Annotated in this window: 216 protein-coding genes, 3 tRNA genes and 6 pseudogenes (2 of these 225 cut by a window edge); 145 read left to right on the top strand and 80 right to left on the bottom strand. The window is 56.0% G+C overall.

The features are described 5' to 3' along the window. The 3 genes in view from rsmB to def are tightly spaced (at most 3 nt apart) and all read right to left on the bottom strand, a layout consistent with a single transcriptional unit that may run on beyond the window. Positions 1-404: the 5' end (the start) of a 16S rRNA (cytosine(967)-C(5))-methyltransferase RsmB gene (gene rsmB, locus OYT1_RS12760; RefSeq protein ID WP_062626461.1), read on the bottom strand. Its footprint begins 868 nt before the window's first position; only the first 404 of its 1,272 coding nucleotides appear in the window; it begins with the start codon at positions 402-404; its stop codon lies off the left edge, out of view. Position 405: 1 nt separating this feature from the next. Next, positions 406-1,329, bottom strand: a complete 924-nt coding sequence (gene fmt / locus OYT1_RS12755; RefSeq protein ID WP_062626462.1) for a methionyl-tRNA formyltransferase — start codon at positions 1,327-1,329, stop codon at positions 406-408. 3 nt (positions 1,330-1,332) lie between these two features. Next, positions 1,333-1,836 carry a peptide deformylase gene (gene def, locus OYT1_RS12750; protein ID WP_062626463.1) on the bottom strand — a complete coding sequence of 168 codons (504 nt, stop codon included), beginning with the start codon at positions 1,834-1,836 and terminating at the stop codon, positions 1,333-1,335. 87 nt (positions 1,837-1,923) lie between these two features. On the opposite strand from def, the gene OYT1_RS12745 reads away from it, so the two are divergent. The 6 genes from OYT1_RS12745 (at position 1,924) to groL (ending at position 9,171) form a co-directional block, all read left to right on the top strand. After that, complete coding sequence (locus OYT1_RS12745; protein ID WP_062626464.1) at positions 1,924-2,979, top strand: LysM peptidoglycan-binding domain-containing protein; 1,056 nt, start codon at positions 1,924-1,926, stop codon at positions 2,977-2,979. Positions 2,980-2,981: 2 nt separating this feature from the next. Beyond that, positions 2,982-4,049: a DNA-processing protein DprA gene (gene dprA / locus OYT1_RS12740; RefSeq protein WP_062626465.1), complete on the top strand. Its 1,068-nt coding sequence runs from the start codon at positions 2,982-2,984 to the stop codon at positions 4,047-4,049. A gap of 37 nt (positions 4,050-4,086) precedes the next feature. After that, positions 4,087-4,527 (top strand): DUF494 family protein, encoded by a 441-nt coding sequence (locus OYT1_RS12735; RefSeq protein ID WP_232013191.1) that lies wholly within the window; start codon positions 4,087-4,089, stop codon positions 4,525-4,527. A gap of 23 nt (positions 4,528-4,550) precedes the next feature. After that, on the top strand, positions 4,551-7,025 hold the full coding sequence (topA, locus tag OYT1_RS12730) for a type I DNA topoisomerase (protein ID WP_084611967.1): 2,475 nt from the start codon (positions 4,551-4,553) through the stop codon (positions 7,023-7,025). A 145-nt stretch (positions 7,026-7,170) separates the two neighbouring features. Beyond that, positions 7,171-7,461 carry a co-chaperone GroES gene (locus tag OYT1_RS12725; RefSeq protein ID WP_062626467.1) on the top strand — a complete coding sequence of 97 codons (291 nt, stop codon included), beginning with the start codon at positions 7,171-7,173 and terminating at the stop codon, positions 7,459-7,461. Positions 7,462-7,524: 63 nt separating this feature from the next. Continuing rightward, positions 7,525-9,171, top strand: a complete 1,647-nt coding sequence (gene groL, locus OYT1_RS12720; protein ID WP_062626468.1) for a chaperonin GroEL — start codon at positions 7,525-7,527, stop codon at positions 9,169-9,171. A gap of 281 nt (positions 9,172-9,452) precedes the next feature. Here groL and OYT1_RS12715 read toward each other — a convergent pair whose 3' ends face one another. Continuing rightward, the gene (locus OYT1_RS12715) at positions 9,453-9,965 is read right to left on the bottom strand and encodes a hypothetical protein (RefSeq protein ID WP_062626469.1); all 513 of its coding nucleotides are present in this window, start codon (positions 9,963-9,965) and stop codon (positions 9,453-9,455) included. Between the two features lie 267 nt (positions 9,966-10,232). Here OYT1_RS12715 and OYT1_RS12710 point away from each other — a divergent pair, with 267 nt between their 5' ends. Together OYT1_RS12710 and dbpA are read left to right on the top strand one after the other, a co-directional pair. Next, on the top strand, positions 10,233-11,150 hold the full coding sequence (locus OYT1_RS12710) for an SPFH domain-containing protein (RefSeq protein ID WP_062626470.1): 918 nt from the start codon (positions 10,233-10,235) through the stop codon (positions 11,148-11,150). A 209-nt stretch (positions 11,151-11,359) separates the two neighbouring features. Next, positions 11,360-12,772, top strand: a complete 1,413-nt coding sequence (dbpA, locus tag OYT1_RS12705) for an ATP-dependent RNA helicase DbpA (protein WP_062626471.1) — start codon at positions 11,360-11,362, stop codon at positions 12,770-12,772. Positions 12,773-12,811: 39 nt separating this feature from the next. Here dbpA and OYT1_RS12700 read toward each other — a convergent pair whose 3' ends face one another. Then, on the bottom strand, positions 12,812-14,146 hold the full coding sequence (locus OYT1_RS12700) for a DEAD/DEAH box helicase (RefSeq protein WP_062626472.1): 1,335 nt from the start codon (positions 14,144-14,146) through the stop codon (positions 12,812-12,814). Between the two features lie 354 nt (positions 14,147-14,500). On the opposite strand from OYT1_RS12700, the gene OYT1_RS12695 reads away from it, so the two are divergent. Beyond that, complete coding sequence (locus OYT1_RS12695; protein WP_062626473.1) at positions 14,501-14,695, top strand: hypothetical protein; 195 nt, start codon at positions 14,501-14,503, stop codon at positions 14,693-14,695. Positions 14,696-14,751: 56 nt separating this feature from the next. On the opposite strand, the gene phoR is transcribed toward OYT1_RS12695, so the two are convergent. From phoR to OYT1_RS12680, 3 genes are all read right to left on the bottom strand, one after another. Continuing rightward, on the bottom strand, positions 14,752-16,047 hold the full coding sequence (gene phoR / locus OYT1_RS12690; protein WP_062626474.1) for a phosphate regulon sensor histidine kinase PhoR: 1,296 nt from the start codon (positions 16,045-16,047) through the stop codon (positions 14,752-14,754). Positions 16,048-16,101: 54 nt separating this feature from the next. After that, on the bottom strand, positions 16,102-16,788 hold the full coding sequence (gene phoB, locus OYT1_RS12685; RefSeq protein ID WP_062626475.1) for a phosphate regulon transcriptional regulator PhoB: 687 nt from the start codon (positions 16,786-16,788) through the stop codon (positions 16,102-16,104). A gap of 66 nt (positions 16,789-16,854) precedes the next feature. Then, entirely contained in the window at positions 16,855-18,372 is a 1,518-nt protein-coding gene (locus OYT1_RS12680) for a sodium:solute symporter family protein (RefSeq protein WP_062626476.1), read from the bottom strand. 129 nt (positions 18,373-18,501) lie between these two features. Here OYT1_RS12680 and pstS point away from each other — a divergent pair, with 129 nt between their 5' ends. Continuing rightward, positions 18,502-19,530 carry a phosphate ABC transporter substrate-binding protein PstS gene (gene pstS, locus OYT1_RS12675; protein WP_062626477.1) on the top strand — a complete coding sequence of 343 codons (1,029 nt, stop codon included), beginning with the start codon at positions 18,502-18,504 and terminating at the stop codon, positions 19,528-19,530. A gap of 70 nt (positions 19,531-19,600) precedes the next feature. On the opposite strand, the gene OYT1_RS12670 is transcribed toward pstS, so the two are convergent. Then, the gene (locus OYT1_RS12670; RefSeq protein ID WP_062626478.1) at positions 19,601-20,200 is read right to left on the bottom strand and encodes a peroxiredoxin; all 600 of its coding nucleotides are present in this window, start codon (positions 20,198-20,200) and stop codon (positions 19,601-19,603) included. Between the two features lie 95 nt (positions 20,201-20,295). Beyond that, a complete protein-coding gene (locus OYT1_RS12665) occupies positions 20,296-21,162 on the bottom strand; it encodes an SDR family oxidoreductase (protein ID WP_062626785.1) in 867 nt (288 codons plus the stop codon). Positions 21,163-21,213: 51 nt separating this feature from the next. Here OYT1_RS12665 and OYT1_RS12660 point away from each other — a divergent pair, with 51 nt between their 5' ends. The 10 genes from OYT1_RS12660 (at position 21,214) to OYT1_RS12615 (ending at position 30,612) form a co-directional block, all read left to right on the top strand. Beyond that, a complete protein-coding gene (locus OYT1_RS12660; RefSeq protein ID WP_062626479.1) occupies positions 21,214-22,227 on the top strand; it encodes a CDP-6-deoxy-delta-3,4-glucoseen reductase in 1,014 nt (337 codons plus the stop codon). A gap of 46 nt (positions 22,228-22,273) precedes the next feature. Further along, the gene (gene thiD, locus OYT1_RS12655) at positions 22,274-23,122 is read left to right on the top strand and encodes a bifunctional hydroxymethylpyrimidine kinase/phosphomethylpyrimidine kinase (protein ID WP_062626480.1); all 849 of its coding nucleotides are present in this window, start codon (positions 22,274-22,276) and stop codon (positions 23,120-23,122) included. Then, a complete protein-coding gene (gene thiE / locus OYT1_RS12650; protein WP_088178212.1) occupies positions 23,097-23,729 on the top strand; it encodes a thiamine phosphate synthase in 633 nt (210 codons plus the stop codon). The genes thiD and thiE overlap by 26 nt, the downstream gene beginning before the upstream one ends. A 2-nt stretch (positions 23,730-23,731) precedes the next feature. Beyond that, the gene (hemL, locus tag OYT1_RS12645; protein ID WP_062626482.1) at positions 23,732-25,012 is read left to right on the top strand and encodes a glutamate-1-semialdehyde 2,1-aminomutase; all 1,281 of its coding nucleotides are present in this window, start codon (positions 23,732-23,734) and stop codon (positions 25,010-25,012) included. Then, complete coding sequence (gene yihA / locus OYT1_RS12640; RefSeq protein WP_062626483.1) at positions 25,012-25,617, top strand: ribosome biogenesis GTP-binding protein YihA/YsxC; 606 nt, start codon at positions 25,012-25,014, stop codon at positions 25,615-25,617. The genes hemL and yihA overlap by 1 nt, the downstream gene beginning before the upstream one ends. Before the next feature lie 211 nt (positions 25,618-25,828). Beyond that, positions 25,829-26,833, top strand: a complete 1,005-nt coding sequence (gene hemB, locus OYT1_RS12635) for a porphobilinogen synthase (protein ID WP_062626484.1) — start codon at positions 25,829-25,831, stop codon at positions 26,831-26,833. Beyond that, the gene (gene dapF, locus OYT1_RS12630) at positions 26,833-27,663 is read left to right on the top strand and encodes a diaminopimelate epimerase (protein WP_062626485.1); all 831 of its coding nucleotides are present in this window, start codon (positions 26,833-26,835) and stop codon (positions 27,661-27,663) included. Before hemB ends, dapF begins: the two co-directional genes overlap by 1 nt. Positions 27,664-27,672: 9 nt before the next feature. Beyond that, complete coding sequence (locus OYT1_RS12625) at positions 27,673-28,293, top strand: DUF484 family protein (protein WP_062626486.1); 621 nt, start codon at positions 27,673-27,675, stop codon at positions 28,291-28,293. A gap of 1 nt (position 28,294) precedes the next feature. After that, positions 28,295-29,200, top strand: a complete 906-nt coding sequence (gene xerC / locus OYT1_RS12620; RefSeq protein WP_062626487.1) for a tyrosine recombinase XerC — start codon at positions 28,295-28,297, stop codon at positions 29,198-29,200. After that, positions 29,197-30,612, top strand: coding sequence for a class I SAM-dependent rRNA methyltransferase (locus OYT1_RS12615; RefSeq protein ID WP_084611969.1), 1,416 nt, complete (start codon positions 29,197-29,199; stop codon positions 30,610-30,612). The genes xerC and OYT1_RS12615 overlap by 4 nt, the downstream gene beginning before the upstream one ends. 53 nt (positions 30,613-30,665) lie before the next feature. Here OYT1_RS12615 and OYT1_RS12610 read toward each other — a convergent pair whose 3' ends face one another. The 5 genes from OYT1_RS12610 to OYT1_RS12590 are packed head-to-tail and all read right to left on the bottom strand — an operon-like array spanning position 30,666 to position 34,492. Further along, positions 30,666-31,463, bottom strand: coding sequence for a DUF2145 domain-containing protein (locus OYT1_RS12610; RefSeq protein ID WP_062626489.1), 798 nt, complete (start codon positions 31,461-31,463; stop codon positions 30,666-30,668). Between the two features lie 15 nt (positions 31,464-31,478). Further along, the gene (locus tag OYT1_RS12605) at positions 31,479-31,838 is read right to left on the bottom strand and encodes a hypothetical protein (protein WP_062626490.1); all 360 of its coding nucleotides are present in this window, start codon (positions 31,836-31,838) and stop codon (positions 31,479-31,481) included. Positions 31,839-31,882: 44 nt separating this feature from the next. After that, entirely contained in the window at positions 31,883-32,656 is a 774-nt protein-coding gene (locus OYT1_RS12600) for a DUF2145 domain-containing protein (RefSeq protein WP_232013190.1), read from the bottom strand. A gap of 52 nt (positions 32,657-32,708) precedes the next feature. Continuing rightward, positions 32,709-33,461: a LytR/AlgR family response regulator transcription factor gene (locus tag OYT1_RS12595; protein ID WP_062626492.1), complete on the bottom strand. Its 753-nt coding sequence runs from the start codon at positions 33,459-33,461 to the stop codon at positions 32,709-32,711. Next, on the bottom strand, positions 33,458-34,492 hold the full coding sequence (locus OYT1_RS12590) for a sensor histidine kinase (RefSeq protein WP_172588562.1): 1,035 nt from the start codon (positions 34,490-34,492) through the stop codon (positions 33,458-33,460). The genes OYT1_RS12595 and OYT1_RS12590 overlap by 4 nt, the downstream gene beginning before the upstream one ends. Positions 34,493-34,529: 37 nt before the next feature. Here OYT1_RS12590 and argH point away from each other — a divergent pair, with 37 nt between their 5' ends. The 6 genes from argH to xerD all read left to right on the top strand — a co-directional run bounded on the left by argH (position 34,530) and on the right by xerD (position 40,091). Beyond that, a complete protein-coding gene (argH, locus tag OYT1_RS12585; RefSeq protein WP_062626494.1) occupies positions 34,530-35,921 on the top strand; it encodes an argininosuccinate lyase in 1,392 nt (463 codons plus the stop codon). Positions 35,922-36,099: 178 nt separating this feature from the next. After that, positions 36,100-36,837: an arginyltransferase gene (locus OYT1_RS12580; RefSeq protein ID WP_062626495.1), complete on the top strand. Its 738-nt coding sequence runs from the start codon at positions 36,100-36,102 to the stop codon at positions 36,835-36,837. After that, a complete protein-coding gene (locus tag OYT1_RS12575) occupies positions 36,834-37,706 on the top strand; it encodes a hypothetical protein (protein WP_062626496.1) in 873 nt (290 codons plus the stop codon). The genes OYT1_RS12580 and OYT1_RS12575 overlap by 4 nt, the downstream gene beginning before the upstream one ends. Positions 37,707-37,722: 16 nt before the next feature. Continuing rightward, the gene (locus OYT1_RS12570; protein ID WP_062626497.1) at positions 37,723-38,754 is read left to right on the top strand and encodes a quinone-dependent dihydroorotate dehydrogenase; all 1,032 of its coding nucleotides are present in this window, start codon (positions 37,723-37,725) and stop codon (positions 38,752-38,754) included. Then, on the top strand, positions 38,732-39,211 hold the full coding sequence (locus OYT1_RS12565; RefSeq protein WP_172588561.1) for a methylated-DNA--[protein]-cysteine S-methyltransferase: 480 nt from the start codon (positions 38,732-38,734) through the stop codon (positions 39,209-39,211). The genes OYT1_RS12570 and OYT1_RS12565 overlap by 23 nt, the downstream gene beginning before the upstream one ends. Further along, positions 39,198-40,091 (top strand): site-specific tyrosine recombinase XerD, encoded by an 894-nt coding sequence (gene xerD / locus OYT1_RS12560; protein ID WP_062626498.1) that lies wholly within the window; start codon positions 39,198-39,200, stop codon positions 40,089-40,091. Before OYT1_RS12565 ends, xerD begins: the two co-directional genes overlap by 14 nt. 1 nt (position 40,092) lies before the next feature. Here xerD and OYT1_RS12555 read toward each other — a convergent pair whose 3' ends face one another. After that, on the bottom strand, positions 40,093-41,214 hold the full coding sequence (locus OYT1_RS12555; protein ID WP_062626499.1) for a phospholipase A: 1,122 nt from the start codon (positions 41,212-41,214) through the stop codon (positions 40,093-40,095). A 28-nt stretch (positions 41,215-41,242) separates the two neighbouring features. After that, positions 41,243-42,025, bottom strand: a complete 783-nt coding sequence (gene lgt / locus OYT1_RS12550; protein ID WP_062626787.1) for a prolipoprotein diacylglyceryl transferase — start codon at positions 42,023-42,025, stop codon at positions 41,243-41,245. Between the two features lie 71 nt (positions 42,026-42,096). On the opposite strand from lgt, the gene ilvD reads away from it, so the two are divergent. The 7 genes from ilvD to OYT1_RS12515 all read left to right on the top strand — a co-directional run bounded on the left by ilvD (position 42,097) and on the right by OYT1_RS12515 (position 47,872). Then, positions 42,097-43,950 (top strand): dihydroxy-acid dehydratase, encoded by a 1,854-nt coding sequence (gene ilvD, locus OYT1_RS12545; RefSeq protein ID WP_062626500.1) that lies wholly within the window; start codon positions 42,097-42,099, stop codon positions 43,948-43,950. A gap of 145 nt (positions 43,951-44,095) precedes the next feature. Continuing rightward, on the top strand, positions 44,096-45,145 hold the full coding sequence (gene pyrC, locus OYT1_RS12540) for a dihydroorotase (protein ID WP_062626501.1): 1,050 nt from the start codon (positions 44,096-44,098) through the stop codon (positions 45,143-45,145). A 15-nt stretch (positions 45,146-45,160) separates the two neighbouring features. Next, the gene (locus OYT1_RS12535; RefSeq protein WP_062626502.1) at positions 45,161-45,550 is read left to right on the top strand and encodes a hypothetical protein; all 390 of its coding nucleotides are present in this window, start codon (positions 45,161-45,163) and stop codon (positions 45,548-45,550) included. A gap of 13 nt (positions 45,551-45,563) precedes the next feature. Then, entirely contained in the window at positions 45,564-46,676 is a 1,113-nt protein-coding gene (locus OYT1_RS12530) for an NADH:flavin oxidoreductase/NADH oxidase (RefSeq protein ID WP_062626503.1), read from the top strand. Positions 46,677-46,720: 44 nt separating this feature from the next. Then, positions 46,721-46,876 carry a cysteine-rich CWC family protein gene (locus tag OYT1_RS14135; protein WP_084611994.1) on the top strand — a complete coding sequence of 52 codons (156 nt, stop codon included), beginning with the start codon at positions 46,721-46,723 and terminating at the stop codon, positions 46,874-46,876. Between the two features lies 1 nt (position 46,877). Continuing rightward, positions 46,878-47,459, top strand: a complete 582-nt coding sequence (locus tag OYT1_RS12520; RefSeq protein WP_062626505.1) for a gamma carbonic anhydrase family protein — start codon at positions 46,878-46,880, stop codon at positions 47,457-47,459. Positions 47,460-47,518: 59 nt separating this feature from the next. Next, entirely contained in the window at positions 47,519-47,872 is a 354-nt protein-coding gene (locus tag OYT1_RS12515) for a hypothetical protein (protein WP_062626506.1), read from the top strand. A 45-nt stretch (positions 47,873-47,917) separates the two neighbouring features. Here the strand turns inward: OYT1_RS12515 and OYT1_RS12510 are convergent, their stop codons facing one another. After that, the gene (locus tag OYT1_RS12510) at positions 47,918-49,966 is read right to left on the bottom strand and encodes a methyl-accepting chemotaxis protein (RefSeq protein WP_062626507.1); all 2,049 of its coding nucleotides are present in this window, start codon (positions 49,964-49,966) and stop codon (positions 47,918-47,920) included. Between the two features lie 201 nt (positions 49,967-50,167). Between OYT1_RS12510 and OYT1_RS12505 the strand changes: the two genes are divergently transcribed. Both OYT1_RS12505 and OYT1_RS12500 read left to right on the top strand, forming a co-directional pair. Further along, positions 50,168-50,488 (top strand): DUF2288 domain-containing protein, encoded by a 321-nt coding sequence (locus tag OYT1_RS12505; RefSeq protein ID WP_062626508.1) that lies wholly within the window; start codon positions 50,168-50,170, stop codon positions 50,486-50,488. A 2-nt stretch (positions 50,489-50,490) separates the two neighbouring features. Continuing rightward, entirely contained in the window at positions 50,491-50,919 is a 429-nt protein-coding gene (locus tag OYT1_RS12500) for an EamA family transporter (RefSeq protein ID WP_062626509.1), read from the top strand. Here OYT1_RS12500 and OYT1_RS12495 read toward each other — a convergent pair whose 3' ends face one another. Together OYT1_RS12495 and argA are read right to left on the bottom strand one after the other, a co-directional pair. Further along, positions 50,920-51,192, bottom strand: a complete 273-nt coding sequence (locus OYT1_RS12495) for an oxidative damage protection protein (protein ID WP_062626510.1) — start codon at positions 51,190-51,192, stop codon at positions 50,920-50,922. A 40-nt stretch (positions 51,193-51,232) separates the two neighbouring features. Then, positions 51,233-52,561 (bottom strand): amino-acid N-acetyltransferase, encoded by a 1,329-nt coding sequence (argA, locus tag OYT1_RS12490; protein ID WP_062626511.1) that lies wholly within the window; start codon positions 52,559-52,561, stop codon positions 51,233-51,235. A gap of 82 nt (positions 52,562-52,643) precedes the next feature. On the opposite strand from argA, the gene OYT1_RS12485 reads away from it, so the two are divergent. The 4 genes from OYT1_RS12485 (at position 52,644) to OYT1_RS12470 (ending at position 58,959) form a co-directional block, all read left to right on the top strand. Then, positions 52,644-53,048, top strand: coding sequence for a hypothetical protein (locus OYT1_RS12485; protein ID WP_172588559.1), 405 nt, complete (start codon positions 52,644-52,646; stop codon positions 53,046-53,048). A gap of 94 nt (positions 53,049-53,142) precedes the next feature. Next, positions 53,143-54,393 carry a TolC family protein gene (locus OYT1_RS12480; protein WP_062626513.1) on the top strand — a complete coding sequence of 417 codons (1,251 nt, stop codon included), beginning with the start codon at positions 53,143-53,145 and terminating at the stop codon, positions 54,391-54,393. Further along, positions 54,390-55,691, top strand: coding sequence for an efflux RND transporter periplasmic adaptor subunit (locus OYT1_RS12475; protein ID WP_084611971.1), 1,302 nt, complete (start codon positions 54,390-54,392; stop codon positions 55,689-55,691). The genes OYT1_RS12480 and OYT1_RS12475 overlap by 4 nt, the downstream gene beginning before the upstream one ends. Further along, entirely contained in the window at positions 55,681-58,959 is a 3,279-nt protein-coding gene (locus tag OYT1_RS12470) for an efflux RND transporter permease subunit (RefSeq protein WP_062626514.1), read from the top strand. The genes OYT1_RS12475 and OYT1_RS12470 overlap by 11 nt, the downstream gene beginning before the upstream one ends. 42 nt (positions 58,960-59,001) lie before the next feature. Here OYT1_RS12470 and OYT1_RS12465 read toward each other — a convergent pair whose 3' ends face one another. From OYT1_RS12465 to OYT1_RS12455, 3 genes are all read right to left on the bottom strand, one after another. Next, positions 59,002-59,211: a hypothetical protein gene (locus OYT1_RS12465; protein WP_062626515.1), complete on the bottom strand. Its 210-nt coding sequence runs from the start codon at positions 59,209-59,211 to the stop codon at positions 59,002-59,004. Between the two features lie 76 nt (positions 59,212-59,287). Beyond that, a complete protein-coding gene (locus OYT1_RS12460) occupies positions 59,288-59,479 on the bottom strand; it encodes a tautomerase family protein (protein WP_062626516.1) in 192 nt (63 codons plus the stop codon). Positions 59,480-59,493: 14 nt separating this feature from the next. After that, complete coding sequence (locus OYT1_RS12455; RefSeq protein WP_062626517.1) at positions 59,494-60,237, bottom strand: 16S rRNA (uracil(1498)-N(3))-methyltransferase; 744 nt, start codon at positions 60,235-60,237, stop codon at positions 59,494-59,496. A 70-nt stretch (positions 60,238-60,307) separates the two neighbouring features. Here OYT1_RS12455 and OYT1_RS12450 point away from each other — a divergent pair, with 70 nt between their 5' ends. The 10 genes from OYT1_RS12450 to OYT1_RS12405 all read left to right on the top strand — a co-directional run bounded on the left by OYT1_RS12450 (position 60,308) and on the right by OYT1_RS12405 (position 74,134). Then, positions 60,308-60,865 (top strand): thioredoxin family protein, encoded by a 558-nt coding sequence (locus OYT1_RS12450; RefSeq protein ID WP_062626518.1) that lies wholly within the window; start codon positions 60,308-60,310, stop codon positions 60,863-60,865. Continuing rightward, positions 60,862-61,677, top strand: a complete 816-nt coding sequence (locus tag OYT1_RS12445; RefSeq protein ID WP_232013189.1) for an inositol monophosphatase family protein — start codon at positions 60,862-60,864, stop codon at positions 61,675-61,677. Before OYT1_RS12450 ends, OYT1_RS12445 begins: the two co-directional genes overlap by 4 nt. Positions 61,678-61,691: 14 nt before the next feature. Further along, complete coding sequence (gene trkA, locus OYT1_RS12440) at positions 61,692-63,065, top strand: Trk system potassium transporter TrkA (protein ID WP_062626520.1); 1,374 nt, start codon at positions 61,692-61,694, stop codon at positions 63,063-63,065. Then, entirely contained in the window at positions 63,065-64,525 is a 1,461-nt protein-coding gene (locus OYT1_RS12435; protein WP_062626521.1) for a TrkH family potassium uptake protein, read from the top strand. The genes trkA and OYT1_RS12435 overlap by 1 nt, the downstream gene beginning before the upstream one ends. A 104-nt stretch (positions 64,526-64,629) precedes the next feature. Next, the gene (locus OYT1_RS12430) at positions 64,630-65,031 is read left to right on the top strand and encodes a response regulator (RefSeq protein WP_062626522.1); all 402 of its coding nucleotides are present in this window, start codon (positions 64,630-64,632) and stop codon (positions 65,029-65,031) included. Between the two features lie 15 nt (positions 65,032-65,046). Beyond that, on the top strand, positions 65,047-65,412 hold the full coding sequence (locus OYT1_RS12425) for a response regulator transcription factor (protein WP_062626523.1): 366 nt from the start codon (positions 65,047-65,049) through the stop codon (positions 65,410-65,412). A gap of 3 nt (positions 65,413-65,415) precedes the next feature. Continuing rightward, a complete protein-coding gene (locus tag OYT1_RS12420) occupies positions 65,416-65,913 on the top strand; it encodes a chemotaxis protein CheW (RefSeq protein WP_062626524.1) in 498 nt (165 codons plus the stop codon). Positions 65,914-65,937: 24 nt separating this feature from the next. Further along, positions 65,938-67,959 carry a methyl-accepting chemotaxis protein gene (locus OYT1_RS12415; RefSeq protein ID WP_062626525.1) on the top strand — a complete coding sequence of 674 codons (2,022 nt, stop codon included), beginning with the start codon at positions 65,938-65,940 and terminating at the stop codon, positions 67,957-67,959. Positions 67,960-67,975: 16 nt separating this feature from the next. Next, positions 67,976-73,096 (top strand): hybrid sensor histidine kinase/response regulator, encoded by a 5,121-nt coding sequence (locus OYT1_RS12410; protein ID WP_062626526.1) that lies wholly within the window; start codon positions 67,976-67,978, stop codon positions 73,094-73,096. Positions 73,097-73,144: 48 nt separating this feature from the next. After that, positions 73,145-74,134, top strand: a complete 990-nt coding sequence (locus tag OYT1_RS12405; protein ID WP_062626527.1) for a Nudix family hydrolase — start codon at positions 73,145-73,147, stop codon at positions 74,132-74,134. Here the strand turns inward: OYT1_RS12405 and yacG are convergent. The 7 genes from yacG to OYT1_RS12370 form a co-directional block, all read right to left on the bottom strand. Further along, a complete protein-coding gene (gene yacG / locus OYT1_RS12400) occupies positions 74,104-74,295 on the bottom strand; it encodes a DNA gyrase inhibitor YacG (RefSeq protein WP_084611972.1) in 192 nt (63 codons plus the stop codon). The two genes, OYT1_RS12405 and yacG, sit on opposite strands and share 31 nt — an antisense overlap. A gap of 1 nt (position 74,296) precedes the next feature. Further along, positions 74,297-75,052: a cell division protein ZapD gene (zapD, locus tag OYT1_RS12395; protein ID WP_062626528.1), complete on the bottom strand. Its 756-nt coding sequence runs from the start codon at positions 75,050-75,052 to the stop codon at positions 74,297-74,299. 61 nt (positions 75,053-75,113) lie between these two features. Then, positions 75,114-75,722, bottom strand: coding sequence for a dephospho-CoA kinase (gene coaE / locus OYT1_RS12390; protein WP_062626529.1), 609 nt, complete (start codon positions 75,720-75,722; stop codon positions 75,114-75,116). Beyond that, positions 75,719-76,579: a prepilin peptidase gene (locus OYT1_RS12385; RefSeq protein WP_062626530.1), complete on the bottom strand. Its 861-nt coding sequence runs from the start codon at positions 76,577-76,579 to the stop codon at positions 75,719-75,721. Before OYT1_RS12385 ends, coaE begins: the two co-directional genes overlap by 4 nt. 1 nt (position 76,580) lies before the next feature. Further along, the gene (locus tag OYT1_RS12380; protein ID WP_062626531.1) at positions 76,581-77,798 is read right to left on the bottom strand and encodes a type II secretion system F family protein; all 1,218 of its coding nucleotides are present in this window, start codon (positions 77,796-77,798) and stop codon (positions 76,581-76,583) included. 75 nt (positions 77,799-77,873) lie between these two features. After that, entirely contained in the window at positions 77,874-79,157 is a 1,284-nt protein-coding gene (locus tag OYT1_RS12375; RefSeq protein WP_062626532.1) for an HlyC/CorC family transporter, read from the bottom strand. Between the two features lie 79 nt (positions 79,158-79,236). Then, complete coding sequence (locus tag OYT1_RS12370) at positions 79,237-80,094, bottom strand: HDOD domain-containing protein (protein ID WP_062626533.1); 858 nt, start codon at positions 80,092-80,094, stop codon at positions 79,237-79,239. Positions 80,095-80,351: 257 nt separating this feature from the next. On the opposite strand from OYT1_RS12370, the gene OYT1_RS12365 reads away from it, so the two are divergent. From OYT1_RS12365 to OYT1_RS12310, 13 genes and pseudogenes are all read left to right on the top strand, one after another. Further along, on the top strand, positions 80,352-81,434 hold the full coding sequence (locus tag OYT1_RS12365) for an ABC transporter permease subunit (protein WP_062626534.1): 1,083 nt from the start codon (positions 80,352-80,354) through the stop codon (positions 81,432-81,434). Continuing rightward, positions 81,418-82,197 (top strand): ABC transporter ATP-binding protein, encoded by a 780-nt coding sequence (locus tag OYT1_RS12360; RefSeq protein WP_062626535.1) that lies wholly within the window; start codon positions 81,418-81,420, stop codon positions 82,195-82,197. Before OYT1_RS12365 ends, OYT1_RS12360 begins: the two co-directional genes overlap by 17 nt. Then, the gene (locus tag OYT1_RS12355) at positions 82,194-82,907 is read left to right on the top strand and encodes an ABC transporter ATP-binding protein (protein ID WP_062626536.1); all 714 of its coding nucleotides are present in this window, start codon (positions 82,194-82,196) and stop codon (positions 82,905-82,907) included. Before OYT1_RS12360 ends, OYT1_RS12355 begins: the two co-directional genes overlap by 4 nt. 16 nt (positions 82,908-82,923) lie before the next feature. Beyond that, a complete protein-coding gene (locus tag OYT1_RS12350; RefSeq protein WP_062626537.1) occupies positions 82,924-83,394 on the top strand; it encodes a phosphate-starvation-inducible PsiE family protein in 471 nt (156 codons plus the stop codon). Positions 83,395-83,415: 21 nt separating this feature from the next. Continuing rightward, positions 83,416-87,141, top strand: coding sequence for a methionine synthase (metH, locus tag OYT1_RS12345; protein WP_408608772.1), 3,726 nt, complete (start codon positions 83,416-83,418; stop codon positions 87,139-87,141). Beyond that, a complete protein-coding gene (locus tag OYT1_RS12340; RefSeq protein ID WP_145983722.1) occupies positions 87,114-87,677 on the top strand; it encodes a hypothetical protein in 564 nt (187 codons plus the stop codon). Before metH ends, OYT1_RS12340 begins: the two co-directional genes overlap by 28 nt. Before the next feature lie 96 nt (positions 87,678-87,773). Then, positions 87,774-88,049 (top strand): annotated as a pseudogene (locus OYT1_RS14130) (FKBP-type peptidyl-prolyl cis-trans isomerase); the annotation flags it as partial. Positions 88,050-88,085: 36 nt separating this feature from the next. Continuing rightward, the gene (locus OYT1_RS14125; RefSeq protein ID WP_408608789.1) at positions 88,086-88,460 is read left to right on the top strand and encodes an FKBP-type peptidyl-prolyl cis-trans isomerase; all 375 of its coding nucleotides are present in this window, start codon (positions 88,086-88,088) and stop codon (positions 88,458-88,460) included. 45 nt (positions 88,461-88,505) lie between these two features. Next, complete coding sequence (locus OYT1_RS12330; protein WP_084611973.1) at positions 88,506-88,955, top strand: FKBP-type peptidyl-prolyl cis-trans isomerase; 450 nt, start codon at positions 88,506-88,508, stop codon at positions 88,953-88,955. 143 nt (positions 88,956-89,098) lie between these two features. Further along, a tRNA-Phe gene (locus tag OYT1_RS12325) sits at positions 89,099-89,174 on the top strand. Positions 89,175-89,258: 84 nt separating this feature from the next. Further along, entirely contained in the window at positions 89,259-90,329 is a 1,071-nt protein-coding gene (locus tag OYT1_RS12320) for a mechanosensitive ion channel family protein (RefSeq protein WP_062626540.1), read from the top strand. A 97-nt stretch (positions 90,330-90,426) separates the two neighbouring features. Then, positions 90,427-91,998 (top strand): MFS transporter, encoded by a 1,572-nt coding sequence (locus OYT1_RS12315; protein ID WP_062626541.1) that lies wholly within the window; start codon positions 90,427-90,429, stop codon positions 91,996-91,998. Positions 91,999-92,086: 88 nt separating this feature from the next. Continuing rightward, positions 92,087-92,809 (top strand): sensor histidine kinase, encoded by a 723-nt coding sequence (locus OYT1_RS12310; protein WP_062626542.1) that lies wholly within the window; start codon positions 92,087-92,089, stop codon positions 92,807-92,809. Positions 92,810-92,871: 62 nt separating this feature from the next. Here the strand turns inward: OYT1_RS12310 and OYT1_RS12305 are convergent, their stop codons facing one another. The 5 genes from OYT1_RS12305 to rpiA form a co-directional block, all read right to left on the bottom strand. Then, the gene (locus OYT1_RS12305; RefSeq protein WP_062626790.1) at positions 92,872-93,528 is read right to left on the bottom strand and encodes a response regulator; all 657 of its coding nucleotides are present in this window, start codon (positions 93,526-93,528) and stop codon (positions 92,872-92,874) included. A 193-nt stretch (positions 93,529-93,721) separates the two neighbouring features. Continuing rightward, on the bottom strand, positions 93,722-94,330 hold the full coding sequence (locus tag OYT1_RS12300) for a LexA family protein (RefSeq protein ID WP_062626543.1): 609 nt from the start codon (positions 94,328-94,330) through the stop codon (positions 93,722-93,724). A 73-nt stretch (positions 94,331-94,403) separates the two neighbouring features. Next, entirely contained in the window at positions 94,404-95,333 is a 930-nt protein-coding gene (gene ppx / locus OYT1_RS12295; RefSeq protein WP_062626544.1) for an exopolyphosphatase, read from the bottom strand. 10 nt (positions 95,334-95,343) lie between these two features. Then, positions 95,344-96,054: a phosphate signaling complex protein PhoU gene (phoU, locus tag OYT1_RS12290; RefSeq protein ID WP_062626545.1), complete on the bottom strand. Its 711-nt coding sequence runs from the start codon at positions 96,052-96,054 to the stop codon at positions 95,344-95,346. Between the two features lie 64 nt (positions 96,055-96,118). Further along, entirely contained in the window at positions 96,119-96,778 is a 660-nt protein-coding gene (gene rpiA, locus OYT1_RS12285; protein ID WP_062626546.1) for a ribose-5-phosphate isomerase RpiA, read from the bottom strand. Between the two features lie 144 nt (positions 96,779-96,922). Between rpiA and ilvA the strand changes: the two genes are divergently transcribed. From ilvA to OYT1_RS12205, 16 genes are all read left to right on the top strand, one after another. Continuing rightward, positions 96,923-98,440: a threonine ammonia-lyase, biosynthetic gene (gene ilvA, locus OYT1_RS12280; protein WP_062626547.1), complete on the top strand. Its 1,518-nt coding sequence runs from the start codon at positions 96,923-96,925 to the stop codon at positions 98,438-98,440. An 8-nt stretch (positions 98,441-98,448) separates the two neighbouring features. Continuing rightward, positions 98,449-98,754: a TfoX/Sxy family protein gene (locus tag OYT1_RS12275; RefSeq protein ID WP_084611974.1), complete on the top strand. Its 306-nt coding sequence runs from the start codon at positions 98,449-98,451 to the stop codon at positions 98,752-98,754. Beyond that, positions 98,751-99,353: a 5-formyltetrahydrofolate cyclo-ligase gene (locus OYT1_RS12270; protein ID WP_232013187.1), complete on the top strand. Its 603-nt coding sequence runs from the start codon at positions 98,751-98,753 to the stop codon at positions 99,351-99,353. The genes OYT1_RS12275 and OYT1_RS12270 overlap by 4 nt, the downstream gene beginning before the upstream one ends. A gap of 20 nt (positions 99,354-99,373) precedes the next feature. Further along, positions 99,374-102,034 (top strand): pyruvate dehydrogenase (acetyl-transferring), homodimeric type, encoded by a 2,661-nt coding sequence (gene aceE, locus OYT1_RS12265; RefSeq protein ID WP_062626550.1) that lies wholly within the window; start codon positions 99,374-99,376, stop codon positions 102,032-102,034. A 15-nt stretch (positions 102,035-102,049) separates the two neighbouring features. Further along, a complete protein-coding gene (gene aceF, locus OYT1_RS12260; protein ID WP_062626551.1) occupies positions 102,050-103,336 on the top strand; it encodes a dihydrolipoyllysine-residue acetyltransferase in 1,287 nt (428 codons plus the stop codon). 20 nt (positions 103,337-103,356) lie between these two features. Next, positions 103,357-104,031 carry a nicotinate-nucleotide adenylyltransferase gene (nadD, locus tag OYT1_RS12255; protein ID WP_062626552.1) on the top strand — a complete coding sequence of 225 codons (675 nt, stop codon included), beginning with the start codon at positions 103,357-103,359 and terminating at the stop codon, positions 104,029-104,031. Next, positions 104,025-104,375: a ribosome silencing factor gene (rsfS, locus tag OYT1_RS12250; RefSeq protein ID WP_062626553.1), complete on the top strand. Its 351-nt coding sequence runs from the start codon at positions 104,025-104,027 to the stop codon at positions 104,373-104,375. The genes nadD and rsfS overlap by 7 nt, the downstream gene beginning before the upstream one ends. Then, positions 104,372-104,842, top strand: a complete 471-nt coding sequence (gene rlmH, locus OYT1_RS12245) for a 23S rRNA (pseudouridine(1915)-N(3))-methyltransferase RlmH (protein ID WP_062626554.1) — start codon at positions 104,372-104,374, stop codon at positions 104,840-104,842. The genes rsfS and rlmH overlap by 4 nt, the downstream gene beginning before the upstream one ends. Before the next feature lie 7 nt (positions 104,843-104,849). Next, positions 104,850-105,470 carry a Maf family protein gene (locus OYT1_RS12240; RefSeq protein WP_062626555.1) on the top strand — a complete coding sequence of 207 codons (621 nt, stop codon included), beginning with the start codon at positions 104,850-104,852 and terminating at the stop codon, positions 105,468-105,470. Continuing rightward, a complete protein-coding gene (gene rng, locus OYT1_RS12235; protein WP_062626556.1) occupies positions 105,467-106,921 on the top strand; it encodes a ribonuclease G in 1,455 nt (484 codons plus the stop codon). The genes OYT1_RS12240 and rng overlap by 4 nt, the downstream gene beginning before the upstream one ends. A gap of 13 nt (positions 106,922-106,934) precedes the next feature. Continuing rightward, positions 106,935-107,585, top strand: coding sequence for an RluA family pseudouridine synthase (locus OYT1_RS12230; protein ID WP_062626791.1), 651 nt, complete (start codon positions 106,935-106,937; stop codon positions 107,583-107,585). A 70-nt stretch (positions 107,586-107,655) separates the two neighbouring features. Further along, the gene (locus OYT1_RS12225; RefSeq protein ID WP_062626557.1) at positions 107,656-108,060 is read left to right on the top strand and encodes a hypothetical protein; all 405 of its coding nucleotides are present in this window, start codon (positions 107,656-107,658) and stop codon (positions 108,058-108,060) included. A 95-nt stretch (positions 108,061-108,155) separates the two neighbouring features. Beyond that, complete coding sequence (locus OYT1_RS12220; RefSeq protein WP_062626558.1) at positions 108,156-108,995, top strand: Tim44 domain-containing protein; 840 nt, start codon at positions 108,156-108,158, stop codon at positions 108,993-108,995. A gap of 1 nt (position 108,996) precedes the next feature. Next, the gene (locus OYT1_RS12215) at positions 108,997-109,572 is read left to right on the top strand and encodes a ubiquinone biosynthesis accessory factor UbiJ (RefSeq protein ID WP_062626559.1); all 576 of its coding nucleotides are present in this window, start codon (positions 108,997-108,999) and stop codon (positions 109,570-109,572) included. A gap of 3 nt (positions 109,573-109,575) precedes the next feature. Further along, positions 109,576-111,099 (top strand): ubiquinone biosynthesis regulatory protein kinase UbiB, encoded by a 1,524-nt coding sequence (gene ubiB, locus OYT1_RS12210; RefSeq protein WP_062626560.1) that lies wholly within the window; start codon positions 109,576-109,578, stop codon positions 111,097-111,099. A 109-nt stretch (positions 111,100-111,208) separates the two neighbouring features. Beyond that, a complete protein-coding gene (locus tag OYT1_RS12205; RefSeq protein WP_062626561.1) occupies positions 111,209-112,540 on the top strand; it encodes a TolC family outer membrane protein in 1,332 nt (443 codons plus the stop codon). Here the strand turns inward: OYT1_RS12205 and OYT1_RS12200 are convergent. Together OYT1_RS12200 and OYT1_RS12195 are read right to left on the bottom strand one after the other, a co-directional pair. After that, complete coding sequence (locus OYT1_RS12200; RefSeq protein WP_197714087.1) at positions 112,476-113,120, bottom strand: nucleotidyltransferase domain-containing protein; 645 nt, start codon at positions 113,118-113,120, stop codon at positions 112,476-112,478. The genes OYT1_RS12205 and OYT1_RS12200 overlap by 65 nt on opposite strands. Continuing rightward, positions 113,117-115,414 (bottom strand): penicillin-binding protein 1A, encoded by a 2,298-nt coding sequence (locus OYT1_RS12195; RefSeq protein ID WP_062626562.1) that lies wholly within the window; start codon positions 115,412-115,414, stop codon positions 113,117-113,119. Before OYT1_RS12195 ends, OYT1_RS12200 begins: the two co-directional genes overlap by 4 nt. Positions 115,415-115,627: 213 nt before the next feature. Between OYT1_RS12195 and OYT1_RS12190 the strand changes: the two genes are divergently transcribed. The 8 genes from OYT1_RS12190 to OYT1_RS12155 all read left to right on the top strand — a co-directional run bounded on the left by OYT1_RS12190 (position 115,628) and on the right by OYT1_RS12155 (position 123,416). Continuing rightward, positions 115,628-116,722 carry a pilus assembly protein PilM gene (locus tag OYT1_RS12190; protein WP_062626563.1) on the top strand — a complete coding sequence of 365 codons (1,095 nt, stop codon included), beginning with the start codon at positions 115,628-115,630 and terminating at the stop codon, positions 116,720-116,722. Further along, on the top strand, positions 116,719-117,303 hold the full coding sequence (locus tag OYT1_RS12185; protein WP_062626564.1) for a PilN domain-containing protein: 585 nt from the start codon (positions 116,719-116,721) through the stop codon (positions 117,301-117,303). Before OYT1_RS12190 ends, OYT1_RS12185 begins: the two co-directional genes overlap by 4 nt. After that, positions 117,300-117,929 (top strand): type IV pilus inner membrane component PilO, encoded by a 630-nt coding sequence (locus OYT1_RS12180; protein ID WP_062626565.1) that lies wholly within the window; start codon positions 117,300-117,302, stop codon positions 117,927-117,929. Before OYT1_RS12185 ends, OYT1_RS12180 begins: the two co-directional genes overlap by 4 nt. Continuing rightward, the gene (locus tag OYT1_RS12175; protein ID WP_062626566.1) at positions 117,926-118,435 is read left to right on the top strand and encodes a pilus assembly protein PilP; all 510 of its coding nucleotides are present in this window, start codon (positions 117,926-117,928) and stop codon (positions 118,433-118,435) included. Before OYT1_RS12180 ends, OYT1_RS12175 begins: the two co-directional genes overlap by 4 nt. Positions 118,436-118,449: 14 nt before the next feature. Beyond that, complete coding sequence (gene pilQ, locus OYT1_RS12170) at positions 118,450-120,561, top strand: type IV pilus secretin PilQ (RefSeq protein ID WP_062626567.1); 2,112 nt, start codon at positions 118,450-118,452, stop codon at positions 120,559-120,561. A gap of 86 nt (positions 120,562-120,647) precedes the next feature. After that, positions 120,648-121,229, top strand: a complete 582-nt coding sequence (locus OYT1_RS12165; RefSeq protein WP_062626568.1) for a shikimate kinase — start codon at positions 120,648-120,650, stop codon at positions 121,227-121,229. Next, positions 121,217-122,296 carry a 3-dehydroquinate synthase gene (gene aroB / locus OYT1_RS12160; protein ID WP_062626569.1) on the top strand — a complete coding sequence of 360 codons (1,080 nt, stop codon included), beginning with the start codon at positions 121,217-121,219 and terminating at the stop codon, positions 122,294-122,296. The genes OYT1_RS12165 and aroB overlap by 13 nt, the downstream gene beginning before the upstream one ends. Continuing rightward, entirely contained in the window at positions 122,289-123,416 is a 1,128-nt protein-coding gene (locus OYT1_RS12155) for a deoxyguanosinetriphosphate triphosphohydrolase (RefSeq protein ID WP_062626570.1), read from the top strand. The genes aroB and OYT1_RS12155 overlap by 8 nt, the downstream gene beginning before the upstream one ends. 108 nt (positions 123,417-123,524) lie before the next feature. On the opposite strand, the gene OYT1_RS12150 is transcribed toward OYT1_RS12155, so the two are convergent. The 3 genes from OYT1_RS12150 to OYT1_RS12140 are packed head-to-tail and all read right to left on the bottom strand — an operon-like array spanning position 123,525 to position 126,180. Then, positions 123,525-124,991, bottom strand: coding sequence for an ammonium transporter (locus OYT1_RS12150; protein WP_062626571.1), 1,467 nt, complete (start codon positions 124,989-124,991; stop codon positions 123,525-123,527). A gap of 10 nt (positions 124,992-125,001) precedes the next feature. Next, entirely contained in the window at positions 125,002-125,340 is a 339-nt protein-coding gene (glnK, locus tag OYT1_RS12145) for a P-II family nitrogen regulator (protein WP_062626572.1), read from the bottom strand. Positions 125,341-125,385: 45 nt separating this feature from the next. After that, positions 125,386-126,180, bottom strand: a complete 795-nt coding sequence (locus OYT1_RS12140; protein ID WP_062626573.1) for a TorF family putative porin — start codon at positions 126,178-126,180, stop codon at positions 125,386-125,388. A gap of 274 nt (positions 126,181-126,454) precedes the next feature. On the opposite strand from OYT1_RS12140, the gene OYT1_RS12135 reads away from it, so the two are divergent. The 3 genes and pseudogenes from OYT1_RS12135 to OYT1_RS12125 all read left to right on the top strand — a co-directional run bounded on the left by OYT1_RS12135 (position 126,455) and on the right by OYT1_RS12125 (position 129,347). Further along, positions 126,455-126,727 carry an accessory factor UbiK family protein gene (locus OYT1_RS12135; RefSeq protein WP_062626574.1) on the top strand — a complete coding sequence of 91 codons (273 nt, stop codon included), beginning with the start codon at positions 126,455-126,457 and terminating at the stop codon, positions 126,725-126,727. Positions 126,728-126,744: 17 nt separating this feature from the next. Next, positions 126,745-127,581, top strand: a pseudogene (locus OYT1_RS12130) (YifB family Mg chelatase-like AAA ATPase); the annotation flags it as partial. Positions 127,582-127,721: 140 nt separating this feature from the next. After that, positions 127,722-129,347: a hypothetical protein gene (locus OYT1_RS12125; protein WP_062626575.1), complete on the top strand. Its 1,626-nt coding sequence runs from the start codon at positions 127,722-127,724 to the stop codon at positions 129,345-129,347. 78 nt (positions 129,348-129,425) lie between these two features. Here the strand turns inward: OYT1_RS12125 and OYT1_RS12120 are convergent, their stop codons facing one another. After that, positions 129,426-130,334 (bottom strand): hypothetical protein, encoded by a 909-nt coding sequence (locus tag OYT1_RS12120; RefSeq protein WP_062626576.1) that lies wholly within the window; start codon positions 130,332-130,334, stop codon positions 129,426-129,428. 46 nt (positions 130,335-130,380) lie between these two features. Next, on the bottom strand, positions 130,381-130,860 hold the full coding sequence (locus tag OYT1_RS12115; RefSeq protein WP_062626577.1) for a lipoprotein: 480 nt from the start codon (positions 130,858-130,860) through the stop codon (positions 130,381-130,383). 141 nt (positions 130,861-131,001) lie between these two features. On the opposite strand from OYT1_RS12115, the gene OYT1_RS12110 reads away from it, so the two are divergent. Continuing rightward, positions 131,002-131,259 (top strand): helix-turn-helix domain-containing protein, encoded by a 258-nt coding sequence (locus OYT1_RS12110; protein WP_062626578.1) that lies wholly within the window; start codon positions 131,002-131,004, stop codon positions 131,257-131,259. 41 nt (positions 131,260-131,300) lie between these two features. Here OYT1_RS12110 and OYT1_RS12105 read toward each other — a convergent pair whose 3' ends face one another. From OYT1_RS12105 to OYT1_RS12070, 9 genes are all read right to left on the bottom strand, one after another. Next, the gene (locus OYT1_RS12105; protein ID WP_062626579.1) at positions 131,301-131,705 is read right to left on the bottom strand and encodes a dual specificity protein phosphatase family protein; all 405 of its coding nucleotides are present in this window, start codon (positions 131,703-131,705) and stop codon (positions 131,301-131,303) included. A gap of 31 nt (positions 131,706-131,736) precedes the next feature. Next, positions 131,737-132,489 (bottom strand): metallophosphoesterase, encoded by a 753-nt coding sequence (locus tag OYT1_RS12100; protein ID WP_062626580.1) that lies wholly within the window; start codon positions 132,487-132,489, stop codon positions 131,737-131,739. 9 nt (positions 132,490-132,498) lie between these two features. After that, the gene (locus OYT1_RS13605) at positions 132,499-132,705 is read right to left on the bottom strand and encodes a hypothetical protein (protein ID WP_145983720.1); all 207 of its coding nucleotides are present in this window, start codon (positions 132,703-132,705) and stop codon (positions 132,499-132,501) included. Then, positions 132,689-133,138, bottom strand: coding sequence for a hypothetical protein (locus tag OYT1_RS12095; RefSeq protein WP_062626581.1), 450 nt, complete (start codon positions 133,136-133,138; stop codon positions 132,689-132,691). Before OYT1_RS12095 ends, OYT1_RS13605 begins: the two co-directional genes overlap by 17 nt. Before the next feature lie 46 nt (positions 133,139-133,184). Continuing rightward, positions 133,185-134,141 carry an HAD domain-containing protein gene (locus OYT1_RS12090; RefSeq protein WP_232013186.1) on the bottom strand — a complete coding sequence of 319 codons (957 nt, stop codon included), beginning with the start codon at positions 134,139-134,141 and terminating at the stop codon, positions 133,185-133,187. After that, on the bottom strand, positions 134,134-134,991 hold the full coding sequence (locus OYT1_RS12085) for a nucleotidyltransferase domain-containing protein (RefSeq protein WP_062626582.1): 858 nt from the start codon (positions 134,989-134,991) through the stop codon (positions 134,134-134,136). The genes OYT1_RS12090 and OYT1_RS12085 overlap by 8 nt, the downstream gene beginning before the upstream one ends. Continuing rightward, on the bottom strand, positions 134,988-135,287 hold the full coding sequence (locus OYT1_RS14035) for a 3'-5' exonuclease family protein (RefSeq protein WP_331838570.1): 300 nt from the start codon (positions 135,285-135,287) through the stop codon (positions 134,988-134,990). Before OYT1_RS14035 ends, OYT1_RS12085 begins: the two co-directional genes overlap by 4 nt. Positions 135,288-135,481: 194 nt before the next feature. Further along, complete coding sequence (locus OYT1_RS12075) at positions 135,482-136,672, bottom strand: AAA family ATPase (RefSeq protein WP_062626584.1); 1,191 nt, start codon at positions 136,670-136,672, stop codon at positions 135,482-135,484. Further along, entirely contained in the window at positions 136,669-136,992 is a 324-nt protein-coding gene (locus OYT1_RS12070) for a hypothetical protein (protein ID WP_062626585.1), read from the bottom strand. Before OYT1_RS12070 ends, OYT1_RS12075 begins: the two co-directional genes overlap by 4 nt. Positions 136,993-137,374: 382 nt before the next feature. Here OYT1_RS12070 and OYT1_RS12065 point away from each other — a divergent pair, with 382 nt between their 5' ends. The 4 genes from OYT1_RS12065 (at position 137,375) to OYT1_RS12050 (ending at position 139,529) form a co-directional block, all read left to right on the top strand. Then, on the top strand, positions 137,375-137,770 hold the full coding sequence (locus OYT1_RS12065; protein WP_062626586.1) for a hypothetical protein: 396 nt from the start codon (positions 137,375-137,377) through the stop codon (positions 137,768-137,770). Positions 137,771-138,142: 372 nt separating this feature from the next. Next, positions 138,143-138,583, top strand: coding sequence for a bactofilin family protein (locus OYT1_RS12060; protein ID WP_062626587.1), 441 nt, complete (start codon positions 138,143-138,145; stop codon positions 138,581-138,583). A 1-nt stretch (position 138,584) separates the two neighbouring features. Next, a complete protein-coding gene (locus OYT1_RS12055) occupies positions 138,585-138,923 on the top strand; it encodes a hypothetical protein (protein WP_062626588.1) in 339 nt (112 codons plus the stop codon). Positions 138,924-139,037: 114 nt separating this feature from the next. Beyond that, entirely contained in the window at positions 139,038-139,529 is a 492-nt protein-coding gene (locus tag OYT1_RS12050; RefSeq protein ID WP_062626589.1) for a hypothetical protein, read from the top strand. A 383-nt stretch (positions 139,530-139,912) separates the two neighbouring features. Here OYT1_RS12050 and OYT1_RS12045 read toward each other — a convergent pair. Next, positions 139,913-140,689, bottom strand: a pseudogene (locus tag OYT1_RS12045) (IS110 family RNA-guided transposase); the annotation flags it as partial. 628 nt (positions 140,690-141,317) lie between these two features. Beyond that, entirely contained in the window at positions 141,318-141,968 is a 651-nt protein-coding gene (locus tag OYT1_RS12035; RefSeq protein WP_062626591.1) for a hypothetical protein, read from the bottom strand. Between the two features lie 639 nt (positions 141,969-142,607). Here OYT1_RS12035 and OYT1_RS12030 point away from each other — a divergent pair. The 17 genes from OYT1_RS12030 (at position 142,608) to gspG (ending at position 161,816) form a co-directional block, all read left to right on the top strand. Further along, positions 142,608-143,171, top strand: coding sequence for a hypothetical protein (locus OYT1_RS12030; RefSeq protein ID WP_062626593.1), 564 nt, complete (start codon positions 142,608-142,610; stop codon positions 143,169-143,171). A gap of 3 nt (positions 143,172-143,174) precedes the next feature. Further along, the gene (locus tag OYT1_RS12025) at positions 143,175-143,693 is read left to right on the top strand and encodes a hypothetical protein (protein WP_062626594.1); all 519 of its coding nucleotides are present in this window, start codon (positions 143,175-143,177) and stop codon (positions 143,691-143,693) included. Next, positions 143,690-145,978: a cohesin domain-containing protein gene (locus tag OYT1_RS12020; RefSeq protein ID WP_062626595.1), complete on the top strand. Its 2,289-nt coding sequence runs from the start codon at positions 143,690-143,692 to the stop codon at positions 145,976-145,978. The genes OYT1_RS12025 and OYT1_RS12020 overlap by 4 nt, the downstream gene beginning before the upstream one ends. A gap of 7 nt (positions 145,979-145,985) precedes the next feature. After that, on the top strand, positions 145,986-146,462 hold the full coding sequence (locus OYT1_RS12015; protein ID WP_062626596.1) for a type II secretion system protein: 477 nt from the start codon (positions 145,986-145,988) through the stop codon (positions 146,460-146,462). Then, a complete protein-coding gene (locus OYT1_RS12010; RefSeq protein WP_062626597.1) occupies positions 146,437-146,823 on the top strand; it encodes a type II secretion system protein in 387 nt (128 codons plus the stop codon). Before OYT1_RS12015 ends, OYT1_RS12010 begins: the two co-directional genes overlap by 26 nt. After that, positions 146,795-147,313: a type II secretion system protein gene (locus OYT1_RS12005; protein WP_172588557.1), complete on the top strand. Its 519-nt coding sequence runs from the start codon at positions 146,795-146,797 to the stop codon at positions 147,311-147,313. Before OYT1_RS12010 ends, OYT1_RS12005 begins: the two co-directional genes overlap by 29 nt. Positions 147,314-147,485: 172 nt before the next feature. Then, positions 147,486-147,833 carry a hypothetical protein gene (locus OYT1_RS12000; protein ID WP_062626599.1) on the top strand — a complete coding sequence of 116 codons (348 nt, stop codon included), beginning with the start codon at positions 147,486-147,488 and terminating at the stop codon, positions 147,831-147,833. 53 nt (positions 147,834-147,886) lie between these two features. Continuing rightward, positions 147,887-150,796 carry an FG-GAP-like repeat-containing protein gene (locus OYT1_RS11995; protein ID WP_062626600.1) on the top strand — a complete coding sequence of 970 codons (2,910 nt, stop codon included), beginning with the start codon at positions 147,887-147,889 and terminating at the stop codon, positions 150,794-150,796. Positions 150,797-150,867: 71 nt separating this feature from the next. Then, on the top strand, positions 150,868-154,515 hold the full coding sequence (locus OYT1_RS11990; protein WP_172588556.1) for an RHS repeat-associated core domain-containing protein: 3,648 nt from the start codon (positions 150,868-150,870) through the stop codon (positions 154,513-154,515). Further along, positions 154,512-155,045 carry a hypothetical protein gene (locus OYT1_RS11985; protein ID WP_062626602.1) on the top strand — a complete coding sequence of 178 codons (534 nt, stop codon included), beginning with the start codon at positions 154,512-154,514 and terminating at the stop codon, positions 155,043-155,045. The genes OYT1_RS11990 and OYT1_RS11985 overlap by 4 nt, the downstream gene beginning before the upstream one ends. Before the next feature lie 25 nt (positions 155,046-155,070). After that, positions 155,071-156,258 carry a type II secretion system F family protein gene (locus tag OYT1_RS11980; protein ID WP_062626603.1) on the top strand — a complete coding sequence of 396 codons (1,188 nt, stop codon included), beginning with the start codon at positions 155,071-155,073 and terminating at the stop codon, positions 156,256-156,258. 4 nt (positions 156,259-156,262) lie between these two features. After that, the gene (locus tag OYT1_RS11975) at positions 156,263-157,939 is read left to right on the top strand and encodes a GspE/PulE family protein (protein ID WP_062626604.1); all 1,677 of its coding nucleotides are present in this window, start codon (positions 156,263-156,265) and stop codon (positions 157,937-157,939) included. Further along, entirely contained in the window at positions 157,908-159,209 is a 1,302-nt protein-coding gene (locus tag OYT1_RS11970) for a hypothetical protein (RefSeq protein WP_145983716.1), read from the top strand. The genes OYT1_RS11975 and OYT1_RS11970 overlap by 32 nt, the downstream gene beginning before the upstream one ends. A gap of 75 nt (positions 159,210-159,284) precedes the next feature. Then, positions 159,285-160,130, top strand: a complete 846-nt coding sequence (locus OYT1_RS11965) for a hypothetical protein (RefSeq protein ID WP_062626606.1) — start codon at positions 159,285-159,287, stop codon at positions 160,128-160,130. Between the two features lie 5 nt (positions 160,131-160,135). Further along, positions 160,136-160,690 carry a hypothetical protein gene (locus OYT1_RS11960; RefSeq protein WP_062626607.1) on the top strand — a complete coding sequence of 185 codons (555 nt, stop codon included), beginning with the start codon at positions 160,136-160,138 and terminating at the stop codon, positions 160,688-160,690. 286 nt (positions 160,691-160,976) lie between these two features. After that, positions 160,977-161,297, top strand: coding sequence for a hypothetical protein (locus OYT1_RS11955; RefSeq protein WP_062626608.1), 321 nt, complete (start codon positions 160,977-160,979; stop codon positions 161,295-161,297). Positions 161,298-161,363: 66 nt separating this feature from the next. Next, positions 161,364-161,816 (top strand): type II secretion system major pseudopilin GspG, encoded by a 453-nt coding sequence (gspG, locus tag OYT1_RS11950; RefSeq protein ID WP_062626609.1) that lies wholly within the window; start codon positions 161,364-161,366, stop codon positions 161,814-161,816. Between the two features lie 150 nt (positions 161,817-161,966). On the opposite strand, the gene OYT1_RS11945 is transcribed toward gspG, so the two are convergent. Beyond that, entirely contained in the window at positions 161,967-163,370 is a 1,404-nt protein-coding gene (locus tag OYT1_RS11945; RefSeq protein ID WP_062626610.1) for a deoxyguanosinetriphosphate triphosphohydrolase family protein, read from the bottom strand. Positions 163,371-164,268: 898 nt separating this feature from the next. Here OYT1_RS11945 and OYT1_RS14120 point away from each other — a divergent pair. From OYT1_RS14120 to OYT1_RS13765, 4 genes and pseudogenes are all read left to right on the top strand, one after another. Continuing rightward, positions 164,269-165,003: pseudogene (locus OYT1_RS14120) on the top strand (DUF6531 domain-containing protein); the annotation flags it as partial. 30 nt (positions 165,004-165,033) lie between these two features. Next, on the top strand, positions 165,034-168,090 hold the full coding sequence (locus OYT1_RS11940) for a hypothetical protein (RefSeq protein ID WP_232013185.1): 3,057 nt from the start codon (positions 165,034-165,036) through the stop codon (positions 168,088-168,090). Next, positions 168,087-169,187, top strand: a complete 1,101-nt coding sequence (locus OYT1_RS13770; RefSeq protein WP_062626613.1) for a polymorphic toxin type 37 domain-containing protein — start codon at positions 168,087-168,089, stop codon at positions 169,185-169,187. Before OYT1_RS11940 ends, OYT1_RS13770 begins: the two co-directional genes overlap by 4 nt. A 13-nt stretch (positions 169,188-169,200) precedes the next feature. Beyond that, positions 169,201-169,503: a hypothetical protein gene (locus OYT1_RS13765; protein WP_197714086.1), complete on the top strand. Its 303-nt coding sequence runs from the start codon at positions 169,201-169,203 to the stop codon at positions 169,501-169,503. A 143-nt stretch (positions 169,504-169,646) separates the two neighbouring features. Here the strand turns inward: OYT1_RS13765 and OYT1_RS11920 are convergent, their stop codons facing one another. The 6 genes and pseudogenes from OYT1_RS11920 to OYT1_RS11900 all read right to left on the bottom strand — a co-directional run bounded on the left by OYT1_RS11920 (position 169,647) and on the right by OYT1_RS11900 (position 175,014). Next, positions 169,647-169,925: an integration host factor subunit beta gene (locus tag OYT1_RS11920; RefSeq protein WP_062626614.1), complete on the bottom strand. Its 279-nt coding sequence runs from the start codon at positions 169,923-169,925 to the stop codon at positions 169,647-169,649. A 20-nt stretch (positions 169,926-169,945) separates the two neighbouring features. Next, positions 169,946-171,037: a site-specific integrase gene (locus OYT1_RS11915; protein WP_232013184.1), complete on the bottom strand. Its 1,092-nt coding sequence runs from the start codon at positions 171,035-171,037 to the stop codon at positions 169,946-169,948. Positions 171,038-171,100: 63 nt separating this feature from the next. Continuing rightward, positions 171,101-171,574, bottom strand: a pseudogene (locus OYT1_RS14115) (TniQ family protein); the annotation flags it as partial. After that, a complete protein-coding gene (locus tag OYT1_RS11910; protein ID WP_062626616.1) occupies positions 171,552-172,448 on the bottom strand; it encodes a TniB family NTP-binding protein in 897 nt (298 codons plus the stop codon). The gene OYT1_RS11910 and the pseudogene OYT1_RS14115, both read right to left, overlap by 23 nt. Continuing rightward, positions 172,448-174,343, bottom strand: coding sequence for a Mu transposase C-terminal domain-containing protein (locus OYT1_RS11905; RefSeq protein WP_062626617.1), 1,896 nt, complete (start codon positions 174,341-174,343; stop codon positions 172,448-172,450). Before OYT1_RS11905 ends, OYT1_RS11910 begins: the two co-directional genes overlap by 1 nt. After that, positions 174,340-175,014 carry a heteromeric transposase endonuclease subunit TnsA gene (locus OYT1_RS11900; RefSeq protein ID WP_062626618.1) on the bottom strand — a complete coding sequence of 225 codons (675 nt, stop codon included), beginning with the start codon at positions 175,012-175,014 and terminating at the stop codon, positions 174,340-174,342. The genes OYT1_RS11905 and OYT1_RS11900 overlap by 4 nt, the downstream gene beginning before the upstream one ends. A gap of 58 nt (positions 175,015-175,072) precedes the next feature. Between OYT1_RS11900 and OYT1_RS11895 the strand changes: the two are divergent. After that, positions 175,073-175,735 (top strand): annotated as a pseudogene (locus tag OYT1_RS11895) (ATP-binding protein); the annotation flags it as partial. A 2-nt stretch (positions 175,736-175,737) separates the two neighbouring features. On the opposite strand, the gene coq7 reads toward OYT1_RS11895, so the two are convergent. The 3 genes from coq7 to trpC form a co-directional block, all read right to left on the bottom strand. Then, a complete protein-coding gene (gene coq7 / locus OYT1_RS11890; RefSeq protein WP_062626619.1) occupies positions 175,738-176,364 on the bottom strand; it encodes a 2-polyprenyl-3-methyl-6-methoxy-1,4-benzoquinone monooxygenase in 627 nt (208 codons plus the stop codon). Positions 176,365-176,523: 159 nt separating this feature from the next. Further along, positions 176,524-177,600 carry a porin gene (locus OYT1_RS11885; protein ID WP_062626620.1) on the bottom strand — a complete coding sequence of 359 codons (1,077 nt, stop codon included), beginning with the start codon at positions 177,598-177,600 and terminating at the stop codon, positions 176,524-176,526. A 208-nt stretch (positions 177,601-177,808) separates the two neighbouring features. After that, entirely contained in the window at positions 177,809-178,606 is a 798-nt protein-coding gene (trpC, locus tag OYT1_RS11880) for an indole-3-glycerol phosphate synthase TrpC (RefSeq protein ID WP_062626621.1), read from the bottom strand. A 107-nt stretch (positions 178,607-178,713) separates the two neighbouring features. On the opposite strand from trpC, the gene OYT1_RS11875 reads away from it, so the two are divergent. From OYT1_RS11875 to serS, 9 genes are all read left to right on the top strand, one after another. After that, on the top strand, positions 178,714-179,973 hold the full coding sequence (locus tag OYT1_RS11875; protein WP_062626622.1) for a glutamate-5-semialdehyde dehydrogenase: 1,260 nt from the start codon (positions 178,714-178,716) through the stop codon (positions 179,971-179,973). An 8-nt stretch (positions 179,974-179,981) separates the two neighbouring features. Further along, the gene (gene lpdA, locus OYT1_RS11870; RefSeq protein ID WP_062626623.1) at positions 179,982-181,769 is read left to right on the top strand and encodes a dihydrolipoyl dehydrogenase; all 1,788 of its coding nucleotides are present in this window, start codon (positions 179,982-179,984) and stop codon (positions 181,767-181,769) included. A gap of 154 nt (positions 181,770-181,923) precedes the next feature. Beyond that, a complete protein-coding gene (locus OYT1_RS11865; RefSeq protein WP_062626624.1) occupies positions 181,924-182,865 on the top strand; it encodes a nuclear transport factor 2 family protein in 942 nt (313 codons plus the stop codon). Positions 182,866-182,897: 32 nt separating this feature from the next. Then, positions 182,898-184,037, top strand: a complete 1,140-nt coding sequence (locus OYT1_RS11860; RefSeq protein ID WP_232013183.1) for a L,D-transpeptidase family protein — start codon at positions 182,898-182,900, stop codon at positions 184,035-184,037. Between the two features lie 141 nt (positions 184,038-184,178). Then, positions 184,179-184,673, top strand: coding sequence for a peptidylprolyl isomerase (locus OYT1_RS11855; protein ID WP_062626793.1), 495 nt, complete (start codon positions 184,179-184,181; stop codon positions 184,671-184,673). Positions 184,674-184,752: 79 nt separating this feature from the next. Continuing rightward, positions 184,753-185,478 carry a UDP-2,3-diacylglucosamine diphosphatase gene (locus OYT1_RS11850; RefSeq protein ID WP_062626626.1) on the top strand — a complete coding sequence of 242 codons (726 nt, stop codon included), beginning with the start codon at positions 184,753-184,755 and terminating at the stop codon, positions 185,476-185,478. Positions 185,479-185,539: 61 nt separating this feature from the next. Further along, complete coding sequence (locus OYT1_RS11845) at positions 185,540-186,856, top strand: replication-associated recombination protein A (RefSeq protein WP_062626627.1); 1,317 nt, start codon at positions 185,540-185,542, stop codon at positions 186,854-186,856. Positions 186,857-186,909: 53 nt separating this feature from the next. Continuing rightward, complete coding sequence (locus OYT1_RS11840; protein ID WP_062626628.1) at positions 186,910-188,607, top strand: carbamoyltransferase family protein; 1,698 nt, start codon at positions 186,910-186,912, stop codon at positions 188,605-188,607. 44 nt (positions 188,608-188,651) lie between these two features. Continuing rightward, a complete protein-coding gene (serS, locus tag OYT1_RS11835; protein ID WP_062626629.1) occupies positions 188,652-189,947 on the top strand; it encodes a serine--tRNA ligase in 1,296 nt (431 codons plus the stop codon). 22 nt (positions 189,948-189,969) lie between these two features. On the opposite strand, the gene mltF is transcribed toward serS, so the two are convergent. Then, positions 189,970-191,349 carry a membrane-bound lytic murein transglycosylase MltF gene (gene mltF, locus OYT1_RS11830; RefSeq protein WP_084611979.1) on the bottom strand — a complete coding sequence of 460 codons (1,380 nt, stop codon included), beginning with the start codon at positions 191,347-191,349 and terminating at the stop codon, positions 189,970-189,972. A gap of 77 nt (positions 191,350-191,426) precedes the next feature. On the opposite strand from mltF, the gene OYT1_RS11825 reads away from it, so the two are divergent. After that, positions 191,427-191,516 (top strand) — tRNA-Ser (locus tag OYT1_RS11825). A 391-nt stretch (positions 191,517-191,907) separates the two neighbouring features. On the opposite strand, the gene trpE is transcribed toward OYT1_RS11825, so the two are convergent. The 4 genes from trpE to rpe form a co-directional block, all read right to left on the bottom strand. Continuing rightward, the gene (trpE, locus tag OYT1_RS11820; protein WP_062626631.1) at positions 191,908-193,395 is read right to left on the bottom strand and encodes an anthranilate synthase component I; all 1,488 of its coding nucleotides are present in this window, start codon (positions 193,393-193,395) and stop codon (positions 191,908-191,910) included. 92 nt (positions 193,396-193,487) lie between these two features. After that, on the bottom strand, positions 193,488-194,186 hold the full coding sequence (locus OYT1_RS11815) for a phosphoglycolate phosphatase (RefSeq protein WP_062626632.1): 699 nt from the start codon (positions 194,184-194,186) through the stop codon (positions 193,488-193,490). Continuing rightward, entirely contained in the window at positions 194,149-194,631 is a 483-nt protein-coding gene (locus OYT1_RS11810) for a hypothetical protein (protein ID WP_062626633.1), read from the bottom strand. The genes OYT1_RS11815 and OYT1_RS11810 overlap by 38 nt, the downstream gene beginning before the upstream one ends. 5 nt (positions 194,632-194,636) lie before the next feature. After that, the gene (rpe, locus tag OYT1_RS11805; protein WP_062626634.1) at positions 194,637-195,323 is read right to left on the bottom strand and encodes a ribulose-phosphate 3-epimerase; all 687 of its coding nucleotides are present in this window, start codon (positions 195,321-195,323) and stop codon (positions 194,637-194,639) included. Positions 195,324-195,431: 108 nt separating this feature from the next. Here rpe and apaG point away from each other — a divergent pair, with 108 nt between their 5' ends. The 3 genes from apaG to mltA are packed head-to-tail and all read left to right on the top strand — an operon-like array spanning position 195,432 to position 197,640. Further along, a complete protein-coding gene (gene apaG / locus OYT1_RS11800) occupies positions 195,432-195,818 on the top strand; it encodes a Co2+/Mg2+ efflux protein ApaG (protein ID WP_062626635.1) in 387 nt (128 codons plus the stop codon). 5 nt (positions 195,819-195,823) lie between these two features. After that, on the top strand, positions 195,824-196,417 hold the full coding sequence (locus OYT1_RS11795) for a class I SAM-dependent methyltransferase (RefSeq protein WP_062626636.1): 594 nt from the start codon (positions 195,824-195,826) through the stop codon (positions 196,415-196,417). After that, positions 196,414-197,640: a murein transglycosylase A gene (gene mltA, locus OYT1_RS11790; RefSeq protein WP_062626637.1), complete on the top strand. Its 1,227-nt coding sequence runs from the start codon at positions 196,414-196,416 to the stop codon at positions 197,638-197,640. Before OYT1_RS11795 ends, mltA begins: the two co-directional genes overlap by 4 nt. A 128-nt stretch (positions 197,641-197,768) precedes the next feature. Here mltA and OYT1_RS11785 read toward each other — a convergent pair. Next, positions 197,769-197,845 (bottom strand) — tRNA-Val (locus tag OYT1_RS11785). A 58-nt stretch (positions 197,846-197,903) separates the two neighbouring features. Continuing rightward, a complete protein-coding gene (glgA, locus tag OYT1_RS11780) occupies positions 197,904-199,349 on the bottom strand; it encodes a glycogen synthase GlgA (protein WP_062626638.1) in 1,446 nt (481 codons plus the stop codon). Positions 199,350-199,601: 252 nt separating this feature from the next. Here glgA and tal point away from each other — a divergent pair, with 252 nt between their 5' ends. Continuing rightward, positions 199,602-200,687 (top strand): transaldolase, encoded by a 1,086-nt coding sequence (tal, locus tag OYT1_RS11775; RefSeq protein ID WP_062626639.1) that lies wholly within the window; start codon positions 199,602-199,604, stop codon positions 200,685-200,687. A 65-nt stretch (positions 200,688-200,752) separates the two neighbouring features. Here tal and glk read toward each other — a convergent pair whose 3' ends face one another. From glk to gnd, 3 genes are read right to left on the bottom strand one after another with little or no spacing between them, the layout of a single operon-like run. After that, complete coding sequence (gene glk / locus OYT1_RS11770) at positions 200,753-201,715, bottom strand: glucokinase (protein WP_062626640.1); 963 nt, start codon at positions 201,713-201,715, stop codon at positions 200,753-200,755. A 4-nt stretch (positions 201,716-201,719) separates the two neighbouring features. Beyond that, on the bottom strand, positions 201,720-203,225 hold the full coding sequence (gene zwf, locus OYT1_RS11765) for a glucose-6-phosphate dehydrogenase (RefSeq protein WP_062626641.1): 1,506 nt from the start codon (positions 203,223-203,225) through the stop codon (positions 201,720-201,722). Further along, positions 203,225-204,142, bottom strand: a complete 918-nt coding sequence (gnd, locus tag OYT1_RS11760) for a phosphogluconate dehydrogenase (NAD(+)-dependent, decarboxylating) (protein WP_062626642.1) — start codon at positions 204,140-204,142, stop codon at positions 203,225-203,227. The genes zwf and gnd overlap by 1 nt, the downstream gene beginning before the upstream one ends. Positions 204,143-204,192: 50 nt before the next feature. Here gnd and pgl point away from each other — a divergent pair, with 50 nt between their 5' ends. Together pgl and OYT1_RS11750 are read left to right on the top strand one after the other, a co-directional pair. Continuing rightward, positions 204,193-204,885 (top strand): 6-phosphogluconolactonase, encoded by a 693-nt coding sequence (gene pgl / locus OYT1_RS11755; protein WP_062626643.1) that lies wholly within the window; start codon positions 204,193-204,195, stop codon positions 204,883-204,885. A 36-nt stretch (positions 204,886-204,921) separates the two neighbouring features. Beyond that, on the top strand, positions 204,922-206,100 hold the full coding sequence (locus OYT1_RS11750; RefSeq protein ID WP_062626644.1) for an NAD(P)/FAD-dependent oxidoreductase: 1,179 nt from the start codon (positions 204,922-204,924) through the stop codon (positions 206,098-206,100). Between the two features lie 84 nt (positions 206,101-206,184). Here the strand turns inward: OYT1_RS11750 and malQ are convergent, their stop codons facing one another. From malQ to hrcA, 4 genes are all read right to left on the bottom strand, one after another. Continuing rightward, positions 206,185-207,768 carry a 4-alpha-glucanotransferase gene (gene malQ, locus OYT1_RS11745; protein WP_232013181.1) on the bottom strand — a complete coding sequence of 528 codons (1,584 nt, stop codon included), beginning with the start codon at positions 207,766-207,768 and terminating at the stop codon, positions 206,185-206,187. Further along, the gene (locus tag OYT1_RS11740; protein WP_062626645.1) at positions 207,728-209,449 is read right to left on the bottom strand and encodes a glycoside hydrolase family 57 protein; all 1,722 of its coding nucleotides are present in this window, start codon (positions 209,447-209,449) and stop codon (positions 207,728-207,730) included. Before OYT1_RS11740 ends, malQ begins: the two co-directional genes overlap by 41 nt. Before the next feature lie 61 nt (positions 209,450-209,510). Beyond that, positions 209,511-210,809, bottom strand: a complete 1,299-nt coding sequence (glgC, locus tag OYT1_RS11735) for a glucose-1-phosphate adenylyltransferase (RefSeq protein WP_062626646.1) — start codon at positions 210,807-210,809, stop codon at positions 209,511-209,513. 217 nt (positions 210,810-211,026) lie between these two features. After that, positions 211,027-212,043 carry a heat-inducible transcriptional repressor HrcA gene (gene hrcA, locus OYT1_RS11730; protein ID WP_062626647.1) on the bottom strand — a complete coding sequence of 339 codons (1,017 nt, stop codon included), beginning with the start codon at positions 212,041-212,043 and terminating at the stop codon, positions 211,027-211,029. Between the two features lie 59 nt (positions 212,044-212,102). Here hrcA and OYT1_RS11725 point away from each other — a divergent pair, with 59 nt between their 5' ends. The 7 genes from OYT1_RS11725 (at position 212,103) to OYT1_RS11695 (ending at position 220,269) form a co-directional block, all read left to right on the top strand. Then, a complete protein-coding gene (locus OYT1_RS11725; protein WP_062626648.1) occupies positions 212,103-212,975 on the top strand; it encodes an NAD kinase in 873 nt (290 codons plus the stop codon). Then, positions 212,975-214,636 carry a DNA repair protein RecN gene (gene recN / locus OYT1_RS11720; RefSeq protein WP_062626649.1) on the top strand — a complete coding sequence of 554 codons (1,662 nt, stop codon included), beginning with the start codon at positions 212,975-212,977 and terminating at the stop codon, positions 214,634-214,636. Before OYT1_RS11725 ends, recN begins: the two co-directional genes overlap by 1 nt. 102 nt (positions 214,637-214,738) lie before the next feature. Then, positions 214,739-217,258, top strand: coding sequence for a L,D-transpeptidase Cds6 family protein (locus OYT1_RS11715; RefSeq protein WP_145983715.1), 2,520 nt, complete (start codon positions 214,739-214,741; stop codon positions 217,256-217,258). A 26-nt stretch (positions 217,259-217,284) separates the two neighbouring features. Continuing rightward, positions 217,285-217,641, top strand: coding sequence for an outer membrane protein assembly factor BamE (locus OYT1_RS11710; RefSeq protein ID WP_232013180.1), 357 nt, complete (start codon positions 217,285-217,287; stop codon positions 217,639-217,641). Next, complete coding sequence (gene dapB / locus OYT1_RS11705) at positions 217,638-218,441, top strand: 4-hydroxy-tetrahydrodipicolinate reductase (protein ID WP_062626651.1); 804 nt, start codon at positions 217,638-217,640, stop codon at positions 218,439-218,441. The genes OYT1_RS11710 and dapB overlap by 4 nt, the downstream gene beginning before the upstream one ends. A gap of 52 nt (positions 218,442-218,493) precedes the next feature. Further along, complete coding sequence (gene lnt, locus OYT1_RS11700; protein WP_062626652.1) at positions 218,494-219,996, top strand: apolipoprotein N-acyltransferase; 1,503 nt, start codon at positions 218,494-218,496, stop codon at positions 219,994-219,996. A 9-nt stretch (positions 219,997-220,005) separates the two neighbouring features. Further along, positions 220,006-220,269 (top strand): GIY-YIG nuclease family protein, encoded by a 264-nt coding sequence (locus tag OYT1_RS11695; protein ID WP_062626653.1) that lies wholly within the window; start codon positions 220,006-220,008, stop codon positions 220,267-220,269. Here OYT1_RS11695 and OYT1_RS11690 read toward each other — a convergent pair. Continuing rightward, entirely contained in the window at positions 220,266-221,219 is a 954-nt protein-coding gene (locus tag OYT1_RS11690; RefSeq protein WP_062626654.1) for an HDOD domain-containing protein, read from the bottom strand. The genes OYT1_RS11695 and OYT1_RS11690 overlap by 4 nt on opposite strands. Positions 221,220-221,433: 214 nt before the next feature. Here OYT1_RS11690 and glyQ point away from each other — a divergent pair, with 214 nt between their 5' ends. Genes glyQ through OYT1_RS11665 form a run of 5 tightly spaced genes read left to right on the top strand, consistent with a single transcriptional unit; the run spans position 221,434 to position 226,481 of the window. Beyond that, complete coding sequence (gene glyQ, locus OYT1_RS11685; protein ID WP_062626655.1) at positions 221,434-222,351, top strand: glycine--tRNA ligase subunit alpha; 918 nt, start codon at positions 221,434-221,436, stop codon at positions 222,349-222,351. Positions 222,352-222,354: 3 nt separating this feature from the next. Next, positions 222,355-224,490: a glycine--tRNA ligase subunit beta gene (gene glyS / locus OYT1_RS11680; protein WP_062626656.1), complete on the top strand. Its 2,136-nt coding sequence runs from the start codon at positions 222,355-222,357 to the stop codon at positions 224,488-224,490. 1 nt (position 224,491) lies between these two features. Continuing rightward, entirely contained in the window at positions 224,492-225,022 is a 531-nt protein-coding gene (gene gmhB / locus OYT1_RS11675) for a D-glycero-beta-D-manno-heptose 1,7-bisphosphate 7-phosphatase (protein ID WP_062626657.1), read from the top strand. 3 nt (positions 225,023-225,025) lie between these two features. Next, positions 225,026-225,736: a lysophospholipid acyltransferase family protein gene (locus OYT1_RS11670; RefSeq protein ID WP_062626658.1), complete on the top strand. Its 711-nt coding sequence runs from the start codon at positions 225,026-225,028 to the stop codon at positions 225,734-225,736. A gap of 1 nt (position 225,737) precedes the next feature. Continuing rightward, positions 225,738-226,481 carry a M48 family metallopeptidase gene (locus OYT1_RS11665; protein WP_062626659.1) on the top strand — a complete coding sequence of 248 codons (744 nt, stop codon included), beginning with the start codon at positions 225,738-225,740 and terminating at the stop codon, positions 226,479-226,481. Position 226,482: 1 nt separating this feature from the next. Here the strand turns inward: OYT1_RS11665 and OYT1_RS11660 are convergent, their stop codons facing one another. Further along, positions 226,483-226,830 (bottom strand): hypothetical protein, encoded by a 348-nt coding sequence (locus OYT1_RS11660; RefSeq protein ID WP_062626660.1) that lies wholly within the window; start codon positions 226,828-226,830, stop codon positions 226,483-226,485. 18 nt (positions 226,831-226,848) lie between these two features. Then, on the bottom strand, positions 226,849-228,219 hold the full coding sequence (gene purB / locus OYT1_RS11655) for an adenylosuccinate lyase (protein WP_062626661.1): 1,371 nt from the start codon (positions 228,217-228,219) through the stop codon (positions 226,849-226,851). Positions 228,220-228,452: 233 nt separating this feature from the next. Here purB and OYT1_RS11650 point away from each other — a divergent pair, with 233 nt between their 5' ends. Next, on the top strand, positions 228,453-229,247 hold the 5' portion of the coding sequence (locus tag OYT1_RS11650) for an acyltransferase family protein (RefSeq protein WP_062626662.1). The gene runs 306 nt beyond the window's last position; 795 of the gene's 1,101 nt are visible here — the first part of the coding sequence; the start codon lies at positions 228,453-228,455; its stop codon lies off the right edge, out of view.

The following is a 229,247-nucleotide window of genomic DNA, read 5'->3' as shown; positions in this document are numbered from 1 at the left end:
CTCTTCGCCGCAGTTGCCAGCAGCGCTTCACGTTGGCGCAGGAAATTACGCAGCACCGCATTGACTAGGCCACTGGCCGCCGGATTCAGTTCGCGTGCAGCGCGCACGGCGTGATCTACCACCGCATGGGTGGCCGACTTGCCGTATTGCAACTGGAACAAGGCCACCAGCAGCAAAAAACGCAGCCGCTCGTCCTTCAAAGGCTTGTGCAACAAGGGTGCGAGCATGGCGGCGAGTTGGCCATAGAAGCGCAGAGTGCCGTAGCTTAGATCTTGCACGATGGCGCGCTGTTGCGGTGTCAGTTCAGAATGGCGACGCTGGTACTCGGTTAGTGCCTGATTGAGATTCCGACCACCCAACACTTGGGCGACGATGTGGGTGGCGCCGAGCTGGGCAAGGTTCATACTAGATTCCGAAGTGGTCGCCGACTTGCAGCGGGAAGCCTTGTAAGAATTGTGCGGCCGGTAATGGCTTGCCGCCTGGGCGCTGCAATATTTCGAGGCTCAGCGCACCGCTACCGCAGGCGACGATGATGCCGTTCTTGTCCACGCGCAACACCGAACCGGGCGTGCCACTTAGCTCATTACACACACGGGCTTGCCATAACTTGATCGACGTGCCTTTGCACGGCGAGTTGGCGACCGGCACTGGGTTGTAGCCACGCACGGCGCGAGCGAGTTGCTCGGCCGCTTGCGACCAGTCGAGTTGCGCTTCGGCTTTGATCAGCTTGGCAGCATAAGTCGCTAGACCGTTGTTTTGTACTTCGGGTTTCAGATCGGCCAACTTGACCAACGCTTCGACAATGGCCTCGGCACCTTGAGCTGCAAGCGTGTCATGCAGAGTCTGTGCGGTGTCTGTGTCCCTAATCGGGCAGTTCGTCTTCAGCAGCATGTCGCCGGTATCCAGCCCGGCATCCATTTGCATGATGGTGATGCCGGTCTCGGTATCGCCCGCGAGAATGGCGCGCTGGATCGGTGCCGCACCGCGCCAGCGTGGCAGTAGCGAGGCATGGATATTAAGGCAGCCGAAGCGCGGCGTATCCAGCACGACTTGCGGCAAGATCAGCCCGTAAGCGGCCACCACCATCACATCGGCATGAAAGTCTGCCAGCTGCTGCTGGATTTCGGGCTGCCTCAAGGTCAACGGCTGCAACACGGGCAAGCCGAGCTCCACGGCCAGCTGCTTGACAGGGCTCGGTTGCAACTGCATGCCACGTCCAGCTGGACGGTCTGGTTGGGTCAATACGGCGACGACTTCGTGACCAGCATGCAGTAGCGCTTGCAGCGCAGCGGCGGCGAAATGCGGAGTGCCCGCGAAGATGAGTTTCATTATTTACAAGGTCTCGCGCTGGCGCTTCTTCAGCTTGGCGCGGATGCGGGTCTGTTTGAGCTGCGACAGGTATTCGACGAACACTTTGCCCTTGAGGTGATCCATTTCATGTTGGATGCATACCGCCAGCAGCCCATCTGCTTCGAGGGTGAATGTCTTGCCGTGCTTGTCCTGTGCTCGCACCGTGACGCGTTCGGCACGCTGAACTTTGTCGTAGATGCCGGGGACGGATAGGCAACCCTCTTCGAGCGTGCTGTCGCCGCTGGTCGCGATCAATTCAGGGTTGATGAACACTAGCAATTCGTTGTGCGTCTCAGAGATGTCGGCCACGATGATCTGCTCATGGATGTCCACTTGAGTCGCGGCCAAGCCTACGCCGGGCGCGGCATACATGGTTTCAGCCATGTCGGCGATCAGTTTGCGGGTGGCGGCAGTGACCTCGCCCACCGGCGCAGCGACCTTGTGCAGGCGTGGGTCGGGATACTGTAGGATTTTAAGGATAGCCATAATGCTTGCTAAGTTCGGGTGACTGGCTGCAAAATCGAAGCGGCGCGAAACTTATCGCGCTGTCCCATCATCCAGCCGGGGTTTTCAATGCGCAAGATTATATCGCTGATTTGCTTTTTGTTGCCTGCCGTCACTTTTGCCGCTGATGCGCAGATACGTGACAACGCTCCTGAACAACATATCGTGACCAAAGGAGATACACTGTGGGGCATCGCAAATCGCTTCTTCAGTGACCCGTGGCAGTGGCCGCAGATTTGGGGTTTGAACAAAGACACTATCAAAGACCCGCACTGGATCTATCCTGGTGACGTGGTGCGCTTAGACCATCGCAATGGTAGTTTGCGGGTCGATGCGGATCAGACCCTCGGCAGCACGATCAAACTTTCACCCCACATCCATAGTATTCAAGGCCAGAGCCAGGCGATTTCTGCTGTTCCACGTAGCGATATCGCCCCCTTCCTTAAATATCCGCTGGTGGTCGGCGAGAACGATCTGATCAATGCACCTGTGCTGGTGGCTACCTTGGACAAGCGCGTGGTGGTTGGCGACGATGACATCGTCTATGTGCAAGGGCTGAGCGAGGCGCAGGGGACGAGTTGGCAGATCTATCGTCCCGGCAAGGCGCTGACCGATCCTGAAACTAAACAAGTGCTCGGTTATGAAGCGATCTACCTAGGCGAGGCTCAGGTCGAGAAATTCGGACACCCGAGCACCGTGCGCATCATCCACGCAGCGCAGGAGATCAAGAAGGGCGACCGCCTCGTTGCCAAGGCGGTGGCTCAGAGTGATAACTTTGTCCCGCGCGCACCCAGCACCAAGCTGGTAACTAAGATCATCTCGATCCATGGCGGTGCGGAGCTGGCCGGTCAACACTCGGTCATCACGCTTAATAAAGGTGCGCAGGACGGGTTGGAAACGGGGCATGTGTTGGCGCTGACTCGTCACGGTGAAGCATTGCACAATGACGACCAAGCGATGTGCGAAACCGGCGACGTAGCCTGCAAAAAGGGTCAAGACATCACCCTGCCAGATCAGCATTATGGTTTGGCTTTCATTTTCCGCACGTATGACCGCGTCGCCTACGCGTTGGTGATGGAGGCTCGCTTCCCAGTAGAGCTTCTGGATAACGCTCAGACGCCGTAATTATGGATCCTGCGCTTGCTCCTTGGATTGCGCTTAGCCTGATTCCTGGATTGGGCAACGAGAGCCTGCGCCATTTGTTGCAAACCTTCGGTACGCCCGAGCAAATCTATGCCACCCCCACTTCAGCTTTGCGCGAGGTCGTTCGCCCTGCGGTGGCCGAAGCTATCGGGCGCGGCATGGATGAGTCTTCGTTTGCTTCGCTGGACGACTGGCTGCAAGACTCGAACAACGCCGTATTGACCTTGGCCGATGCCGCATATCCGCGCTCCTTACTCAATATCAGCGATCCGCCCATGCTGCTCTACGTCAAAGGGCGGCAAGCGCTACTCAATGCCGCTGCGTTGGCCGTTGTCGGTAGCCGCAATGCATCGCCAGCAGGCTTGAAGAATGCCGAAGAGTTCGCCGAGGCGGCCAGTCGGGCGAGCTTGTGCATCGTCAGCGGCATGGCGCACGGTATCGACGCCGCCGCGCATCGCGGAGGTTTGCGTGGTAACGGCTCCAGCATCGCCGTGATCGGCACGGGATTGGATAAGGTCTATCCCGCTGCCAACCGCGAGTTGGCGCACCAGCTCGCCAAAGGCGGCCTCATCATTTCCGAATTTCCGCTCGGCACACCGCCGCTCGCTGCCAATTTCCCGCGCCGTAACCGCATCATCAGTGGTTTGAGTCTGGGCACTTTGGTGATAGAGGCCTCACTGCAAAGCGGCTCGCTCATCACCGCGCGGATGGCCTTGGAGCAGGGGCGCGAAGTGTTTGCCATCCCCGGATCGATTCATTCGCCCCAATCCAAGGGCTGTCATTACCTCATCAAGCAGGGAGCGAAACTGGTGGAGTCTGCGCAGGACATTTTGGAGGAGTTAGGTGCATTTGCTGCGCCGACTCAAGTTGCCGATGTGCCCGTGCCCAGTTCGCCTGCATTGGATGCAATGGGCTACGATCCCATAGATATGGACACGCTCGCTCAACGCAGTGGCTTGACGATTAAGGCGCTATCCGCCATCCTGTTGCAGTTGGAGCTTGACGGAACCGTGGCAACGCTGCCCGGTGGAAGGTTTCAGCGGATCATTTGAAAAACCGTAATTGTGGGATGCCATGTTCGATATCTTGATGTTTTTGTTTGAAAGTTATGCAAATGCTGGCAGCTACCCCGAACCCGATAAACTCTCGCTCAAGCTCTCAGCCGCAGGCTTTGAGGAAGAGGAGATCAGCCAAGCTTTGAACTGGCTGTCCGGGATGAAACGGTTGACGCCAGCCGATTATCCGCTTGCCATCAATCATGGCGGTATCCGCCATTACGCCGATTTGGAGTTGCAGCGGATCAGTCCAGAGGCGCGCAGCTTCATTGCGTTCTGGGAGCAGAACAGCATGATTTCGGCGGTCGAGCGCGAAATGATTATTGATCGGGCGGTGTCGCTGGGCATCGAGCAATTGTCGCTGGACAAGCTCAAGCTGATCGCCTTGCTGGTGTTGTGGAACCAGCACGAAGAGCTGGACCCACTTTTGGTGGAAGACCTGCTCACACCCGCAGACTCGCAAAGTCTGCATTGAACTACTCAACCTGACCTGAATACATGGCCTCCAATCTGCTTGTCGTCGAATCGCCCGCCAAAGCCAAGACGCTGAAAAAATATCTCGGCAAGGATTTCGAGGTGCTGGCCTCTTACGGCCATGTGCGCGATCTGATCCCGAAGACGGGCGCGATCGACGTGGATAACGGCTATGCCATGCAGTACGAGACCATTGCGCGCAACGCCAAGCACGTCGATGCCATCGCCAAAGCCGCCGCCGAAGCTGATGTCGTCTATCTGGCACCCGACCCGGACCGCGAAGGGGAGGCCATCGCTTGGCATCTGGCCGAGTTGCTGCGCGCCAAGCGCGGACTGAAGAACAAGCCGCTGAAGCGGGTGGTGTTCCACGAGATTACCCAGAGTGCGGTGAAAGAAGCCGTGGCCAATCCCCGCGAGATTCTGCTGCCATTGGTCAATGCTCAACAGGCGCGCCGTGCGCTGGACTATTTGGTGGGCTTCAACCTGTCGCCGCTGCTGTGGCGCAAGATACGCCCCGGCTTGTCGGCTGGTCGCGTGCAAAGCCCAGCGCTGCGGCTGATCGTCGAGCGCGAGCTGGAGATCGAGGCCTTCCGCCCGCAGGAATACTGGACGGTGCATCTGGATAGCCAGAAGAACACCTTGCCGTTCACTGCCAAGCTGTTCCAGTATCACGGCAAAAAGGTCGAACAACTCACCATCGGCAGTGAAGCCGAGTACCGCAAAATTTTCGACAGCCTGAGCGATGCCAAGCTGCCGCCTAAAGTGGTTAAGGTCGAGCGGCGCGGCAAGCAACGCTACGCGGCTGCGCCTTTCACCACTTCGACGCTGCAACAGGAAGCGGTTCGGAAGCTGGGCATGACCTCCGAACGCACCATGCGTCTGGCGCAGCAGTTGTACGAAGGTATCGACATCGGCGGGGGCACGGTCGGCCTGATCACCTATATGCGTACTGACTCGGTGGCGCTGGCGAACGAAGCCGTGGCCGAGATACGTGGCTACATCGGTGACAATTTCGCGCCAGACTATCTGCCCAAGACTTCGCCGGTGTACAAGAGCAAGACCAAGAACGCGCAAGAAGCGCACGAGGCGATTCGCCCGACCGGCATCGCTCGCACGCCGGATAGTGTGCGTGAATTCCTGACTGTGGATCAGGCGCGCCTATACGAGATGATCTGGAAGCGCACGCTGGCCAGCCAGATGACGCCCGCCCGCTTCGACACCGTGAGCGTGGACATCCGCTTGGGCGGCGACACCACGCTGTTCCGCGCCAGCGGCCAGACGCTGGTGTTCCCCGGTTTCATCGCCGTGTATCAGGAAGACACTGACGACAGCACTGAGGAGGACGGCGGCAAGCTACCGCCGCTGGAAGAAGGCGATGTGCTGCCGCAAGACAAGCTCTACGGCGAACAGCATTTCACCCAGCCACCGCCGCGCTTCTCCGAAGCCAGCTTGGTCAAGTCGCTGGAAGAGTACGGCATCGGCCGCCCTTCCACCTACGCCAGCATCATCTCCACTTTGCAAGCGCGTGAATACGTGGTTTTGGAAAAGAAGCGCTTCCAGCCCACCGACGTCGGCCGCGTGGTCAACCGCTTCCTTACCGACCACTTCACTCGCTACGTCGATTACGGCTTCACCGCCCAGATGGAAGACGAGCTGGACGAAATTTCCGAAGGCAAGCGTGATTGGATTCCGGTGCTGGACGAATTCTGGAAAGGTTTCCATCAGTTGATCGGTGAGAAAAAGGACGTAGATCGTCCGGGCACTGAGATTCTGGAAGAGGCCTGCCCCAAGTGCGGCAAACCGTTGTCCAAACGCTTGGGCAAGCGCGGCAGTTTCATTGGCTGCACCGGCTATCCCGAGTGCGATTTCACCCGCAATTTGAGCGGCGAGGTCGAGTCGGCGGAAGATGCTCGCAAGGAACTTGGAACCAACGAGGAGGGCACGCTGATTCTGTTGCTGCGCGGACCTTATGGCCCGTACGTGCAACTCGGCGAAGCCAAGGAAGGCGACAAGAAGAAACCGAAGCGAGTCTCTTGGCCGAAAGAATTGCCGCTAGAAGCTGCCGACCTCGGCATGGCGCTCAAGCTGCTGGCGCTGCCGCGCGAAGTCGGTCTGCATCCTGAATCTGGCAAGAAAGTGGTGGTCAACATTGGCCGCTTCGGCCCTTACATCGGCCACGATGGCGCGTTCAAGTCCATCCCCAAGACTGACAGCATCTTCACCATCGAGCTGGCTCGTGCCGTGGAACTGCTGGCGCAGAAGAAGGATAACGCTGCCACCATCCTGCGCGATTTGGGGGTGCATCCCGACGACCAGAAGCCGATCGAAGTCTGCGATGGCCGCTACGGCCCTTACGTCCGCCACGGCAAAGTCAACGCCACCTTGCCCAAGGATGTGACCGTGGACGAACTCACGCTGTCGCAAGCGTTGGAGCTGTTGGCAGCGAAAGCCGCCAAGGGCAAACCGGCGAAGAAGCCCGCTCGCAAAGCGAAAGCCTGATCAGGCTTTCGCGCGATTCAGTATAAATTTCCCAAACAGCCCTTGAAATAGGGCTGCCCCATCCCCATCATTGGCAGTCGCTGGGTGAGAGTGCTAAACTCCGCGCCCGCTTTCAATTCAACTCATTGTTTCAGGAGAACCAAGCATGAAAATTCGTCCTTTGAGCGACCGCGTGATCGTCAAGCGTATGGAAGAAGACGTCAAGACCGCGTCCGGTATCGTGCTGGCAAGCACAGCCGTCGAAAAGCCTGATACCGGTGAAATCGTTGCCGTCGGCAACGGCAAGATCGGCGACGACGGAAAGTTGCGCGCCATGAGCGTCAAGGTCGGCGACAAGGTGCTGTTCGGCAAGTATTCCGGCCAGACCTTCAAGCTGGATGGTCAAGAGCTGTTGACGATGCGTGAAGACGACATCATCGGCATCGTTGAAGCCTGATCCAAGCTCAATTCGCCGGTGACGGCGTTAGCTCTGATTTATTGAATTCTCAGGAGAAATAACATGGCAGCAAAAGACGTAAAGTTCCACGACGCAGCCCGTGCCAAGATGGTGGTTGGCGTTAACATTCTGGCCGATGCGGTCAAGGTGACTCTGGGCCCGAAGGGCCGTAACGTGGTGATCGACCGTTCCTACGGTTCCCCCACCATCACCAAGGACGGCGTTTCCGTCGCTAAGGAAATCGAACTGAAGGACAAGTTCGAGAACATGGGCGCGCAAATGGTGAAGGAAGTGGCTTCCAAGACTTCCGACGTGGCCGGTGATGGCACCACTACCGCCACTGTGCTGGCGCAATCCATCGTGCAAGAAGGCATGAAGTTCGTTGCCGCTGGCATGAACCCAATGGACTTGAAGCGCGGCATCGACAAGGCGGTCATCGCCACGGTTGCTGAGCTGAAGAAAATCTCCAAGCCATGTTCCACCACCAAGGAAATCGCTCAAGTCGGTTCCATTTCCGCCAACTCTGACGCTGATATCGGCGACATCATCGCTGCTGCGATGGAAAAAGTTGGTAAGGAAGGCGTCATCACCGTTGAAGACGGCAAGTCGCTGCAAAACGAACTGGAAGTCGTCGAAGGTATGCAGTTCGACCGTGGCTACCTGTCGCCCTACTTCATCAACAATCAGGACAAGCAGATCGCTGCGATGGACAATCCGTTCATCCTGCTGCACGACAAGAAGATCTCCAACATTCGCGACCTGCTGCCCGTACTGGAACAGATCGCCAAGTCTGGCCGTCCGCTGCTGATCATCGCTGAAGATGTGGAAGGTGAAGCACTGGCAACGCTGGTGGTGAATAACATCCGTGGCATCCTGAAGACCGTTGCCGTCAAGGCTCCAGGCTTTGGCGACCGCCGCAAGGCCATGTTGGAAGACATCGCCATCCTGACCGGCGGCACCGTGATCGCTGAAGAAGTCGGTATGACGCTGGAAAAGGCGACCTTGGCTGAGCTGGGTCAAGCCAAGCGCATCGAAGTGGGCAAGGACAACACCATCATCATCGACGGCGCAGGCGCTGAATCCAAGATTAAAGAGCGTATCACCAACATCAACAAGCAACTGGAAGAAACCACCAGCGACTACGACAAGGAAAAGCTGAATGAACGCAAGGCCAAACTGGCTGGCGGCGTAGCCGTCATCAAAGTGGGCGCTGCGACCGAAGTCGAAATGAAGGAAAAGCGTGACCGCGTGGATGACGCACTGCACGCTACCCGTGCTGCTGTGGAAGAAGGCATCGTCCCCGGCGGCGGCGTAGCACTGCTGCGTGCCAAGGCTGCGGTTGCTGGCTTGAAGGGCGACAACCACGACCAAGACGCAGGCATCACCATCGTCTTGCGTGCGATGGAAGCTCCGCTGCGCGCCATCGTGGCCAACGCTGGCGATGAGCCATCGGTGGTCGTGAACCAAGTGTTGAGCGGCGCAGGTAGCTACGGCTACAACGCAGCTTCCGGTGTGTACGGCGACATGCTCGAAATGGGCGTGGTCGATCCAACCAAGGTGACCCGCACTGCACTGCAAAACGCCGCGTCCATTGCTGGCTTGATGCTGACCACTGCTTGCATGGTCGCAGAACTGCCGGAAGACAAACCGGCTGGCGGCGGCATGGGTGGTGACATGGGCGGCATGGGTGGAATGGGCGGCATGATGTAATGTCGTTCCTCGACACGCTGTAAAACAAAACCCCGCTTTGGCGGGGTTTTGTTTTGGCCTAGTCAAGTCTAGTTCAGTATTTAATAATCATGAAGCTAGGGGCGATGTGCCATAGGTGAGCGACAGTTATGCTGTGATGAGAATTTCGGATGATCAAATATCAGTAGCTGCAATTGATGTTGAAAGCATTGCTATTAAATGCCGATCAACACCTAGTGAACTGCTCTACAAAATCGAGGCATGTCGATGAAAAGTCTTTATTGGTCATTGGTGGTCTAAGCTCACTTGTCGAACAGACCTAACTTGGCAGAACCATTGATGGCTATTTTCCCTGCAATTTCGCTGGTTTCCAGATTTTCGATCCAGACCGAAGACTCTGTTTCAGAAAGACTGCCTCGTATGACGTATTTGCCATTTGGTTTTGGCGAGAACTCAATATCACCAGTGACTTGGTACACATCACCAGCTAAAGCTCGAATCGGCATCGCGTATTCGGTACGGCCCACTATAGTGAATTTGTGCGACCCGATAGGGACCGAACTCTTCAGGAGGACGGTGCTTAGATTGTCGCCTTGACCGTTGCTTGCACGCCGAGTTTCCGACCGGCAATTCTGGATCAATGTTCCATCGATCTTAGATAGATAAAATATATCTGCTTTGCCAGTATCAATTCTGTGATCAGTATCTTGTATCGTTGCAGTCTCCCCTATATATCCTGCCGGTAAAGAGGGTGGTAGCGACGCGCAACCAACCATCAAAAACGCCCCGATAATGCTGCCCCATGTTCTTTTCATAGCTTCCCCAGTTAGTAATTGCCGCTTTGTACGAGGCTGAATTAGAGCATGACCTACGATTTCGTGGAATATGCCGAATTATCTATGTAGTGCTTTAGGAGATATAGGTTCTGAAATTTCGCATGCTGCACGACTAATGAGACATCGTCGTGGGAATTAGAAGCGGCTGGCTGTTATCGTATGGGCCGGTATACTACGCCACCACCGGCCGGTGATGGACAGGTCAAAGTAGGCTGATACCTATTCAACCAAATTGGAGATAAATCGATGGAACTCATTCTTGTTTTGCTCGTGGTGGTCGGAGCGCTGGGGGTATCCGGCATACGGATCGTGAAGCAGCAGACCGTTGAGATTGTCGAGACGCTTGGAAAATATACACGCGTAATTCATCCTGGACTGAACTGGATTTTCTATCCATTCCAACGCGTGGCTGGCATTGTGACCATGAGGATATGGTCGGTAAAACATATCGTCGAAGTGAAGACCCGCGATAACATGTTCGTCGCGTTGCCCGTGGATATCATGATTCAAGCTCAGGAGGCTCAGGCAGACAATTCGTTCTACAAGTTGCAAGATCCGGCCGATCAGATTGGCTCGTGGGTGTTGAACACAGTGCGCTCTGCAGCCGCCGCGATGACATTAGATGAACTATTTACCAATCGTACCGAGATTGCTCAGACGGTAAAGGGGCATGTGGGAGCTACCCTTGCCGAGTTCGGTTACCGTATCGAAAGTGTGCTGGTGGATCAGCCAACAGTTTCAGACTCGGTGCAGACATCGTTCAATCGTGTAATCGTTGCGCAACGAGAAAAAGAAGCAGCGGAACTTGAAGGGGATGCCACCAAAATCAGAATGGTCAGGCAGGCCGAGGCCGAAGCGGAGGCGCAGCAGCGGCGTGCCGAGGGGATGGCCAAATCACGAGAAACGCTGGCGAAGGGGCTGAGTGAATCGCTGGCGATGTTTCAAGGGATACCGGCGGATGAGTCGCTGGCGATGCTAATGGAGCTGAACAAGATTGATGCGATGCGCGATGTCGGTAAGCACGGTAACTTGATTCTGATGGATATGGGCTATGGTGAGTCAGGCAAGCAGGCAGCTGCTACGCAGATGACGGCGTTGCTAGCAAAGCTAAATGTGCAGGGCATGCGCGACAGAAAAACTGACAATGACACAAGTGCTGATTGATTTTAGGTGGTCAGCAGTGGTTGCCCTATTTCAATAAGTTCGATCTATTTCGGTTCGTTTAGCCTAGTCGAATCATTTCCATCCCTCTGCATAGTGCGGATTAGGTTGAGGCATACCCACGGTCTAAATGTCCCGATCGTCGAATCGCAAAAGCGTTGCGCTTGCCGAAAAAAATGAGCAATCTGGGCTTGCGGCTGAGATAATCGGGCATGACCGATATTACTTCTCCCTCCGTCCAGCCCGTCACCGGGCAATCCTTCGATCAACTTCCGCTGTCACCTGCCATTCTGGCGACGCTCAAACAGCTCGGTTACGACAGCATGACGCCGATTCAGGCGGCCAGCTTGCCGATCTCATTGGCTGGGCACGATCTAATCGCTCAGGCCAAGACTGGCAGCGGCAAGACCGCTGCGTTCGGGTTGCCGCTGTTGACGCGTCTGAACCCGCGCCGGTTCGCGGTGCAGGCGATGGTGCTGTGCCCGACGCGCGAGCTGGCCGATCAGGTGTCGCAGGAGATACGCCGTTTGGCGCGTTTCATCGACAACATCAAGATCGTCACCCTGTGCGGCGGCACGACGATGCGTCCGCAGATGGCCAGTCTGGAGCATGGCGCGCACATCGTAGTCGGCACGCCGGGGCGCATCATGGATCACATTGAGCGTGAAACGCTCGATCTTTCCGCGCTCAACACCTTGGTGCTGGACGAGGCCGACCGGATGCTGGACATGGGCTTTTACGACCAGATCGCTTGGGTTGCTAAACAATGCCCGCGCAAGCGCCAGACGCTGCTGTTTTCCGCCACCTACCCGGAAGGCATAGCTCGGCTGGCGCGCCAGTTCATGCAGCAGCCGCAGGACGTGAAGCTGACGGAGCAGCATGCCAGCCACAAGATTCGCCAGCGTTTCTTTGAAGTGGCACGCGAAGGGCGTTTGGAAGCCGTCGCCGCGCTATTGAAACACTATCGCCCAGAAAGCACGCTGGCCTTTTGCAACACCAAACAGCAATGCCGCGACTTGCTCGATCTGCTGCACGCGCAGGGTTTTCACGCGCTGACGCTGAACGGCGACCTCGAACAGCGCGAGCGCGACCAAGTGCTGATCCAGTTCGCCAACCGCAGTTGCTCGGTGCTGGTTGCTACCGACGTGGCGGCGCGTGGGCTGGACATCGCCCAGCTAGAGGCCGTCATCAACGTGGACATCACGCCCGATCCCGAAATCCACGTCCACCGTGTGGGCCGTACTGGCCGCGCGGATGCGGAAGGTTGGGCGTTCAGCCTGTGCAGCCCGACCGATTTGCATCGCATCGAGACCATCGCCAAGCTGATGGAGATTGAGCCAGAGTGGCATGAGCTGAGCGAACTGAAAGCGGACGCCGCCAAGCTGATTCCACCGATGGTGACGCTGCAAATCTTGGGTGGGCGCAAAGAGAAGATCCGCGCTGGCGACGTGCTGGGCGCGCTTACCGGCGAAGCGGGCTTCACCCGTGAACAGATCGGCAAAATCAATGTCACCGACCAATCGACCTACGTCGCAGTGGTGCGGAATATCGCTAAAGAAGCGGTGAAACGGTTATCGGCGGGGAAAGTGAAGGGTAAGACCGTCAAGGTCAGAGCGATGGAGTAGTCGCTGGATGATCGCTGCCGATCATCCAGCGTGGAGCGCTTAGCGTCCGCGTCCGCCGAAACGATGGACGGAGGGCTTGCCCGCCGTCGCTGGCTTGGCGTGAGAGTTGCCCCCGCTGCGTGCGGGACCTTGCCCGCCGGTACGCGGTGCGCCGCTCTGCGGACGACGTTGACCACCTTGTCCACGAGGCTGGTTTCCACCACGATTCTGCCCGTTCAAGATCGGCTCAGCCTTGATGCGCGGGTCTGGCTCGAAGCCGGGAATCTGCACCACGGGAATCTCGCGCTTGGTGAGGCGTTCGATGTCGTGCAGCAATTTATGCTCGTCGATGCACACCAGCGAACTTGCCTCGCCGTTGCTGCCCGCGCGGCCAGTGCGGCCGATGCGATGCACATAATCTTCCGCCACGTTAGGCAACTCGTAGTTCACCACATGCGGTAGTTCGCTGATGTCGATGCCGCGCGCGGCGATATCTGTCGCGCACAGCACTTGCAGCTTGCCGGTCTTGAATTCAGCCAGCGCACGAGTGCGTGCGGCCTGACTCTTGTTGCCGTGGATCGCCATCGCGGTGATGCCGTCCTTGTTCAGATATTCCGCCAGATTGTTTGCGCCGTGCTTGGTGCGCGTGAACACCAACACCTGAAACCAATTGTTGTCCTTGATGAGCTGGGTCAGCAGGGCACGCTTGCGCTCACGATCCACCGGATAGACGCGCTGCTCGATCAGTTCATTGGTCTGATTACGGCGCGCCACTTCGATCAGCGCAGGATTGTTCAGCAGGCCATCGGCCAGCGCCTTGATCTCGTCGGAGAAGGTGGCCGAGAACAGCAGATTCTGCCGTTTCGCCGGCAGCAGCGCGAGGATCTTCTTGATGTCGCGGATGAAGCCCATATCCAGCATGCGGTCGGCTTCGTCCAACACCAGAATCTCGACCTGCGACAAATTCACCGTTCCTTGCTGAACGTGGTCGAGCAAGCGCCCCGGTGTCGCCACCAGAATGTCCACGCGGCCTTGCAGCTGCTTGATCTGCGGATTGATATTGACGCCGCCGAACATCATCATGGATTTCAGTGGCAGATATTTGCCGTACTCGCGCACGCTTTCTTCCACCTGCGCGGCGAGTTCACGGGTCGGGGTCAGCACCAATGCACGGATCGGCGCTTTGCCGGTGGCTGGTTTGGCGGAAAGGCGCTGCAACAGCGGCAAAGTGAAACCGGCGGTCTTGCCGGTACCAGTCTGTGCGCCGGCGAGCAAGTCGCCACCTTGTAGCACGACAGGGATGGCTTGCGCCTGAATCGGAGTGGCTTCGGTATAACCGCGCTCAGTAACGGCGCGGAGAATGGCATCGGACAAGCCGAGGGTAGCGAATGACATTGAGAACTTTCAGAGAAACATCGGCCTGTCGCTCCTGTGGAGCGCCAGTCTAAGGCAGACGGGGATAAAACAACGAGCCGGAATCGGCAGCGGCAACAGGACTGAAACGATGACGCGGGCAGATTGTAACAGAGTGAACGAGTCAGGCAGACCTATCTTCGGGGGCGCTCACAGAGCATCCGTCTTGGGGGGAAATCGAATCGCCTCTTAGTGGAATGCCCCACGCGAATTCAAGGGGCGGGGCGATGCAGAATCATCTTTCTCCTCATGGCGCAGCTCTCAGACACTACGTAATATGCAACCCGTCGCAGAATCAAAGTGTTACGCGCTGCCCAACTAACCAGAGAGTAAATCATGCAAACCGTTTTCGAGAAAGCATTGTGGATATTCTTCAGCCTCGCCATCTACATCCTGATGGGCAGCATGTTGCTTGCAGCCCTATTGATTACCTTGCCGGTACTGCTGGCGGTGCTGGTATTTGATAGAAAAGCGTTCTACAGAACCTTCGGCCTTTACCCGTCAGCCTCAGAAAAGACATGCTGTCTTTGAATCCAAGCCGGACTTGATCGGTGAGCTCTGGTGTGACGCGACGAATGGTCGCACCTTTAGTCGGCGTTACGTCTATTTGGGAATACGAGTGAGAAGGTGCTGCCTTTGCCTTCTTCGCTGCTGATGTCGAGTTTGGCTTGGTGGCGGTTGGCGATGTGTTTGACGATGGCGAGGCCTAGGCCGGTGCCGCCGGTTTCGCGGCTACGGCTGCGGTCCACGCGGTAGAAGCGTTCGGTCAGTCTGGGTAGGTGTTGCGGGGCGATGCCGATGCCGCTGTCTTGTGCGCTGAATACGGCTTGGCCGTCCACGTCTTGCCAGCGCAGGATGATCTCGCCGCCCGCTGGGGTGTAGCGGATGGCGTTGCTGCACAGGTTGCCGAAGGCGCTGTGCAATTCAGCGCGGTTGCCGAGTAGCTTGTGCTGATTTTCTAGGTGTAGCGTGAGCGTGTGCTGGCCGTTGCTCAGGCGCTGGCCTTCTTGCAACACCAAATCCAATAGTGCAGGTACATCGACGGTTTCTTCGTGCAGCACGCTGCTGTCACTTTCCAGCCGAGACAGGGTGAGTAAGTCGTCCACCAGTCGGGTCATGCGCTCGGTTTGTTCGCCCATCAGTTGCAGGCCGCGCTTGGCCATGTCGCAGTCGCGATCTTCCATGTCGAGCAGGGTTTCGACGAAGCCGTTGACTACGGTGAGCGGCGTGCGTAATTCGTGCGAGACGTTGGCGACGAAGTCGCGGCGCATGGTGTCGATACGTTCCAGATGTGTCACGTCACGGCTGATGAGCAGCTTTTTGTCGCCGCCGTAGGCGATGATTTTGATCGAGAGCACGATCTCCTCTTGCCGGATGCCACGCAGCAGCAAGGGTTCAGAGAATTGCGCCATCGCCAGATACTGTACGAATTCGGGCTGGCGGGCGAGGTAGGTGATCTGCTGACCTAAGTCTTGGCGGGTGTCGAGGCCGAAGTGCTGTTCGGCTAAGGGGTTACACCATTCGATGCGGTCAGCGCCGTCTAAGATGACTACGCCTTCCGGCAACGCGGAGGTGGCTTGTTCCATGTAGTGCAGAGCTTGCGAGAGCTGGTCTTGTTTTTTGCGGAAGCGTTTGACCACTTGATTGAGTGCGGCGAACAGGTCCTCCCACACGCCAAAACCTTCAGGTATCTCGCGCTCCTTGGGGCTGGCCAGCCAAAATTCGAATGCGGCCATTTGGCGCAAATGCAGTACGTACAGGACTAACAGCAGTAACGAGAATACTAACAAGGCGGCCACGGCGCTGAATATTGCCCATAGCAGCAGTGCCAACATCAGTAATCCTGCGATGGGCATGGTCACCCGTTGCCAAAAATCCGTCACGTCATTACTCCCCAGTTATGGGCGCTGATTATACGGGCTCGGGCGCGAGCGGGGTCAACTCTCGGAGAAGCGATAGCCGCTGCCGCGCACGGTCTGCACGAGCGAGTCGCAACCGGAGGCTTCCAGCGCTTGACGCAAACGGCGGATGTGAACATCGACGGTGCGTTCTTCGACAAAGACGTGATCGCCCCACACTTGGTCGAGCAACTGGGCGCGGCTATATACGCGCTCTTGGTGGGTCATGAAAAAATGAAGCAGACGGAATTCGGTCGGGCCGAGCTCTACCAGCGTACCGTTGGCGCTCACTCGGTGCGAGACGGGCGACAGCTCTAAGCCTGCCACTTTCACGAGGTCGTCGCTCATCTGGGGTGTGCGGCGGCGCAGCACAGCGCGGATGCGCGCCATCAGCTCGCGTGGCGAAAACGGCTTGGTCATGTAATCGTCGGCACCGGATTCCAGTCCCAATATTTTGTCGCGCTCGTCGCCGCGCGCGGTCAGCATGATGATGGGCACATTGCGGGTGCGCGCATCGGCACGCAAGCGCCGAGCGATCTCGATGCCGGTGGTACCAGGCAGCATCCAGTCGAGCAAGATCAGATCAGGCAGGGCGCGGTTGATGTGCGTCATCGCTTCGATGGCATCGGTCGCCTTGAGCGCACGAAAGCCGCACTGGGTCACATTGAACGCTAGCAGTTCTAGGATCGCCGGTTCGTCTTCGACCAGCAGGATATTCGCAGTCATTACTTTCTCCATGAGGATAGTCCGGTTGCGATGGTATGAAAGTAATGTGACAGGAACATGACAGCGCTAATGTTTGTGAACTTCGCTGGGGTGATGGTGCAAAGGCTCGGCCACATGCTCGGTCAAACTGGCGGCGTGGTGGCGCAGATAGGCGTGCGACGGCTCTTCCGGCAGCGGATTGTGCGCGCGGTTGGGCAGCAGCGAACCGATCACCATGCCGCAGGCGCTGGCCAGCAGTCCGGCGAATTGAGCCGGAAGGAAGGGGTCTTCGGGGCCGAATAGGTGGATAGACAGCCATACCGCCAACCCAGCGAAGATGGCGGCCAGCGCACCTTGATGAGTGGCGCGCTTCCAGAACAGCCCAGCCAGCAGCGGGATGAAGGCCGCCACCAGCGTAATCTGGTAGGCCGATTCCACCATCTTGAAGATGCTAGCGTCGGAACTCATCGCGTACAGCGTGACCGCCACTGTGAACACCAGCGTCACACTGCGCATGGTCAGCAGCAGCTTGCGGTCGGTCATGGTTCCCATCAGCGGCTTGAGAATGTTCTCGGTAAACGTGACCGAAGGCGCAAGCAGCGTGGCCGAGGCGCAGCTCTTGATGGCCGACAGCAGCGCGCCGAAGAACATGACTTGTGCGAACAGTGGAGCGTGTTGCAGTACCAGATTCGGTAGGATCATCTGCGGATCAGTGTCGATCAGGCCTTCCACCATCTTGGGGTCGATCAGCGTGGCGGAGTAGGCGAGGAACATCGGCACGAAGGCGAACAGGAAATACAGTCCACCGCCGAGCACAGAACCCCATACGGCGATGCGTTCGGTCTTGGCTGACTGCACGCGTTGGAATACATCTTGTTGGGGGATGGAGCCGAACATCATAGTCATCCAAGCAGCGGCGAAGGCGATGATCTCTTTCGCATCCAGCGTCGGCCAGAATTCGAACTTGCCCGCTTGGCGTGCGTGCTCCACGACGACTCCGACACCGCCCACTTGTCCGCTGATCTCGTGGCCGATGAACAGCATGCCGACGACGATGATGATCATTTGCAGGAAGTCGGTGATCGCCACGGCCCACATGCCGCCGAAGAAGGTGTAGATGAGGATGGTGCCGGAGCCTATCCACATGCCTGCGACTTTGCTGATCTCGCCGCCGGATACGACGTTGAACACTAGCCCCAGCGCGGTGATCTGCGCGCCGACCCAGCCGAGGTAGGAAATGACGATGGCCAGTGTGGTCAGCACTTCCACGCTGCGCCCGTAGCGCTTTTTGTAAAAGTCGCCGATGGTGAGCAGATTCATGCGGTACAGCGGCACGGCGAAGAACAGGCCGACCAGAATCAAACACATCGCTGAGCCGAAAGGATCGGACACCACGCCGTGCAGACCGTCTTTGAGGAAGATGGCGGGAATGCCGAGCACGGTCTCTGAGCCGAACCAGGTGGCAAACACGGTCGCTGTCACCATATAGAACGGCAAGTGGCGGCCAGCGATGGCAAAATCCTTGGTGTTGTGGACGCGGGTGGCGGCGTACAGGCCGATTCCGACCGAGACGATCCAATAGGCGATGACGAACCAGAGCAGCATAGAATCAGAGGGATGGGACGATTTCGGCATTGTAAAGCAAGTGCCCTTGGCAGCGGCGTGAAATGCCTTGTGTATCCTGCTATGCCGAATTAAGATGGACGCCGTTTTTGATTCTCTTGGGAAAACATGATGAAGCGTTCGATTTTATTGGGTCTATTGGCATTCGCAGTGGGCGGTCAGGCGATGGCTGCTGACATTCATGGCGCAGGTTCTTCCTTCGCTGCTCCGCTCTACGAAGCGTGGATCTTCGGTTCCCATAATACTGAACGCATCGACTACAAGGCGGTCGGTTCTGGCGAGGGTATCAAGCAAGTGACGGCGAAGACGGTGGATTTTGGTGCATCGGATGCGCCGCTGACCGCCGCCGAACTTGAAAGTAAAGGCTTGTTGCAGTTCCCCTCTGCTGCGGCTGCGCTGGTGCCGGTGGTCAACATTCCTGGGATATATGCCGGACAGCTCAAACTTTCCGGTGAGGTGCTGGCCGGTATCTATAGCGGCGCTATCACCAAATGGAGCGATTCGCGTATTGCCGATCTCAATCCACTGTTGAAGCTCCCCTCTAAATCCATCATCGTGTTGCACCGTGAAGATGAGTCAGGCTCGACCTATGTGTTCACCAACTATCTGAGCAAAATCAGCGCGGACTGGAAGAGCAGCGTCGGTCAAGGTCTGACTGTGAAGTGGCCAACCGGCGTGGCGGTCAAGGGCGGTAAGGCTTTGGCGGAAGCGGTGAAGAGCAAGGAGGGCGCGATCGGCTACATCGAGTATTCAAGCTCTGTGAACAGCCATCTGGTTTACGCTTCGCTCAAGAATGCCGAGGGTCAGTTCGTCAAGCCGCTGCCGGAAAACATCGAAGCTGCCTTGGTCAGTGCGCAATGGAACGGTGCCACTGGATTCAGCGATGCTTCGGCGACCAATGCTCCTGGCTCGAAGAGTTGGCCGCTGACTACCGCTACTTTTGTGCTGGTTCCTAAAGTCGTTAAGAGTGCAGGCAACACGCAGCAAGTGTTGCGCATGATGGACTGGGGTTTCCGTTACGGCCATGTGACCGGCGGTGGCTTGGGCTTTGTGGCTGTGCCTAAGACGGTGGTTGAGCAAGTTCATACCAACTGGCAATCGCTGCATGATGCGCTGGGCTTGCCGGTCTATGGCAAGTAAACGCTAACGCGCCAAGCAAAAAGACCGCCTTTCGGCGGTCTTTTTTATTCCCTTGCAGGAAAACGGTGGCTTACAGTTCGCCCGCGTGTGCAGCCAGATACTTGGCCACGCCTTCGGTAGAAGCGTCCATGCCTGCCTTGCCCTTAGCCCAACCGGCTGGACAGACTTCGCCGTGTTCTTCGGTGAATTGCAGAGCATCGACCATGCGCAGCATCTCGTCGATGTTACGACCCAGCGGCAGGTTGTTCACCACTTGGTGCTGAACTACACCGGACTTGTCGATCAGGAAGGAGCCGCGGTAGGCCACGCCGCCGTCAGCTTCTACGTCATAGGCCTTGCAGATCTCGTGCTTGATGTCAGCTACCAGCGTGTAGCCAACTTGGCCGATGCCGCCCTTTTCGACCGGGGTGTTCTTCCAAGCCAGGTGCGAGAACTGCGAGTCGATGGAAACGCCCAGCACTTCGACGTTGCGCGCCTTGAACTCGTTCAGGCGATGGTTGAAGGCGATCAGCTCGGATGGGCACACGAAGGTGAAGTCCAGAGGATAGAAGAACACCACGGCGTACTTGCCCTTGGTGACTTCGGAGAAGGTGATGTCTTTGATTTCATTGTTGCCCAGCACCGCAGTGGCGGTGAAATCGGGCGCAGCTTTACCAACGAGTACGGCCATGTGAATCTCCTTGCTTAGGTCAAAAGGTTGAGGGAAATGCTTGGGTATGGAATTTAGCCACGAGTGGCGGCGCTGTCAATGAGCGCAGCGAGATTTTATTCCATATTAGCAAGTAGGGTATCGGCTACGGTGGGGTAATTTAGACGGAATTTCAGCTCGCGCTTTAAGCGGGCGTTGTCCAAGCGACGAGATTCTTGCATGAAGGAAAGCAACATGGGCGACAGGGTGCTTTGTGCTTGGGTGCGACTGATGCGTTGTGGGCGGGGTAGGTGGAAGGCGTCGGCCACGGCATCGAAGTATTCGCCCATTTTCAATTCGCTGTCGTCGCTTGCGTGGTAGATGCGGTTTGGTCGGCCATAACGCAGCGTGGCGACGATCACTCGCGCCAGATCGTCGGCGTGGATGTGGTTGGTGTAGCTGTCTTCGGACGCAACGATAGCAGGCGTGCCCGCGCGCAGACGTTCAACGGGCAGCCGGTCAGCGGCGTAGATGCCGGGTACGCGCAAGATGCTGGCGTGAACGTGATGGCGTGTCGCCCACTCGCGCACCCATTTTTCTGCCGCCACACGGCGTTCAGCGCGAGCGGTCTGCGGCTGAGTTGGGCGAGTCTCGTTCACCCAGTCGCCGTTGCAATCGCCATACACGCCGCTGGTGCTGATGTAGATGAAGCGGCTTGGCGGCGTGCCGCGTGACAGAGCGGCCATCAATGCTTGGGTGCGGCGGTCGCCTGTGCCTTGGGTGGGCGGCGGGGCGAGGTGGAGCACGATGTCGGCGAGTCCGGCGAGGCGATGCAGGCTGGTGGGCTGATCGAGGTCGGCGAGGATAGGCGTGACGCCGAGTGTGCGCCACGTTGAGCAGCGTGCCGGATCGCGTAGCAATCCGTACAAGCGGTAGCGCCCGCGCAACAACGGGACGGTGCGTTTTGCTACGTCGCCGCAGCCGATTATCAGGATTCGATTCATAGGCAGATTATGCGGTAAAATCGCCGCCTTCGCGCTTTCAGAATGCTCGCCATGAAACTCAATGTCCTGATCCAGCCCAGCGGCCACAGCTTCCCCATCGAAGCCCATGAAACTATCCTTGATGCCGCTGCCAAGCATGGCTTCAACTTGCCTTACGGTTGCCGCAACGGCGCGTGCGGCGTGTGCAAAGGCAAAGTGTTGGAAGGTACGGTGGATCACGGACAACATGTGGCAGGGGCATTGACTGCTTCTGAGATGGCCGCTGGGCAGACGCTGTTCTGCTGTGCCAAGGCGACCTCCGATCTGGTGATCGAGAGCAAGGAGATCGGCGCGGTCAGCCAGATTCCTGTACGTATGCTGCCCAGTCGGGTCGAACGCATTGAAAAGCTGGCTCCGGACGTGATGGCGCTGTGGCTGAAACTGCCTGCTAACGAGCAATTGCAATTCTTCGCCGGGCAATACATCGACATTCTGACCAAGGAAGGTAAGCCACGTAGTTTCTCTTTGGCGAATGCGCCGCATGAGGGCGAATTGCTGGAGTTGCACATCCGCAACATCGCAGGCGGGACGTTCACCCAGTTCGTCTTCAACGAGTTGCGCGTGCGCGACATCTTGCGCTTCAAGGGCCCACTCGGTACTTTTTTCCTGCGAGAAGACGGCGACAAGCCCATCATCTTTGTCGCCAGCGGCACTGGATTCGCACCAATCAAGGCGATTATTGAACACGCGCTGTACATCGGCATTCAGCGTCCGATGCACTTTTATTGGGGTGCCCGAGTTTTGGCTGACCTGTACATGCTGGGACGAGCTCAGGAGTGGGAGGCGCGCGGCATCAGGTTTACGCCGGTATTATCCGATGCGTTGCCGGAAGATGGTTGGACGGGGCGTACCGGCTTTGTTCACAAGGCGGTGATGGAGGATTATCCCGATATGTCCGGCCATCAGGTCTATGCTTGTGGCGCGCCGGTGGTGGTGGAAGCTGCGCACCGCGACTACACCACGCAGTGCCGCTTGCCGGAAGACGAGTTTTTCTCCGACGCCTTCACTTTCGCACCTAAGTCCTGAGGCTGAATTCAGTTAGAATGCGCCATACCTCCACTGGCTTGCCAACATGCCCTCGAACCTGACCGACACTCCGCCTATCGTCCTGACCTTCGCTGCGACTGATCCCACCAGCGGCGCAGGACTGCAAGCGGACATCCTGACCATTGCCAGCATGGGTTGCCATCCGCTGTCGGTAGTCACGGCGGTGACGGTTCAGGATAGTAGTGGCGTGGATGATGTCTTGGCGATGGACGACGAGTGGGTGTCCGATCAGGCGCGCGCTATTCTCGAAGACATGCCGGTGGCGGCGTTCAAGATCGGGCTGTTGGGCAGCGTCGAGAATATCGCCGTCATCGCCGAGATCATCTCCGACTATCCAGACATCCCGCTGGTGCTCGATCCGGTGCTGGCTTCCGGGCGCGGCGACGAGTTGGCGAACGAAGACATGATCGATGCGATGCGCGAGCTGTTGCTGCCGCAGACCACTATTCTTACGCCGAATAGTCTGGAAGCGCGCCGCCTTGCGCTGGAAGAAGACAACGACGATGACAATCCGAATCTGATCGAATGCGCTAAACGCATCATTCAGTTGGGTTGCGAATACGTGCTGGTGACCGGCACCCACGAGAATACACCCAAGGTCGTCAACACCCTGTATGGCGAGCGCGGACTGGTGCGCAGCGATAGTTGGGCGCGTCTGCCCGGCACTTATCACGGCTCAGGCTGTACGCTAGCTTCCGCAATCGCTGCTCTGCTGGCCAATGGTCTGAATATGGAAGAGGCAGTCAAGGAGGCGCAGGAATACACTTGGCAAGCGTTGCACTATGGTTTCCGCGCAGGCATGGGGCAATACATCCCGGATCGTTTGTTCTGGGCGCGGGATGACGAGGATGAGCCGGAAGATACTCGCCACTAAGCTTAGGGGCTTGTACGCCATCACGCCGGATTGCAACGACACGGGGGATTTGTTGCATCGGGTGCGACGGGCGCTGGCGGGTGGAGTGCACATGCTGCAATACCGCAACAAGCTGGCCAATACTACCTTGCAGCATGAGCAAGCACTGGCTTTACGCGGTCTGACGCGCGAATTCGGCGCGGTATTTATCGTCAACGACGACGCGCAACTGGCGGCTAAGGTCGATGCCGACGGCGTGCATCTAGGCGCGGACGATGGTGAGGTGGCAGCAGCTCGGGCATTGTTGGGGGCGGAAAAGCTTATCGGCGTGTCTTGCTATAATCGCGCGGAACTGGCGCGGCAGGCGGTGGTGGCGGGCGCGGATTACGTCGCCTTTGGCGCGTTCTTTTCGTCTAGCGTTAAACCGGAAGCGGTCAGGGCCGAGCTGGAATTGTTGCGGCAGGACTATGGTGTGCCGGTGGTCGCCATCGGTGGCATCACGCTGGAGAACGGCGGTGTGCTGATCGAAGCGGGCGCGGATGCCTTGGCGGTGATCTCGGCGGTGTTCGCAGCGAGCGATGTACAACAGGCAGCACAGGATTTTTCAAAACTTTTCAGCAAGGCATAGTAATGACCTCTCACAATCAGGAACTGTTCGACGAATCTCAAAAGATTATCCCCGGCGGTGTGAACTCGCCAGTGCGCGCGTTCAAGTCGGTGGGCGGCACGCCGCTGTTCTTCAAACGCGGCCACGGTGCGTATGTGTGGGATGCGGACGACAAGCGCTACATCGACTACGTGAATTCCTGGGGCCCGATGATCGTCGGCCATTGTCATCCTGAAGTGGTGAAGGCGGTGCAAGCGGCTGCGGCTGAAGGGCTGGGTTTCGGCGCACCGACCGCATCCGAACTGGAGATCGCCGAGCTGCTGTGCAAGATCCTGCCGTCGCTGGAGATGGTGCGTCTGGTCAGTTCCGGCACCGAGGCGACGATGACCGCAATCCGTCTGGCGCGCGGTTTCACGGGACGTTCGCGCATCATCAAATTTGAAGGTTGCTACCACGGCCACTCCGATGGGTTGCTGGTCAAGGCCGGTTCCGGTGCGCTGACGTTCGGCCAGCCGAGTTCTTCTGGCGTGCCCGCTGAGATCGCCGCACTGACCACCGTGCTCGATTACAACGACGCGGCCGGTCTGGAAAAGGCTTTTGCCGAATATGGCAACGAGATCGCCGCAGTCATCGTCGAGCCGGTCGCCGGCAACATGAATCTGATCTTGCCCAAGCGCGAGTTCCTTGATGCGATGCGGAGCCTGTGCACTAAACACGGCGCGGTGTTGATCCTAGACGAAGTGATGACCGGTTTCCGCGTTGGTCTGCAAGGCGCGCACGGCCACTACGGCATCCAGCCCGACCTGATCACGCTGGGTAAGGTGATGGGCGGCGGTCTGCCCGCTGCCGCATTTGGCGGTCGCCGCGACATCATGCAATGTCTAGCCCCACTGGGCGCGGTGTACCAAGCCGGTACGCTGTCCGGCAATCCGGTTGCGGTGGCGGCGGGTCTGGCTACCCTGAAGCTGGTGCAAGCGCCCGGTTTCTACGAACGGCTGACTCAAGTCGCCAAGCAAATGACGGAAGGCCTGACCGCTGCCGCGAAAAAGCACGGCATCCCGTTCAGCGCCCAGTCCATCGGCAGCATGTTCGGTCTGTATTTCAGCGAAAAATTGCCGACTTCCTACGCCGAAGTGATGGCTAGCGACAAGGCCGCGTTCAACCGCTTCTTCCATGCCATGCTGGCCGAGGGTGTGTACCTCGCACCATCGGCCTTCGAGGCTGGTTTCGTATCCGCTGCGCACAGCGATGCGGACATCGCAGCGACCATCGCTGCTGCGGATAAAGTGTTCGCCAACTGGTAATGGCTCTTTTCCGACAAGCGAAGTTTTTTACGACGGTCAACCATTTGCGTGACCTGCCGCTGCATGGCGGCAAGGAAGTTGCGTTCGTGGGTCGTTCCAACGCGGGCAAGTCCAGCGCCATCAACACTTTGGCCGATCACACCCGTTTGGCTTACACCAGCAAGACGCCGGGACGCACTCAGCACCTTAATTTTTTCGAGTTTGGTGACGGTCGTTTTCTGGTTGATCTGCCCGGCTACGGCTATGCCAAAGTGCCGCCCGATGTGCAAGCGCATTGGGAGCATCTACTCAGCCGCTATCTGCAAACCCGCGAATATCTGTGCGGCTTGGTTGTCATCATGGATGCGCGCCATCCGCTGACCGAGCGCGATCGAGGGATGCTGGATTGGTTTGCACCCACCGGCAAGCCGGTGCATGTACTACTTACCAAATCCGACAAGCTCAGTCGGCAGGAAAGCACGCTGACGTTGCGCCAAGTCAAAGCTGAACTTGCTGAGCGCTACCCTAACTGCACCGTGCAATTGTTCTCCAGCTTGAAGAAGCTGGGCGTGGACGAAGCCGATGCGGTGATCGGTAGCTGGTTCGAGGAAGAGGTTCCTGCTTGAGCTGGCTACTTGCATTAGCGTCAGGCAAAAAAATGCCCCGGCAGCCAAAGGGGGAGGCGCTGGGGCAAAAGTCTTAACAAGGGGGTTAAGACACCCGCTCAGGGAGGAGAAACGGGAGATGACTCGCATCATCTGGGCAATCAGATAGCCGAATCTCGGAATAGTTCCAAAGAAATTCAAAATTTTTGAAAATATTTTTCAGGACTCAATCATGCAAACACTCGGACAGTCTCCACACAAGCGCATGCGCCGTATGCGCCGGGATGCGTTTTCCCGCGATCTGATGCGCGAGAACCAACTCTGCCCCGCCGATTTGATCTATCCGGTGTTCGTGCTGGAAGGCGAAAATCGGGTCGAAGATGTGAAATCTATGCCCGGTGTGCAGCGTAAGTCGTTAGATTTATTACTCAAGGACGCTGCCGAATGTGTGCGTCTTGGCGTGCCAGTGATGGCGCTGTTTCCCGTGGTGGATGCCAGTCTGAAATCTGATGATGCGCGCGAAGCGTATAACCCGCGTGGCTTGGTGCCGCGCGTGGTGGCGATCCTGAAGAACCAGTTCCCCGAGCTGGGTATCATGACCGACATCGCGCTCGATCCCTATACCAGCCACGGGCAGGACGGGCTGATCGACGCGAGTGGCTATGTGATGAACGACGAGACCATCGCCGTGCTGACCAAGCAGGCGCAGACCCACGCGGCTGCGGGTGCAGACATCGTCGCACCCTCGGACATGATGGATGGCCGCATCGGCGCAGTCCGTGCCGCGCTTGATGCCAACGGTCACATCCATACTCGCATCATGGCGTATTCCGCCAAGTACGCCTCCAGCTTCTACGGCCCGTTCCGTGATGCGGTCGGCTCCAGTGGTAACTTGGGTTCCGGCAACAAATATACTTATCAGATGGACCCCGCCAATTCTGACGAGGCCCTGTGGGAAGTCGGCTTAGACTTGCAGGAAGGCGCGGACATGGTGATGGTCAAGCCGGGGATGCCCTATCTGGACATCGTTCGTCGGGTGAAGGATGAGTTCAAAGCACCGACCTTCGTCTATCAAGTCAGCGGCGAGTACGCCATGCTCAAGGCGGCCGCCCAGAACGGCTGGTTGAACGAAAAAGCCTGCGTGCTGGAATCGCTGTTGGCGTTCAAGCGCGCCGGAGCGGATGGCATCCTGACCTACTTTGCGTTGGATGCGGCGCGGTGGCTGAAGGGCGAGTGATGAGACTTGCTTTCACCAAAATGCACGGTGCAGGCAACGATTTCGTGGTGCTCGACGGGGTGCGCCAGAATATCGTGTTGTCGCCAGAGCAATTGCGCTTGTTGGCGGATCGGCACTTTGGTGTTGGCTGCGACCAGATTCTGCTGGTCGAGAAATCTCAGCGTCCCGAAGCGGATTTTCGTTATCGCATCTTCAACGCCGATGGTGGCGAGGTGGAGCAGTGCGGTAATGGCGCGCGCTGCTTTGTTCGCTATGTCCACGATAAGAAGCTTACCCATAAGCGCGAGATCGTGGTCGAAACTAAGAGCGGTCTGATCTCGCCGCGCTTGGAAGACGATGGCCGCGTCACCGTGAACATGGGCGCACCGATCTTCGAGCCTGCCCGCATTCCGTTTGTTAGCGACAGCAGCGAGGTGACTCAAGTCTTGGATGTGGCTGGAGCAGCGATCGAGATCACTGCCGTGTCCATGGGCAATCCGCATGCCGTTCAGGTGGTGGTTGATGCCAATGCTGCGCCGGTGGCGGAGCAGGGGCCGTTGATCGAGCATCATCCGCGATTTCCTCGCCGAGTGAATGCTGGATTCATGCAGGTCGTGGATCGTGCTCATATCCGCTTGCGGGTGTACGAACGAGGTGCAGGTGAAACACTGGCCTGTGGTACTGGCGCGTGTGCTGCCGTAGTGGCAGGCATTCGACGTGGGCTGCTGGATGAGCAAGTGAATGTCGCCACACACGGTGGCGTGCTTACTATCCGCTGGGCGGGCGAAGGTCAGCCGGTGCTGATGACCGGCCCGGCAGTGATGGTATTTGACGGCGAAATCAATCTATAAGGAACGAACATGCAAGCTGAAGACATCGCACAATATCTGCGTGACCACCCCGAGTTCTTTGAGGCCTATGCTGGGATGCTGGCCGAAGTGAATATCCCGCATCCACACGGAGGCCGCACTATTTCGTTGTCCGAGCGTCAGATGCTGACGCTGCGCGAAAAGAACAAGCTGCTGGAAAAGAAGCTGTACGAGTTCATCGAGATCGCCAAAGAGAACGACGCGCTGCAAAATAAGCTGCATAACTTCATTCTGGCGCTACTTGCGGGTCACAATCTGATGAGTTTGCAGGAGGCCGTCACGGGCAGCCTGCGCGATATCTTCGCGATTCCCCATGCTGCACTGCATGTGTGGAAAGGCTTGCCGCCGAGTGCCGAAGTGTTGGCTTTTACCGACGAACAAACGCAGCCCGTCTGCACCCATGAAGCGGTGCATGAGACGGCCACTTGGTTCGGTGAGGCAGGTGCGAATCTGCGTTCGTTCGCCTACATCCCATTGCACGATGGCGAAAAGTCCATTGGCTTACTGATTCTGGCCAGCGAGGATGCCAAGCGCTTCTATCCCGAAATGGGCACCGTGCTTTTGCAACGTATCGCCGATACGGTGAGTGCCGCCCTGCGTTCTTATCACTAAGATGGCGGAAGCCGCGCCGCACGACGCAGTCCTCAACGGCTATTTGGCCTGGCTGCGCAACGAGCGGCGCTATTCCGAGCACACCTCCAGCAATTACGCGCGCGACCTGCGCAACCTGTTCCGTCTGGTAGCCGCCACGCCGTTGGCTGACCTTAAGCCCCAGCACATCCGCCGCTACATCGCTCAGCTGCACGGCGAAGGCTTGAGCGGAAAGTCGCTGGCGCGAATGCTGTCGGCCTGGCGCGGATTCTTCACCTATCTGATGCGTGATCACGGCTATCGCGACAATCCTTGCGTCGGCTTGCGCGCACCTAAAACCGCCAAAAAACTGCCGGAAGCTTTGTCGCCGGATGAGGCGGTGAAACTAGTCGAGTTTTCCGCCGATACGCCACAGGGCTTGCGCGACAAAGCGATGTTCGAGTTGCTGTACTCGTCCGGCTTGCGTTTGGCGGAGTTGGTGAGCTTGGACGCTGAGACGATGCAGACCGAATTGGCGAGTGGCGAAGTGCGTGTCACCGGCAAAGGTAACAAGACGCGCATCGTGCCGATGGGCGAGCACGCCATCAACGCGCTGCGCCGCTGGCTGGAAGCGCGTCCACAGTTGGCCGACGGAGGCGAGCGCGCTTTGTTCGTCGGCGCACGCGGCAAGCGCATCAGTCCGCGCGTAGTGCAAGCGCAGCTGAAGAGATGCGGTATCCAGCAAGGCATCACCCACAGCGTCCATCCGCACCTGTTGCGTCATTCGTTCGCCACCCACGTTCTGCAATCGTCCGGCGATCTACGTGCCGTGCAGGAGATGCTCGGCCATGCCAGCATCTCGACCACGCAGGTCTATACCCACCTCGACTTCCAATACCTCAGTAAGATCTACGACGGCGCCCATCCGCGCGCCAAGAGAAAACCATGAATCAGCCGAAACGACATAAACCCTCCGCCTTCCCGCATCGACGCAAGCCGCGCAATGGCGGATCATCCCGCCGCAATGAAGCGCCGTCACGAGCATCTGCCCCCGCTCCCCGCCCGTTCACAACATCAGGGCATGTGATCGTACTCCATGCTGGACGCGAAAAATCCGTGCTGCGTCGCCACCCCTGGATATTTGCCAGTGCGATCGAGCGCATCGAAGGCGCGCTAGACAGTGGCGACACGGTAGCGGTATGTGATGCTGCCGGCAGCTTTCTGGCGTGGGCGGCCTACAACCCGAATTCACAGATGACCGCGCGCATCTGGTCATGGGACGAAGCGGAGGTCATCGATGCTACATTCATCCATAGTCGCATAGCGCGCGCGCTGGATTTGCGCCACGATCTTAGCCTGAGCAAAGACAGCAACGGCATGCGCCTGATCCACGGTGAATCGGACGGCCTGCCGGGCTTGATCGTGGATCGTTACTACAACGTGCTGGTGATGCAGCTCGGCAGTGCTGGGGCCGAACGCTGGCGCGATGCCATCACCGATGCGCTGTGGGAGCTGTGCCAGCCGGTGTGCATCTACGAACGCTCGGATTCCGACGGCCGCGAGTTGGAGGGTTTGCCACGGCGTAACGGTATCGTACGCGGCGAATTGCCGGAATCCGTCGAGGTGAAAGAACACGGCCAGCGCTTTGCCGTGGATGTGGCGGAAGGCCAGAAAACTGGCTTCTTCCTCGACCAGCGCGAGAACCGCCGACTCACCGGCGAACTGGCGCGCGACCGCGACGTGCTGAATTGTTTCTGCTACACCGGCGGTTTTTCGCTTTACGCCCTGCGCGGCGGCGCGAAGTCAGTCCTGTCCATCGACATCTCCGCCGATGCGGTGGCGGCGGCCGAGCGCAATGTAGCGTTGAATGAGTTGGATGTCGCGGCTTCGACACGGCGTTGCGAAGCATCCGGGGCGGGAGAAGCCGCCCTGCATTCTCAACCCAGCGATGAATGCCCACCGAATGTAATGAATGCAGGACGTGCCGAATGGCAATGCGCCGACGTGTTCGCCGCCCTGCGAAAACTGCGCGACCAGAACCGCAAGTTCGACCTCGTCATTCTCGATCCGCCCAAGTTCGCCCCCACGGCCGCTTTCGCGGAAAAAGCTGCGCGTGGTTACAAAGACATCAATCTACTGGGCTTCAAGTTGTTGCGGCCGGGCGGCCTGCTGTTCACCTACTCCTGCTCCGGCGGCATCAGCGAAGACCTGTTCCAGAAGATCATCGCCGGAGCGGCACTGGATGCGGGCGTGGATGCGCAAATCGTGCATCAACTGCACGCCAGCGCCGACCATCCGGTGTTACTCAGCTTCCCAGAAGGCGCGTATCTGAAGGGTTTGGTGCTACGGGTGGCAGATTAGATATCTTCTTCCATTCGTGGCGCGAACCACGAACAGAAGAGTCAGATTTTTACTTAGGGCAATACGGTGATGACTTCAGAGCCTTCATCGTATTTCTTCAGATAGCTGCCGATGGTCTCGAAAGTTGCCGTAACCGGCTTACTGTCATGTGGATGGTCAGAGGTGGAAATTTCTGCGGCAAACATCGAGCCTAGCAACAGCTTGAACGGGCTGACGTTCACTGGCTGAGCGGCGAAGTATGCTTTCTCGTTGGCCTTGATCTTATTGATGTCGTCGGTCTGATAGATTGCTGCGTTGACCACATCCAGTGTGTGTTCGGTGCAATTCTGCTTATCCGTCGTATAAGGGTTGGCAATCAGCGAGTAGTGCGGATTATGCAGTTTGGCGAAGGTTGGGGAGGCGATCACTTCCAGCAGACGCTTTTGCAGTTCCGGCGAGGGAATGATGATGCCCGCTTCGAGTACGGCTACGCCAGCAAAGAAATCCACTGGGAAGTCCTGCACCAGATCGCTCACGTCCGGCTGTTTGTCGCGCTGATACAGGTTGTAGATGGCGTAGCCGGGGATGGTGCGGCTATCCGATGTGGTGATCTGCGAGTACACAGCGAATGCGACATGGGTGAAGTGCATACCTTCCGGCAACTCAGAGGCCGGGCGACCCATGCGAGCCAGAATCGCTACGCGCGCACCTTTGGCCGCCATTGTTTTTTCGACTTTCTTGGAAAAGCCGATAATCTGCTCGGGGGTGAAGCTGATCTCGTCGCCAGCCTTACTACTACCGCTGCCGGCATGAGCTGAAATGGAAAGGAACAGTAGGGTGAAAATCAGCGCGATTCTAGCAAATGGATTCATGATCGACCTCTGAGCTTACAGTTTCTCTTCTGGTTTGTTCGACTTCTGTTTCAGCGCCTCATTCGGCGGCATGGTGGTGATCGCCTCGTCGGTGATTTCCAGTGGTGTGCCGATGGGGGCGGTCGCCGCCTTCATCGAACCGTGCGCCATTTGGCCGCTGACTGCCCCCACGGAGGCCCCTATCGACAGCGGAATGGCGGAGGCGGCGGAGGTGACTTGCCCAGAAGCAGCGATGGAATGCGCTGCGCTGCCACTGGCGTGGGAAAAGGATTTCGCCGCGTGAGCGACGGCTTTACCTGCGTGGGTGTTGGGCTCGGCAGCGAGTGCAGGTGTGGCGGCCAGCAGAGTTGCTAGTGCGAATAAGGTCTTGTTCATGTCATTCTCCTTCCATTGAAAAAATGAGGTTCGTCTTTATACGTTCAGTTTCCACTGGGTGCAACACCTGTCTGGGGTTGCAAAGTAACCGTCAGTACCTCGCTGCCCTCGTCGTATTTGTGCAGATACTTGGCAATGGTCTCGAAGGTGGCGGTGACCGGACTTCCTGGTTGGTCAACGGTGGTGATGTCAGCGCTGAACATGCTGCCAAATAACAGCTTGAGCGGGCCAACGTTCACCGGTTGTGCTTCAAAATAGGCTTTTTCACTGGCCTTGATGCGGTTGATATTGTCGGTTTGATAGATGGCTGCATTAATTACGTCGAGCACGAACTCGGTGCAATTCTGCCGCCCCTGCGTGTAGGGATTGGCGATGGCCGAGTAATGCGGATCGTGTAGTGCTTGGTATGTGGGCGAGGCGAGCGTGGCTAGTAAGCGCCTTTGCAGTTCAGCAGAGGGAAGGATGAGGCCAGCATCCAGGACAGCCACTCCGGCAAAGAAATCCACTGGGAAGTCTTGAATTAAATAGCTGCTGTCGGGTTTGTCGTTGCGCTGATACAAGTTGTACATCGCATAGGCAGGCAAGGTACGCCCATCAGCAGTTTTCACTTCGGAGTAGACCGCGAAACCAGCATGGGTGTAGTGGAAACCTTCGGGCAACTCCGATGCAGGTCGCCCCATGCGTGCCACGATAGCGATTCGCGCTCCCTTGGCCGCCAGAGTTCTTTCCACTTTCTTGGAGAAGGCGATGATTTGCTCGGGCGGAAATTGTGGCTCGCCACCGGCCATACTGCTAGCTTGTGCAGTGAGAGAAAACATGCATAACAGCAGTATCCAATAACATCTTGAAGTAGTCCACATGGCCATCGTCCTAGATCAGTTCTCGAACAACAGAATGTTGGCGGCGGCTGATGGCTAATCGTTCGGCAAGCCCAGTTAATGATACTACCCAGTGCGACTCACTCCCTGCATCGTCGCTAGCCCGTTCAAATGCAACGATGGCGGCTTTGGCGACCAAGCAGTTGCGGTGGATGCGCACGAAGCGGGCGGCAAACTCTTGTTCCAACGCGGTCAGTGATTCTTCGCTCAGATACTCTTGGGCGGAGGTGCGCACGGTCACGTATTTCTGTTCGGCGCGCAGGTAAAGCACCTCGTCCAGCGGCACGAGCACGATCTTGCCGCGTTCGTGGATGGATAGATGCTGGCGTGGCTCTCGCTGCAATTGGCGCAGCTGGGCATCGGTCAACTGGTTTGGCCGGACACGTTGCAGCGCCTCAAGCAAACGCGTGCGACGTATCGGTTTGAGCAGGTAATCGACCACGTGGAGGTCGAAGGCTTGGATGGCGTAGCTGTCGTAGGCGGTGGTGAAGATCACGGCGGGCGGCGGTGAAAGATGAGCGAGATGACGCGCGAGTTCGATGCCGTCCATCTGCGGCATACGGATATCGACTAACACCACGTCGGCAGGGGTGACCGTGAGTGATTCCAGCGCATCACGGCCATTCGCTGCCTCGCCTGCCAGCGACAACGGTAGCTCGGCGGCGCAGTCGTTCAGCAGTTCCTTGAGACGCTCGCGCGCCAGCGTTTCGTCGTCCACGATGAATACGCGTAACGTCGTACTCATGGGAGATCCTCCTGATAGGGTAGGGTGATGCGCACTCGGTATTCAGCATGATCGGCTTGCACTTGGTAGTGTGCCTCCAAGTCGTACAGTAAAGCTAGCCGCTCACGGATGTTGTTCAGCGCGAGTCGGTGGCCGGGGACGTCATCCGACTTTGGGGGGTGAGGGTTGGAGATGGCGATACTTAGATCACGATGGTTGCGCTCGATACGGATCGTTACCAAGCCACCTTGTGGCAACCGCTCGATGCCGTGATAGACGGCATTTTCTAGTAAAGGCTGTAGCAACAAGGGCGGGATCAACGCTGTCTCGGCTTCTGCCTGCACCCCCCAATCCAGTTGCAAACGATCACCTAAACGTAGTTGTTCCAGTGCCAGATAACGCCGTGCCAACTCGATCTCACGTCGCAAGGGTACGAGGTCGGCGGCATCTTCCATGGCCATGCGAAACAGATCAGAAAGATCTTCCAGCGCTTCTTCTGCACGTTTTGGCTGCGAGCGCACGATGGCGAGCACTGCATTGAGGGTGTTGAACAGGAAGTGCGGGCGGATGCGGGCTCGCAGGGCTTGCAACCGTGCTTGATGGCGCGCAGGCGATAGCGCAAATCGCCTTAGTCGGAAATAGGCCAGCAGACCCAAACTACTGAGGCCAGCGAGGGTGGCGTAGCGGATAGCGTTGAATAGCGCGCCTTCGCCGCTGGGCGTGTAAACGGGCATACCCAAGAGGTAGATGAGAGCGGTGATACTGCAACTCAGGGTGGCGACCAAGGCGGCTCCGCTGCGGTAAGCGAGCGTATCGAGCTTAGGTTGCAAGCCGTAGAGTACGAGCAGGGTGGTGAGTAGCGTAGGCTCCAGCAGCGCCGCGCTGGTCAGCCATCGCTCGCCGATCTCGCCCCAAGTATTGGCGCGAGCGAGCGCCAAGAGCAGCGCTGCCACGTTGATGATCAGCACCAGACGCAGCACGACACCGAGGTTGCGGCTGTTGGGCAGCGCATCGGGGAGGGGGTTTTGATTTATACTTTGCGCCCTTGGCATAGCGGTGGCCTCGAATTCCGCACATTCTGGACAAGACATGACTACGATGCAAGACAATAACACCTGGTCGGGACGCTTCAACGAACCCGTGGCAGAACTGGTGAAGCGCTACACCGCCTCGGTGGACTTCGACAAACGACTCGCGCTGTTCGATATCCAAGGCTCGTTGGCTCACGCGCAGATGCTGGCTGAGTGCGGCATCATCGCCCAATCCGATCTCGACCTGATCCGGCGTGGTATGGACGAGATTCGCGCCGAAGTGGAAGCTGGCCGTTTCGAGTGGCAACTCGATCTGGAAGACGTCCACCTCAATATCGAGAAGCGGCTGACCACATTGGTCGGCGATGCTGGCAAGCGTCTGCATACCGGACGTTCGCGCAACGACCAAGTCGCGACCGACGTGCGCCTGTATCTGCGCGCCGCTATCGACGACATCTTACTGCTGATCCGTGCCCTGCAAACCTCGCTGGTCACGCTGGCCGAGCAGCACGCCGCAACGGTGATGCCCGGTTTCACCCATCTGCAAGTCGCCCAGCCGGTGAGCTTTGGTCACCATCTGCTGGCGTATTTCGAGATGCTCAAACGCGATGCCGAACGCATGGTGGATTGCCGTCGCCGCGTGAATCGTCTGCCGTTGGGCGCTGCCGCGCTGGCGGGCACTAGCTATCCGATCAAACGCGAGCGCGTTGCTGAGTTACTGGGTTTCGAGTCGGTCTGTCAAAATTCGCTGGATGCGGTGTCCGACCGCGACTTCGCCATCGAATTCACGGCTGCCGCTGCGCTGGTGATGACTCATCTGTCGCGCTGCTCGGAAGAGCTGATCCTGTGGATGAGCCCGCGTTTCGGCTTCATCGACATCGCTGATCGCTTCTGCACCGGCTCCAGCATCATGCCGCAAAAGAAGAATCCCGACGTGCCGGAACTGGTGCGCGGCAAGACCGGTCGCGTGAATGGTCATCTGGTAGCGCTGCTCACATTGATGAAAGGCCAGCCGCTGGCCTACAACAAGGACAATCAGGAAGACAAAGAGCCGCTGTTCGACACGGTGGACACGCTCACCCAAACCCTGCGCATTTACGCCGATATGATAGGCGGCATCACGGTCAAGCCGGATGCGATGCGTGCAGCTGCGCTGCAAGGTTACGCCACGGCTACCGATCTGGCTGACTACTTGGTCAAGAAAGGCTTGCCGTTCCGTGATGCTCATGAAGCAGTGGCGTTGGCGGTACGTTTCGCCGAGAAGCGTGGCTGCGACTTGGCCGACCTGAAGCTAGACGAGTTGCAGCAATTCTCACCGCTGGTCGGCGATGACATCTATGCTGTGTTGACCCTAGAAGGCTCGTTGAGTGCGCGCAACCACACCGGTGGCACCGCGCCCGAGCAGGTCAGAGCGGCGATTGGCCGAGCGAAGAAATATTTGGAGGAATAAAAAACGGGCGATCTTGCGACCGCCCGGAATAGGAGGAGAGTATGAAAGCTGAGTCGGGTGACCCTGCTTTTTTACACCCGCGCAAACTGTAGCAGCAAGACTCTTTTCCTCCTATATGTCCGAGGTACTAGGCCTGGAGGCGGAAGATATAGAACTTTAGTAATAGTTGGAGGGGTGAATGACTTTACTGCGCGACATTCCATTATCCAGTCTTCAGTTCTATTTGACGGCGACGTACCCGTGTAGTTACCTTGATGCTCGACAGGCCCGCTCACAAGTGGCGACGCCCAGCTTCTTAATCACGACCCCGGTCTATTCCGAATTGGTGCGGCGCGGTTTTCGTCGTAGTGGTACGTTCACCTACCGCCCGCGCTGTGATCTCTGCCAGTCTTGTGTCCCTGCTCGGGTTCCGGTGAACGAGTTCGAGTCCAGTCGCACGCAGCGTCGGGCGTGGAAGCGGCATCAGTCTTTGCAAGCAACCGTTCATCCTTTGCAGGATAGCGAAGAGTGTTACCAGCTCTATCAGCGCTACCAGAATGCTCGTCATTCCGGGGGTGGCATGGATAATGATAGCCGCGAGCAGTACCGCAACTTTTTGCTGCAAAGTCAGGTCGATACCATGCAGGTCGAATTTCGGGAAGATGGTGTGCTGCGTATGGTCAGCGTGGTCGATCTGCTCACCGATGGTTTGTCATCGGTCTATACATTTTACGATCCCGATGTGTCTGGTAGCAGCTACGGAACTTACAACGTGCTATGGCAGATCGCGCTGTGCCGCCAGTTGCAACTGGATTATGTGTACCTCGGCTATTGGATCCACGACAGTGGGAAAATGGCTTACAAAGCCAACTTTCGCCCCTTGCAGGGACTGAAACAGGGACAATGGCGAGAGTTATCTGAACAGGAGCTGAAATGAATATTCGCTTAGGTGTCTTTGTCGCAACTCTATTTCTTCTGCCTTTGCTGGCCAGCATCTTGACCGGTGCCAACTGGGGTGAGTCCTTGATAGTCACCGCTTTGTCAGCGCAGGCGTTGTTGCTTACTGCGCTCCTATTGGCGGGCTACACTTGGCTGCTGAACCGCCTGACCGTGCTGCGACGCGGTGCTAATTTGTTGGGCGTACCAGGCCGCTATCAAGCCTATGTCGTAGGCAGTAGCGCAATGCTCGGCTGGCTGGCGCTGTCTTTCGCGCACTATACGGACAACGACTTTGCGTTGCTGCTGGATGCGGCCACGATCACTGCCACAACGCTGTTGTTTGCCGGATTGATACCCGCTGCACTGGTGACCCGAGCTTGGCTGGCGACGTTTCCCAGCTTGTTGCGCCTGCTTGCTCGCTACTCGCCCGCGCTGCCTGCACTTAAGGCCGAACCAGCGGCGCTGTGGATGTTGACCCTAGCGCTGGTCGGACTGATGGGTGGCGTGGCACGTCCGCAATTGTTGGCAGTGTTGTTGTGGAGCTCACCGCTGTTTCTACTGCTTGCCCTGCAAATGTTATGGCATGAAGACACCTTGTTTTCCGGTTTGCCTCAAGGTGATTGGCAGCGCCCAGTGTTGGCCGCGATCTCAGGATTAGTCGTGGGTGGACTGGTACTGGCCTGCTATGTATCGAGCGGCGGAACCATAACGCAGATCGCACCGTTAGCGTGGGCGGGCTTCGCCTTGTTCGGCCTGATCGCTGCGCAGCTGAACGAGCTGATCGCCAGCGGCTGGCGTGGCAAGTCACGTGGCGAAATATTCAAACGCAAAGCCTTCCCTATCCCAGTGGTGGTGAAGAAAGATTAACTACAGATAGTCGATTATGTATCCCTTGCTCCGTTCCGCGCTGTTTGCGCTCGATCCTGAAACTTCCCACCACGCTACGCTGACCGGCCTGCAAACTGCCTACAAGCTGGGCGTCTTGCCCCTGTTCGCTAAGATTCCGCCAGACGATACGCGCACGGTGATGGGGCTGAAGTTCCGCAATCCGGTGGGCTTGGCGGCCGGTCTCGACAAGAACGGCGAGTGTATCGACGGCTTGGCCGCGCTGGGCTTTGGCTCCATCGAGATCGGCACCATCACGCCGCGCCCGCAGCCGGGTAATCCGCAGCCGCGCTTGTTCCGTCTGCCGCAGGCGCAGGGCATCATCAATCGCATGGGTTTCAACAATCTGGGCGTGGATGCACTGGTCGAGAACGTGAAGAATGCCGAGTACGGCGGCATCTTAGGCATCAACATCGGCAAGAACGCCGACACGCCCATCGAACGTGCGGCGGACGACTATCTGATCGGATTGCGCAAGGTTTATGAGCACGCCAGCTATGTCGCCATCAACATCTCCTCACCCAACACCAAGAATCTGCGGCAGTTGCAGGGCGGTGACGAACTGGATGCGCTGCTGGCACAACTTAAGGCCGAGCAAGAAAAGCTGGCACAACAGCACGGAAACTATGTGCCGGTGGCGGTGAAGATCGCGCCTGACCTCGATACTGAGCAGATTCAGCAGATCGCCGCGTTGCTGATGCGGCATCGTCTCGACGGCGTGATTGCGACCAACACTACCTTGTCGCGTGTCGGCGTGGAAAATTTGGAGCACGGCAACGAGGCCGGAGGCTTGAGCGGTGCGCCCGTGCGCGAGAAATCCACCGCAGTCATCCGCCAACTGGCTGCCGAACTGCAAGGTGCGTTGCCCATCATCGGTGTGGGCGGTATCCTGAAAGGCGCAGATGCGGCCGAGAAGATGCAAGCGGGCGCCGCGTTGGTACAGGTCTATAGTGGCCTGATCTATCGCGGGCCGGAGTTGGTGGCCGAGTGCGCCAAGGCGATACGCGATGCCGGACGCGCTGCCTCCTGAGTTTCAGGCCATCATCGCCGCGCCCTTCGGCAAGCTGGGTGTCCGCTGTTCTGAGGCGGCGGTCACGGGCATCGACTTCCTGTCCTTAGATGCTCTTTTGCAGGCTCCGGCTAGCCCGTTGGCTGAGCGTTGCGTAGAGCAGCTCGTTCGCTGGTTTGTCGATCCTGACGTTCGTTTTGATTTTCCGCTGAAACCTCATGGCACCGCACATCAGAATAAAGTTTGGCGAGCTATGCTGGCCATACCGCGCGGGCAAGTGCGTACTTATGGCGACCTTGCCGCCGAGATCGGCTCCGCTCCGCGCGCCGTCGGTCAAGCCTGCGGTAGCAATCCCCTTCCCATTGTGATTCCCTGTCATCGAGTTGTGGGCAAGGCCGGTTTGGGTGGTTTTATGCACCGTGCCGACGATGGCGCGTTGAACATCAAGAGCTGGCTGCTGCAGCATGAGCAACGCTGAGTTACTCGACGAATTTTGCGATGCGCTGTGGTTGGAAGATGGCCTAGCGCGCAACAGCATTGAAAGCTACCGGCGCGATCTGAATAAGTTCGCTGCGTGGTTGGGGCAGCGCGGAAGCTTGCTCACGCAGGCCAGCCATGCCGATATTCAGAGCTATCTTGGCCATTTGCTTAACCACGACAAAGCCAAAGCGACGTCCACGTCGCGCGCTATCTCCAGCCTGAAACGCCTGTACCGCTACTCGCTGCGGCAGAACAAGATCGGGGCCGATCCTACGTTACAGATCGATTCGCCCAAGCTGCCGCGCTCCCTGCCCAAGACGCTTACCGAGGCGGATGTCGAACTTTTGCTCAACGCGCCGGATGTTCAAACTCCGCTGGGGCTGCGTGACCGCACCATGCTGGAAGTGCTCTACGCCAGCGGTTTGCGCGTCTCCGAGTTGGTCACCCTCAAGATCACGCAGATCAGCCTGAACGATGGCATCGCGCGGGTGATGGGTAAAGGGGGGAAGGAGCGCCTTGTACCCTTGGGCGAGGAGGCACAGGATTGGATACGCCGCTATTTGGACGATGGGCGGCCACTTTTACTGGGGGGGCAATTGAGTGATGCGCTGTTCGTCACTCAGCGCGGTGCAGCCATGACGCGGCAGATGTTTTGGTATCTGATCAAAAAACACGCTCAGCAGGGCGGGTTATTCAAGCCGCTGTCGCCGCATACCTTACGGCATGCTTTTGCCACCCATTTGCTGAATCACGGTGCCGACTTGCGCGTGGTGCAAATGCTGCTCGGCCATGCCGACATCTCGACCACGCAGATTTACACCCATGTGGCGCGGGAACGCCTGAAACAGTTGCACTCCCAACATCACCCGCGCGGTTAAGCTACCAATCGCGGAATGAAACGCCGATACCTATCGTGTTCTGGTGGAAGTTGTAATCCACCATGCTCTCGCCGTAGCCCTCGGTGATTTGTACATGCGCCTTGCCCATCTTGCCGATCATGAAGGGCGTCGCCCAATCTAACTGAATGAATCCACGATTGTTATGGACATTCAAGTTGTTGCGCATCAGCAGGGTAACTGATTGCTGGCTGCTGGGTTCCCAGTGAGCCACGATATCACCGCGCCCCAAAAAGCTCTGGATGTCAGGATTGTCGTCTTTGGCCGGATTTTCGGGCACGCGCCACCAACCGCGTGTCAGCAGCGAGAATTTGCCAAACACATCCCACTCCCAGCCACCTTGCAGATAGACGCGATTCCAGCTCCGCGATAAGGGCTGACCTTGGCCGTTGGACTGGTGGTTGAAGCCGAGATTGACCAGTTTCAGCCCGTTGCTGTTATTGGTACTGAGGGAGGCGATGATCTCCGGCTCATAGTTGGTTTCGCGGAACGCTGAGGACGACGGAGCATTGAGTGCTTGCCAGTTCGATTGCTGGGTGTAGCCTGCCCAAATGTGCAGGTCGTCGAATCCCAGCCAGTTGAAATCGTGCTTGCCCGCGATTTCTGATTTGAAGCTGAACTGGAACTTGGCTTCGGTCAGGTCGAGCGGCAAGCCGGTGGTGACTTGATGACCCGGTGACGGTGAAAAAGGAAGGTTGTTCACGTGACTACTGCGACGCAGCAACAAATAGCTTTGGTGATGCGGACGCAAACGGCCTGCGCGCGTGATCTCGTCGTTGTCACCCTGTCCATCGAGGTTCCATACCCGAGTGAGGTATGAGCGAGCGGCGACAGTGGGCGTGATCGCAGGCGCGGCGGGTGCTTCGATGCTAGGTAACGTTTCCGCAGGTACATTCACGACGAGCGGCGGTGTGATCTCGACTGTCGCAGGCTCTGCTTGCGGTTGGCGAGCGGCGGCATGGTCATAGCACTTCAATCGCTCTGCCGCATCTTGTTGCTTGGCGCATTGCAGGAAGCTCGCCTCACTGGCGAAAACGTCCGCAGCGATACCTAAGCCGAATGCGGCGACGGCGGCAAGCAAAGTGACGGAAGATTTGCGGTACACGATAGCTCTCCAGAACAGAGGGCGGATTTTACACCGCGCGTCGGCTCCAGCGCATCATCGCAATGCCCACCAGCACCATCGGCAGACTCAGCCATTGCCCCATGCTGATACCCAACGACATCAAGCCGAAGATGCCATCGTCGGGGTTGCGGGTGAATTCGGCGAGGAAGCGGAAGCTGCCGTAGCCGATCAGAAATAAGCCGGAAACCGCCCCGACAGGGCGCGGTTTGCTGGAGAAGATCCACAGCAAGGAGAATAGCGCGAGCCCTTCCAGTGCGAATTCGTAGAGCTGCGATGGATGGCGCGGCAGTGTATCGGCGGTCGGAAACACCATCGCCCACGGCACGTCGGTCGGACGGCCCCACAGTTCGCCGTTGATGAAATTGCCGATGCGTCCCGCGCCCAAGCCTAGCGGAACCAGTGGTGCGACGAAATCCATCAGCGGCAACCATTGCACCTTGCGACTGCGTGCGAACCAGGCCATTGCCACCAACACGCCGAGGAAGCCGCCGTGGAATGACATGCCGCCTTCCCACACCGCGAGGATCTTGGCTGGGTGGCTGAAATAGTAGCCGGGGTTGTAGAACAGCACTTCGCCCAATCTGCCGCCAAGGATCACACCGAGGACGCCAAAGAACATCAGATCGTCGAGGAATTTCTCGTCCCAGCCGGGGCGATTCAAGGTGCGCAACCGTTTGCGCCCCAGCCAAAGAAAGCAGGCGAAGCCGGTCAGATACATCAAGCCATACCAATGCACGGCCAATGGGCCGAGTTGGAGGGCAACGGGATCGATTTTCGGATAGGTCAACATGGGGCGGGAATGTACCACAGGGGCGTGGTAGTTTAGAATCGGGTCTTCAGTCAATCACCGGAATTCGCATCATGCCTCAATATCGCTCCCGCACTTCCACTCATGGTCGCAACATGGCTGGCGCACGCTCCCTGTGGCGCGCCACCGGCATGACGGACGGTGACTTCGGCAAGCCCATCATCGCCATCGCAAACTCGTTCACCCAGTTCGTGCCGGGTCACGTCCACCTTAAGGACATGGGGCAGTTGGTGGCGCGCGAGATCGAGCGTGCGGGCGGCATCGCCAAGGAATTCAACACCATCGCGGTGGACGACGGCATCGCCATGGGCCACGACGGCATGTTGTATTCGCTGCCCAGCCGCGACCTGATCGCCGATTCGGTGGAATACATGGTCAACGCCCACTGCGCCGATGCGCTGGTGTGCATCTCCAACTGCGACAAGATCACGCCGGGGATGCTGATGGCGGCGATGCGCCTGAACATCCCGGTGGTGTTCGTCTCCGGCGGGCCGATGGAAGCGGGCAAGGTCAATTGGCAAGGCAAGGTGAAGGGCTTGGACTTGGTGGACGCGATGGTGGCCGCCGCCGACAGCCATTGCAGCGACGAGGAAGTGGATGCCATCGAGCGCTCCGCCTGCCCGACCTGCGGCTCCTGCTCCGGCATGTTCACCGCCAATTCGATGAACTGTTTGACCGAGGCGTTGGGCTTGTCCCTGCCGGGCAACGGCTCGCTGGTCGCCACCCACGCTGAACGCAAACAGTTGTTCCTGCGCGCGGGCCGCCTGGCGGTCGAGTTGTGCAAGCGCTATTACGAGCAGGACGATGAGAGCATTTTGCCGCGCAGCATCGCCACGTTCGAGGCGTTCGAGAACGCGATGACGCTGGACATCGCCATGGGCGGCTCGACCAATACCGTGCTGCACTTGCTGGCCATCGCGCGCGAAGCGGGCGTGGACTTCACCATGAAGGACATGGATCGCTTGTCGCTCCACGTGCCGACGCTGTGCAAAGTCGCGCCGTCGTCCGAATACCACATGGAAGACGTGCATCGCGCAGGTGGCATCGCCTCCATCCTCGGTGCGCTGGATCGTGCTGGATTGCTGCACGGCGACGTACCGACCGTTCACAGCCCAACCCTGCGCGCGGCGCTGCAACACTGGGACATCGTGCAGACCGACAGCGACGACGTGAAGAGATTCTTCCGCGCCGCACCCGGCGGCATTCCCACCACCATCGCGTTCTCGCAATCCATGCTTTACCCCGATCTTGACGCGGATCGCGTGGCTGGCTGTATTCGGGACAAAGCCAACGCTTACTCACAGGACGGCGGCTTGGCCGTGCTGCACGGCAACATCGCGCTGGACGGCTGCATCGTCAAGACCGCTGGCGTGGATGACAGCATCCTCAAGTTTACTGGTCGCGCCCGCGTGTTCGAGAGTCAGGACGCTGCCACCGCTGGCATCCTCGCCGACCAGATCGTGGCGGGCGACGTGGTCATCATCCGCTACGAAGGCCCCAAGGGTGGGCCGGGGATGCAGGAGATGCTGTATCCGACTTCCTACCTCAAGTCGAAAGGCTTGGGCAAAGCCTGCGCGCTGCTGACGGACGGACGTTTCTCCGGTGGCACTTCGGGCCTGAGCATCGGCCACGCCTCGCCGGAAGCGGCTAGCGGAGGTGCCATTGGCTTGGTGGAAGAAGGCGACACCATCGCCATCGACATCCCGAACCGCAGCATCAACTTGGTGATCTCGGACGATGCACTGGCCGCGCGCCGCACCGCGATGGAAGCCAAAGGCAAGCAAGCCTGGAAGCCCGCCGCCGAGCGTCCGCGCAAGGTGTCGGCTGCGTTGCGCGCCTATGCCGCGATGGTGACTTCGGCAGACAAGGGCGCGGTGCGCGATGTGTCTCTGGTGGAAGGAAAGTAAGCCGTCATACCGGCGCAGGCCGGTATCCAGTTCAAGCCAACACTTCCGCAAAGCGGACAAGACCGGCAAGAGTTTGTCCGCTTTGCGGGCGTTTAAATCGGCTGGATACCGGCGTGCGACGGTATGACGGCACGAAAGGAATGAAATGACCACCACCCTGACCCTCACCCGCCCCGACGACTGGCATCTGCACTTGCGCGACGACGCGCTGATGGCTTCCGTGCTGCCGGACACCGCGCGCCAGTTCGCTCGGGCCATCGTCATGCCCAATCTGCGCCCGCCGGTGACCACTACCGAGCAGGCCGTGGCTTACCGTGAGCGCATCCTTGCCGCTTTGCCCGCCGGGATGAAGTTCGAGCCGCTGATGACGCTCTACCTCACCGACAACACCAGCGCCGACGAGATCAGGAAGGCCAAAGCCAGCGGCATCGTCCACGCCGTGAAGCTGTATCCCGCCGGAGCGACCACCAACTCGGACGCGGGCGTGACCGATCTGCGCAAGACCTACGCCGCGCTGGAAGCCATGCAGGAATGCGGCCTGCCGTTCCTGGTACATGGCGAAGTCACCAGCGCCGACATCGACATCTTCGACCGCGAAGCCGTGTTCATCGAACGCGTGATGCAGCCGTTGATGCGCGACCTGCCCGAGTTGCGCGTGGTGTTCGAGCACATCACGACGAAAGACGCCGCCGAATACGTCGCCGCCGCGCCCGCCAACGTCGCCGCCACGCTCACGCCGCAGCACCTGCTCTACAACCGCAACGCCATGCTGGTCGGCGGCATCCGTCCGCACTTCTACTGCCTGCCGATTTTGAAACGCGAGACCCACCGCGAAGCCCTGGTCAAAGCCGCCACCAGCGGCAGCCCGAAATTTTTCCTCGGCACCGACAGCGCCCCGCACGCCCAGCACACCAAGGAAAACGCCTGCGGTTGCGCCGGCTGCTACTCCGCCCACGCCGCCATCGAACTCTACGCCGAAGCCTTCGAAGCCGCCGACGCGCTGGATAAACTCGAAGCCTTCGCCAGCTTCCACGGCCCCGACTTCTACCGCCTGCCGCGCAACACCGACACGATCACGTTACGCCGCGAAGAATGGCACATGCCCCACACCGTCGAGTTCGGTGGCTCCAATCTGGTGCCGTTGAAGGCGGGGGAGAAAATGAAATGGAAGTTGATGCCTTCGTTCACAGAGTAACTTGTTGAGGCCAATATGATTCCCAACTACAAAGATATTGTTGATCTACTTAAAAAAGGAGCAACAGTCGAGGCTCAAGAAAAAATAATGGAACTTAGGGAAGGCGTTCTTGAGCTACAGGAAGAGAACGCATTTCTAAAGTCTCAAATTAGCGAGTTACGTGAACAAATCAAGATTAAGAGTCACCTTGATTTTGCAGATGGTGTGTATTGGCTTTGGGAGGAAGATGAGGCTGGCGACCCCTTAATTAAAATTGGCCCGTTCTGTCAGCGTTGCTATGACGATGAAAATAAGTTGGTAAGACTTCAATCCAAAACTATTCCTCATGTTGATGTTTACGGCGATACCCGAAGCCCTGATGTTAAGTACCACACATGTTTGAAGTGTAGGTCAAACTATGACTAAGCTTATTTGAATCATGCCCCAACTCTTTTCCCCCTTCCCCCTCGCCAACCTAACCCTGCCCAACCGCGTCGTCATCCCGCCGATGTGCCAATACTCGGCGGCGGACGGCAACGCCACCGACTGGCACGTGATCCATTACGGCAATCTGTCGCATTCGGGGGCGGGGTTGTTGATCGTGGAGGCGACGGCGGTGGAGCCGGTGGGGCGGATATCGCCGTTCGACATCGGGCTGTGGTCGGACGAGAACGAGGCGGCGTTGCGACCAGTGGTGGAGGCGGTGCGGCGGCATTCGTCCATGCCGCTGGCGATCCAGTTGGGTCATGCCGGGCGCAAGGGTTCGTGCGCCGCGCCGTGGGATGGCGGCAAGCAGGTGGCCGAAGATCAGCTCGGCTGGCAGACCGTTGCGCCGTCGGCGATTCCTTTCAAGCCGGAAGAACGTGCACCGCTGGCGCTGGATGCTGCTGGGCTGGCGCGCATCAAGGCGGCGTTTGCTTTCGCCGCGCAGCGCGCGCAGCGGCTGGGTTTCGACGCTATCGAGGTGCACGCCGCGCACGGCTATCTGCTGCACCAATTCCTCTCGCCGCTGACCAACCAGCGCACGGACGACTATGGTGGCTCGCTGGAAAATCGGCTGCGTTTTCCGCTGGAGGTGTTCGCGGCGGTGCGCGCCGCTGCGCCGCAGATGGTGGTCGGCATCCGCATTTCGGCGACTGACTGGGTGGATGGCGGCTGGGACTTGGAGCAGAGCGTGGCGCTGGCGCATGAGCTGAAGGCGCGTGGCTGCGATTTCATCCACGTTTCCAGCGGCGGGCTGGCTCCGCAGCAGCGCATCCCGGTGGGGCCGGGCTATCAGGTGCCGTTCGGCGAACGTATCCGCCGCGAGACCGGCTTGCCCACCATCACCGTGGGCATGATCGACCAGCCGGAACAGGCCGAAGCCATCATCGCTGAAGGCCGCGCCGACTTGGTGGCCATCGGCCGCCCCATGCTCTACGATCCGCGCTGGCCTTGGCACGCCGCCGCTAAACTTGGCGCGCAAGTCGAAGCGCCACCGCAATACTGGCGCGGCACGGCCCCAGCGGGATTGTTCAGCACAGTGAAGCCGGGCGAGCGTTTCAAGCGGTGAGCGCTGCCGACTGCCCGCTGTGCGGCGGCGACAACCAGTGTGCGATGGCGAACGGAAAAGAAGCGTCCGCCTGTTGGTGCCAGCGCGTGACCATTTCGGCAGCGGTGCTGGCGCGAGTGCCGGAGCCGTTGCGCGGGCAGGTGTGTATCTGCGCGAGTTGCAATTCGATGCAAGGCAAGACGAATTCTAGAGAGAGCTGACATGCCGCTATCCAACTATCTTAAAACCTCACCTTCCGTCGCCGAGCGCGTCTATCTGCATCCATCTTGCCAAGTCATCGGCGAAGTGAAGATCGGCGCGGATGCGTCCATCTGGTGCAACACGGTGTTGCGCGGCGATGTGAACCGCATCGAGATCGGGCGCGGGACGAATGTGCAGGACATGACCATCGGCCATGTTTCGCACAAGACCCCCGAAAATCCACACGGCTCGCCGCTCATCATCGGCGACTATGTGACTGTCGGCCATGCGGTCATCCTGCACGGCTGCACCATCGGCAACGAATGCCTGATCGGCATGGGCTCCATCATCATGGACAACGTGGTGATCCCTGACCATGTGATGATAGGTGCGGGCAGTCTGGTGTCGCCGGGCAAGGTGCTTGAAGGCGGGATGCTGTATATGGGCCGCCCGGCTAAGGCGGTGCGAAAACTTACGGACGAAGAGATCGCATATCTGCGCTATTCTGCTGAGCATTACATCCGAGTGAAAGACGACTATCTGAAGACGGACGAACTAGCGGCCAATCGGGGCAAGATATTTCCCGATCATGTCGTGTTTTGAGTCATGAAGAGTAGTCTTAGCTTATCAGCAAACCCGACTTACGAGGAATCGTGTCAACTATGTATAGCCATGAATTTCTGCTGAAAGATACCCACGAAATTGAGTTGGAGATGGAAAGGCATTGCATCGGATTGGGACTGGACTGCTCAGATCAGAATCAGATTCGGCTGTTCGCTCATGACGTGTTGCAGAATATCGTCCAGCTCAAAGAGGCGGCCAGTCATGGGGATCTATCGGCACGCGCCAAAGTGGAGCTGTTCGGCATGGCGGTGATGATGCACGATGCGAATACCAAGGCCTATGGTACTAACTACCTTTCCAAGATCAATGCGTTATCCAAGCGGCAATCGGCTTGGGTGGCTATCGCTAAGGCGGTGTGGAGCGAACTGGAGAGCCGAGACCTGTATAAGTAGAGCCCCGACCTCAGCTTGTTCAGCCATGCGTTGGTCGGGGTGACATCAAATCTTGAAATGTCCGATCGATTGGTCCAGCGAGTGGGCGAGTTGCTCGAGTTTAAGCACGACGGCGCTGACTTCATTGACAGCAGTGCTGGTGGCTTCAGACATCTGTGCCACGCGCTCGACGTTGACGGCGATATCACGCCCTGCTTCGCTTTGTTGTTTTATCGAGTCGGAAATATCTCCCATTCCTTGCAAAACCCGCGTTGCACCACCGTTGATGCCGATGATCGCGTCGTCGGCCTGACCTGCCAAGGTGGTGCTGTGCTGCACCATTTCGACAACTTGCCCCATCTCAGTGACGGCAAGGTGTGTGCTGTCATGGATCTCATGGGTCATATTGGCGATCTCTTGGGTCGCGTTGGCCGTTTTCTCGGCGAGCTTACGCACCTCATCGGCTACGACGGCGAAGCCTCGTCCTTGTTCTCCGGCGCGCGCGGCTTCGATCGCGGCATTCAGTGCCAGCAAGTTGGTCTGGTCGGCAATTTCCTTGATCGCTGTGACGATGCTTTGGATCTGCGTCGATTTATTACCTAGCTCTTGAATGGTCTTGGCAGCACCCATGAGCGCTTTGCTCGTTGTGCCTAAGTCATCGACTACTCCCTGTACGATCTTTCTGCCGCTGTCTGCAAGCTTAGAGGAACCCTCGGAAATATCGCGCACGCTGGCGGCATTCTCTGCGACCTGATCGATGCTGACTGACATTTCTTCGATTGCCGCAGCCATGTTGCTGGCGGATTCGACTTGTTGATTGGCACTGTCTTCCACTTGAGCAACCGCCTTAGCCAGTAGTCGGGCGCGTTCTTCGATAGCTAGGGTGATGGTACCGTTTTGATCAACCAGCGCTCCCAGCAGCACTTTGGCGGACTGCACCGAGCAGAGGATCTCACCCATCTCGTCACGACCGTCGATGTTGACTGGGGAACTCATGTTTCCGTTCACCAAAGATTCTAGGTGCTCTTTGATTTCCGCCACGGGGCGAGTGATGAAATGACGGATGATCCAGTGGGTGAACAGGAACAGTGCTAGTTGCAGGCACAGTTGCCCCACGACAAGTTTGGTGATGATGGATTGGAATTGTCCAGTCTCTTCGCTCAGATCAATTTCGATGATGGACGCACCGTTGACACTGCCTACCTCGACTTGGTGACAGGCAAGACAGTCGGTTCCATGGAAGTTGCGGCTGGCCAAATAGGGTGTGATTAAGCGAAACACAGGCTTTCCGTTTTGCTCAGCGAGTTCTTCGAACGGCACTTTGCTTGCTATCACCTGCTTTTCGAGGTCGGAGTTTATGTGCTCCTCCGGCAAGCCGGCACCGAATTGTTTGACCACTTGCTCGGTACGCACCAATCGTAATCCGATTATGTGGCCAGAACTGGAGATCTTGTTTAGCAGCATCTTCCGATTCTCGGGGTCGCTGATTTGCCCAGTCACCATCAACATGTTGGCGCCGTCGATGACCTGATTGGCGATACCGCTGGCGCGTTTACTGGCCTCCTCTACCATCTTGTCGTGCATATTCTGCCCGATGAATATGCAGCACAAGCTCAGTAGAACCAGCAACACGGGCTGGATAAACAAATGCAGCTTGGTCTGTAAAGGCAAATTGCTGAACCACCTAGATAAGGAGAATCTTTGCTGTGGCAGGGTGCTGGATTTAAGCAGGGATTCGGCCGCTAGGATCTCGGCCTGTGATGCTTTCCGGCGTAAGGATAAGTACCCAGTGATTTCGCCGTGGTCAAGTATCGGAGAAATGGTGGCTCTTACCCAATAGTGATCACCATTCTTGGCGCGATTCTTGACTACACCCCGCCACGGATGACCGCTCTGAATGGTTTTCCAGAGATGGGCAAATGCCCATGAGGGCATGTCTGGGTGTCGAACGATGTTGTGATTCTGCCCGAGTAACTCATCCAGAGTGAAACCGCTGATTTCAACGAATGCATCATTAGCATAGATGATGTTGCCCTTAGGGTCGGTTTTGGTGATAAAAATTGCCGAGTCTGGGTAATCAATCGCATGCTGTGTTACGGGCTGATTGTTCTTCATCGTTATATCTCCCTAGCCTAGAACATTCGGCAACCAGCTACTCTGGGGCAAAATATCCAAGATGTGTCTCGGGGCTATCGTCCAGACAGGGACGGAACTTTAGCAGCCAGCGAAATTAATTCGTGTCAGCGTCGCTTGGCGACCAAGATCGCTTACGGTTTGGTATCCTGTTACCGAGTCAATGAAAAAGAGAAGAGAGCGATGGAGCAGTCAATACAGAACAACCCGCAACAAGAAATCTACCGTGCCAAGGTCAATTTGGACACCTCTACCATTCCTTGGCGGGAGTTACAGCGTTTCTTCGCCAGCGGTGCGGCGATCGCAGTTTCAAAAGATCTTGATCTGGTTGAAGTGGCATTCCAGATTTCCGATGACAACAAGGCGCAGGTCGAACAATGGATGCAGGCTGGGCAGGTGGGCCAAGTGACCGACGAGCAAGCGCTGACGTGGTACGAGGCCGATGCCCATATGTGGGCGGTGGTCATTAGTCCCTATGTGCTAGTGCAGGAAATGGCGGATTAACTATGCACTTTGCCCAGTCTTGGCAACTGCTCGCGCTTGCTTCAGCGGTATTCGCAGCGATGACGGCGATCTTGGGCAAGATCGGCGTGGCGCAGATCAACAGCGACCTCGCTACGTTCATCCGTACCTTGGTGATCCTGTTGGTGACGGCGCTGTTGCTGACCGCGCGCAATGAATGGCAAAAGCCGGAAGGCGGCAATTGGCTGGGCTGGGCGTGCCTGATCGCCTCGGGTGTGACGACGGGACTGTCGTGGCTGTGCTATTTTCGCGCCCTGCAACTTGGGCCTGTTTCGCAGGTCGCACCGATAGATAAGCTCAGCGTGGCGCTGGTGATCGTGGTGGGCTGGGTGGCGCTGGGCGAAGCCGTCACGCTCAAGACCGCCTTGGGCGGTGCGCTGATCGTGGCGGGTTCGATACTACTGGCTTGGTGATTAGCCCTTCTGCGGCACAAAACCTTCCGGCATTGCTACACCGGAGCCGAAGAAGTAATTCTCCATTTGCTGTGCCAGATACTTGCGGGCATTGGCATCAGCTAGGTTCAGGCGGTTTTCGTTCACTAGCATAGTCTGGAATTTGATCCAGCCTTGCCAAGCTTCTTTGGATACATTTTCAAAGATGCGTTGTCCCAATGGGCCGGGGTACATTGGGCGCTCCAAGCCTTCAGCTTCACGTCCCAGTTTCACGCAGTTCACCATTCTTGCCATGTTGCTCTCCATTGATTCGTTGATTTCGGGTGCGCAGATTTTACCGGATATTCTTGACGAACACCTTGGAGCGGCGCTGATAGTTGTACAGCTCCTTCTTCTGCGCGGGCAGTTGCGATACCTCGGCTTCCTTGAAGCCGCGTTCGATGAACCAGTGCGCGGTGCGGGTGGTCAGTACCACCAGCCGCCGTAGTCCGAGTGCTAGCGCTTCGGAGGTGATGTGCTTGAGCAGCGCATCGCCATAGCCATGACGACGGCACGAGGGTTGCACCGCCAGACAGGCGAGTTCGCCTGCTTGCTCGTCGGTGAACGGGTACAGTGCGGCGCAGCCGATGATGCGGTGGTCATGCTCCAGCACCACGAATTTCTCGATCTCGCGTTCCAGCAATTCGCGCGAGCGGCGCACCAGAATGCCGTCCTCTTCCAGTGGTTGCAGCAGTTGCAAAATGCCGCCGACATCTTCGATGGTGGCATCGCGCAGGGTGTTGAGCGTAGTCTCCACTACCATGGTGCCGATGCCTTCGTCGGTGAACAGCTCTTGCAACAGCGCGCCGTCGGTGTGGCGGCTGATGAGGTGAGTACGCGCTACGCCGGCTTCGCAGGCGCGCACGGCGCAAGGCAGGAACAGCGCGGCATCGTCGGTGAGCGGCTGGCCGGATGACAACACCGCGCTGGCTTGGCCTACGGTGAGGTCGCGCAGCAGCACGCCAGTCGCGTCGAACACGCCATCGGTATCCATCATGAACACCAGCTTGTCGGCATCCAGCTCGACGGCGACGCGGGTGGCGACATCTTCCAAGGTGAGGTTGAACACCTCGCCGGTGGGCGAGTAGCCGATCGGCGACAGCAGCACGACTTCGCCAAACTCCATGCGGTCGCGGATGGCCGCGACATCGACCTTGCGCACACGGCCAGTGTGTTGCAAGTCCACGCCGTTGATGACACCAATGGGTTGTGCGGTGATGAAATTGCCACCGGCTACGCGGATGTCGGCGTTAGCCATAGGTGAGTTCGCCAATCCCATCGATAGCAACGCTTCGATCTCAAAACGCACCCGCCCGACGGCCTCCTTCACGCACTGCATGGTGGCGGCATCGGTCAGGCGGATGTTATGGTGATAGTGGTCGCCGATGTTGCTTTTCGACAAATGCTGCTCGATCTGGGGACGAGCGCCATGCACCAGCACTAGCCGGATGCCGAGAGCAGCTAGTAAGTTGAAATCGTGCGTCAGCTCAACGAATTTACCATCCGCTACCACCTCGCCGCCGAAGGCGACGACGAAGGTCTTGCCGCGAAAGGCGTTGATGTACGGGGCAACGGAACGGAACCAATTGACGAAACCGCTGCGTCCTGTGGAACTTGCTGGCATGATGGGGTTCTCAGTGGATAGATGATTGCTCTGAATTGTGGCATCGTTTATAGTGAATTGCACTACTTGTGGACAAGACGACGTGGGAATCACACAACGCACGATGAAATGGCTGGCTCGGCTGATGCTGGGGCTGGTGCTTTTCGGCCAAGGGGTCGTGGCGGCGAACGCCTGCGTGACGCCCGATGCCAGTGCGGTCCATGCGTTCTCTTCGGCTACGGTGGCGGACGGCATGGCGATGGATTCCTGCCATGAGCATGAAGACCAACTCCCTAACGCCAATGCCTGCCTGTCCCACTGCACGCAGTCTGACCAGATCAGCGCCGACCAGCATGTTGTGACGCTAGCGGCACCGGTCAGCGTGGCGGTGCTGGTAGTGCCACAACTGGAAACACTGGCGACCAGTTTGCCTAAAGCTCGATTTGAACCTCTCGCTTTCAATAGCGACCCTCCCATCCCCATCCGTTTCTGCACGTTCCTGAATTAGCATGCCCGCGCGGCTGAGGCTTCCGCTGTTGTGGAACACTGTCGCGCACTGATTTTCTGTCGCCGTTTGGCGTGGTTTTATTTGGAGAATCGATATGGGCAACTCAATCAAACTAATCTTTCTGTCGCTGCTGCTGACGCCATGCGCATGGGCGGATGACACTGTTCCTGGTGCGACGCTGAGCAGCCTGTTGCAATGGCTGGAGCAGGATAGTGCCGAACTGGCCGCCATGCGGCACGAAGCGGCGGGCGCGGCACAACGTGCGGAGGCCGCGGGCGCGCTGCCTGACCCCAGTCTGCGTATCGAATGGGCAGGACTGAATCGCAGCGGCGTGCCGTTCGACCCGAGCCGGACAGACGGAACCAAGTACACCGTGTTACAGCCGCTGCCCGGCTGGGGCAAGCGAGACGCACAGAAGCAAGCGGCGCAGGCCGGAGCGGTGCTGGCCGAAGCGCAACAACGCGCGGTAAGTGCCGAGTTGCGGGCGCGGGTGACGCTGGTCTTTACGCAGTATTACCAGACCTATCGTGCACTTGCGCTGAACGCGGAGCTAGGCAGTTTCACCGACAGTGCTGCCAAACTGATGCAGTCGCGCTATGAGACGGGCGCGGCGACGCAGCAAGAGCTGGTGCGGGCGCAACTGGAACAGGCCGCGCAGCAATCCGAGCGATTGCAACTACAAACCGATCTGGCGCAGGCGCAGGCGCGCATCAACGCCTTGCTGAATCGTTCCGCCAGCGCACCCTTGCAAATTCCGCAAGCCTTGTCCGTACTGCCCAGCGCTGCCAAGTTGAACGAAGCCGACTTGGAGCAACGACTACGAGCAGCCAACCCACAACTGGCCGGACAGGTAGCGCAGACCGACCTGGCCCAGCGCAACGTCGAACTGGTACAACGCAACCTAAGCCCGGATTTCATCCTCGGCATCGCCCCAGTGCAACGAGGCAACGGCATCCGCAGCGTGGATGCGATGCTGGAATTCACCCTGCCGCTGCAACGTCTTGCCCACCACGCTCACCAGAATGAAGCGGGCGAGATGCTAGCTGCCAGCCAATCACGGCAGCAGGCCGTCGAGACCCGCTTGCTGGGCGAGCTACGAGAGCATCTCTCGGCTTTGCAAGGTGCGCGGTCGCAGCAGGAGCTTACCCATCAGCGCATTTTGCCATTGGCAGAGCTGGCGTTCAAAGGTGCATTGGCAGGGAATCAAAGTGGGCAGGTCAATTTTGCCACCTTGCTGGATGCTCGTCGCCAACTGCAAAAAGCCCGGTTGGACGAGCTCAACGCAGAGGTCGCCCAGCAGATACATCTGGCGGAGATCGAACGCCTGATCGGAGAACAGCTATGAGAGCCACATCTTTACTTGCTGCTGTCGTCGCGGTCACTCTCGCTGGCAGCGCTGGATACTTCTGGGGCAAGCAGCAAGTCCCCGTCGCGGAAAAAGTCGCTGCGCCTGCCGAGCGCAAGATCCTCTACTACCGCAACCCGATGGGCTTGCCCGATACCTCGCCGGTGCCCAAGGTGGACGGCATGGGCATGGACTATGTGCCGGTGTACGCCGACGAGGCGACCACGCCCGGTACGGTGGTGCTGAGTCCTGACAAGGTGCAGAAGCTGGGCGTGGTCACCGAGGCGGTAGCGCTGCGACCACTGGCGAGCAGTCTGCGCAGCACGGCGGTGATCGAGGTGGACGAGCGCCGCCAGCAACTCATCGCCCCGCGCTTCGAGGGCTGGGTGCGCCAGTTGCACGTCAACGCCACCGGTCAGGCGGTGCGGCGCGGCCAGCCGCTGCTGGAGGTGTACAGCCCGGAACTGGAGAGCGCGCTGCGCGAATACCAGTTGGCGCAGGAATCCGGTCTGGCCGACCTCGCCGCCAGCACCCGCCAGCGCCTGCGCAACTGGGAGATCAGCGACGACGACCTCGCCCATCTCGCCCACGGCATGGCCAACCGCGTGCTGCGTTCGCCCATAGACGGCGTGGTGCTGGAGAAGCGCGCTCTCAACGGCGCACGCTTCGCGGCGGGCGAGGTGCTGTACCGCATCGCCGACCTGTCCAGCGTCTGGGTGCAGGCCGAGGTGGCCGAGCAGGATCAGGGTAGCCTGCGCGTCGGCCAGTCCGCCAAGGTGAGTCTGGATGCCTATCCCGGCGAGGTGTTCAGCGGCAGGGTCGGCTTCATCTCGCCAGTGCTGAACGCGCAGACCCGCACCGTGCAAGTGCGTGTCGAACTACCCAATCCGCACGGCAGACTGCGCCCGGCGATGTACGCCAAGGTCGAACTCGCCACCGGCCAGGCTGCGCCGGTGCTGGGAATCCCGCTCTCGGCGGTGCTGGACAGCGGTGTGCGGCAACTGGCGCTGGTGCAAGTGGCGGAAGGCCGCTTCGAGCCGCGCGCAGTGAGGCTGGGGCGGCGCGACGGGGAGTTCGTCGAGGTGCTGGATGGCTTGGCTGAGGGAGAGCAGGTGGTGACGAAGGCCAACTTCCTGCTGGATGCGGAGAGCGGGTTGAGGGCGGCGCTGGGGAATGCGACCCTCGCCCCCGCGTCCGCCAGCGAAAGTGGAGAACGGGATGTGGAACATCGCTCAACCTCGCCGACGAAACCCGCCTCATCAGGGAGCGAGCACGCGGAGCATCAACATGCTCAATAATCTCATCACTTGGTCCGCCCGCAACCCGCTGCTGATCCTGCTGGCGACGCTGGCCATCGTGCTGGCGGGCGCTTATGCCGTCATCAAAACGCCGCTCGACGCGCTGCCCGATCTTTCCGACGTGCAGGTGATCGTCTACACCGAGTTCCCCGGACAAGCGCCGCAGGTGGTGGAGGATCAGGTGACTTATCCGCTCACCACGGCGCTGCTGGCGGTGCCCAAGTCCAAGGTGGTGCGCGGGTTTTCGTTCTTCGGAGCGTCCTTCGTCTACGTCATTTTCGAGGACGGCACCGACATCTACTGGGCGCGTTCGCGGGTGCTGGAGTATCTCAATCAGGCGGCAGCGCGGCTGCCGGGCGGGGTTACGCCGACGCTGGGGCCGGATGCGACCGGGGTGGGCTGGGTCTATCAGTACGCGCTGCTGGCGAAGAACAAGACGCTGGCCGAGCTGCGCAGTTTGCAGGACTGGACGCTGCGCTACCCGTTAACCAAGGCGCAGGGCGTAGCCGAGGTCGCGTCCCTCGGCGGTTTTGTGAAGCAATATCAGGTTACGGTCGATCCGCTCATGTTGCGCGCTTACGGCATCCCGCAGGCGCGGGTGGCGCAGGTGATTCGTGACTCCAACCGCGATGTCGGCGGACGCACGCTGGAGATGACCGAGACCGAATACATGGTGCGCGGACGCGGCTATCTGCGCGGCGTGGCCGATCTGGAGATGCTGGCGCTGAAGAGCGAGAAAGGTGTGCCGGTGCTGCTGCGTGACATCGCTCGGGTGGAGCTGGTGCCGGACGAACGGCGCGGTCTGGCCGAGTTCAACGGCGAGGGCGAAGTCGCGTCCGGCATCGCACTGGCGCGCTACGGCGAGAACGCGCTCAAGGTCATCGCCAACGTCAAGCAACGGCTGGGCGAGATCGCCGCCGGGCTGCCGGACGGCGTAAGTATCCAGACGGTGTATGACCGCTCCGAGTTGATTGAGCGCGCCATCACCACGCTCAAACACACGCTGCTGGAAGAAGGGCTGATCGTGGCGCTGGTGTGTCTGGTGTTCCTGATGCACGCCCGCTCCGCGCTGGTGGCGATCTTGATGCTGCCGGTCGGCCTGCTGCTGGCCTTCATCGCCATGCGCGCGCTGGGCATCAACTCCAACATCATGAGTCTGGGCGGCATAGCCATCGCCATCGGCGCGATGGTGGACGCGGCGATAGTGATGATTGAGAACGCGCACAAGCATCTGGAGCGGTTGGAGGCAAACCCCTCCCGGCCTCCCCTTGTCAGGGGAGGAGTCAGCGCACCCTCCCCTGACAAGGGGAGGGATGGGGAGGGGTTTGCGCCCGAGGCACTCTCCAATATCTCAAATCCTCCCTCGCTCCCCTTTTCCCAAGGGGGAAATGTGTCGTCGCTTGGAGACAGGGCGCAGGCCATCCTTGCCGCCGCCCGCGAAGTCGGCCCGGCTTTGTTCTTCTCCCTGCTCATCATCACCGTCTCTTTCCTGCCGGTGTTCACGCTGGAAGCGCAGGAAGGGCGGATGTTCGCGCCGTTGGCGTTCACCAAGACCTTCGCCATGGCGGCGGCGGCTTTGCTGTCGGTGACGCTGGTGCCGGTGTTGATGCTGTTGTTCATCCGGGGGCGCATCCGCCCCGAGGCGGAGAACCCGCTCAACCGCGTGCTGATCCGCGCTTACCGTCCGATGATCGCCTGGGTGTTGCCGCATCAGCGGGCGACGCTGCTGGGCGCGCTGGCCGTGCTGCTGGTATCGGTGTATCCGGCCAGCCGATTGGGCAGCGAGTTCATGCCGACCTTGAACGAGGGCACGTTGCTGTACATGCCCGCTTCGCTGCCGGGCATGTCGGTGACGCAGGCGCGCCAGTTGTTGCAGACGCAGGACCGCATCATCAAATCCTTCCCCGAGGTGGAGTCGGTGTTAGGCAAGGCGGGACGGGCACAGACCGCTACCGACCCCGCACCGCTGGAGATGTTCGAGACCGTCATCAATCTCAAGCCGCAGGCCGACTGGCGACCCGGCATGAGCACCGACAAACTGATCGCCGAGCTGGATGCGGCCTTGCAGTTCCCCGGCGTAGCCAATGCCTGGACCATGCCGATCAAGGCGCGGCTGGACATGCTGGCCACCGGCATCCGCACGCCGGTCGGCATCAAGGTGTACGGGCGCGATCTGGCCGAGCTGGAGCGGCTGGCGCGGCAGGTGGAGGCGGCGGTGCGCAAGGTGCCCGGCACGGCCAGCGCCTACGCCGAGCGGCTGACCGGCGGCTATTACCTTGACATCGAGCCGGACCGGATGGCGCTGGCGCGTTATGGCCTGAGCGTGGGTGAGCTGATGGACGTGATCGCCAGCGCGCTGGGCGGCGAGACCGTGACCACTACGGTGGAAGGCCGCGAGCGCTACGGCGTGACTGTGCGCTACCCGCGCGAACTGCGCGATTCGCCGCAGCGCATCGCCGCCGAAGTGCTGATCGCCACCGTGCAGGGTGCGCAGATCCCGCTTGGCCAGTTGGCTCGGGTGGAGATCGTGCGCGGCGCGCCGTCCATTCGCACCGAGAACGCGCAACTGGCGGCCTACATCTACGTGGATACACGGGAGAGCGATTTGGGCGGCTATGTGAAACGGGCGCAGGCGGCGGTGGCGACAGAGGTGAAGTTCCCGCCCGGCTACTACGCGAGCTGGAGCGGGCAGTTCGAGTACATGGAACGTGCGGCGGCCAAGATGAAAATCGTCATCCCGCTGACGCTGTTCATCATCTTCGTGCTGCTCTACCTCAACTTCCGCCGCGTCTCCGACGTGCTGATCGTCATGCTGTCGGTGCCGTTCGCGCTGGTCGGTGGGGTGTGGCTGCTGTGGCTGCTGGACTACAACCTGAGCGTCGCGGTGGCGGTGGGCTTTATCGCGCTGGCCGGGGTGGCGGCGGAGACAGGGGTGGTTATGCTGATCTATCTGGAGCAGGCCTGGCAGCGCATCACGGCGCAACGGTCAGCGGAAGGCAAGGTCGCCAGCGTGGTCGACCTCTATGCGGTGGTGATGGAAGGCGCGGTGGAGCGGGTGCGCCCCAAGATGATGACCGTCACCGCCATCATGGCGGGGCTGTTGCCCATTCTGTGGAGCAGCGGCACCGGCTCGGAAGTGATGCGCCGCATCGCTGCGCCTATGGTGGGCGGCATGGTGACCTCAAGCGTGCTGACCTTGTTGGTGATCCCGGTGATCTATTTTGTGGTGCGGAGTAAACAGTGTACCGACGATCGCCAGCCAAAATAAAACAGGCTCCCATCGTGGGAGCCTGTTGCCGTCGCCGAGCGACTACGCTTGTACGTTGATGACGCTGCCTACCGTTTGCCCCAACGTGTTGACGGTGGGCTGAACTGGCTGAGCCGCTACCTGTGCTGCCTTGGCGCGCTTGTCATCCCTATCACCGTCACTCTCTACTTCACGAACGCGCGGAGTCCGAGCCTGCGCTTGGGCATCGGCGACTACGTTGTTGTAGCCGGATGTCACTGAACTGATAGCCATGATGTTTCCTCCTTCTTGAACTTCGCCTTATTGCACCTGTTTCATCGGCTAGTCTTTCGATTTCTTTAGAGAAAATTTACAGTGACTCTTCGTCCAATAACTTACCAGCGATCGCCCAGTTCTCGTCTGCGACTTCGTCGAAAGTGATATAGGTGTAAGCCGCCGGTTTGAGAGCGACGCGCTCCAATGTGTCGGTGAGTTCGGCGGCAATCTGCGCTTTTTGTTCTCGACTCAAAGTTCCCGCGATGCGGATGTTGACGTAGGGCATGGCAATTCTCGAGGTTAATTGTTGAGAGGGGCAAAGTCACCCCATAGGACTTGCAGGGCGGTGATGCTGGCGATCGCGGCTGTTTCGGTACGTAGCACACGCGGGCCGAGTAGGATGGGAGCGAAGCCGGCTTGTTGAGCCATCAGCGCTTCGTCCGGGCTGAAGCCACCTTCCGGTCCGATCAGCAGCATGATGCGTCCCTGTGGTTTGGCATGGGCAGTGAGCGAGGTCGCGCCATCTGGAAGTAGGATGAATTTGGCGCAAGTCTCGTTCTTCACTTGGGCTAGCCAATGGCTGAGTTCCTGTGGCGCATGGATCTCTGGTAATCGGTTGCGGCCGCACTGCTCACAGGCGGCGAGGATCACGCCGCGCCAATGTTCACTGCGCTTCTCGGCACGTTCGGCGGTCAGCTTGGCGATGCTGCGCTGGGTCTGGACGGGCTGGATGCGCGCTGCTCCCAGCTCGGTGGCTTTTTGCACCACCCAGTCCATCTTGTCGCTGCTGCTCATGGCCTGTGCCAGTTCGATAACTAGCGGCTGCTCGACCTCGGGCGGTAGCGGATGCAAACCTTCCAGCCACACGTGCTTGCCGTTGATTTCGCTGATGCGGGCATCCAAGGCGTTGCCCGCGCCATCGAAGATCTGCACTGCGTCGCCTGAGCGCAGACGCAACACTCGGCTGGCATGGTGGGCTGCCTCCGGTGGAAGTTCGCAGCGGTCGCCTTGCGGCAGGGGCGGAGGACAGTAGAAACGAGGCATGGCGGCGACTGGTAGGAATGGGTGGGCGTGATAATATACCGGCCACGGATTCGTTGTCAGGAGTTAAGGAATGGTCAGTTTGCAACCCCCTTTGTGCGACTTTGGCTGGAAGGCGCGCGAGTTCAACCTGCTGGGCATTGATGGTAAATATCACACGTTGGAATCGGCGCGCGGCCCGAACGGTCTGCTGGTGATGTTCATTTGTAATCACTGCCCCTATGTCAAATCCATCCGTGATCGCATCATCCGCGATACGCGCGAGTTACAGCAGTTCGGCATCAATACGATCGCCATCATGTCCAATGATCCCGCCGATTATGCCGAGGATTCGTTCGACAACATGAAACTAGTGGCCGAACAGTACAGTTACCCCTTCCCCTACGTCATCGACGAGACGCAGCAGATCGCCAAGGATTACGGTGCGGTGTGTACGCCCGATTTCTTTGGTTTCAATGCCAAACTCGAATTGCAATACCGTGGACGACTCGATGCTTCGCGCAAGGAAGCGGCGCCGGATGCCGAGCGCGATCTGTTCAATGCGATGCGGCAAGTTGCTCAGACTGGACTAGGGCCACGTGAACAATTAGCTAGTATGGGATGCTCGATCAAATGGAAAGACGAGGTATGACCCGAACCCCCACAGGCATGAGCGCCACGCTCAAAGCGGTGATCGCCGCTGTGAAGCTGGTCGCCTCGGAAGAGATCATGCCGCGTTACAAGAAAGTCGCTCATCAGCGTAAGAGTGACGGCAGTTTGTGTACCGAAGCCGACATTGCCTCTCAGGAGGCGCTAACGCGCAAGTTGCAAGCTATCCTCAATGTGCCTGTGGTGGGCGAGGAAATGGACCGTGCTGAGCAGGAAGCACATTGGGCGCAAGGATTGGAGAGCGGTCTATGGTGCATCGACCCGATCGACGGCACGTCCAACTTTGTGCGTGGCTTGCCATATTTTGCGGTTTCGGTGGCGCTGATTCGCAATGGTCGCAGCGTACTGGGTGTGGTCTATGATCCGGTGGGCGAAGAGGCGTTTGCAGCGGAGCTGGGTAAGGGCGCATTTCTAAATGGTGAGCGTTTGCAGAGCCGAGCTACTGCGCATACGTTATCGGCAGCCTTGGCCAACGTCGATCTGAAGCGGCTGGATACGCGACTGGCGAATCAGATCGCGACTCAACCGCCGTTCAGCTCTCAGCGTAACTTCGGGGCATGTACGTTGGACTGGTGTTACACCGCCGCTGGACGTTTTGATGCCTATCTGCATGGCGGGCAAAAGCTGTGGGATTACGCTGCTGGCTCACTCATATTGCAAGAGGCGGGTGGTCACGCTGCGTGTCTGGAGCATGATGAGTTTGCTCAAGGTCCGGTCTGGCAGCGTTCAGCCATTGCCGCCTTGGATGCGCAACTGTTCGACGAATGGAAAGCTTGGATACGGGCGCAACATTAGTTCAGTAGGAACCCATGAAGATACTCATACTCGGTGCCGGACAAGTCGGTTCTACAGTGGCGGAAAGTCTTGTTAGTGAATCCAACGACATCACGGTGGTGGATACGGATGCTGAGAAGCTGAAGCTGTTGCAGGACAGATTCGATCTGCGCACAGTCTGTGGCAGTGCTTCTCATCCTTCGGTATTGGAGCAGGCGGGCATCGCTGATGCAGATATGCTGCTGGCAGTGACGCAAAGTGACGAAGTCAATTTGGTCGCGTGCAAGCTGGCTGCCAGTCTGTTCAACACACCGACACGCATTGCCCGGATCCGCGCCGCCGATTACCTCAATCGAGCAGAGGTGTTCAGCGCGGATAACTTCTGTGTCGATTTCTCCATCTGCCCTGAGCAGATTCTGACCGAGTACATCTGTAAACTGATCGAATTTCCCGAAGCGCTACAAGTGCTGGAGTTTGCTAATGGCAAGGCTTCGCTGGTGGCGGTACGTGCGTTCCAAGGCGGCCCGCTGGTCGGCCAGCCACTCAGTTTGTTGCGTAAGCACATGCCGCTAGTTGAAACGCGTATCGCCGCGATTTTCCGACAAGGACATCCCATCAGCCCCGAGGGTTCAACGGTGATTGAGGATGGAGATGAGATCTTTTTCATCGCGGCTACGGCCAACATCCGCAGCGTGCTAAAAGAGATGCGTCGCATGGATAAGCCGGCCAAGCGCATCGCCATTGTCGGCGGAGGCAATATCGGCTTCCGGCTGGCCAAGGCGCTGGAGAATAATTATCAGGTGAAGTTGATCGAATTCAATCGCAAGGCCTGTGAGCGCCTCGCCAGCAGCTTGTCCAAAACGCTGGTATTGAACGGCGATGGCACCGACGAGAAATTGATGCAGCAGGAGAATCTTGGCGGGGTCGATGTGTTCTGCGCGCTGACCAACGACGATGAGAACAACATCATGTCGGCGTTGCTGGCCAAGCAGGCCGGGGCGCGCAAAGTGATTTCGCTCATCAATCGCAGTGCTTACGTTGATCTGTTGCAGGGCGGCAAGATCGACATCGCGTTGTCGCCCGCCCAAGTCACCATCGGTTCGTTGCTAGCTTATGTTCGGCAAGGCGATGTTGCCGCAGTGCATGCCTTGCGGCGCGGTGCGGCGGAGGCGCTGGAACTGGTGGCCCACGGCGACCGTAAGTCGTCGTCCGTGGTCGGTCGGCGCATCGATGAGATCGATCTGCCCAAGGGGGCGACCATCGGTGCCATCGTGCGTGGCGAGGAAGTCGTGATCGCTCATCACGATACGGCGATTCAAGCAGAAGACCATGTGATCGTCTTTGTCGTTGATAAGAAGATGGTGAAGAAGGTCGAGAAGTTGTTTCAGGTCAGCCTCGGGTTTTTCTGATGAAGCGGGCGCTTACCGTCATACATGCGCTGGGTTTGCTGCTGGTGGTATTCAGTCTCACCTACCTGCTGCCGCTAGCGACGGCCTTCATTTACGGCGATTCAGCCATGATGACGGACTTTGCGTTGGCAATCATGTGGACTGCTATGGCAGGCGCATTGATGTGGCTGGCGACTCGCCGCTTTAAGGGCGAACTGTCTATACGCCACGGGTATTTGCTGGTCGCGACCATGTGGGCGGCGATGCCCGCCTTTGCCACCATCCCTTTGTTGATGTTGTTACCCGGCCTGTCGTTCACGGATGCTTATTTCGAGACGATGTCCGGCATGACCACGACCGGCGCGACGGTGCTGGTCGGACTGGATAATCTGCCGCCCGCCATCAATCTCTGGCGGCATGAGCTGAATTGGATAGGCGGCTTAGGGATCATCGTTCTCGCAGTGGCAGTGCTGCCGTTGTTGGGGGTGGGTGGTCGGCAGTTATTCAAGGCCGAAACGCCGGGCCCAATGAAAGACTCGGCGCTTACACCCCGCATCGCGGATACGGCACGTAACCTGTGGGTGGTGTACGTGGGCATCACTCTGGCGTGTGTCGGGCTACTGAAATGGGCGGGTATGAGTTGGCTTGATGCCGTCTGTCATTCGTTTTCCGCAATGGGCTTGGGTGGTTTTTCTACACATGATGCAAGCATAGGCTGGTTCGATTCGCCGCTCATCGAGTTCATTCTTATCGTGTTCATGCTGATCGCGGTGCTGAACTTTGCCACGCATTTTCTGGCGTGGCATGGCAGGACGTTCAAAGTGTATCTGCGTGATGCGGAGGCCGTGGGTTCGCTGGTGTTGATTCTCACTAGTTGCTTGGGTATTGCTATTTTCTTGTGGTGGCAGGGAGTTTATCCAGAGTTTGGAGTTGCCTTGCGTCACGCCACCTTCAATCTGGTTTCGATTGCCACAAGCTCAGGATACGCGAGCGTAGATTACGCACAATGGCCCATGTTTGCGCCGATGTGGATGATGTTCCTCACTGCGATTGCTGCGAGTTCCGGTTCGACGGGGGGCGGCATCAAGATGATGCGTACGCTGGTGTTGGTCAAGCAGGCCGGACGAGAATTCCTCAATCTCCTGCATCCGGCAGTGGTGAATCCGATGAAAATCGGCGGTCAAGTGGTGCCTAATAGCATTGTGTTTTCTGTGCTGGGCTTTATTTTCTTGTATTTCATGACGTTGGCGACGTTAACGTTCATATTGCTGATCAGTGGGCTAGACTTTATCTCATCACTGACCGCGGTGCTTGCCTCGGTCAATAATTGCGGTCCAGGATTGGGTGTCGTCGGGCCAGCTAGCAATTATCAAGGTTTATCCGATTTCCAGACATGGGTATGTACCTTTGGCATGTTGATCGGTCGGCTGGAGATATTCACCTTGTTGATCTTGTTCACCCCTGCTTTCTGGCGGCGTTAAAACGGTTCACAAGCAGGTCGAATTGAGATATTGTCTGCGCCCTGAAGCTGACGCAATCTGGGTCTATTTATAATCAGGGATAGTTCAGTCTGGGAGAACGGCACGTGAGCGAAAAATCGCCCCTGTCTGGTGTCTGTGTAGTACTGATCGACGATAGCAACACCATCCGCCGTAGCGGGGAGATATTCCTCACCCGTGCCGGCGGTAGAGTTGTTCTAGCCGAGGATGGGTTCGACGGTCTAGCCAAGGTGGTGGACAGTAAACCTGACATCATTTTTGTGGACGTGATGATGCCCCGGCTGGATGGTTATCAGACGTGCGCGTTGATCAAAAGTCATCCGCAGTTCAAGAAGACGCCGGTCGTGATGTTGACGAGCAAAGATAGCTTGTTTGATCGTGCGCGCGGAAAATTGGTCGGCGCTGATCTGTATCTGATCAAACCATTCAGCAAAGAGACCTTGATTGACGCCGTCGTCAACTATACTCAACCTGTCACTGCAAATTAAGGAAAGACAAAAATCATGGCAATCAAAAAAGTTCTGGTCGTGGACGACTCCGCTACCGAGCGCCATTTCCTCGGCGAACTGCTGACCAAACAAGGTTTCGATGTCATTTTTGCTGAAGATGGCGACTCTGGCATTCTCAAGGCCAAATCCGAAAAGCCGGATCTCATTCTGATGGATGTGGTGATGCCTGGCAAAAACGGCTTTCAGGCGACTCGCGCCATCACCCACGATGCTGACACTCAACACATACCCGTCATCATTTGCACTACCAAGGGGCAGGAAACCGACAAGATCTGGGGGCTGCGCCAAGGTGCCAAGGATTATCTGGTCAAGCCGGTCAGCGGCGTTGACTTGATGAGCAAGATCGCTTCGCTGGGCTAAAGTATGGCTGCCAAGCGTCTTAGTCTGCGAGAATTCCAGCAGGGCGTAATTGATCGCTTGCAGGCTATCGGCCAAGCGGGCGAGCGCGCGACTACATTGGGCGTGCAGATAGGCGAATGGCATTGGCTGGTGGAAATGTCCGACATCAGCGAAGTATTGCCGGTACCTGCGTTGACCGAGGTTCCGCTGACTAAGCGCTGGTTCTGGGGCTTGGCTAACGTGCGGGGTAACCTATATAGCTTGGTAGATATGGACGACTTTCTACAGCAAAGCGAAACACCACGTGAAGGAGCGAGCCGCGCTTTACTGGTGGCTGCGCGTTATGGTTACAGCACCGCACTGGTCGTTTCACGGGTGATGGGGCTGCGTAACTCGCACCAATGGCGCCGTGTTGAGCAGGATGGGCAAGTCAGTTTTACCGACGAGCAAGGTCAGGTCTGGCGCAAGCTGGATATGAGGGGCCTGCTCGGGCGGCCGGATTTTTTACAGATCGAAAACTAGCATTCAGTCGGAGAAAGAAACATCATGGCGATCAAATTACCCAGTGCAGGTTCAGAGTTGCTCAAACGCGGTGCGGGTCAGGCGGCGGGGCTATTCGGCGATTTCGCGATACCGCTCATTGGCAATCTGCCTGCTGCCCGTCAGTTGCGTTTGCTGGGTTCTACCCTACTTTGGGTGTTGGCGTTCACGCTGTTGATGGTGTTTATGGATAACCGAGCTGCTACGCACGGTGCGCGCTACATTGAAGGTTCGGGTAAGTTGCTGATGTTGTCGCAGCGCCTGTCGAATCAGTCCGAATTGGCGCTGTCGGGTGACGTGGAAGGTTTCGATGGTCTGAGCGTGGCGCGAGATCAGTTCGCCGCGACCCTCGATTTGTTGGACAAGGGGGGCGAAGGTCTGCCTGCAACGTCCGGCGCAGCTCGTGCCCCGTTGGATGCGCTGTTAGTCACCGGCAAAAAGACCTTGGTTGATGCACAAGCCTTGCTAGATGGTCGTACCGGTCTAGTGACGGTGGGTCGTGCCGTGTCTCAGTTGGAAGCGGAATCCCCCGCGATGCGCGATGCAGTTGAACAGTTGGTGTCGCGCGCGGATGGCGGCAACAAAGACCGCGCGGTGCGCTTTACGATTTTGACGGAGCGGGTTGCTAAAGGTGCGGCGGCCTTGCAAGCGCCTAACGTGACCACAGAAATGGTGGCGCAACTGGGTATTGATACCATCGAGGCGGAAGATTTGATGGCTACCTTCCCCAGTACCCCACTCACAGAAAAGGTGCGGGATCTGTTCGCTACCTATCAGGTGTCGGTGGAAGCCTTGGTGAGCCAAGCGCAAGCACTGGAAACCTCCAAGACCTCTGGCCGGGCCTTGGTGACTGACTCGGATAAGTTGCTGGAGCAGGCTGAAGTGCTGGACTCCGCCTATCAAGGTGGTTTGTCGGGACGGCTTACTTCCTACCTTCTGGCCTTATCCGCCGTTGCGCTGGTGGTGACCCTGCTGTTGTTGGGTAAGGTCTATCTGGATGACTCGCGTCGCCGTGCGGCAGATGCTGAGGCCTCCAATAAACGAAGCCAGAATGCAGTGTTGCGACTGATGAACGAGTTGAGTGACTTGGCCGACGGTGACTTGACCATTCACGCGACAGTGTCGGAAGAGATTACGGGTGCGATTGCCGATACGGTGAACTATACCGTGGACGAGTTGCGGCAACTGGTGCAGCGAATTACGGATACTGCGGAGCAAGTGGCGCAGGCGACACAAGAAGCTGAGCCGATTACCCGCCGCCTGCTGGACGCTGCCAAGAAACAGTCGGACGAGATTCAGATGGCCGGTGAAGCGGTGGAACTGATTACCAAATCGATTCAGGAGGTGGACTCCTCGGCGGCGCAGTCTGCCGACGTGGCGCGTCGCACTCAGGAAGTGACCACACAAGGTTCCCAGGCGGTGCAGAACTCCATCGCAGGTATGGATTCAATTCGTGAGCAAATCCAGGAAACCTCTAAGCGAATCAAACGCCTTGGCGAAAGCTCGCAACAGATTGGTGAAATTGTGGACCTGATTTCGGACATTACCGAACAGACCAACGTGCTGGCGTTGAACGCGGCGATTCAGGCGGCTTCTGCCGGTGAGGCGGGGCGCGGCTTCTCTGTGGTGGCGGAAGAAGTTCAGCGACTGGCGGAACGCTCCGCTGATGCGACTAAGCAGATCGGTGTGATTGTGAAGACCATTCAGGGCGATACCCAAGAGGCCGTGGCCGCGATGGAAAAGAGTACGCAGGGTGTGGTGGAAGGTGCCAAGCTGTCCGATGAGGCCGGTAAGGTGCTGAAGGAAATTGAAACCGCAACACAGGAACTGTCCGATCTGGTGAGCTCGATCTCGGTGTCCACTCAAGTGCAGACCGACATGGTGCAGGAAGTTGCGCAAGCGATGACGGATATTCTGAAGATTACTGAGCAAACCACGGAAGGTACTGAAACGACCGCCGCCCAAGTGGGGCAGTTGGCTACCTTGGCGACCGACTTGAGAAGTTCGGTGTCTGGTTTCCGCCTGTAACAACTAGGACATCCCTTTGTCAGAAAACGCTAATTCTCTGCCGCTCCAGGCGATCAAACCCAGCCTGGATGCTGCGCTGAGCTCGGTCAGTGCGGGCGTAGAGCAGTTCTTCTCCGCTCCGGATGACGGTCACGCTCCCCTTTCCTTGGCTGTGGCCGAGTTGAGTCGCATCAATGGCGTGCTGCGGATGTTCGGTCTGGATGGTTTGGCGGTCTATAGCAGTGAATTAGAACATCTGTTGCTGGACATCGTTGCTGGCCGTGTACCGAGTCAGGAAGCGCAACGGGATGTCGTCCGTCGAGCGCTGACCGCAGTTTCGCGTTACCTCAATAGCCTGTTGAATGGCGCTGACAATGCCGCATTACGCTTGTTTCAGCGTTTCCAAGAGATGCGCCAGACTCGTGGCCTAGAGACGGCGACGGAATCGGAGCTGTTCTTCCCAAATCTGAATGTGACATTGCCGAGCGAGCTATTGTCCACGCAGCCAGCCATGGTGTTATCTGATGTGGTCAGAGTGGCGCGTAGCAAGTATCAGCACGCATTGCTTAAGTGGTTGCGTCACGATCAGCCCCTGTTGGCGCTTGAGACTATGCGCAACGCGGTTCGACAGGTGTTGGAGGGCGCTCCGCACGAGCATCGTCAGCTTTGGTGGGTCGCCGAAGGGCTGATCGACTCGCTGTTGCTAGAGGGCATTCCGCCAGAATTGAATCCTAAGCGCCTGTTGGGACGTCTCGATCTACAGATGAAGTCGCTGATCGAGGGTACGACACTAGAGGCACGTCCGCTGCTGTCAGAGATGCTCTATCTGATCGCACGTAGTCACGAAGTGACAGAAACAGTCGCTGAGTTGAAACGTGCGTTCGCGCTGGATCGCTTCCTGCCGGAAGAGCCTAGCCCTGCCACCGAGCAGAGCGAGAGTGATCACGATGCGCCTTTGCTAGAGGAGATGCGCACAGTATTCAAACTCGCCGAAGCGAATTGGGAGCGTTGCGTGTTGGGTGATGCGGCAGCTTGCGGAGATTTTGCAGGACAGACTTCGCGGCTGAGCGATCTTTCTGCCCAGTTGCGCCAAGATGCACTTCATTTCCTGTGTGAGCAGGTTTGGTCAACCACGATCAGCTCCGAGCCAGAGCAACTCCAACAGGTTGCATTGGACATGGCGATGGCGTTGTTGCTGTTGCATGGAGGCATCGAGCATTACGCGAATCTTGATCCGGGTTTCCGCGACCAGTCGCGAGCATTGATGCAGCGCATCGAGGCGAGATTACGCAATGAGCCTGCCAGTGATGCCGATCTTGCGAGTGTCGTTGAGCACCAAGCCTTGGTTGAAGAGAAGAGCGCCATTCAGCCGCTAGCCAGCGAGATGATGAGCAATCTGCAACTGGTCGAGCAGGCACTGAATAGCTTCTTTGAGGATACGTCCAAGCATGAAGAGTTGGCGCAGGTCGATCACTGGCTGGCACAAGTCCATGGTGGCTTGCACATGCTTTCTTTGCCTCGCGCCGCACGGGTGTTGGACACCCTGCGTGCAGCACTAGCATCAACCTTGGAAGCGACGGTCACCCCGACAGACGAACAGTTGCACGCGTATGCACTGGCATTGAGTGCGTTACAGAGTGTGGTGCAGAATTTGCAGGATGGTCGGCGCGATGATGACCAGTTGACCGACACGGCTTGGGCTGAATTGACTGACTTGCGTCCAAGCTTGTCGGACGTTGCTGAAGAACAAGTAGTTTCGACGACCGCAGTGAAAACTGTCACTCCCTCCGTCGTGGTTCCACAAGAGTGGGCGAAGCCAAATGCGCGCTCCGATGCTGTGGCTCAGGCCGCGGAAAGCAAGGAGTTGCTCGACATCTTCTTGGAAGAAGCGCGCGAAGTGCTGGCTACGATCACCAGCCATTTGGAAACCAGCTTTTTGCATAGCGCGAGCCGTGAGCCGTTGACCACCATCCGCCGCAGCTTCCACACCCTCAAAGGCAGTGGTCGCATGGTTGGGCTTAAAGATCTAGGCGAAGTCGCTTGGTCGGTCGAGCAGGTGATGAATCGTTGGTTGCAGGACGAAAAGCCTGCCACGCCGGGACTGCTGTCATACCTTAGTCGGGCCGAGGCCGCCTTCAAGCATTGGGTGGGTGAGTTGGAGCAGCGCGGTGACGCTGTGGTGGACGGCGCAGACCTCCTCGCAGCAGCGGCTAAGATCGAACGCGGTGAAGAGTTGGATGAAGTGGCTGTTGTCGCACCTGTCGAATTGGTCGAGGTCGAGGCCGAGCCAGTAGTTGAGTCTGTGCCTAGCGAAGTGGTGATCGGGCCAGTCACTATGTCGAACGCTCTATTCGAAATTGCGACCACCGAGGCGGTGCAACACATCCTGTCGCTGCGTAAACATTTGGCTGCATTGCAAGAGACGCTCCCGTCTGTCATCCACTTTGATTTCATGCGCGCAGCGCACACTCTGGCGGGTATCAATCGTACGCTAGGTTTTACCACCGTGGCTGAGCTGGCCTCTGCCTTAGAGCTTTGGTTGCAGCAGCGCATCGACACGCCGCTGGATATAGGAGCTGACCAGCTTAGTTTGCTCGGGCAGGCGATAGATGCTCTCGACGGCATGACGCAAACCATGTGCCGCAAGCAGGAGCCCGAAGCTCAGCCGGAGCTGGTTGCGGCATTGCAAGCCGAGCCTGTCTTACCCGCCTCTGAGACAGATATTGTCGTTGAGCCCGAAGACATGGCGGCCTCGGAGCTGGTACACGTCGAAGAGGTTCCACTGGAAGCTGAGCCCGTCTTGGAGGCGGTCGCTGAGGAGAGCGAGGCTGAAGAATTGGCTGCGGTACTTATCCCAGAGCCGCCTTTGCCAACGGTTGCCCCTGCCGAAGTTGCGCGCACGGTGCCGCAGCTGAGTGCGGATACCATCGTCCATGACATCCGCGATGACGTGGATGAACAACTGCTTCCGCTATTCTTGGAAGAGTCTAATGATCTGTATCCACAAATCGGGCGAGGTCTGCGCGCTTGGCGCGAACGTCCCGAAGAAGTGTCGTTGGCACACACCTTACGTCGCGCGCTGCACACTCTGAAAGGTGGCGCGCGGATGGCAGGTGCGATGCGTGCGGGTGAGCTGACTCATCGCATGGAGGATTCGGTCATCCATTACAGTGAGCCGGAGCTTCTGCAGGCGGCATTCTGGGATCAGTTGGACGCTCACTTCGACTATCTCGGAGTATTGCTGGAGCAATTGCGCCGAGGCGAATTTCATGGCGCGGTCGCACCGGCAGCTGATGCCGCAGGACAAGCGGCGTTGCCTCTGCAATTGGAGATCGGCGCGGAGCGCGCGATTCTTTCCAACGTGCTACGCGTGCGTTCTGATGTGGTCGATCGTTTGGTGAACGAGGCCGGCGAAATCGGCGTGACCCGCTCGCACATTGAAACCGAGATGCGAGCCTTCAAGACCGGTTTGCTGGAATTGACCGACTCAGTGACGCGTTTGCGAGGTCAGTTGCGCGAAATCGAGATTCAGGCGGAAAGCCAGATGCAGGCACGCTTGTCGTTGGCGCAAGACACGGATGAAAAGTTCGATCCGTTGGAGTTCGACCGTTTTACCCGTTTGCAGGAACTGACCCGCTTCATGAACGAATCGGTGCATGACGTGCAGACGGTGCAACAGAACTTGCTGAAAAATCTGGACGAGACGGCGGGTGCGCTGTCGGCACAGTCGCACATGTCACGCGAACTACAGCAAGGCTTGATGTCGATCCGCATGGTGCCGTTCGCCAGCATCTCCGAGCGTTTGTACCGCATCGTGCGGCAGACCGGTAAGGAGTTAGGTAAAAAGGCTAACTTGGAGTTGCGTGGAACCGAGTTGGAGCTCGATCGCTCCATGTTGGAAAAGATGACTGCGCCGTTCGAGCACTTGTTGCGCAACGCCTTGGTACATGGTTTGGAGTCGCCTGAAGTGCGAGCTGAACGTGGCAAGTCGCCGATTGGCGACGTGAAACTTTCGCTGCGTCAGGAAAACAACGAAATTGTGTTCGAGTTCAGTGATGACGGCGCAGGCCTTGATTTGGAAAAGTTGCGCGCCAAGGGTGTTGAGCTGGGCTTGCTGCAAGCGGATGAGGCGGTTACGGACGATCAGATCATTCAGCTCATTTTCACCTCGGGTCTGACCACGGCGGAAGTGGTGACCGAGGTTGCAGGTCGCGGTGTGGGTATGGACGTGGTGCGCAGTGAGATCTCGTCGCTGGGTGGTCTGATCAGCGTTAGCACCGAGGCAGGCAAAGCTACCAGCTTTGTGATTCACCTGCCGCTCACTTTGGCAGTGATGCAGACCTTGATGGTGCGCTCAGGTGATGCACTATTCGCTATTCCATCCACGATGGTTGAGCAGGTGCAACAATATCGCGTTGCCGATCTGGCCAAGGTCTATCAAGAACGCAGCGTGACATGGCAAGGCCGGACTTACCCGCTTTCTTATCTACCGCATCTGCTGGGTGACACCGAGCATGTGGCCGAAGTCCGCTCTCACAGCCCTATATTGTTGCTGCGTAGTGGTGATTTGCGCATCGCTTTGCATGTGGACGAAATGGCGGGTAATCACGAAGTCGTGGTCAAGAACATTGGTCCGCAGTTGGCGCGGATGCGTGGTATCGCCGGTGCGACCGTGTTGGGTAACGGTCAAGTGGCCTTGATCCTGAATCCGCCCCAGTTGGCACAGCGCATCGCGCCGACACGCAAGGTTGCTAAGGTAGTGGTCGATCCACAACGTGCGCAGCCACTGGTGATGGTGGTCGATGATTCGCTCACCGTGCGTAAGATCACCAGCCGTCTGTTGATCCGTGCGGGTTATCAAGTGATTACTGCAAAAGATGGTGTGGATGCGCTAGAGCAGCTTGCCGGTGTGATGCCGACAGTGATGTTGTTGGACATCGAGATGCCGCGCATGGACGGTTTCGAGCTGACCAAGCAGTTGCGCCGAGATGCTGCGACCAAGCGCTTGCCCATCATTATGATTACTTCTCGGACGGCGGAAAAACACCGCGAACACGCGATCCAGCTTGGTGTGAATGAGTACCTCGGGAAGCCTTTCCAGGAAGAAGAGCTACTGCGATTGGTAGCCGAGTACGTGTCGGCCAGCGTCGTTAGCTGATGTAACGCCTAGGGAGTCCCGCTCAGGTAGGACTCCCCGTAATTAGCCATGACTGACCAGCCTTTATCTCCCAAAATCGTTGAAGTCGCCGCTGCTGTGTTGGTTCGCAACACGGCAGCCGGTGAAGAGTTCCTGCTGGCGCAGCGTCCTGCGGACAAGATTTGGGCGGGCTTTTGGGAGTTCCCTGGCGGCAAGGTTGAGTCTGGGGAGACGGCTCGCGTGGCGTTGGTGCGTGAGCTGCGCGAAGAGCTGGGGATCGCTGTGCAAACCGCCTTTCCCTGGATAGTGCGCCAGTTCACCTATCCGCATGCGACGGTTCGCCTCAACTTTTTTCGAGTCACAGCTTGGCAAGGCGAGTTGCATCCGCATGAGGGTCAACAGTTCGTCTGGCAGCCTATCTCGGCATTCTCTGCGGTAGCGCATGTGTCGCCCTTACTTCCTGCCAATGCACCTGTGTTGCGGGCACTGTCTTTGCCACCCTTATACGCGATCAGCAATGCCAGCGAATTGGGGGAATGCGAATTTCTACGTCGGCTGGAGCAGGCTCTCGATCAAGGCTTGCGCCTATTGCAACTGCGTGAGAAGAGCATGCCGCAAGACGAACTGCGCAGCTTGGCTATTCGAACTATTGCGTTGGCTCATGCCCACGGTGCGAAAGTCATGCTTAACGGAGACATCGAGCTGGTAAGGGAGTTAGGGGCGGACGGCGTGCAACTGACCGGCACGCAACTTGCGCAACTGAATGAGCGCCCAGATGTCGAGTGGTGTGCAGCTTCCTGTCATACGGCAGAGGAGTTACGGAGAGCCGAAGTACTGGGTTGCGATTTCGCATTACTCAGCCCAGTGTTACCTACGCTCTCCCATCCTGGAGCGCCACATCTGGGTTGGGATAGTTTTGCAAGCTTGGCGGCGGGTTGCTCAATACCTATCTATGCGCTGGGAGGGTTGACGCTGAAGGATAGTGAAACATCGTGGCAACATGGCGCACATGGCATAGCGTTGCTGCGTCAGGCGTGGCCGGAGGGTTCCTCGAACTGATCTGGGACGGTGTTGTCGGGCAGACGATAGCTTTCGCTTGCCCATTGACCGAGGTCGATCAGTTTGCAGCGTTCGCTGCAAAATGGACGGAAGCGACTTTCGGCACTCCACTCTACCGATTTGCCGCAGTGCGGGCACTGAACCACAGGTGTCTTGCTCATGTTACAGGGAACAGAAGATTAAGTCGAAATCCACATCCTGATCGATCAGGACGCTCTTGGCCGAATAGTCGGCGGTGAGGAAGCGGATGTTGAGAGCATATTTGTTGGCACTGACTTCGGGGATGCACAGTAGCACTTCGTTCAGACGCATACGCAGCAATTGCGCAACCCGACCACCTTGCATCTGCTGGAAGCTGCCAGCATGCGCAGTAAAGTGGTAAGACTTGCCACTTTCGCGTAGTAAGCGCAGTACGATCTTTAAACCATCGCGGATCGGCAACATGGGCTCTAGCCAGTCACTCAATGCCTTGCGCCGGATGTTGGCAGACTGATGTTGCCAATAGTGATACGAGGGTAGATCAAATTCGCAAGCACCGCCTGGAATGCAGGCTCGTTGACGAATTCCCATCAACCACTCGTTCTCGCGGATGTGCTGGCCCATCTTGCCGCTACTCGCCAACAAAGCAGCGCTGGCGCATTCCATTTCGTTCAGCACGGCATCCAAGGCATCTTCGGAAATCTCGGGATTGTTGTGCAAGGCGCTCAATAGCTTCTTTTGTCGTTCCAGTTCCTGCAACAGGTCAGACTTGAGATCGGCGCGGCTACCCACTTCCATGATCTCGAACAGTAGCCCTAGGGCGATGTGATGGTCTTTGCCATCATCTTGCTCGATGAAGTAGTCCACCCGCGCATAGAGATCTTCTAGTCGAAGGAGGGTGCGTACGCGCTCGTTTAGGGGGAATTCGTAGTTGATCACAGGTCGTGGGGACACTGATTATTTATATTTTTCCGTAAGATATATGGGTAAGCTAATTCCGTCAATCGCTTCCTGTGGATAAGGTCAAATAGTGTTGGTGCAGCCGAGCCACTTGCGCTGCTAAATCAGTCAGTTCACCATCATTGCGGATGAGATCGTCGGCGCGTTGCTGGCGAATATTCCGACTCACCTGTTGTGCCATGATGGCACGGACAGTCGCTTCATCCAGACCGCTGCGCTGGGTGGTGCGAGTAAGCTGAGTCGCCTCGGGGCAGTCTACTGCCAGTGTGCGATCCAGCCATTCGAGGTAGCCATTGGTTTCAAACAGTAAAGGTACAACCAGCAGCACATAAGGGGCGGTGCTGGCTTCCGCTTCAGCCTTGGCTTGGGTGCGGATCATGGGGTGCAGAATCTCTTCCAGTTGTCGCTTGGATGCTGGGTCGGAGAATATCTGACTGCGCATCCAGCTTCGATTGAGCGCTCCCTCTTGGGTGAGGCTTTCTGCGCCGAAATGGGCTGCGATGGTGGGAATGGCTGCGCCGCCCACGGCAGTCAGACGATGCGAGATGACATCGGTATCAACAATACCTGCTCCGAGTTTGGAGAATAGCGCCGCGACCGTACTTTTGCCGCTACCGATGCCTCCGGTGAGGCCAACCCGCAATGTCATGGTGCGATTAGTTGCAGATAGTTTTGGGTGAGCTCTTGTCCGGCGAACAGTGCAATCAGTGCGCCGCCTGCCAGATAAGGGCCGAACGGGATGGGCACGTTGCGCCCATGTTTTGCGGCGAAGATGAGTGCGATGCCGACGATCGCACCAACCAATGACGACAATAGGATGACTAGCGGTAGCATCTGCCAGCCTAGCCAAGCACCGACAGCCGCCAGTAGCTTGAAGTCACCGTAGCCCATGCCTTCCTTGCCGGTCGCCAGCTTGAAAGCCCAGAATACACACCACAGCGCGAGGTAACCGGCAATGGCGCCGATGAGGGCATCCGGCAGTGCGGCATATGTACCACCCAGATTAAATAGCAATCCCAGCCACAACAAAGGTAGAGTCAGATCATCCGGCAATAACTGAGTATCAAGATCGATGAAGGTGAGTGCTAGTAGAGTCCAAATAAATAGCAGCGCTCCCGCCGCTGCCAGTCCATAACCAAAATGCCAAGCAGCCAAGCCGCTTAATGCGCCACTGACCAGCTCTACTAATGGGTAACGAGGCGAAATCCCTGCGCCACAGCCGCGACAGCGGCCACGCAGCAGCAGGTAGCTCAATACAGGAATATTCTCAAGTGCGGATATCTTGTGTCCGCAATGTGGGCACGCGGAGCGCGGTACGGTCAGGTTGTACGGCTCGTGAGCTTCTGGCTGCAGACCATGCAGTTCGGCACATTGATCGTGCCACTGTTGTTCCAGCATTTTGGGGAAGCGATGAATGACCACATTCAGGAAGCTACCGATCAGCAGTCCGAGCGTGGAGCAAACAGCGATGAACGCGGGCGTGGATGCCTGTAACAGTTCAAGCACGTTATACAACCTGTCCCATTTTGAAGATCGGCATATACATCGCGACGACCATGCCGCCAATCAGCGTGCCGAGAACGACCATCACTACGGGCTCCATCAGGCTGGACAAGGCTTCGACGGCATCATTCACCTCTTGGTCGTAGAAGTCCGCCACTTTGCTCAGCATGGCATCCAGTGATCCGGCCTCTTCGCCGATGGACACCATCTGTAGCACCATGCTGGGAAACACTTCGGTGTTTTGCATGGCGACGGTCAGACTGGTACCCGTGGTGACTTCGTGCTGGATCCGCTTAGTGGCGTCGTAATACACGATGTTGCCCGCTGCCCCCGCGACGGAGTCGAACGCTTCCACGAGGGGTACGCCTGCCGCGAACATGGTCGAAAGCGTGCGTGTCCAGCGGGCGATCGTGGCCTTACGGATCAGCGCCCCGAAGATCGGTGCCTTGAGCAGCAGTTTATCCATGAAGTGCTGTACCCGACGGTTACGCTTCCACGCATACATGAATCCATAGATGCCGCCGCCCACCACCGAGAAGATCAGCCACCAATAAGCTACAAAGAAGTCGGACATGGCCATCACCACCAAGGTGGGTGTCGGCAGGTCTGCGCCAAAGCTGCTAAACAGCTCTTTGAATGCTGGGATGACGAAGATCATGATGATGGCGGTGATGATGAACGCCACCGCGATGATCGCTACGGGATAAAACAATGCGGCCTTAATCTTGCTCTTGATGGCGAGGATCTTCTCTTGGTGTGTCGCTAAGCGATCCAGCACGCTATCGAGGATACCGGCAGATTCGCCAGCGCCGATCAGATTGCAATACAGATCATCAAAATACAGTGGGAATTTGCGGAAGGCGTGTTGCAAGCTATTGCCGGTTTCGACGTCGGTCTTGAGTTCGAACAGTAGGCGCGACACCATCGGATTGCTGTGCCCCTTACCCACGATGTCAAAGGATTGCAGCAAGGGCACGCCGGATTTCAGCATGGTCGCCAACTGGCGAGTGAACAGCGTGATGTCTTTCTCGGTGACTGGCTTGTTGAAGCCGCGTACCTTCTTGATGCTGCCGACCTTGATGTTTTGGCGGCGCAATTGCGCAGAAACAGTGGCCTCGCCTGCCGCACGCATCTCGCCGCGCACCAGTTTGCCGTTTTTGTCCTTACCTTCCCAACGGTAAAGCGTATCGCTGATTTTTTTGGTTTTATTGTCCGCTGCCATGTCGCAACCCCAGTAAGGGAACTCGGTGCATCATGCCGAGTATCCGCCGCAAAGTAAAGGAACGAACAAGTCGCCCTAATTAAAACTGTCTTTCGGCCTTATCGGAAAGATCTTGGCAACCTTTACCACGCGATCTTGCATCTGGATGATCTCGATGGGATGGTCGGCGATCTTGATGCTGGTGCCAGCTTCGGGAATGTCTTCCAGATGTTCTAGGATTAAGCCGTTCAGAGTCTTGGCGACGGCCAGCGGAAAATTCAGGCCGAACTTACGGTTCAGGTCGCGCAACGGTATCGAGCCTTCTACCAGCAGACTGCCATCGGGTTGATGATGCATCTTGCCGGACTGCATAGGTGCTTGGGTGGTGAAGTCGCCGACGATCTCTTCCAGAATATTTTCCAAGGTCACCAAACCCAGTAGCTCGCCATACTCGTCCACGATCAAGCCCAGACGAAGGTGCCGTTCTTGGAATTGTTGCAACTGGGTCAGCAGGCGGGTGTCGGCGGGTATGAAATAAGGTTCCTGTAAGCGTTCGCGTAACTCCTCGCGGCTGAATTCCTCGTGCTGAAGCAAGGCCAAGGCACGGCGTACGTGCAAGAGACCGACGATGTTGTCCAAGGTATCTTCGTACACGGGTAGCAGGGTGTGGTGACAGGTTACCAGTTGTTCACTCAGTTGTTCGACCGAGGCGTTTAGATCGAGCGCTTCGATCTGATTGCGCGGCACCATCACATCATTGACCGAGACGCGTTCCACATCCACTAGGTTCAACAACATCTTCTGGTGCTTGCGCGGCATGAAATGCTCCGCTTCCAGCACCTGCATCCGCAACTCTTCCACGCTGCCTTTATGTTTGCTCTGATCGGTTTGCACCTTGATGCGCAGTGCCCATAGAAACAGCCGCACCAGCGCAGTCGCAACCGAAACGACGGGATGGAACAGTTTGATGACCACCGCCAGTACATAGCTGGACGGCAAGGCGACTCGCTCAGGATGGCTGGCGGCGATCACCTTGGGCATGATCTCGCTGAACACCAGAATGACGAAAGTGATGGCCAGCGTGCCGAGCAAGATCACCCACTCTTCATGGCCGAACAGACGCTGTACGATCAAGTCGGTGAGCACAGCTGCCGCAACATTGAGTAAGGTGTTGCCGAGCAGGATGGAGCCGAGCAGTTTGTCTGTGTGGCCGAGTAGCCGTGAGGTCAAGCGCGCACTCTTGTTGCCCTTGCGTAGGAGGTGGTTCAGCCGGTAGCGGTTGAGTGCCATCATGCTGGTTTCTGAAGCGGAAAAGAAACCGGAGCAAAGGAGGATGGCGATCAGGGCAAGGAATAACGAACCCAGCGAAAAGTCGTCCAAGGGTCAAGCCGAGTAAAGGAATGGGCGCAGTATCCAGATGCTGTGCGGCAGTGTCAAGAACACGGGAGTTGCAAACTTGCTAGATGATTTCGGATAGGTCGTCTTTGAGATCGTTTAGATCGTCCTCGTGCAAACCGAGATAGCTGCATGCGTGATCGAAGAGAATGCTCGGCTCCATTTCGGTCTCGCCCAGAATTTCGGCAGCAAGGCGTTCAGCGATATGGACGATGGCGATCAAGGTACGCTCATCGTCGGTGACGATGCTCAACTCGATGTTGTAGATATCTGCATCGTGGTGATGGCGGATCGCCTTGACGATATTCTTTGGCAGTAGCCAACTATTTGCCAGCATGCCGCCTACCACCGCGTGCGTGCAGCTGTGACGCGCGGATTCTAGTTCGCTCAGAGGCAGATTCTTGCGCAGCGCTTCGTCCAATGTAGATGAGTAATCTGAAAAGCGTTTCATCATCACTGGGATGGCGGCATCATGGAACAGGGCGTAGGTGTAAGCGCTGTCGGAGGAAATGCCCCGCAACTTGCGGGCGATGCTGCCAGCGGTCGTGGCGATGTTGCTGACGCGATTCCAGAACTTCTCCAAGAACTCAGGCGACAAGCCGCCGCTCATGCTGTTACGTAGAGCTGCGGCAACTACGACACAGACAATGTTGCGAGTTCCTAGGCGAGCAATAGCCTGAATCACGCTATTGGTGGCCTCACCGCGACGGAAAAACGGTGAGTTGGCCAGCTTGAGCGTGAATGCGGACATGCCGATGTCGGCCGAGATGAGTTTGGCAACAATGGCGAGATCAGGAGCGTCCTTCTGTGCTTCGCTCATCACTTGTGTCACAAGTACTGGGCACGAGGGGATTTCGATCGAGGCTAAGGCATGATGGATCTCGTCAAAGCTCAATTCATGAAGTTTGTTGCTGTTACTCATGGTCTCTTTCCATCTGATTCACGGCTCTTTAACTCAAGGTATGTCAGTGACAGATTAACGGATTGGTAAGGCTGTGCAGGTGGCACACTCTTGCATTGTGCTACAACCCATCCTATTTTTGTCAAAATGTTCTCCGCATTTTCTGGAGCTTTCGTCCCTGTGTGGGCGGGAAATCAGTAAAATCAACACCCCAATTCACGTGTGGCTCGTAGAGTCGTTTGTTTGATGTTGACCCAGCTTCAAAATTTCTTCTTCAAATGTTTTTGAAACGACACTTGCTCGATTCTCGCTGGCTGTGGGCAGGGGCGTTCCTTGCCCTATTGTGTTTGCCATTCGTAACCGATGCACTCCTCGGGCGCGGCTGGGTGCGCATCGCTGACTTTGCGCTGCTCTACATCATGCTGGCACTGGGGCTGAACATCGTGGTCGGTTATGCCGGCCTGCTCGATCTAGGCTACATCGCTTTCTTTGCCGTTGGTGCTTACAACTACGCGTTGCTGTCTTCGCCGCAGTTCGGTCTGCACTGGCCGGTGTGGGTGATTTTGCCGCTGGGCGCGTTGTTGGCGTGTGGTTTTGGTGTCCTGTTGGGAGCGCCGACCTTGCGTTTGCGCGGCGATTATCTGGCTATCGTCACCCTGGGTTTCGGCGAGATCATCCGCATCTTCCTCAATAATCTGAACGCGCCCGTCAACATTACCAACGGCCCGCAGGGCATCAGCATGATCGACCCCATCGCGCCGAGCGGTTTCTCCTTTGGTGCGACGCATGAGCTGTTCGGTATCAGCCTGCCGTCGGTGCATCTGTATTTCTATCTGTTCCTCGCTTTCACTGGCTTGGTGATCTTCATTTCGCGCCGGTTGGAGCACTCGCGCATCGGTCGTGCCTGGATGGCGATCCGCGAGGATGAGGTTGCTGCCGAGGCGATGGGCATCAACACTCGCAACGTCAAGCTGCTGGCATTCGCCATGGGCGCTACTTTTGGTGGACTGTCCGGCGGTTTGTTTGCTGGTTTTCAAGGCTTCGTCAGCCCTGAGAGTTTCGGCTTGCTCGAATCGGTGATGATCCTGTGTATGGTGGTGCTGGGCGGCATGGGCAACATCGCAGGTGTGGTGCTGGGCGGCTTATTGTTGGCGCTGTTACCGGAAGCCTTTCGCCACGGAGCCGGTCCGCTGCAACAGGCGATCTTCGGTCAGACGTTGATCGACCCTGAAAGCTTGCGCATGCTGCTGTTCGGCGTGGCGCTGATCGCTGTGATGTTGCTACGCCCCGCTGGATTGTGGCCGTCTGGCAAGCGCCGCCGCGAATTGAACGAGGGGGAGAACCATGACCTCGGCCAATGACGTATTGCTGCAACTGTCGGGCATTGGCAAACGCTTCGGTGGGCTGGCGGCGCTGTCTGATGTGTCGCTGCATATCCGGCGCGGAGAGATCTATGGCCTGATTGGCCCCAATGGCGCGGGTAAGACCACGCTGTTCAACGTTGTCACCGGCTTGTATCAGCTCGACGATGGTGCTTTCAACTTCGACGGCAAGACTTACGTGCAGTGCAAACCCAATGTGCTGGCTGGGGCTGGCATCGCGCGCACCTTTCAGAACATCCGCTTGTTCGCCAACATGACCGCGCTGGAGAACGTCATGGTCGGTCGCCACGTACGGACTCGCTCCGGCATTTGGGGTGCGCTCAGCCGCAATGCCGCGACCCGTGCCGAGGAGCGCGCCATCGTGCAGCGCGCCCGCGAGTTGCTGCGCTACGTTGGCATCGAACGTCCGCATCAGACGTTGGCCAAGCATCTTTCCTACGGCGAGCAGCGGCGGCTGGAGATCGCCCGCGCCCTCGCGACCGAGCCAAAATTGCTGGCGCTGGACGAGCCTGCCGCTGGCATGAATGCCACCGAGACCGAAAGCCTCAAGGCGCTGTTGCAGACCATACGCGCCAGTGGTGTGACCGTGCTGCTGATCGAGCACGACGTGAAACTCATCATGGGCTTGTGCGACCGCGTGGCCGTGCTGGATTACGGCAAGAAGATCGCCGAGGGCGTGCCGGACGAAGTGCGTGCTAACCCTGCCGTGATCGCGGCTTATCTGGGTGGAGACGAAGCATGAGAGCGCTGCTGCAAGTCAACGATCTCAAGGTCAGCTACGGCGGCATCCAAGCGCTCAAAGGCATCAGTCTCGAAGTGGGTGAGGGCGAATTGGTCGCGCTCATCGGCAGCAACGGCGCGGGCAAGACTACGGCGTTGAAGACGCTGGCCGGATTGCTGCATCCAGTATCCGGCAGTATCCACTATCGCGGCAGCGATCTGGCGCGTGTTCCCGCGCATCAACGTGTATGCGACGGACTGGCGCTGGTGCCAGAAGGGCGCGGCGTGTTCGCTCGCTTGACCGTGGCTGAAAATCTGCAAATGGGTGCTTACACTCGTCGCGACACTGCCGAGATCGCCGCTGATCTTGATCGCATGTACACCATCTTTCCTCGACTGGCTGAGCGCCGCGAACAACTGGCGGGCACGCTGTCCGGTGGTGAGCAGCAGATGGTGGCGATGGCGCGCGCGCTGATGTCGCGCCCTAAGCTGCTGATGCTGGACGAGCCCAGCATGGGACTGGCACCGCTGATGGTCGCCAAGATCTTCGAGACGGTGCGCGACATCGCGGCGCAAGGCGTGTCCATCCTATTGGTCGAGCAGAATGCCAAGCTCGCCCTGCAAGTTGCTCAACGCGGTTACGTGTTGGAAAGTGGCAAGATCACCCTTGCTGATGCCGCCACCACGCTGCTCGGCAGCGACGAAGTTCGCCGAGCTTACCTCGGCGGCTAACCCTGAAAGGAACATCATGTTTGAAAAACGCTTGCTCACTGGATTGAATGGCTTCAACCGTTTTTTGCACGTACTGCTTGCTTTGGCGATGGGTGTTGCCAGCGTCATGGTGATCTTGGATTTCGGCTCGTCGGCGCTTTCGGCTTGGCATGGCGGCAATGCGGCCCAGGGATTCTTCCACGCGCTAGGTTCGCTGTTCGTGCTGTGGACGCTATCAACGCTGATCTCGGCGGAGATCACTTATGTCCAGACTGGGCGCGTCTATGTGCGGGTGTTCGTCGAGGTGGCGATGATCTCGGTGATTCGCGAGATGATCATTCAGCCAGTGCAAGTCATCACCAACACCGCTCAGACCGGGCAAGTATTCAACCCGCTGCATTATGGTTTGCTACTCGGCGGCTTGCTCATCAGTGGCATCGTCTATCGGTTGGTGACCACCTCCCCAGTTGGTCAGGAAAATGCGCCTTCGTTGGACGACCAAGCCTAGGGAGCGAGTGGGCGGAGTTGCATGGTAAAATTCCCGCTCATTTTTAGCCGCACCGCCGCCATGACACGTACTCCGCACCGCATCGAAACCCTCATCCAGCAACGCATCCTCATCCTCGATGGTGCCATGGGCACCATGATCCAGCGCTATAAGCTGACCGAGGCGGATTATCGCGGCACGAGGTTTGCGGACTGGCATCGTGACCTCAAGGGCAACAACGACCTGCTGGTCATCACCAAGCCGGAAGTCATCCGCGCCATCCACGAGGAATATCTGGCAGCGGGCGCAGACATTATCGAGACCAATACCTTCGGCGCCAACGCTACCACGCTGCACGCTTACGGCATGTCGTCGCTCAACTACGAGTTGAACGTGGCCGGTGCACGCGTGGCGCGCGAGGCGTGCGACAAATACGCCAGCGCCGACAAGCCGCGCTTCGTCGCCGGCGTGCTCGGCCCTACCGACAAGACTGCCACCATCTCACCCGACGTGAATGACCCGGCGGCGCGCAACATCAGCTTCGACCAACTGGTAGCGGACTATTCCGACGCGACACGCGGGCTTATGGATGGCGGCGCAGACACCATCCTGATCGAGACCATCTTCGACACGCTCAACGCCAAGGCCGCCATCTTCGCGGTGCAATCGGTGTTCGAGGAACGCGGCACGAGCCTGCCCATCATGATCTCCGGCACCATCACGGATGCCTCCGGACGCACGCTCACCGGTCAGGTCACCGAAGCGTTCTATAACTCGCTGGCCCACGCTAAACCGCTGTCCATCGGCCTGAACTGTGCGCTGGGCGCGGAAGAGTTGCGCCAATATGTGGCCGAATTGTCGCGCGTTTCCAACTGCTACGTTTCTGCGCACCCCAACGCTGGTCTGCCCAATCCGCTGGCCGAATCCGGCTATGACGACACGCCGGAAAATATGGCAGGTCACCTCAAGGAGTGGGCGGAGAGCGGTTTTCTCAACATCATCGGCGGTTGCTGTGGCACCTCGCCCGCCTTCATTAAGGCCATCGCTGAGACGGTGAAGGGCATTGCGCCGCGCAAGATTCCGGCGAATCCGGTCGAGTGCCGCTTGTCGGGGCTGGAGCCGTTCAACATCGGCGAGGGCTCGCTGTTCGTCAACGTCGGCGAACGCGCCAACGTCACCGGCTCGGCCAAGTTCAAGCGATTGATCCTCGAAGGCAAGTTCGACGAGGCGCTGGAAGTTGCCAAGCAGCAAGTGGAAACTGGCGCGCAAGTCATCGACGTGAACATGGACGAAGCCATGCTCGACGGCGAAGCCGCGATGGTGAAGTTCCTGAATCTCATCGCTTCCGAGCCGGACATCTCCAAAGTGCCGCTGATGATCGACTCTTCCAAGTGGAGCATCATCGAAGCTGGGCTGAAGTGTGTGCAGGGCAAGAGCATCGTCAACTCCATCTCGCTTAAGGAAGGCGAAGAGAACTTCATCAAGTACGCCACGCTGGTGCGCCGCTATGGCGCGGCGGCGGTGGTGATGGCGTTCGACGAGGCCGGTCAGGCCGACACTTACCAGCGCAAGATCGAGATCTGCCAGCGCAGCTACGACATTCTGGTCAACAAGGTCGGCTTCCCGCCCGAGGACATCATCTTCGATCCGAACATCTTCGCGGTGGCGACGGGCATCGAAGAGCACAACAACTACGCGGTGGATTTCATTGAAGCCTGCGCGTGGATACGCAAGAACCTACCTTACGCCAAGATCTCCGGCGGCGTGTCCAACGTGTCGTTCTCCTTCCGAGGCAACGAGCCAGTGCGCGAAGCCATCCACACCGTGTTCCTCTACCACGCCATCAAAGCGGGCATGAGCATGGGCATCGTCAACGCGGGTCAACTCGGCGTGTACGAAGAGCTGCCGAAAGACCTGCGCGAGGCGGTCGAGGACGTGGTGCTGAACCGCCATCCTGACGCGGGCGAGAAACTGGTTACGCTGGCGGAGAACTTCAAGGGTGGCGGCAAGGCGCAGGTCGAAGACCTCGAATGGCGCAAGGGCACGGTGCAAGAGCGCCTGACCCACGCGCTGGTGCGCGGCATCACCACTTACATCGTGGAGGACACCGAAGAAGCGCGTCTGCAAGCCAAGCTGCCGGTCGAGGTGATTGAAGGCCCGCTGATGACCGGCATGAACGTGGTCGGCGACCTGTTCGGCGCGGGCAAGATGTTCCTGCCGCAGGTGGTGAAGTCCGCCCGCGTGATGAAGCAGGCCGTTGCTCATCTGATTCCCTACATCGAAGCCGAAAAACTGCGCTCCGGCGACACCAGCACCAAGGGCAAGATCTTGATGGCGACGGTGAAAGGCGACGTGCACGACATCGGCAAGAACATCGTCACCGTCGTCCTCCAGTGCAACAACTTCGAGGTCATCAACATGGGCGTGATGGTGCCGTGCCAGCAGATTCTGGACATGGCGCGTGAGCACAAGGTGGACATCATCGGCTTGTCCGGCCTGATCACCCCGTCGCTGGAAGAGATGGCGCATGTGGCGAAGGAGATGGAGCGTCAGGGCTTTACCATCCCGCTGCTGATCGGCGGCGCGACCACCTCGCGCGTTCACACCGCCGTGAAGATCGAACCCAACTATCCGAGCGGCACTGTGGTGTACGTCACCGATGCCTCGCGCGCCGTGGGCGTGTGCAGCAACTTGCTCTCTGACACCCTGCGCGACGGCTACATCGCCGAGATCAAGTCGGATTATCAAGCGGCGCGCGAGCAGCACGAAGGGCGCAAGGGCAAGGCTTCCTATGTCTCACTGGGCGAGGCACGGGCGCATGGTTTCAAGACGGATTGGGCGAATTACGTTCCGCCGAAACCCGCTTTCACCGGCGTGAAAGAACTCCGCGATTACCCGCTTTCCGAAATCGCCCAGTACATCGACTGGACGCCGTTCTTCCAAGCGTGGGAGCTGGCTGGGCGCTACCCGAAAATTCTGAAAGACGAAGTAGTGGGCGAGGAAGCGACCAAGTTGTTCGCCGACGCGCAAGCCATGCTCAAGCGCATCGTGGATGAGCGCTGGCTCACCGCCAATGCCGTGTTTGGCCTGTTCCCCGCCAACAGCGTCAACGCTGACGACATTGAAATCTACACCGACGAATCGCGCAGCAGCGTGGCAATGACTTGGCACAACCTGCGCCAGCAAACCAAAAAGCCGGAGAGCATCCCGAACTACTGCTTGGCCGACTTCGTCGCGCCCAAGGACAGCGGCTTAGCCGACTACCTCGGCGCGTTCGCCGTTACCACAGGCCTTGGCATCGACGCGCGCGTGGCCGAGTTCGAAAAGCAGAACGACGACTACAACGCCATCCTGCTCAAAGCACTGGCCGACCGTTTGGCTGAAGCCTTTGCCGAACTGCTGCACGCCCGTGTGCGCCGCGAGTTCTGGGGCTACGCAGCGGACGAAGGCTTGGACAATGACAGCCTGATCGAAGAGAAATATCGCGGCATCCGCCCCGCCCCCGGCTACCCCGCCTGCCCGGACCACACCGAAAAAGGCGCACTGTTCGACCTGCTACAAGCCCCGCAGAACGCCGACATCACCCTCACCGAAAGCTACGCCATGCTGCCCACCGCCGCCGTGAGCGGCTTCTACTTCTCGCATCCGAAAGCGCAATACTTTGCTACGGGTAAGGTGGATAAGGAACAAGTGGCGGACTACGCCCAGCGCAAGGGCTGGACAGCGGAAGAGGCGGAACGGTGGCTGGCGCCGGTGTTGAGTTACTAACAGTGCCCATGCTGGAGCATCCAGACGTCTACATATACATTGCTCTGCTAGGCTTGGCAGTAATCGTTCCCTTCGCCTCTATGGGATATATTTCCTACTGGCTGTGGGGGAAGGGTAGATTCTGGAAAGTTGTCAGCATTGCCTTTTTCGGATTCGTAACCTACATTGTTTACGGTGCTTTTTACCCATCAGATTCATTTTATGTAGAAGAGTTTGAGCATGTCTCTGGGATTGGTTTCCCAAAGTCAGGGGTCGTCACACAGAGGTATGCTAGCTATCCTGACATTCATGGGGATTACACTTCCTGCGCACTAATCGAACTTTCATCTGAGGACTACAACTTACTCAGACAGAAGCTGCTATCAGATACAAAGCAAAAGAGAGTGCCAATATCGACAATCTGCAGTCCAGTTAGTATCAAAGGAGCTCAATCCGCAATTGAGCTGACCGTTCAAGATGGCGAGAGTGGCGAATATCGCAATTGGGGAGTGCTGGAAAACTCTCCGGTTGCATATTTTTCCTTCAGGAGTTATTGAGCCATGTAGGGTGGGCACAAGTGCCCACGCGGAACAAATCGGTGGGCAACGCGGTGCTTTTGCCTACCCTACGAAAATCAACCAAAGGAAATCAGCATGACCGAACTCATTAAAACCGACACCAAACTAGGCGAAGGCGCGGAAGCGCAGGCCGGACAGAACGTCATCGTGCATTACACCGGCTGGCTGTTCGACGAGAGCGCCCCGGACAACAAGGGCAAGAAGTTCGATAGCTCGCTCGACCGTAACGAGCCGTTCGATTTTCCGCTGGGTGGCGGGCGCGTGATTCAGGGCTGGGATGTCGGTGTGCAAGGGATGAAGGAAGGCGGGCAGCGCACTTTGGTGATCCCACCGGAGATGGGCTATGGGCCGCGAGGTGCGGGTGGCGTCATTCCGCCGAACGCGACGCTGGTGTTTGATGTGAAGCTGCTCAAGGTGATCCATACCGAGTGCATCGACACCAAGGTCGGTGAAGGTGAAGAGGCTAAGGAAGGGCAGCTGGTGACGGTGCATTACACCGGCTGGCTGTTCGACAAGAACGCGCCGGAGAACAAGGGGACGAAGTTCGATAGCTCGCACGATCGTAACGAGCCGTTCGACTTCCCGCTGGGTCAAGGGCAAGTCATTTCGGGTTGGGACATCGGCGTGCAGGGCATGAAGGTCGGCGGCAGCCGCACCCTCATCATCCCGCCGGAGATGGGTTATGGCCGTCGTGGTGCGGGCGGCGTGATCCCACCGAATGCGACGCTGGTGTTCGACGTGGAATTGCTGGGTTTGAGCTGAGCCTTGGCGTACAAACTGTATCTTTTACGTAATCTGAGGTCGCCCATGAAAAGCTTTTTTCTGCCAATCGCAGCGGTGCTGGCAGGTGTCGGTTTGATATACACCGTGGTCACCAAGCCCAAGTTGCCGCCTGCGCCGCCGTCGAACATCACGGAACTCGTCGTCACCGAACTCAAGGCTGGCGAAGGCAAACTCGCCGCGTCCGGCCACAAGGTGTTGGTGAACTACACCGGCTGGCTCTACGACGAGGCTGCGCCGGAGCACAAGGGTACGAAGTTCGATAGCTCTGCCGACCACGGCGCAGCGTTCGAATTCCCGCTGGGCGCTGGGCAGGTCATCAAGGGTTGGGAGCAGGGCGTGGAAGGGATGAAGGTCGGTGGTCAACGCCGCTTGGCGATCCCACCCGCCTTGGGTTACGGTGATCGCGGTGCGGGCGGCGTGATCCCGCCGAATGCCACACTGATATTCGATGTGGAATTGGTGGACGTGCATTGATGCAGCCGTGTGGATAGTGCAGCGTCACACCTATGGTTCCCGTATTCTCGGTACATGGTAACTTGGCACTAGCGCAAAAAACGAATTACGGTATAATGCGCGCCTTCGCCAAGTCGGACTTGCTCCGAATTAAGCGAAAAGATGGCTCGGTAGCTCAGTCGGTAGAGCAGAGGATTGAAAATCCTTGTGTCGGTGGTTCGATTCCGCCCCGAGCCACCAAATTTTGAAAACCAACCTTTCGCGGTTGGTTTTTTTGTTTCTGGGCTAAGTTCCATAACTTCGTCGCCAAGGAATGGGGTTCGTATGAATGGTTTGCTCGCTGAGATTTCTCCGCACCACTGGAGCCTGATCCTCGTATTCTCTGCCACCCTCGCTGCACATTTTCTGACTGGCATCGCCTTGCGTCGGTTCGAGCGGATCAGCGCTGGCACCAGTAATATTTGGGATGATGTGGTGCTGGAGGCGGCGCGCAAGCCTTTGCCGGTGCTTATCTGGCTATCCGGTATCTTCGTTGCAGCCTATGTTCATTATGATTCGTTGCAGCAAGCGTTGCCGGTGCTGCTGGTTCATGCGCGCACAATCTCGCTGACGCTGTGTGTCGCGTGGTTTTTCTTTGTGCTGATCCGGCAAGGTGTGGATGGTGTGAGGGCGCACCAGATTGGGCAAGGACAGGAGCTCGATCTGACCACCATACATGGGATCGCTAAGGTGGCGCGGATCACCGTGGTGGTGCTGACGGGGTTGGTCATTATCCAATCGCTAGGATTCAGTATCTCTGGGGTGCTGGCCTTTGGCGGTGTCGGTGGTATCGCTATCGGCTTTGCCGCCAAGGATTTTCTGGCGAATCTATTGGGCGGGTTGATGCTGCATTTGGATCGCCCATTCAAGCTTGGCGAGTCGATCCGTTCTCCTGATAAGCAGCTTGAGGGGCAGGTCGAATACATCGGTTGGCGTCAAACGGCGTTGCGCTCCCGGAACATGGATATGATCTACGTGCCTAATTCTGTGTTTAATTCCATTGTGCTGGTGAATCTTTCGCGGCGTAGTCATCGTCGCATCGAGGAAACCATCGGTTTGCGTTACGAGGATTTGCCGCAGATCGAGGCTATTTGTGCAGAGGCGCGTGCCATGTTGTTGTCTCGCCCAGACATCGATTCGAGCAAAGAGGTGATCGTTTCGTTCAATAGCTACGGGGAGTCCAGTCTTAATCTGATGGTTCAAGCATATACTTCGAGCATTGATGGTGTCAGGTTCAGCGAAAGTAAGCAGTCGGTGCTGTTGGCGATAGCGGAGATCGTGGCGCGACATGGTGCTGACTTCGCTTTTCCGACGCGCACGATAAATCTAGTGCCGCCCACAGAGCAGGTGAAATGACACTTTCAGCATCGCACGAGCGGTTCGTTCCGGTTGCCCATGAGCGAGGTTATCGCTGCTTTTCTCGTTAGAAAATTCGCCAGTGGCGCTGCGCACTATGTCAGAAACAAAAATCATTCAACGTAAGGTCGCCATCGCGGCGTGTTTCGGCACGTTCCTTGAGTGGTACGATTTCCTTACCTTCGCGTCGCTAGCCACCTACTTCAGCGTGTTGTTCTTCCCACCCGAGAATCCAGTCGCGGCCTTGCTGGCAAGTTTGGCGACGTTCGGCGTGGGGATGTTGGTGAGGCCATTGGGGGCGGCTTTGTTTGGTTCGCTGGCCGACAAATATGGTCGTCGTCCGATCTTTATTGCCACGTTGGTATTGATGGGCGGCGCGACGTTCGGCGTGGGTTTGTTGCCGACCTATCATCAGGTCGGGATGTTGGCGCCGGCGTTATTATTGGTATTGCGCTTGCTGCAAGGTTTTTCTGTGGGTGGTGAGATCGGGGGGTCGGCAGTGTATTTGACCGAACACGCACCCGCGAACCAGCGCGGCATCTATACCAGCGTATTGCAATTGATGGGGCCACTAGGCATTCTGGTTTCCACATTCCAGATCCTATTGCTTCAGGCCTTCCTGAGCGGCGATGATTTCAATACATGGGGGTGGCGGGTGCCGTTCCTGTTCTCGGCGGTACTTTTGCTGGTTTCGCTAAAAAGCCGTTTGAACCTGCATGAGTCGCCCGTATTCAGCCGTTTACGTGAGAACAAAGCGCTGTCGAGCGCGCCGCTGCGCGAGTGTTTTGCTGATCCTAAGACACGTGGTCGCATGGCGCTGTTGTTCTTCTGCATCTCGGCGGGTGGCTCATTACTGTTCTTCTCGTCGCAGGTCTATACCAGCGTTTTCCTAAAGAGTGTGGTCAGGCTCGACCCGCAGCTGGTGGGGACGTTGGTAATGAGTAGCACCTTATTGCTGTTCCCTTTGACTATCTTGTTCGGCTGGCTGTCGGATCGGATAGGTCGCCGACCGGTACTGCTGGCAGGTTTGCTGCTGGGGAGCGTGACCATCTTTCCGGTGTACACAGGGCTGCTGCATTACGGCAATCCAGCCTTAGAGCGATTCAATCGTGACGTATCGGTAGAGCTGCATGGGGCAGCTTGCGCTTACAGCCCATTTACCACCGCACGTAACGACTGCGAGCGGAATCAGGAGTTGCTCGCCAAACTCGGCGTGACTTACACGCTCCAGCTCGCGTCAGCGCCCGAAGAAACGAGGGTGCGGGTCGGCCAACAAGCCGAGCTCACGGGATTTCAGTCAGCCACGTTGATGGCGGCGCTGAAAGCTGAAGGTTGGCGCGAGCTGGCTGATACGCAGCAGGTCAACCGTACAATGATCTTTTTGCTCTTGGTGATACTGGTGGTCGCCGTTGCACTTATCACTGGGCCGCAGACGGCTACGCTGGCCGAGTTATTCCCAGCGCGCATGCGCTACACCGCCGTGGCATTGCCGCATAATCTGAGTGCGGGTTGGATAGGGGGAATGTCGCCGTTCATGATCACTCTGTTGAGCGTCCAAGCAGGAAATGCGATCGCAGGACTTTGGTATCCGGTCGCCTTGCTCTTGCTTGCACTTGTCTTAGGGGCGATCTTCCTGCCGGAGACGCGTAACGTGTCGCTGGATGATTGAGGTGGTACTCTTTATGCGCAGCGAAAAGTCCACTTGACTGCGCATTGGAGTCGGGTTCAACGGCATTTAAAACTGCTAGGGAGTGATCATGGCGACTGAAGGGCACGGACATCATGGCGAGCGTCGTTCAGATCAGCGATTGCGCTTGATGTTCGCGCAACTGCTGGACGAGCAGGAACATGATCGGCAACGCATCGCGACCGAATTGCACGGCGGAATCGGGCAAGTGATGAGTTTGGTCAAGATTACGCTGGAAGCGGCGGCGGCTCAGATCGAGGGCGGCTCCGCTGATAAGGCTGAGCAATCCATACGCTGGTTGATTCCAATCGTGGTGGACTCGCTGTCCGAGTTGCGCCGTATTTCCACAGACCTGAGACCTTCGATTCTTGATGATCTGGGCTTGCTCGCCACGCTGACTTGGTTCTTCCGGAGATTGGAGAAATCTCGCCCAGATCTGAAGATCGAGCGAGATGTGCATATCGAGGAAGAGGATGTGCCAGCAGTGCTGCGCATCACGCTGTTCCGTATCCTGCAAGAGGCAGTGGCGTTGCTGCTCAAAGAGGATTCGGCCACTTCGATCACGCTCGATGTACATACGGTCGGCGGTATGCTCGTCTTGGAAGTATCGAGCTGTGTGGGCGATGCGGCCGTCGTAGCAGAACAGCTACAGGAGTCCATCGACTTACTTTCCATCAGGGAGCGAGCCATACTTTATGGCGGCAAATGCAAGCTCAGTGTTGAGGAGGGAAATGAAGCTCAGATCAGGGTAAGTTGGTCAGCTAAAGCTTTGGCAACGTTTGCCGTGCGTTAGGCCGCAGACGAAGCGTTTGCGATGATCTGGTCCTTCTACCTTCTTGAATCTCTGATGGAAGGCTAGAGGGCAACCAAACCTTTCTCGATGGCGTAAGTGGTTAGTGCGGCGGCGTTGCGCATCCCCAACTTCTTCATCAGATTGGCGCGATGTTTTTCGACAGTCTTGATGCTGATACCCAGATATTCTGAAATCTGCCGATTACTGTTGCTCTCGGCAATTAGCTTGAGTACCTCGCGCTCGCGTGTGGTTAGGATGTCGCGCGAATGGCTGGGTCCGTAACCACCGTCTAATCCCAAATATCCGTTGATCACTTTCTCAGATACATCTGGGCAGAGGTACATTTTGCCTTGCAGGACATTGCTAATGGCAATTCGCAACTCGGTATGCGTGGACTCTTTCAGCAGGTAGCCATTGGCGCCTGCACGCAGGCTTTCGTGAATATACTCGTCGGATTTGTGTACGGTGATTACGATGATGCGAGTCTGTGGGTGGCTGCGTCGTATATTGCGGATGGTTTCTACGCCACTGATTCCTGGCATGGTCAGGTCAAGCAGAACTAGATCTGGCTGGAGTGTGTCGACCAAACGCAAGGCACTCTGCCCATCACCTGCCTCGCCGACCACCTCTATATCTGATTCCTGCGAGAGTAATGCGCGCATTTCGTCACGAAACAGCGCATGGTCATCAACTAACAAGATTCGGTATTTTTTGTTCATCTTCATCCTTCTGGAACCGTACACCTCTTCGGTTCGAGGCGAGTTCTGATCTGAAACATCGGCAGTCGGCTCGAAAAATTAAGGATTTTCTTTACCTTGCATCGCACTCCGTGCTGAATTGAGTCGCCAGTTAAGGCTACCGTGTTGAGGGGCAGAGACAATCAGGCGTATGGTCCTCATAGAACCAGATCGGTCAGCGTTGATATTTGCGAACGAGGCCAATCAATACACCGAAGATTTCTAGTGACCCATGGGGGCGAATGACAGGGAAAGCGGAATTGGCTGGGCGTAGGACGAACTCGCCTCCCTCTTTGTCTAGCGTCTTGAGCGTGTAATCATTATCGACTACGGCTACGACAATATCTCCGATGTTCGCTATTGGGCGCTTTTCCACCACGGCGACATCGCCATCATGAATGCCCGCTTCGATCATCGAGTCTCCTTTTACCGTGATCAGAATGGTTTTGGATGGCACTTCGATCAGCATCTCATCGATGACCATGTAGTCGCCTTGCGTGGCGGACACCTCTACGGGCATACCTGCCTGCACTGTTGATTCGGCGAGCTGTCGGGCAAAGAACCGACGAGTTGGTATCCATACGCCGTCCGGCGTGCGTTCGATGAAATCGGCCTTACACAAGCGTTCCAGTATCGTTTTTACCCAAGACTTCGAGGCGATGCCGAACACTTCGCACAGCTTGGCATAGGATGGGATGCTTTTCCAGTTGGCGTAGTAGTCTTGGAGCTTGGCCAAGTATTCAGCGTCTCTGGAGTTGGCATCCGGGGTGTTGAAATCAGTCACGGCAATCCTTTAAGGAACGAATGTTCTGCGCATCCTAAGGAGTGGGGATGTTGTTGTCAACGAGTATTCTGAGTTATTTGTCGCGTAAGCCGGAGGCGCTAAGCAAATCTTGTAACACACCTTCGCGCAAGGCACTTTCGGCGGGGTGCATACGTTCAATGCCTAGAGCGAGGAATACGGCGTAGAGGATGGCGAAGCCGCCGGGTAGGACTGGGACGCGATCCGGCTTGATGCCGGTCAGGTCGAGTTTGGCGGCATTGCCCAGCTCGATCAGTCGAGCGTACATTGCATCCAGTGCGGAGCGTGTCAGGTTGCCGTCGCTGTAACCGTTGAGCTTCAGAATCTGTCCAACGACACAAGCTGTGCCTGCCGAGCCATAGGCAATATCCCAATTCGCTTGGGAGAAGTTATCGATGATAGGCTGCAACACGGCATGCGCTGCGCTGACTGCCTGTGCCAGATTGTCAGCGGTGATGCGCCCATCAGGGAAGAAACGGCGGCTGTATCCGACGCAGCCCATCTGTAAGCTAGTCAGGCGGTGAGTGGCAAAGCCGCTACCGATGATGAATTCGGTCGAGCCGCCGCCGATGTCCATCACCAGACGTTTCTCGAAGGTGGCGGGTAGGCTGTGGGCAACCCCGAGATAAATGAGTCGCGCTTCTTCGGTGCCGGGGATGATCTCAATGGGCAAGCCTAACGCGGCCTCCGCTTGCGGCAGAAATTCGGCGGAGTTGTTGGCGATGCGCAGGGTGTTGGTGGCGACTACGCGTACGGCGTTGGGGGCCATCTGTTCCAGCAATTCACGGAAGCGATTCAGGCAGGCAAGCGCGCGGTCACGTGAGGCGGGTTCGAGGTCGCCATTGGCATCCAGCCCGCCCGCTAGTCGCACCGGCTCACGCAGGCCATCGATCAGCACCAGCTGCCCATGTTCGACGCGGGCGAATTGCAGGCGGAAGCTGTTGGAGCCGAGGTCGATCGCGGCCAGAACAGGAGAACTCGACACGCGAACCTACTTAGCTGGAAGCAGCTTCGCGTTCGATCTCTTCAACGGTGACGTGGCGCACGTCGCGTCCCTTGACCATGTAGATGACGTATTCCGACATGTTTTGGGCGTGGTCGCCGATGCGTTCGATAGCCTTGGCCACGAACAGAATTTCCAGCGAAGTGGAGATGGTGCGCGGGTCTTCCATCATGAAGGTGATGAGGTAGCGCATGATGGCGCGGAATTCCTCGTCCACCAGTTCGTCCTGACGCACGACCTGAGCCGCCGTTTGTAAATCGAGACGAGCAAAGGCATCCAGCGACTTGCGCAGCATATCCAGCGTGATGTCGGCGGCGTGCTTGATCTCGTTGTAACGGGGTAGATTCAAGCGTTCGCGTTGTGCCAGCAATTTGGCCATGCGGGCGATCTTGGCAGCTTCGTCGCCGATACGTTCGAGGTCGGTAATGGTCTTGATGACCGTCATCACCATGCGCAAGTCACCGGCGGCAGGTTGGCGACGGGCGATGATTTGACCGCAGGTTTCGTCGATTTCGACTTCCATCGCATTGACGCGGTGATCGTCGGCGACGACGCGATTCATCAGATCCAGATCGCCGCTGGTCAAGGCTTCGACCGCCAGTCGAATCTGATTTTCCACCAACCCGCCCATTTGCAGCACGCGCGCGCGCACTGCTTCGAGTTCGGCATCAAACTGTTTAGAAGTGTGTTCAGTGGTAATCATGGTCTTCCTCAAAACTTTCGGCTAAGCCGTGAAGTGTATGGCTGCAAGTGATGGTTGGTGATGCTCAAGCGGTCAAGGTCTGAACGCCTTCAGCGGTGCCTAGCAACAGCACATCCGCTGGACGGCGTGCGAACAAGCCGTTGGTCACCACGCCGGGCAAGTGGTTGATCGCCGTTTCCAACTCGACTGGATTCAGGATGCTGAGTCCGTGGACATCAAGGATCAGATTGCCATTGTCGGTGGTGAAGCCGGTACGCAACTGCGGTTGTCCACCCAAGCGTACCAGTTCGCGAGCTACATAGCTGCGTGCCATCGGGATCACTTCCACTGGCAGCGGGAACTTGCCCAACACGTCCACTAGCTTACTGGCATCGCACAGACAGATGAATTTTTTGCTGGCCGCCGCCACGATCTTCTCGCGCGTCAGCGCGCCGCCGCCGCCCTTGGTCATATGCATATTGCGGGTGATCTCGTCAGCGCCGTCCACATACACCGGCAACTCGCCCGCGTCATTCAGGGAGATCACTTCGATGCCGTGACCTTGCAAACGCTTGGCAGAAGCCTCTGAGCTGGCGACCGCGCCGCGTATCTTGTGCTTGATCTTTCCTAGCTCGTCGATGAAGAAATTGGCGGTGGAGCCGGTGCCCACACCTACGATGCAATCGTTGGGAACATATGCGATGGCTGCCTTGGCGACCGCTAGTTTCAATTCGTCCTGTGTCATGGTTTTGCCCCTTTTGGTTTTCTTGTTTGTGCGCGGATTATTGCAGGAATCGATGAATTTAGAAACCGTGGAATCCCCGAAAATCTTGGGAGGCGGATCAATTCCTGCTAATCTTGCGCCCAATCTGACCGTTACCCATCGACTATGCAAGATTATCTGAAGCGCATTCTTACCGCCCGTGTCTATGACGTGGCTATCGAAACCCCGCTAGAAGCTGCGCCCAATCTTTCCGCTCGCATCGGCAACACCTTGTTGTTCAAGCGCGAAGACATGCAGCCCGTGTTCTCGTTCAAGCTGCGCGGCGCGTATAACAAGATGGCTCAACTTACGCCGGCGCAGCTTCAGCGTGGCGTGATCGCTGCCTCGGCAGGTAATCATGCGCAAGGCGTGGCGCTGTCCGCGCATCGTTTGGGCTGCAAGGCCGTCATCGTGATGCCGACCACTACCCCACAAGTGAAGATCGACGCGGTGCGTCATTTCGGTCAGGATGCCATCGAGATTGTATTGTTCGGTGATAGCTACAGCGATGCCTGCACCCGAGCCTATGCTCTGGAAAAAGAAAGGCAGCTTACCTTTGTCCATCCTTTCGACGATCCCGATGTGATCGCCGGGCAAGGAACGGTCGGCATGGAGATCCTGCGCCAGCACCAAGCTCCCATCCACGCCATCTTCTGCGCCATCGGCGGCGGCGGATTGATCGCGGGCGTGGCCGCCTATGTCAAACAAGTGCGCCCCGATATCAAAGTGATCGGCGTGCAGACCAACGACTCCGATGCCATGTTCCAATCGATGCAAGCGGGTCAACGCGTGCAGCTGAACGATGTCGGCTTGTTCTCGGACGGCACGGCGGTCAAGCTGGTCGGCGAAGAGACCTTCCGTGTCTGCCAGCATTACGTGGACGAGATCGTGCGCGTGGATACCGATGCCGTGTGCGCCGCCATCAAGGATGTGTTCCAAGATACTCGCTCCATTCTCGAACCCGCAGGCGCGCTTGCCGTGGCCGGTGCCAAACTCTACGCCAAGCGTGAAAAGCTCACAGGTAAGACGTTGATCCCGGTCGCTTGCGGTGCGAACATGAATTTCGATCGCCTGCGCTTTGTTGCGGAACGTGCCGAGATTGGCGAGAAACGAGAAGCCATACTTGCAGTTACTATCCCCGAGACACCGGGCAGCTTCCGCCAGTTCTGCACCTTATTGGGTAGCCGCAACATCACTGAATTCAACTATCGCTTTGCCGACCCGAAAGCGGCGCAGGTCTTCGTCGGCGTGCAAGTGAAAGATCCCGCTGAAACGGCCACGTTGGTCGCCACGCTGCAACAGAACGAACTGCGCACGCTTGACCTCACCGACAACGAAATGGCCAAGCTGCATCTGCGTCATCTCGTCGGCGGGCATTCGGCGGGCGTCAGCGACGAGATCCTGTTCCGTTTCGAATTCCCAGAGCGCCCCGGTGCATTGATGAATTTTCTGAATCGCATGAGCCACAACTGGAACATCAGCCTGTTCCACTACCGCAACCACGGGGCGGATTACGGTCGCGTGTTGGTTGGGATGCAAGTTCCGCACCACGATAAAGATGCCCTGCGCGCTTTCCTCGACGGCCTCGGCTACCCGTACTGGGATGAAAGCGAGAATCCCGCCTACCGCCTATTCTTGGGATAGCTCGGGACATGCCCGTCGATTCCTTCCTTCCCTTTGTTCTAGAGCGGCTCGCCACTCTGCCCGAGCTACGCAGCAAGCGCATGTTCGGTGGCTACGGTTTGTATTCGGGGAAGGTGTTCTTTGGCATCGTTTTTGATGGGCGTTTGTACTTTAAAACACATCCGGCGACCCTCGCTGGGTACCTTGATCGTCACGCTGAGGTGTTTGCGCCTTCCGAAAAACAGGTTTTGCAGAATTACCGCGAGGTTCCTGTGGAGATACTCGAAGATGCCGACAGTTTGGTGATTTGGGCAAAGGCGGCGGTACAGTCGTGACTGCGCAGGCTATGAAGCAGGGCATCAGGCAACGTATAATCGCGGGGCGCGAATCGCTTTCCTTACCGGATAGAAAGCGACTGAGCCTTGAAATTTCAGGGAAAATTGCCGATCTGCCCGAATATGTCGCGGCGCATTCAGTGATGGGCTTGATGAGTTTTGGCGCTGAATTTGAAAGCGATGGATGGGTGAGTCGGGTAATGGCGGATGGCAAACAGTTGCTCTTGCCGCGCGTGAACCGAGCGACTCGACAGCTGGATGTCTATCGCGTGAGTGATCTGGAGGGTCAGATCGAAATGGGCAGTTACGGTATCCGTGAGCCGATTCCGGCGCGTTGTGAATTGGCTGATCTGGCGGGGATCGATTTCATCCTGTTACCGGGAGTGGCATTTGGTCGAGATGGTGCCAGACTAGGCTACGGTGGCGGGTTCTATGACAAATTTTTGGCGCGGCTGTCACATCAGCCAGCGCTGGTAGCTGCGGCGTTTTCGCTGCAATTGGTGGAAGGCATTCCGCAAGAGCCGACCGACCGCAAGGTAGATAAGTTGATTACCGAGCACGAAATTATCCATTGCGCCGCTGTACGGGCGCGCGCATAACGAGTTTTTTGGAGAGCAAGATGGCGACACAATTACCCGATAACGATCCACAGGAAACCAAAGAGTGGCTGGACGCGCTCAATTCCGTGCTGGAGCACGAAGGTGCCGAGCGCGCCCATTACCTGATTAGTCAGCTGATTCATCAAGCGCGCATCGCAGGCGACGATGTGCCGATCAGCGCAACCACGCCTTACGTCAACAGCATCCCGTTGGCCAAGGAAGAGCGCTCTACCGGCAACCATGAATTGGAACACCGTATCCGTGCGCTGATGCGCTGGAATGCGATGGCGATCATTCTGAACGCCAACAAGGAGTCGTCGGAGTTGGGCGGCCACATCGCCAGCTTTGCCTCGGCGGCGACCTTGTATGACGTGGGCTTCAACCACTTCTTCCACGGTAAGACCGATACGCACGGAGGCGATCTGGTGTATTTCCAAGGTCACTCTTCGCCAGGTATGTACGCGCGCGCCTTTATGGAAGGCCGCATTTCCGAGGCGCAACTGTACAAGTTCCGTCAAGAAGTGGACGGTGACGGCCTGTCTTCCTATCCGCATCCGTGGTTGATGCCGAACTTTTGGCAGTTCCCCACCGTGTCCATGGGTCTTGGCCCGCTGATGGCGATTTACCAAGCGCGTTTCATGCGCTATCTGCAACATCGCGGCTTGGCCAGCACCGATGGCCGTAAGGTCTGGGCGTATCTGGGCGACGGCGAGACCGATGAGCCGGAATCGCTGGGCGCGATCTCGATGGCCGGACGCGAGAAACTGGACAACCTGATCTTCGTCATCAACTGTAACCTGCAACGTTTAGATGGCCCAGTGCGCGGCAACGGCAAGATCATCCAAGAGTTGGAAGGCGTGTTCCGTGGTGCTGGCTGGAACGTCATCAAGGTGATCTGGGGCGGTAAGTGGGATCGCTTGCTGGCCAAGGACAAGACTGGCTTGCTGCTCAAGCGCATGGAAGAAGTGGTGGATGGTGAGTACCAGACCTACAAGTCCAAGGACGGCGCCTATGTGCGTAAGTATTTCTTTGGCAAATATCCTGAGTTGCTGGAGTTGGTCGCCGACATGTCGGACGACGAGATCTGGCGTTTGAACCGTGGCGGTCACGATCCGCACAAGGTGTTCGCAGCTTATGCAGCAGCATCTAAGCATACCGGCCAGCCGACCGTGATTCTCGCCAAAACGGTGAAGGGCTACGGCATGGGTTCGTCCGGTGAGGCGCAGAACCCCACTCACCAGCAGAAGAAGATGGACGGCGAGTCGCTGCGCGAATTCCGTGATCGTTTCAACATTCCGGTGGCTGACGATCAATTGGCGAATCTGCCCTTTGTCCGACCTGCCGAAGATAGCCTTGAGGCCAAATATCTGCGTGAGCGCAGCGCGAAGATGGGGGCTGTTCCTGCACGTAATCCTGTCGCTAGCCCGCTGCCTATGCCTTCCAGCGAAGGTTTCGATGCTTTGATCAAAGGTACGGATGGTCGTGAGATCTCTACGACGATGGCCTTTGTCCGTTTGCTCGGCGCGTTGGTGAAGGACAAGCAGATTGGTAAGCAAGTTGTGCCGATCGTGCCGGATGAGTCGCGTACCTTCGGTATGGAAGGCATGTTCCGTCAGCTCGGCATCTTCTCGCAGGTGGGCCAGTTGTACACCCCGCAGGATGCCGACCAGCTGATGTATTACAAGGAAGATAAGACTGGCCAGATCCTGCAAGAAGGTATCAACGAAGCGGGCGGCATGGCCGACTGGATCGCGGCGGCGACGGCTTACGCCAATCACGGCGTGGCGATGATCCCGTTCTACATTTATTACTCGATGTTTGGCTTCCAGCGCATCGGCGACATGGCTTGGGCGGCGGGTGATCTGCGCGCGCGCGGCTTCATGGTCGGTGGCACGGCGGGTCGCACCACGCTGAACGGTGAAGGTTTGCAGCACCAAGATGGCCATAGCCACCTGATGGCAGCGATGATCCCGAATTGCGTGAGCTACGATCCGACTTTCGCCTATGAACTGGCGGTCATCGTGCGTGACGGTATGCGCCGCATGTACGTTGAGCAGGAAGACGTGTTCTATTACCTGACGGTTATGAATGAGAACTACGCTCACCCCGCCATGCCGCAAGGCGCGGAAGAGGGCATCGTCAAGGGCATGTACCTGTTCAGTGCGAGTGAAGGTGCGGCCGACCAGCCTCGCGTTCAACTCATGGGTTGCGGCACCATCCTGCGTGAAGTCATCGCGGCGGGTGAGTTGCTGGCGCAAGATTTTGGGGTGGCCGCCGATGTGTGGAGCGTCACCAGCTTCAACGAACTGCGCCGCGAAGGACTCGATTCTGAGCGCTGGAACATGCTCCATCCCGAAGCTGCTCCGCGTATCAGCTATGTCGAACAGTGTCTGGCTGATCGTAACGGCCCAGTGATCGCTGCGACCGACTACATCAAGAGCTACGCCGATCAGATCCGCGCTTTCGTGCCGCAACTCTATACCGTGCTGGGCACAGACGGTTTCGGTCGTTCCGATTCGCGTAAGAAGCTGCGCCACTTCTTCGAGGTGGATCGCTACTACGTCGCAGTTGCCGCACTGAAGGCGCTGGCCGACGAAGGTGGTATCGCCGCCAGCGAAGTGAGCCGCGCCATTGCGCTGTACAACATCAACCCCGACAAGCCGAACCCGGTGACGGTTTAAGCGGAGGAAACGAACATGGCTGAACAACAAGTTCTAGTGCCGGACATCGGCAATTTCAAAGATGTGACGGTGATCGAAGTGGCGGTCAAGGTGGGCGATACGGTGAAGGCGGAAGACACGCTGCTTACCGTGGAAACCGACAAGGCCACGATGGATGTGCCGGCACCCTTCGATGGCGTGGTCAAAGAGCTCAAAGTCAAAGTTGGCGACAAGGTGTCGGAAGGTGTGCTGATCGCGGTGCTGGAGGCGAGCGGTGTCGTTGCTGCTGCACCGGCTGCGGCGGCTCCTGCCGTTGTTGCACCCGCAGCTCCGGCTCCTGTCGTTGCTGCGCCTGTGGCTGCTCCAGTACCCATGCCTGCACCAGCAGCACCCAGTGCGCCAGCGACTGCCGTGGGTAAATCCCACGCGAGTCCGTCTATTCGCCGTTTCGCTCGTGAACTCGGCGTGGATCTGTCGCTGGTCAAAGGCTCGGCAGAGAAAGGCCGCATCACCAAGGACGACGTGCAGAATTACGTCAAGGCCGCACTGTCCACTCCGCGTGGCACTGCAACCGGTATCGGTGGTATCCAGTTGCTGGACATGCCGGTGGTGGATTTTGCCAAGTTCGGCGAGATCGAAAGTAAGCCACTGTCGCGCATCAAGAAGATTTCTGGCGCTAACTTGCATCGCAACTGGGTCATGCTGCCGCATGTCACACAGTTCGACGAGGCTGATATCACCGAGCTGGAGGCTTTCCGTAAGGAGATCGGCGCGGAGTACGCCAAGCAGGGTGTTAAGATCACGCCGCTGGTGTTCTTGCTCAAAGCGGTGGTCATGGCTTTGCAGAAATTCCCCGAGTTCAACGCGTCGCTGGATGCCAGCGGCGAGAACCTGATTCTGAAGAAATATTTCCACATCGGCGTGGCAGTGGATACGCCGGATGGTCTGATGGTGCCGGTGATCCGTGATGTGGATCAAAAGGGGCTGGTGCAACTTGCCAAGGAATTGGGCGAGATCAGCCAGCGCGCGCGCGACAAAAAACTTACGGCTGCCGAGATGCAGGGCGGTTGCTTCTCCATCTCCAGTCTGGGCGGTATCGGTGGCACGGCGTTCACGCCGATCATCAACGCGCCTGAAGTCGCCATTCTGGGCGTATCGCGTTCCAGCATGAAGCCCGTGTGGAAAGAGAGCGAATTCGTGCCGCGCTTGATGTTGCCGCTATCATTGTCGTATGACCATCGCGTCATCGACGGTGCCTCCGGCGCGCGCTTCACCACCGCACTGGCGCAAGTGCTATCCGACGTGCGCCGTCTGGTGCTGTAAGCGATATGGCCGACTGAATCGTGACTACGCCACCGCTCATTCGGCCTATCGGCATCCTCGGCGGTACCTTCGACCCGATCCATCACGGTCACCTGCGCTTGGCGCTAGAAGCACTGGAACAGTGCGACCTGCGCCAAGTTCGCTTTATCCCTAACGGTACACCGCCGCATCGAGGCACCCCATTTTCCACACCGCAACAGCGATTGGAGATGGTGCGTTTGGCCTTGCAGGGCAATCCCAGCTTTACTCTCGATGAGCGCGAGATCTTTCGTGCTGGGCCGTGCTATTCGGTTCACACGCTGGAATCGCTACGCGAGGAGTTGGGCGCGCAACAGCCGATCTGCTTATTGCTGGGTAGTGATGCTTTCCTGCAACTGCACACTTGGCATCAATGGACGCGTTTGTTCGAGTTGGCGCACATCGTGGTGATGCAGCGTCCCGGCTTGCCATTAGGTAATGCCATGTTGCAAGCCGACGAGGTGTTGCGCCTCGAATACTTTGCTCGTTTGGCACCGGCACCGTTGAAGTTGCACGAGCAAGCCGCTGGAGCCATCGTCGCACTGGATATGCCGCTGCTGGAGATCTCGGCTACCGATATCCGCTGCCGTGCCGCGACGGGTCGTCATCTACGTTATCTCGTGCCGGATAGCGTGGCTTGGTATATCCACACTCACCATTTGTATCCGACATGCTGAGCATCGAACAAAAAACGGCCGCCGTCGTTGCGGCACTCGAAGACATCAAGGGTGAACACATCACGGTGCTCAACACCAGCCGGCTGAGCCCTTTGTTCGAGCGCATGGTCATCGCCAGCGCCCAGTCCACTCGCCAGACCAAGGCGCTGGCCGATCATGTGATCGACAAGTTGCTGGAGCAGGGCGAGCGTGCCCGCGACATCGAAGGGGGACGCGGCGGTGAATGGGTGCTGGTGGACTTGGGCGACATCATCGTCCACGTCATGCAGCCCGCCGTGCGCGCCTATTACAATCTTGAAGAGCTGTGGGGCGACCAAGCGCCTGCCGCGCGCCACTTGACGTGAAGCTGCTGATTGTTTCTGTCGGCCACAAGATGCCGGGCTGGATCGCCGAAGGTTATGCGGAATATGCTAAGCGCATGCCGCGTGAGGCGAGAATCGAGCTGGTCGAACTTAAACCTGAGCCGCGTACAACGGGCAAAACCACCGAGCAGATCATGGAAGCAGAGGCTGGCCGCATTTTGGCAGCCTTGCCGAGCGGTGCGCTGATTTGTGCGCTAGATGAACGCGGTGCGGCGTGGACGACACGCAAACTGGCCGACGAGATGAGCAGCTGGATGGGCGAAGGGCGCGATGTCGTGTTCATCATCGGCGGAGCCGACGGTCTGCACGATACAGTGAAGCGGGCGGCACACAAACTGCTGGCGCTCTCTGCCTTGACCTTGCCGCACGCCATGGTGCGCGTGCTGCTGGCCGAGCAGTTGTATCGGGCGTGGAGCCTCATGCACAATCATCCCTATCACCGAGAATGAACCGACCATGAGTCTGACCCAACATCGTATCTACCTTGCTTCACAAAGTCCGCGCCGCCGTGAATTGCTCAAGCAGATCGGCGTGAACTTCGGCTCGCTGTTGTTGCGTAGCGATTCTGGTCGATTGCCGGATGTGGATGAGACACCGCATCCCGATGAAACGCCTGAGATCTATGTGCAGCGTGTTTGCCGTGAAAAGGCAGCGGCAGGCTGGAAGATCATGCAGCAGCGCAATCTGCCGCCGTTCCCAGTATTGGCGGCGGATACGACCGTGACGCTGGACGGCCAGATCATTGGCAAACCCCATGATCGCGAAGCTGCGGCTGCCATCTTGCGCCAGCTTTCGGGGCGCGAACATCAAGTGTTGACTGCCGTGGCGGTGGCGCGCGAAGCTCAATGCGAGCTGCGTCTGTCAATTACGCGTGTTACCTTTGCTGAACTGAGCGAGGAGCGCATCCATCGATATCTGTTGACCGGCGAATCGCTGGACAAGGCAGGCGCTTACGGAATTCAGGGGCATGCTGGGACCTTTATTCGTCGTATCGAAGGCAGTTATTCTGGGGTGGTCGGTCTGCCCTTGTGCGAGACGGCCGAGCTGCTCGAACTTTTTGGGTACCCAGTTACATGAACAACGACATTCTTATCAACATCACCCCGCAGGAAACGCGTGCTGCGGTGATGCAGCTTGGCGTGGTGCAAGAGCTACATATCGAGCGTGCTAGCCAGCGCGGGCTGGTCGGCAACGTCTATCTGGGCAAAGTCAAGCGCGTGTTGCCTGGGATGCAGTCGGCGTTCATCGATATCGGGTTGGAGCGCTCGGCTTTTCTGCACGTGGCTGACATCTGGGAGAATCGCAACAACGGCGATGCGGCGAAGCCGATCGAGAAAGTATTGTTCGAAGGTCAGTCCATACTTGCGCAAGTCATCAAAGATCCCATCGGCACTAAAGGCGCGCGTCTATCCACTCAGATCAGCATCGCTGGACGACTCGTGGTGTATCTGCCGCAGGAAACGCATATCGGCGTGTCACAACGTATCGAGGATGAGGCTGAGCGTGAGTCGCTGCGTAGCAAGTTGTCGAGCCTGCTGCCGGAGAATCACAGCGGCGGTTACATCATCCGCACATTGGCGGAATCTGCTTCCGACAAGGAATTCCAAGCTGACATGGAGTATCTGGCGCGGCAGTGGCAGAAATTGCAGGAAGACGCCAAGCGTCATGCTGCCCCTGCACTGCTGTATCAGGAGTTGGATCTTGCCTTGCGCGTGTTGCGTGATTTTGTCAGCGAAGACACCACGCGCATCCTAGTGGATTCACGTGGCACTCATCAACGGATGCAAGCGTTCGCACAGGATTACATGGCTGATGCGTTGCCTAGACTGGAGCACTACACCGGCGAACGTCCATTGTTTGATCTGTATGCAGTGGAGATCGAAATCGAGCGTGCCTTGTCGCGGCGCGTGGATCTGAAGTCCGGTGGTTATCTGATCTTCGATCAGACCGAGGCGCTGACTACGGTGGACGTGAATACCGGCGGCTTCGTCGGTGGGCGCAATTTCGACGACACCATTTTCAAGACCAATCTGGAGGCGGCCCAAGTCATTGCACGCCAACTGCGTTTACGCAACCTTGGCGGTATCATCATTTGCGACTTCATCGACATGGACACACAAGAGCACCGAGATGCGGTGCTGGATGAGTTCAAGAAGACCTTGGCGCGTGACCATACTCGCATCACGGTGAATGGCTTTTCCGCTCTGGGTTTGGTGGAGATGACGCGTAAGCGTACTCGTGAAAGTCTGGCGCACATTTTGTGTGAGCCTTGCCCGACTTGCCAAGGGCGAGGCGAGGTGAAGACGGCTCAGACCGTGTGTTACGAGATTCTGCGTGAGATCGTGCGCGAGGCTCGCCAGTTCAATGCCCGCGAATACCGCATTCTCGCTTCGCAACACGTCATTGACTTGTTCCTCGACGAAGAGTCGCAAAGCCTAGCCCAACTTTCCGATTTCATCGGCAAGTCGGTGTCGCTGCAAGTCGATAGCCTGTACTGCCAAGAACAATACGATGTGATCTTGATGTAGTCGTTTGCCCGCCGTGGATAAGCAGCATCAATACTTCCCGCCGCTAGATTGCGGCTTGGCTCTGATCCATCAAGACGCGTCGTTGTTGGTCGTGGATAAGCCCGCTGGGCTATTGGCTGTGCCAGGACGGGGCGAGGACAAGCAGGATAGTCTGGCAACACGATTGCAGCGCCAATTTCCAGAGGCATTGGTCGTGCATCGTCTGGACATGGCGACTTCCGGTTTGATGCTGTTTGCGCGCAATGCCGAGGTGCAAAGGCGGATGTCTCGTGCATTTGCGGAGCGCAGAGTCGAAAAACGCTATCTTGCCGTTGTGGCGGGTCAAATGGAAACGTCTGGCGAGATCGATTTGCCCATTCTCGCTGACTGGTTGAACCGCCCCTTGCGCAAGATAGATGCTGAGCAAGGTAAGCCCTCGCTTACGCGCTATACCTTGCTGAAACATGATTCTGTTTTGGATATTAGTCGAATCGAGTTGGAGCCTGTCACGGGGCGTACCCATCAGTTGCGAGTGCATCTGCAGGCCATCGGCCACTCAATTCTTGGCGATACCTTGTACCAAGGTAGGGCGGCAGCCCGTTTGTTATTGCATGCATCTCGATTAAATTTCGAGCATCCAATCACGGGTGGCGCGTTACATTTCCTCAGCGATGCGCCCTTTTGAGCGACTAAAGGTTAATCCATGATTGCCGATACAAAGACCGTTCGCCCCTCTATCTTCAGGATGAGTCACCATGAAAAAACGTAGCCGGATCCGAGTTCCCGTCACGCAGGGACTGAAGGACATCTATGCGATGGATATGCACCTGCCCTATCAGTCGGCCTGTGCTGGGAAATTCACCGTGGTAGCGTTCGCACGTATGGCGGCGGCGATTTCAGTCGTGCGTTATGCGCTGGAGCTGGGGCAAACCAAAACACCCGAAGCTATACCCATCCTTGAGGCAGCTATCGCAGTTTTGCAGCACGTGCGTCAACGCGGTGACGAGAAAGAGGTCTGGGAGATCACCGAATCTGAACGTCCTGCCGTGCTCGACGGCATCCAAGTCGCAGAACAGTGCATCGGTACCTTAAGCGTCTCGATGTTGGAGCAAGCCGCCGCGCTACTGCTGCAACAGGTCAACAGCGAAACTGCTGTCTAGTTCCACACCGAAAACCGAGTGTCCATCGGATTAAGCTGTTGCGTGCAGCGATGCTATACTGCGCGCCGTTTGTTCAATTACCTGTAGAGGAATACATGAAACGTTTTTTGATGCTCATTACCTTGATCTTCACTTGCCTAGGACTGTTTGCGGTAGAGGCCGAAGCCAAGCGTCTTGGCGGTGGTGGCAGCATTGGCAAACAGCGCAGCATGAGTCAGCAACAGATGCAGCGTCCTCCGGCAGCTGCTCCAGCGCCGACAGCACCTGCCGCTCCAGCCCCAGCTGGCAACAAGTGGTTGGGCCCGTTGGCTGGCTTGGCAATCGGCGCTGGTTTGGGTGCTTTGTTCGCTGGTAGCGGCATGGGCGGAGCGATGGGCGGCATCTTGATGGCGATCCTCGCTGCCGTGGCTGTGATGTTCGTTATCTCTATGTTCCGCAAGAAGCAAGCCGCTCAACCTATGCAGTACGCCGGTGCCGGTGCGCCTTACTCGCCACCTCCAGTGATGGAGCAGGTGCAGCAGGGTTCGGGTTCTTCTGCCGCACCTGTTGCTGCCGCGAATATCCCTGCTGGTTTTCCCGTGGATGCGTTCATTCGCAGCGCTAAGACTTCGTTCATTCGCCTGCAAGCTGCCAATGATCGTAAAGATCTGAATGATATTCGCGAATACGCCACGCCGGAGATGTATGCTGAAGTCTCGATGCAGATTCAGGAGCGCGACAACACGCCACAAAAGACCGATGTGACCAGCATTAATGTCGAGCTGATCGAAGTGGCAGAAGAGGGCGATATCGCCATCGCCAGCGTGCGTCTGAGCGGTCAGTTGGTGGAAAACGGTGCTGCACCTGAGCACTTCGACGAAATCTGGCACGTGCAAAAGAATCTGCGCGACGACAAGGCGGTGTGGCTGTTGGCAGGTATCCAACAAGTCAACTGAGATGTTTGCTCAGCCGGCCATCGCTACGCTCAACCATCTGCTTGCGGGCAGTGGCTGGGCGCAGCCTCGGCTGGCCAAGTTCGCAGGTAAAACGGCGCAATTCCGCATTGCGCCGTTTTCCATTGCTTGCATCGTGGGGGAGGATGGCTTGCTGAGTGCGACGGAAGAGGTTGTCAGCGCAGATGCTGTGTGCGTCCTGCCGCCTTCGCTGCTGCCTCGTTTGGCGTTTCAGGACGAGAGCGCCTACAGCCAAATCCAGACATCCGGCGATGCCGCGCTGCTGGCCGAGATTTTCTATCTCAGTCGCAATCTGCGTTGGGATGCGGCGGAAGACATCAGTCGTGTGACCGGAGACATTGCGGCCCAGCGCATTGTGCAGCTTGTCACCGGCAAGCACCGCCAAATGCGCGCCACAGCCCTGAACCTGTCGCAAGCGCTGGCCGAATACTGGACGGAAGAACGCCCGCTGCTGGCCAAACCGGAGCAGGTGGCTGGATTCGTACAGCAAGTGGATCAGTTGCGCGACGACGTGGCTAGACTGGAACAGCGCTTGGCTAGGCTTTCCAGCGGAAAGTAATTCATGCGATTGTTGCGTGTCCTCAAGATTTTATTTGTCGTGCTGCGCTTCGGCTTGGATGAGTTCATTCTTGCCCACGAACGCACCGCCTTTTTGCGTATCACCCTCAATTGGTTGATGTTCTTTCGCGATACCGATGCGCCTCGTGCTGAACGCTTGAGATTGGCGCTGGAGTCGCTAGGGCCGATCTTCGTCAAGTTCGGCCAGATGTTGTCCACCCGCCGTGATCTGATGCCGACTGACTTGGCCGACGAGCTGGCGAAGTTGCAGGATCAGGTGCCGCCGTTCCCATCGTCGCAAGCCATCGCCTTGCTGGAGGCTAATTTTGGTAAGCCTTTGAGCCAGGTGTTCGCCCGCTTCGACGAGATACCGATCGCCAGCGCTTCTGTCGCACAAGTGCATTTCGCCGCTTTGCCCGATGGCCGCGAGGTCGCTGTGAAGGTGCTGCGTCCCGGCATCGCTCGCGTGATCGAACACGATCTCGACTTACTCGATGCTGCCGCAGCATTGCTGGAGCGATTCTGGGCAGATGGCCGCCGCCTCAAGCCGCGTGAAGTGGTGGCTGAATTTTCCAAGCATTTGCACGACGAACTCGACTTGATGCGCGAGGCGGCCAGTGCCAGCCAGTTGAAGCGCAACTTTGCCACGTCCAATTTGCTGCTGGTGCCCGAGATCTATTGGGATTGGTGCTCAGAGTCGGTGATGGTGATGGAACGGATGCACGGCATTCCGGTGAGTCAGGTGGAGGCGATCCGTGCAGCCGGCGTGGATATTTCCAAGCTGGCGGCTGACGGCGTAGAGATCTTTTACACCCAAGTGTTCCGTGACGGTTTTTTCCACGCCGACATGCACCCTGGCAATGTCCAAGTGGCGCGTGACGGACGCTACATCGCGCTGGATTTCGGCATTATGGGCACGCTCACTGATACCGACAAAAGCTATCTGGCGCAGAACTTCATAGCCTTCTTCCGGCGTGATTACAAGCGAGTGGCTGAAGTCCACATTGAATCTGGCTGGGCGCCCGCTGACACGAGGGTGGATGAATTGGAAGCGGCTATCCGTTCGGTGTGCGAACCGATCTTTGATAAGCCTCTGCGGGAGGTTTCGTTCGGGCGCGTGCTATTGCGGCTGTTCCAGACTTCGCGTCGCTTCGGCATTGAAATCCAGCCGCAACTGGTGCTGCTGCAAAAGACTTTGCTCAATATCGAAGGGTTGGGGTTGCAACTCGATCCCGAACTCGATCTGTGGAAAACGGCCAAGCCATGGCTGGAACGCTGGATGAGCGAGCAAATCGGCTGGCGAGGCTTCGTTAAATCTATGCAGGAAGAGGCGCCTCACTACGCTATGCTGTTGCCACAACTGCCGCGCTTGCTGTATCAGCGTTTAAACGATAAGCGTCTCGACCAACTCGAAGATATATTGGAAATGCACTTCCGCCAGACTCAGTTGCGCAACCGCTGGCTGATGGCGATCACGGCGGTGCTGACGGCGATGCTGATATGGATGGTTTACGGCGCGTTGAAATAGCCGCCCGATTTGATGCGTATGTGGCTATCGAAGCTATAATGCGCCGGAAAGTTGCACTAAATACGAGCGTTTTGATAGCATTAGAGAAGTCTTATATAGGTATTCCTCGATGAAACTTAAGTCCCTTTACTGTTTGCTGGCCATGTTCGCCGCGCCTGTGGCGCAGGGCATGGACTTGCTGGACGCGTACCATGCAGCGCAAGGATTGGACTCCATATTCGCCGCTGCCCGTGCCACCCATCAGGCGGGTCAGGAAAAGCTGACTCAGGGGCGCGCTCTGCTGCTGCCTAGCGTCAATTTGGTAGCTAACAGTACGTTCAATAACTCGACGACTAACTCGGCGACTAACGCTCGCTTTGGTTTGCCGAATCCCTATACCAGCCGCTACAACAGTTACGGCTACACCGTTGCGTTGGTGCAGCCCTTGTTTCGCCCACAGAACTGGTTGGGCTATAGTCAATCTGAGTTGCAAGTGGTGATGGCGGATGCTCAGTTTCGCGCTGCCGAGCAGGACTTGGTGTTGCGTGTGGCACAAGCCTATTTCGATGTGCTGATGGCACAAGATAGTGTGCAATTGGCTGAAGCGCAAAAGACTGCCATTGCTGAGCAGTTGGCTCAAGCCAAGCGAAACTTTGAAGTGGGCAGCGCTACTGTCACCGATGTCTATGAAGCACAAGCCCGCCACGATTTGGTCAACTCGCAATTGATCGCTGCCCAAAGTGGCTTACTTGTGAAGCGTCGCGCCTTGCAGCAACTCACTGGCACTACCAGCAATGATTTGCGTATCTTGAATCAAGAGCTACGACTTGACCCGCCTCAGCCGGCGGTGATGAGTGGCTGGATCGAAACGGCCACTTTGCATAATCCGCAAGTAACCGCCGCGCAAGCAGGTGCCGAGCTCGCTGATAAGGAAGTGACGCGCAGCATGAGTGGCCACTCACCGACGGCAGATATCGTTGCCAGCTATGGGCAGAACAATGCTAACGGCGGCACCTTCGGCTTCGGTAGTGATACCCGCAACACCGTCGTCGGAGTGCAAGTGACGGTGCCTATCTTCCAAGGCATGGCAACCCAATCAAAATGGCGCGAAGCGGAGGCTAATCGTGAGCGCGCTCGTCAAGAGCTAGAAACCGCGCGTCGCAATGTCGAGTTGCAAACGCAGCAAGCCTATCTGGGGGTGGAAAGCGGCATCGCTCAGGTGGGTGCCTTACAACAGGCACTGAAATCCAGCGCGAGTTTGTTGGATGCCAGCAAGTTGGGGCAGGAAGTCGGCGTTCGTACCAACCTTGATGTGCTCAACGCGCAGCAGCAACTCTATGCTACCCGCCGCGACCTTTATCAGGCGGAATACAACTTCCTGATGAGCCGTTTGCGTCTCAAAGCGGCTGCGGGCGATCTGAGTGAAGATGATCTGGCTGCGGTGAATCAGGCATTGTATTGATTTGACTATCGTGTAATAGCGCAGTCACCGCTGCGATGTCGGCATGAGTTTCCGGTTTGCGTCCGCTGCTATGGCGGGCGCTGTCGGGGAGTACAGTCAGATGTAGCGGGACACCAGACTCTGTTTGCAGCGTGTAGTTGGGTACGGTCTGCATCCTGCCTGATAGTGACACTTTCCATTCGCCACCATCGAATTCGATCCCGAGTTTGAGTAGGTAGAGTAACACCGCCTTCTCATCATCCGAAAACACCACTAGATTGATGTCTGACTGTTCACCAGCTGTTCCGCTCAAAACAGAGCCGGTCAGGTACGGGTGGAACTGACTGAGCTGCTGCATGGTGTAGAGCGCCTGTTCGCGTAGGGCGCGTACCACGCTGGGGTGGCTGTCGTGCTGATACAAGGCGCGAAAGCTACGCAACGCCGCTTCCACTTCCTGATTGCTCGGTAGGTGGTGCGTGTCAGGAGCTCCCATTTGGCGGGCAGCCTTGCGCTTGGCAAAGGCAAAATCGGTGACGCCATCCTCGGCTATCAGACGAGCCGCGTGGTGCGCGATTTGCTCGCGCATCAGGTCACGTTTCATGGCGAGAACAGCTTGTCCTTGATAGCCTCGAATGGCTTGGCTAACGTTTCCAGGAGGGATGCGGGAGCGTGTTCTTCGTAGAAGAACTCTGTGATGGCCCCGTCTGGGTCGCGTCGGCCACTATCGTTGATTTTTAACGCAACCATGCCTTCGGGCATCTGATATTCGACTTCAGGCACGTCTTTCAGTGCCTTAGCCATATAGCCCATCCAGATCGGAAGTGCTGCCATCCCACCGGTTTCCTTGTCACCCAGAGAGCGTGGAGTGTCGAAGCCGATCCAAGAGATGCCGACCAATGAAGCCTGGAAGCCACAGAACCACGCATCCATCGAGTCACTCGTGGTTCCAGTCTTGCCCGCGAGGTCATGACGTCCAAGTTGCATCGCCCGCGTTGCTGTTCCCCGGCTCACTACATCTTGCATCATACTGATCATGGTGTAGGAGTTGCGCACGTCAATCACCTGTTCAGCGGAATCGCCAGCGACTAGGGGCTTGGCTAGGCTCAGTACTTTGCCCTTGCCATCCTCGATGCGGTCGATGAAGTAAGGCGCAATGCGGTAGCCGCCGTTGGCAAAGGTGGAGTAGCCGACCAGCATCTGCATCGGTGTGACCGAACCTGCACCTAATGCCGTCGTCAGGTAAGGCGGATGCTTCTCGGGATCGAAGCCGAAGCGGGCGAGGTGTTCGCGGGCGAACTCAGGCGTGATCGCTTGCATGATGCGCACTGTCACCAGATTCTTAGACTTGGTTAAGGCTGCGCGCACCCGCATCGGACCATCGAACTTGCCATCAAAATTTTTAGGTGACCAAGCTTCGCTACCAGTTTGCGAGGAGTCAAAAGTCAGCGGGGCATCCTGAAAGATGGTGGCTGGGGTAATGCCCTTCTCCAGCGCCGCTGAATAGATGAACGGCTTGATACTGGAGCCAGGCTGTCGCCAAGCTTGGGTAATGTGATTGAACTTATTGCGGCCAAAATCGAAGCCGCCTACCAAGGCAAAGATCGAGCCGGTCTGTGGGCTGGCGGCGACGAACGCGGCTTCGACTTGGGGCAATTGTGTAATCTGCCATGCGCCTTTGTCATTGCGTTGTACTCGTATGATGGAGCCAACTCGGATGCGTTGATTGAGCGGGGTCTTTTCACTAAATGCGCGCTGTGCAAACTTTAATCCGTCGCCACTGATCTCGGCAATCTCGCCTCCCCGGCAATACGCAGAGACGGAGTTCGAGCTGACGTTCTGGACAATGGCGGGCAATAGGTCATCGCTCTCACTGATTTCTTGCAGAGCGTCTTCCAGAGTCTCCTCACCGCCTTGGGCGATGCTCACAAAGCCTTCGGGCCCGCGGTAACCGTGACGGTGATCGTAGTCGATCACGCCACGACGAACGGATTCGTAGGCGGCCCGCTGGTCTGCTTGGCGAATGGTGGTATAGACGCGGTAACCTTGGGTGTATGTCGCTTCCTGAAAGCGGTCATAGACTTCTTGGCGCACCATCTCGGACAGGAAGTCGGCGCGTACCGCGAATGATTGATAGCCATGCTTGACGTTAAGCTGCTCGTCCTGAGCGGTCTTGTACTCGCTATCGTCGATGAATTTTAGTTCGTGCATCCGGCGCAATACGTACATCTGGCGCAGTTTGGCGCGCTTGGGATTGGCAACTGGATTGTAAGCTGAAGGAGCTTTGGGTAGGCCGGCCAGCATTGCCATCTCTGCGGGATGTAGTTGATCCAGCGTTTTACCAAAATAAATCTGCGAAGCGGCGGCGAAGCCGTAAGCACGTTGGCCTAAGTAAATTTGATTGATGTAAAGCTGGAAGATATCGTTCTTGCTCAGACTGTGCTCAATCTTGAATGCTAAAAGCATCTCGTTGAACTTGCGGGTGATGGTTTTCTCTTTGGTGAGGAAGAAGTTGCGTGCCACCTGCATGGTAATGGTGCTGGCACCTTGCTTGGAGTCGGAGGTGAAGTTGGATAGTGCGGCACGCAGTACGCCAAGATAATCTATGCCACCATGCTGATAGAAGCGATCATCTTCTGCGGCCAAAATGGCTTTTTTCATTAAATCAGGGACTTCGTCAATCTTTACCAGTGCGCGACGCTCTTCGCCGAATTCGCCCAGCAGTACGCCGTCCGAGCTATACACCCGCAATGGTACTTTGGGGCGGTAGTCTGTCAGCACCTCTAACGAAGGCAGCGTGGGATAGGTCATGATGGCTGCAAAACCTAATATCAGTGCGGGCACTAGCACGGCAGCAAAGGCAGCAAGGGCGGGGTAGAACCACCAGCGAGAGGTCATGGTGTATGGTCGTATAAGGATGGGGCTGGGGCGGATTATATCGGCTAAGCGGATTAAAGATAAATAAATAGGTGCCGATGTGTCTCCTGGGGATTCGGTCGGGCTGCTACTTAATTTCCTAAAAAGTGAATAAAAAACAGCAAGGTTTATTTACACACCTAAAGGATGTTGTTAGGATGCCTCGCATAACTAAAAACCGTCGCCTTCTGGCTCATGTTTAACGGGAAATTCGATTTCAAGCTGAGCTTCTTTCGTGATCGCTCCCATCCATTGATCGGGGTGGATATAGGCTCGTCTGCCATTAAGTTGGTTGAGTTGAGCAAAAGCGGGAACAACTATCAACTGGAACACTATGCCATCGAACCTTTGCCGAAGGATGCGATCACCGATGGCGCGATCAATAATCTCGAAGTTGTTGCCGCCTGCCTAGAGCGCGCTTGGAATCGACTAGGCTCCAATACCCGTAACGTTTGCATGGCACTACCTGCATCGGCGGTCATTACTCGCCGCATCCTGTTGGCGGCAGGGTTGGACGAAGAGGTATTGGAGTTGCAGATCGAGGCGGAAGCGAGTCAGTACATCCCGTTTGCGATGGAGGAGGTCAACTTGGATTTTCAGGTGCTGGGCCCAGCACCCGGTAATGCGGAGGAGATCGTGGTGTTTTTGGCCGCTTCCCGCAAAGCCAATGTCGAAGATAGAGTGGCTGCCGCGCAATCGGCTGGCTTAAAAGCAGTGATCATCGATGTTGAGTCGTACGCTGAGCAAGTGGCGTTTGGCTTGATCTCTCCGCTGTCGCTGGTGGATGCTGAGGAGAGTCTGGTCGCGCTAGTTGATGTGGGTTCGAATTCAACCAACATCAATGTATTGAAGGGGGGAGAGTCGATCTACTCACGAGATCAACAAGTGGGCGGCGATCAACTTAATCGACAGATACAGGGGCTGTTTGGCCTGTCACCCGAAGAGGCGGAGATCGCCAAGCGTAAAGGCGGTCTGCCCGATAACTATGTGACCGACGTGCTCGACCCATTCCGTGAAAACGTGGCGATGGAAGTGATGCGTGCTTTGCAATTCTTCTATAGTTCGTCTCCCTATAGCGACATCAGCAAGCTGATCGTTGCGGGTGGGGGTGCAGGTATTGAGGGATTGGTTGCAGCTATCGGCAAGCAAACGGGTATTCCGACCGAGTTGGTGAATCCTTTTGTGAACATGAGCTTATCCAAGCGTATCACCCAGCGTCAGTTGCTGCTGGATGCGCCGTCTTTATTGGTTGCCTGCGGATTGGCGCTGCGGAGGTTCGATCCGTCATGATTCGTATCAATCTTCTTCCGCATCGCGCAGAAAAGCGGCGCGCCCGACAAAACGAATTTATCGCATTCAGTGTGCTGGCTGTTTTGCTTGGTTTGCTGGTGGTTGGCGTTGTTCATCTGGTGATCGGTGGCAAGATTGATTATCAGGAGCGCCGCAACAATTATTTGAAGCAAGAGATCGCTGTACTGGATGCGCAGATTGCCGATATTCGTCAATTGCGTGAGCAGAGTAATTCATTGATGGCGCGCAAGACGGTGGTCGAAGATCTGCAAAGTACCCGTGCAGATGTGGTGCACCTGCTCGACCAGATGCTGCACTTGCTCCCCGAAGGCGTGTACATCAAATCCATCAAACAAACGGGTAAGCAGATCAATCTGATTGGCTACGCTCAGTCGAATGGTCGCGTTTCTACGTTGATGCGTTCGATTGAAGACTCGCCATGGCTGGACTCTCCCGTATTGGTGGACATTCATACCTCTTTGGCCAATAACGTACGAACCAATGAGTTCTCGCTGAATTTTAACGTGACCCATCCTGAAGCCGCTAAATCGGCTGATGAGAAGCATGGAGGGAACTCGTGAAATTGCTCGACGAACTGAAAGCGGTCAATCCGAAAACGCCAGGTGAATGGCCGCAATCGGTCAAGTTGTTCTCGCTGTCCTTGATTTTCTTGCTGGTGTTAGTGGTCGGCGCCTTATTGGATTGGCAAGGTCAATGGGATACGCTGAGCGGTTATCAGGTCGAGGAGACTACGCTTAAAAATGTCTTCCTCGACAAAAAACGGCAGGCGATCAATCTCGATCTGATCAAGAAGCAGATGCAGGTAACCGAGCAATCATTTGGTGCTTTGCTTAAGCAACTGCCGAATAAGTCAGAGATGGATGCGCTGTTGACTGATATCAATCAGGCGGGTTTGGGACGCGGCCTGCAATTCGAATTGTTTCGTCCTGCTCCCGAGGTGATCACCGGCGTATTTGCTGAACAGCCCATCGCTATTCGCGTCACCGGTGATTATGACGATATCGGCCATTTCGCCAGCGACATCTCACAGCTTTCGCGCATTGTTACCTTGAACGATATCGCCATCAGCCAAGGTGGCTCAGGTGCACTGGGAATGGATGCCACTGCCAAGACCTACCGCTATTTGGATGACGCTGAGTTAGCTGCACAAAAGAAAGCTGCTAAAGCCGCAGGGGCGCCGAAATGAAACGGCTGACGGCTCTACTCTTGCTGTTGACGCTGTCCGCGTGCGCGGGGGATGAGTTCCCTGATCTCAAGGATTTTATCGCCAAAGCAGGCGATGGGATGCGCGGCAAGATTAGCCCGCCGCCTGAGGCCAAGCCCTACGAGGTGTTCAGCTATAACAACGCGACCAACTTGCCCGATCCGTTCAAGCCACGTAAGCCTAGCCTTAAGCAGGGTGGGCGCCCCGGCCTGAATGAACCTGATTTGGATCGTCACCACGAGATGCTAGAAGAGTATCCGCTGGAAAGCTTGAAGATGGTTGGTTACTTTCAGATGGCTAAGGCGAGTTATGCGGTGGTGCGTGCACCGGATGGTCGTATTCACAATGTCCGTGCGGGCAACTACATAGGGCAAAATTTCGGCCAGATCATCTCGATCTCCGAAACGGCCATCAAGTTGCGGGAAATGGTACAAGACAGCGGCGGTGACTGGTCTGAGCGCCAGAGCGCACTGCAATTGGTAGAGTGAACGGGAGTTCAACAATGAGATTGTTCGACAAGATGAAGAAGCAGATCGCACGTTGGGCGATGTTGGCGCTACTGACAGGTGCAGCGGGCGCTCACGCGGCAGATTGGCAAAATAGCTTAGTAGCGGTTTCGGCTAATGCGGCCGAGACTAATACGTTAGTCATTAAAGTCAGCCTAAGCAAGGCACTGAGTCGTCTCCCGGAGAGCTTTAGTGTAGATGGGCCGTCTCGCATTATCGTGGACTTCATGGGGGCGTCCAACGAGCTGGGACGTTCTACGCAAGAGTTCAACCAGAGCGAGCTCCGCAACGTCGAGATTATCCAAGGTGAAGATCGTACGCGCTTGGTGCTCAACCTGAATCGCTCACTGCCTTACAGTACCAAACTGGTGGGCAACGACTTGTTGATCACTTTGCAAACAGCCGCTTTGGCCAGCAGCACCGGCACCTCTCGATTTGCTCCAGAGAGCGCGTCGGCCAGTCAGAAGCATAGCCTGCGGGACATCGATTTTCGACGTGGCAAGAACGGTGAAGGGCGCATCCAAGTGGATTTGTCGGATGTGAACATCGGCATCGACGTACGTCGCCAAGGCCGCAATCTTCTCGTGGATTTTAGCAAGACCCAGTTGCCTGCCAACTTGCAGCACAAGTTGGATGTGGTGGATTTCGGCACGCCGGTGCAGATGGTCGATACGTTCGTGCGGGGTGACCATGTGTATATGGTGATTGAACCGAAGGGAGCGTGGGAATACGCCAGCTACCAAACTGACAACCGTTTTGTTGTCGAGATCAAGCCTGTTGTGGAAGACCCGAACAAGTTGGCCAAGGCTGGTGCTTACAGTGGTGAGAAACTGTCGCTGAACTTTCAGAATATTTCAGTGCGCGAGGCACTCAACGTCATAGCCGATTTTACCAACATGAATATCGTCATCAGCGATTCGGTGACGGGCAATTTGACTTTGCGTCTGAAGGAAGTGCCGTGGGATCAGGCGCTGGACATCATCATGCAGAGCCGAGGGCTGGATATGCGTCGCTCTGGTAATGTGGTGCAGATTGCGCCACGTGAAGAGTTGGCCGCCAAAGAAAAACTGGCACTGACGGCTAAGCAAGAGATCTCTGAATTGGAGTCAGTTCATACGGAAAGCTTCCAGTTGAACTATCAGCAGGCGGATGCAGTGGCGGCGATCCTGTCTAACGAAAAACAGCGTATCTTGTCGAAGCGTGGCAGTGCTGTGGTCGATCCTCGCACTAATACCATCTTTGTGCAGGACACCTCCTCGCAGCTGGAGTCGGTGCGCAGCCTCATCAAGCAGATCGATGTGCCAGTGAGACAAGTGATGATCGAAGCCCGCATCATCGAAGCTTCGAACAAGTTTGGCCGTAGTCTGGGCGCGCGTTTGGGTTATGGCTCCACCGACACTTTTGGTGGAGGTAATCTGCGCGGTAACATCGGTGCCAATCAGGTCATCGCACCAGCGGGCGTCATCAATCCGATTAATGGCGTGGCGGGCGGCACCTTCACGGCAAACGCCAATATCCCAAATGTCAATCTGCCGGTGGCGAATGCCGCAGGCACATTCTCAATGTTGTTGTTCAACAAGGGGCTGAGTAAGCTGCTTTCGCTGGAGATCACCGCGTCCGAGACCGATGGTAAAGGTCGCATCATTTCCAGTCCGCGCGTGGTGACTGCCGATCAGCAGGAAGCCATCATCGAGCAGGGTACGGAGATTCCGTATCAGACCATCGCTGCTGTGGGTGCTCCACCCACGATCGCCTTCAAGAAAGCCAGCCTGATTCTCAAGGTCAAACCGCAGATCACTCCAGATGAGAACGTCATCATGAACGTGTCGATCAACAAGGATACGGTCGGCACGCTGATTGTGCAGGGTGTTCCTACGGTAGATACCAACAAGGTGGTGACTCAGGTGCTGGTGGAAAATGGCGGTACGGTGATGATCGGTGGCGTTCATACTCAGACCGACATCACGACCATCAACAAAGTGCCGCTCTTGGGCGATGTGCCCATACTCGGTAATTTGTTCAAAAACACCAAGCGACAGGATGATAAGGGCGAGTTGCTGATTTTCTTGTCCCCGAAAGTGCTGAAAGATAGCTTGAACCTGCGCTGATCGAGTCAGTTGCAGGCAAGCAAGCCCGCACCCTGTTGCGGGCTTTTTGTTCTCGGCACCAGCGCTTTTCGTTACAATTCGTCTCCATGCAAACTGTTGATACAGCACACCCCAAACGCGAATCCGGTAATGTCGTTCTTGTCGGCATGATGGGTGCAGGCAAGACCACCGTTGGAAAATGTTTGGCGCGCCAATTGGGCAAGGTTTTCGTCGATAGTGATGACGAAATACAACGCCGTACTGGTGTCTCGATTCCGCACATATTCGAAGTCGAGGGCGAGGAAGGGTTTCGGCGGCGTGAGAGTTGTGCGATTCATGATCTGATGCAGCGCAACGGTCTTATTTTAGCCACCGGTGGTGGGGCGGTCATCTTGCCGCAAAATCGAATCGAGATGAGCGACAACGGTGTGGTGGTCTATCTGAAAGGTTCGGTGCATGAGCTCTGGCAACGCACTCGTCACGACCGTAATCGACCCTTGCTGCAAACCGCTGATCCGCGCGCGAAATTGCAGGAACTGCTGAGTCAGCGCGATCCGCTTTACACTGAAGTCGCCGATCTGATCGTCCACACTGGACGGCAAGGCGTGCAGACGCTGGTTGCAGAACTGATCCGCAAACTCGGGCTGCAAGCTAACAACACACAGGCACACGAACCATGCAAACTCTGACCGTAGGCTTAGCTGATCGCTCCTATCCTATTCACATTGGCACAGGGTTGTTGGAGTGTGCTGAGTTACTGCTGCCGCATCTGCCGAAGAAGCGCTGCGCCATCGTCACCAACACCACTGTCGCGCCGCTGTATCTGGCGCAGGTGCAGGGCTTGCTGGAGTCGAGCGGTGTCAGCGTGGTGCCGGTGATCCTGCCGGACGGCGAGCAATACAAGACGTTCGAGACGCTGAACCTGATCTACGACGCGCTGCTCACCCATCGCTGCGAACGCAGCACGCCCTTGATCGCACTGGGCGGCGGGGTCATCGGCGACATGACTGGTTATGCCGCTGCGACCTATCTGCGCGGTGTGCCGTTCATCCAGATTCCCACCACGCTGCTATCGCAGGTGGACTCCTCGGTGGGCGGCAAGACCGGGATCAATCACCCGCTGGGAAAGAACATGATCGGTGCGTTCTACCAACCGAAGGCGGTGATCGCTGATACGGTGACGCTCAATACCTTGCCGGACGAGGAACTGTCCGCCGGTCTGGCCGAAGTCATCAAATATGGTCTGATTCGCGACCTGCCGTTCTTCGAATGGCTGGAGGGCAATATCGACAAGCTGCTGGCGCGCGACCCTGCCGCATTGCAATACGCCATCGCGCGCAGTTGCCGGAACAAGGCCGAAGTCGTCGCTGCCGACGAGCGAGAGACTGGCGAGCGCGCGTTGCTCAACCTTGGTCATACTTTCGGCCATGCCATCGAGAACGGCATGGGTTATGGCGCTTGGTTGCACGGCGCGGCCGTGGCGGCAGGCACGATGATGGCGGCGGATTTGTCGCAGCGCATGGGCTGGCTGACAGCAGCGGATGTGGCGCGCACGCGCATCCTGTTCGAGCGCGCCAAGTTGCCGCTGACTCCACCCCAGCTTGGAGTCGAGCAATACCTCAATCTGATGGGCTTGGATAAGAAAGTGGAGGGCGGTAAGCTGCGTTTCGTGTTGCTGAAATCCATCGGACAGGGACTGGTGTCGGAAGCGCCTGCCGACCTGCTACGCCTGACACTAGAGGCTGTACATGTCTGAACTAGCTAGTTACGCCGCCGATCCAGCCAGTTCGCGTGGCCGTCGTAACGCGGAAGACACTCCGCCGGGACGTAGCGAATTCCAGCGCGACCGTGATCGTATCATCCACTCCACCGCCTTCCGCCGCCTAGAATACAAAACGCAGGTGTTCGTGAACCACGAGGGTGACCTGTTCCGCACCCGCTTGACGCATAGCATCGAAGTTGCGCAAATTGGCCGTTCCATCGCCCGCCGCTTGCGTCTGAACGAAGACCTTACCGAGGCGGTGGCGCTGGCTCACGATCTTGGTCACACGCCGTTCGGCCACGCCGGACAAGATGCGCTCAACGCCTGCATGAAGGATTACGGTGGCTTTGAGCACAACTTACAATCATTGCGCGTGGTGGATGTGCTAGAAGAGCGCTACGCCGCCTTCGACGGTTTGAATCTATGTTTCGAGACGCGCGAGGGCATCCTTAAACATTGCTCGCTCGAGAACGCCGCACAATTGGGCGATGTCGGTGTGCGCTTCCTCAATAACCAGCGCTCCTCGCTGGAAGCGCAGATCGCCAACCTGGCTGACGAGATCGCCTACAACAACCACGATGTGGACGATGGCCTGCGTTCGGGGCTGCTTACATTGGAGCAGTTGGCCGAAGTTCGGTTGTTTGCTACCCATCTGAATGAGGTGCGTGCAGCTTATCCCGGTTTGGCTGATCGTCGCGTGGTGCATGAAACTATCCGTCGCATGATCAATACCTTGGTCGGCGACTTGATCCGCGAGACGGAAAGTAATTTGAGCAAGTCTCAGGTGCAGACGCTGAACGATGTGCGTAACGCGCCCGCCATCGTCGCCTTTAGCGACGAAATCTATGCGCAGAATCGCGAGTTAAAAGCCTGTTTGCGAGCCAATCTGTACCGTCACTACCGTGTGATGCGCATGAGCTCTAAGGCACGTCGCATCATCACTGACCTGTTTGCTGCGTTCATGGAGGACAGTCGCTTGTTGCCGCCGCAGTTCGCGCATCAGGCCGAGGCGGATCGAGCCCGTGCCGTGGCGGATTACATTGCGGGTATGACTGACCGTTACGCCATCCGCGAGCATAGGCGCATCTTTGCCGTGGAGGAGATTCAGGTCTGAGAGAGGTTGGGCGTCAACGAGTTAAGTAAAACCACGCAGACGAAACCGCATATCCCAAAGAACAAGGGCGCCATTGGCGCCCTTGTCGTTGCTACAGTTTAGACGAGATTAGTAATCGTAAGCTCGTTCGCCGTGAGTGGCGGTGTCTAGACCTTCGCGCTCTTGCTCGTCGCTGACACGCAGACCGATGGTCATGTCGATCAGCTTGAACAACACGAAGCTGACGATACCCGACCACAGGATGGTGGTGCCCACGCCCCAAGCTTGGCTAGTCACTTGTGCAGCGATGGAGTATTCCGCCACTGCGCCAGTTGCGTAGTCATATACACCCGTGCCACCCAAGCTGGGAGCTGCCAGAACGCCGGTACCTAGTGCGCCGAGGATGCCGCCTACGCCATGCACGCCGAATACATCCAGCGAGTCATCTGCGCCTAGCATCTTCTTCAGGCCGGTGACGCCCCAGAAGCACAGTACACCAGCAACTAGGCCAAGGACGATCGCACCCATCGGGCCGATGAAGCCGCAAGCTGGCGTTACTGCTACTAGGCCAGCCACGCAACCGGAAGCTACACCCAACAAGCTAGGCTTGCCGCGCAACATCCATTCCGCTGCCATCCAAGACAACGCCGCTGCGGCAGTTGCCACGGTGGTGTTGACCATTGCCAGTACTGCAGTGCCAGTAGCTTCCAGATTGGAGCCGGCGTTGAAGCCGAACCAACCCACCCACAGCATGGATGCGCCGATCATGGTCATAGTCAGACTGTGCGGCGCCATCTTTTCCTTGCCGAAGCCGATACGTTTGCCGATCACGAAAGCACCTACCAGAGCTGCCATCGCAGCGTTGATGTGTACCACGGTGCCACCAGCGAAGTCCAGCGCGCCCTTACCGAAGATGAAGCCAGATGGATCAGCGAAGGCCGAAGGACCGCCCCAGAACCAGACCATATGCGCCATTGGCAGGTAGGAGAAGGTGAACCACAGCACGGCGAACACCAGCAATGCGGAGAACTTGATGCGTTCCACGAATCCACCGACGATCAGCGCCACAGTGATAGCTGCGAAGGTCAACTGGAACACCATGAACAGCATCTCTGGAATGACCACGCCCTTGCTGAATGTTTCCACGACTGAGTCGGGGGTGACGCCAGACAAGAATGCCTTAGACAAACCGCCGAAGAAGCTATTGATCGAACCGCCGTCGGTGAATGCAACGCTATAGCCGTAGGTGACCCATAACAGCGCGACTACGCAGAAGATTACGAACACTTGGGTTAATACCGACAGCATGTTCTTGGTGCGCACCAAGCCACCGTAGAACAGTCCTAGACCTGGCAAACTCATAAAAATTACCAGAACGGTAGCGACCAGCATCCACGCAGTGTCACCCTTGTTGGGAACGGGGGCAGGGGCGGCTTCCGCTACGGCAGAGGCCGCTTCAGCGACATCGGCTACGGGAGCTGCTGCGACCGCTGCCGATACAGCCTCAACCGCGCTGGCAGCATCAGCAGCATGGGCGGCGATAGCAAAGCCACCCAGCGATGCCAGCAACGTAAATACAGCTAAGAATTTCTTCATCTCGATCTCCTTACAGGGCTTCAGGGCCGGTTTCACCGGTACGGATGCGGATTACTTGCTCGACTTCTTGCACGAAGATCTTGCCGTCGCCGATCTTGCCGGTTTTAGCAGACTTTTCGATTGCCTCGATCACCTGATCCAGAATCTCGCTCGCGACTGCGGCTTCCAACTTGATCTTAGGCAGGAAATCCACCACATATTCGGCACCGCGATATAGCTCGGTGTGCCCTTTTTGCCGACCAAAGCCTTTGACTTCGGTGACGGTGATACCTTGTACGCCGATGGCGGACAACGCTTCACGCACCTCGTCCAGCTTGAACGGCTTGATGATTGCTGTGACCATTTTCATCGCATTCTCCTTGGTAGAGTGGGGCGGCGAACCGCCCCAAAAGTATTACATTGCGTGAGTCAGCGACAAGATGGCTACGCCCTTGCCCCAGTTGCCACCGAAGGTTGGCCAGTTGTAGAAGTTGCTGGCATTGGTCTTGCTGTATGCCAAGCCCAACACATAGCCACTGAAATCCTTGCTGATGCTGACCTTGTAATCGGTGTAAGTCGGAGAGCCGCTGGCAGTCGTTGCCAAGTAGGCAGCAGACGAACCCTTGTACGTTTGCTTGCCCACGTGCGCGCCCAAAGTGATACCGGTGTCGCTCACTGGATAGTTCGCATTCAGTTCGATGTAGTTGGTGCCTTGTGCATCAGGGATGGTCAGGAACTTGCCCAAGCCGTACGAGTACTTGGCGGAGATCCACTTGTAGCCGATCGAGCCATAGACTTCATCGGTATCAGCCTTGACCCAAGGAGCAGCTGGAGTGTATTTACCCAAGTAGTTGTAGCGGACAAAGCCGATATCGTAAGAGAAGTCTTCTGCGAAGGTGTTCTTGAAGCCGGCATAGGTGTCCAGTTCCATGCCCACGCTGCCCGAAGCAACTGCGCCGCTATCGGCGATCCAGCTTACATTGGAGCCCCACACGCCTGCGTACAAGCCGCTAGCATGGGCGTAGTCAAAACCGCCCTGAACGGCAGGATTGTGAGAAGTTTGAGTGATGCCACGGAACACGTAATTAGAGACCATTCCGACGTTGCCGGTCACGGTATGAGGAGAAGCCGGTGCATCTTCGGCCATTGCCAAAGTCGGAACAGCCAAAGCGGCCAGTACCAGAGTGTTCAGCAGTTTCTTGTTCAGCATGATGTTTCCTTTCGGTAGTTAAGATAACGGCAAACGATTTCCGCATGTTCTATAAAGCATGAGCCGTGCCAGATTGTAAAAACTTCGATAAAACAGATGATTGATAAATCAAGCTGGTAATTGTGCCTTTTGCTGCGTCCAATAATGTGCGCACGAAAAATGGTGGTGCACTGTTCCGGTGCACTATAACGGGGCGTTGACTAGGCATTAAGAATCTCCCTGCTTGGTGGCGGCCTTTGCTAAACTTCTCACACTTAATGTTTGGGAGTACCTCATGTTCAATGCGAAGATTTTGGATGACCTGACCAGCAAGGTCAATGAAGCGCTGGCCAGTGGCCCGGCAAAGGATGTAGAGAGGAATGTGCGTGCCTTGTTGGTGCAAGGTTTTTCCAAGCTCGATCTAGTGGCGCGTGAGGATTTCGAGGTGCAGTCGCTGTTGTTGGCGCGTACGCAAGAGAAGCTGATCGCATTGGAAGCGCGGGTTGCCGAGCTTGAGGTGCGAGCTGCGGCGAGCGCGCCGCAATCTCCAGCCGGTGAGTTGGGTTAACTTCGCACAGCCCAGCCATGAGCTTGGCGGTTCTTTATAGCCGTGCATTGTCCGGTATGGATGCCGCCCAAGTGACGGTGGAAGTTCATCTGGCCAACGGCCTACCCAATTTCACCATTGTCGGCTTGCCCGAGGCTGAGGTAAAGGAAAGCAAGGATAGGGTTCGCGCCGCTCTGCTGACTTGTCAATTCGAATTCCCCGCTCGTCGTATCACTGTCAATCTAGCGCCTGCCGATCTACCTAAGGAAAGTGGGCGTTTTGACCTCCCCATCGCGCTGGGCATCTTGGCTGCCACTGGGCAGATTCCGTCGCAACGTCTGGCTGAGTATGAGTTTGCTGGAGAGCTGGCGCTGACCGGTGAGTTGCGCCCGATTCGGGGTGCGCTGGCAATGACTTATCGCGCCGTATCTAGCGGACGTGCCTTCATTCTGCCGGAGGCGAATGCGGCGGAAGCCGCCTTGGTCGAGCAGGCGGCGGTTTTTCCGGCTAAGTCGCTGTTGCAAGTGGCAGCACACTTGACGGGGCGTGATGCGCTGGATCGCTTTATTCCCAGTGCCAGTCTGCGATCTCCGCACTACTCTGACATGAGGGAAGTGAAAGGCCAAGGTCAGGCTAAACGTGCGCTGGAAATTGCCGCTGCGGGTGGGCACAGTGTGTTGATGTCTGGACCGCCGGGCACGGGAAAGTCTATGTTGGCGAGCCGTTTTCCAGGGATATTGCCATCCATGACGGAAGCTGAGGCGCTAGAGAGCGCCGCTATGCAATCGTTGGATGGCGCTTTCGATATCGCTAGATGGCAGATTCGCCCGTTCAGGAGCCCTCATCATACGGCGAGCGCGGTCTCACTGGTTGGCTGTAAGTAGTCTCAATAAATGCGACTGAATCATATTATTTGCGACTGCACTGTAATTATATGCGACTAGAATTGCGAATATGGTTCGTAATCGCATGATTAATAAGACTTGAACTTGCAATTTACCATGCTGGAATTACCATGCCCCCTTTGAGGTTCCCCTATTTCACGCCCGATGACAGACCTTGGCGGATCGATTGGTACGGCGATGTGATTTTTCCTGGAGGCATTAATGGTCGCAGTCAGCCTAATGTCCAAGTCGCCATCTCTCCAGTTCGTGCTGACCCTACCAGCAATGACGCGATGCTATCGAGTCGAGCCACGGAGTCTTCGATAGTTCAGCGATTCTTCCCGATTGGGATGCTTCCCTATGTAAGAATCGGCGATGTATGGCAAAACGGTGAGCGAAAATACAGTCCTGACTATCAGCGCGAGCAATTTTCAGACCTGCACATCACGCGCGCCTCTTCCAAGCTTATTAAGGCCGGCCAGTCCGTAGATGAGGTCTTTGTATTGCCGCTCAAGCAGCATCCTTGGCATCATTTACTCACTGGAAGTTTCTGCCTGAGTATTGAGCTTACGGAAGGTCGGCAGATTGTAATTCCGACCATGGAGCTAATCCGTTTCTATTTCGGATCATCATCGGAGCTGTTGCACCGTTTATTTATGCATGACATTAAGTACGAGCAACTCTGGGAGCACCAGCAGTACACGATTCGTACAGGTCGGCTTCATCTTAAGTTGGCTAGAAAACTATCTGGCGTGTCGGCGGCAGATATTGGCCGAATTGCCCTGTCCAATGTGGCCAATCGGGCTGCGTGCCGAATTCGAATTAGCTGCCAAAGAGATCTGCTTTCAGGAGAGAAGTCTGCGTATCCGCAAACCTGGTTTCCATTCGAGGGCAAGACTAATCTGGCTGTCGTCGGCAAGTGGTTGCCGTTTGGTAGTAAGCCTGATCAGACATTCGTGGTATATCGTATTGAATCTTGTTCTCACCCTTTTCCGTTTAAGACTCTTTCATACGAGGCAGCGGATGATGGGAAGGTATCTAAGGGGAGTGAGCGCCAAGATGGAAAGTCCAACAATGCATCTCCATCAGATGCTCATCGACGGAGGGCCAAGACACATAAAAGTCAGGAACTGAGTGAGTCTGATCCGGGCGTCTCGCGCACGCGAAAGAACTTTCAGTTTGAGGCTAACAATCGATTCCCTGACCTTCTCTGTAAAGAAATCTGGCGGGAGAGATACGAAACTCAAGATCCTCCCGAGCTTTGGCCGGCGTTTACCCAAGAAAACGTCGAGCTTGTCAGTGTCGGGGACCCGATTTCAACGTGCAATGATGTTACGAGCATAGACATCATTGCGGCACCAATGCGCGCTCAACTTCTAGAAGAGACAAAGATTCAAAAGTTCGTACGAAACGGGATAGATACTAAAATCAAGAAGGAGAGAGTGGCGCCTGATATTGTAAATGTAGAGCTGATCACCCTTCCAGGATACACCCACCCAGTATTTTCTTTACCGTCGCTCATTGATGAGAACGGAGAGATTGATCCAATTTCAGTCTGCGAGGGCGGCAGAGGTGTGGAGCGATGCCGAAGAGGATGCTTCGTGGAAATAAGTGCTCCGTCATCAAAATGGAGTATTTTGGTGGTGGAGCCGAAGAGTACTTTATGTAAGGAAGAGGTGCTCGTTGTTGAAAATTACGAACTCAAAAGAGCGATGAGTATCCTGCTTGCTGAAAGCAAGAGAATTACCACGGAGTAGGTTATTTACCCCAGACATGGCTTGAGGAAAGCGACCAGCCGTTTAAAGATTCGTGAGTGCGGCTGGTTGCTTTTTAGTTTACTGCGCTATCGTTGCCAACGTATTGCCATCATTTCCCAGTAAGTCAGCTTTGACGATGTGGAAGAGGACTTCTCCGCCTTTCGCCTGTTGTGCGTATAGGTAAAGCTTCATCCCAAAGCCATCCTTTCGCGCGGCCTCAATCTGACGCGCCACACTTTCATCAGCGATTTTTAAGATTTTATAGTCATGCAAATTGCCTAGGACTATCGATTTTGCAGGAGTCATCTGATTAAACGACAGTTTGTTGAGCGAAGGAGAGAAGGTCTCATGTTCAGGGGCGTATGGTTTTCCGTATTGCTTAACCTCAAATAACTTTCTGTTCATGTCGTATGAATTTAAGAAGATTGCTCCTATGTTAAATCTGCATGGGCAGCCAATGGACATATAGTACGTGTGGTTGCTTCGAGCCTTCTGAACCCCTTCGTCGAGAGCAGGCTTTAGTTGAGCCATCATGTCAGCGCGTTTGAATCCATCACGCTCAGCGTGGTATTCGGGAGAGTAGGTTTCTGCCATCTCTTCATAATTCAACGGTTCCCCGCTCAACGCTGCATATTGAAACATCAGAGCCGTTGCTGAAAGCTCGGCATACTTATCAATCGGCGTATTTACATCCCCTTGTGATAATACTTTTCCTGATTCCTCCAACGCGATATCGTTATCAAGTTGTCTGTATATGGCACCATAGTCGGAGGCATCGCGACAATGTATTTGCCCGTTCCTCTCGTGTGCTAGGCAGTTTAAAAAAGACTCTTTCAGACTTCCCATTCGCTCAGCAACTATCAGATCCCTTTCCTTCGTTTCGGGGGCGGCGGAGGGAGAGTTGGTCTTTCCGGAGCAGGCCACTAATGTAAGAAGGAGCGATGCGCTAGTCATGACCAAGCCTAGCTTAGAGAATGTGGGGTTCATGTGATTTCCTAGTTTGTTGAATTGTTGTCGCAGTAAAGTGGGGGAATTAGATCTTGCCGCTGTTGCTCAATATGTCGCTGTCGAACGTGAAATCAATCAACAAATTTTGCTTATTGAACACTAGGATGAGGCGCTTCGTGGTCATGTGCTGCTTGTTAAATCTTGCTGCACCCACCGTGGCCATTCCTAGACCTTTAACCTGATCGAATACACTTCCCGCCTCCATGTGGTAAGTCCAAGTTTCGTTCTCCATCTTCGGTTTGCCGTTGTCTCGCATGGGATCGAAGTTACCTGAGAAAGTAGCCGACTTATCTCCTGGCTCACCAAATAGCTTCACCACTTCGTCTTTGGTTGTCTTTCCCTTGAAGATCTTTTTCTTGATGGAGTCATCTGTTTCGTCGCGAATGGAGGATTGCCCTTGTTCCAGACCGACCAGCCTCTTAATGTTGCCCACCCCCTCATTCGGATTGGTGGAGCATCCCGCTAGAAATGCTGTAATGCCTATGACGGCTACCAGTTTCTTCATAACTACTCCCTGATGTTGTAAGTGCTCTGTCGGAATGACGGTGCGACCTGAATTATATGTATCAATCCATATTTTGACCAATATATTGTGAAGACTTGGCCGGCAATCACTCGTAACTTCAGCCCCTGAGAGGAGCAAGAGTTGGAGCCAGAAGTTGCATTTGGTCAGGTATTGAAATCTTTACGAAAGGCACGCGGTCTTTCGCAGGAGAGGCTCGCCCTTGATGCCGGAATTGAACGGAACTACATTTCCTTACTGGAGCGAGGGCGCAACAGCGTCAGTGTCAAAATCATTTTTAAGATTGCCGGAGCACTTAGGATTCAGCCGTCGGTATTGCTTGGGATGGTAGAGGAGAAAATGGCGGCATCTTCCACTCAACTGACCTGTGAAAGTGCCTGATTGGCCTTGGCCAATCTTTAGCTGCTGGTTGCAATTCGCGCTTACCCCAGCATATATTCATCCCTCAGCACGGCGTAAACATGCCGGTTATACAAGTCGTACCCCGCCGGAAAAGCCAAGTGATGCTTTTCCGATATCCACTTAGCAACAGCCGCTGAGCGGCTAACTCCAGCCTTGCAATGGACCAGAATGCCCTCACAACTTCTGATGTGGCACTCCCTTACGAATTCGATGATCACGCGTGCTTGCTGGTGAGTGAATAGAACATATGGATCGCGTGTTTCTACGATGTCATCAAATTCAAGTCTGAGCACGGAGTGCCAGCCCGGCTGAAGATTAGCCGGGTAATAGTCGGGTTCTGTTATTGAGATGATTGCCCAGTCAGGCCAGCCGTGACGACTTTCAGCCTGTTCTCTCCCAGTGAACATCACGTTTTTAAGCGGCATGTGGTTAACCTTTAGGTTATGGTTGGCGTGACTAGATTTCGATGACGAGTCCGGGATTGAAATCAAAATTCTCTGCCCCGCGATACGTTACATAACCGCGCGGATTACAGACCACGCGCGTGTCATGGGTGTGATAGTCAAAGGAATCGTGGGTGTGCCCGTGAATCCACACATCCATCTTCCCGAAAAGGTGGTCCAGATGACTGGCAAAACAGGCTGACAGCAATTTGCTTTGGTAGCGCTCAGCAACCGACAACATGGAAGGAAGATGATGCGTTACGACAACGGTCTTCCCATCAAATGGCTCCGCCAATTTGGTTTCCAGCCATCCAAGTGACTGCTCATGAAGTTTCACAGAGTCGGCCGGTGAAAAGGTCATAACGCCTTCCGAAATCGCCCCACGGAAATCGTTCAAACAATTCATTCCATCACGCATCGCATAGGGGCGCTCATCGGCCCCGAACAGCATAAAATCCGTCCATAAGGTGCTCCCCAGAAAGCGCACGCCATCGATGATCACTTCCGCGTCATCGAGCAAATGAACTCCAGTTGCTTGGCTGGCGATATGTAACTGCGAAACTGTTTCTCGTCGCTGAGTGCCATAAAACTCGTGGTTTCCAGCGACATAGATAATTCGTTTCCCCGCAAAGGTACGCGCCGCCCAATACATCCCACCCGCCAACTTGCCGACGTCGCCAGCTAAAATCACCACATCTGCATCGGTTTCAGGGGGTACAAAGCTGGAGAATTCGAGATGGATATCACTTAGCACATGCAGTTTCATATTGCCTCCTCAGTCCTTCCAACACGATAGAGCTACCCCGTCACGGCTAGCTATACTGGCACAAGTGATGCCGGGCTTCGGTTGGTGCAACTTCACGGGCGTGACCGTGTTTGCCGCCCAGCGGAAGGCATACGTTAATAAGGCGATAACAGCCACACCGACCAGAACCATGCCCACCAGCTTCGAACCTTCTAGCCAACTATTCGCTTTTTTCATGAGTGCTTGCCCAACTTTTCAGGAGTCGGCCTTCCGTGACGTAAAGTAGCCGTGAATACACTAGCCGATTGTCATTTTGATATCGATCGTGGAAAGGTAGTGCGTAGCTCTTGGATATCCAGCGTGCAACGGCTGCCGAGCGGCTGATGCCCGCGCCACAATGAACAAGAATGCCGGTCACCTCGCCGGATTCGACTTCGCGTATTACAAAATCAACCAACTCTTGCGCCTGTACCTCTGAAATCGGCAAGTACTCGCCACCTTCGATTTCAACATCGACATCGTCGAACACAAGGCGGAGCAGGCCATGCCAGCCAGATTGAATGTTTGCTGGCGTAGAGTTGGTGCTCGTTATGGAGATCACCGACCAGTTACTCCAGCCGGGGCGCGATTCGGCCACTTTCTGGCTCTCAAAGATGACGTTTTTCAGCATGTTTTTCCCTCGGTGGTTAACTTAAGGTTAACCTTCAAGCCAACGTTCATAGACTATTGGTTACCAGCAGTTCCAACTTTTCAGCCAGATCAACTTGAGCGTATGTAAAGCTCAGTCCGCCGTCGTCGTCGGTCAACACCAAATTCGCACGATATTCATCCGCCCAGCCCACCGGATCATTATCGATAGCGATCCAGTCTTCTTTTTGCAGTTTGGCTCGCGATACATACCGCATGATTTGCTGGTATCGCGTGCGTCGGCTCCATTCGATAGCACTCATGGACGAGTGGTAGCACGCGCCGATAACTCGCGCCTGTAGTTCATCGGGTAGCCAGGCTTTCGCTTTCTTGAAACAGAACGTATGCACCCAAGAGGTTGAAAGTACGACTCTCACCGTAGGGTAGGGTTTGAGCGCCTGAATCAGAATGTCCGAAAATTCAAACAAGTTAAATCCATCCACCTTCAAAACCGGCCTACCTTTGATTTGATAGACATGGTCTGGGTGGAGCACGCCGTCGTAATCCAGAAATACGATTTTGTATTTAGGAGCTATTGCGGATCGAGCGGAAGTTAACCTTGCTTGTTCGTCCAGGCGTATTGCTCGACATCGAGCGCACTCAACGCGTAGCCAATGATCGTGTTCGCTCAGCGTGGCGGGACATCCACAGGACTCGCAGGTGGATAACGAATGCTCATGGGCTGCCTTCACCAACCGTCGGATCGTAGATTCCAACTCAAATGAGTACCCACCACTCAGATAAAATCGAAGCCCACCGAATTTCTCTTTGACTTGCATTGCGCATGGCCACTCATCAGAGTCTGGGTCCACTCCGGCAAGGCGAGCAGCCTCTTCGATTTGTTGGGACAGTTCACGGACGATTGAAAACCAACCATCGCCGCACATAAAACCCCAGCGCATGGCTGATTCCGAGGTCGGGCGCGATGCAGCACGATATAACCGAGGAAATTCGCGGTAGAGCTGGCGTGTATTGGCCTCATTCATGGCGCCCCTCCTTATTGTGTTTGGGATGAAAAGGGGGGTGCCTGGCATGGGAAACTTTGAGTCCGAGGATGCGCTCGACGCGCCGCGCGATACGCATCGCCTGCGCGATCACCTGCCTGCGAGCCTGGATTGAGAGCTCGGGTGTGGCCTCGTCGTAATCGACCAAATCGAAGCTAGCCAAATCGGGAGGGACAGCACTGACTGACGACGACAGTTGGCTGAGCGCTGGATTGAAACGACACGCAGCATCAAACAATACGGGCAGATGCCACCGGATTAACTTGGGGGCGACATCGAAGTCGTGCGTGACCAACACGGAATGAAACGCACGACAGGCTGCGCGGCTGGCTGACCACGTCGAGCGGTGCAATAGGGGATGGGCCTCTCCTAGCCAAATCCAAGATTGCTGAAGGTAGTGGTGCGAAATTTCTTGTCGCGCCTCCTCCATGGTAAGCGCTGCGGCTGTGCATATATTGTCGTCGATCCGCCCAGAATCAAAGAAAATCACCCCATGCGCGACGCCGCCTTGATAGCAGAGCTTGAAGTTTTTGTAGCGATACACGCGCTCTCCTGTCATATAGTTGATCTCAATGTGCGTCCATGACTCAATGTCCAGCGCACTCTCAATGAGACGCTGGACATTGAGCTGGTCGCGGAAACTGACCGTATGGTCGGGCTTGAGCATGACCACGACATCGATGTCACTTTCCCCTGTACGAAAGGCACCTTCCTTGATGGCTGAGCCATGTAGCACGATGCGATCTACGCTTTCTCCCAGTGTTCGCAGAATTTGATCAACTACTTTCGGCATGATGGCGGCAACCTCCGGCTGGATGTATTGCGCAATCATGGCCGGTTCGCCTTTTGCTCGGCATATTTGAGAGAGCGGGCATCGGTCAGCGCGTTGTGCATCATGGCGTAATGAGTCACCCAGTATTCCGCCATCCTCCGGCCGTACTTGCCGTGCGTTTCGCGTGGCTTTCCGCATTGGCGAATAAGATTCCGAGGCCAGCCGTAGCCATTTTCTTGGAACAGTTGCGCGATGAAAGGCCAATCCCAAGCCGGTGCATCGGAGATCAGCTCGACTTGGCCAGAAAACCCTTCGATCCATTCGGCCAGACGAAAACTCAGATGCGCTTCACTCATTGTGTGCTCGGGTAGGCGCGTCAATCGCGGCAGAACGACGTCAAGTACGAAATCGGAGCAATCCGAGGGCTGATAGGTATCGTTTGGCTCAGCGTAAAACTCCCGGTCTGAGCCTTCAGCCACCAAAGCGATGCTGATCAGTCGCGGTGACTCAAATTGAGTAAACTCCGTGTCGAAATATATGCGCTGGACAGTCATGTTGGCGAACAATTGAATCCAAACGGGTGGAGCCGCTTCGACTCCTCTGGTGCGACCAAGGGATACGATACTGGGGAGCCTATTCGCAGCGCGTAAACGAATGCTTTTCGAACCGAAAATAGCAGCACCCGCATGTCGATATCCGATTCCGCTAACTCACGTATCGCCTGTTCATCAATTTTGATCGGCGACTTGGCGGAGCAGGCACGATTCAGCTCGTCATGCTTCTGTTTGGCGATCAGCGCTCGCTGCTCCGCTTCCGGCTTCCCTATCGTAAATACTTTGCAGCGCGAAAGCAGTGCCTGATCCATCTTGGCGACGTGATTACTGGTGAGCAGCGCGATAATCCGTGACGCGTCGAAGGCCAATCCCAAACTTTCATCGACGTATTGTTTTGATGACTCAGGCTCAAACAAATCCAATAGTGCGGGCAAAATCGCATACTCTTGGCGATCCGAAAGTTTGTCCGCCTCGTCCAGCAGAATGACTACGCTGGCCCACTGATTGGATGCGATTAGATTAAAGATCACACCAGGCTGTGTGTTTGACCAGTGAGAAGCCGTGCCTGTTAGGATGGCAGCATGCTGCATACCACCGGCTGAGATCTTGCGAAATGGGAGGCCCAATAATTTTGCGAGCGCTTGCGCAAACGCGGTCTTGCCGATGCCGGGCGGCCCATCCAGTAAAATCGGTGCCACCACAAAATTGTCAGGACGAACCGATCCAGCCAACAGCAAATCGTCTTCTAGGTGATCAATCACCTCCCTAAAATTTGCGAACTCGATTCGCAATTTGGCTAGGGTTTCGCCAATTTTCTTAAAATTGGGAAGCCGTCTGTAGCCGTCATACTTGACGGCCATACTCACGGCTCCTTCGATTCGCCGCCGACCTTCCATGTTGGCCAACTTGGCCGTAAGCCTTACTTTTTCGACTTCCTCGAGGTCGAATATTTTGAGTCGGCGAGCGAAGGGCCGAGCCGCTCGCTTGGCTGGCGTCTTAACTGCCGCTGATACTGGGCTGGGCTCTGGGGTGCTGGCTGGAGATGGCTCCTCATCCTCCCGCTTCTTTTCCAGCGCGGAGGCAGGAACCAACAAATCCGAATGATATTGAGCCCGCATTTTGAACTCAGCGATAAGTTTTTTTAGTGCCTCGTCACTATTTGATCTCTTGGCGATAACGTTCATCATGCCGCCCCCTCCAGCCAATACTCGCCCGTGACATCCTTGCCATCGGATTTGCAGTGGGCGCGATGCCACCACGACCAAACATACTGACCGTCCTCGTCGTATCCCGGATCGCCCTGTAGTCGGTAGATTCGCCCACTTCTTGTCCTGCCGATCATGGTGAGCCGATCGAAATCGACAATCGCGGACGACACGCGACCGGACTGTTCGTGGACATTCCGGCCGACGAAGTGATGTGTACCCGCATCGACTTCCATCACGCGCCAGTTGGCAAGGATGACTTCGGGTTCAATTGCTACGGAATCGGCTGGCCAGATGTTCATTTTTTTAGTGTCAAATTTGTGAAAGTGAGCTCACCAGATCAACTTCATTTGAATTGAACGAGTGATGATGGATGCAGTGTACGCCCCGTTTGGAATGATTGCAAGTCATTGAAAACAAAGACATTGCATATCTGTAACATACAATACATTCCTCTCGGCAAGGATCAAATTTGCCGATCAAACTACGAAAGCTCAGCGCCGTTAAACGCCGTTGTAGATGAGTTGCTTCGCTGGAAAATCGATGTCGTTATGAACAGCCATGAAGCTGTCTAGCAGGTGAGATCAACTTAAAATAGGCATAGGGAATTTCCAGTCTGGCCTAACCATGGTCTAGGCCAAACGGCATATTGTTTTCAGCGGGTATCCGCACTATGCTTTCCTCATGCCCACCCAACACGCTCGTACACAAACTCACTCGATTCTGCTGATTGAGCAGGATGCGCTGATGGCCGACGCGATTTTGACAACGCTCGGTAGGACTTACGAGGTGAAGGTTGTCCGCTCAATTGAGCAGGCAGTCGTGGAGTGTCTGGGAGCCAGTCTGGATCTGATCATCATGGGCATAAAGCCAAGTCAGCAAGAGATCGCCAAGGTTCGCTGTTCTGCCGGATTGACGCCATTCCTGCTATTGGATGCTCCACACGATTTGATGCTTTCCCAGCTTGAAGAGCGATTGGATATGCCGGTTACTGCGGTAAAACTGATGTCGAGCGTGGAGAGGTTGATTCAGTGGCTGAAGGATGCGCAGAGGGATTTGATTTATGCGGCGCAGAGTTAGGCGGGAGTGAAATGATTAACGATCGCAGCATGTCTGACAGAATGAATCTGTCGCCTAGCCGCTTCATGCCAGAAGCGGAAGTTTCCACTTCGTCACGGATGACACCAGATTGAGTATCTAGATACTTTGGTCAATGTGCGCAATCCAAGCAATATGGTTCAATACGCATCGGGCTTTGCGTCTCCTTATTTAAGAATGTAATAGAGAGCCCCTGGAATTCATAGACGCATTTTATTCATAAGGATATGTTCTAAAAGTGTCTGTCTCTGTATTAATAAATGTCCGGCCCCATGGGGCTCTACAATAACGGTTGGACCTCGCAGGACTCTCATATTTGGCGATCTTCGATACAACACAATCAAAAGGACAGCAATGCGATCTGAAAGCGGAAAGATTGAAGGCGATCTTGAAGTAAAGGAGGATTTCGCTCTTTACGGAATGGTCACCGGAAGCATCTTAGTAACGGGCGGAGTTCTTCACCTGCATGGTATGTGCGTAAAGAACCTCGTTGTTCGTCCTGGTGGCACTGCGAAGCTCCACGGCATGGTGAACGGAGACGCAGTAAACGAGGGGGGCTCGCTGGAGGTTCACGGCACGGTGAGTGGCGCCGTTCGCACGGTAAATGGAACGACCATGGTTTCACCCTCTGCGGTCGTTGTGCGCGGAGTATCTCAAGCTAGCGGCGACAATTCGCAGGCTGTTGGGCTTATCGGTGGTGCAGCGCTTGGGGCCGCAATCGGTGGCCCAGTTGGTGCGGTTGTTGGCGGCGTTATCGGTGCAATTCTCGGCAAAGAATCGAAGGGGCTTGGCTGAAATGGACGCTACCACTATCGGCATCGCGCTGGGAATCATCTTGTCGGCGCTCTACGCGACTGTTCGCGCGTACTCCAAACAGTCTTTCGAGCTAAATCACACTGTGCTTATATTTCTTGCCACCTTTAGCGTTCCAGGCGGTATTGCGCTGATTGCCGCTGGATTCATCGGCGATGCAAGTAGCCTCCCCTCGTCATGGCGAGAACATGTCACGGTAGCGGGCATTGTTGCAATCGGTCTCGCTGTTCATTACGTCTTTACCGCATTCCGAGACTGTCGGATGTCGCAATCGAAGGCAGGCGAACAACCGTCTACCGAGGCTGAAGTTGAAAAGCAATAGTCGGCGAGGTCCAACCCTGCGGTGCAGGGGACGCTGCGCGATAAAGCCGCGCAGCGCCCCTGACCTTGAACGTTGGGCCACTGAATCTTCCTCATCCACTAACTGGAGTTACTTATGTCGGACAAACTAAAAACTGAACTTGATGCGATTTTCAATTCTCACGCAGAAACAAAGAAACAGATTGAGCACCAGAAATCTGAGCGAGAAGTGCGGGAGGAAGCGTTTGTTCAATCTTTCTATGGACTTCGGGATTCGCTGATCCGCCCGACGTTTGAGAGAATCGGCGAGTACATTAAAGCTAAAGGCTACAAGTACCATATCGAAACCAGCGAAGAGCAAACTGATCCAGAGGGGCGGTATCAATCGCCGAGCATCAGCATTCGTTTCTTAGTTGGCGAAGATGGTAGCCACTACCGATCTCACGAATATCCACACCTTTCCGTCATTTGTGAAAAGGGGTTTTCCAAGCTCCGCTTCCACGAAAGCACAATTTCGCCCGGCAGAGGTGGGCACGCCGGAGGCGCGGGGGATGCTACACCTACCGAACTCACGGCAGACCTTATCAATCAGAAGGTTCTGAAGGTTATCAGAGAGGTATTTAAGTAGCATGTGGCCCAACCCGGCAGTCGAGAGGGACTGCGCAAAAGCGCGCAGCCCCTCACTTTTACTACAAGGGCTTCCCCGTCATTGCAACTGACCGGTTGGTCTTTAGGTTTTTGTCTCTACTGTTCTCTTGATCACGTTTGCTGACTTTCGTTGCCGATGCGAGGTGGTGAAGGACTGCCAAACTACAACCGGTCATGTTGAGCCTATTGCTCGGACCCTGATGAAAGACGCGCGCGGGGGCCTCATTCGTTAGCCGGGTTTGTGTATCTCCCCTGTAAATTGATCAGGTTCACCCCGCGCGGGTCCAACCCGCTCACATCATCGACGTTCGTCCTGCCGTGATTCGTTTCCTCCCTTTTCTATAGACGGTTTTTGCTGGCCGTTCAGGCCGCGTCGGCGGTGAGATGGAACGCTTCGCCGTAGGTCAGTACCGCCCAACACAGTCGGGCGTTCTTGGCCGCGATGGCTATGGCGGCACGCCAGTAGCCGCGTCGCTCGACGAGGGCTCTGGCCCAGCGGCTGTGACGATCTTGTTTGTCTCCGAGGCTGTTGAGCACGGCGCGTGCGCCCAGCACCAGTAAACTTCGCAGGTAGCCGTCGCCGGCTTTGGTGATGCGTCCGAGCCTAGCTTTACCGCCGCTGCTGTATTGGCCGGGAACCAGACCGAGCCAAGCCGCCAACTGTCGGCCATGCTTGAAGTCGTGGCCGTGACCGATGCTGGCGACGAGTGCGGTGGCGCTGGTCGGGCCGATGCCCGGCAGTTGCATCAGGCGGCGGCAGCGGTCATCTTCGCGTGCCGATTCGGCCATGGCGCGGTCGTATTCGTGGATGCGTTCGTCCAGCCGGTCGGCGTGCTCAAGCATGTCGCCCACACAGCGGTTGGCCCAGCTTGGTAGGTCTTCCAGATGTGCACCGATCTCTCGCCGCAGGCGTTCGACCTTTTGCGGCAGGATGATGCCGAACTCGGCAATCAATCCGCGTATCCGGTTGTACAACGCGGTCCGTTCCTCGACGAACCCCTGCCGGGTGCGGTGCAGGGTAAGGGTGGCTTGCTGGTGTTCGTCCTTGATCGGCACAAACCGCATCTGTGGGCGGGTGACGGCTTCGCAGATGGCGGCAGCATCCGCCGCATCATTCTTTGAGATGAGCGTTGGAGCCACGGCTCGCCGCTATCTTTACTTGGCCGGGTTTCCCTGTTGTTTGGTGTTTAGCAAGGATGGGATCATTACCAAGCCTCCGGCCAAGAGTCCGGATTTTACTCATTGGCTGTGCATTTCTTCAAAGCAGAGTGTCCCCGCAAGTTCGACCGCTGCGCTTAAAGGTGAGGGGCTAGATGATTTTAATGAGATAGCTGCTGACGAGTGGTTGGCAACAGATTATTGCAAGACGCCAAGCTTTCTTCAGGAGCAGACCCTATATCAGGACGATGGTTACGCTATTACCATGCTTTGGATTGAATAAAATTCGCATCTTGATGAAGGCGATGAGTAAAGTGCGCGCCGCATGTTTGGTATTCTTCGCGGTTTCGATGATGAGTTGACCGGTTCGACGACTTCAATCACCGCGCAGTAACTATGTCGCAAGCGGATCAAGAATGACGCAGCGCGATGGCGACCTGAGGGAGTGCCATGTCCATGGCGTTCTGCGCCCAAGGATTGGGCAACTGTGAGCTACGGCTTGTAGTCGCGCTATATTGTTTACAGTACATAACATTGCAACTGCATCTGAGGGTGGGTTTGATAGGGCAGCCTAATTTGGAGTTTATTTGCTATTTTGTTAGCCTTGCTCCTACCATAGTATGGCTCTATAAATCAGGTCTATTGAGTGCGGTGATACACTTTTGAATTTGAAAAAATAGCATAAATCCTCAATAAATGCTCCAGATGGGTGTGATGCTTGGAAATTGGAATCTCCTCTTTCTTTGCGTTTCTGACTCTCGAAATTTAGCGCTAGTTCAAATCCAAAACTAAATGCAAGAAGTTCATTTCCATAGGCGAACATCCTTTGCCTATTTTCAATGAACTTTGGAATTGGCATTCCAAACAACTGGAAGCTATTAAGCTCGCTCGGGCTTACCTCGTGGTAGGTCTGTATATCCCCAATTCCAAGCTCAATCTTTACTTGCTCCTCAACGGAGTACATTCCACCTCCTTGCGGAGGAGTTTCAAGTTTTATTATCGGAGCTTCTCTTCTTAGCCAATATGTTAGGTATGCGGCTGACTTTATATGGTCTGGAGTTACACTGTCATTTCGAAAATTAGCATCTTTTGAGCGCAGCAAATCCCCTTTCCATGCGCCGAACACATCATGTATCCGTTGCACTGAGAGCGTGCAGTCTAGACCGATGTCTTTGAGCTGGTCTTTGCAATACGTTTGATAGGCTAGAAGTAGAGCTTGTTCGTCATTATAGCCAAATGGTGGTTTAGTATCCCAATCCATAATTACCCTAAATAAAAGGGAAGTCTCGATACCGAGAACTTCCCCTTTGGAGATTTATAGAGCCTGCTAGTTAAGTTTTAGCTGGCAGAACCCATGTCGGAAAAAGCAGACCATATTCTATGGCTTCCCAGTGGCGCGGAAGGGGCGTTCATAGGGAAGCCGTTGTCAACGTATCCATGTAATTCAGCACAAGAATACGCAGCATTCTCCCCTAAGCTAGGGATAGCATTAAACACGAGCCTCCCGTCAGGGGCTCTATATAACTTCTCAAAACTGGATGAATTCATCTTTAACTCTCTTTCTACCTTGGACTTCCTTACTAAGGAATCCAGGAAGGCATGGTTCAATAGCCGCATCTTGACAAAACGAACAATTCAAAACACTGTGCAATTAACTAAATCGAACACGGCGAGCGAATATATCAGAATCAACCGAATGCCTCAATGCGAATATCGCACCAATTGATTGGGATCGCAATTCGATCGATGCCCTATATCTCCGGCCTAGCCACACGGTCTATGGTCAAATAAGTCACTCCTGTGATTAAATGCGCCCGTTTGACTCGGCGCGCGTGCGTTGATGCTGAGCACCAGTTAAACGCAGGCAGAATTCATCAATCACAGGACACCGTCGCTTATCATGACCGCCATCGCAGTACCCCCCTTGCCTAGCTTGGCCGCATTGCGCTGGCAGGTGCGGCGGCTGGCGACTGGATTGGGGTTGTCCGGCATGGTGGGTCTGGGTGTGCTGATATTGTCGGCGGCGTATGGCGTGATGACCCTGATGCCGCTTAGTCGTGAACTGGCTGATCTGCGGCAGACTGCAATGCAAGCACCGGCGGTTGCCAGTTTTGCGTCATCCAAGGTTGAACCAGCGGATCAACTTCGAGCGTTGCCACAGACCTTCCCGCGCCGCATCGAACTGTTGAAATGGCTGGATCGTTTACATCAAGCCGCTACCGACAACCAGCTCCAGATCGATCTGGGTGACTATAAGCTAGCGTCGGCCAATCCTTCCATACAGACTTTTCAGCTTAACTTCCCCGTCAAGGCGACGTATGCGCAACTGCGTGGTTTCCTTGCGCAGGCCCTTTCTGACAATCCGAGCCTGTCGTTGGATCAGATCAGTTTCCGTCGCCAAAACGTCAATGATGCGTTGCTGGATGCACAGGTCAGCATGACCTTGTTCTTGCGGGCGGAGTAGCGCGTGTTGAAGCGAAGCACCGTTTTGCTCGGACTCACTGTCAGTGGCACCCTTGCGGCGGCGGTCATGAGTGGCCTGTACCGAGACTCCTCGATGGACGTGGTTGCGGCGACGGTTAAGCCAACTCAACGCTTGGCACAACCCAAGATCCCCGTGGCGACTGAAGCTGATCTTCCTCTGAGCCGGATGCAACTCGACACGCTGGAGCAAGATCCGTTTACGACCAAGAGCTGGTTCACCCCACCTCCCGCACCTGCCCCCGACATTGTGAAGCGCCAAGCGGCACCGGCTGAACCGTCTGCGCCACCGCTCCCCTATACCTACTTGGGGCAAATGGAGGATGAGACTGGGCACATGACGGTTTACCTTGCCCAAGGCAGTCGAGCCATCAACGCCATGGCAGGTGACACCCTTGATGGCACCTATCACTTGGATGCCGTGACCGAAAATACCGTGGATATGACCTACTTGCCATTGAAGATCAAACAGACTCTCCAGATTAGCCGAGGAAATTCCCGATGACGCGTCTTCATCGTTCGATCTTATACCTAGGCCTAATCGCCACCTTGGTCGGATGCAGCGCCATGCGTCTGCATCGCGAAGGCGAGAACCTGCTGAATGAAGGTCAGATGGAAGCGGGACTCGCCAAGTTGGAGCAAGCGACCAAAGAAGACCCGTCGAATCTGAAATACCGCACGGAATACCTTAATCGCCGCGACAGCATCCTCAATCAACTCGTGATCACGGCCAATAGTGAGCGAGAAGCTGGCCATTTCGATGCGGCCGAGAACTATTTCCAGACGGTACTGCGTATCGATGTGAACAATTCCCGAGCCAAAGCTGGCATACAGGACGTCGAGCGTTCCAGAAAGCATGCCACATTGCTTGATGAAGCGCGCGAACTGTACAAAAAATCAGATGCAGAGGGTGCTCTGCAAAAGCTCCAATTCATCTCGGTGGAAGACCCCAATCATCGGGGGATGAAGGCATTGAAGCAAGAGATCGAAGAGGCGCGCGCCAAAGTGATGTTGGCCACGCCCACCCTCAATGGCCTGTACAAGAAACCCGTCAAACTCGAATTCCGTGATGCGCCGCTGTCCATGGTGTTCGACATGCTATCCAGATCGACGGGCATCAACTTCATTCTGGACAAGGAAGTGCGTACCGATCTGCGTACCACGTTGGTGGTGCGTCAGGCGGCGCTGGATGATGTGGTCAACTTACTGCTGACCACCAACCAATTGGAAAAGAAGATCCTCTCCAACAACATCGTACTGATCTATCCGAATAGCTCAACCAAGACGCGCGAATATCAGGACTTGATGGTCAAAGCCTTCTATCTGGAGAACTGTGATGTGAAGCAAGCCATGACCATGGTGAAGTCACTACTCAAGACCCGAGAGATCTTCGTCGATGAAAAACTCAACATGATGGTGATGCGCGATACGCCCGATGCGATCCGACTGGCCGAGAAGATGGTCGCCATGCTGGATCTGGCTGAACCGGAAGTGATGCTGGAGATCGAGGTGCTGGAAGTGAATCGCACCCGCTTACTGGATATGGGTATCCAATATCCGCAGCAAATGACCTTGGCTCCTTTGGCTAATGCCGGCGGGGGTGCCCTGACCTTGCGCGATCTGCGTAATATCAACTCCAGCCGTATCGGTGCCACCTTCCCCAATACCACCTTGAATGCACAGAAGGTCGATACCGATGTCAATCTGCTGGCCAATCCGAGAATCCGCACCCGGAATCGTGAGAAGGCCAAGATCATGATCGGCGATCGCGTACCGGTGATCACCACTACCTCGACGGCTACCGGCTTTGTGGCTGACAGCGTGCAATATCTGGATGTCGGCCTCAAGGTCGAAGTGGAGCCCAATATTTACTTGCAGGATGATGTCGCCATCAAGGTCGCGTTGGAGGTTAGCTCGATTGTCAGCCAGATCACCAGCAAGAACGGTACACAGGCCTATCAGATCGGCTCACGCAATGCCTCGACCGTGTTGCGCCTGAAGGATGGCGAGACCCAAGTGCTGGCGGGGTTGATCAGTGACAGCGAACGCGAGACCGCCAACAAGATTCCTGGCTTAGGTGATCTGCCACTGGCGGGGCGACTGTTCTCCAATCACCGTAACGACCATCAAAAGACCGAGATCGTCCTGTCGATTACCCCGCATCTGGTCAGAACCATCAAGCGACCGGATATCGCCGCTTCCGAATTCTGGTCCGGCAGTGATGCGGCGCTGAGAACCACGCCGCTGATGCTGCAACCTTTTAGCAAACCGGCCAGCGAAGAGCGCGTTAGCGCCCCCCACAGTCGGAAGATGGAACCAGTGGCTGCCACGCCTGCGGCCAAGGAAGATCGTGCGGCTGCTCAGCCGGCGACTCTGGCTGGTTTGACTTGGCAAGGGGCCAAGGAAGTCAAAAAAGGTGAAGAGTTCCAGCTTGCCTTGCGACTCAAGACAGATGGTGGATTGCGTAGCCTGCCGTTCCAGATGGGATTCGATCCGGCGGTGGTGCGTGTACTCAAGGTCGAAGAAGGCGAGTTCTTCCGGCAGAACAATGGGCAGAGTAGCTTTACTCATCACATCGACATTGAGAATGGCAAAATCTTCGTCGGCGCTGTACGCGCTGGATCGGATGCCGTAGCCGGAGAAGAAAGCTTGGCGTTGATCACCTTTAAGGCCGTCAAGCCCATCACGGAGACTTCGATTCGCCTGCTGGCAGCGACCCCTGTTTCGGGAGGTGACAAGCAACCCGAACTCAGTTTGCCCGACGATCATTTGCTGTCGATCAAGGAGTAATGCTGGCATGCGTCAGTCCGCACGCGGCTTTACCTTGATCGAAGTGGCGGTCACCGCTGCGATCATCGGCCTGCTGGCGACGCTCGCTGTCCCCTTGGTGGAAACCACCTTGCGTCATGACAAGGAGAAAGATCTGCGTGCAGCACTCTGGCAGATACGTGCTGCGTTGGATGCCTACAAGAAAGCTTGGGATCAAGGTCGTGTCGTACAAAACATCGGCGACTCTGGCTATCCGCCGAGTTTGATCACCCTAGTCGAAGGCGTCGAAGATCAAAAGGACCCCTCGCATCGCAAGATTCATTTCCTGCGCCGCATCCCACGCGATCCGCTTAACACTGATCCGACCCTGACACCCGAACAAACCTGGGGTAAGCGCAGCTACGACTCGCCTGCCGACACACCGAAGGAAGGGGCAGACATATTCGATGTCTATCCACTGGAAACCAGTAAAGGCAGCAATGGCATCCCGTATCGCGCTTGGTAAAGGGTTCACCCTGATCGAATTGCTGGTGGTGATGACGATCCTGTCGTTGTTGCTCACGCTGGCAACCCCACGTTATTTCGGCAGTGTCGAGCGTGCCAAGGAGGAGATCCTGCGTAGTGATCTGGCGACCTTGCGACAAATGGTGGATAAATATTACGGTGAGACAGGCCAGTATCCCGCTGAACTCAATGATCTGGTCACCCATCGTTACCTTCGGGCGATTCCTGAGGATCCGATGACGGGCAGTGCGACGACGTGGGTGCTGGTACCTCCCGAAGATCCCCAGCAAGGTGCGATCTATGATGTGAAAAGTGGCGCACCGGGCAAAGCGCGTGATGGAACAGCGTATGCGCAGTGGTAGCTGCACTCGGCAGCAAGGCATTACCTATGTGGCCGTCCTGATTCTGATCGCCATTCTTGGCTTGGTGACCGCGTCCATCGGCGTGGTCTGGAGCACGGTGCGGCAACAGGAACGCGAGGAAGAACTGATACTGATCGGCGAGCAGTATATCCAAGCCATCGGCCTGTATTACCAACACAGCCCGGGTACGGTAAAACGCTACCCCATGACGCTGCAAGATTTACTCAAAGATGACCGCTTCATGGTGCCACAACACCACCTGCGCAAACTGTTCACCGACCCGATGACCCGCAAGCAGGAATGGGGGTTGGTGCGTGCTGAGGATGGCGGCATTGCTGGCGTGTACAGCTTATCGGAGGCAAAACCGCGTAAAACCGGGGAATTCGACGAGGCGATGGCCGGTTTTACTCAAGCCAAACGATACGCTGACTGGCGTTTCACCTACCGTCCTCCGGTGACGACCGCACCCTCGCCCTTGCCGGCGGCATGAAACTGGCAACGCGCTGGGACGCAAATTCTTCGTCCCCTATATCCAAAGATATAGAGCTTTAGACATATTGAATACCACAAAACCCATCGGCTAGAATTCGCCCCCAGACGCATCGTGGCTGCTGAAACAGGGAGCGCAGTCACGAATCCCACACCTAAAAAAGAACATAACGATGCCGATCAAACGATATGCTGCCTTGAATTCCAAGGCTCGCCTAGTGCTTGCCATGGGTTTGCTACTGACCTGTGCTTCAACGTACGCTGTGACGGAACCGGCCGTTGTTGATCCTGCCGCCCAGACGTTGATTGCACCGATCGCACCGGTTGACCCACTGGTTCCCTTAGAAAGCCCGCCGGTCGATCCGACCGCCATCGGCGTGATGGCTCCGCCTCCCGAAGCCTTTGCTCCGCCACCACCGCCACCCATGGACGTGCCGCTTGCGGAGTTGCCGGTGGATATCGATCCGGCGCTGATGCCACCACCGATCGATGTACCTCCTGCCATCCTTCCGGCTCCTTGAGCCAGCTTGTATAACGTACTGGGCGTATGCCCTGATCAGACATCGGGATCAAAATGAAGCCTCAAATCATGCCTATTCACTTCCGCCACTTTGTAAAACGACTCGGAGTCGCCCTGGGGGTAGCCACGCTACTCATCGCGCAAAGTGCCGAGGCGGTCTTCTTTACCCCGGGTCAGTTTGGTGTCTCGCCCACGGGGGCGGCCAATTACAGTATTCCGATCGCACTTCCACCTGGTACAGCCGGTATGGCTCCGAGCGTGGCTATCAACTACAACAGCCAAGGTGGTAATGGTCTATTGGGCGTGGGCTGGAGTTTATCGGGATTATCTGCCATCACCCGTTGTCCGAAGACGATGGCGCAGGATGGTGTCCGCAAAACGGTGCAATACGACGCATCGGATCGTTATTGCATGGATGGGCAACGTCTAGTTTCGACCAGCGGCGTCTATGGGGCGAATGGCACCGTTTATCGCACCGAGCGAGAAAGTTTTAGTCGCATTACCTCCTACGGAGCCAGTGGTACACCCACTACGGGACCCGCGTACTTCACGGTGGAGACCAAGGCCGGTTTGACCATGGTCTATGGCAACTCGGTGGACTCCAAGATCGTCCAGCAAGGCAAAACCAATATTCAAGTCTGGGCACTCAACAAAGTGGTGGATAGCAAGAATAACTACTACACCATTACTTATCAGGATAACAGTGCAACCAGCGGAGAATTTTACCCGACCAGCATTGACTATACCGGTAACACAGTGACCGGCCTGCTGCCGTACAACTCTGTACGCTTCGTATATGAAGCGCGGCCGGATAGCACCACGCTTTACGATGCAGACGGCAGCACGATCAAGAGCACCGTTCGCCTGAATAATATCCAGACCTTTGCGAAGGTCAATGGCGCAAATGTGCTGGTGAAAGATTATCGTTTGGACTATGCCGTCAGTCCGGCATCAAAACGATCCAGACTAACTACTCTCCGTGAGTGTGATGGAGTGATTACGTCAGCGACGGCAACTTGTTTGCCCCCGACCACCGTGGGTTGGGATGCAACGGGGGATGCCGTTGGTAATGCGGTGGCGACACAGGTACAGGGTGGTGCGGGTTGGAACTCCATACCTCATCGGTATTCAGGTGACTTCAATGGTGACGGAAAGCCGGAGATGTTGGTCCAGAATGGCTCGATTGGCACCTCTGCATATAAGTGTGCTGGACTGGATCAGGCGGCCACATTTACCTGTACTGCACTCACGATTCCATCGAGTCAGTTTCCAGGCCATGTAACAGTCGGGGACTTCAATGGTGATGGCTATGATGACATTTTCTCGAATGGAAAGCTGTGCCATGGTCCTGCACTGACAGCCTGCGTGGCAACGGGTATGCCAGCGGCTGGCGGCGGCCTGCAAACAGTTCCCTACCAGTTTTATAACGGCACGGTGAATGTAAGTGCGAATGTGCAGTCGTCGGACTACGACAGCTATGTGGCTGACGTGAATAACGATGGCAAGCTGGATCTGATTTACTACCAAGCCACTGGATACGACTATATTTCCACTACTCTAATGTCAGAGGTGAGATTTGAGCGGGGGTACTGTCTCGGTCCCGATTTGAAGACGTGCAATTCGGTTCAGCTTGGATCAAGGCCACTTGGATACACAGCAAGTGTGAATTGGTTTCTTTTGTATGGAGTGAAGCCAGTAGGTACTGGGAATGTCACTGTGGGTGACTTCAATGCTGATGGTGTATCCGATCTGCTGTATGAGTTTGGAGGTAATACCTATCGGTGTTCTGGAACGACTGTCGGTGTCGGTGGATGTTCGATCATTGCCAATGCAGGCTGGGGTGGTGCCCTTGACTTCCTTTCCGGTGACTACAACGGAGATGGTATCAGTGACTTGTTCTTGGCGGGCTCATCTGCTAGCTATTTCTGCCCTGGACCAGGCATTGCGACGGCGAACAATTGCGTACAAGTTGCGACCGGTGACTGGAAATCACCTCATATTTATCCGGGGGACTATAACGGAGATGGCATTACCGACCTGATGGTGGTGGGGACGGGCAGCGCCCATCTTTGTGCTGGGCCTGGAATTTCTGTCGCAAGCCCGACCGACACGTTGCTGAGTAAATGCACCAGCAAGTTTACGGGCAACTGGTTTGCTTCGGACTTACGCCCAGGTGATTATGATGGCGACGGAACCACAGACCTATTACTGATCGACGACGCGTCACGCAAATTTGTTGAAACTGGAGCGGGCAAGGCGGATCGGGTAGCTTCGTTTACGAATGGCCTGGGAGCCTCCACCAATATCATCTACAAACCTCTAACGGATACAACGGTGTACGTAAAGGGCGCCGGTTCCGTGTATCCGGTGGTGGATATCCAGGCACCGATGTACGTAGTGTCGAATGTTGCGAGTAGTAACGGTATCGGCGGTACGGTAGGTACCAGCTACAACTACAGTTACGCCAGAGTCCACCAGAATGGGGGTGGGTTCCTCGGGTTCAATGTCGTTCGATCCTGTGACACCAACGTCACGCCGAATATCTGCACGCAGACAACCTATACCCAAGACTATCCCCATCAAGGCTTGGCAAAGCAGGTGCTTAAGTTCGCCAAGAATGCGACGGTGCTTCCCTATCTGAATCTGGTCACGAACACTTGGAGCTATGCAACTAACGCAGCGCTGGGTGCCATTTATCACGTACCGCAACTGATCAAAACGCAGGAAGTGAGCTACGAGTTGGGGAGTGGTGGCACGGTGCAAGGTGCTGCGATTACCAATGTCACGACCAGCAACACCTACGACCCGTATGGCAACCCCACCCTGATCACGGTTGCGGCGAACAATCCAGCGACACCGAGTGTCGTGTTCACCAAAACCACGACCAATACTTATAACAACGACACCGTCAATTGGTACCTAGGCCGACTGACCGGTGCGACGGTCACCAGCACCATCCCGTAATGGGTGGGTCGCAACGATCAACACCGAGACAGTACGACACACACGACAAGACACAAGGTAAGGGGATAACTATGAACAACCGACTGCGCACAACGGGGCTGTCGATGCTGATGGGGCTGTTCATCAGCCTGCCGGTTCACGCCGTGACGGCCACACGCAGCTCCAGCTTCGTGTATGACCCTGCATCTGGCCTGCTGACTAAAGAGATCATCGAGCCTGGCAACAGCGCACTCTGTCTGGTCACTGAATATACCTATGATGCCTACGGCAATAAAAAGAGCGTCACCACGCGCAACTGCAATGGCAGTGCGGGCGAAGCGGCTGCCCCGGCCGTTGGGACTGATGCGGTCATTGCTCCACGGACGACGAGCAGCACCTATGATGTGCGCGGTCAATTTGCCATCTCTACGACCAATGCACTCGGGCATACTGAAACTCGAACCTTTGACGAACGCTTTGGTGCCGTTGACGGCCTGATCGGCCCGAATGGTTTGCCGACCACTTGGGCGTACGATGGTTTTGGACGAAAGACGACCGAGACCCGTGCAGATGGGACGCAGACGCTTTGGCTATATCTAAATACGTGCTCCCTAGTCAATCCAAATATCACGGGCGAACGCTACTGTATTGCTAATCTAAGTACAGGACAGGGGCGTTGGGCTCATACCTACTACGACATTCTCAATCGCCAGCTCGCGGTTACTCACATCGATTTCGATAATACTGAATGGGTCGATGAAAAGCGCGTGACCTATAACGCCTTGGGGCAAGCCGTCCAAAGTTATTTGCCTTATGCCTGGTCTGGCGTGGCTGCTGCTAAATTTGCAACGGTCAGCTACGATCTGCTTGGGCGCCCAGTACAAGAAGGCTCTCCTGTTTCGAAGGGTGGGACGCGCACGACCAAACACGTTTACAACGGCCTAACTAAAACCGACACGACGTGGACGGGTGCAACTACGCTCCCCGGACAAGACAGAATCACCGTGAGCAATGTGCTGGGTCAGACCGTCAGTGTTACCGATGATAAAGGCAGTGTCATCGGCTATACCTACGATGCATTCGGCAACCTGATCAAGACCACCGATGCGGCGGGCAATATCACCGTCCTGACCTACGATGCGCGTGGCCGCAAGATTGGCATGGATGATCCAGATATGGGTATCTGGAGCTATGCCTACAATGCTTTGGGTGAACTCATCCGTCAGGTTGATGCCAAGAAGCAGACCGTCACCATGACGTACGACAAGCTTGGACGAATGTTGGCCCGAAATGAGCCGGATCTAACCTCGACCTGGGTCTATGACACGGCGGCTAACGGGATTGGCAAGCTGACCAGTGCCAGCACCGATAATAAATACAAGCGTACTCATGTTTATGATGCGTTTGGACGCCTCTCCAGCACATCCACTGTCATTGATAATGTAGCCAAGCCGTATGTCACCAGCACCACTTATGATGGAGCTGGGCGACCATCAGTGCAGACCTATCCGACTGGCTATGCGGTCAAAAATATCTACAACGCCGTCGGCACACTGGTCCAAGTGGTGAATACCACCATCCCGGCTAAGGTGCTGTGGACACTTAACAACATGGATGCACAAGGTCACCTATTGCAGCAGACTTACGGCAATGGTTTGGTGACTCAGCAAGTTTACGATGCTGGCATGCTGACTCGGCAATTGGCCGGGGTCGGAAATTCGGTTCAGTACAGCAGTTACACCTATGACAACTTGGGTAACCTTCTGACGCGCTCTGACATTTCCACTGGATTGACCGAGACGTACCTGTATGACACCCTCAATCGGGTTACCAGTGCCACCGCCACCAGCGGTGCAGTGAACACCGTCAGCAACTTTACCTACAATGCGCTGGGCAATATCATCAGCAAGACCGGCACGGGTACCTATTCTTACAATCCCAGCGGCCTGACCAGTATTCGTCCGCACGCGGTGTCCAGCATCGCCGGTACGGTCAACGGTGTAGCGAATCCCACCTTCCTCTATGACGCCAACGGCAACATGACCGCCGGTGCGAGCCGTGCGTTCACTTGGACCAGCTTCAACATGCCGAGCACGATCAAGAGCTGCTTCGGCAGTGTGGTCGCCAACTGTAATACCACCAGCTTCCTGTACAACCCCGAACACGAACGCACGATTGAGAATCAGGCCGATGGCTCCCAAGTCGTCACCCTGAGTCCACGCTATGACACTGGGTTGCATTTCGAAAAGAAGAGCAACTTCTCGATCAAGGATCCCAAGACTGGGGTATTGATTCCGGCCATTGAGTATGAGCACTACCTGTACGCCGGTGGCCAAATGTTCGGCAAGTACATTACCACCACCACACTCGCTGGAGGGCCAGTGCTTGCCTCGGATGGCACCGTGTTGGCACCCCCAACGTACGAGTATTACACCAAGGATCACTTAGGCTCCATCGTTGCCATCACCGGTCCAGCCGGCGGAGTAATGCAGCGCCTGTCCTATGACGTATGGGGCAAACGCCGCTATCCCAATGGCACCGCTGACCCGAACGGCCTGCTCAACAACCCGGACATGTACCACGGCTACACCGGGCACGAGATGCTGGACGATGTGGGGCTGATCCACATGAACGGGCGGCTGTATGACCCGATGATGGCGAGGTTCGTCAGTGCGGATTTCTTGATTGAAGCCCCAGAAAATTTGCAGTCATATAACCGCTACACCTATGTCTGGAATAATCCATTAGCTAAAACCGATCCGAGTGGGCAGTGCATATTTTGTTTTGTCGCAATTGTCGCCGCTGAGATTGGTTATCAAACCGGACTCATCGATAAAGGTACCGCACGTACCATTCAGAGTATTGCGGTAGCGGCATGGCTTGGACCAAGTGGAGGGCCAACATCTTGGGCTGCTGCTGGTCAGGCAATGGGAGCTGGATTCGCAAGTGGCTTTGTTGCTTCTGATGGGTCAATTGAAGCTGGGATGCAAAGTGCCGTGACCGCCGGATTGTTCTATGGTGCGGGCAGCTTTGCTGGAGATGTCATGAGTGGTCGAGGAGTATGGGCTGACGGAGGCATAGGCCGTGTCATGGCGCACGCGGCAGCCGGGTGCGCAGGAGCTGCGGCGGGTGGAGGGGATTGTGGTCGTGGCGCGATGACGGCCGCAGCAGGTGAAGCTTTCGGTGGGAACGTTCCAAGAGAGTATGACAATATGGTCACCCGAGCTGTAGTGGGTGGTACAGTGTCGGTCATTGGTGGGGGGAAGTTTGCAGACGGGGCAGTGACGGCGGCGTACGGGTACATCTTTAATAAGTGGGCTCACCCTAATAGCAGTACGGAGGGTAATCAGAACGTAAATGCAGCATCACCTCCACCCAATACACAGGAAGAGCCGGTTCAGCTTGCTGCAAATAATGGGTTTGGATGTACTGGGGGACCAGCTCCATGTTTTGATGTTGGGGGAGGCGGCGGCACAGCAGTCGGTTCTGGAGCAGGACGAGCCGGACGGACAGGGCAGCCCAACTCGATATACGAGCAAATCGATAGAACGGGAAGCGTCAGTTCCCGCACATTTTACGACAATAACGGACGTCCATTTTCGCGGCAAGATTATGATCATTTTCATGGTGGGATGAAGCCTCATGAGCACAACCGACTATTCGATGCTCAGGGGCGGCCGATAACATCAGAAAAAGTTCAATCCTTGCCATCAGGCTATCCGAATAAGAGAACGCGATGAGTTACTTTGTTTGTGGGTCAATTACATTAGTCGTAGCCTCGCCCCAAGAACAGGAGATGGTGGCTCGACGCGCATCCAGCCAAGCATTGCAAGTTGGCATGGCACTACAACTTGGCTGCAATATTGTTCAGTCCTTGGTGTCTGAAATTATAGAGCGTTCTGACAATCCATCTGCATTGCCGTTCTTAGTGACAGCATCACCACTTAGCGATACGTCGGACGAGCTAGTGTCGCCTTACGTGCTTGTGGGGTCAGAAGGCGATGAACGGTTCCAACAGCATGCAAAGGCGATTGCCACGCTCTTCAAGAGTCTCACTAGTGAAGAGCATGTTCAGCGTATTGATCTGTATGTGGTTGATGGTTTCGATACCACGATACCGACGAAATCGATCCTGATAACCGCCCTTGAGGACGAGCTCTTATCGGCATGGCGTAATCGAGAGCAGGACTTCTTCTTCAGACTCATTTTGCGAAAACTAGTACCTCTTCAGGATACCTTGAATAACAGGGGACACACCACGGTATCCTGATTTATTAATGAGCTACTAATTTTCCATGCCCACCCTAACCGCTCACCACCCCAGCCAAGGTATCGTCCGCCTGAACTTCGATGCACCCAGCGTCGAAGAAGCGGTACGGCTGGCAGAATCCCAAGGCTACCGAGTGGTGTCGTCGGGCGGGTTTGCACTGCCGTCCTTCCGTTTCACCCGACCCAAGCGCTTCCCGCTCACCCTGTTCAGTCAGGAACTGCTGTCACTGCTGGATGCCGGACTGCCCTTGCTGGAAGGCATCGAGATCCTCGCTCGCAAAGAGCGCGACAGCACCACCCGTGAGATCTACACCAGCCTGAGCCGGCAACTGTACGAAGGCAAATCCCTGTCGCACGCCCTGCAAGCGCATCCGACGGCCTTTCCTGCCCTGTACATCGCCACCCTGCGCGCTTCCGAAAAAACCTCCGACCTCAAATCCGCCCTGTCACGCTATCTGGTGTACCGCGAACAACTCGATGGCGTGAAGAAAAAAGTCCTCAGCGCCGCCATCTACCCGGTGTTCCTGATCGTGGTCGGCCTTGCGGTGATCCTGTTCCTGTTGGGCTACGTCATCCCGCGCTTCAGCCGGGTCTATGAAGAGATGGGTGACGACATCCCCATGATGTCGCGGCTACTGATGCAGTGGGGCAAGTATTTCGAAACGCACGGCAGCGTCATCGTGCTGGGCATGGGGTGCGTACTGGCCGGAGTGGCTTATGCACTGACCCGACCCGCCACCCGTGACTGGCTATGGCAACGCCTGTGGCAGATTCCGACCGTGGGCGAACAGCTCAAACTGTACCAACTCACCCGGTTCTATCGCACCCTCGGCATGTTGCTGCGCGGCGGCGTGCCTTTGGTCAGCGCCATGGACATGACCCGTGGCCTGCTGATCCAACCCTCGATGGAAGCCAGCCTCAATGCCGCCCGGCTGCGCATCAGCGAAGGCCAGGGGATCGCCGATTCACTGACGCATTGCCAACTCACCACCGATGTCGCCGAAGGCATGCTCAAAGTGGGTGAGAAATCCGGCAACCTCGGCGAAATGATGGAGCGCATCGCCAAGTTTTACGACGAAGCCATCGCCCGTTGGGTGGAATGGTTCACCCGTCTGTTCGAACCGATCCTGATGATGGTCATCGGTGCCGTGATCGGCGGCATCGTCCTGCTGATGTACCTGCCCATCTTCGAATTGGCTGGCAGCATACAATAACGGCATGGCCGATTTCTCCCCGATTCCGTTGGATATACTGGCTCGTTGTCGCGCAGAAAGTGTGGCCACCTTGCGTCCAGTGGTCGAGCTGCTGGCAGAAGCCCAAGGGTGTTCATCTGCCGAAGTCCTCCAGAATCTGGCGAGCTTACTGCACTATCCCGTGATCGGTATGGACGCACTGCGCCTATGCACTCCCGAATTCCACTACCTGAGCTTTGCCGAAGCCTCTAACCGGCATGCGCTGGTGGTCTCCAGCGAATCGGCTCCCCTCCGCGTGGTGATTGCCGACCCGTGGGACGAAGCGCTCCTCGCTTTATTGCAAGAACGTCTCGCACGTCCGTTTGCGATCTTCCTTGCGACTCCCGCTGACATCACCGCCTATCTGGCCTTGCAGGAAGACTCCCTGCGTGCGGTGAACCAGATGCTGGAGGGGGATGAGCAGGATGAACAACGGATCGGCAGCAACGAAGGACTGTCCCTGCGCTCCATTGCTGAAGACAGTAGCCCCGTGGTCAAGCTGGCCAACTCCACCCTGTACGATGCGCTGAAAAGTGGGGTGAGTGACATCCATCTGGAAAGTCATACCCACGGCATGACCATCAAATACCGGATCGATGGTGTATTGATCAAAGTTGGCTCCGTACCCAGTACCGAAACGGCGGAACAACTCATCTCCCGCATCAAGGTGCTGGCCGAGCTCGACATCGCCGAGAAACGCACCCCGCAGGATGGTCGCTTCAAAGTCACCATTCAAGGTCGTGATGTGGATGTGCGCGTGTCCATCATCCCCAGCATTCAAGGTGAAGATGCGGTGCTGCGTATTTTGGACCGCAAGTCACACAACGAACAAGCCAGCGGCCTCAATCTGGAACGACTGGGGTTTAGTGAATCCGCTCTGGAGTCAGTACGCCAACTAGCCCTCGAACCCTACGGCATGCTGCTGGTCACCGGCCCCACCGGTTCCGGCAAGACCACCACCTTGTATGCTGCACTCTCCGAGATCAACAACGGCTCGGACAAGATCATCACCATCGAAGATCCGGTCGAATACCAACTCCCCGGGGTGATGCAGATCCCGGTGAATGAGAAAAAAGGACTGACCTTCGCTAAAGGACTGCGTGCCATCCTGCGCCATGACCCGGACAAGATCCTAGTGGGCGAGATCCGTGATGCCGAAACCGCCCAGATCGCCATCCAGTCCGCGCTGACCGGCCACTTGGTGTTCACCTCGGTTCACGCCAACAACGTGTTCGACGTGCTGGGTCGCTTCATCCACATGGGTGTGGACAGCTACAGCTTCGTCTCGGCCTTGAATGGCATTCTTGCCCAACGACTGGTACGCATCGTCTGTTCCGAATGTGCCACCGACTTCACCCCCGATGACAAATTGCTGCGGCTCTCCGGCATCACAGCGGAGCAAGCATCACACTATCGCTTCCGTACTGGGCATGGCTGCGGTCATTGTCGTGGTACCGGCTACAAGGGACGCAAGGCTATCGCTGAGATCTTGCACCTGAACGACGAGATCCGCGAAATGATTGTCATGCGCGAACCGATCCGCAAGATCAAAGCCACCGCCAAAGCGCATGGCATGCGTAACCTGCGTGAATCCGCATTAGACTTGGTGCGCCGAGGCGAAACCACCCTGCATGAAATCAATCGGACCACCTTCGTTGACTAGAACGCTAGAGATCAGCCTGTCTCCCGATCGGGTACGCATCGTCACGCCTGCCGGTTGGCGACGTGCGGAAGTGGTGCTGGCTGAACTCGATTGCCTCCTTGTGGAAGGTAAGCCCCTCTGGCAAGCAGCCACCGAGTCCCTGAAGCAGTGGCTGGTCGAGCATCCACTGCCACCGGGCATGCGTGCGACGATCAACCTATCCAGCCATTTCATTCGCTATGCCATGCTGCCTTGGTCGCTGAATCTGGCTGGACGCAAAGAAGACCAAGCGCTTGGTCAGATTCTCTTTGAAGGCATCTACGGCGAGATCGCCAAATCTTGGCGGATTTCCATCGCTTCTGGCGGGTACGGCACACCCCGAGTGATGGCCGCCACCGAAGAGGGACTGCTGCTATCACTCGAAGCCTTACTGCCTAGACACAAGATCAAGGTCATCCGCCCGGAACTGGCCGCCATCCGCGTACTCCAGCACGCATGGCCGATCACCTCCACTCAACTGGCGGTGATCGAACCCGGTCTGGTGCTGAGTATCGGGATTCACAATGGACAGATCGACACGATTCGACGTTCATTGACCGGCAATGATCCAACCTTTGATCTGCACTCACTGCTGCAACGCGAAGCCCTGCTCAATGTCTATGATCCGGCCAGCGTACAACTCAGCTACTGCCTGTCTGATCCGACTCGACCGACACCCATGCGGATTCAGGACGGTATCACACGACTGGAGCTACCCAGCCCCTCCGGCTGGCATGCATTTAGATCAGGAAAGCTGGCTGCACTGAATTTCAAACATTCGGCCATCCAATCCCGGCATATCGGCTGGGCACTCCTGCTGCTATCCGCCGCCATGGCCGCGATGCTGGCGAACCAGCAAACTGCCATGCTTGAAGAGGCTGAGACGATCCACGCCCAACTCGCCGCCCGAACACCGAAGAAACCCCCGCCCATCACCTCACCGGATGCCATCGCCAAGCAACGCAAACTGGAAGCGATCAATGCCAGACTGACGTTCCCATGGGCAGGCTTGCTGAAAGGCTTGGAAAGCTCCGTGGGTGAGAATGTCGTATTGCTGGCAGTCGAACCTGATCCGGCCGGACATCAGGTCAAGATCGAAGCCGAAGCTCGTGACTGGGATGCCATGATCGAATACGTCGGCAAGATCGATGGCGAAGGCATCTTTGCAGAAGCGCACCTCATCAGCCATCGGGTGGAGAAGAACGAACCGCAGATGCCGATCAGGTTTGTGGTCGGATGCAGCTTGAAGTGAATGGAAATAAGAAATCCAGACAAATAGAGTGTAAAATCCTTAGCGCGCTGCGTGGCGTGCAAGCTAAAGAAAATTATGCATACCAGTTCAATCAATAATGGGTATTTTGAGCCAGTTCACTCGGCACACTCGATTGAGCAGGTTGTGCTTGTGTTGCATTTTGATCGCCCCATTGATCAGCAATATCTCAGTGACGCGCTTGTATGCGCTGCTCAATTTAAGACCCTGCTTCCAGGGGTTGCTCCTGTTCTTGGTGGTGGGATTGCTATAGCATTTGGCGGTCAATCTATACCGATGCAGATGCCTCCAGCGGGTGTCGTGATGAGTCGGAGTGCGCCGGATGGGACAATTGAAAATGAGCTCCGGATTGAGCAGGCCTCTATTACATTTAAATCGACTCGATATACGCGTTGGTCTGATATTTGGGGGCAAGCGGAAAAGTACTATGCGGCCTTAATTGGTCACTATCTGGATAGCGGCGCTACTCTAGTTAGTATTAGTATTAATTTTGTTGATAAGTTTGTTTGGAACGGAAGTGCAAAGGACTTTTCCCCAAATTTGCTACTTTCCAAAGATTCAGAGTTTGTTGCAAAGCACATTTTTTCCCTTGAGGACTTATGGCATATTCATACTGGAGCATTCATTAAGTCGGATGCGCAGACTAAGCGCTTGATGAATATTAATATCGACTGTTTGGATGAGATGGTTGGCCTGAATTCTAGGCGTTCAATTTCGATAACTACTGTACTAACGGACATGTTCAATCAAAATGGGTTTGAGCCACTGTCTTTAGCTCAGGATAGTGGCGAGGTTATGAACTTTATTTCGGCACACATGGGTGCGCTGCATGCATTCGATAAAGAGATTCTAGGAAAAACTCTTGTTGAGAGTATGGCTAAGCAAATTGCTCTGATTAACTAACTACAATGTCCACCAATATTAGTACGGCTGCTGCGGCAAAGATATTTCTCGCATTCAGCGTGACTCAGGCTCCAACTGTCAGCGCATTGCCAGGGGCAAGTGAGGCGCAGGTTAGGTCTGCACAGAGATCATTAGCCAGAACTTACCAGACTGCTCAAAATGTTGAGGTGGCTACAGTCGCGAATGACGAGATGTTTCATGATTTAAGTCGGGAAACTACGTCTTTAGAAAAGCTTATTGGTGAAATTAGAAACTGGGTGCTGTTTGAGCCAAACTGGGATGGGGAAGGCTCACTCAAACCATCGGCAATGTCACTTAAGCATGCGGTTTCTTTTGCTAGATTAATTAATGCTGAGGCTGAAATGCCTGAGCCAATGCTGTTTGCTTCTGGGCATGCTGCGCTTTTCTGGCAGAGTGAAGAACTATATGCTGACTTGGAATTTCTGGATGATAGTCGCATAGTCTATTTCATCAAAAAAAACAGTGATAAACACAAAGGGGTAGTTGCATTTGACTCTGAGAACATGCCATCTGTGTTCAAAACTCTCCTTAGTATTTAGTCGGCTTAGAGGAGTCTTCTCTAAGATTGGCAGGCGTTGTCGGCGCATCAACGAGGCTTCGAGTGATGAGAAGCTGCGTGTTGATGTTGTAAATCAGGCATGTCCGGAGTGTATTTGCGAAAAGCACACAACAAGTAGATTTTCTCCTGGCCTTATTCTGAATGAGGAGAGACTTACTCGGTTTATTTTCTCTCCGGTTCACGTACGCAAAAGCGGGGATATTAAACCTTCGGCCTTTTCTCATGTCTTCCAGCAGGGTTGCTCTATCCAAAGAGAATCAATTGTTATGGAAGGTGAGCTTGTTAGTTTTGTTACCGACTATCTGACGAAAAATCCATCCCACAAGTGGCATGGTGTCCTGATTGGCGATTGCGGATTGCTTAGGCAGTGTTTGCTGGAAAGCTCTGGGAAGCGCGCGCTATGTGTTTATGATACGGCGGAAAAACACAATCCGGCGCATGGTGAAATTCACAAATCACAGTACGTGATTGAAGAGGCCGATCAGTCGGAATTGCGTGCCACATTGTTCGAAATATTTAATAACGGAGCCAATACCAAGCCTAGTGAGTACCGCGACGGTATGGTTTTGAATAGGGTGTCGCAATAAATCTGATTGACCGCATGTCAGACTGGTCCCATCTGTGAACAATTCATTTTTACGACAGAGCCTAGTATGAAATATTCCAAGTTTAGCTGCGGTACCCAACGCCAGTCATCTGCTGGTCGATATGACGGATTTACGCTCCTGGAGCTGCTTGTTGTGATGGTCATCATTGGCTTGCTCGCCAGCTATGTCGGTCCCAAATACTTCAACCAAATCGGCAAGTCCGAGGTTAAGGCGGCGCGGGCACAGCTTGATGCACTGGATAAGTCACTGGATCAATATCGCTTGGATACCGGCCATTATCCGAGCACGGAGCAAGGCTTGAACGCATTGGTACAGCCACCTGCCAGTGAAGCCAAATGGTCAGGCCCGTATCTGAAGAAAGACGTCCCTCTTGATCCTTGGGGCGCGGCTTACCAATACAAAGCTCCAGATGAGCATGGTGAATTCGATCTTTTCTCATTCGGAAAAGATGGTCAACTGGGCGGAACTGGCGAGGCGGCGGATATTACTAATTGGTAGTGGGGCGTCAATCTGGGTGGACTCAGGGGATTTGCATTCAATCTGAGTTTTCTTGGTCAGTATTTCGACAAGGAAACTAGTACCGATTACAATTACTTCCGCGATGCGTATGACTCGGCATTGGGTCTCTATACGCAATTCCATCCCATTCTAGAATGGCTTGAATATGGACTGATCGCCCTGTTTTAATCTCCCGAAAAACTCAATCGCGTATCGGTCCGTCATGCCTGAAACAAAATCACAAATAAGTCGCATCTTATCCGCTGATTTCTGCAAACGCTGATGGGACTCCCTCACATCCTGAGGAAGTAGAAGATATCCATCATCCTCAGAAAGTGCCCTGAATATTGTTTTCACTATTTCATAGCCACGATATTCAACCAACTTTAGGCGTGGCGACATGATGGTCACCTCATAGTTAAGGTGCTTAAGAGACTCAACCTGTATTTTTACTCTTGGATCCATCGTAACTTTAGATAGGGCAGGTCTGTCATGATCTATCGAAATGGAGATGCTATTTATAAAACTATCCACAAGACTAGAGGTCAAGGCTGCTCTAGAATATCCGTTGCTGGCAATTAATCTGGATAGTATATACTCGTCGAGGGGCGAGACTATTTTCTGTTCGTCTTCTGGCTGTTGTTCTGTTTTGCCATTTATATCTCGCCTAAAAGTATAGGCTATTGCTTTAAGCACATCCTCTGACTTGGCATCGGGACATTCTTTCTTGACTTTATCTGTTACCCGTTGAAGTAACTCTGTATCAGTGCGAGCGATACTCAGAAGCATAAGTGGATTAACAAACCCGCCCTTGAGTCCATCTTCTAAATCATAGGTTGAGTAAGCAATATCGTCAGCAATGTCCATAATCTGACATTCAACTGTCTTTAGGGGAAAATGCGCGGGATAGTCGCTTGCAACGACTTCTCGGATTTGGCTAACAAGTGGTTTTTCTGTGCAGTAATAACCCTTCACAAGCTTGTCGGCATTTTTTCGTGAGACCGGAATCTCATTGTCGTACTTCAATATTGCAGCTAGTGAACGGAATGTCAGATTTAGTCCAATGCGATTGTCCTCACCCTTTAGCGTAACCCCGTCAAGCCCCCCATCTGTTGTTTCCTTCTTTTCTGATACAGCTAAAATGCGCAGTGTTTGTGCATTCCCCTCAAACCCACCCCAGCGCTTCATGCAATCATCAAGCGCATGCTCCCCGTTATGTCCAAATGGAGGATGTCCCAAGTCGTGTGCCAATGCGGCAAATTCCACTAAATCACAGTCAATTGGGTTTGTCCGCAGAAACTCATTATCATGATTCAGCTTTTGCGCTATGCTTTTTGCGATCTGCGCTACTTCAAGAGAGTGAGTCAGGCGATTGCGAAAGAAATCCGACTCATGTCCTGGGTAAAGTTGAGTTTTCCCCTGTAGTCGTCGAAAGGCAGGAGAGTGGATCAGTCTTGCGTAATCTCTCCGATATGGCGAACGAAAAGCGGAGTCAGTTTTTCCAGACTGAAGTTGACGATGCTGACAATTCTCACTGTACAACTTATTGGGCATAATTCTTTTCACTCAATAAAAAAGGCCAAACTTAGGTTGGCCTTTTTGATAATTCCGATATGCTTATCCCTTGCTGGCGATTGGTGGATTATCTACTGTTAACGACGATGGCTGCGAAGTCCGACTAGAATTGCTGTGCAACTCAGAATTTTGATTACCAATAGCGTTCGCTCTGTAAGAATCCATCATTTTATAGTTGGAAAGCTGTGATTGCGCTAGCGCCAAAGTTTTACGAATCACTTCGTCGGTTCCCATTTTGAGCCTCTCTCGATTAAAGTTCGTGAGTTCTGTTTACTTCACGGCCACTTGTCTGCGCGCCATTGTAGAATAATTCTTCAGACTCTGCTACTGAAGTTGGTGTCATCGACACAGAATGCATTACATCCGGCTGTCTGATGCCAGTGTGCATTTTGTCCATCACCACCATCTTTCCTGTCTGGAATTACTCCCCAGCGCTTTGTTGGTAATAGATATTCTTCATTTTTCATCGGCATCATACGCATACCGCTAGATGTTAACTTCGCTTATAGCTCAATCCTTCCGACAGCGAACGTCATGAGCCGAAAAATGCTCTTTCGACTCGGAGTTCGATGTATTTTGTGATCGATTGGACATCATTCTCAGTTGGACTTAACCAAGTCTGAATATTTCTGAACTTGATCGCACCAGCGAGTGCGACTACTTGAATGCCCCTTCCTGCCTTGCCTTGCCAAGATTGACCATCTAGCAATTTCTCAGATCACAACAGCTCCAATAATTACATTCATGTGTGCGATGTTTACCATCGGCAATGGATTTAGACACTTGATTTAGCATGGCTTAAAGTATCTCCTATATCCAAGGACTAGCCGATGACTTATTGGCATAGGCCTCCAGACATATATGACGACTTTAAGTTATGTGTCAGCATCTCCAGAAGAGATCGCATCCATCCAACAGGTGCGAGTGGGCGCATTTTCAGATGGTCGAACTGGGAGGTGAGATGAGCAAGTGCTTGGATAAATTGGTAAGCCATCGTTTAAATGCGAACTTTAGCTTGGGTATGGTGTTGCTGGCTTCTATCATGCATTCATCCGCTTCAATCGCAGCAGGTTCGTTCTATACAATCGGCGGCTACTCTGGAAATTACAGTGGGCGAGGATTCCTTTCGATTGATGATGCGGCCTCTTGGGGTTGTACAACCTCTATGACCAGCTCTTGGGGAGCTGGTTATCCTGCACCTCCGCCGAGTTTCTTTACTTGCGATGGTGGGGTCGTTTTCAATCAGCCTGCGGGTTGGCCTGACTGGGATCCTACGATTCAGGGGCATACAAATTACTGGTGGCGGTACTACTTTAATGGAGTTGGCCCATACCCACTTTATTCGATTGGATATGATCCAGCCATTTTTCCAATTGCGAAAAACTTCAGCGCTTCAACACATAGCTGCACCACGGCCCCGGCAGAGGCTGCCGCACCAGTTCATGTCGGCAACCCCATTCATGTTGGAATTGGCGATAAGCTACAAGTTGAGGTGGACTACGCTCAAGCAAACGGACTTGAATTTGTTCGCTACTACCACAGCAGTATGTTTGCATCAAAAGGTGGGTTTGGGCAGCAGTGGCGACACACCTATGATCGAAAGATTAATTCTCTTACGTCAGGGGGCTACAGCTTCGCTTATGTGACCCGAGCTGACGGAAAACAGTTCTCTTATCAACTTTCATCCGGTACGTGGATTCCAGATGCTGATATCAACGACACACTGGTTCGACTAACAGATGCTAGTGGTAATACCACGGGATGGAAGTTTACTGATGAGGTAAGAAAACAGGTCGAGACTTATGATGCATCTGGAAAGCTGAGTGCAATTATTGATCGCAATGGGGTGGCGCTGGCTCTTAGCTATAGCGATGCCACGACACCGATTTCTGTCGCACCTGCGCCAGGGCTATTGATCCGTATTGCGGATGCTTATGGTCGTCAGATCTCACTGACTTACGATATGTCTAGTCGAGTGAGCACCATGACGGATCCGGCGAGCCGAGTTTACAATTACTCCTATGATGCCAATAACAACCTGATTGGGGTAGTGTATCCGGACGATACGTTATCCAATACGGCAGATAATCCAAAGCGAATTTATCTTTATGGCGAGACTACTCGTATCAATGGCGGTGCTTCCTGTGCTAACAATGTAGATGGATATCCGCATGCCTTGACTGGCATGCTGGACACGGTAGCCTCTGATTTAACCGGAGATCCGAATAAGCGGTTTGGAAGTTGGGAGTACGATTGCCAAGGACGTGCAATTGCATCCGAACATGGTTCCAATATGTCTGGCGGGGCTGTGGATCGGTATCAAGTTTCGTATGGAGCATCATCTGCCGTAGTTACCGATCCACTTCTGTCTCAGCGTACATACAACTTACAAACTGTGCTTGGAGTAGTCAAGAGTTCGGGGCAGTCACAGCCTGCTGGCTCTGGATGCAGCGCTGCCGCCGCTAATCTTAATTACGACACCAATGGCAACATCGCTTCTCGTACCGATTTCAATGGCAATCTAACCTGCTATTCATACGACCTCACACGCAATCTGGAGAGTGTCCGCGTGGAGGGTTTGCCATCTGGCAGCGCTTGCCCCACGAATCTGGCTACCTATACGCCGGTCGCAGGCAGTGTCGAGCGCAAAACCACAACTCAATGGCATGCAAGTTATCGCCTACCCACTGCAATCGCTGAGCCGTTGCGCATTACCAGCTTCAGTTATGACACCAAGGGTAATCTACTTGGCAGAACAGTACAGGGAACGACTGATGCCACGGGGGCGACCGGGATGGCAGCGACTGCCTCTGGAACTGCGCGGATCACCACCTATACATACAATGCCGCAGGCCAGATTCTGACTGAGAATGGGCCACGCACCGACGTGCAAGATGTCACTCAGTACACTTACGACACACAGAGTAATCTCGCTACGGTCAAGAATGCGCTGAATCGCATCACAACACTAGGTGGGTACGATGCCAATGGGCGTCCAGCCACCATCACTGACCCGAATGGTTTGATCACCTCATTGGGTTACGACGCGCGCGGTCGTTTGTTGACTCGCAATGTCGGTGGTGAGACAACGGGTTATACCTACGATGGGGTTGGCAATCTGACTGGGGTGACATTGCCGAACGGCGCGTCTTATACCTACACCTATGATGCAGCTCATCGCCTGACACGGATCACTGATGCCCTAGGAAATCAACTTGTGTACATCTTGGACAATGCTGGCAATCGCACCCAAGAACAACTCTTCGATTCGACAGGCACATTGATTAAAAAGCACTCGCGCATCTTCGATGCCCTGAGTCGTTTGCAACAAGACATCGGAGCCGTCAATCAAACCACCACCTACACCTACGATGCTAATGGCAATCTCACGGGCGTGACGGATCCGCTAAACCGTCAAACCACGAATGTCTATGATGCGTTGAATCGACTCAGTCAGGTGTCCAATCCGGATACGGGGGTTGTTAAGTATGCTTATGATGGCTTGGATCAACTGAAACAAGTCACTGATCCACGGAATCTCGTTACCACCTATACCCGAGATGGTTTGAGTAACCTTAGTCAGACCGTCAGCCCAGATACAGGGACGACCAACGTAACTTACGACGCAGCGGGCAATGTATTAACCAGCACGGATGCCAAGGGACAGAAAGCGACTTATACCTATGATGCGCTGAATCGGGTGTTGACGATCAGCTACAGTGGCGGCACCAGCCCGGCTCAGAGCGTGACCTATCAATATGATCAGGGAGTGAATGGCTTGGGGCACTTGACCTCCATGACCGACATCACGGGTACCACCTCGTTCAGCTATGACGCTCATGGCCGCCTGCTTACCGAGACCAAAGTGGCGTATGCGGCAACCTATGTCACGCGCTACAGTTACGATGTACAAGGCAAGCTCACTTCCATGACATATCCGTCAGGTCGCTTGGTGAGTTATAGCTACGATACGATCGGTCGAGTTTCTCAGGTCAGCACGACCCTGAGTGGTCAAACGCAAGTATTGGTCAGTGGCATCACCTACCACCCCTTTGGTGGAGTGAAGAGCATGCTGCGAGGAAACGGAAAAACCTATACGCGTCTCGTCGATCAAGATGGCCGAATTGCCAGCTACACCGTGAACGGCAAGTCGATGTCGATTGGCTATAACCCAGCCTCAGAGATCGCACTGATCACCGACTCGACAAATCCTACCTTGGCGGCCAGCTACAGCTACGACCCAATGAGCCGGTTGACCAACTACACCCAAGGCTCGATCAGCCAAGGGTTCGTTTATGACAAGGTGGGCAATCGAACCAGCCAGACGGTGGGTGCCACTAGCACGACCTACGGTTATGCGGCAACCAGCAACCGACTTGCCAGTACCCAAGTAGGTGCAGCCGCTGCCAAAACCGTGACACAGGATGTCAATGGTGCGACGACCTCCGATGGAGTCAAACAATATGCCTACGATATTCGAGGTCGAATGAGTCAGGCCACGACGGCACAAGGAACCGTTAATTACTTCGTGAACGCGCTGGGACTGCGCACTCGCAAACAAGCCACCTTCACCACCACCGATACCGTCTATCTCTACGATACGGACGCACACCTGATCGGTGAATTCACGACAGGGACGATTAAACCTGCGCGCGAATATGTGTGGTTGGGTGATATGCCTGTGGCGGTGATGCAATGAACGGCCAGCTAAAACGCGAAGGAGAAAACGAAATGATGACTCATTCCAACATTGGCCGAACCGTGCGCGGATATCGCCTCTTCCGTACCGTGCTATCGATGGGGGTGCTCTGCATTGGACTGCTAGGTTTCAATGCATCCGCCATGGCTGCTGTGACCGCCAAAATGACCAGTCCAGTTGCCAATGCTACGGTGGCAGAGCCTGGGAGATTTGTGCTGACCGCCACGGCAACCAGCACCGGCGGCACGATCAAGAATGTGGCGTTCTATTCGGGTACCACCCTACTCAACACGGACACCACTTCGCCCTATACCTTCACTTGGAACAATGTGGCGGCTGGGACGTATGTGCTGAAGGCCAAAGCGACGGATAGCAAGAATGCTACCGCGACTTCAACTACGGTGACAGTAACGGTGACCAAAGTTGTAAAAGCGTATTACATTGACGTTGATCACCTAAATACCCCACGCGCAGTGACTAATAGTACCGGTGCGGCGGTTTGGACATGGGACAACGTGGATCCATATGGTGCGAACGTGCCGAATGAAAATCCGGGTGGGCTCGGGGCATTTGCGTTCAATCTGAGGTTTCCTGGGCAGTATTTCGACAAGGAAACGAGTACCCACTACAATTACTTTAGGGATTACGATCCGGCGGTAGGGCGGTATGTCCAGAGTGATGTGATCGGGCTGGGCGGCGGGGTTAATACGTACACCTATGTTGGTGGAAAACCGCTGAGCTATACCGACCCGCTCGGGCTATGTCCCTTCTGCATCATCCCAGCATTACCGCTTATTCCAGAGGTTGCCATTATTGGCACTACTTGGTGGGCAATGAAGCCGCCGAAAGATGCCTACGACCCAAATGGTGCAAAAGCACCAGGTCAACCGGGAGACGGTGATGGTTTTTGTGAACCCAAGAAAGGACCTAAATGGGGGCGCTCTCCAAACGGTAGAGGCAATGGATGGGTTGATAATGATGGAAATGTCTGGGTTCCTACGGGGCTTGGTGGCGAAGCGCATGGTGGTCCTCACTGGGACGTTCAAAGGCCGGGTGGAGGATATGACAATGTATATCCTGGCGGGAAAACGCGTTAGATAGGGGGAGAGAATGCAACTTGAGATTAGCCTAACGACGTTTTACTCTATTGGTGACGAACGGCGTTTTTTCCAAGGATTAAAGGACATTGAAGCGATAAAAGAAATCCGCGGAGTTGGCAGAGGGTTAATTATTAAAATCGAGATGAAAGCTTTGAACAAAGAAATGCTACGAGAGCTTATCGCCCTTCTGTGGCGTTATGGAATATCGCTTGCTCCGTTGAAAGTGTTTGCTTCCAACAATAAAAAATTTACATGGCTCGATGATGAGCGCTGCTATTGGTACAAAAGCATGTTCGAAACAGAAGCGCGGTAGCGCAGTAGGTCGCATCGTTATTGCCGAATGTTGCTCTCTCTTTCCTCTTCTTTTAGCCGCCCAAAATTTGTTTGATTATCTGCTCGTAAACCACCCAAAAACCTCCAGTTATGGATGGCACTGATTCGGAGAGGTTTGCAGAATCACCAATCCACCCTCTCCCTCAACTCCTTTCCAGCTCTGAAATGAGGCACAGCCTTCGCGGGCACAAATATCACTTCACCCGATTTCGGATTGCGAGCCTTCCTCGGCGGATGCCTATTCACCTCAAAGGTACCAAAGCTACGAATCTCCGCACGGCGACCGAGACTGAGCGCTTCCGAAATGGAATCCAGAAGGGTGATCACGCATGATGATACATCGCTGTGATTCAGGTCGGGATGGCGGGTGGCTAGGGCGGATATGAGTTCGGAGCGGGTCATTGGATAACGCAATATTTCATTCAGTTGGCTAATTGTAGTGGCTTTCTTGTCCAATCCCTATAACTCCCAATTGTGCGATGCATCATTCCCACATTCACTGCTGCTTGAAATCGGACTCCAAGAATACTTTTCTTAAGCCCAGTCCGCGTGGTCATCGAAGTGAATATGCGGTCTTCGCTACTCATTGGATTTAAGCGTGGGCGTAACTTGACGTAATACCACTCAATCCAAGCACGCACCTGAGCGGGTGATCGAGCAGCCTCGGCAAAGTTCTTTTCGACAACTTCTGGTACGAGTTGACGCACTCGCTCCAGAGTGAGATTCGTAAGCTCCGTTTGAGATAGGTGAAGTTGCCTGCCTGTAGCAAACATGATCTTGTCTCGAATCAGAGAGAATCGCTTTATCTCATCCTGCGTCTCGGCGATTTGGTGATCGATGCTCGTGAGCAAGTCTTCGTAGGTATCCTCCGAGATTGGCTTGGGCAACCTGTCTGGGACATGCATAGCGATATCTCGGCCAAATAATTCCCTAGACCTCTTAAGGCTAAACTGCCCATTCAATTTCTCGGTGGCAGCAGCAATAGACTCTGCTTCTAGCTGGCTAATCTTGGCGAAGCCGCCTAAAGATTCTCGACGAATGACATCTTCATACCAAAATGGACGATAGTCCGTGTCGCCTCTAAGGTCGCTGTATCTAAGGTCGCATTTGCGAATGTGATTAGTGAAACTATCAGGCCACTCCTCTAGCAGCCTAGCAAGAAAGAGGAACATCGCTCGGCGCGTACCTATCGGAGACATTTCCAGTCCGCTCTTTACCCAGCCACTGAGGTCGATATCATCCAAGATTGACGAACGTCTGAGACGCTGCAAGCTGACTTTGGAGATGAAGCCGGCAATCATATCTCGCAAGCCTTGGAAGAACATGACCGAATGCATTGATGGGTTGCCCGCCCAACTAACGAATCCCTGCTTCAATACCTTCTCCAGCCTGAATTGGAAGTCGATCAGTTGAATATGGGATTCTTCCTCCGTATGACTCTGACTTAGTTTAAACCCACACTTCCAGCAATGTACCAACAGCCCCTCTGTTGGGAAGAAGTCCTTGGATTGCATATCGGTTCGATGAAGTATGACCGGTGACTGGCAGGATGGGCATGCATCCAAAAGGTGGCACCTGTGCTTGGTACATACGGTCGAGAATGCGAGCCGCCACTGCCGCCTGAAATACGGCTCAGCATCTTCTGCCAGGCATTTCGGACAAAATGCCAAACCCGGTCGCCGGCGGGTTCGATGGTAGATACCAATGGGGATAATCCATCGTGTCATTCCGTTGGGCTGATGTGACTGGTATAGCCAACCCTCATATCCCTTGAAGGTGGTGTTTTCAAATTGTTGGAGCGTTGCGCCAGTGGCTGCCATCAGCTTGTCGCCGATCTCTGGGGATGCCAGTCGATCAATATCTCGGTTCCAGATAGGTTCTTGTCGGCCGAACAAGAATACACACATTGTCTGCGACTTGTATCCGTGGGCATGAGCAAGCCGAATGATCCATGAGCTCAGGAGCTCATCTGGCTTCGGCTTTAGGTGGATGGGCCAGAGCTGGGTGTTTAGACGGAAATGATAGTCGTCACAATCTGGATAGGTCGGCATTGTCGCGACGTTTTATATGCTTGCAGTTGTTTATCGCATCAGCAGAAATACATTCATCACCGCTCTTGATTGCATACTCAGCGGCACTCTTCACGGTTTTGCATATATCGCCGAGTGTGCCATCGTTGCTCAAATTGAATATCAGCGAAGGTAACTCACCCTTGTGAAGAAGCGATGCTTTTCGTAGGGGTAGAGTTTGTTCAAGGGTGAGCAGGAATCGCCTATAGTCGGCATCATTGCCCCATCGGGGCAAGGTGCTGACAGGGAATCGACTATTGAATTGTGGATCGGCGGAAAACTCATTTAGCACTTCAGGAACGCCAGATACCACGAAACAGAGCTTTAACTCATTGCTAAGAAATTTGATCGTATTAAGGAAGGCCTGTTTCTGATTGCTTCCTCCTGAACTCATTGCTCCAATCTCATCAATCAAAATTAGATTGGCACCTACTCTTGGAAGTAGTGTGACGGCTCGAAATAGTTTGTTGTTTGTTGACTCACTTGTCCTGATTGATACGCCAAGCTTCCCCAAAATCAGGTCGAGCATCATCTCTTGACTTGGAGTAGGAGGCGTCTGAATTTTTATGACTGGGGCGAGCAGCAGATCATCGCGGTTGTTGATTTCTATCGGATGCCGACGCTGAAATTCCTCTAGTAAATCAGTTTTGCCATTATCGGAGCGTCCGAGTAGTAACATACACGGAGGTCTGTTGACTCGCGAACGCCCAAGTAACTCTTCCATTTCTTCCATCAGTTGCTCAGCCACCGGATATTTGATGAATCTGTTGTCCCAGATGAAGTTTATTCTCTCCTCATCGGACTCATTCAGCATTGCCGTAGTCTGTGCCCCTAACTTCCTATCCTTGAGCTCCATTAATATTCCCCGCTAATTTTGAAGGGCTGAAGGTCGTCGTCGTCCCATGTTTGCGTAGGTGCGCTAGGCCCATTCGCAGTATCACTTTGTACGGGGCGTATCGAGGCCTTGAGACTCGACTTCTTTTGTTGTTTCGCTTTTTGTCGCTCCTTGCGAGCAGATTTGGTCAGATTAGATTCGCTTTCGACGATTCTTTTTCGATCTTCGATACTTTGGTGAATTAGGCGCTGGTTCACTGTGTATCCCTTCCCAGCTAACTCTCGCTTAATGGATCGAAGTTCCCAAAGGCTGACATGGGTATCTTTTTTAGACGTGCTCGAAAGAGGAATGTGTTCGTTCGAGTCTGGATCGTATAGCCAGATCGTTGACATGTCGCGTGGGTCGTAGCGAATCAGAAATTGCCTTGCCAGTTTTGAGGTGGCAGAGCTGCGTGTTTTTACGAATTTTCGAATGGCGGGATTCGAATAGGTCAATCCTTCAAACTCGACCCCACTTCGCTGCACAGTTCGCCGATTACTGGGCATGAAACTTAGCCTGAGTTGCTTCTCATCCGTCTCCACTACGGGTAGCCCCGTTCCAATATCGGTATCAGTACCGAAAATACCTTGCTCCCATTTCGCAATCGGTGGAACCCCATTGTTCCCTCGGTGAGGAGCTTGATGATAATCGCCCACAAGATACTGGGCAAACCACATCTCAAGAGCATCGAATGTCATGACCGCATTACCCTCGGAGTCATAGTCATACTTGCTTCTCACATTCGAGAAGGTCGTTCCGGGTAATTCATCATGAATGTTCTTCATGTATGTCCTGAATGCGCGCTCCACATTGCCACCAAATCGTGTTGCACGTTTCGGGCGATGTTCAACGATTATTCCATATTGTTCTGCTGCTCGGCCAAGAACCTCGCCATGAAACTCCTTGGCATTGTCAGTATGGATTCTCCTCATCACCCCCCAACATGGCCATTGATATTCCTTCGGGTCGATGCCAAGGCTGGCTAGGTAATCATCTTTTGGAAGAATTGCGTTAGCGATACATTGACCTGCGGCTAGCGCTCCTACAGGATCGAACGACAAATAGTATCCGACGCACATCTTGCTATATACATCGGTTGCGATCGTTAAATACGGGCGACCAATTGGAAGTCGATGTTTTTCATCTACGACAATTACGTCAACTTTGGTGTGGTCGATCTGTACAACAGCTAGTGGAAAATTCGCATCTGGGAATTTCCCTCTAATTTGTTGGAATCGTTCTTGAGCGATTTTTGAACCATACCGCCTACTTGTTTTTAACTCGTCACTGAGCGCGGCGATTCGACGATAAACGGTCACTTCCGCTGGCGGGCGGATATCTTGCGATGCACAGGCGCTACCGATTAATCTAATGACTCGTTTGATTGAGCTCCTTTGCTCTGTCAAATAGAATCGGTCAATCATGTCGGATATGATGGCATCCACCTCCTGACTTAGCCGATTACCTCCCTTGTCAACTCTCGGTTTTCGTATGAGTGAGGTTACTAGCCCACTGGCTTTGTAAGCCCGTATCCAGCGATAAATAGTGGCGGTGTCGTAGCTATTATTCTCAGCGACTGCTTTGACCACCTCCCGAGTTCGTTCTTTGTCGCTCATTTCCAAGAGCGGTGAAATAATTCGGAGGCGTTCTTGAGCTCTTCGCCATTTCTTATCCGGGATGGATGCCAACTCCATTCTGGTTGCCGCTGAATGTTCTTCTCTGATTATGAGATCCGATGCGGGAGCGGTCTCCCGCCTACCGTTTTCATCGCGGATGAGGACGGTAGATATGTTGATCAAGTCCTCAATGTGGTATCGCTTACCTTGGTAGTAAACAGCTAAACCAGGCACGAGGCGCGTTGTCGCCAATAGGCTCATATCTCAATCCATAACTCTGATTCTTGAGTCAAAGGTTCGTCTTCATCGAATTGAATTTCATTGCGAGCAACCATACACCAAAGTGTCCATAGTGCTTTGCCGCGATCCTCTCTTGTGAGGGCTACGTTTCTCATGATTTCAATGGGCGAGGTACGCCCTTTGGTTTGTAGTAACTGCCGGATCGCATCGCGATATTCTGCATGACATTCGGAGGTGCGATATCGAAAGAGAAATTTTACGTTATCCAAATAGGGGGTTCGAATTTCTTGCTCGGTGAATATTTTGAACCGACATCCGTGGCGCTTGGCAAAGCGAATGGCCGCTTTGAATTTTGGTTTATATTCTGACCAGTTCTCGATCAAGTCCTCTCGGAACTTTGCTTCACAGTACATGGGGGGCTGAGGAGAACTTTTCTTGAATGAATCTTTGAATACGACCAGAAGGTCTGGAGTGTAGCTTCGAGGTTTGTCATCAGGGCCGTCATACGGAATGGTGGTTGGCTGAACCTGGCATCGCTCAACATCGTGCCGCCAGTTCATGAGCGTAAGCAAATCCCGTTCGAGTGTGGACTCAAACTGTTGCCCATTATGGGTTCCAGTTACGCTTCGAGTGTTAGGTTTTATTTCTCGAACGGGCTTGCGTTGCTGGTCGATAAATTTTCGATTTGCCATCTAGTCGCATTTTACGACATAACTGTGGACTCTAGTCGCAAATAAAAAGAGTTCTTACATTGGCGGGGGTAGCAATCCGCGTCCCGGTGAAATATCTATGGCTTTACACGGGGTGCTGTTTTTGGATGAGTTACCGGAATTTGAGCGCGGTGTGTTAGAGGTGCTGCGTGAACCGCTGGAGTCGGGGCACATCACCATTTCGCGTGCCGCCCGCCGCGCTGATTTCGCTGCCCAGTTCCAACTCATCGCGGCGATGAATCCGTGCCCATGCGGCTATCTTGGGCATTACAGCGGGAAGTGTCGCTGTACGCCAGATCAGGTTGCGCGTTATCGCAGTCGTATCTCCGGCCCATTGCTGGATCGCATCGACATTCAATTGGAGGTGCCGGCTGTACCGCAGCAAGATTTGCTCAAAAGTGCTGATGGTGAGTCTTCTTCGGTCATTCGCCATCGAGTCGAGCAAGCGCGCCAGTTGGCTTTGGCGCGGCAAGGCAAGCCTAATGCTCGGCTTGCTGTGAGCGAGATCGACGAATTCTGCTTGCCGGATGAAGCGGGTATCAGTTTGTTGCAACAAGCTATCTCTCGGCTGAATCTTTCTGCTCGCGCGTACCATCGTGTGCTTAAGGTGGCACGCACCATTGCTGACTTGGCGGGAAGTGAACGGGTGTGTATTCCCCATATCGCTGAAGCCGTGCAGTATCGAAAGATGGATAAGCAGTAGGGCTATACCCAATACGCCGTGCGGGTGAGCAGCTTCGAAGATAGCTGCATGGTTAGTTTGATGGGGGTGGGAAGGGTTACGCCGCCCATGTTGACAGCCATCTCGGAATGGCCGATCTCGTCGGTGTACATCTGTTGCACGATGGCTCGGCTCTTGGCATCTTGCTCTGGAAGCTCTTGTAGGTGCTCTTGCAAGTGACCACCTACCTGACGCTCGGTTTCGGCGAGGAAGCCAAGGTTCCACTTATCTCCCAGCAATCCAGCAAATGCGCCTAATGCCAGTGAGCCGGAATACCACAGCGGGTTTAGTAGGCTCAGGCGACCGCCTAGTTCCTCCACTCGACGCGAAGTCCAAGCTAGATGCTCGGTCTCTTCCCAGGCGGCCTGCTCCAGTTTTTTTTGTACTAAAGGGTCGCGAGCAGTCAATGCTTGGCCTTGATACAAGGCTTGTGCGCAAATCTCGCCGCTATGGTTAATGCGCATCAGGCCGATGGCATGCTTCTTTTCGGATTCGCTTAACGGAGTGTCGGCAATGTGCTCGTCAGGGTAAGCGCGCACGGTCTGCGCCTTGCTCAACAAGGTGCGTAAGCCCTTATCAAAACCGATGATGAGATGATCCAGATTCAGCATGTGTGCTCCCTCGCAGCGAAGGGCACAATGTAATGGAAGAGAATAAGCGGGTCAAATGATAACGGACACCCGAAGGTGTCCGTTAATGTCAAACTTGATTGCGGAAGAGTGGCTGACTAGCAGAACTCAACCACCATACCCGTGGAGTATGGCATCAAATTAGAACGAGTGCTTCACGCCCAACGAGAATGCAGAAGGAGCGGAATTTGCACCGCCTGAAGAAGCTACACCGCCTGTTTCGCCAGCGAACAGGCCATAAACAGCGCCTGCATTGTTATTTAGCTTGGTGTACAAGCCATAAACAGTGGTGCGCTTGCTCAGGCCGTGGTCATAGCCCAAGGTCCATTGTTTTGCACCGGAGTTAGCTACGGTCTTTTGTGCGCCTACTTGAGTGTAAGCAGCCTTGATTGCACCTGCACCGATTGCATACTTGGCCGAAGCATATACAGACTTGTGGCCGAATTGATCCGCACCAGCAAGGAAATTATCCTGGGTCTGTTCATACACGGCAGCAACAGTCAGAGCATCGATTGCGTACGAAGCACCAGCCTTGATGGCGGTTTCCTTTGCGCCGGCACCGAGGGCAAAGTCCAAGATGTGTTCTTCATAGGACAGGGAGGCAGTCAGGGGCAGGTCGGTGCCCTTATACATACCTGCCAAAGAGAAGGCATTGCCCTTGGCGACAGCAGGGCTTTCGCTCAGTTGAACGAAACCAGCGATACCGGTGAAGCCGGCCATGACTGGGCTGATGTAAGCGATAACGTTGGCTTGACGGCCATCGAAACTTGCACCACCTGCTGTACCCATCAAGGCGCGATTGTCAGCGATACCATCACCGAACACGTCATATGCACGAGTTGCGATTTTGTAGGGTGTGTCATGCTTACCCATAATCACAGTACCCAAGCTAGTGCTCGACAGGCCAGCGAAGGTGTTGCGAGAGGCAAAGGTACTAGTCACGTTACCAGCGGATGTGTTGCCATCGATGCTGATCAGCGACTCGACTTGCCAGATAGCCGACAGACCGTCACCCAGATCTTCGTTACCCTTGAAACCCAAGCGGGAGGTGTTGCTGGAGATCTTGGCCTTGGTTACGCCATTGACTACGGCGCCGTTATTGACGGAATCGGCGGAAACGTTAGCTACGCCGTAAACAACTACGTTGCTGTCAGCGAATGCTGCAACTGGAGCTGCAACAGCGGCTGCAACTGCCAAGGAAATTAGGCTCTTCTTCATGTGTTACTCCTTATGAAATATTGGTTAGCATCCCCCTAGAAACTGCTTCATTTCTAGAAGATGGCGCATTCTGCCCAATGCGCGGGGGGGTGTGCAAAGAATTTTTATTGATTAGGAAGATTTGTTGTAGAAATGCAACAGGCTGTATTTCTACAACAATGCGATATATGGGGTTGGCTTTAATCGTTTTGTTAGTAATTGGAGTGGCCTACTCGGTCGGGTCAAATACCAGCTCCAGCATTTCCCCCGGGTTGTCTGCTCGCATGAATGCTTCGCCAACAAGGAAAGTGTGAACCTTGTTTCTGCGCATCAAAGCCACATCGTCTGATGTGAAGATGCCGCTTTCAGTCACCACGATACGACCTTCAGGAATGCGCTCAAGCAGACCCAGCGTTGTTTGCAAGGTCACGTCAAAGGTGCGCAGATTGCGATTGTTGATGCCGATCAGTGGGGTTTGTAATTGCAGCGCAGCGGTGAGCTCGTCGCCGTCATGCACTTCTACCAGCACCGCCAGACCTAACGAATGCGCTAGCGTCTCGAAGGCTTGCATCTGCGCTAGCGTCAGCGCGGCAGCAATCAGCAGGATGGCATCCGCGTCCATCGCGCGCGCTTCCCAAATCTGATATTCGTCCACCATGAAATCCTTGCGCAGCACGGGAAGGGCGCAGGCAGCACGCGCTTGCTTCAAGTATTCGGCTGAGCCCTGAAAGAATTGCTCGTCGGTCAGTACCGAAAGACACGCCGCGCCATGTTGCGCATAGCTGGCAGCGATCTCGGCGGGGCGGAAGTCGGCGCGGATTACGCCCTTGCTGGGGCTGGCCTTTTTGATTTCGGCAATGACGGCGGGCTGCCCAGCGGCGATCTTGGCGCGGATGCTTCCGACGAAATCGCGCGTGGGCAGTGCTTGCTCGGTTTCGGCGCGTACTTGTGCCAATGGTTTACGGGCGCGTGCCGCTGCGACTTCTTCAGCTTTTACCGCGAGGATCTTTTTAAGTATGTCGGACATGCTTGTCATTCCCACGCAAGCGGGAATCCATAGGTGAAATCACAATGGCGCGCATTTTACCATCCCGCTTGCGGTAAAATGCGCCACCTCGTTTGAATCGAACTGATATGGAAAACGTCAAGGCATACATGCAGCAGGTCGGGCAGCAGGCTCGCGCTGCTTCGCGCCTAGTTGCGCAAGCGGATACGGCTACCAAGAACTGTGCGCTGGAAGCGATGGCGCAAGCGCTGTTGGATAGTCGAGCCGCTTTACAGGAAGCCAACGCTAAGGATGTTGCCGCCGCTCGTAGCAATGGGCTAGACGAGGCCTCTATTGATCGTCTGATCTTGAATGACAAGGTGATCGACGGCATGGCCGAAGGGCTGCGCCAGATTGCGTCTCTGGCTGACCCGGTGGGTGAGATATCCGACATGAGCTATCGCCCATCCGGCATTCAGGTCGGCAAGATGCGTGTGCCGCTGGGCGTGATCGGCATCATCTATGAATCGCGCCCCAACGTGACGGCGGATGCGGCCGGGCTGTGCCTGAAATCGGGCAACGCCGCCATCCTGCGCGGCGGCTCGGAAGCTATCCACTCCAATCAGGCCATCGCCGCCTGCGTGCAAGCAGGCCTGCGCGCAGCCCGTCTGCCGGAGACCGCCGTGCAAGTGGTCAACACCACCGACCGCGCAGCCGTGGGCGAGCTCATCACCATGAAGGACTATGTGGACGTGATCGTGCCACGCGGCGGCAAGAGCTTGATTGCGCGTATTTCCAGTGACGCCAAGGTGCCGGTCATCAAGCATCTGGACGGCATCTGCCACGTTTACATCGACGATCAGGCTGATCTCGCCAAGGCGATCACCATTGCCGACAACGCCAAGACCCACCGCTACGGCGTGTGCAACGCGATGGAGACGTTGCTGGTGAACGCCGCCGTCGCCGCCGAAGTGCTGCCGCCGCTGTGTAAAATCTATCTGGATAAAGGTGTGGAGTTGCGTGGCGACGCAGCTGCGCTGGCCATTGTGCCGCAGATGACTGTCGCTACCGAAGAAGACTGGCGCACTGAATACCTAGCGCCGATCCTGAGCGTGCGCGTAGTGGGCGATCTGGATGCGGCGATAGATCACATCAATACCTACAGCTCACAGCATACCGATAGCATCGTCACCGAGAACTATACGAAGGCGATGCGCTTCCTGCGCGAGGTGGATTCGTCTAGCGTGATGGTGAACGCCTCGACGCGCTTCGCCGACGGATTCGAATACGGCCTAGGCGCGGAGATTGGCATCTCCACCGACAAGATCCACGCACGGGGCCCAGTCGGATTGGAAGGTTTAACTTCACAGAAATACATCGTGCTCGGCAGCGGGCAAATTCGTAAATAAGGAACACCATGAGTCAAGTCATCGAAATCAAAGTCCCCGACATCGGTAATTTCAAGGATGTCGCCATCATCGAAGTATTCGTCAAGGCGGGCGACACGGTCGAGGCCGAGCAGTCGCTTATTACTGTCGAAACCGACAAGGCGACGATGGATGTGCCGACGCCCACCGCTGGCGTGGTGCGGGAGTTGAAGGTCAAGGTTGGCGACAAGGTCGGCGAAGGTTCGGTGATCTTGCTGTTGGAAAGTGCTGAGGAGCAAGCGCTGAGTGCTGCATCAAATGCTGTTGCTCCCACTGCGCCGCAGCCACCAGTCCAAAATTCTCAGCCTTCAGCACCTGACACTCAGTCCTCGGCTCTCATTCCTCAGTCCTTTATTAAAGGTGACATTCACGCCGAAGTGGTGGTGCTGGGCGCTGGCCCCGGCGGTTACACCGCAGCCTTTCGCGCTGCTGACCTTGGCAAGCAAGTCGTGTTGATTGAAAAGCACGCCAGTCTTGGTGGTGTGTGCTTGAACGTTGGTTGCATTCCGTCCAAGGCGCTGCTGCATGTCGCAAAGGTGATTAGTGAGGCGGACGAGGTCGGCCATCACGGTGTGACCTTTGGCAAGCCGCAGATCGACATCGACAAGATTCGCGGCTGGAAGGAGAGTGTCATCAACAAGCTGACTGGCGGGTTGAAGCAACTGGCAAAGCAGCGCAAAGTACAGGTGGTGCAAGGCGCGGCGAAGTTTGTGTCGTCGAACATGCTGGAGGTGGTGACTGCCGAAGGTGTGAAGACCGTTTCTTTCGATAACGCCATCGTTGCCGCTGGCTCCAGCGTGGCGCGTATTCCCGGCTTCCCGTATGAGGATTCGCGCATCATTGACTCTACTGGGGCGCTGGCACTGAAGGATGTGCCGAAGCGCATGCTGGTGATCGGCGGCGGCATCATCGGGCTGGAAATGGCGACGGTGTACGACGCACTGGGTGCGAAGATCTCCGTGGTTGAGCTGATGGATCAATTGATGCCGGGCGCGGACAAGGACATGGTCAAGCCGCTGCACACTCGCATTGCCAAACGCTACGAAGCGATCTATCTCAAAACCAAAGTGACCAAGATCGAAGCGCTGCCGGAAGGTTTGCGCGTCACCTTTGAAGGCGAACAAGCGCCTGCTGAATCGCAACTTTATGACTGCGTGTTGATGGCTGTTGGGCGTCGCCCGAATGGTCGCGAGATCGCTGCCGAAGCGGCTGGGCTGGTCGTCAATGAGCGCGGATTCATCCCCGTAGACAAGCAACAACGCACCAATGTGCCGCACATCTTCGCGATCGGTGACATCGTCGGCGACCCGATGCTGGCGCACAAGGCGGTGCATGAAGGCAAGGTTGCGGCGGAGAATATCGCCGGACACAAGGCATTCTTCGAACCGCTGACCATCCCATCAGTCGCTTACACCGATCCTGAAGTGGCATGGATGGGGCTGACCGAAACGCAGGCTAAAGCGCAAGGTATCGCCTATGAAAAAGCTTCATTCCCGTGGGCGGCCAGTGGCCGTGCGCTGTCGGTGGGGCGCGAAGAAGGTTCAACTAAGGTGCTGCTAGACCCGACCACGCGTCGCCTCCTTGGTGCAGCGATTGTTGGCGTGAATGCAGGTGAGTTGATCGCTGAAGCGGTGCTGGCACTGGAAATGGGTGCTGACATGGAGGACATCGGTTTGACCATACATCCGCATCCGACATTGTCTGAAACCTTTAACTTTGCGGCTGAAATGGCAGTGGGCACCATCACTGACCTGCTTCCGCCCAAGAAGAGGCACTAAGCCAGAAAAAGCGTCGCTAGGGCTTTCAAAAAGATGGTAAATTCAGGCGAAAATATTTATAGTTCAGGGCGCGTAAAGATAAGTAAGAATAATTCGTACTTTACGATCTTAATTCCTACGATTTTAACCATTTAATTTGGAAGACTACGACATTATGAAGTCCTATTCATTTAGCCAACGAACAGTGCTCGGCGCAATCTTGCTTTGTTTAAGCCTTGCTGCCGGAGCTGATGAATTTCAGGATGCGAATGCGCTGTTCAAGCAGGGGCAACACGCTAAGGCGCTTGAAAAGGTGAATGCAATTCTGGCAAATAAGCCAAAAGATGCACAAGCTCGCTTCCTGAAGGGGCTGATTCTGGTTGAGGAAAACAAGCCAAATGATGCGATTGCGGTGTTCACTTCGCTGACCAATGACTATCCTGAGTTGCCCGAGCCCTACAACAATCTAGCTGTGCTTTACGCTAGTTTGGGTCAGTACGAAAAGGCTAAGGTTGCCCTGGAAGTGGCCATTCGTACCCATCCGAGCTATGCCACTGCGCATGAGAATCTGGGAGACATCTACGCCAAAATGGCTAGTCAGGCCTATGATCGCGCGCTGCAACTAGATCGTAGCAACGCTAAGACTCAGACCAAGCTTGAGTTGATTCGTGAGTTGTTTGGTACTAAGGCTGCTAAGCCAACCAAGGCTGCGCCTGTAGCGGCATCTACTGTTGCTGCTACCGAACCTGCTGCCACTAAACCTTCGGTGGTTGATGCTACCGATGCGGCTGTTCTGAAGGTTGTTAATGACTGGGCGGCGGCGTGGTCAGCGCAAGATGTGAAGAAGTATCTGTCGTTCTATGCGCAGGACTTCAAAACGCCTAGCGGTGAAGAGCGTTCAGTGTGGGAAAAGACGCGAGAAGATCGCATCTCTGCGCCTAAGTTCATCCAGGTTGCCGTGGAAAATACCAAGGTAAGTAAAATTGACGACTCCCATGTCAGCGTTAGTTTTAAGCAGACTTATCAGTCGAGTAAGTTGAACTCCACCGGAACTAAGACCCTACTATTGGTCAAGTCTGGCAGCAGCTGGTCGATTCAAGAAGAACTGTCGAAATAAGCCGTATGAGGAAGTACCTCTGGCTCACTCTCATGGCTGTGTCGCTGGCTGTCCCAGCGATCGCCGTGGCGGATTCTCAGTTCATGGAGGCGCAGCTTGCCCATACCCTGTTGGCTCTGAAAGAGGGGCGTATGGATGTGGCGCTTAAGGAAGTCGATGCCTTGGTTAAGGCCAATCCGAACTTCCGCTTGGCGCAACTGGTAAGGGCTGATCTGCTGATGGCGCGTGCTAGGCCGATCACTGGGTTTGGTAACGTACCTGATGCCCCGCGTGACAAGATCGAAGATCTTCGTTCTGAGGCTCAGGCCCGCTTGCGGCGCTATCAAGATCAGGCTCCTATTACTTCAGTTCCCAAGTACCTCTGGCAACTTGATGCCAGTCAGAAGTATGCACTCGTCGTGGATGCAAGCCGCTCGACCTTATATGTGTTTGAGAATATTGATGGCGAGCCACATTACGTGACCGACTTCTATATCAGTATCGGCAAGCTTGGTGCTGACAAAACGAATGAAGGTGACAAGCGTACCCCGATTGGCGTGTATTACGTCAAAGATAGCCTGCCGGCAAATAGTCTGACTGATCTCTATGGCAGCGGAGCATTCCCGCTGAGCTACCCCAACGAGTGGGATGTCAAACATGGTCGCAGCGGCCACGGCATCTGGATTCATGGTACCCCCAGCGATACCTACAGTCGTCCCCCTTTGTCTAGCAGTGGTTGTGTAGTGCTGGCTAACGATGATCTGAATAAGCTATCCAAGCTGCTGCAAATCGGCAAAACTCCGGTAGTGATCACCAATCAGATGGAGTGGTCGGACGACAAGGACAAAGCTGATCGCGCTGCGCTACTCAAAGAGATCGACCATTGGCGCACCGACTGGTCTAGTCGTGATACGGATGCCTACCTTAAGCACTACGCCCGCAATTTCTACAGCGAAGACATGGACTACGCCGCTTGGGCGAGCCACAAAAGTAAAGTGAATGCAGGTAAGGCTTGGATCAAAGTTGAGGTGAATAATCTGAGCGTGTTCCCTTATCCCGGCACCACCAATATGGTGGTGGTGAACTTCGAGCAGGACTACACCAGTAACAATCTGGCCAACAAAATGAAGAAACGCCAGTATTGGATCAAGCAAGGTGATCGCTGGCAGATTCTTTATGAGGGTGCTGTCTGAGTCTGTTTGGCAGCGCTTATCTAGGTGAACTCATTCTGAGCATTCCAAATGAATAAAATCATCGCTGTGCTATTTTTTGCGCTGTTGTCCCTTTCGGCAGTCGCTATCCCACTCAATTCATCAACTCAAGGAAAACACCCCATGGTCAAGCTGCATACTAACTTCGGCATCATCACTCTCGAACTCGATGCCGAGAAAGCCCCCGTCACCGTCAAGAATTTCTTGGAGTACGTCAACAGCGGCTTTTACAGCAATACCGTGTTTCATCGCGTGATGGATGACTTCATGATCCAAGGTGGAGGTTTTGAGCCCGGCATGAAGCAAAAAACCACCAATGCGCCCATCAAAAACGAGGCTGACAACGGCCTGAAGAATGAGATTTATACGATTGCCATGGCGCGCACTTCCGAGCCACACTCCGCTTCGTCGCAGTTTTTCATCAATATCAAGAACAACAGCTTCCTCAATCACACCGCCCCTAACTCCCAAGGATGGGGTTACTGTGTGTTCGGCAAAGTCGTGGACGGAACCGAGGTGGTCGATGCCATCCGCAAGGTAAAGACCGGCAACAGCGGTTTCCACCAGAACGTGCCTAAGGAAGACGTCATCATCACTAAGGCTGAAGTAGTGCAATAAGCACCTACTTCGTCCCTCTCCCGACGGGGGAGGGACGGGCTGGGGAAGCGCCCTCAGCTCGTACTCAGTCACTACGTCAATGACTCACACCTTACTCATTTCCGACCTGCATCTATGTCGGAGTCAGCCGCAGATCACGGCGGCATTCGAGCGCTTTCTGATTGAATTCGCTCCCCACGCCGAAGCGCTTTATATTCTTGGCGACTTGTTTGAATACTGGGCGGGCGATGATGATCTTGATGACCCGTTTCACCAGCAAATCACGCGCGGCCTACATGCGCTATCTGCTCGGGGAACGAGCATCAATCTGCTACACGGCAATCGAGACCTACTGATGGGGCAGGCGCTGGCATCTGCTTGTGGCGCTACTTTACTGAGCGATCCGGTACTGGTCGATCTTTATGGCAAACCTACCCTCTTGAGTCATGGCGATGCCTTATGCACTGATGACACCGAGTACCAGCAATTCCGCAAACTCGTTCACAGTGCAGCTTGGCAGCAACAATTCTTGGCCCAGCCGTTGGCGGAACGTAAAGCTTACATTGAACAGCTCCGTGCACGCAGCCGCAGTGAGAAGCAAACCAAAAGCCTCGCCATCATGGACGTGAATGTCGATGCTGTCACCGCGCTATTGCGTGCCAACGCTTATCCGCGCCTGATCCATGGACATACCCATCGACCGTATCGTCATGTGCTGCATCTCGATGACCACACCTGTGAGCGCTGGGTGCTCGGGGATTGGGACGAGCACGGCTACGCCTTACGCTGCGATGCTAGCGGTTGCGTGGTGTTGCGCGGCATCTAACGACTACAACGATACCTGTTTCCTCCGGCGGGTAAGCTGATTAAGATTATCATTGCGCACCATGACCGCAGCCCAAGACTCCTTATTCCACGCACACGCTCCCGCTGCACCGCTGGCTGAACGTCTGCGTCCGCAGCATATCCATGAGGTCATTGGCCAATCGCACCTATTGGGTGTGGGCAAGCCGCTGCGCTTGGCCTTTGAGTCGGGCAAGCTACATTCGATGATCCTGTGGGGGCCGCCGGGCGTGGGCAAGACGACGCTGGCGCGGCTGATGGCCTCGGCCTTCGATGCCGACTTCGTGCCCCTATCGGCGGTGTTGTCGGGCGTGAAAGACATCCGTGAAGCCATCGCCCAAGCTGAGCAGACCTTGCAGCAGAGTGGCCGTCACACCATTTTGTTCGTGGACGAGGTGCATCGTTTCAACAAGTCGCAGCAGGATGCTTTTCTGCCCTACGTCGAACAGGGGTTGGTCACGTTCATCGGTGCGACCACCGAAAATCCCTCCTTTGAGTTGAACAACGCCTTGCTGTCGCGGGCGCAGGTGTATGTGCTGCAATCGTTGTCCGAAGCCGAGATGGGCGCATTGTTCGAACGCGCGCAGCAGGTTGCGTTACAGGGCATTAGCTTCGATGCGGCGGCGCGGGAACGCATCATCGGCTACGCCGACGGTGATGCGCGCCGCTTGCTCAACGTGCTGGAGCAGTTGCAGACGGCTGCGATGGCAGCCAAGCGGAGAAGCATCGACACTGCCTTTCTCGATAATACGTTGGCGCAGAAGCTGCGCCGCTTCGATAAAGGCGGCGAGGCGTTCTACGACCAGATCTCTGCGCTGCACAAATCAGTGCGCGGCTCCAATCCCGATGCGGCGCTGTACTGGTTCACGCGGATGCTGGACGGCGGTGCCGACCCGCGCTACCTCGCCCGGCGCATCGTGCGCATGGCCTGGGAGGACATCGGTCTGGCCGATCCACGCGCCATGCAGTTGTGCAACGATGCGGCTGCGACTTACGAGCGGCTCGGTTCGCCCGAAGGTGAGTTGGCGTTGGCGCAAGCGGTGATCTACCTAGCTGTTGCCGCCAAGTCGAACGCAGGCTATGTCGCGTATAATGCCGCCCGCGCTTTCGTCAAACAGGATGGCTCGCGGGAAGTGCCGCTGCACTTGCGTAATGCGCCGACCAAGCTGATGAAGCAACTCGATTACGGCAAGGATTATCGCTATGCCCATAACGAAGCGGATGGTTATGCGGCGGGCGAGAATTACTTCCCAGATGGAATGCCGGAAGTGAGCTTCTATCACCCGACCGAGCGCGGTCTGGAAGCCAAGATTTCGGAGAAATTAGCTCATCTGCGTAGGCTCGATGAACAGGCGAAATAGCTTATTGGCGCAATGTGTCGCCCATGTTGGATTCGACAATACTGAGGTTCGGAATGATAGTTCTTGGCATCAACGGTAATCGGCGTGAGCATAACTCAGCAGCTTCGATTCTAATCGACGGCAAGTTGGTTGCTTCGGTCGAAGAGGAGCGCATCACTCGCATCAAGTGCGACAGCGCCTACCCCTCCGGTGCCATCGCTGAGGTATTGGCGATTGCGGGCATCTCCGAGCAAGATGTTGACGTGATTGCGCTGGCTAATCTCTCGCGCTGGGATCAGAAACCCATTCTCGATAAATTGTTCAAGCGCGTGGCACTTTTGGGTAAGCAAGAGCCGGAGCTGAAGAAGTTTTATTGGAAACACCTGTTCGAACGTTACACGCGCGCTTTGCGTCCACGCCGCAAGCCCGAAGGCGGTTTGGCTAACAAGCCTGTGCAAGCCATCGGCCACCACCGTGCTCATGCAGCCTCAGCCTATTTCTCCAGCCCGTTCGGAGATGAGCGCGTCGGTGTCATCACGCTGGATGGTGCAGGCGATTTTTCATGGGGATCGGTCTGGGTAGGGGCGAACGGAAAAATGCAAGAAGTCTTGCATCTGTCCTATCTGAACAGCATCGGCCTGTTGTATTCCGCCATCACTCATCACCTTGGATTCATTGCTGGTCGGCATGAAGGTAAAGTGTTGGGGCTGGCAGCTTTCGGCAATCCCGAGCCTTTCCTGTCGCGCTTGATGGCGCACACCAATCCCAAGGATTGGAACGCGTTGTTTGATGCGCGTTTGACGCGTGTGCCATTGCGTCCAGTCTCGCCGATGGGGACAGAGGTGGTCAAGGAACTGTGTGGCAATCTGTCGCGCGAAGATATTGCCGCTGGACTGCAGGTGTACACCGAGCAAATGATCTGCGCTTGGGTGCAGGAGCAAGTCGGCAAGATGAACGTCAGCAAGCTGGTGTTGGCGGGCGGGGTGTTCTCCAATGTCAAACTGAATCAGCGTATTCTCGCGCTACCCGGTGTCGAGAACATTTACGTCCATCCGAATATGGGTGACGGTGGACTGGCGACGGGCGCGGCATTCGAGGTCTATGTGCAGATGCACGGTGCCTTGCGCCCCGAATTGGGCAGCGTCTATCTGGGCACGCAGATCAACCGTGAGAACGCACTGAAGGCCTTGCAGGAAGCGGGCGTCAGCTTTGAAGAGCCAGAGAATCTGGCACAGACTGTGGGACGTTTGCTGGCGGACGGCAAGGTGGTGGCGCGTGCCGATGGTGGAATGGAATATGGCCCGCGCGCTTTGGGCAATCGCACGGTGATGGCGCCTTGCCACGATCCCAGCATCAACCAGTGGCTCAATAAGAAGTTCGCTCGCACCGAGTTCATGCCGTTCGCACCGGTCATCTTGCAGGAACGTGCTCATGAGTACTTCCCCGATTGGGCGGAGGATCAGATCGCGGCGCGCTTTATGACGGTCACCTACAACGCGTCCGAGATCGCCAAGCAAAACATCCCAGCGGCGGTACACGTCGATGGTACGGCGCGCCCGCAAGTGATCCGGCGCGAGGATAACCCGGGCTATTACGATATTTTGAGCGAATACTGCGCGATCACCGGCGTGCCGAGCGTGATCAATACTAGTTTTAACATGCACGAGGAGCCCATTGTGCGCACAGCGGAAGAGGCAATCCGTGCCTTCGAGGCAGCCGGTCTGGATGCGCTGGTGCTGGGACCCTTCTTGTATCGAGCGAAAGCAAATTAAATTTTTGCTGGGCAAGTGCCCGGCAGCAACGAAGCGAGAGCACTATGTTGGACATACAAACACTACGTAACGATTTGAGCGGCGTTGCCGCACGGTTGGTAACACGCGGCTTCGTGCTGGACACGGCTCGCTTCGAGCAGATGGAAGGCGAGCGCAAGACTATCCAAGTGCGTACTCAGGAGTTGCAAGCTAAGCGCAATGCGACTTCCAAGCAGATCGGCGCCGCTAAGGCCAAGGGCGAGGATGTGTCGGCGATCATGGCGGATGTGGCGAATCTGGGCGAAGAGTTGAAGTGGCTAGAAACGCGCTTGGGCGAGATCCAGCAGGAGTTGAATGCTTTTCTGGCAGTCATTCCCAACGTGCCGCATGAATCAGTGCCTGCTGGCAAATCCGAGGTCGATAATCTGGAAATCCGCCGTATTGGCGAGATTCGTGAGTTCGACTTTCCAGTGCAGGATCACGTCAGCATCGGTGAAGGGCTAGGCGGGCTGGACTTCGACACCGCCGCCAAGATTTCCGGTGCTCGCTTCACCCTCCTGAAAGGTCCGTTGGCGCGTCTGCATCGTGCCTTGGCGCAATTCATGTTGGACACGCACACTGAGCAGCACGGCTATACCGAGACCTATGTGCCGTATATGGTGAATGCCGACTCTATGCGTGGAACGGGGCAATTGCCGAAATTCGAGGAAGATCTGTTTAAGGTGCCACGCCAGTTGGCCGACGGTACGGAAGCTAATTTCTACCTGATCCCTACTGCTGAAGTGCCGGTCACCAACATGGTGCGCGACGAGATCGTGCCCTTGGAAAAATTACCACTGAAGTTCGTCGCCCACACGCCATGCTTCCGCTCCGAGGCAGGCTCCTACGGGCGCGACACGCGCGGTATGATCCGCCAGCATCAGTTCGAAAAAGTGGAGCTGGTGCAGATGGTGCATCCCGATGATTCTTACACTGCACTCGAAGCGTTGCTCGGTCACGCCGAAACGATTTTGAGAAAGCTCGGCTTGCCTTATCGCGTGGTCAAGCTGTGTACCGGCGACATCGGCTTTTCATCGGCGACGACCTATGACATCGAGGTGTGGCTGCCTGCGCAGAACACTTACCGTGAAATTTCTTCCTGCTCGAATTTTGAAGCGTTTCAGGCGCGTCGGATGCAAGCTCGCTTCCGAAATGCGGCGGGCAAACCTGAGCTGCTTCACACGCTGAATGGCTCAGGGCTGGCGGTAGGACGCACGCTGGTCGCTGTTTTGGAAAATTGCCAGCAAGCTGATGGCAGTGTCCTTATCCCTGAAGTGCTGCGTTCATATATGGGTGGTGCCGAAATCATTCGAGCTATTTGATCCACATCAAGCTCAGGTCGCGTCAATCCATCTTTGGCAAGCCTTCAATCGAATCCAACGGACCATAGAAATGCGGAAGGATAGATGTGTGGTCTGGACCAACATCGGACTCTGCTTCAGAAGTTAGGTCCATCAATATCCCGCTGTATTGCCGAATCTGCTCTACCATGAACACGGCCTCGCCGCCTCTGGCATATCCGAACTTGAGTGTCGGATAAACATCTGGATTAGCTAACAAGGGCAACATCTGCTTCACATTGGCCCAGAAATTTGGGTTCAGGCCACGGCGTTGTGCCAAGACCCTAGCATCTTCAAGATGCGCAATCCCCTGATTGTAGGCGGCTAGCGCAAACCAAGTTCGGTCGGGTTCTTCAATTGAGGCTGGCAGCCGACTTCTGAGCATTTTTAGGTAGCGTACCCCTCCCAGCGTACTTTGCTTGGCATCGAGTCGATTGCTAACGTGCATGCGTGCGGCCGTATCCTCCGTGAGCATCATCATGCCTCGCACATTGGTGGGCGAGGTTGCCAGCGGGTCCCATTTGGATTCATGGAATGCAATCGATGCGACAAGCTGCCAGCCGATCCCACTGACACGTTCAGCGTTTTGGAATAGTTTCCGGTAACGCGGTAGCACGGTCTCGGTCATAACAATGAAATTTGCCGCCTCTTGCGGACTTAGGTAATTTTCCTGAGTGCGAAAATTCCGATCTAGCAAATTACGCAGAGTGCCATCCTGCTTGATCTCGGCAAAGAACGTTTCAATCTTGGCTAGTAAGCTAGGGTCTGCATCATTGGGTAGTGCCCAGATAAACTCGATCGGCTTTCCGATCTCGAAGGCAGGATCGATTCCTGGATGAAGATTTCTCAGCTTGGAGACCAGATGCTCGCTTGCTAATGTGCATTCAAGTTCACCGCTTAGTACTTCATCGAGTAACGCTGGCTGAAGAACACCCTTGCGCGACTCCCAGCTTAATAGCGGTTGCTTGCGTTGCGCGTCACGCAGAATGGTTTCTTCCGCTGACCCAGCAACAACAGCTAAAGGGAGGTTTACTAATTCATCCACATTCTGAGGGCTACTTGTTCCGCATAATACTTGTAGATGGGCGCTTCGATAGACTGGGCCGACCTTAAAGCGGTAGCTTCCGTTCAAATCAAGACCTGTCGCCAAGTGAGCCTTGTGTGCCAGCAAGGCAGCCTTCGCTTTCCCGGCCGGAAGTTCATATAGTTTGACTTTGATATTGAAGCGCTCCGCAAAAAGGTCGATTAGCTCATGCTCAAAATCAGCTTTAGCCCCCACTCGTGCATCAGGAATTGTCACAATCATTGCTTGCGGATCGGGGGCTGTATGTTTAGAAGGATTATCTGGGGCGCAACCCGACAGGAAGATCAATGCAGAAAGCATCAGTCCGCCACAGATTCTCTTGTTATCGCTAACAACCCTCCCGAATTGTACGAGTTGCTGGTAGAATCCGTCGCCTCGGAGAGGTGGCAGAGTGGTCGAATGTACCTGACTCGAAATCAGGCGTAGATGCGAATCTACCGAGGGTTCGAATCCCTCCCTCTCCGCCAGTTTGGCATCTAACGCAGTCCAAAGATGTACACGAAACCCGCATAGCTCAAAGCTCTGCGGGTTTTTTGTTGTCCGTTCGTGTGCAGTCTCAGAAAGTGGAATTCGTGTGGAACGTGAGGTGTGTGGTGCGCCTTGACTTCCTAACTTCGACCAAGTCACGCTTAGCAATCCCGCGAGGAGTTTTCTTGAATAGGCTGAGGGCAGTCGAAATGAGTAAAGACCAAACATTGAGAACATCCTACAAGTTGGCAGATGGTGGTGGATTGTATCTGCTGAAACCCGCCAACGGGGGAAATGCTGGCGGCCGGGATTGCGACTGATAGGGCAGAGATGCGGCTAGTTTGGACTTATATGATGCTGCTGCAGAAACGCTAGAACAATAGCTGGCTCTTATCGATGGACTTTTGCATCGAGTCCATCCAGCACCGTCTCTGCTGCCCGCAGTACGGCGCGAGCCTTGTTCTGAGTCTCCATCCATTCGCTGTCCGCCACGGAGTCTGCGACGATGCCCGCACCCGCTTGGACGTAGAGCTTCTCATCCTTGATCACGGCGGTACGTAGGGCGATGGCGACATCCATGTCGCCATTGAAGGCGAGGTAGCCGACGGCTCCGGCGTAGATGCCGCGCTTGCTGGGTTCAAGTTCGTCGATGATCTCCATAGCGCGCACTTTGGCTGCGCCGGACACGGTGCCCGCGGGGAAGGTGGCTTTCAGCACGTCCATTGCACCCAAGCCAGTTTTGAGCTTGGCTTCGACATTGGAGACGATGTGCATGACGTGCGAATAACGCTCGATCACCATCTTGTCCGTGAGTTTGACCGTGCCGTTTTCTGCGACACGACCGATGTCGTTACGTCCGAGGTCGATTAACATCAGATGTTCGGCCAGCTCTTTCGGATCGGCTAACAGCTCTTTTGCCAGTTCGCCATCCTGCTGAGGTGTCTTGCCGCGAGGGCGCGTCCCAGCGATGGGACGCACGGTCACGGTGTCACCTTCAAGTCGCGCCAATATCTCGGGAGATGAGCCGACCACATGATGGTCGCCCATGTCGTAATAGAACATGTAAGGAGATGGATTGATGCTGCGTAGCGCGCGATACAAAGAGAGCGGCTGTGCTGGGAAGTGTTGTGTCATGCGCTGCGCCAGCACCACCTGCATGATGTCGCCATCGAAGATGTATTGCTTGGCCCGTTCCACCGCTGCCTTGAACGCATGTTCGCCGAATTCAGATTCGGCGATGGCAGGTGGCACGGACGGTTCGTAAGGAATATTCACTGGCAGATGCAACATGCCGGTCAATTCGCGTAGTCGATCGCGGGCGAGCGAATAGGCATCATCCTGAGCTGGATCGGCATAGACGATGAACGTCAGCTTGCCGGAGAGGTTGTCCACCACCGCCAATTGTTCGGTGAGCATGAGCAAAATATCAGGTGTGCCGATGACGTCTAGCTTGATCGTTTTGGCTAGACGTGGCTCAATGTAACGCACAGTGTCATAGCCGAAATAGCCTGCCAATCCACCGGTGAAGCGCGGTAAGCCGGACAACGGGGCGACCTTAAAACGTGCTTGATAGGCTTCGATGAAGTCGAGTGGACTTTCAACTTCCTGCGTGGTTTCTCCGGCGGCAGAGGTCAGCGTGACTTGTTTGCCGCGCACCATGATGCGGCTAGTCGCAGGTAAGCCGATGAAGGAGTAACGACCGAATCGCTCGCCGCCTTGCACCGACTCCAATAGGTATGAAAATGGCCGATTGGCCAGCTTTAGATACAGGGAAAGTGGCGTATCGAGATCGGCGAATGTTTCCGATACTAGCGGAATTCGGTTATAGCCTTGTGCAGCAAGCGATTGAAACTCTTGTTCTGAAATGGGGGACAACATAGCAACTCCTAAATATCATGCGGGCGACGAGTGAAACGGGTAATGCCGTTCACCATCGCCAACTGGTCCTCTTTAGGAGTTGAGATGTCATGTCAGGCACGCTTGATGAGTGGCAAGACGCCCATCAGATCGGGAATCACTGCATCGATGTCTAGCGTTTCCACTGGCTCGCCGTGGTTGTAGCCGTAAGGCACGCAGATGATGGGGCACGTTGCTGCACGCGCTGCTTGTGCATCACTGAGTGAATCACCTACCAGCAATAGTTGCTCAATGGGGCAGCCGAAGAACTTGGCGGCGTGCAACAGTGGCATCGGATGCGGTTTCTTTTCTGGCAGGGTGTCGCCTGCCAAGACGATTTCAAAGTAGTGCGCCAAGTCGATGCCCTTGAGCAGTGGCGTGGTGTAGCGTTCCACCTTATTGGTGATGCAACCCAAGCGGAACCCTGCAGCTTTCATCGCATCAAGTCCGGCGACCACGTTGGGGAACGGTCTGCTCTCTAGCAGTAGTTCGGTGTAATGCTTTTCGAAGATCGGTAAAGCCTGATCGAACAGAGCAGCATCCGGCTCAGCGTGCATATCGCCGGTGAGCGCGCGCTTCACCAGCCAGTGGATGCCATTGCCGATGTAGCTCATCAGCAGTTCTTGAGATGCGGGAGCGCGTCCCATGTCTCGCAACATGCGATTGGCGGATTCGGCGAGTTCGGGAGCGGTGTGAAGTAGCGTGCCGTCGAGGTCGATGACGATAGCGGCGATGCTAATGGGATTTGCTTGCAGGTTTGCCTTTAGGCTCATCGGGGTGCTCATTCTTATCTGCGCCGGACTTGCCAGCTTTATCTGTCTTTTCGTCGGCAGCGGGCTTGTCGTGCTTGCCGGATTTCTCGTCTGATTTGGCTTCGGTAGCCTTTTCGTCCTTGCTATCTTCGGCTTCGGCGTCTGCCTCTATAGGTGCTGAAGCAGCCACTGGAATTACGTTGCTCATCGTAGGGTCAATGGCGCCACCCTTGATGTCAGTGTCGGCCTTTTTCCAGCCGCTCAACACCGCCGACGGGCTTTGCGCATCATTTTCCTTCATGCAGGCTTCGGGTGCTTTCTGCGAAACGCGGCAGGCATAGCCCACCGCTTCTGCATCCAGAGTCTTAGGATCGGCTGCGCCGCCATTCATCGCTGACTTGATTTTGTCACACCCCGGTAAAACCAGAGCGGCCAACAGCAATAGTGTGATGTGGCGGGCAGCCATGATGCTTACTTGCCGACCTTGGCCAACTCGGCACGGAGTTCGCCAATGATGGTGTTGTAGTGATTCTTGTCAGCCGCATTCTTCTTGCCGAACACAGCAGAGCCTGCCACGAAGGTATCCACACCTGCTTCAGCCACTTCCTTGATATTGGCCGGGCCGACGCCGCCATCGATCTCTAGGCGGCAGTTATAGCCACCGGCGTCGATCATCTTGCGTACGGCACGAGCCTTTTCCAGCACGTGAGGGATGAACTTCTGACCGCCAAATCCGGGGTTGACCGACATCAGCAGTACCATGTCTAACTTCGGAAGGGTGTATTGCAGAATGTCCAGCGGAGTGGCGGGGTTGAATACCAAGCCAGCTTTGCAGCCGCTTTCCTTGATCAGGCTGATGGTACGGTCAATGTGCTCGGAAGCTTCGGGATGGAAAGTGATGTAAGTCGCGCCAGCCTTGGCGAAGTCAGGGATGATGCGATCTACTGGCTTGACCATCAGATGCACGTCGATCGGAGCTGTCACGCCATGCTTGCGCAGTGCTTCGCACACCAGTGGGCCAATAGTCAGGTTCGGCACGTAATGGTTGTCCATCACGTCGAAGTGAACGATGTCTGCGCCGGAGGCGAGGACGTTATCGACCTCTTCACCCAGTTTGGCAAAGTCGGCAGACAGAATGCTCGGTGCGATCTGATACATGGCAAAACCCTCAATCAAATAAAAAATTCAAGGCGAGCATTCTACCCCAACTTTCGCAGCCGTTATCAATCGCTTGTCAAGCTCGGTGAATTCAGATGAAATGCGGACATGAGCCAACAACTAACCCCTATCCCGATCAAGGTTTCCGTTGCTGTCAGATACCTTGAGGAGCAGTCCGACGAGTCTGCCGAGCGCTACGTTTTTGCCTACACGATCACTATCAGTAATCTGGGCGAGCAAACGATACAGCTGTTGCGTCGCCATTGGGTCATTACCGACTCGAACATGAAGGTGCAGGAAGTGCGCGGTGATGGCGTAGTTGGCGAGCAACCGATACTGAAACATGGTCAGAGTTTCGAGTACACCAGTGGCACTGCGCTTACCACGCCTGTCGGCACTATGAGTGGAAGCTACTCGATGCAGACCAGCGAAGGCGAGCCCTTTGAGCTACCTATCCCGCAGTTTGTACTCAGCGTACCGCGCGTGCTCCACTAGTCTTGATGTCCCTGCAAACCAGCTATCGTTTCATCGCACCGTTCTACGACGCGTTCTTGGATCGCGCTACTCGGGATGCGCGTCGGCGTAGCTTACAACGATTACCCACCGAACCGGCTCGGGTGTTTCTTGGCGGAGTCGGTACTGGGCTGGATTTTTCGCTGCTGCCGACACAGCATGAATACATTGCCCTCGATATTACTGCCGCCATGCTGGCGAAAGCTCGGCCACGCAGCGTCGGGCTAAAGATGGCATTGATGCAGGGCGACAGCATGGTGCTGCCCTTCGTCAATGCAAGTTTCGACAGTGTGGTTTTGCACCTGATCGTTGCCGTGGTGCCGCAACCCGCGCGCTGTCTGGCTGAAGCTGCGCGCGTGCTCAAGCCCGGTGGCAAATTGTTGGTATTTGATAAATTCCTGCGCCCTGGGCAACGTGCTCCGCTGCGTCGAATGTTTAGCCCTTTGCTTGGTCAGATCGCGACGCGCACTGATGTTGTGTTCGAAGATGTGCTGGCTAGTGTTCCTGAATTGCACGTCCGTAGTAACGAAGCGGCACTGGCAGGTGGTTGGTTCCGCTTGATCGAACTGGAGAAACAATGAATCCCTGGTTGCAGAAGTCTTTTCTTATTGTCAGCGTCACGCTTTTGCTCGCCGCTTGCCAGACAAAAGTGCCGCCGACCACTCGTGTCACAGCGTCGGTTTGCCCGCCAACGGAAATCGTTGCGCCGACCAAGCCGCAGCCGCCGACCTATGTCGCCAGTCGCTGGGATCAATTGCCGGATTGGGGTAGTCAGGAGCTGGCTCCTTCTTGGGCTGCATTTCAGCAAAGCTGCCGAGGCTTGAAAAACAAGCCCAACTGGAAGGCCGTCTGTGACCGCGTCTGGCAAGTGGAAACTACGGACAACGCCACGCTGCGCGGTTTCTTTGAAGCCAATTTCACGCCCTATCAAATCATCAATCCAGACGGCAGTGAGCAAGGGCTAATCACTGGCTACTACGAGCCGCGCCTCACTGGAAGCCGTACTCAGACCGAGCGTTACCGTTTTCCGCTCTATGCGGCACCGGACGACTTGCTGGAGATCGACCTCACCGAGGTGTATCCGCAACTCAAGGGCATGCGCTTGCGCGGACGACTGAGTGGCAAAAAGGTCGTGCCGTATTTCAATCGTGCCGACATCGATGCGGGCAAGCCGCCGCTGAAAGGTCGCGAATTATTCTGGGTAGATAACGCTGTCGATCTATTCTTCCTGCAAATTCAGGGATCAGGCCGCATTGCACAACCGGACGGCACACTGACCAAAGTCGGTTACGCCGACCAGAACGGACATCCCTATATCTCCATCGGCAAAAAGTTGATCGAGATGGGCGAACTTAAAGCGGAGCAAGCCTCGATGCAAGGCATCAAGCAGTGGGGTGAGCGTAATCCAGACAAACTTTCGGCCTTGCTGGAGCAAAATCCAAGCTATGTGTTCTTTCGTGAGTTGCCCGACAGTCTTTCCGCACCGTTGGGGGCGTTGGGCGTGCCGCTCACCAACGAGTACAGCATCGCCATCGATCCGCGTTCAGTCCCTTTAGGTTCGCCAGTCTTTCTTGCCACTACGCGTCCCAACAGCGAAACCCCGCTCAACCGTTTGATGCTGGCACAGGACACCGGTGGCGCGATCAAAGGCGGCGTCCGCGCTGATTTCTTCTGGGGCTATGGCGATCAAGCGGGCGCGCAAGCAGGGAAGATGAAACAGAAGGGGCGGATGTGGATCTTTTACCCGAACGGAAGCGTGCCTAGCGTCGCCAATGGCAGCGCTAGTTCGATGGGGGTGAACTGAATGCAAGTGCCACGACTAGTTTTCGCAACAGGTGCAGTGCACGTCCTAAGCTGATATACGGGGGCATTCGGATAGGCAACAAAAAAGCCGCATTACGCGGCTTTGGCATGACAGCTTACTTTTTTCTTTGGTAGGCACGATTGGACTCGAACCAACGACCCCTACCATGTCAAGGTAGTGCTCTAACCAGCTGAGCTACGCGCCTACAAAGGACGCGCATTTTAACCGAAACCGCGCGTCCGTCAAGTCGAATTTAGACTCAATTAATAACCGAGTACCTTTTCATAGACGTTGCGATAGGCCTCGGCGCTTTGGCTCCAGCTAAAGTCGCGCGTCATGCCGTTTACCTGTAATGCCTGCCATGTGGCCGGATCACGGTAGATGTCAACGGCATGCTGCGCGGTGGCGAGCAGCGTGGCGGCGCTCAGTCCGTGAATGACGAAGCCGGTGGCTGTTCCATCGGCGAGCGTGGCTTCGGTACAGTCTGTGACCGAGTCGAGCAAGCCGCCGGTGGCGTGGACGATGGGTGGTGTGCCATAGCACTGACTGTACATCTGGTTCAGGCCGCAAGGTTCGAAGCGTGACGGCATCATGAATAGATCAGAGCCAGCTTCGATCAGGTGCGACAAGCCTTCATCAAAGCCGACACGTACGCCGATCTTGCCGGGGTAGCGATAGGCAAGTTCTTGTGCCCAGCTTTGGATGCCGGCATCGCCGCTGCCCAGCAGTACCAGTTGTGCTGGCATATCAATCAGTTGCGGGGCTATCTCAAGGAAGACTTCGATGCCTTTCTGATAGGTGAAGCGGCTGACTAACCCGAACAATGGTATGTCTGGATTGACCTCTAGTCCCATCCGGCGTTGTAGTTCTGCCTTATTGGCGGCCTTGCCCACCAAATTTCTGCTGTCGTAGTGGGCGCTCAGATGGTGGTCGGTGGCTGGGTTCCACTCATCATAATCGATCCCGTTGAGGATGCCGGTAAGGGCATCACGCTTGTGTTGTAGCAAGCCTTGCATGCCGAAGCCGAGTGCGTCGGTCTGGATCTCGCGCGCGTAGGTCGGGCTGACGGTGGTGATGTGATCGCAGAAGAACAGCCCAGCCTTGAGGAAGGATAGGTTGCCGTAATACTCAGCCCCTTCCGCTTTATAGCTATCCCACGGCAGGCCGAGCTCGGGTGTCCAATGGGCAGGGAAAACGCCCTGAAAGGCGATGTTGTGGATGGACATGATGCTACGAGCAGCACCGGGGGCATATTTCAAGAACGCTGGCGCTAGACCGGTTTGCCAATCGTTGCAATGTACTACGTCAGGATGCCAGTTCAGGGGCGATTCGCCGCTGCCTAAAATGGCGGCAACCTTAGAAAGCAATCCAAACCGGCGCGGATTATCTGACCAGTCTTGCCCTTTTTCATCTGCATACGGGCCGCCGCCGCGCTGGTACAGGTCGGGGCAATCCAATACCCACAGCGGGACGCCGCCAGGCATCGTGCCTTCCAGTAGCCGTGCCGCAGGGAAGCCGAACAGGCTGGAGAAGGTCGCCACGATGGGCATTGGGGGCAGTGCTTGTAATACTTGTGGGTAGCCAGGAAGCAGAACGCGGACATCCACTCCTAGTTTGTGCAATGCAACGGGCAATGCACCGCTGACGTCGGCTAGGCCGCCGGTTTTGATCAGGGGGGCAGCTTCGGAAGTGGCGAACAATACTTGCATGAGTTGAGTCCTCGGTTAGGGCCGATGCTTGGCAATGGTGCTGATGCAATCTTTTTCGGGAATATAGATCGGCAGAGTAGGGAGGTGCGACCTAGTTTCAAGAGCAAAAGCGGTGCTTTTCTGCATGGCTGGGTTCCGGCGTTAGGTCTGTACTGAATGTGGCGCGGCCTGGCTCGAATGGGTAACTGTGGCTTGCGATGTCGTAAGCGTGGGCGCATTATAGCAACCTCTTCATCACTTCTGGAAACCTCAATGCCATCGAATGCTCTGCGCGATACTGAAAAACTTGGCCAGTTTTTATGGCTGGACAACCTTTCTCGCACGTTGTTGCGTGAGGGTGAGTTGGACAAGCTGATTACCGAGGACGGCATCAGCGGCCTGACTTCCAATCCCGCTATCTTTTACAACGCATTGAGCAAGAGTCCGTATTACCAAGAGGAGTTGGCGCAACTCAAAACCACTGACCTCTCCGCCGAGGCGCGTTACGAAAAACTTATCATTGCTGACATTCAGGAAGCGTGCGATAAGTTGCGCGCTGTGTTCGATGCGACGAAGGGGGATGGTGGCTATGTCAGCCTGGAAGTGTCACCACATCTGGCGAATGACGAAGAAGGCACTGTGCAAGCCGCTCGTCGCCTCAAAGCTGAAGTAAATCGGGCCAATCTGCTGGTCAAAGTGCCGGCGACTCCCGCTGGCGTGCGTGCTTTCGAGCGGTTGATCGCTGAAGGTGTCAACGTCAATGTCACTTTGATGTTTTCCCTCCGCCATGAAGATGCTGTGGCTAAAGCCTACGTGAACGGTGCGCGGCGCTGGGTTGCCAATGGTGGTGATCCTCGCGTACTCAAATCTGTAGCCAGCATCTTTATGAGTCGAGTCGATACCTTGGTGGATCAAAAGTTGACTAGCATCGGCACTGCTGACGCTCTGGCATTGCGCGGCCATGCCGCCGTGGTACTGGGTAAGCTGGCTTATCAAAACTACCTAGCACGTTTCCATGGTGCTGAATTCACCGACCTCGCTGCACAAGGTGTGCGTCCGCAATATCCGCTGTGGGCCAGCACTGGAACCAAGAATTCGGCTTATTCCGATGTGCTTTACGTCGAGCAGTTGATTGGTGCGGAGACGGTCAACACCTTGCCAGATGCGACTTTGGCGGCGTTCCGCGATCATGGGCATGCGGCCGATACGGTGACCGAAGGTGTGGGCGAGGCCAAAGCTCAGCACGCCCAATTGGCTGCACTTGGAATTGATCTGGATGAGGTGGGCGAACAGTTGCAAACTGAGGGTTTACTGTTGTTTGTGCAGGCGTTTGATAAGTTGCTGGTAATCGTCGAGTAAGCTCGGCGTTGTTGTAAATGCAAATGGGACGCTTTAGCGTCCCATTTGCATGTAGGGTGTCGCTCTCAGTAGCCTTTGCGCGACGTCCGTTCCGCTCCCAACAGTCCCACATTTGGATGCGTGACAATGTGAAGAGGGAGTGAGCGCAATAATTCGGTGTAACGACCTTTGGCGAGAAATGCGGTGAGGAAGTCACCCGTTTGCATACGCTGGGCAATTTTGGCAGCGATGCCTCCGGCGAGGTAGATGCCGCCACGAGGCAAGGCGAACAGCGCATAGTTACCTACCACTGCGCCGTAGAGCGTAACGAAAACGTCCACGGCTAGTCGAGCGATGGGCTCGTCGGCTTGTGTCAGTGCCGCAGCGGGATCACCGGTCTGCATGGCGGCAACGAGGGTGGAAGAGGGAGCTGCACGACCGCTATCGCGCAGGAATTCGTAAATAGTCATCAGCCCCGGCCCAGACACGAGGCGTTCATAGGAAACATGGTCGTGCCGGGCTTGCAGATAGCGTAGCAGCGCGACTTGAGTCTCATCTTGCGGGGCGAAGTCGAGATGGCCGCCCTCTGATGGATGTACGGTATAGCCATCGTTTTGCCAACTCAGGAATGCCACGCCCAAGCCTGTACCCGCGCCCACGGCCAATCGTACTCCCTGAGCTTGCTCGCTACCGACTTGCAAAGTCAGCAAATCACTGGTTTGTAAGGCTGCAATACCCAGTCCAACGGCCTGAAAATCATTGATGAGTTCGACGCGAGTGATGCCGAAGTGAGCTGCGAGTTGATCGGCATCCACCTCCCAAGGAAGATTGGTGAACTTTACTCGCCGCCCATCCACTGGGCCGGCGACCGCTAGACACGCGGCAACGGGGATGTCTGCGCCACGTAAGAATTCATCCAGTACCTCTGACAGCGTCGAGTATCGGCCACTGGGGAAACTCTGCAGTCGTAACGCCTTGCCGCTGGCATCCGAAAGTTGCAGCAGGGTTTTGGTGCCGCCGATGTCCGCTGAAAGGAAGGTGCGATTCATGGAGTTAGTACGCCTGCAAATCCGCGCCTTCGATGTTCAAGGAATGACGCCAGAATTGGTCTTCGCGGTCAAATAGACGATACGTGCCACGCGGCCCCCAACTACCTGCGGCGTAGGTGTTGATGAACTCGCGCTCCATCGACCAGACCTTAAGGATCGGATCGACCACACGCCAAGCCCACTCCACTTCGTCGTAACGCAGGAACATCGAGTGGTCGCCTTGCATCACGTCCAGTAGCAGGCCTTCGTATGCGTCATTGTCCTCGTCGCCGCCTTTGCGGTAGGCCGCATCCAGACTAATGGTGCGGGTGTGCAGGTCGAGCCCCGGCACTTTCACGTTCATCTCCATCTTGAGGCAATCGTTGGGCTGAATGCCCAGCAACAGCCAGTTAGGATGCGAGGGTTCGTGGCGCGTGTTGCGGAACAGATCTTGCGGCGGATGCTTGAAGCGGATACTGATCGCCGAGGCACTTTCGGTCATGCGTTTGCCGGTGCGCAGATAGAACGGAACGCCCGCCCAGCGCCAGTTATCGACGAATAATTTCATCGCGGCGTAGGTTTCCGTCACACTGTCCGATTTGACGCCCGGCTCGTCGCGGTAGCCGGGAACTGGCTGACCATTGATCTGCCCGCTGGCGTATTGTCCACGGAAGGCGTGCGCATTCACGGCACTTTGGGTGATCGGTCGCACCGCTTTCAACACTTTCACCTTCTCGTCGCGCAGATGTTCGGCGGCCATGCTCACCGGCGGCTCCATAGCCACCAGCGTGAACAGCTGCAGCAGATGGCTCTGGATCATGTCGCGCAGTGCACCCGCACCTTCGTAATAATCGGCACGGCCTTCCACCCCCAACGTCTCGGAGTGGGTGATCTGCACGTGGTCGATGTAGTTGCGGTTCCACAAGGGCTCGAGCAGCAGGTTAGCGAAGCGGAACACCATGATGTTCTGCACCGTGCCTTTGCCGACGTAGTGGTCGATGCGGTAGATCTGCGGTTCGTTGAGGTGGCGGTACAGCGTCTGTTGTAGGGATTGGGCAGAGAGCAGGTCGGAGCCGAACGGCTTCTCGATCACCACTCGCCGCCAGCCGGCCTGTTCTTTCAGTAAGCCGACTTCGCTCAGGCGTTCAATGATGCGTGGAAACTCAGCCGGTCGCACCGCCATGTAGTAGGCGATGTTGGATGAGAAGGTCGTGCTGTCATCCACGCGCTGCTTGAGTTTGGTGTAGGCTTGGTCGTCGTTGGGCAGAATGGCTTGATAGTGTAGGCGCTGGCAGAAACGCGCCTGAGCGGCGCTGTCGATGCCATTTGGGAACAGAGGCGTCAGCATCTTGCACACTTCTTCGATCCAGGCTTCGCGACTGCGTGGCTCGATGCCGCAACCTAGGATCACCATATCGGTGGGTAATCGCCCGGCCATATCCAGACGGAACAAGGCTGGAATCAGCTTGCGCCGAGACAGATTGCCCGCTGCGCCGAAGATCACCAGCGTACAGGGTTCTAGGGTCTTCATCATTTGCCTTTGGTCGAAGTGACGGCGTGGCCGCCGAAAGCATTACGCATGGTCGAAAGAAGACGATGGGCATAGCCGATCTGATCTTGGCTGGTGTAGCGCATCTGTAGGGCCAACGTCAGTACAGGTGCGGCTACGCCTTGCTCGACGGCTTCTACTACCGTCCAGCGACCTTCGCCAGAATCAGCCACGACCGGCGCGATATTGTCTAGCACCTGATCATGCTTGAGCGCTTCAGCCGTCAGGTCGAGCAGCCAGCTTCGCACTACGGAACTGTGTCGCCACAATTCCGTGATCTGCGCTAAGTCGAGGTTGAATTCCTCCTTGCCGCGTAGCAGTTCTAGTCCCTCGGCATAGGCTTGCATCATGCCGTATTCGATGCCGTTGTGGATCATTTTGGTGAAGTGGCCGGAACCGACTGGGCCGACATGCGCCCAGCCGCGATCTGGCTCAGGTGCTAAGGCTTGGAGCACGGGCTTCATCACGGCTGCTACTTCCGCTGTTGCTCCCACCATCAGGCAGTAACCGTTGTCCAAGCCCCATACGCCGCCGGAGGTGCCGGAATCCATGAAGCCGATGCCGCGCTCGGCTAGCCAAGCACCGCGCCGTTGGCTGTCGTGATAGTTCGAGTTTCCACCATCGACCACGATATCGCCGGGAGACAACATGGTCGCAAGATCGGTGATCTGTTGCTCGGTCGGCGCTCCGGAAGGCAGCATCAGCCAGACTACGCGAGGCGATGACAGTTGCATCACGGCATTGGCGACGGAGTCGGCGGCTAACATTCCTGACTCGGTGGTGAGTTGATTTACCACCTCGGTTGAGCGATCAAATCCGACCACTTCGATACCGCCGCGGCGCAAGCGTCGCACCATATTGCCGCCCATTTTTCCCAAACCTATCATCGCCAGCCGCATGTCGAACCTTCGTATCCGTTAGAATGGTGTCATTTTACCGGACTAGGGCTATGACCACACGCCAACTCTGTCGCTGGCACACATTTGCAACAGCTACGGTTCTGGAGCGGGCCGCTGTGCGGCGCATCGTTGAAGCGGCATCGGCTGCAATTCAGCAGCGCGGTGCGTTCCATCTGGTGCTTGCGGGCGGTACTACGCCACGGCGCGTGTACGAAGCGTTGTGTTCGGTTGCGGCTGATTGGTCGTGCTGGCACATCTACTTTGGTGATGAGCGTTGCTTGCCGCCGGGAGATGCAGAACGTAACAGTCGGATGGCCGCCAAAGCCTGGCTGGATCATGTGGCGATCCCTGTAGCACAGGTGCATGTTATGCCGGCGGAATTGGGTGCGATCGAGGCGGCACGGCGTTATGCCACAACACTGGGCTCGGTAGGCGAGTTCGATCTTGTACTGCTGGGTTTGGGAGAGGATGGGCATACCGCCAGTCTGTTCCCCGATCAGGATTGGGGCATCGCTGCGAATTCACCGGATGTGCTGGCTGTATTCGATGCGCCTAAGCCGCCGCCCGAGCGTGTCTCGATTTCGGCGCATCGTCTCGGCCAAGCCCGCGAGGTGATTTTTCTGGTCTCGGGCGCAGGCAAGCGCGATGCCGTGACTGCTTGGCGTAGTGGGCAGCTCATTCCCGCCACCAGCATCACACCGGCACTCGGCGTTGAGGTGTGGTTAGAGCAACAGCTACTCTGAGCATCTGACAATCAGTTGAAATAGATTAGGAACGACATGCAGGATTACGACATCATCATCATTGGTGCTGGCCCAGCGGGCTGCGCAGCGGCGAGAACCTTGGCGCGGGGCGGCTGGAACGTGGGAATGTTCGATAAAGCGCACTTCCCGCGAGAAAAGACCTGTGGTGATGCGCTCATCCCCGATGCGCACCTCGCGCTGGATAAGCTGGAACTGCGTGAGCGGGTCGAGCAGTTATCCTATCCAACCAAAGCATTGCGACTCATTAGTTTTGACGGCAGTGAGGTGTCGGTGCGCGGGCGTACCGCAGTGACACCTCGACTCAAGCTGGATGTATTGCTGTTGGAGGCTGCGCAGGAGGTTGGTGCAAAGTTTCTTCCGGGGCATGATTTTCAGTCGGTGAAGGACGAGGACGGTACGAATTACATTGTCGAATTCACGGTTGACGGCGGCAAGATCGAGGTGCGCGCACCTTGGGTGCTGCTGGCTACCGGAGCGAACGCTGCGCCGATCGCCCGTGCTGGATTACTGGAGCGACACGACCCAAGCAGCTTTGCGGTGCGCCAATACGTGCGAAATCCCCGCCTCGCCAAGGATTTCAATGAGCTCGTCTTTATCTTCGATCACACGGTGCGCGGCGGTTACGGATGGATATTCCCAGGGCCGGACGGCGTGTTCAATATCGGCATCGGCTATTTCGGCAGCGCTGAAAAGAACAGTGGTCTGCGCCGCGATTACGAGCAATTCATCACTCACCAAGCGTTGGCGAAGGATCTGATGAGTGACGGCGTCGTGGTCTCGCCGCTCAAGGGCGCACCGCTGCGTACTGGGCTGACCGGCACACGTTTCGCCGAGGGCGGTTTGTTGGCGACTGGCGAGTGCGTCGGCACCACGTTTCCGCTGACCGGTGAAGGCATCGGCAAGGCGTTGGAAACGGGAGTGCTGGCTGCTGAAACCTTGCTGGCATATGCCGCCCAAGGGCGAGCAGCTGTTGCGGCAGCGCATACCGCGAGCATGTCTGCGCTCAAGCCGAAGTACGATGCTTACCGTAAGTCGGAGTTGTTACTGCGCTGGCCTTGGTTGGCCAATATGCTTGTGCGACGTGCTGGACGAGGTGAGTATATGCGTAACCGTCTTGAGGCGCTGTTCAACGAAACGGCTGATCCAGCGAACCTGTTCAAATTGAAGACTTGGGTGAGGATATTGCTGAAGTAGAACGAGTTTCTACCTCAGTCCTGACGGGGTCGTAAAACGGGGGCTGTTAGCTGGGCGTCACAGATGCCCAGCACTGCCGGCTAGTTAGAAGCCCAGTCTTTCCATGCCACAGCGCCCATGCACTGCGCTGATCTCATACAGCCGCTCCGCATGGGCAGGCTGCACTTGTTCCCACGTGAAGCGCCACTCCCAATAACCTTCCGACTTTCCCGGCAAGTTCATGCGGTGCTCGGTGTCCAGTCCCAGTACGTCCTGAAATGGATGGATAGCAATGTCGGCTATCGACTGCGAGGCCGCATGGATCAAGTCCCAATGGATCGCGTGACCGTCGGTACCTAGATACTTGCAGGTGAACGCCCGCTCGTGTGCAGACGCGGAGTTGAACCAGCCGATGGTCGTATCGTTGTCGTGGGTGCCCCCATAGACCACGGTATTGCGCTGATAGTTATGTGGCAGGAAGCTATTGTCGGTGCCGCCGCCGAAGGCGAATTGCAGGATGCGCATACCGGGTAGATCGAACTCGTCGCGCAGCGCGGTGACATCCGGCGTGATGATGCCCAAGTCTTCGGCGATGATGGGCAGCTTGCCCAGCGCATTCTGGATCGCATGGAACAACTTTGCGCCGGGACCAGGCAGCCAGCGCCCGTGGATGGCCGTCGGCTCACTGGCGGGGATCTCCCAATAGCCAGCGAAGCCCCGGAAGTGGTCGATGCGCACGATGTCCACCAGTGCGATGGTCTTGCGTATCCGCGCGATCCACCAAGCAAAGCCTTCTTTTTCATGTGCCGACCAGAGGTATAAGGGGTTGCCCCAGCGCTGGCCGGTCTCGCTGAAGAAGTCGGGCGGAACGCCAGCCACCACGGTGGGACGAGAGTCTGCTCCCAATTCGAACAAGTCTTGCCGTGCCCAGACCTCAGCACTTTGGTAAGCGATGAAGATCGGGATGTCACCGATGATCTGAATGCCGCGCTCGTTGGCATACTGCTTCAATTTGTGCCACTGGCGGAAGAAACTCCATTGGCAAAAGCGCCAGAACTCGATGTCGTCGCCCAGCTCGACGGTGGCCTTGGCCAGCGCGCGTTTCTCACGACGCGCCAAGCGTGGCTCCCAGTTGCACCAATCTTGCCAGTCGTTATGCTCGGCCAGCGCCATGAACAGCGCGTAGTCGTTAAGCCAAGACTGCTCAGCGATGCAGAACGCTTCAAATTCAGGATGCAAGTCTGGATTGTGCAAGAATCGGTCAGCCGCTAGTCGCAGCTTCTCCATGCGATATTGATGGACTACACCGTAATCGACTCGTTGTTCTTTGAAGTCGGGATGGGGTGTCAGTTCTTCCGCTTCCAGCCAGCCCAGTTCGCGCAACTCTTCCAAGTCGATCAGTAATACATTCCCGGCGAATGCCGAGCTGCTCATGTAGGGCGAGTTGCCCGGGCCGATGCCGCCTAAGGGCAGGATCTGCCATAGTTTCTGCCCAGCAGAGGCCAGCCAGTCCACGAAGTGGTAGGCCTCGGCACCAAAGTCGCCAGACCCGTAAGCGCCGGGCAAAGAGGTGGGGTGTAGCAGGATGCCGCTGCTGCGGGAAAAGTGCATGGAATGACCTTTTAGGAAAGAACCAGAGGCGTGGCCGTTAGGAGCCGCGCCGCATCGCACCGCCTGCTTCGACTTCATTACCGCGACCTCCGTGGCTGAGCGGATGGTTCAGTACGGCGGGTGCAGGCAGTTTGAGCAAGTGGTATAGGTGAATCAGATTATGTCGGTAAAGTCGGTCGAAGCTTTCTACCGCATGTGATGGATTGTAGTCGCCGAACCACCAGAACCAGTCCGAGCTCTCGCAAGAGGAAAGCTGCTGCTCGGCTGCTATGCGCTCTGCTTTGCTCAGATTCTTGCTGCCGATCACCATGTCATAGCTTTGTTTGGCCATGCACAGCAGATCCCAAGCGCGGTCTTTGTCTGGCGAGCCGATCCACGTCGAAAAGGTGCCATACACCCAACTTCCGGCAACCAAGCCCGGGAGTTTTCCTTCGCGGTCAAAGTCGAAGCTGCCCTGCTTGCCATGTTGAGCCAAGTAGTCGCCATAGGTGGTGGGGTTGATGACCGGATGATCTTCTAGCGCGGCGTACAGGTCGTCGAGGAAGTAAAAACCGTTATAGGGGTAGTATTCCCAAGCATTTTCACCATCCAAAATTACGCTGACTACGGGCGAGTCGCCGCTTGCACTCTTGCGAGCGATCTCTTCGATCTGAGCGACAAAGTGCAGTGCCGCATCTCGTCCATGCCAACGCGAATACTCGAAACCGATCAAGTCGGACAGACGGTCGTCGCGGAAGAAACAGTGGACTTTCTGGCTAGCACCGGAGATGTGGTAAGGGCGATACAGATACCGTGTGCGATCCGGCAAACTGGAGCTTGCGGCGCGCAAGCTGTTAGCTAATACGGTCTCGCCACTGGCGGCCCATTGGCAGTCATGCTCAGCCAGCACTTCCAGTAGAGCCGTGGAAACGGCACCTTCGGCGGGCCAGATACCCTGTGGTTTGGTGCCGAAGCGTTTTTGGTGGGACTCTAATGCCGAAGTCAGATGGGCTGCAACTCGGCTGCGCCCGCCGGGGTAGCATTGCGATTGTGGCAGACTGCTGTACGGCGTGCTTTCGCGAGCGCTGTTCAGATTCAATAGCAGGGGAGCTAAGGGGTGGTAGTGAGGTGTGGCGGAAATCTCGATCTGACCGCTCTCGGCCAACTTGCGATAACGCGGGATGATGCCGGAGACGACTTGGCCGATCACCTCGAATAGTTGCTCGCGGTCATTGGCATCGAAGCCCTCGCCCTTGCTCATCAACTGAACTACCACTTCATGCTCGCGGCGTACGCTCTCGCCGCACCAGACCAAGTGATACCAAGTCAGTAGGTCGGCCATGTATTGGCCAGACAGGTAGGACAGGGTCGCGTCGCCGGCGGCTTCCAGTGTGCGGAACAAGTCGTGCAGTCGCTTGTAAGCGGGGTAGGGCGCGATCATCTTAGTGTGGTTGCTGCGGAAACAACTATCCAGAATGAATTTATGCTCGGCGGTGCTGAGCCCATCGAGGTTGTCGCGCTCTAGCAGGCGCAGCAAAGGGTCGCGTATTTCGTTGCTGGCGAACTGCTGTTCGTAGTCTTCCAGCTGATCGAGTAGGATGGGTACGAAATTGACCACAGCGCGCATCTTGGGATGGCGCTCGAAGTGGCTGGCCATGTCGGAATAATCCTTCATGGCGTGCAGATAGACCCAAGGCAAGAGGAATTCGCCACTGGCGTAGTCGCGGTAATCTGGCTGGTGCATATGCCAGAGGAAAACGAGATCGAGAGGTTTGCTCATGAGAATTCCGAGGAGAGATGATGGGCGTCTCGCAGCTGGAGACGCCCAAGGTTATAGTGAATCAGCGGACGCGGTGTATATCCTGCTGCCCCAGCATGTCGGGGGTGATCAGGGTGATGCCGCGTGAGGTGACGAAGAAGCGTTTGGCATCATCTTCATGGTTGACGCCAACCACCAATCCGTCAGGGATGATGCAGCCCTTGTCCACCACCACACGTTTCAGCACCGCATTACGACCGATGCTGACATTAGGCAGAATGACCGATTCCTCCACCGTGGCGTAGCTATGAACGACCACGTCAGAGAACAACAGTGAGTTGACCACAGTCGCGCCGCTGATGATACAGCCGCCGGAAACCAGCGAATCCAGAGCTTGGCCACGCCGTTCGCCTTCGTTGAAAATGAACTTGGCGGGAGGTAGTTGCTCTTGATAGGTCCAAATCGGCCATTCCTGATCGTACATATTCAGGTCGGGAACGATCTTGGTCAACTCCATGTTGGCTTCCCAATAGGAGTCGATGGTTCCAACATCGCGCCAATAGGGTACGCCGCCTTCTGGTTTGACGCAGCTATCGTCAAAGCTTTGGGCGAATACGCGGTAGTTTGATTTGACCAGATGCGGGATGATGTCCTTGCCGAAGTCGTGGCTGGAGTGGGAGTCATCGGCATCACGCATCAACTGCTCATACAGGAAACGCGTATTGAAAATGTAGATGCCCATGCTACACAGCGCTGTATCTGATTTACCCGGCATCGGCGAGGGATTGTCGGGCTTTTCGGTGAAATTGACCACGCGCGAGTTGGCATCTACACCCATCACGCCGAAGGCCTTGGCTTCTTCGATCGGCACTTGGATGCAAGCAACGGTCATGTCGGCCTGATTGTCGGCGTGGAACGCCAGCATCTTGCCGTAGTCCATCTTGTAAACGTGATCGCCAGCCAAGATCAACACATACTCGGGGTTGATCTCGCGCAGGATGTCGATGTTCTGGAATACCGCGTCGGCAGTGCCTTGATACCACTCTTCGTCGATACGCTGCTGTGCAGGCAGGATGTCGATGAACTCGCCGAACTTACCATTCAAGAAGCTCCAGCCGCGCTGGATGTGGCGGATCAGACTGTGGGATTTATATTGGGTAGCGACGCCGATGCGGCGAATGCCGGAATTGACGCAGTTGGATAGAACGAAGTCAACGATACGAAACTTGCCGCCGAAGGGAACCGCTGGCTTGGCGCGCCAATCGGTCAGTTGGTGCAAACGACTGCCTCGCCCCCCCGCCAACACCATTGCGTAGGTGTTCTTGGTCATCAGGCTGACATAGCGAGATTTTTCTTGTGATTTCTCTTGCGGCTGCGACATGATTTCTCCCATCTGTTATTTTGGGTTCTTCGAAACCAGTCGTGTGGCTGGGGTAGCCGCGTTACTTTTTCTTTGCTGATGACTCGTCGCACTTAGGGTGCAAGTTCATCATCTGCCAGCCAATCACGACGGATTTCGTGGATGCCCGTTTTGTACCTTGTTGGCGGCTCGACTATAGCAGATTAAATAGCGCGGCGTCTTGTGCCAGAACGATGGATTACGCCGAAAGTGCATTGCCCAGAAGTCGAGCGGTAATGTCTACGATAGGCACTACTTTTTGGTAGTCCATACGCTTCGGTCCGATCACGGCTAGCGTGCCGACGATTTGACCGTTTGCGGTGTAGGGCGCGCTCACCACGCTGCACTCATCGAGCGAGGAAACGCCTGACTCGTGGCCAACAAAGATATGCACACCTTGCGCATGGCGGCTCGCATCCAGCAGTTGTAGTAGCTCGGTCTTGTGTTCGAACACATTGAACAGTTTGCGCAGCCGATTCATGTCGCCGGACAGGTCGTTAATGTGGAGCAGATTGCGCTCGCCGCTCAACACGTAATCATCGCCCTTGCACGCCAGCGCTTCGTCACCAGCAGAAATCGCGGCGGTCATCAGTTCGGTCATGTCGTGCTGCAACTGGCGGAGCTCATTCTTGATGCGCAGGCGCATGTCGTGGAGCGCGCAGTCGGAGTAATGCTGGCTGAGCAAGTTGCCTGCCTCGGTGAGTTGTGCTTGACTGTAATCGCGCGTAGTCAGCAGTACGCGATTCTCGACTTCGCCATCCGGCATGACAATGATAAGTAGCACCCGCCGTTCTGATAGTCGCAAAAATTCGATTTGACGCACGGTGGCGGCGCGACGATTGGGTGTGGCAACCACGCCTGCAAACTGAGTCAGTTCCGAAAGCAGGTTGGAAGCCTGAGCCAATAAACGCGAGGGGTTGTCTGGTTGGAACTGTTGCTCCAGCTGTTGAATGCGGATTTTTTCCAGCGGCTGTACGACCATTAGCGTGTCGATAAAACGTCGATAGCCGAGGGCGGTAGGGATGCGTCCGGCGGAGGTGTGTGGGCTGGCGACCAAGCCCATCGCTTCCAGATCGACCATCACGTTGCGGATGGTGGCAGGGCTGATCTCCAAGCCGGAGAATTGCTGCAAGGCGCGCGAGCCGACGGGTTGCCCATCGCTGATGTAGCGCTCTACTAGGGTTTTGAGCAGGATTTGCGCGCGGTCATTAAGCATGACTTCATTCTACCTTGCCGCTTTGTCATTGAACCAGCGATATGGTTTAATCGGCGGCCATGAAAAATCCTTTCAAAACCGTCGCACTGATCGGCAAATACAAATCGCCGGAGATCGCGGGTTCACTGTTGCCGCTGGGCGAGTTCCTCGCTGCACGTGGCTTGAACGTGGTGGTCGATGCGTTGACCGCCGAGCATCTGCCGAGCATTCCGTTCCCTGCGTTGCCCTTAGAGGAAATTGGCAGTTCGGTCAATCTAGCGATCGTGCTGGGAGGTGATGGCACGTTGCTGAACATCGCGCGCATGCTGGCGCCGTCTGATGTGCCGCTGATTGGAGTAAATCAGGGGCGACTGGGATTTCTCACCGATGTTTCGCTGGAAACCATGCAGCAAACACTGGGCGCGATGCTTGACGGCGAGTATGTGACCGACCGCCGCTTGCTGTTGCAAACTCGGGTGCTGCGCAATGGTGCAGAGGTGTTCCGTTCGCTGGCGCTGAATGAGATGGTGGCGCATCGCGGCAACATTAGCAGCATGATCGAATTCGAGGTGCGCATCGACGGTGAGTATCTTTATACCCAGCGTGCCGACGGCTTGATCGTCTCCACGCCGACCGGCTCCACCGCATATGCGCTGTCGGCCGGCGGCACCATCGTTCATCCCGGACTAGATGTGATCGAGTTGGTCCCAGTCTGCCCACACACCTTGAGCAATCGCCCTATCGTGGTGAGTGGCGACTCAGTCATCGAAGTGCTGATGCACCGCAGTGATGATGTGCGTGTGCGCTTCGATAGCCACACGTGGTTCGATCTGCACCTGCAAGATGTTCTGGAAGTGACGCGCTTCCCGAGTCCGGTGCGCTTGCTGCATCCGCAAGGGCATAGCTATTACCGCACTTTGCGCGAAAAGCTGCTCTGGAATCAGCCACTGTAATGCTGAAATATCTGTCCATTCGCGACTTTGTCATCGTCGCTTCCTTAGAGCTCGACTTCTCCTCCGGCTTCACTGCGTTGACTGGCGAAACGGGGGCGGGGAAATCCATTCTGCTCGACGCCTTGTCGCTTGCTTTAGGCGAACGTGGTGACGGCGGCATGGTGCGGGCGGGGTGTGAGCGCGCTGAAATCACTGCTGAATTCGATATTGCCGCCTTGCCTGCGTTGCAAACTTGGCTGGATGAACAAGAGTTATCTGGCGACGAAGGCGTGTGTTTGCTGCGCCGCGTGTTGGATGTGGGCGGGCGCTCGCGGGGCTTCATCAATGGTCGCTCAGCCACGATGCAGCAGATGCGCGAGGCTGGCGAATGGCTGTTGGATATTCACGGTCAGCACGCCCATCAGTCGTTGTTACGGCAGGACGCGCAGCGTGACTTGCTCGATGCTTACGCTGGATTGGGAGACGAGGCGGCGCAGGTGGCTAGTGCGTTCCGCGTATGGCAAGCATTGGATGTGCGCTGCAGGGAGCTGAGCCAGAATGCGGCAGCCGTGGCTGCAGAACGGGAGTTGTTGGCCTTTCAGAAACGCGAGTTGGAGACGTTGGATTTTAGTGCTGAGATGTGGCAAGAAACGCAGTCCGAATATGCGCGCTTGTCACACGCCGCCAGTCTGCTGGAAACGGCGGAATTTGGCATCGAGGTACTGAACGAAGCGGATAGCTCTTGCTTGGCGCAGCTGAGCACGCTGATTGGCAAGGTGGAGGCGGGCAGCGCGTTCGATCCCGCTCTGGGCGAAACCTTGCAGTTGCTGATCAGCGCGCAGGCCGAGTTGCAAGAGGCGGTGTACGGTCTGCGGCATTATCAGCGCCGCTTAGAAGCCGATCCACAGCGTTTGCGAGAATTGGAGCGCAGCATACAGACAGTCGTGGACGCGGCTCGCAAATATCGGGCGACTCCTGAGGAGTTGCCCCAAGTGCAGGCGCGTATCGTTACTCGACTGGCGGAGCTGGGCGGAGATGCCGAGGTGGATGAGTTGCAGCAGCACGCAGCCCAAGCCCGTGAAACCTACCTGTTGCAGGCTGGGCACTTGAGTGTGCAGCGCGATCGCGCCGCACAAACTTTGGCGCAAGAGATCAGCGTTGCCATGCAAACGTTGGCGATGCAGGGCGGCCAGTTTGCGGTTGCACTCAATGCCTTGCTTGAGCCGAATGCGCACGGTCTTGAAGCGGTCGAGTTCCAAGTGGCGGCCAATCCAGGTATGCCGTTGCGCGCTCTAGCGAAGACGGCTTCGGGCGGTGAATTGGCTCGGATCAGTTTGGCCATTCAAGTCGCTTTATCCGAAGTGGCGCACGTACCCACTTTGATCTTTGACGAAGTGGATAGTGGCATTGGCGGGCGTGTCGCCGAGATCGTCGGCCAGTTGCTCAAGCGCTTGGGGCGGCGTCACCAAGTATTGTGCGTCACTCATCTGCCGCAGGTCGCCGCTGCTGCTGATGCGCAATGGCAGGTCAACAAAACGTCGCGAGACGGCATTACCTTCAGCAGCATCACGGTTCTTTCTGCCGCTCAGCGCGTGGATGAGATCGCGCGTATGCTAGGCGGAATCCAGCTGACCGACACTACCCGCAAACATGCTGCCGAGATGCTCGGCTACGCTGCATAGTACTTCCCGCACGGTTGGTTTTTTTACGCACTAAGTGAAATCCTGTAGAGGAAGGGTAAATATGTGCTGTATCATTATGCCTACTTTCTGAAAGGTTTTTCTATGCGAATCAAGATCATCGTCGCCTCTGTTCTGTTTGCCGTCTGCGGCAGTTCAGCGCTAGCTGAAGCTGTTCCTACTCCGTCTGTACCATTGCAATCCTCAGCGTCCGCCTCCCCTCCCTTACGCGGAGTTGAAGAGGAAGTCTGGCATGCCGTGCAAGATTGGGCTGCGGCATGGTCTGCGCGTGACGCATATTCATTCTTGGCTTTTTATTCTAAAGATTTTAGGCCGGATGACGGATCTACTTTCGCCGACTGGAGTGCGCGCCGGCGGGTGTATTTTAGGCAGATCAAGTTGGTAGAGGTGATGGTCGCGTTCCCAGCTATACATCTACTTGACGACAAGCATGCCAAAGTGCGTTTCACTCAGTCGGTAAGAATGGGACAAAATCAAGCGCTGGATGAAAAGACAATGTCTTTGTCCAAAATGGGCGGGCTATGGATGATTACGGAAGAGCAGTCACTTTCATCGAGAATCGACCCGATAGCCGATACTAAAGTAGCCGAGTTGCCCAAGTCAGCGCCGATCATTGCTCCTGCCGCAGTCTCAACCTCAATGTTGAATAGCAATTCCGAGGAGGAAGTTTGGGGGGTGGTTCAGGCTTGGGTTAAAGCGTGGACAGCAAAAGATGCTGCCGCTTTCATCGGTTACTACGGAACACGCTTCAGACCAAACGATGGCACTAGCTTTGATGCCTGGCAGAAGCGCCGTCGTGACTACTTCGCCAAGGTCAAGTCCATTAACGTCGATTTGACTGAGCAGACAATAGAGTTTAAGGGGCCCGGGCGTGCTGATGTGCGGTTTACCCAAGCTTTTCAATCCGATGTGTTCAAAGAAACCAGCAGGAAGATGCTCACATTGGAGCGAATGGGTGCTGCGTGGAAGATTGTGGCAGAGCAAGCCGATCCTCGTTTGGCTGAATATCAGCTGGCTAAAATTGAAATAGCCAAGGCAGAAGCAGCCAAGGCGGAAGCGGCTAAGGCAGAAGCAGCCAAGGCGGAAGCGGCTAAGGCAGAAGCAGCCAAGGCAGAAGCAGCCAAGGCAGAAGCAGCCAAGGCAGAAGCAGCTAAGGCAGAAGCAGCTAAGGTAGAAGCAGCTAAGGCGGAAGCAGCTAAGGTAGAAGCAGCTAATGCAGAAGCGGCCAACGTGCAAAGCATTAGAACTGTCGATTCGGCCAGCGTGGGGTTGGAGATTTGGGCAGCGGTGCAAGCGTGGTCACACGCATGGAGCTCGCGTGATGCCGATGCCTTCATCGCTCATTATGGTGCTACCTTTGCGCCCGAGGATGGCTCTGCCAAGGCAGCATGGGAACAGCGCCGCCGTGAGTATTTCAAACGGGTGAAGTACATTGAGGTGGGCATCGAAAATCCGGTGATCAACCTTAAAGATGAGACTCATGCTGAGGTTAAGTTCGCTCAGTCTTTCCGCTCGGATGTTTATCGTGAGAATGCTAGAGAGAAATCGCTGATCATGGAAAAGGTGAGTGGTCAGTGGATGATCATGGCGGAACAGTCGGGTGTGGCTGCAAGTAGATTGCCTGAAGCAGCTCAAGCCGACGCAGCTAAAGCGAAGGCAGTGGCTGACAGTCAAGCTGCTAAGGCTAATGCTGAGGCGGCCAGAATCGAAGTGGCAAAGGCGGAAGCAGTGAAAGCGGAAGCGGCTAAAGCCAAGGCCGATGCAGAGAAGGCTAGATTGGAGGCGGCTAGAGTCAAGGCTGAGGCCGACGCGGCGAAGGCAGAAACCGCTAGGGCAGAAGCAAGCAAAGCTAAGGCCGACGCAGCTAAAGCGAAGGCTGAAGCTGACAGTCAAGCCGCTAAGGCTAATGCAGAGGCAGCCAGAATCGAAGTGGCTAAGGCGGAAGCAGTGAAAGCAGAAGCGGCTAAAGCCAAGGCTGATGCGGCAAAAGCTAAGCTTGATGCTGCTAAGGCCAAAGCAGATGCGGATGCCGAAGTAGCGCGAGCTAAGGTCGAGGTCGCTAAGGCAGAGCAGGCAAGAGTCGAAGCGGCCAAGGCTGAAGCCACGAAAGCCAAGGCGGAGGCTGCCCGAGCTAAAGCGGAAGCCGATGCGGAAGCGGCTCGCAGCAAAGCGGCAGAGGCTAAGGCGGCTGCTCAAGCAGCCGAAGTGGCCAAGTCTGACCCTCAGGTAGTGGCGCTGACTCAGAGCGTGACCGATTTCGTGACAACTTGGGCCAAGGTCTGGGCGGCACGGGACATTGCTGGCTATCTGGCGTGCTACGGGGAGAGCTTCCAACCTGCGGGAGGGGAAGATCTTGCGGCTTGGGAGGCTCAACGCAGAGCGCGGGTCGGCAAGGCTAAGGCGATCGAAGTCGCTGTCGAAGGACTACGGGTGGAAGCGCTGGATGAAAGTCACGCGAAGGCGCAGTTTACCCAACGCTATCGTTCGGATAACTACCGCGATGTGGTCAGCAAGACACTGATGCTGGAGAAAACAGCTCAGGGATGGCGCATCGTGCGTGAAGAAGCTGGCGCGGTCAGTAAGTCCACTACCGCTCGCCACTAATGTCGGGGCAGGGCGCTTGAGGTATCATGCGCCCTTTCCTGAGTTCACTGGCTGACACCATGCGTTTTCTTCTGCTCATCCTTACTTTGCTGCTGGCTTCGTGCAGCGGCGTTCTTACCCCTCATATGATCGAAATCCGTCAGGGCAACGTGATCACGCCAGAGATGCGCGAACGGGTCAAAATCGGCATGACACGCTTGCAGGTCAAAGCGGCGCTAGGCACACCGATGATTGCCGATCCTTTCCACGCTAATCGCTGGGACTACGTTTATCGTCTCGAACAAGAGGGAGAGCTCGTTGGCCAGACACGTTTAACCGCCTACTTCGAGGACGAGGTTCTGGTGCGACTGGAAGACGGCCCGACCCTTGGAGCTAAGCAATGAGCGCGCTTAAAGTTGCTATCGCTGGTTGCAGCGGGCGCATGGGGCGAGTGTTGTTGAACTGTGTAGAGCAAGCGGATGATCTGGCGCTACATGCTGCGCTGGATCATGCCACCAGCCCACACTTGGGCAAGGATGCAAGCGAGTTCGGCGGTACGCGCGGTGTGATCGTCACAGCGGATGCCGCTGCGGCACTGCAAGGTGCCGACGTGCTGATCGACTTTACCCGCCCCGAAGGTACACTGCATCATCTAGAGATTTGCCAGCAACATGGCGTGAACATCGTCATCGGCACGACCGGCTTTTCCGCGCAGGAAAAGGCTGTGCTGGGCGCAGCGGCGCAGCGCATCGGTGTCGTGTTTGCCCCTAACATGAGCGTGGGCGTAAATCTGGTGTTCAAGTTGCTGGAAACCGCTTCGCGCGTGCTCTCCCACGGCTACGACATCGAGATCATCGAGGCGCACCACCGCCACAAAGTGGATGCGCCTTCGGGCACCGCGCTGGGTTTGGGTGAAGTCATCGCCCGTACCTTGGGACGCGATCTGGAGCAGTGTGCCGTGTATGGTCGCGAAGGCGTCACCGGCGAGCGCGACCCATCCACCATCGGCTTCGCCACTGTGCGCGGCGGCGACATCGTCGGGGACCACACCGTACTGTACGCAGGCATTGGCGAGCGCATTGAGATTACCCACAAAGCCAGCAGCCGTGCCACCTTTGCGCTGGGTGCCCTGCGCGCAGCGCGCTTCCTGCAAGCAAATCCCGCTGGGATGTACGACATGCAGGACGTGCTGAATCTGAAGTAATCCACACATCCCCTCCCTCGCCCTTGAAGGAGGGGGAATACTGAGTTTCCACATGAAATTTTCCGGTCGCTATTCCGTGTTTGCCTTTCTCGCCGGAGCAGCAGCCGTGGTCGGCTTCGCCCCATTCGGCCTGTTTCTTGTTCCTGTCATTTCTATCGCAACCCTCTTTGTCCTGTGGCTGCGAGCGGATTCTGCATGGGCGGCGTTCAAATTTGGCTGGTCGTTCGGCTTGGGTTTGTTTGTGGCAGGTGTCAGCTGGCTTTACGTTGCCCTGCATGATTACGGCGGCATGGTCGCGCCGCTGGCTGCGGGGGCGATACTGTTATTTGCGGCCTTCCTTGCCTTGCTTCCAGGGTTGGTTGGGTACGTGCAAGCGCGCTGCACCGCACATGCTTGGGTGAGGTTGACGCTGGCGATGCCCGCGTGTTGGGTCGCCCTCGAACTGGTACGCGGCTATTTGCTCACTGGTTTTCCGTGGTTGTCACTCGGCTATTCGCAAACACCCCCAAGCCCGTTAGCAGGCTATGCGCCGCTGGTCGGACTTTATGGCGTTTCGTTACTAGTTGTGGTCAGCGCAGGGCTGTTGGCTTGGGCGTGGACGGAAAAGCGTAAGGCTGCACTTGGTGTGCTGGCCGTGTTGTGGCTGGCGGGCGCTGCACTACGTTTGGTCGAATGGACGCAGCCGCAAGGTGCACCGCTCAAAGTGGCACTGGTGCAGGGCAACATCCCACAGGAGCGCAAGTTCGAGGAAGGGTTCAGGCTGGGTACGCTCGACCTGTATCGCGATCTGATCGCCCAAAGTGGCGATGCCCGCCTAGTCGTGCTCCCAGAATCTGCGCTGCCATTGTTGCGCGAACAACTGCCGCCGGACTACGTTGCCGCGATCACCACACCGCTGCAAGCCCGTCGGGGCGATGTGCTGCTCGGCCTGTTCGAGCGCGAAGGGGAGCGCTACTTCAATAGCGTGCTCAGTCTAGGTGCATCGCCCGAGCAGCACTACCGCAAGAACCATCTGGTGCCGTTCGGCGAATTCATTCCGCTGCGACCGCTGCTGGGCGCACTCATCAACGACGTATTGCAGATCCCCATGTCCGATCTGGCGCGCGGTGGTACGACGCAAGCACCACTGGAGGTCGCTGGCCAAAAAGTCGCGGTCAACATCTGCTACGAAGACGTGTTCGGCGAAGAGATCGTGCGTCCCTTGGCGACGGCCACCTTGCTGGTGAATGTCACCAATGATGCGTGGTATGGCCACTCCCACGCCGCTGCCCAGCACAATCAGATATCGCAGATGCGCGCCCTTGAGAGCGGTCGCATGATGCTGCGGGCCACCAACACCGGCATTACCTCCATCATCGGACGCGACGGTAAGGTGCAAGCCGCGCTGCCGCAATTCCAAGAGGCGGTGCTGATCGGCATGGCGCAAGGCTATACCGGCCTGACACCGTATGCCCGCTGGGGCAATCTGCTGGTGCTGGGCTTGCTGGTGTTTATGCTGGGCGGCGCGAGGTTGCTGCGTAAATCATTCCCTCTCCCGCAGGCGGAAGAGGATTAGGGAGAGTGGATGCCTAGCTGGATCTGCTACCTGCTCGAATGCGCCGACGGCACGCTGTATTGCGGCATCACCAATGACCTCGAAAAACGCCTTGCCGCTCACAATGCTGGCATAGGTGCGAAGTACACGCGCAGCCGCACTCCGGTGGCGCTGGTTTATATGGAAAGTCACGCGGATAAGTCGGCCACGTTGAAGCGCGAGATGGCGATCAAAAAGTTGAGCCGTAGCCAAAAGCTGAGTTTGATCGCCACATCAACTGTGAGCGCTGACTAATGGATTCCGAATAGTCGGAAGATGGCTGCCAGCAGCCCCGGTTTGGGCGTGCTAACTTGTGGTGCGGGGCGAGCTATTCTCTTCGGCGGAGGCATGGCGGTCGAAGTCTCTTGAGTCTGCTGTTTTGGCTCGATGCCTAGCAGACTTCGAGCATGAGCGAGTTGAGTCGCAAATCGCACTTCAAAATTCAGACACACTTCTGAGTCTAGGTCTAACCGTTTGGCCGGCTTCACTTCGCTACAGTCGATCTCTTTTCCGGCGGGATGAGTCAACAAAATCGCCACTTTGATCAGGTCGGCATAACAGGGGGCGTGCTCATCAATGGTCTCGTTTCCGGCAATGATCTCGATCATCGAGTCAGGAAAATTCCATGTGCGCAGCATCTGAACGCCGGTCTGGACGTGAAGCTTCTCGATCAACTCATACAGCTCTTCGGCATCCAGTTTGAATTCGGGCGTATCGAGATAGAGGCACAAGGGAACGGCTCCGATATTGTGCAGCAAGCCCGCCAGCATCGCCCGATCGGGGTCGAGCTTGGAATGGGTCTTAGCCAGCACAAAACAGTGAGCCGCGACTTCTCGGTTATTTGACCAGTAGTTAGAGAGATAGCGACTGATGATCGGATCGCGGGGGCTAATCAGCTGCCCCAAAGTGACATGCAATACCAGATTGTGGATTTGCATGTAGCCCAAGCGAGAGATGGCTTGGCGCAGATTCTCAACCTTGGGCAGGTTGGAAAAGGCCGCACTGTTAGCGACCTTGATCAGATGCGCAGAGATGGCTACATCCCCTGAGATCGCCGAGACGATCTCCTGCGCAGAAACATCGGGATCATTGATCAGCGAGCGTACTCGGTGGGCGACTTCTGGAAAAACTGGGAAGGTCAGCTCGTTACGTTCGATCGCGGCGAGAACTTCGCCGTACACAGATTGCAAATTATTGCCGTTCATTTGGATGTCACCCAAGCCGAATTCGACTCATACATGGGGGCAATTTAGTGCATCCCTTGCTCATTCGCAAGCGGCATCAAGCAATGCCCGTGGGAGTTGTGGGAATTTACGGAAATCATTCCGCTGGTCTGAATACTAGGTGTATGGTTGTGCTGACTCACTCGGCAGAAAACCAGTAAAATGCGGCCTTTGCAAATTACCGCCGGTTCGGGCAATGCTTACATTCCAACAGATCATCCTCACCCTCCAGCAATACTGGGACAAACAGGGCTGCGCCCTGTTGCAGCCTTACGACATGGAAGTCGGCGCGGGCACTTCGCACACCGCCACGTTCCTGCGCGCACTGGGTCCAGAACCTTGGAAAGCCGCTTACGTGCAGCCGTCGCGCCGTCCCAAGGATGGCCGCTACGGTGAGAATCCCAACCGTTTACAGCATTACTATCAGTTTCAGGTGGTGCTGAAGCCTGCCCCGGCTAACATCCTTGAGCTGTATCTCGGCTCGTTGGAAGCACTGGGCTTCGACCTCAAGCAGAACGACATCCGCTTCGTCGAGGACGACTGGGAGAATCCCACGCTGGGCGCTTGGGGTCTAGGTTGGGAAGTCTGGCTGAACGGCATGGAAGTGACCCAGTTCACCTATTTCCAACAGGTCGGCGGCATCAACTGCAAGCCCATCACCGGCGAGATCACCTACGGGCTGGAGCGCCTTGCCATGTACCTGCAAGGCGTGGAGAACGTCTATGACCTGACCTACGCGCCGGGCGTGAAGTATGGTGACGTGTTCCACCAGAACGAAGTCGAGCAATCCACCTACAACTTCGAGCACAGCGATGTGGAGTTTCTGCTGCACGCCTTCGGCAGCTACGAGAAGCAGGCCAAGCACCTGATGGAAAATCAACTCGCTCTGCCCGCCTACGAACAAGTGCTGAAAGCCGCCCACAGCTTCAACCTGCTGGACGCGCGCGGCGCGATCTCGGTGACGGAACGCGCCGCTTACATCGGCCGCATCCGTAACCTAGCGCGCGGTGTCGCACAAAGCTACTACGAAAGTCGCGAACGGCTGGGCTTCCCGATGGCACCCAAGGAATGGGCCGAAGAAGTGTTGGCGCAGAATGCAAAGAAGGCGGCTTGAACCATGACTACCAAGAATCTACTCGTTGAACTGTTCGTCGAAGAACTGCCGCCCAAGGCACTGAAGAAACTGGGCGAAAGTTTTGCTACTACTTTGTCTGATAGCCTGAAGGTGCAAGGACTAGCGGCTGCTGACGCTGCTGTCACTTCGTATGCCTCTCCGCGCCGCTTGGCCGTACACGTTGCCAACGTCGCCGCCAAGGCCGCCGATAAGCCCGTTTCGCAGAAGCTGATGCCGGTAACGGTCGGTCTGGATGCCAACGGCAATGCCACGCCTGCGCTGCTCAAGCGGCTGGCTGGCTTGGGTGCTGGGCCGGAAGCCGTCGCGCAACTCAAGCGCGCACCGGATGGAAAGAACGAAGCTTTGTTCTACGACAGCATGGTCGCCGGTGCGACGCTGGCCAACGGCCTGCAAAAGGCGCTGGAAGAAGCCTTGGCCAAGCTGCCCATCCCCAAAGTGATGGGCTACCAATTGGCGGACGGTTGGACGACGGTCAATTTCGTGCGTCCGGCGCATGGACTGGTGGCGCTGCATGGCAGCGAAATCGTGCCGATCGCGGTGCTGGGGCTCAACTCCGGCAATACTACGCAAGGCCATCGCTTCGAAGCGGCCAACCCGACGGTGACACTAAAGTGCGCCGACAGCTACGCCGAACAACTGGCAACCGAAGGCGCAGTGATCGCCAGCTTCGAAGCGCGCCGCGCCGAGATCGTGCGCCAGCTCGCCGCTGCCGCTCAAGGTCTGAAGCCGATTGAGGACGACGCGCTGCTGGACGAAGTGACCGCGCTCGTTGAGCGTCCCAACGTGTTGCTGGGACAGTTCGAGGAGGCTTTCCTTGAAGTGCCGCAGGAATGCCTGATCCTCACCATGAAGGCCAACCAGAAGTATTTCCCGCTGCTAGATGCCAACGGCAAGCTGACCAACAAGTTCCTCATCGTTTCCAACATCCGTCCGACTGACCCTAGCCTAGTCGTCGGCGGCAACGAGCGCGTGGTGCGTCCGCGTCTGGCTGATGCCAAGTTCTTCTTCGATCAGGATCGCAAGAAGCCGCTGGATGCGCGCGTGCTGGGGCTGTCCAAAGTGGTTTACCACAACAAGTTGGGCACGCAAGGCGAGCGCGTCGAGCGCGTGCAAGCCATCGCCCGCGCCATCGGCCAACAACTCGGCGGCGAAGAGCTGGCGCGCAAGGCCGATCATGCCGCGCTGTTGGCCAAGGCCGACCTGCTGACCGACATGGTCGGCGAGTTCCCCGAGCTGCAAGGCATCATGGGCCGCTACTACGCCCAGCACGACGGCCTGCCGGACGACGTGGCCTACGCCATCGAAGACCACTACAAGCCGCGCTTTGCGGGCGACGAACTGCCGCGCAATCCAGTTGGCATCTGCGTCGCGCTGGCTGACAAGCTGGAGACGCTGGTAGGCATGTTCGGAATCGGCCAGATCCCGACCGGCGACAAAGACCCCTTCGCCCTGCGCCGTCATGCGCTGGGGGTGATTCGGATACTGATGGAAAAGAAGTTGCCGCTACGATTAGATATGTTGTTTTCGGTAACATCAAGGGCATTTGAAGCAACACTTCAACAAACAATGTCAGAGCAAGCCCAAGAGGATTTTGGTTTTAATTTCGGCCTCCGGCTTGAGGATTTCTTCTCTGATCGCCTAGCTGGTAATTTGCGTGAGCAAGGCTACAGCGCACAGGAAGTCGATGCCGTTCTTTCGCAGCATCCTCAGCGATTGCCTGATGTGCAAGAACGACTTGCAGCCGTGCGTGCTTTCACTTCATTATCCGAAGCCGCCTCCCTCGCCGCCGCCAACAAGCGCGTCAGCAACATCCTGAAGAAAGTCGAAGGCGAGGTCGGCAACGTGGTCAACGCCGCGCTGTTGCCGGAAGCCGCTGAACAGGCGCTGCACTTCGCACTGGGCGAGATCGCTCCGCAGGCGAATGCCGCGTTCGAGCGAGGCGACTACACCGCTTCGTTGCAGGCACTCGCCGCGTTGCGCGTGCCAGTGGATGCGTTCTTCGACAGCGTGATGGTCAATGCCGAAGACCCTGCCTTGCGGGCGAATCGTTTGGCCTTGTTGGCGCAGTTGCACGCGGCGATGAACCGCGTGGCCGATCTTTCCAAACTGGCAGCCTGATATGAAACTCATCATCCTCGACCGCGACGGCGTCATCAACTACGACTCCGACCAGTTCATCAAATCGCCGGAAGAATGGAAGCCTATCCCTGGCAGTCTGGAGGCGATCGCGCGCTTGAATCAGGCGGATTATCGCGTGGTGGTGGCGACTAATCAGTCGGGCGTGGCGCGCGGTTTGTTCGACATGCCGACGCTGAACGCCATCCACGACAAGATGCACAAGGCGTGTGCGTTGGTGGGGGCGCGCATCGAGGCGGTGTTTTTCTGCCCGCACGGGCCAGAGGCCGATTGCCCTTGTCGCAAGCCGCGTCACGGTATGCTGGAGGAGATCGCCTCGCGTTACAACGTCAGTCTGGCGGGTGTGCCTGCCATCGGTGATTCGCTTCGTGATCTTGAAGCAGCGGTCAAAATCGGAGCTCAGCCTATCCTAGTGTTGACGGGTAAAGGCACGCAGACGCAGGCTAAGGGCGGCTTGCCGGAAGGTACGTTGGTCTATCCCGACCTCGCGGCGGCAGTGGCAGCGCTGATCTAAAACATGGTTATCCTCCGCTCGCTGATCTACTTCCTGTTGCAACTGGTCATCACGCCCGTGTTCATGCTGATCGGTCTGCTCGTCGTTCCGCTGTCACCTCTGCAACGCTACGCCTACATCTCCAAGTGGGCGCACATCATGTTGTGGCTGCTGCGCGTGGTGTGCGGCGTGCGGATGGAGGTGCGTGGGCGCGAGAATATCCCCGCGGAGCCATGTTTGATTTTGTGCAAACATCAGTCGGCGTGGGAGACGATGGCGTTGCAACTGGTGTTTCCGCCGCAGGTCTGGGTGCTTAAGCGCGAGCTGCTGAAGATCCCGTTCTTCGGCTGGGGCTTGGCCATGACCAGCCCCATCGCCATCAATCGTGGCGAATCACGCGAGGCGATGAGGACCTTGCTGCGTGAAGGCAAAGACCGGTTGGCACGTGGCTTCTGCGTGGTGATCTTCCCTGAAGGGACGCGCGTTCCTTACGGCCAGCGCGGCAAGTACAAGTTGGGCGGTGCGTTGCTGGGTGTGAGCTGCGGCTCGCCCGTGGTGCCGGTGGCGCATAACGCGGGTAAGTTGTGGGGCAAGAACGCTTTCCTGAAGTATCCCGGCCTCATCACACTGAGCATCGGCCAGCCCATTCATCCGCAAAAAGGCATGAAGGCTGACGAGCTGAGCCGCCAAGTGGAAGCGTGGATCGAGGCGGAGATCCCCAAGCTTTCCGAATGACGTGCTGCGTAAACTTCGTCGTCTGATTGCAACGCCCCCGTCCGCTCCCGAGCAGCGCAGCATCGAACTGTCTGGGCAAATGATTCCCTATACCTTGAAACGCAGCGCGCGCCGACGCAGTGTCGGCCTGCGCATCGACCATCGCGGCTTGACGGTCAGCGTGCCCTTGCGGGCAACGGATACCTGGCTGCATGGCGTATTGCGGGAGCGGGCTGATTGGGTGGTGGATAAGCTGGGCAGTTGGCAGTCGCGGCAGACGGTGACGCAGACTTGGGCGGACGGCGAGGCACTGCCGTTTCAAGGGGAGACGCTGACGTTGCGGGTGCAGCTTGGTCGTCGTCCCTCGGCGTCGCTCACTGAGGGTGTGTTGACCGTGCTGGTCGCCGATCCAGACAATGCCGCCGCCATCGAGCGCGTCGTCACGGCGTGGTATCGGCGGCAGGCAGTGATCTTGTTCGAGGAGTGTGTGGCCTTCTACGCCGAGCGTATGGGCGTGTCGCCCAAGGAGGTCAAACTGACCTCGGCGCGCACCCGTTGGGGCAGTTGCACCTCGCGTGGCGTGGTGCGGCTGAACTGGCGGCTGGTGAGGCTATCGTTAGATTTGGTGGATTACGTGGTGATCCACGAACTGGCGCATCTGCGCGAGATGAATCACTCGGCGGCGTTCTGGCGGGTGGTGGAGGGCGCTTGCCCAGACTATGCTGCTAGGCGCCAAGCGCTTAAGCTACATCATCTGGCCGAGTAAATCATTCCTCGGTACACATCCGCTCGTCGGCCTCCTGATAGATCAGGATCGCTTCGACTTTCTGTTCCACGGTTTCGTGGTCGCTGCCTAACGTCAGGCTGTCGATGGCGCGGCGATAGCGATCACAGTGGCCGGTTTCATGCACGCGCCCGCCGATCTCTGTAATGTTGGCTTTGGCGAAGCGAGGGTCTTTCAGAACCTCTTGGTACTTCGCTAGCGGATCGACTGGGCCGCCGAACTTGATGCCGCCCAAGTAATTCTTGCAGGCATTGTCCTGACAGATGCCGAGTGCGACGATTGCGATGGCAACGAGGCTAAGCACACCGATTGAGATGTAATACTTAAGCATCTGTCAGCTCCTGATGGGTTAGATACGTTTCGCCAATTCAGCCGCCTTGCCCAGATAGGTCGCTGGGGTCAGAGCGGAGAGACGCTGTTTCTCGGCGGCCGGGATGTCCAGCGTGGCGATGAAGGCGGCGAGGCTGTCCTTGTTGATGCCGCCCTTGCCGCGCGTCAGATCCTTCAGCTTGTCGTAGGCGTTCTCGATGTTGTAGCGGCGCATCACGGTCTGGATCGGTTCGGCCAGCACTTCCCAACTGTTGTCCAAGTCGTCGGCCAGACGCTGCGGATTGGCTTCTAGCTTGTTCAACCCCTTCAGCAGCGATTCGTAACCCAGCAAGGTGTAGCCCAGCGCCACGCCCATGTTGCGCAGTACGGTGGAGTCGGTCAGGTCACGCTGCCAGCGGGAGATTGGCAGCTTCTCCGAGAGATGGCGCAGTAGCGCGTTGGCAAGGCCGAGGTTACCTTCCGAGTTCTCGAAGTCGATCGGGTTGACCTTGTGCGGCATGGTCGAGGAGCCGACTTCACCGGCGATCACTTTCTGCTTGAAGAAGCCCAGCGAGATGTAGCCCCAAATGTCGCGATCCAAGTCCACCAGAATGGTGTTGGCGCGGGCGAACGCGTCGTATAGCTCGGCCATGTAATCGTGCGGTTCGATCTGGATGGTGTAGGGATTGAAGGTGATGCCGCGCGCTTCGACGAAACGGCGCGCGAACGATTCCCAATCGACATCTGGGTAAGCAGAAAGATGCGCGTTGTAGTTACCCACCGCGCCGTTGATCTTGCCGAGGATGGCGACATCAGCGATGCGGTCGCGGGCGCGTTGCAAGCGGTACACCACGTTCGCCATCTCTTTGCCCAGCGTGCTAGGCGTGGCAGTCTGGCCGTGGGTGCGGCACAGCATGGGCAAGTCGGCCAGCGCCAATGCTAGCGCGCGCAAGCGGGTGATGACCGCATCCAAGGCGGGTAGCAATACCTCTTCGCGTCCAGCTTTCAGCATTAGTGCGTGGGACAGGTTATTGATGTCTTCGGAGGTGCAGGCGAAGTGGATGAATTCCAGCTTGTCGGCCGTTTCTGGGTTCGCGCCCAGCTTGTCGCGCAGCCAGTATTCCACCGCTTTCACGTCGTGGTTGGTGGTGCGCTCGATCTTCTTGATTGCTTGCGCATCGTCTTCCGAAAAGCTCGCCGCTAATTCATCCAGCATGGCGACAGTCGCTGCTGAGAACGGCTGCATCTCGACGATGCCTGCTTCGGCGTTCAAAGCCTTCAGCCATTCGATCTCAATCAACACGCGGAAACGGATTAGGCCGTACTCGCTGAAATGGCGGCGCAGGGCATCCACTTTGCCGTGGTAACGGCCATCGAGGGGGGACAGGGCGGTGAGAACAGAAAGTGTCATGGCGAGTCGGGTGAAAAATTCAGAGCGCGTATTTTACGTGAAAGCGGGAACGGGGTGGGGAGACCTTCCCTTGGTTTCGATTTTATGTGGATGCGACAGGTGGCGTTAGGCCTACATCGGCTCGGAGTTGCGATGTCCTTTGGGGTGTGCGACGCCAGAATGTTGGTGAAATCGATTAGAATCGTGGGCTGTGAGGCCGAAGTTCGGCCGATTTTGAGCGTGTGAAGAAGATAATGAGCAGTGCCCTTTCCCGTATGCCCGTGGTTGATGCCCTCAAGGCGGTCGCCTGTCTAGCTATCGTGTTCCATCACTTGGCTTTCTATGGCCCGATGTCGGATGCCGCCTATCCCTTATTTCCCACGCTAGTCGACGGGTTTTATCAATACGGTCGCATGGCGGTGCAGGTGTTCTTTGTCGTCGCTGGGTTCCTTGTGGCGCGTAAATTTGCTCCGCATGGCGTGGCACTGGCCATTGAGCCGATGCAGCTCATTACTCAGCGCTACTTGAGGTTAGTCATTCCTTATCTCGCGGCTCTTTCGCTGGCGATCGGATGTGCCGCGCTGGCTAGGGAGTGGATGGCGCATGACTCCATCCCTGATGCGCCCAGTCTGGGCCAGCTCATTGCCCATCTGCTGCTGTTGCAAGACTTGCTCGATCAAGATGCCCTGTCGGCGGGTGTATGGTATGTGGCCATCGACTTTCAACTGTTCGCACTAGCCGCGTGTCTGCTCTGGTTCTCTCGGCGTTTCGAAGCCGAAGGGCAGCGGTTCGCCAGCCGATTACTGATCGCCGGCCTGACGCTGATCTCACTGTTCGGCTTCAATCGTGACTCCCTGTGGGACGAGACCGCGCTCTATTTCTTCGGCGCTTACGGCCTAGGCATGTTGAGCTACTGGGTGGGGCGCAGCCGCTATAGCCTCCTCGGCTTGCTTGTGCTGGGACTCGTGGTCGAGGCTGCGCTGTTGACCGACTTCCGCGAGCGTATTTTGGTCGCGGGCGTAGTTGCGTTGTTCATGGGCTGGGCCTGT

Source organism: Ferriphaselus amnicola (assembly GCF_000974685.2).
GTDB classification, from domain to species: domain Bacteria; phylum Pseudomonadota; class Gammaproteobacteria; order Burkholderiales; family Gallionellaceae; genus Ferriphaselus; species Ferriphaselus amnicola.
This window is presented reverse-complemented; position numbering and strand designations above follow the sequence as displayed.

What these genes read in the sequence shown, in the direction of transcription:
- fmt (WP_062626462.1), bottom strand. Translation starts at nt 1,329, where the DNA reads ATGAAACTCATCTTCGCGGGCACTCCGCATTTCGCCGCCGCTGCGCTG.
- def (WP_062626463.1), bottom strand. Translation starts at nt 1,836, where the DNA reads ATGGCTATCCTTAAAATCCTACAGTATCCCGACCCACGCCTGCACAAG.
- OYT1_RS12745 (WP_062626464.1), top strand. Translation starts at nt 1,924, where the DNA reads ATGCGCAAGATTATATCGCTGATTTGCTTTTTGTTGCCTGCCGTCACT.
- dprA (WP_062626465.1), top strand. Translation starts at nt 2,982, where the DNA reads ATGGATCCTGCGCTTGCTCCTTGGATTGCGCTTAGCCTGATTCCTGGA.
- OYT1_RS12735 (WP_232013191.1), top strand. Translation starts at nt 4,087, where the DNA reads ATGTTTTTGTTTGAAAGTTATGCAAATGCTGGCAGCTACCCCGAACCC.
- topA (WP_084611967.1), top strand. Translation starts at nt 4,551, where the DNA reads ATGGCCTCCAATCTGCTTGTCGTCGAATCGCCCGCCAAAGCCAAGACG.
- OYT1_RS12725 (WP_062626467.1), top strand. Translation starts at nt 7,171, where the DNA reads ATGAAAATTCGTCCTTTGAGCGACCGCGTGATCGTCAAGCGTATGGAA.
- groL (WP_062626468.1), top strand. Translation starts at nt 7,525, where the DNA reads ATGGCAGCAAAAGACGTAAAGTTCCACGACGCAGCCCGTGCCAAGATG.
- OYT1_RS12715 (WP_062626469.1), bottom strand. Translation starts at nt 9,965, where the DNA reads ATGAAAAGAACATGGGGCAGCATTATCGGGGCGTTTTTGATGGTTGGT.
- OYT1_RS12710 (WP_062626470.1), top strand. Translation starts at nt 10,233, where the DNA reads ATGGAACTCATTCTTGTTTTGCTCGTGGTGGTCGGAGCGCTGGGGGTA.
- dbpA (WP_062626471.1), top strand. Translation starts at nt 11,360, where the DNA reads ATGACCGATATTACTTCTCCCTCCGTCCAGCCCGTCACCGGGCAATCC.
- OYT1_RS12700 (WP_062626472.1), bottom strand. Translation starts at nt 14,146, where the DNA reads ATGTCATTCGCTACCCTCGGCTTGTCCGATGCCATTCTCCGCGCCGTT.
- OYT1_RS12695 (WP_062626473.1), top strand. Translation starts at nt 14,501, where the DNA reads ATGCAAACCGTTTTCGAGAAAGCATTGTGGATATTCTTCAGCCTCGCC.
- phoB (WP_062626475.1), bottom strand. Translation starts at nt 16,788, where the DNA reads ATGACTGCGAATATCCTGCTGGTCGAAGACGAACCGGCGATCCTAGAA.
- OYT1_RS12680 (WP_062626476.1), bottom strand. Translation starts at nt 18,372, where the DNA reads ATGCTGCTCTGGTTCGTCATCGCCTATTGGATCGTCTCGGTCGGAATC.
- pstS (WP_062626477.1), top strand. Translation starts at nt 18,502, where the DNA reads ATGAAGCGTTCGATTTTATTGGGTCTATTGGCATTCGCAGTGGGCGGT.
- OYT1_RS12670 (WP_062626478.1), bottom strand. Translation starts at nt 20,200, where the DNA reads ATGGCCGTACTCGTTGGTAAAGCTGCGCCCGATTTCACCGCCACTGCG.
- OYT1_RS12665 (WP_062626785.1), bottom strand. Translation starts at nt 21,162, where the DNA reads ATGAATCGAATCCTGATAATCGGCTGCGGCGACGTAGCAAAACGCACC.
- OYT1_RS12660 (WP_062626479.1), top strand. Translation starts at nt 21,214, where the DNA reads ATGAAACTCAATGTCCTGATCCAGCCCAGCGGCCACAGCTTCCCCATC.
- thiD (WP_062626480.1), top strand. Translation starts at nt 22,274, where the DNA reads ATGCCCTCGAACCTGACCGACACTCCGCCTATCGTCCTGACCTTCGCT.
- thiE (WP_088178212.1), top strand. Translation starts at nt 23,097, where the DNA reads ATGAGCCGGAAGATACTCGCCACTAAGCTTAGGGGCTTGTACGCCATC.
- hemL (WP_062626482.1), top strand. Translation starts at nt 23,732, where the DNA reads ATGACCTCTCACAATCAGGAACTGTTCGACGAATCTCAAAAGATTATC.
- yihA (WP_062626483.1), top strand. Translation starts at nt 25,012, where the DNA reads ATGGCTCTTTTCCGACAAGCGAAGTTTTTTACGACGGTCAACCATTTG.
- hemB (WP_062626484.1), top strand. Translation starts at nt 25,829, where the DNA reads ATGCAAACACTCGGACAGTCTCCACACAAGCGCATGCGCCGTATGCGC.
- dapF (WP_062626485.1), top strand. Translation starts at nt 26,833, where the DNA reads ATGAGACTTGCTTTCACCAAAATGCACGGTGCAGGCAACGATTTCGTG.
- OYT1_RS12625 (WP_062626486.1), top strand. Translation starts at nt 27,673, where the DNA reads ATGCAAGCTGAAGACATCGCACAATATCTGCGTGACCACCCCGAGTTC.
- xerC (WP_062626487.1), top strand. Translation starts at nt 28,295, where the DNA reads ATGGCGGAAGCCGCGCCGCACGACGCAGTCCTCAACGGCTATTTGGCC.
- OYT1_RS12615 (WP_084611969.1), top strand. Translation starts at nt 29,197, where the DNA reads ATGAATCAGCCGAAACGACATAAACCCTCCGCCTTCCCGCATCGACGC.
- OYT1_RS12610 (WP_062626489.1), bottom strand. Translation starts at nt 31,463, where the DNA reads ATGAATCCATTTGCTAGAATCGCGCTGATTTTCACCCTACTGTTCCTT.
- OYT1_RS12605 (WP_062626490.1), bottom strand. Translation starts at nt 31,838, where the DNA reads ATGAACAAGACCTTATTCGCACTAGCAACTCTGCTGGCCGCCACACCT.
- OYT1_RS12600 (WP_232013190.1), bottom strand. Translation starts at nt 32,656, where the DNA reads ATGTTTTCTCTCACTGCACAAGCTAGCAGTATGGCCGGTGGCGAGCCA.
- OYT1_RS12595 (WP_062626492.1), bottom strand. Translation starts at nt 33,461, where the DNA reads ATGAGTACGACGTTACGCGTATTCATCGTGGACGACGAAACGCTGGCG.
- OYT1_RS12590 (WP_172588562.1), bottom strand. Translation starts at nt 34,492, where the DNA reads ATGCCAAGGGCGCAAAGTATAAATCAAAACCCCCTCCCCGATGCGCTG.
- argH (WP_062626494.1), top strand. Translation starts at nt 34,530, where the DNA reads ATGACTACGATGCAAGACAATAACACCTGGTCGGGACGCTTCAACGAA.
- OYT1_RS12580 (WP_062626495.1), top strand. Translation starts at nt 36,100, where the DNA reads ATGACTTTACTGCGCGACATTCCATTATCCAGTCTTCAGTTCTATTTG.
- OYT1_RS12575 (WP_062626496.1), top strand. Translation starts at nt 36,834, where the DNA reads ATGAATATTCGCTTAGGTGTCTTTGTCGCAACTCTATTTCTTCTGCCT.
- OYT1_RS12570 (WP_062626497.1), top strand. Translation starts at nt 37,723, where the DNA reads ATGTATCCCTTGCTCCGTTCCGCGCTGTTTGCGCTCGATCCTGAAACT.
- OYT1_RS12565 (WP_172588561.1), top strand. Translation starts at nt 38,732, where the DNA reads ATGCCGGACGCGCTGCCTCCTGAGTTTCAGGCCATCATCGCCGCGCCC.
- xerD (WP_062626498.1), top strand. Translation starts at nt 39,198, where the DNA reads ATGAGCAACGCTGAGTTACTCGACGAATTTTGCGATGCGCTGTGGTTG.
- lgt (WP_062626787.1), bottom strand. Translation starts at nt 42,025, where the DNA reads ATGTTGACCTATCCGAAAATCGATCCCGTTGCCCTCCAACTCGGCCCA.
- ilvD (WP_062626500.1), top strand. Translation starts at nt 42,097, where the DNA reads ATGCCTCAATATCGCTCCCGCACTTCCACTCATGGTCGCAACATGGCT.
- pyrC (WP_062626501.1), top strand. Translation starts at nt 44,096, where the DNA reads ATGACCACCACCCTGACCCTCACCCGCCCCGACGACTGGCATCTGCAC.
- OYT1_RS12535 (WP_062626502.1), top strand. Translation starts at nt 45,161, where the DNA reads ATGATTCCCAACTACAAAGATATTGTTGATCTACTTAAAAAAGGAGCA.
- OYT1_RS12530 (WP_062626503.1), top strand. Translation starts at nt 45,564, where the DNA reads ATGCCCCAACTCTTTTCCCCCTTCCCCCTCGCCAACCTAACCCTGCCC.
- OYT1_RS14135 (WP_084611994.1), top strand. Translation starts at nt 46,721, where the DNA reads ATGGCGAACGGAAAAGAAGCGTCCGCCTGTTGGTGCCAGCGCGTGACC.
- OYT1_RS12520 (WP_062626505.1), top strand. Translation starts at nt 46,878, where the DNA reads ATGCCGCTATCCAACTATCTTAAAACCTCACCTTCCGTCGCCGAGCGC.
- OYT1_RS12515 (WP_062626506.1), top strand. Translation starts at nt 47,519, where the DNA reads ATGTATAGCCATGAATTTCTGCTGAAAGATACCCACGAAATTGAGTTG.
- OYT1_RS12510 (WP_062626507.1), bottom strand. Translation starts at nt 49,966, where the DNA reads ATGAAGAACAATCAGCCCGTAACACAGCATGCGATTGATTACCCAGAC.
- OYT1_RS12505 (WP_062626508.1), top strand. Translation starts at nt 50,168, where the DNA reads ATGGAGCAGTCAATACAGAACAACCCGCAACAAGAAATCTACCGTGCC.
- OYT1_RS12500 (WP_062626509.1), top strand. Translation starts at nt 50,491, where the DNA reads ATGCACTTTGCCCAGTCTTGGCAACTGCTCGCGCTTGCTTCAGCGGTA.
- OYT1_RS12495 (WP_062626510.1), bottom strand. Translation starts at nt 51,192, where the DNA reads ATGGCAAGAATGGTGAACTGCGTGAAACTGGGACGTGAAGCTGAAGGC.
- argA (WP_062626511.1), bottom strand. Translation starts at nt 52,561, where the DNA reads ATGCCAGCAAGTTCCACAGGACGCAGCGGTTTCGTCAATTGGTTCCGT.
- OYT1_RS12480 (WP_062626513.1), top strand. Translation starts at nt 53,143, where the DNA reads ATGGGCAACTCAATCAAACTAATCTTTCTGTCGCTGCTGCTGACGCCA.
- OYT1_RS12475 (WP_084611971.1), top strand. Translation starts at nt 54,390, where the DNA reads ATGAGAGCCACATCTTTACTTGCTGCTGTCGTCGCGGTCACTCTCGCT.
- OYT1_RS12470 (WP_062626514.1), top strand. Translation starts at nt 55,681, where the DNA reads ATGCTCAATAATCTCATCACTTGGTCCGCCCGCAACCCGCTGCTGATC.
- OYT1_RS12465 (WP_062626515.1), bottom strand. Translation starts at nt 59,211, where the DNA reads ATGGCTATCAGTTCAGTGACATCCGGCTACAACAACGTAGTCGCCGAT.
- OYT1_RS12460 (WP_062626516.1), bottom strand. Translation starts at nt 59,479, where the DNA reads ATGCCCTACGTCAACATCCGCATCGCGGGAACTTTGAGTCGAGAACAA.
- OYT1_RS12455 (WP_062626517.1), bottom strand. Translation starts at nt 60,237, where the DNA reads ATGCCTCGTTTCTACTGTCCTCCGCCCCTGCCGCAAGGCGACCGCTGC.
- OYT1_RS12450 (WP_062626518.1), top strand. Translation starts at nt 60,308, where the DNA reads ATGGTCAGTTTGCAACCCCCTTTGTGCGACTTTGGCTGGAAGGCGCGC.
- OYT1_RS12445 (WP_232013189.1), top strand. Translation starts at nt 60,862, where the DNA reads ATGACCCGAACCCCCACAGGCATGAGCGCCACGCTCAAAGCGGTGATC.
- trkA (WP_062626520.1), top strand. Translation starts at nt 61,692, where the DNA reads ATGAAGATACTCATACTCGGTGCCGGACAAGTCGGTTCTACAGTGGCG.
- OYT1_RS12435 (WP_062626521.1), top strand. Translation starts at nt 63,065, where the DNA reads ATGAAGCGGGCGCTTACCGTCATACATGCGCTGGGTTTGCTGCTGGTG.
- OYT1_RS12425 (WP_062626523.1), top strand. Translation starts at nt 65,047, where the DNA reads ATGGCAATCAAAAAAGTTCTGGTCGTGGACGACTCCGCTACCGAGCGC.
- OYT1_RS12420 (WP_062626524.1), top strand. Translation starts at nt 65,416, where the DNA reads ATGGCTGCCAAGCGTCTTAGTCTGCGAGAATTCCAGCAGGGCGTAATT.
- OYT1_RS12415 (WP_062626525.1), top strand. Translation starts at nt 65,938, where the DNA reads ATGGCGATCAAATTACCCAGTGCAGGTTCAGAGTTGCTCAAACGCGGT.
- OYT1_RS12405 (WP_062626527.1), top strand. Translation starts at nt 73,145, where the DNA reads ATGACTGACCAGCCTTTATCTCCCAAAATCGTTGAAGTCGCCGCTGCT.
- yacG (WP_084611972.1), bottom strand. Translation starts at nt 74,295, where the DNA reads ATGAGCAAGACACCTGTGGTTCAGTGCCCGCACTGCGGCAAATCGGTA.
- coaE (WP_062626529.1), bottom strand. Translation starts at nt 75,722, where the DNA reads ATGACATTGCGGGTTGGCCTCACCGGAGGCATCGGTAGCGGCAAAAGT.
- OYT1_RS12380 (WP_062626531.1), bottom strand. Translation starts at nt 77,798, where the DNA reads ATGGCAGCGGACAATAAAACCAAAAAAATCAGCGATACGCTTTACCGT.
- OYT1_RS12370 (WP_062626533.1), bottom strand. Translation starts at nt 80,094, where the DNA reads ATGAGTAACAGCAACAAACTTCATGAATTGAGCTTTGACGAGATCCAT.
- OYT1_RS12365 (WP_062626534.1), top strand. Translation starts at nt 80,352, where the DNA reads ATGTTTTTGAAACGACACTTGCTCGATTCTCGCTGGCTGTGGGCAGGG.
- OYT1_RS12360 (WP_062626535.1), top strand. Translation starts at nt 81,418, where the DNA reads ATGACCTCGGCCAATGACGTATTGCTGCAACTGTCGGGCATTGGCAAA.
- OYT1_RS12355 (WP_062626536.1), top strand. Translation starts at nt 82,194, where the DNA reads ATGAGAGCGCTGCTGCAAGTCAACGATCTCAAGGTCAGCTACGGCGGC.
- OYT1_RS12350 (WP_062626537.1), top strand. Translation starts at nt 82,924, where the DNA reads ATGTTTGAAAAACGCTTGCTCACTGGATTGAATGGCTTCAACCGTTTT.
- metH (WP_408608772.1), top strand. Translation starts at nt 83,416, where the DNA reads ATGGTAAAATTCCCGCTCATTTTTAGCCGCACCGCCGCCATGACACGT.
- OYT1_RS12330 (WP_084611973.1), top strand. Translation starts at nt 88,506, where the DNA reads ATGAAAAGCTTTTTTCTGCCAATCGCAGCGGTGCTGGCAGGTGTCGGT.
- OYT1_RS12320 (WP_062626540.1), top strand. Translation starts at nt 89,259, where the DNA reads ATGAATGGTTTGCTCGCTGAGATTTCTCCGCACCACTGGAGCCTGATC.
- OYT1_RS12315 (WP_062626541.1), top strand. Translation starts at nt 90,427, where the DNA reads ATGTCAGAAACAAAAATCATTCAACGTAAGGTCGCCATCGCGGCGTGT.
- OYT1_RS12310 (WP_062626542.1), top strand. Translation starts at nt 92,087, where the DNA reads ATGGCGACTGAAGGGCACGGACATCATGGCGAGCGTCGTTCAGATCAG.
- OYT1_RS12305 (WP_062626790.1), bottom strand. Translation starts at nt 93,528, where the DNA reads ATGAACAAAAAATACCGAATCTTGTTAGTTGATGACCATGCGCTGTTT.
- phoU (WP_062626545.1), bottom strand. Translation starts at nt 96,054, where the DNA reads ATGATTACCACTGAACACACTTCTAAACAGTTTGATGCCGAACTCGAA.
- rpiA (WP_062626546.1), bottom strand. Translation starts at nt 96,778, where the DNA reads ATGACACAGGACGAATTGAAACTAGCGGTCGCCAAGGCAGCCATCGCA.
- ilvA (WP_062626547.1), top strand. Translation starts at nt 96,923, where the DNA reads ATGCAAGATTATCTGAAGCGCATTCTTACCGCCCGTGTCTATGACGTG.
- OYT1_RS12275 (WP_084611974.1), top strand. Translation starts at nt 98,449, where the DNA reads ATGCCCGTCGATTCCTTCCTTCCCTTTGTTCTAGAGCGGCTCGCCACT.
- aceE (WP_062626550.1), top strand. Translation starts at nt 99,374, where the DNA reads ATGGCGACACAATTACCCGATAACGATCCACAGGAAACCAAAGAGTGG.
- aceF (WP_062626551.1), top strand. Translation starts at nt 102,050, where the DNA reads ATGGCTGAACAACAAGTTCTAGTGCCGGACATCGGCAATTTCAAAGAT.
- rsfS (WP_062626553.1), top strand. Translation starts at nt 104,025, where the DNA reads ATGCTGAGCATCGAACAAAAAACGGCCGCCGTCGTTGCGGCACTCGAA.
- OYT1_RS12240 (WP_062626555.1), top strand. Translation starts at nt 104,850, where the DNA reads ATGAGTCTGACCCAACATCGTATCTACCTTGCTTCACAAAGTCCGCGC.
- rng (WP_062626556.1), top strand. Translation starts at nt 105,467, where the DNA reads ATGAACAACGACATTCTTATCAACATCACCCCGCAGGAAACGCGTGCT.
- OYT1_RS12225 (WP_062626557.1), top strand. Translation starts at nt 107,656, where the DNA reads ATGAAAAAACGTAGCCGGATCCGAGTTCCCGTCACGCAGGGACTGAAG.
- OYT1_RS12220 (WP_062626558.1), top strand. Translation starts at nt 108,156, where the DNA reads ATGAAACGTTTTTTGATGCTCATTACCTTGATCTTCACTTGCCTAGGA.
- OYT1_RS12215 (WP_062626559.1), top strand. Translation starts at nt 108,997, where the DNA reads ATGTTTGCTCAGCCGGCCATCGCTACGCTCAACCATCTGCTTGCGGGC.
- ubiB (WP_062626560.1), top strand. Translation starts at nt 109,576, where the DNA reads ATGCGATTGTTGCGTGTCCTCAAGATTTTATTTGTCGTGCTGCGCTTC.
- OYT1_RS12205 (WP_062626561.1), top strand. Translation starts at nt 111,209, where the DNA reads ATGAAACTTAAGTCCCTTTACTGTTTGCTGGCCATGTTCGCCGCGCCT.
- OYT1_RS12200 (WP_197714087.1), bottom strand. Translation starts at nt 113,120, where the DNA reads ATGAAACGTGACCTGATGCGCGAGCAAATCGCGCACCACGCGGCTCGT.
- OYT1_RS12195 (WP_062626562.1), bottom strand. Translation starts at nt 115,414, where the DNA reads ATGACCTCTCGCTGGTGGTTCTACCCCGCCCTTGCTGCCTTTGCTGCC.
- OYT1_RS12190 (WP_062626563.1), top strand. Translation starts at nt 115,628, where the DNA reads ATGTTTAACGGGAAATTCGATTTCAAGCTGAGCTTCTTTCGTGATCGC.
- OYT1_RS12185 (WP_062626564.1), top strand. Translation starts at nt 116,719, where the DNA reads ATGATTCGTATCAATCTTCTTCCGCATCGCGCAGAAAAGCGGCGCGCC.
- OYT1_RS12175 (WP_062626566.1), top strand. Translation starts at nt 117,926, where the DNA reads ATGAAACGGCTGACGGCTCTACTCTTGCTGTTGACGCTGTCCGCGTGC.
- pilQ (WP_062626567.1), top strand. Translation starts at nt 118,450, where the DNA reads ATGAGATTGTTCGACAAGATGAAGAAGCAGATCGCACGTTGGGCGATG.
- OYT1_RS12165 (WP_062626568.1), top strand. Translation starts at nt 120,648, where the DNA reads ATGCAAACTGTTGATACAGCACACCCCAAACGCGAATCCGGTAATGTC.
- aroB (WP_062626569.1), top strand. Translation starts at nt 121,217, where the DNA reads ATGCAAACTCTGACCGTAGGCTTAGCTGATCGCTCCTATCCTATTCAC.
- OYT1_RS12155 (WP_062626570.1), top strand. Translation starts at nt 122,289, where the DNA reads ATGTCTGAACTAGCTAGTTACGCCGCCGATCCAGCCAGTTCGCGTGGC.
- OYT1_RS12150 (WP_062626571.1), bottom strand. Translation starts at nt 124,991, where the DNA reads ATGAAGAAATTCTTAGCTGTATTTACGTTGCTGGCATCGCTGGGTGGC.
- glnK (WP_062626572.1), bottom strand. Translation starts at nt 125,340, where the DNA reads ATGAAAATGGTCACAGCAATCATCAAGCCGTTCAAGCTGGACGAGGTG.
- OYT1_RS12140 (WP_062626573.1), bottom strand. Translation starts at nt 126,180, where the DNA reads ATGCTGAACAAGAAACTGCTGAACACTCTGGTACTGGCCGCTTTGGCT.
- OYT1_RS12135 (WP_062626574.1), top strand. Translation starts at nt 126,455, where the DNA reads ATGTTCAATGCGAAGATTTTGGATGACCTGACCAGCAAGGTCAATGAA.
- OYT1_RS12125 (WP_062626575.1), top strand. Translation starts at nt 127,722, where the DNA reads ATGCCCCCTTTGAGGTTCCCCTATTTCACGCCCGATGACAGACCTTGG.
- OYT1_RS12120 (WP_062626576.1), bottom strand. Translation starts at nt 130,334, where the DNA reads ATGAACCCCACATTCTCTAAGCTAGGCTTGGTCATGACTAGCGCATCG.
- OYT1_RS12115 (WP_062626577.1), bottom strand. Translation starts at nt 130,860, where the DNA reads ATGAAGAAACTGGTAGCCGTCATAGGCATTACAGCATTTCTAGCGGGA.
- OYT1_RS12105 (WP_062626579.1), bottom strand. Translation starts at nt 131,705, where the DNA reads ATGCCGCTTAAAAACGTGATGTTCACTGGGAGAGAACAGGCTGAAAGT.
- OYT1_RS12100 (WP_062626580.1), bottom strand. Translation starts at nt 132,489, where the DNA reads ATGAAACTGCATGTGCTAAGTGATATCCATCTCGAATTCTCCAGCTTT.
- OYT1_RS13605 (WP_145983720.1), bottom strand. Translation starts at nt 132,705, where the DNA reads ATGAAAAAAGCGAATAGTTGGCTAGAAGGTTCGAAGCTGGTGGGCATG.
- OYT1_RS12095 (WP_062626581.1), bottom strand. Translation starts at nt 133,138, where the DNA reads ATGCTGAAAAACGTCATCTTTGAGAGCCAGAAAGTGGCCGAATCGCGC.
- OYT1_RS12090 (WP_232013186.1), bottom strand. Translation starts at nt 134,141, where the DNA reads ATGAATGAGGCCAATACACGCCAGCTCTACCGCGAATTTCCTCGGTTA.
- OYT1_RS12085 (WP_062626582.1), bottom strand. Translation starts at nt 134,991, where the DNA reads ATGATTGCGCAATACATCCAGCCGGAGGTTGCCGCCATCATGCCGAAA.
- OYT1_RS14035 (WP_331838570.1), bottom strand. Translation starts at nt 135,287, where the DNA reads ATGAGTGAAGCGCATCTGAGTTTTCGTCTGGCCGAATGGATCGAAGGG.
- OYT1_RS12075 (WP_062626584.1), bottom strand. Translation starts at nt 136,672, where the DNA reads ATGATGAACGTTATCGCCAAGAGATCAAATAGTGACGAGGCACTAAAA.
- OYT1_RS12070 (WP_062626585.1), bottom strand. Translation starts at nt 136,992, where the DNA reads ATGAACATCTGGCCAGCCGATTCCGTAGCAATTGAACCCGAAGTCATC.
- OYT1_RS12065 (WP_062626586.1), top strand. Translation starts at nt 137,375, where the DNA reads ATGCCCACCCAACACGCTCGTACACAAACTCACTCGATTCTGCTGATT.
- OYT1_RS12060 (WP_062626587.1), top strand. Translation starts at nt 138,143, where the DNA reads ATGCGATCTGAAAGCGGAAAGATTGAAGGCGATCTTGAAGTAAAGGAG.
- OYT1_RS12055 (WP_062626588.1), top strand. Translation starts at nt 138,585, where the DNA reads ATGGACGCTACCACTATCGGCATCGCGCTGGGAATCATCTTGTCGGCG.
- OYT1_RS12050 (WP_062626589.1), top strand. Translation starts at nt 139,038, where the DNA reads ATGTCGGACAAACTAAAAACTGAACTTGATGCGATTTTCAATTCTCAC.
- OYT1_RS12035 (WP_062626591.1), bottom strand. Translation starts at nt 141,968, where the DNA reads ATGGATTGGGATACTAAACCACCATTTGGCTATAATGACGAACAAGCT.
- OYT1_RS12030 (WP_062626593.1), top strand. Translation starts at nt 142,608, where the DNA reads ATGACCGCCATCGCAGTACCCCCCTTGCCTAGCTTGGCCGCATTGCGC.
- OYT1_RS12020 (WP_062626595.1), top strand. Translation starts at nt 143,690, where the DNA reads ATGACGCGTCTTCATCGTTCGATCTTATACCTAGGCCTAATCGCCACC.
- OYT1_RS12015 (WP_062626596.1), top strand. Translation starts at nt 145,986, where the DNA reads ATGCGTCAGTCCGCACGCGGCTTTACCTTGATCGAAGTGGCGGTCACC.
- OYT1_RS12010 (WP_062626597.1), top strand. Translation starts at nt 146,437, where the DNA reads ATGGCATCCCGTATCGCGCTTGGTAAAGGGTTCACCCTGATCGAATTG.
- OYT1_RS12000 (WP_062626599.1), top strand. Translation starts at nt 147,486, where the DNA reads ATGCCGATCAAACGATATGCTGCCTTGAATTCCAAGGCTCGCCTAGTG.
- OYT1_RS11995 (WP_062626600.1), top strand. Translation starts at nt 147,887, where the DNA reads ATGAAGCCTCAAATCATGCCTATTCACTTCCGCCACTTTGTAAAACGA.
- OYT1_RS11990 (WP_172588556.1), top strand. Translation starts at nt 150,868, where the DNA reads ATGAACAACCGACTGCGCACAACGGGGCTGTCGATGCTGATGGGGCTG.
- OYT1_RS11985 (WP_062626602.1), top strand. Translation starts at nt 154,512, where the DNA reads ATGAGTTACTTTGTTTGTGGGTCAATTACATTAGTCGTAGCCTCGCCC.
- OYT1_RS11980 (WP_062626603.1), top strand. Translation starts at nt 155,071, where the DNA reads ATGCCCACCCTAACCGCTCACCACCCCAGCCAAGGTATCGTCCGCCTG.
- OYT1_RS11975 (WP_062626604.1), top strand. Translation starts at nt 156,263, where the DNA reads ATGGCCGATTTCTCCCCGATTCCGTTGGATATACTGGCTCGTTGTCGC.
- OYT1_RS11970 (WP_145983716.1), top strand. Translation starts at nt 157,908, where the DNA reads ATGAAATCAATCGGACCACCTTCGTTGACTAGAACGCTAGAGATCAGC.
- OYT1_RS11965 (WP_062626606.1), top strand. Translation starts at nt 159,285, where the DNA reads ATGCATACCAGTTCAATCAATAATGGGTATTTTGAGCCAGTTCACTCG.
- OYT1_RS11960 (WP_062626607.1), top strand. Translation starts at nt 160,136, where the DNA reads ATGTCCACCAATATTAGTACGGCTGCTGCGGCAAAGATATTTCTCGCA.
- OYT1_RS11955 (WP_062626608.1), top strand. Translation starts at nt 160,977, where the DNA reads ATGGAAGGTGAGCTTGTTAGTTTTGTTACCGACTATCTGACGAAAAAT.
- gspG (WP_062626609.1), top strand. Translation starts at nt 161,364, where the DNA reads ATGAAATATTCCAAGTTTAGCTGCGGTACCCAACGCCAGTCATCTGCT.
- OYT1_RS11945 (WP_062626610.1), bottom strand. Translation starts at nt 163,370, where the DNA reads ATGCCCAATAAGTTGTACAGTGAGAATTGTCAGCATCGTCAACTTCAG.
- OYT1_RS13770 (WP_062626613.1), top strand. Translation starts at nt 168,087, where the DNA reads ATGAACGGCCAGCTAAAACGCGAAGGAGAAAACGAAATGATGACTCAT.
- OYT1_RS13765 (WP_197714086.1), top strand. Translation starts at nt 169,201, where the DNA reads ATGCAACTTGAGATTAGCCTAACGACGTTTTACTCTATTGGTGACGAA.
- OYT1_RS11920 (WP_062626614.1), bottom strand. Translation starts at nt 169,925, where the DNA reads ATGACCCGCTCCGAACTCATATCCGCCCTAGCCACCCGCCATCCCGAC.
- OYT1_RS11915 (WP_232013184.1), bottom strand. Translation starts at nt 171,037, where the DNA reads ATGCAATCCAAGGACTTCTTCCCAACAGAGGGGCTGTTGGTACATTGC.
- OYT1_RS11910 (WP_062626616.1), bottom strand. Translation starts at nt 172,448, where the DNA reads ATGGAGCTCAAGGATAGGAAGTTAGGGGCACAGACTACGGCAATGCTG.
- OYT1_RS11905 (WP_062626617.1), bottom strand. Translation starts at nt 174,343, where the DNA reads ATGAGCCTATTGGCGACAACGCGCCTCGTGCCTGGTTTAGCTGTTTAC.
- OYT1_RS11900 (WP_062626618.1), bottom strand. Translation starts at nt 175,014, where the DNA reads ATGGCAAATCGAAAATTTATCGACCAGCAACGCAAGCCCGTTCGAGAA.
- coq7 (WP_062626619.1), bottom strand. Translation starts at nt 176,364, where the DNA reads ATGCTGAATCTGGATCATCTCATCATCGGTTTTGATAAGGGCTTACGC.
- OYT1_RS11885 (WP_062626620.1), bottom strand. Translation starts at nt 177,600, where the DNA reads ATGAAGAAGAGCCTAATTTCCTTGGCAGTTGCAGCCGCTGTTGCAGCT.
- trpC (WP_062626621.1), bottom strand. Translation starts at nt 178,606, where the DNA reads ATGTCCGACATACTTAAAAAGATCCTCGCGGTAAAAGCTGAAGAAGTC.
- OYT1_RS11875 (WP_062626622.1), top strand. Translation starts at nt 178,714, where the DNA reads ATGGAAAACGTCAAGGCATACATGCAGCAGGTCGGGCAGCAGGCTCGC.
- lpdA (WP_062626623.1), top strand. Translation starts at nt 179,982, where the DNA reads ATGAGTCAAGTCATCGAAATCAAAGTCCCCGACATCGGTAATTTCAAG.
- OYT1_RS11865 (WP_062626624.1), top strand. Translation starts at nt 181,924, where the DNA reads ATGAAGTCCTATTCATTTAGCCAACGAACAGTGCTCGGCGCAATCTTG.
- OYT1_RS11860 (WP_232013183.1), top strand. Translation starts at nt 182,898, where the DNA reads ATGGCTGTGTCGCTGGCTGTCCCAGCGATCGCCGTGGCGGATTCTCAG.
- OYT1_RS11855 (WP_062626793.1), top strand. Translation starts at nt 184,179, where the DNA reads ATGGTCAAGCTGCATACTAACTTCGGCATCATCACTCTCGAACTCGAT.
- OYT1_RS11850 (WP_062626626.1), top strand. Translation starts at nt 184,753, where the DNA reads ATGACTCACACCTTACTCATTTCCGACCTGCATCTATGTCGGAGTCAG.
- OYT1_RS11845 (WP_062626627.1), top strand. Translation starts at nt 185,540, where the DNA reads ATGACCGCAGCCCAAGACTCCTTATTCCACGCACACGCTCCCGCTGCA.
- OYT1_RS11840 (WP_062626628.1), top strand. Translation starts at nt 186,910, where the DNA reads ATGATAGTTCTTGGCATCAACGGTAATCGGCGTGAGCATAACTCAGCA.
- serS (WP_062626629.1), top strand. Translation starts at nt 188,652, where the DNA reads ATGTTGGACATACAAACACTACGTAACGATTTGAGCGGCGTTGCCGCA.
- mltF (WP_084611979.1), bottom strand. Translation starts at nt 191,349, where the DNA reads ATGCTTTCTGCATTGATCTTCCTGTCGGGTTGCGCCCCAGATAATCCT.
- trpE (WP_062626631.1), bottom strand. Translation starts at nt 193,395, where the DNA reads ATGTTGTCCCCCATTTCAGAACAAGAGTTTCAATCGCTTGCTGCACAA.
- OYT1_RS11815 (WP_062626632.1), bottom strand. Translation starts at nt 194,186, where the DNA reads ATGAGCCTAAAGGCAAACCTGCAAGCAAATCCCATTAGCATCGCCGCT.
- OYT1_RS11810 (WP_062626633.1), bottom strand. Translation starts at nt 194,631, where the DNA reads ATGGCTGCCCGCCACATCACACTATTGCTGTTGGCCGCTCTGGTTTTA.
- rpe (WP_062626634.1), bottom strand. Translation starts at nt 195,323, where the DNA reads ATGTATCAGATCGCACCGAGCATTCTGTCTGCCGACTTTGCCAAACTG.
- apaG (WP_062626635.1), top strand. Translation starts at nt 195,432, where the DNA reads ATGAGCCAACAACTAACCCCTATCCCGATCAAGGTTTCCGTTGCTGTC.
- OYT1_RS11795 (WP_062626636.1), top strand. Translation starts at nt 195,824, where the DNA reads ATGTCCCTGCAAACCAGCTATCGTTTCATCGCACCGTTCTACGACGCG.
- mltA (WP_062626637.1), top strand. Translation starts at nt 196,414, where the DNA reads ATGAATCCCTGGTTGCAGAAGTCTTTTCTTATTGTCAGCGTCACGCTT.
- glgA (WP_062626638.1), bottom strand. Translation starts at nt 199,349, where the DNA reads ATGCAAGTATTGTTCGCCACTTCCGAAGCTGCCCCCCTGATCAAAACC.
- tal (WP_062626639.1), top strand. Translation starts at nt 199,602, where the DNA reads ATGCCATCGAATGCTCTGCGCGATACTGAAAAACTTGGCCAGTTTTTA.
- glk (WP_062626640.1), bottom strand. Translation starts at nt 201,715, where the DNA reads ATGAATCGCACCTTCCTTTCAGCGGACATCGGCGGCACCAAAACCCTG.
- zwf (WP_062626641.1), bottom strand. Translation starts at nt 203,225, where the DNA reads ATGAAGACCCTAGAACCCTGTACGCTGGTGATCTTCGGCGCAGCGGGC.
- gnd (WP_062626642.1), bottom strand. Translation starts at nt 204,142, where the DNA reads ATGCGGCTGGCGATGATAGGTTTGGGAAAAATGGGCGGCAATATGGTG.
- pgl (WP_062626643.1), top strand. Translation starts at nt 204,193, where the DNA reads ATGACCACACGCCAACTCTGTCGCTGGCACACATTTGCAACAGCTACG.
- OYT1_RS11750 (WP_062626644.1), top strand. Translation starts at nt 204,922, where the DNA reads ATGCAGGATTACGACATCATCATCATTGGTGCTGGCCCAGCGGGCTGC.
- malQ (WP_232013181.1), bottom strand. Translation starts at nt 207,768, where the DNA reads ATGAAGTCGAAGCAGGCGGTGCGATGCGGCGCGGCTCCTAACGGCCAC.
- OYT1_RS11740 (WP_062626645.1), bottom strand. Translation starts at nt 209,449, where the DNA reads ATGAGCAAACCTCTCGATCTCGTTTTCCTCTGGCATATGCACCAGCCA.
- glgC (WP_062626646.1), bottom strand. Translation starts at nt 210,809, where the DNA reads ATGTCGCAGCCGCAAGAGAAATCACAAGAAAAATCTCGCTATGTCAGC.
- hrcA (WP_062626647.1), bottom strand. Translation starts at nt 212,043, where the DNA reads ATGCTTAATGACCGCGCGCAAATCCTGCTCAAAACCCTAGTAGAGCGC.
- OYT1_RS11725 (WP_062626648.1), top strand. Translation starts at nt 212,103, where the DNA reads ATGAAAAATCCTTTCAAAACCGTCGCACTGATCGGCAAATACAAATCG.
- recN (WP_062626649.1), top strand. Translation starts at nt 212,975, where the DNA reads ATGCTGAAATATCTGTCCATTCGCGACTTTGTCATCGTCGCTTCCTTA.
- OYT1_RS11715 (WP_145983715.1), top strand. Translation starts at nt 214,739, where the DNA reads ATGCGAATCAAGATCATCGTCGCCTCTGTTCTGTTTGCCGTCTGCGGC.
- OYT1_RS11710 (WP_232013180.1), top strand. Translation starts at nt 217,285, where the DNA reads ATGCGCCCTTTCCTGAGTTCACTGGCTGACACCATGCGTTTTCTTCTG.
- dapB (WP_062626651.1), top strand. Translation starts at nt 217,638, where the DNA reads ATGAGCGCGCTTAAAGTTGCTATCGCTGGTTGCAGCGGGCGCATGGGG.
- lnt (WP_062626652.1), top strand. Translation starts at nt 218,494, where the DNA reads ATGAAATTTTCCGGTCGCTATTCCGTGTTTGCCTTTCTCGCCGGAGCA.
- OYT1_RS11695 (WP_062626653.1), top strand. Translation starts at nt 220,006, where the DNA reads ATGCCTAGCTGGATCTGCTACCTGCTCGAATGCGCCGACGGCACGCTG.
- OYT1_RS11690 (WP_062626654.1), bottom strand. Translation starts at nt 221,219, where the DNA reads ATGAACGGCAATAATTTGCAATCTGTGTACGGCGAAGTTCTCGCCGCG.
- glyQ (WP_062626655.1), top strand. Translation starts at nt 221,434, where the DNA reads ATGCTTACATTCCAACAGATCATCCTCACCCTCCAGCAATACTGGGAC.
- glyS (WP_062626656.1), top strand. Translation starts at nt 222,355, where the DNA reads ATGACTACCAAGAATCTACTCGTTGAACTGTTCGTCGAAGAACTGCCG.
- gmhB (WP_062626657.1), top strand. Translation starts at nt 224,492, where the DNA reads ATGAAACTCATCATCCTCGACCGCGACGGCGTCATCAACTACGACTCC.
- OYT1_RS11670 (WP_062626658.1), top strand. Translation starts at nt 225,026, where the DNA reads ATGGTTATCCTCCGCTCGCTGATCTACTTCCTGTTGCAACTGGTCATC.
- OYT1_RS11660 (WP_062626660.1), bottom strand. Translation starts at nt 226,830, where the DNA reads ATGCTTAAGTATTACATCTCAATCGGTGTGCTTAGCCTCGTTGCCATC.
- purB (WP_062626661.1), bottom strand. Translation starts at nt 228,219, where the DNA reads ATGACACTTTCTGTTCTCACCGCCCTGTCCCCCCTCGATGGCCGTTAC.